The 230,686-nt window shown below is 55.9% G+C and carries 215 protein-coding genes, 7 tRNA genes and 2 pseudogenes (2 of these 224 cut by a window edge); 84 read left to right on the top strand and 140 right to left on the bottom strand.

Going from position 1 to position 230,686, the window contains the following annotated elements; genetic code table 11:
* The 13 genes from QPL95_RS02680 to QPL95_RS02620 form a co-directional block, all read right to left on the bottom strand.
* A protein-coding gene (locus QPL95_RS02680) for a GNAT family N-acetyltransferase (protein WP_303289451.1) crosses the window boundary here: on the bottom strand, nucleotides 1-892 show its 5' portion. 185 nt of this gene lie to the left of the window's left edge; only the first 892 of its 1,077 coding nucleotides appear in the window; the start codon lies at nucleotides 890-892; the stop codon falls past the left edge of the window.
* Between the two features lie 41 nt (nucleotides 893-933).
* Nucleotides 934-1,836 (bottom strand): glycosyltransferase, encoded by a 903-nt coding sequence (locus QPL95_RS02675; RefSeq protein ID WP_303289450.1) that lies wholly within the window; start codon nucleotides 1,834-1,836, stop codon nucleotides 934-936.
* On the bottom strand, nucleotides 1,836-2,888 hold the full coding sequence (locus QPL95_RS02670; protein ID WP_303289449.1) for a hypothetical protein: 1,053 nt from the start codon (nucleotides 2,886-2,888) through the stop codon (nucleotides 1,836-1,838). The genes QPL95_RS02675 and QPL95_RS02670 overlap by 1 nt, the downstream gene beginning before the upstream one ends.
* Entirely contained in the window at nucleotides 2,881-4,809 is a 1,929-nt protein-coding gene (gene asnB / locus QPL95_RS02665) for an asparagine synthase (glutamine-hydrolyzing) (protein ID WP_303289448.1), read from the bottom strand. Before asnB ends, QPL95_RS02670 begins: the two co-directional genes overlap by 8 nt.
* A 3-nt stretch (nucleotides 4,810-4,812) precedes the next feature.
* A complete protein-coding gene (locus QPL95_RS02660; protein ID WP_303289447.1) occupies nucleotides 4,813-6,327 on the bottom strand; it encodes an oligosaccharide flippase family protein in 1,515 nt (504 codons plus the stop codon).
* On the bottom strand, nucleotides 6,324-7,454 hold the full coding sequence (locus QPL95_RS02655) for a glycosyltransferase family 4 protein (RefSeq protein ID WP_303289446.1): 1,131 nt from the start codon (nucleotides 7,452-7,454) through the stop codon (nucleotides 6,324-6,326). Before QPL95_RS02655 ends, QPL95_RS02660 begins: the two co-directional genes overlap by 4 nt.
* A gap of 25 nt (nucleotides 7,455-7,479) precedes the next feature.
* On the bottom strand, nucleotides 7,480-8,823 hold the full coding sequence (locus tag QPL95_RS02650) for an O-antigen ligase (protein WP_303289445.1): 1,344 nt from the start codon (nucleotides 8,821-8,823) through the stop codon (nucleotides 7,480-7,482).
* The gene (locus QPL95_RS02645) at nucleotides 8,816-9,739 is read right to left on the bottom strand and encodes a polysaccharide deacetylase family protein (protein WP_303289444.1); all 924 of its coding nucleotides are present in this window, start codon (nucleotides 9,737-9,739) and stop codon (nucleotides 8,816-8,818) included. The genes QPL95_RS02650 and QPL95_RS02645 overlap by 8 nt, the downstream gene beginning before the upstream one ends.
* A gap of 86 nt (nucleotides 9,740-9,825) precedes the next feature.
* Nucleotides 9,826-10,998 (bottom strand): glycosyltransferase, encoded by a 1,173-nt coding sequence (locus tag QPL95_RS02640; RefSeq protein WP_303289443.1) that lies wholly within the window; start codon nucleotides 10,996-10,998, stop codon nucleotides 9,826-9,828.
* 19 nt (nucleotides 10,999-11,017) lie between these two features.
* Nucleotides 11,018-11,911, bottom strand: coding sequence for a glycosyltransferase (locus QPL95_RS02635; RefSeq protein ID WP_303289442.1), 894 nt, complete (start codon nucleotides 11,909-11,911; stop codon nucleotides 11,018-11,020).
* 378 nt (nucleotides 11,912-12,289) lie between these two features.
* Nucleotides 12,290-13,702, bottom strand: coding sequence for a hypothetical protein (locus tag QPL95_RS02630; RefSeq protein ID WP_303289441.1), 1,413 nt, complete (start codon nucleotides 13,700-13,702; stop codon nucleotides 12,290-12,292).
* 59 nt (nucleotides 13,703-13,761) lie between these two features.
* The gene (locus QPL95_RS02625; RefSeq protein ID WP_303289440.1) at nucleotides 13,762-14,175 is read right to left on the bottom strand and encodes a divergent PAP2 family protein; all 414 of its coding nucleotides are present in this window, start codon (nucleotides 14,173-14,175) and stop codon (nucleotides 13,762-13,764) included.
* On the bottom strand, nucleotides 14,172-15,062 hold the full coding sequence (locus tag QPL95_RS02620) for a decaprenyl-phosphate phosphoribosyltransferase (protein ID WP_303289439.1): 891 nt from the start codon (nucleotides 15,060-15,062) through the stop codon (nucleotides 14,172-14,174). Before QPL95_RS02620 ends, QPL95_RS02625 begins: the two co-directional genes overlap by 4 nt.
* Before the next feature lie 41 nt (nucleotides 15,063-15,103).
* On the opposite strand from QPL95_RS02620, the gene QPL95_RS02615 reads away from it, so the two are divergent.
* Genes QPL95_RS02615 through QPL95_RS02605 form a run of 3 tightly spaced genes read left to right on the top strand, consistent with a single transcriptional unit; the run spans nucleotide 15,104 to nucleotide 17,549 of the window.
* Nucleotides 15,104-15,505: a GtrA family protein gene (locus tag QPL95_RS02615; RefSeq protein ID WP_303289438.1), complete on the top strand. Its 402-nt coding sequence runs from the start codon at nucleotides 15,104-15,106 to the stop codon at nucleotides 15,503-15,505.
* Nucleotides 15,502-16,803, top strand: coding sequence for an FAD-binding oxidoreductase (locus tag QPL95_RS02610; RefSeq protein ID WP_303289437.1), 1,302 nt, complete (start codon nucleotides 15,502-15,504; stop codon nucleotides 16,801-16,803). The genes QPL95_RS02615 and QPL95_RS02610 overlap by 4 nt, the downstream gene beginning before the upstream one ends.
* Before the next feature lie 8 nt (nucleotides 16,804-16,811).
* Nucleotides 16,812-17,549: an SDR family NAD(P)-dependent oxidoreductase gene (locus QPL95_RS02605; RefSeq protein ID WP_303289436.1), complete on the top strand. Its 738-nt coding sequence runs from the start codon at nucleotides 16,812-16,814 to the stop codon at nucleotides 17,547-17,549.
* 68 nt (nucleotides 17,550-17,617) lie between these two features.
* On the opposite strand, the pseudogene QPL95_RS02600 reads toward QPL95_RS02605, so the two are convergent.
* Nucleotides 17,618-17,950, bottom strand: a pseudogene (locus QPL95_RS02600) (IS5/IS1182 family transposase); the annotation flags it as partial.
* A gap of 234 nt (nucleotides 17,951-18,184) precedes the next feature.
* Here QPL95_RS02600 and QPL95_RS02595 point away from each other — a divergent pair.
* The gene (locus QPL95_RS02595; protein ID WP_303289435.1) at nucleotides 18,185-19,303 is read left to right on the top strand and encodes a hypothetical protein; all 1,119 of its coding nucleotides are present in this window, start codon (nucleotides 18,185-18,187) and stop codon (nucleotides 19,301-19,303) included.
* Between the two features lie 34 nt (nucleotides 19,304-19,337).
* Here QPL95_RS02595 and QPL95_RS02590 read toward each other — a convergent pair whose 3' ends face one another.
* The 15 genes from QPL95_RS02590 to QPL95_RS02520 all read right to left on the bottom strand — a co-directional run bounded on the left by QPL95_RS02590 (nucleotide 19,338) and on the right by QPL95_RS02520 (nucleotide 37,404).
* Nucleotides 19,338-20,273 carry a glycosyltransferase family 2 protein gene (locus QPL95_RS02590; RefSeq protein WP_303289434.1) on the bottom strand — a complete coding sequence of 312 codons (936 nt, stop codon included), beginning with the start codon at nucleotides 20,271-20,273 and terminating at the stop codon, nucleotides 19,338-19,340.
* A 247-nt stretch (nucleotides 20,274-20,520) separates the two neighbouring features.
* A complete protein-coding gene (locus QPL95_RS02585) occupies nucleotides 20,521-21,660 on the bottom strand; it encodes a glycosyltransferase (protein ID WP_303289433.1) in 1,140 nt (379 codons plus the stop codon).
* Nucleotides 21,661-21,700: 40 nt separating this feature from the next.
* Nucleotides 21,701-22,840 carry an acyltransferase gene (locus QPL95_RS02580; RefSeq protein ID WP_303289432.1) on the bottom strand — a complete coding sequence of 380 codons (1,140 nt, stop codon included), beginning with the start codon at nucleotides 22,838-22,840 and terminating at the stop codon, nucleotides 21,701-21,703.
* 12 nt (nucleotides 22,841-22,852) lie between these two features.
* Nucleotides 22,853-24,010, bottom strand: coding sequence for a glycosyltransferase family 2 protein (locus QPL95_RS02575; protein WP_303289431.1), 1,158 nt, complete (start codon nucleotides 24,008-24,010; stop codon nucleotides 22,853-22,855).
* Nucleotides 24,007-24,906 carry an XrtA system polysaccharide deacetylase gene (locus QPL95_RS02570; RefSeq protein ID WP_303289430.1) on the bottom strand — a complete coding sequence of 300 codons (900 nt, stop codon included), beginning with the start codon at nucleotides 24,904-24,906 and terminating at the stop codon, nucleotides 24,007-24,009. The genes QPL95_RS02575 and QPL95_RS02570 overlap by 4 nt, the downstream gene beginning before the upstream one ends.
* Nucleotides 24,907-24,936: 30 nt before the next feature.
* On the bottom strand, nucleotides 24,937-26,220 hold the full coding sequence (locus tag QPL95_RS02565; protein ID WP_303289429.1) for an outer membrane beta-barrel protein: 1,284 nt from the start codon (nucleotides 26,218-26,220) through the stop codon (nucleotides 24,937-24,939).
* Nucleotides 26,213-27,007: a polysaccharide biosynthesis protein gene (locus QPL95_RS02560; RefSeq protein WP_303289428.1), complete on the bottom strand. Its 795-nt coding sequence runs from the start codon at nucleotides 27,005-27,007 to the stop codon at nucleotides 26,213-26,215. Before QPL95_RS02560 ends, QPL95_RS02565 begins: the two co-directional genes overlap by 8 nt.
* Nucleotides 27,007-28,524 carry an XrtA system polysaccharide chain length determinant gene (locus tag QPL95_RS02555; protein WP_303289427.1) on the bottom strand — a complete coding sequence of 506 codons (1,518 nt, stop codon included), beginning with the start codon at nucleotides 28,522-28,524 and terminating at the stop codon, nucleotides 27,007-27,009. Before QPL95_RS02555 ends, QPL95_RS02560 begins: the two co-directional genes overlap by 1 nt.
* A gap of 37 nt (nucleotides 28,525-28,561) precedes the next feature.
* The gene (locus QPL95_RS02550) at nucleotides 28,562-29,206 is read right to left on the bottom strand and encodes an XrtA/PEP-CTERM system exopolysaccharide export protein (protein WP_303289426.1); all 645 of its coding nucleotides are present in this window, start codon (nucleotides 29,204-29,206) and stop codon (nucleotides 28,562-28,564) included.
* 64 nt (nucleotides 29,207-29,270) lie between these two features.
* A complete protein-coding gene (locus tag QPL95_RS02545) occupies nucleotides 29,271-30,683 on the bottom strand; it encodes a TIGR03013 family XrtA/PEP-CTERM system glycosyltransferase (RefSeq protein ID WP_303289425.1) in 1,413 nt (470 codons plus the stop codon).
* Nucleotides 30,684-30,838: 155 nt separating this feature from the next.
* Nucleotides 30,839-32,017 (bottom strand): 2-methylaconitate cis-trans isomerase PrpF, encoded by a 1,179-nt coding sequence (prpF, locus tag QPL95_RS02540; protein ID WP_303289424.1) that lies wholly within the window; start codon nucleotides 32,015-32,017, stop codon nucleotides 30,839-30,841.
* On the bottom strand, nucleotides 32,014-34,638 hold the full coding sequence (acnD, locus tag QPL95_RS02535; protein WP_303289423.1) for a Fe/S-dependent 2-methylisocitrate dehydratase AcnD: 2,625 nt from the start codon (nucleotides 34,636-34,638) through the stop codon (nucleotides 32,014-32,016). Before acnD ends, prpF begins: the two co-directional genes overlap by 4 nt.
* 5 nt (nucleotides 34,639-34,643) lie before the next feature.
* The gene (gene prpC, locus QPL95_RS02530) at nucleotides 34,644-35,777 is read right to left on the bottom strand and encodes a 2-methylcitrate synthase (protein ID WP_303289422.1); all 1,134 of its coding nucleotides are present in this window, start codon (nucleotides 35,775-35,777) and stop codon (nucleotides 34,644-34,646) included.
* A 40-nt stretch (nucleotides 35,778-35,817) separates the two neighbouring features.
* The gene (prpB, locus tag QPL95_RS02525) at nucleotides 35,818-36,705 is read right to left on the bottom strand and encodes a methylisocitrate lyase (protein WP_303289421.1); all 888 of its coding nucleotides are present in this window, start codon (nucleotides 36,703-36,705) and stop codon (nucleotides 35,818-35,820) included.
* Between the two features lie 18 nt (nucleotides 36,706-36,723).
* A complete protein-coding gene (locus QPL95_RS02520; RefSeq protein ID WP_303289420.1) occupies nucleotides 36,724-37,404 on the bottom strand; it encodes a GntR family transcriptional regulator in 681 nt (226 codons plus the stop codon).
* Between the two features lie 207 nt (nucleotides 37,405-37,611).
* On the opposite strand from QPL95_RS02520, the gene galU reads away from it, so the two are divergent.
* Complete coding sequence (gene galU, locus QPL95_RS02515; protein WP_303289419.1) at nucleotides 37,612-38,448, top strand: UTP--glucose-1-phosphate uridylyltransferase GalU; 837 nt, start codon at nucleotides 37,612-37,614, stop codon at nucleotides 38,446-38,448.
* Nucleotides 38,449-38,475: 27 nt separating this feature from the next.
* Here galU and QPL95_RS02510 read toward each other — a convergent pair whose 3' ends face one another.
* On the bottom strand, nucleotides 38,476-38,682 hold the full coding sequence (locus tag QPL95_RS02510; protein WP_303289418.1) for a hypothetical protein: 207 nt from the start codon (nucleotides 38,680-38,682) through the stop codon (nucleotides 38,476-38,478).
* A gap of 117 nt (nucleotides 38,683-38,799) precedes the next feature.
* Between QPL95_RS02510 and QPL95_RS02505 the strand changes: the two genes are divergently transcribed.
* Nucleotides 38,800-39,666: a RibD family protein gene (locus QPL95_RS02505; RefSeq protein ID WP_303289417.1), complete on the top strand. Its 867-nt coding sequence runs from the start codon at nucleotides 38,800-38,802 to the stop codon at nucleotides 39,664-39,666.
* Nucleotides 39,667-39,686: 20 nt separating this feature from the next.
* Here QPL95_RS02505 and QPL95_RS02500 read toward each other — a convergent pair whose 3' ends face one another.
* The 4 genes from QPL95_RS02500 to QPL95_RS02485 are packed head-to-tail and all read right to left on the bottom strand — an operon-like array spanning nucleotide 39,687 to nucleotide 43,967.
* Nucleotides 39,687-40,652 (bottom strand): lysylphosphatidylglycerol synthase transmembrane domain-containing protein, encoded by a 966-nt coding sequence (locus tag QPL95_RS02500; RefSeq protein WP_303289416.1) that lies wholly within the window; start codon nucleotides 40,650-40,652, stop codon nucleotides 39,687-39,689.
* Nucleotides 40,649-42,589 carry a glycosyltransferase family 4 protein gene (locus tag QPL95_RS02495; protein ID WP_303289415.1) on the bottom strand — a complete coding sequence of 647 codons (1,941 nt, stop codon included), beginning with the start codon at nucleotides 42,587-42,589 and terminating at the stop codon, nucleotides 40,649-40,651. Before QPL95_RS02495 ends, QPL95_RS02500 begins: the two co-directional genes overlap by 4 nt.
* Nucleotides 42,576-42,974 (bottom strand): 6-carboxytetrahydropterin synthase, encoded by a 399-nt coding sequence (locus QPL95_RS02490; protein ID WP_303289414.1) that lies wholly within the window; start codon nucleotides 42,972-42,974, stop codon nucleotides 42,576-42,578. Before QPL95_RS02490 ends, QPL95_RS02495 begins: the two co-directional genes overlap by 14 nt.
* Before the next feature lie 12 nt (nucleotides 42,975-42,986).
* Nucleotides 42,987-43,967: a zinc-binding alcohol dehydrogenase gene (locus tag QPL95_RS02485; RefSeq protein ID WP_303289413.1), complete on the bottom strand. Its 981-nt coding sequence runs from the start codon at nucleotides 43,965-43,967 to the stop codon at nucleotides 42,987-42,989.
* Nucleotides 43,968-44,075: 108 nt separating this feature from the next.
* Between QPL95_RS02485 and QPL95_RS02480 the strand changes: the two genes are divergently transcribed.
* From QPL95_RS02480 to QPL95_RS02455, 6 genes are all read left to right on the top strand, one after another.
* Nucleotides 44,076-44,810 carry a CDP-alcohol phosphatidyltransferase family protein gene (locus QPL95_RS02480; RefSeq protein WP_303289412.1) on the top strand — a complete coding sequence of 245 codons (735 nt, stop codon included), beginning with the start codon at nucleotides 44,076-44,078 and terminating at the stop codon, nucleotides 44,808-44,810.
* Nucleotides 44,800-45,402 (top strand): YceI family protein, encoded by a 603-nt coding sequence (locus QPL95_RS02475; protein WP_303289411.1) that lies wholly within the window; start codon nucleotides 44,800-44,802, stop codon nucleotides 45,400-45,402. Before QPL95_RS02480 ends, QPL95_RS02475 begins: the two co-directional genes overlap by 11 nt.
* 132 nt (nucleotides 45,403-45,534) lie before the next feature.
* A complete protein-coding gene (locus QPL95_RS02470; RefSeq protein ID WP_303289410.1) occupies nucleotides 45,535-46,608 on the top strand; it encodes a hypothetical protein in 1,074 nt (357 codons plus the stop codon).
* Between the two features lie 38 nt (nucleotides 46,609-46,646).
* Entirely contained in the window at nucleotides 46,647-47,735 is a 1,089-nt protein-coding gene (locus QPL95_RS02465) for a hypothetical protein (protein ID WP_303289409.1), read from the top strand.
* Nucleotides 47,736-47,859: 124 nt separating this feature from the next.
* Nucleotides 47,860-48,819: a DMT family transporter gene (locus QPL95_RS02460; RefSeq protein WP_303289408.1), complete on the top strand. Its 960-nt coding sequence runs from the start codon at nucleotides 47,860-47,862 to the stop codon at nucleotides 48,817-48,819.
* Nucleotides 48,820-48,863: 44 nt separating this feature from the next.
* A tRNA-Val gene (locus QPL95_RS02455) sits at nucleotides 48,864-48,940 on the top strand.
* Nucleotides 48,941-49,097: 157 nt separating this feature from the next.
* Here the strand turns inward: QPL95_RS02455 and QPL95_RS02450 are convergent.
* The 6 genes from QPL95_RS02450 to QPL95_RS02425 all read right to left on the bottom strand — a co-directional run bounded on the left by QPL95_RS02450 (nucleotide 49,098) and on the right by QPL95_RS02425 (nucleotide 52,887).
* Complete coding sequence (locus QPL95_RS02450; protein ID WP_303289407.1) at nucleotides 49,098-49,826, bottom strand: PEP-CTERM sorting domain-containing protein; 729 nt, start codon at nucleotides 49,824-49,826, stop codon at nucleotides 49,098-49,100.
* A gap of 232 nt (nucleotides 49,827-50,058) precedes the next feature.
* Nucleotides 50,059-50,229 (bottom strand): DUF2897 family protein, encoded by a 171-nt coding sequence (locus QPL95_RS02445; RefSeq protein WP_303289406.1) that lies wholly within the window; start codon nucleotides 50,227-50,229, stop codon nucleotides 50,059-50,061.
* Between the two features lie 28 nt (nucleotides 50,230-50,257).
* Entirely contained in the window at nucleotides 50,258-50,854 is a 597-nt protein-coding gene (locus QPL95_RS02440; RefSeq protein WP_303289405.1) for a flavodoxin family protein, read from the bottom strand.
* Nucleotides 50,854-51,663 carry a DUF4198 domain-containing protein gene (locus QPL95_RS02435; RefSeq protein WP_303289404.1) on the bottom strand — a complete coding sequence of 270 codons (810 nt, stop codon included), beginning with the start codon at nucleotides 51,661-51,663 and terminating at the stop codon, nucleotides 50,854-50,856. The genes QPL95_RS02440 and QPL95_RS02435 overlap by 1 nt, the downstream gene beginning before the upstream one ends.
* A 37-nt stretch (nucleotides 51,664-51,700) precedes the next feature.
* Nucleotides 51,701-52,219, bottom strand: a complete 519-nt coding sequence (locus tag QPL95_RS02430) for a DUF2271 domain-containing protein (RefSeq protein WP_303289403.1) — start codon at nucleotides 52,217-52,219, stop codon at nucleotides 51,701-51,703.
* An 11-nt stretch (nucleotides 52,220-52,230) separates the two neighbouring features.
* Entirely contained in the window at nucleotides 52,231-52,887 is a 657-nt protein-coding gene (locus QPL95_RS02425) for a PepSY-associated TM helix domain-containing protein (RefSeq protein WP_303289402.1), read from the bottom strand.
* A 197-nt stretch (nucleotides 52,888-53,084) separates the two neighbouring features.
* On the opposite strand from QPL95_RS02425, the gene QPL95_RS02420 reads away from it, so the two are divergent.
* A complete protein-coding gene (locus QPL95_RS02420) occupies nucleotides 53,085-55,358 on the top strand; it encodes a TonB-dependent receptor (RefSeq protein ID WP_303289401.1) in 2,274 nt (757 codons plus the stop codon).
* Nucleotides 55,359-55,484: 126 nt separating this feature from the next.
* Nucleotides 55,485-56,279, top strand: coding sequence for an RluA family pseudouridine synthase (locus QPL95_RS02415; protein WP_303289400.1), 795 nt, complete (start codon nucleotides 55,485-55,487; stop codon nucleotides 56,277-56,279).
* Here the strand turns inward: QPL95_RS02415 and QPL95_RS02410 are convergent.
* The 5 genes from QPL95_RS02410 to dapA are packed head-to-tail and all read right to left on the bottom strand — an operon-like array spanning nucleotide 56,267 to nucleotide 60,861.
* A complete protein-coding gene (locus tag QPL95_RS02410; protein WP_303289399.1) occupies nucleotides 56,267-57,274 on the bottom strand; it encodes an NAD-dependent epimerase in 1,008 nt (335 codons plus the stop codon). The genes QPL95_RS02415 and QPL95_RS02410 overlap by 13 nt on opposite strands.
* A gap of 50 nt (nucleotides 57,275-57,324) precedes the next feature.
* Entirely contained in the window at nucleotides 57,325-58,062 is a 738-nt protein-coding gene (locus QPL95_RS02405; protein ID WP_303289398.1) for a TIGR04219 family outer membrane beta-barrel protein, read from the bottom strand.
* A gap of 32 nt (nucleotides 58,063-58,094) precedes the next feature.
* Complete coding sequence (purC, locus tag QPL95_RS02400) at nucleotides 58,095-58,808, bottom strand: phosphoribosylaminoimidazolesuccinocarboxamide synthase (protein ID WP_303289397.1); 714 nt, start codon at nucleotides 58,806-58,808, stop codon at nucleotides 58,095-58,097.
* Nucleotides 58,809-58,852: 44 nt separating this feature from the next.
* Nucleotides 58,853-59,947, bottom strand: coding sequence for an outer membrane protein assembly factor BamC (gene bamC / locus QPL95_RS02395; RefSeq protein WP_303289396.1), 1,095 nt, complete (start codon nucleotides 59,945-59,947; stop codon nucleotides 58,853-58,855).
* Between the two features lie 35 nt (nucleotides 59,948-59,982).
* Nucleotides 59,983-60,861, bottom strand: coding sequence for a 4-hydroxy-tetrahydrodipicolinate synthase (gene dapA / locus QPL95_RS02390; RefSeq protein ID WP_303289395.1), 879 nt, complete (start codon nucleotides 60,859-60,861; stop codon nucleotides 59,983-59,985).
* 74 nt (nucleotides 60,862-60,935) lie between these two features.
* Between dapA and QPL95_RS02385 the strand changes: the two genes are divergently transcribed.
* Nucleotides 60,936-61,403 carry a peroxiredoxin gene (locus tag QPL95_RS02385; protein ID WP_303289394.1) on the top strand — a complete coding sequence of 156 codons (468 nt, stop codon included), beginning with the start codon at nucleotides 60,936-60,938 and terminating at the stop codon, nucleotides 61,401-61,403.
* 17 nt (nucleotides 61,404-61,420) lie between these two features.
* Here QPL95_RS02385 and QPL95_RS02380 read toward each other — a convergent pair whose 3' ends face one another.
* Together QPL95_RS02380 and QPL95_RS02375 are read right to left on the bottom strand one after the other, a co-directional pair.
* Entirely contained in the window at nucleotides 61,421-62,497 is a 1,077-nt protein-coding gene (locus QPL95_RS02380; protein ID WP_303289393.1) for an AI-2E family transporter, read from the bottom strand.
* Nucleotides 62,498-62,512: 15 nt separating this feature from the next.
* On the bottom strand, nucleotides 62,513-62,740 hold the full coding sequence (locus tag QPL95_RS02375; protein ID WP_303289392.1) for a sulfurtransferase TusA family protein: 228 nt from the start codon (nucleotides 62,738-62,740) through the stop codon (nucleotides 62,513-62,515).
* Nucleotides 62,741-62,927: 187 nt separating this feature from the next.
* On the opposite strand from QPL95_RS02375, the gene QPL95_RS02370 reads away from it, so the two are divergent.
* Complete coding sequence (locus QPL95_RS02370) at nucleotides 62,928-64,334, top strand: M48 family metalloprotease (protein WP_303289724.1); 1,407 nt, start codon at nucleotides 62,928-62,930, stop codon at nucleotides 64,332-64,334.
* A 19-nt stretch (nucleotides 64,335-64,353) separates the two neighbouring features.
* On the opposite strand, the gene nadA is transcribed toward QPL95_RS02370, so the two are convergent.
* From nadA to aspS, 14 genes are all read right to left on the bottom strand, one after another.
* The gene (gene nadA / locus QPL95_RS02365) at nucleotides 64,354-65,415 is read right to left on the bottom strand and encodes a quinolinate synthase NadA (protein ID WP_303289391.1); all 1,062 of its coding nucleotides are present in this window, start codon (nucleotides 65,413-65,415) and stop codon (nucleotides 64,354-64,356) included.
* Between the two features lie 154 nt (nucleotides 65,416-65,569).
* A tRNA-Lys gene (locus QPL95_RS02360) sits at nucleotides 65,570-65,645 on the bottom strand.
* A gap of 62 nt (nucleotides 65,646-65,707) precedes the next feature.
* Nucleotides 65,708-65,783: transfer RNA gene (locus QPL95_RS02355), tRNA-Lys, on the bottom strand.
* A 118-nt stretch (nucleotides 65,784-65,901) separates the two neighbouring features.
* Complete coding sequence (gene ybgF / locus QPL95_RS02350; protein ID WP_303289390.1) at nucleotides 65,902-66,672, bottom strand: tol-pal system protein YbgF; 771 nt, start codon at nucleotides 66,670-66,672, stop codon at nucleotides 65,902-65,904.
* Between the two features lie 25 nt (nucleotides 66,673-66,697).
* Nucleotides 66,698-67,267 (bottom strand): peptidoglycan-associated lipoprotein Pal, encoded by a 570-nt coding sequence (gene pal / locus QPL95_RS02345; RefSeq protein ID WP_303289389.1) that lies wholly within the window; start codon nucleotides 67,265-67,267, stop codon nucleotides 66,698-66,700.
* A 49-nt stretch (nucleotides 67,268-67,316) separates the two neighbouring features.
* Nucleotides 67,317-68,600 (bottom strand): Tol-Pal system beta propeller repeat protein TolB, encoded by a 1,284-nt coding sequence (tolB, locus tag QPL95_RS02340; RefSeq protein WP_303289723.1) that lies wholly within the window; start codon nucleotides 68,598-68,600, stop codon nucleotides 67,317-67,319.
* A 53-nt stretch (nucleotides 68,601-68,653) separates the two neighbouring features.
* Complete coding sequence (tolA, locus tag QPL95_RS02335; RefSeq protein ID WP_303289722.1) at nucleotides 68,654-69,634, bottom strand: cell envelope integrity protein TolA; 981 nt, start codon at nucleotides 69,632-69,634, stop codon at nucleotides 68,654-68,656.
* 75 nt (nucleotides 69,635-69,709) lie between these two features.
* A complete protein-coding gene (gene tolR, locus QPL95_RS02330; RefSeq protein WP_303289388.1) occupies nucleotides 69,710-70,156 on the bottom strand; it encodes a protein TolR in 447 nt (148 codons plus the stop codon).
* Nucleotides 70,157-70,187: 31 nt separating this feature from the next.
* Nucleotides 70,188-70,877 (bottom strand): protein TolQ, encoded by a 690-nt coding sequence (gene tolQ / locus QPL95_RS02325; protein WP_303289387.1) that lies wholly within the window; start codon nucleotides 70,875-70,877, stop codon nucleotides 70,188-70,190.
* Nucleotides 70,878-70,914: 37 nt separating this feature from the next.
* The gene (gene ybgC / locus QPL95_RS02320) at nucleotides 70,915-71,340 is read right to left on the bottom strand and encodes a tol-pal system-associated acyl-CoA thioesterase (RefSeq protein WP_303289386.1); all 426 of its coding nucleotides are present in this window, start codon (nucleotides 71,338-71,340) and stop codon (nucleotides 70,915-70,917) included.
* Complete coding sequence (gene ruvB, locus QPL95_RS02315; protein WP_303289385.1) at nucleotides 71,333-72,364, bottom strand: Holliday junction branch migration DNA helicase RuvB; 1,032 nt, start codon at nucleotides 72,362-72,364, stop codon at nucleotides 71,333-71,335. The genes ybgC and ruvB overlap by 8 nt, the downstream gene beginning before the upstream one ends.
* 144 nt (nucleotides 72,365-72,508) lie before the next feature.
* Nucleotides 72,509-73,138 carry a Holliday junction branch migration protein RuvA gene (gene ruvA / locus QPL95_RS02310; protein WP_303289384.1) on the bottom strand — a complete coding sequence of 210 codons (630 nt, stop codon included), beginning with the start codon at nucleotides 73,136-73,138 and terminating at the stop codon, nucleotides 72,509-72,511.
* 30 nt (nucleotides 73,139-73,168) lie between these two features.
* A complete protein-coding gene (gene ruvC, locus QPL95_RS02305; protein ID WP_303289383.1) occupies nucleotides 73,169-73,696 on the bottom strand; it encodes a crossover junction endodeoxyribonuclease RuvC in 528 nt (175 codons plus the stop codon).
* A gap of 77 nt (nucleotides 73,697-73,773) precedes the next feature.
* The gene (gene aspS / locus QPL95_RS02300) at nucleotides 73,774-75,573 is read right to left on the bottom strand and encodes an aspartate--tRNA ligase (protein ID WP_303289382.1); all 1,800 of its coding nucleotides are present in this window, start codon (nucleotides 75,571-75,573) and stop codon (nucleotides 73,774-73,776) included.
* Nucleotides 75,574-75,895: 322 nt separating this feature from the next.
* On the opposite strand from aspS, the gene fabR reads away from it, so the two are divergent.
* Nucleotides 75,896-76,522 (top strand): HTH-type transcriptional repressor FabR, encoded by a 627-nt coding sequence (fabR, locus tag QPL95_RS02295; protein ID WP_368389717.1) that lies wholly within the window; start codon nucleotides 75,896-75,898, stop codon nucleotides 76,520-76,522.
* A 12-nt stretch (nucleotides 76,523-76,534) separates the two neighbouring features.
* Here the strand turns inward: fabR and QPL95_RS02290 are convergent, their stop codons facing one another.
* From QPL95_RS02290 to tadA, 4 genes are read right to left on the bottom strand one after another with little or no spacing between them, the layout of a single operon-like run.
* The gene (locus tag QPL95_RS02290; RefSeq protein ID WP_303289381.1) at nucleotides 76,535-76,945 is read right to left on the bottom strand and encodes an HIT domain-containing protein; all 411 of its coding nucleotides are present in this window, start codon (nucleotides 76,943-76,945) and stop codon (nucleotides 76,535-76,537) included.
* A 16-nt stretch (nucleotides 76,946-76,961) separates the two neighbouring features.
* A complete protein-coding gene (locus QPL95_RS02285; RefSeq protein ID WP_303289380.1) occupies nucleotides 76,962-78,308 on the bottom strand; it encodes a UDP-glucose/GDP-mannose dehydrogenase family protein in 1,347 nt (448 codons plus the stop codon).
* Nucleotides 78,309-78,340: 32 nt separating this feature from the next.
* The gene (gene galE, locus QPL95_RS02280) at nucleotides 78,341-79,330 is read right to left on the bottom strand and encodes a UDP-glucose 4-epimerase GalE (protein WP_303289379.1); all 990 of its coding nucleotides are present in this window, start codon (nucleotides 79,328-79,330) and stop codon (nucleotides 78,341-78,343) included.
* 6 nt (nucleotides 79,331-79,336) lie between these two features.
* Nucleotides 79,337-79,840 (bottom strand): tRNA adenosine(34) deaminase TadA, encoded by a 504-nt coding sequence (tadA, locus tag QPL95_RS02275; protein WP_058340717.1) that lies wholly within the window; start codon nucleotides 79,838-79,840, stop codon nucleotides 79,337-79,339.
* A 271-nt stretch (nucleotides 79,841-80,111) separates the two neighbouring features.
* On the opposite strand from tadA, the gene QPL95_RS02270 reads away from it, so the two are divergent.
* Both QPL95_RS02270 and QPL95_RS02265 read left to right on the top strand, forming a co-directional pair.
* Nucleotides 80,112-81,143 carry a zinc-dependent alcohol dehydrogenase family protein gene (locus QPL95_RS02270; protein ID WP_058340716.1) on the top strand — a complete coding sequence of 344 codons (1,032 nt, stop codon included), beginning with the start codon at nucleotides 80,112-80,114 and terminating at the stop codon, nucleotides 81,141-81,143.
* Between the two features lie 456 nt (nucleotides 81,144-81,599).
* Nucleotides 81,600-82,556, top strand: a complete 957-nt coding sequence (locus QPL95_RS02265) for an arsenic resistance protein (protein WP_303289378.1) — start codon at nucleotides 81,600-81,602, stop codon at nucleotides 82,554-82,556.
* Between the two features lie 15 nt (nucleotides 82,557-82,571).
* Here the strand turns inward: QPL95_RS02265 and QPL95_RS02260 are convergent.
* Nucleotides 82,572-82,841 (bottom strand): annotated as a pseudogene (locus tag QPL95_RS02260) (hypothetical protein); the annotation flags it as partial.
* A gap of 94 nt (nucleotides 82,842-82,935) precedes the next feature.
* On the opposite strand from QPL95_RS02260, the gene QPL95_RS02255 reads away from it, so the two are divergent.
* From QPL95_RS02255 to QPL95_RS02230, 6 genes are all read left to right on the top strand, one after another.
* Nucleotides 82,936-83,283 (top strand): hypothetical protein, encoded by a 348-nt coding sequence (locus QPL95_RS02255; RefSeq protein ID WP_146063404.1) that lies wholly within the window; start codon nucleotides 82,936-82,938, stop codon nucleotides 83,281-83,283.
* Nucleotides 83,284-83,346: 63 nt separating this feature from the next.
* Entirely contained in the window at nucleotides 83,347-84,657 is a 1,311-nt protein-coding gene (locus QPL95_RS02250) for a TolC family protein (protein WP_103918245.1), read from the top strand.
* A gap of 23 nt (nucleotides 84,658-84,680) precedes the next feature.
* The gene (locus tag QPL95_RS02245) at nucleotides 84,681-85,895 is read left to right on the top strand and encodes an efflux RND transporter periplasmic adaptor subunit (protein ID WP_009575228.1); all 1,215 of its coding nucleotides are present in this window, start codon (nucleotides 84,681-84,683) and stop codon (nucleotides 85,893-85,895) included.
* Nucleotides 85,896-85,909: 14 nt separating this feature from the next.
* Nucleotides 85,910-89,056: an efflux RND transporter permease subunit gene (locus tag QPL95_RS02240; protein ID WP_044629832.1), complete on the top strand. Its 3,147-nt coding sequence runs from the start codon at nucleotides 85,910-85,912 to the stop codon at nucleotides 89,054-89,056.
* A gap of 80 nt (nucleotides 89,057-89,136) precedes the next feature.
* A complete protein-coding gene (locus tag QPL95_RS02235) occupies nucleotides 89,137-89,331 on the top strand; it encodes a DUF6316 family protein (RefSeq protein WP_044629833.1) in 195 nt (64 codons plus the stop codon).
* A gap of 108 nt (nucleotides 89,332-89,439) precedes the next feature.
* Complete coding sequence (locus tag QPL95_RS02230) at nucleotides 89,440-90,348, top strand: cation diffusion facilitator family transporter (RefSeq protein ID WP_042924023.1); 909 nt, start codon at nucleotides 89,440-89,442, stop codon at nucleotides 90,346-90,348.
* Nucleotides 90,349-90,454: 106 nt separating this feature from the next.
* Here QPL95_RS02230 and QPL95_RS02225 read toward each other — a convergent pair whose 3' ends face one another.
* Nucleotides 90,455-91,360, bottom strand: coding sequence for a cation transporter (locus tag QPL95_RS02225; RefSeq protein ID WP_303289377.1), 906 nt, complete (start codon nucleotides 91,358-91,360; stop codon nucleotides 90,455-90,457).
* Between the two features lie 78 nt (nucleotides 91,361-91,438).
* Here QPL95_RS02225 and cadR point away from each other — a divergent pair, with 78 nt between their 5' ends.
* Nucleotides 91,439-91,849 carry a Cd(II)/Pb(II)-responsive transcriptional regulator gene (gene cadR / locus QPL95_RS02220; RefSeq protein ID WP_303289376.1) on the top strand — a complete coding sequence of 137 codons (411 nt, stop codon included), beginning with the start codon at nucleotides 91,439-91,441 and terminating at the stop codon, nucleotides 91,847-91,849.
* A 70-nt stretch (nucleotides 91,850-91,919) separates the two neighbouring features.
* Nucleotides 91,920-92,069, top strand: coding sequence for a hypothetical protein (locus QPL95_RS02215; protein WP_080530605.1), 150 nt, complete (start codon nucleotides 91,920-91,922; stop codon nucleotides 92,067-92,069).
* 122 nt (nucleotides 92,070-92,191) lie between these two features.
* Here QPL95_RS02215 and guaA read toward each other — a convergent pair whose 3' ends face one another.
* Nucleotides 92,192-93,769 (bottom strand): glutamine-hydrolyzing GMP synthase, encoded by a 1,578-nt coding sequence (gene guaA, locus QPL95_RS02210; protein ID WP_303289375.1) that lies wholly within the window; start codon nucleotides 93,767-93,769, stop codon nucleotides 92,192-92,194.
* Nucleotides 93,770-93,833: 64 nt separating this feature from the next.
* Entirely contained in the window at nucleotides 93,834-95,297 is a 1,464-nt protein-coding gene (gene guaB / locus QPL95_RS02205) for an IMP dehydrogenase (protein WP_303289720.1), read from the bottom strand.
* A 214-nt stretch (nucleotides 95,298-95,511) separates the two neighbouring features.
* On the opposite strand from guaB, the gene xseA reads away from it, so the two are divergent.
* From xseA to QPL95_RS02190, 3 genes are all read left to right on the top strand, one after another.
* The gene (xseA, locus tag QPL95_RS02200) at nucleotides 95,512-96,867 is read left to right on the top strand and encodes an exodeoxyribonuclease VII large subunit (protein ID WP_303289374.1); all 1,356 of its coding nucleotides are present in this window, start codon (nucleotides 95,512-95,514) and stop codon (nucleotides 96,865-96,867) included.
* 122 nt (nucleotides 96,868-96,989) lie between these two features.
* Nucleotides 96,990-98,864 carry a propionyl-CoA synthetase gene (locus QPL95_RS02195; RefSeq protein ID WP_303289373.1) on the top strand — a complete coding sequence of 625 codons (1,875 nt, stop codon included), beginning with the start codon at nucleotides 96,990-96,992 and terminating at the stop codon, nucleotides 98,862-98,864.
* A gap of 313 nt (nucleotides 98,865-99,177) precedes the next feature.
* Nucleotides 99,178-99,387: a cold-shock protein gene (locus QPL95_RS02190; protein WP_303289372.1), complete on the top strand. Its 210-nt coding sequence runs from the start codon at nucleotides 99,178-99,180 to the stop codon at nucleotides 99,385-99,387.
* Nucleotides 99,388-99,478: 91 nt separating this feature from the next.
* Here QPL95_RS02190 and leuA read toward each other — a convergent pair whose 3' ends face one another.
* Nucleotides 99,479-101,170, bottom strand: coding sequence for a 2-isopropylmalate synthase (leuA, locus tag QPL95_RS02185; RefSeq protein WP_303289371.1), 1,692 nt, complete (start codon nucleotides 101,168-101,170; stop codon nucleotides 99,479-99,481).
* Between the two features lie 137 nt (nucleotides 101,171-101,307).
* On the opposite strand from leuA, the gene QPL95_RS02180 reads away from it, so the two are divergent.
* Nucleotides 101,308-101,805 (top strand): Lrp/AsnC family transcriptional regulator, encoded by a 498-nt coding sequence (locus QPL95_RS02180; RefSeq protein ID WP_303289370.1) that lies wholly within the window; start codon nucleotides 101,308-101,310, stop codon nucleotides 101,803-101,805.
* Here the strand turns inward: QPL95_RS02180 and QPL95_RS02175 are convergent.
* Nucleotides 101,793-102,416, bottom strand: a complete 624-nt coding sequence (locus tag QPL95_RS02175; protein WP_303289369.1) for a TetR/AcrR family transcriptional regulator — start codon at nucleotides 102,414-102,416, stop codon at nucleotides 101,793-101,795. The genes QPL95_RS02180 and QPL95_RS02175 overlap by 13 nt on opposite strands.
* Before the next feature lie 124 nt (nucleotides 102,417-102,540).
* Here QPL95_RS02175 and QPL95_RS02170 point away from each other — a divergent pair, with 124 nt between their 5' ends.
* The gene (locus QPL95_RS02170) at nucleotides 102,541-104,274 is read left to right on the top strand and encodes a proline--tRNA ligase (RefSeq protein WP_303289368.1); all 1,734 of its coding nucleotides are present in this window, start codon (nucleotides 102,541-102,543) and stop codon (nucleotides 104,272-104,274) included.
* 58 nt (nucleotides 104,275-104,332) lie between these two features.
* On the opposite strand, the gene murB is transcribed toward QPL95_RS02170, so the two are convergent.
* From murB to QPL95_RS02125, 9 genes are all read right to left on the bottom strand, one after another.
* Complete coding sequence (gene murB, locus QPL95_RS02165; protein ID WP_303289367.1) at nucleotides 104,333-105,364, bottom strand: UDP-N-acetylmuramate dehydrogenase; 1,032 nt, start codon at nucleotides 105,362-105,364, stop codon at nucleotides 104,333-104,335.
* The gene (locus QPL95_RS02160; protein WP_303289366.1) at nucleotides 105,361-105,840 is read right to left on the bottom strand and encodes a low molecular weight protein-tyrosine-phosphatase; all 480 of its coding nucleotides are present in this window, start codon (nucleotides 105,838-105,840) and stop codon (nucleotides 105,361-105,363) included. Before QPL95_RS02160 ends, murB begins: the two co-directional genes overlap by 4 nt.
* A complete protein-coding gene (gene kdsB / locus QPL95_RS02155) occupies nucleotides 105,833-106,618 on the bottom strand; it encodes a 3-deoxy-manno-octulosonate cytidylyltransferase (protein ID WP_303289365.1) in 786 nt (261 codons plus the stop codon). Before kdsB ends, QPL95_RS02160 begins: the two co-directional genes overlap by 8 nt.
* Nucleotides 106,619-106,641: 23 nt before the next feature.
* On the bottom strand, nucleotides 106,642-106,830 hold the full coding sequence (locus tag QPL95_RS02150) for a Trm112 family protein (protein ID WP_303289364.1): 189 nt from the start codon (nucleotides 106,828-106,830) through the stop codon (nucleotides 106,642-106,644).
* Nucleotides 106,823-107,881, bottom strand: a complete 1,059-nt coding sequence (gene lpxK / locus QPL95_RS02145) for a tetraacyldisaccharide 4'-kinase (RefSeq protein ID WP_303289363.1) — start codon at nucleotides 107,879-107,881, stop codon at nucleotides 106,823-106,825. The genes QPL95_RS02150 and lpxK overlap by 8 nt, the downstream gene beginning before the upstream one ends.
* A complete protein-coding gene (msbA, locus tag QPL95_RS02140; protein ID WP_303289362.1) occupies nucleotides 107,878-109,650 on the bottom strand; it encodes a lipid A export permease/ATP-binding protein MsbA in 1,773 nt (590 codons plus the stop codon). The genes lpxK and msbA overlap by 4 nt, the downstream gene beginning before the upstream one ends.
* Nucleotides 109,647-110,072 carry a biopolymer transporter ExbD gene (locus tag QPL95_RS02135; RefSeq protein WP_303289361.1) on the bottom strand — a complete coding sequence of 142 codons (426 nt, stop codon included), beginning with the start codon at nucleotides 110,070-110,072 and terminating at the stop codon, nucleotides 109,647-109,649. The genes msbA and QPL95_RS02135 overlap by 4 nt, the downstream gene beginning before the upstream one ends.
* A gap of 5 nt (nucleotides 110,073-110,077) precedes the next feature.
* Nucleotides 110,078-110,704: a MotA/TolQ/ExbB proton channel family protein gene (locus QPL95_RS02130; RefSeq protein ID WP_303289360.1), complete on the bottom strand. Its 627-nt coding sequence runs from the start codon at nucleotides 110,702-110,704 to the stop codon at nucleotides 110,078-110,080.
* 72 nt (nucleotides 110,705-110,776) lie between these two features.
* Complete coding sequence (locus QPL95_RS02125; RefSeq protein WP_303289359.1) at nucleotides 110,777-113,221, bottom strand: DNA internalization-related competence protein ComEC/Rec2; 2,445 nt, start codon at nucleotides 113,219-113,221, stop codon at nucleotides 110,777-110,779.
* Nucleotides 113,222-113,301: 80 nt separating this feature from the next.
* Here QPL95_RS02125 and QPL95_RS02120 point away from each other — a divergent pair, with 80 nt between their 5' ends.
* Nucleotides 113,302-113,847 carry a DUF2062 domain-containing protein gene (locus tag QPL95_RS02120; RefSeq protein WP_303289358.1) on the top strand — a complete coding sequence of 182 codons (546 nt, stop codon included), beginning with the start codon at nucleotides 113,302-113,304 and terminating at the stop codon, nucleotides 113,845-113,847.
* Here QPL95_RS02120 and lolD read toward each other — a convergent pair.
* Together lolD and QPL95_RS02110 are read right to left on the bottom strand one after the other, a co-directional pair.
* Nucleotides 113,835-114,545 (bottom strand): lipoprotein-releasing ABC transporter ATP-binding protein LolD, encoded by a 711-nt coding sequence (lolD, locus tag QPL95_RS02115; protein ID WP_303289357.1) that lies wholly within the window; start codon nucleotides 114,543-114,545, stop codon nucleotides 113,835-113,837. The genes QPL95_RS02120 and lolD overlap by 13 nt on opposite strands.
* Nucleotides 114,538-115,782: a lipoprotein-releasing ABC transporter permease subunit gene (locus QPL95_RS02110; protein WP_303289356.1), complete on the bottom strand. Its 1,245-nt coding sequence runs from the start codon at nucleotides 115,780-115,782 to the stop codon at nucleotides 114,538-114,540. Before QPL95_RS02110 ends, lolD begins: the two co-directional genes overlap by 8 nt.
* Before the next feature lie 95 nt (nucleotides 115,783-115,877).
* Between QPL95_RS02110 and QPL95_RS02105 the strand changes: the two genes are divergently transcribed.
* The 9 genes from QPL95_RS02105 (at nucleotide 115,878) to infA (ending at nucleotide 122,715) form a co-directional block, all read left to right on the top strand.
* Nucleotides 115,878-116,465 carry a PilZ domain-containing protein gene (locus tag QPL95_RS02105; protein ID WP_303289355.1) on the top strand — a complete coding sequence of 196 codons (588 nt, stop codon included), beginning with the start codon at nucleotides 115,878-115,880 and terminating at the stop codon, nucleotides 116,463-116,465.
* A gap of 103 nt (nucleotides 116,466-116,568) precedes the next feature.
* Nucleotides 116,569-116,874: a hypothetical protein gene (locus QPL95_RS02100; protein WP_303289354.1), complete on the top strand. Its 306-nt coding sequence runs from the start codon at nucleotides 116,569-116,571 to the stop codon at nucleotides 116,872-116,874.
* Nucleotides 116,875-116,974: 100 nt separating this feature from the next.
* Nucleotides 116,975-118,027 carry an agmatine/peptidylarginine deiminase gene (locus QPL95_RS02095; RefSeq protein WP_303289353.1) on the top strand — a complete coding sequence of 351 codons (1,053 nt, stop codon included), beginning with the start codon at nucleotides 116,975-116,977 and terminating at the stop codon, nucleotides 118,025-118,027.
* Nucleotides 118,024-118,947, top strand: coding sequence for a carbon-nitrogen hydrolase (locus tag QPL95_RS02090; protein ID WP_303289352.1), 924 nt, complete (start codon nucleotides 118,024-118,026; stop codon nucleotides 118,945-118,947). The genes QPL95_RS02095 and QPL95_RS02090 overlap by 4 nt, the downstream gene beginning before the upstream one ends.
* Nucleotides 118,948-118,954: 7 nt before the next feature.
* Complete coding sequence (locus QPL95_RS02085; protein WP_303289351.1) at nucleotides 118,955-119,866, top strand: MoxR family ATPase; 912 nt, start codon at nucleotides 118,955-118,957, stop codon at nucleotides 119,864-119,866.
* A 152-nt stretch (nucleotides 119,867-120,018) separates the two neighbouring features.
* Nucleotides 120,019-120,972 (top strand): thioredoxin-disulfide reductase, encoded by a 954-nt coding sequence (gene trxB / locus QPL95_RS02080; protein WP_303289350.1) that lies wholly within the window; start codon nucleotides 120,019-120,021, stop codon nucleotides 120,970-120,972.
* Between the two features lie 15 nt (nucleotides 120,973-120,987).
* Complete coding sequence (gene aat, locus QPL95_RS02075; RefSeq protein WP_303289349.1) at nucleotides 120,988-121,701, top strand: leucyl/phenylalanyl-tRNA--protein transferase; 714 nt, start codon at nucleotides 120,988-120,990, stop codon at nucleotides 121,699-121,701.
* Nucleotides 121,702-122,415: an arginyltransferase gene (locus QPL95_RS02070; RefSeq protein ID WP_303289348.1), complete on the top strand. Its 714-nt coding sequence runs from the start codon at nucleotides 121,702-121,704 to the stop codon at nucleotides 122,413-122,415.
* An 81-nt stretch (nucleotides 122,416-122,496) separates the two neighbouring features.
* A complete protein-coding gene (infA, locus tag QPL95_RS02065) occupies nucleotides 122,497-122,715 on the top strand; it encodes a translation initiation factor IF-1 (RefSeq protein ID WP_044386042.1) in 219 nt (72 codons plus the stop codon).
* Between the two features lie 71 nt (nucleotides 122,716-122,786).
* Here the strand turns inward: infA and QPL95_RS02060 are convergent, their stop codons facing one another.
* From QPL95_RS02060 to clpS, 3 genes are all read right to left on the bottom strand, one after another.
* Nucleotides 122,787-123,836, bottom strand: coding sequence for a putative solute-binding protein (locus tag QPL95_RS02060; protein WP_303289347.1), 1,050 nt, complete (start codon nucleotides 123,834-123,836; stop codon nucleotides 122,787-122,789).
* Nucleotides 123,837-124,047: 211 nt separating this feature from the next.
* Entirely contained in the window at nucleotides 124,048-126,318 is a 2,271-nt protein-coding gene (gene clpA / locus QPL95_RS02055; protein ID WP_303289346.1) for an ATP-dependent Clp protease ATP-binding subunit ClpA, read from the bottom strand.
* 18 nt (nucleotides 126,319-126,336) lie between these two features.
* A complete protein-coding gene (clpS, locus tag QPL95_RS02050; RefSeq protein WP_303289345.1) occupies nucleotides 126,337-126,696 on the bottom strand; it encodes an ATP-dependent Clp protease adapter ClpS in 360 nt (119 codons plus the stop codon).
* Nucleotides 126,697-127,046: 350 nt separating this feature from the next.
* Between clpS and QPL95_RS02045 the strand changes: the two genes are divergently transcribed.
* The 8 genes from QPL95_RS02045 (at nucleotide 127,047) to QPL95_RS02010 (ending at nucleotide 133,991) form a co-directional block, all read left to right on the top strand.
* On the top strand, nucleotides 127,047-127,349 hold the full coding sequence (locus QPL95_RS02045; RefSeq protein WP_303289344.1) for a cold shock domain-containing protein: 303 nt from the start codon (nucleotides 127,047-127,049) through the stop codon (nucleotides 127,347-127,349).
* A 136-nt stretch (nucleotides 127,350-127,485) separates the two neighbouring features.
* Nucleotides 127,486-128,124, top strand: coding sequence for a pseudouridine synthase (locus QPL95_RS02040; protein WP_303289343.1), 639 nt, complete (start codon nucleotides 127,486-127,488; stop codon nucleotides 128,122-128,124).
* Nucleotides 128,121-128,570, top strand: coding sequence for an NUDIX hydrolase (locus QPL95_RS02035; protein WP_303289342.1), 450 nt, complete (start codon nucleotides 128,121-128,123; stop codon nucleotides 128,568-128,570). Before QPL95_RS02040 ends, QPL95_RS02035 begins: the two co-directional genes overlap by 4 nt.
* Before the next feature lie 50 nt (nucleotides 128,571-128,620).
* Nucleotides 128,621-129,799 (top strand): tRNA 2-thiouridine(34) synthase MnmA, encoded by a 1,179-nt coding sequence (gene mnmA, locus QPL95_RS02030; protein WP_303289341.1) that lies wholly within the window; start codon nucleotides 128,621-128,623, stop codon nucleotides 129,797-129,799.
* The gene (hflD, locus tag QPL95_RS02025) at nucleotides 129,796-130,416 is read left to right on the top strand and encodes a high frequency lysogenization protein HflD (RefSeq protein ID WP_303289340.1); all 621 of its coding nucleotides are present in this window, start codon (nucleotides 129,796-129,798) and stop codon (nucleotides 130,414-130,416) included. The genes mnmA and hflD overlap by 4 nt, the downstream gene beginning before the upstream one ends.
* A gap of 72 nt (nucleotides 130,417-130,488) precedes the next feature.
* Nucleotides 130,489-131,856: an adenylosuccinate lyase gene (purB, locus tag QPL95_RS02020; protein WP_303289339.1), complete on the top strand. Its 1,368-nt coding sequence runs from the start codon at nucleotides 130,489-130,491 to the stop codon at nucleotides 131,854-131,856.
* A gap of 14 nt (nucleotides 131,857-131,870) precedes the next feature.
* A complete protein-coding gene (locus QPL95_RS02015) occupies nucleotides 131,871-133,022 on the top strand; it encodes a cupin domain-containing protein (protein WP_303289338.1) in 1,152 nt (383 codons plus the stop codon).
* A gap of 3 nt (nucleotides 133,023-133,025) precedes the next feature.
* Nucleotides 133,026-133,991, top strand: coding sequence for a GNAT family N-acetyltransferase (locus QPL95_RS02010; RefSeq protein ID WP_303289337.1), 966 nt, complete (start codon nucleotides 133,026-133,028; stop codon nucleotides 133,989-133,991).
* Here QPL95_RS02010 and QPL95_RS02005 read toward each other — a convergent pair.
* Nucleotides 133,980-134,990: a LysR family transcriptional regulator gene (locus QPL95_RS02005; RefSeq protein WP_303289336.1), complete on the bottom strand. Its 1,011-nt coding sequence runs from the start codon at nucleotides 134,988-134,990 to the stop codon at nucleotides 133,980-133,982. The genes QPL95_RS02010 and QPL95_RS02005 overlap by 12 nt on opposite strands.
* A 239-nt stretch (nucleotides 134,991-135,229) precedes the next feature.
* Between QPL95_RS02005 and QPL95_RS02000 the strand changes: the two genes are divergently transcribed.
* Together QPL95_RS02000 and QPL95_RS01995 are read left to right on the top strand one after the other, a co-directional pair.
* Nucleotides 135,230-136,000 carry a hypothetical protein gene (locus tag QPL95_RS02000; protein ID WP_303289335.1) on the top strand — a complete coding sequence of 257 codons (771 nt, stop codon included), beginning with the start codon at nucleotides 135,230-135,232 and terminating at the stop codon, nucleotides 135,998-136,000.
* A 39-nt stretch (nucleotides 136,001-136,039) separates the two neighbouring features.
* Nucleotides 136,040-138,391, top strand: coding sequence for an ATP-binding protein (locus QPL95_RS01995; protein WP_303289334.1), 2,352 nt, complete (start codon nucleotides 136,040-136,042; stop codon nucleotides 138,389-138,391).
* On the opposite strand, the gene QPL95_RS01990 is transcribed toward QPL95_RS01995, so the two are convergent.
* Both QPL95_RS01990 and QPL95_RS01985 read right to left on the bottom strand, forming a co-directional pair.
* On the bottom strand, nucleotides 138,342-138,827 hold the full coding sequence (locus tag QPL95_RS01990; protein ID WP_303289333.1) for a MarR family winged helix-turn-helix transcriptional regulator: 486 nt from the start codon (nucleotides 138,825-138,827) through the stop codon (nucleotides 138,342-138,344). The two genes, QPL95_RS01995 and QPL95_RS01990, sit on opposite strands and share 50 nt — an antisense overlap.
* Nucleotides 138,811-139,296: a glutathione peroxidase gene (locus tag QPL95_RS01985; protein WP_303289332.1), complete on the bottom strand. Its 486-nt coding sequence runs from the start codon at nucleotides 139,294-139,296 to the stop codon at nucleotides 138,811-138,813. The genes QPL95_RS01990 and QPL95_RS01985 overlap by 17 nt, the downstream gene beginning before the upstream one ends.
* 253 nt (nucleotides 139,297-139,549) lie before the next feature.
* On the opposite strand from QPL95_RS01985, the gene QPL95_RS01980 reads away from it, so the two are divergent.
* The 3 genes from QPL95_RS01980 (at nucleotide 139,550) to htpX (ending at nucleotide 142,224) form a co-directional block, all read left to right on the top strand.
* Complete coding sequence (locus QPL95_RS01980) at nucleotides 139,550-140,764, top strand: pyridoxal phosphate-dependent aminotransferase (protein ID WP_303289331.1); 1,215 nt, start codon at nucleotides 139,550-139,552, stop codon at nucleotides 140,762-140,764.
* Between the two features lie 11 nt (nucleotides 140,765-140,775).
* Nucleotides 140,776-141,249: a hypothetical protein gene (locus QPL95_RS01975; RefSeq protein ID WP_303289330.1), complete on the top strand. Its 474-nt coding sequence runs from the start codon at nucleotides 140,776-140,778 to the stop codon at nucleotides 141,247-141,249.
* A 93-nt stretch (nucleotides 141,250-141,342) separates the two neighbouring features.
* On the top strand, nucleotides 141,343-142,224 hold the full coding sequence (gene htpX / locus QPL95_RS01970) for a protease HtpX (protein ID WP_303289329.1): 882 nt from the start codon (nucleotides 141,343-141,345) through the stop codon (nucleotides 142,222-142,224).
* Nucleotides 142,225-142,290: 66 nt separating this feature from the next.
* On the opposite strand, the gene pdxB is transcribed toward htpX, so the two are convergent.
* The 3 genes from pdxB to QPL95_RS01955 are packed head-to-tail and all read right to left on the bottom strand — an operon-like array spanning nucleotide 142,291 to nucleotide 145,323.
* Nucleotides 142,291-143,445, bottom strand: coding sequence for a 4-phosphoerythronate dehydrogenase PdxB (pdxB, locus tag QPL95_RS01965; protein ID WP_303289328.1), 1,155 nt, complete (start codon nucleotides 143,443-143,445; stop codon nucleotides 142,291-142,293).
* A 22-nt stretch (nucleotides 143,446-143,467) separates the two neighbouring features.
* Nucleotides 143,468-144,763 (bottom strand): DEAD/DEAH box helicase, encoded by a 1,296-nt coding sequence (locus QPL95_RS01960; protein WP_303289327.1) that lies wholly within the window; start codon nucleotides 144,761-144,763, stop codon nucleotides 143,468-143,470.
* Nucleotides 144,760-145,323, bottom strand: a complete 564-nt coding sequence (locus QPL95_RS01955; RefSeq protein WP_303289326.1) for an elongation factor P hydroxylase — start codon at nucleotides 145,321-145,323, stop codon at nucleotides 144,760-144,762. Before QPL95_RS01955 ends, QPL95_RS01960 begins: the two co-directional genes overlap by 4 nt.
* A gap of 146 nt (nucleotides 145,324-145,469) precedes the next feature.
* Between QPL95_RS01955 and dsbD the strand changes: the two genes are divergently transcribed.
* Nucleotides 145,470-147,365, top strand: coding sequence for a protein-disulfide reductase DsbD (gene dsbD / locus QPL95_RS01950; RefSeq protein ID WP_303289325.1), 1,896 nt, complete (start codon nucleotides 145,470-145,472; stop codon nucleotides 147,363-147,365).
* A gap of 6 nt (nucleotides 147,366-147,371) precedes the next feature.
* On the opposite strand, the gene tusA is transcribed toward dsbD, so the two are convergent.
* Nucleotides 147,372-147,614 (bottom strand): sulfurtransferase TusA, encoded by a 243-nt coding sequence (tusA, locus tag QPL95_RS01945; RefSeq protein ID WP_303289324.1) that lies wholly within the window; start codon nucleotides 147,612-147,614, stop codon nucleotides 147,372-147,374.
* An 83-nt stretch (nucleotides 147,615-147,697) separates the two neighbouring features.
* On the opposite strand from tusA, the gene QPL95_RS01940 reads away from it, so the two are divergent.
* A complete protein-coding gene (locus QPL95_RS01940) occupies nucleotides 147,698-147,991 on the top strand; it encodes an antibiotic biosynthesis monooxygenase (protein WP_303289323.1) in 294 nt (97 codons plus the stop codon).
* 5 nt (nucleotides 147,992-147,996) lie between these two features.
* Here QPL95_RS01940 and rlmM read toward each other — a convergent pair whose 3' ends face one another.
* Complete coding sequence (gene rlmM, locus QPL95_RS01935; RefSeq protein WP_303289322.1) at nucleotides 147,997-149,073, bottom strand: 23S rRNA (cytidine(2498)-2'-O)-methyltransferase RlmM; 1,077 nt, start codon at nucleotides 149,071-149,073, stop codon at nucleotides 147,997-147,999.
* A 129-nt stretch (nucleotides 149,074-149,202) separates the two neighbouring features.
* Here rlmM and QPL95_RS01930 point away from each other — a divergent pair, with 129 nt between their 5' ends.
* Entirely contained in the window at nucleotides 149,203-151,080 is a 1,878-nt protein-coding gene (locus tag QPL95_RS01930) for a diguanylate cyclase (RefSeq protein WP_303289321.1), read from the top strand.
* Here QPL95_RS01930 and QPL95_RS01925 read toward each other — a convergent pair.
* Complete coding sequence (locus QPL95_RS01925; RefSeq protein ID WP_303289320.1) at nucleotides 150,999-151,700, bottom strand: alpha/beta family hydrolase; 702 nt, start codon at nucleotides 151,698-151,700, stop codon at nucleotides 150,999-151,001. The two genes, QPL95_RS01930 and QPL95_RS01925, sit on opposite strands and share 82 nt — an antisense overlap.
* 221 nt (nucleotides 151,701-151,921) lie before the next feature.
* Between QPL95_RS01925 and ccoN the strand changes: the two genes are divergently transcribed.
* The 9 genes from ccoN to QPL95_RS01880 all read left to right on the top strand — a co-directional run bounded on the left by ccoN (nucleotide 151,922) and on the right by QPL95_RS01880 (nucleotide 160,576).
* A complete protein-coding gene (gene ccoN, locus QPL95_RS01920) occupies nucleotides 151,922-153,352 on the top strand; it encodes a cytochrome-c oxidase, cbb3-type subunit I (RefSeq protein WP_303289319.1) in 1,431 nt (476 codons plus the stop codon).
* A 12-nt stretch (nucleotides 153,353-153,364) separates the two neighbouring features.
* Nucleotides 153,365-153,973, top strand: coding sequence for a cytochrome-c oxidase, cbb3-type subunit II (gene ccoO / locus QPL95_RS01915; protein ID WP_303289318.1), 609 nt, complete (start codon nucleotides 153,365-153,367; stop codon nucleotides 153,971-153,973).
* Between the two features lie 4 nt (nucleotides 153,974-153,977).
* Nucleotides 153,978-154,163, top strand: coding sequence for a cbb3-type cytochrome c oxidase subunit 3 (locus tag QPL95_RS01910; protein ID WP_303289317.1), 186 nt, complete (start codon nucleotides 153,978-153,980; stop codon nucleotides 154,161-154,163).
* The gene (gene ccoP, locus QPL95_RS01905) at nucleotides 154,160-155,050 is read left to right on the top strand and encodes a cytochrome-c oxidase, cbb3-type subunit III (RefSeq protein WP_303289316.1); all 891 of its coding nucleotides are present in this window, start codon (nucleotides 154,160-154,162) and stop codon (nucleotides 155,048-155,050) included. The genes QPL95_RS01910 and ccoP overlap by 4 nt, the downstream gene beginning before the upstream one ends.
* 131 nt (nucleotides 155,051-155,181) lie before the next feature.
* Nucleotides 155,182-156,615 (top strand): cytochrome c oxidase accessory protein CcoG, encoded by a 1,434-nt coding sequence (ccoG, locus tag QPL95_RS01900; RefSeq protein ID WP_303289315.1) that lies wholly within the window; start codon nucleotides 155,182-155,184, stop codon nucleotides 156,613-156,615.
* Between the two features lie 48 nt (nucleotides 156,616-156,663).
* Complete coding sequence (locus QPL95_RS01895) at nucleotides 156,664-157,179, top strand: FixH family protein (protein ID WP_303289314.1); 516 nt, start codon at nucleotides 156,664-156,666, stop codon at nucleotides 157,177-157,179.
* Nucleotides 157,176-159,605 carry a heavy metal translocating P-type ATPase gene (locus tag QPL95_RS01890; RefSeq protein ID WP_303289313.1) on the top strand — a complete coding sequence of 810 codons (2,430 nt, stop codon included), beginning with the start codon at nucleotides 157,176-157,178 and terminating at the stop codon, nucleotides 159,603-159,605. Before QPL95_RS01895 ends, QPL95_RS01890 begins: the two co-directional genes overlap by 4 nt.
* A 39-nt stretch (nucleotides 159,606-159,644) precedes the next feature.
* Nucleotides 159,645-159,878, top strand: a complete 234-nt coding sequence (gene ccoS, locus QPL95_RS01885; protein WP_303289312.1) for a cbb3-type cytochrome oxidase assembly protein CcoS — start codon at nucleotides 159,645-159,647, stop codon at nucleotides 159,876-159,878.
* Nucleotides 159,879-159,886: 8 nt separating this feature from the next.
* Nucleotides 159,887-160,576, top strand: a complete 690-nt coding sequence (locus QPL95_RS01880) for a sulfite exporter TauE/SafE family protein (RefSeq protein WP_303289311.1) — start codon at nucleotides 159,887-159,889, stop codon at nucleotides 160,574-160,576.
* 4 nt (nucleotides 160,577-160,580) lie between these two features.
* On the opposite strand, the gene ttcA is transcribed toward QPL95_RS01880, so the two are convergent.
* Complete coding sequence (ttcA, locus tag QPL95_RS01875) at nucleotides 160,581-161,480, bottom strand: tRNA 2-thiocytidine(32) synthetase TtcA (RefSeq protein WP_303289719.1); 900 nt, start codon at nucleotides 161,478-161,480, stop codon at nucleotides 160,581-160,583.
* A gap of 83 nt (nucleotides 161,481-161,563) precedes the next feature.
* On the opposite strand from ttcA, the gene QPL95_RS01870 reads away from it, so the two are divergent.
* Genes QPL95_RS01870 through QPL95_RS01860 form a run of 3 tightly spaced genes read left to right on the top strand, consistent with a single transcriptional unit; the run spans nucleotide 161,564 to nucleotide 163,968 of the window.
* Nucleotides 161,564-162,217, top strand: coding sequence for a TetR/AcrR family transcriptional regulator (locus tag QPL95_RS01870; protein ID WP_303289310.1), 654 nt, complete (start codon nucleotides 161,564-161,566; stop codon nucleotides 162,215-162,217).
* A gap of 18 nt (nucleotides 162,218-162,235) precedes the next feature.
* Nucleotides 162,236-162,892, top strand: a complete 657-nt coding sequence (locus tag QPL95_RS01865; protein WP_303289309.1) for a DNA-J related domain-containing protein — start codon at nucleotides 162,236-162,238, stop codon at nucleotides 162,890-162,892.
* Between the two features lie 41 nt (nucleotides 162,893-162,933).
* Complete coding sequence (locus tag QPL95_RS01860) at nucleotides 162,934-163,968, top strand: polysaccharide deacetylase family protein (protein ID WP_303289308.1); 1,035 nt, start codon at nucleotides 162,934-162,936, stop codon at nucleotides 163,966-163,968.
* Nucleotides 163,969-163,975: 7 nt separating this feature from the next.
* On the opposite strand, the gene QPL95_RS01855 is transcribed toward QPL95_RS01860, so the two are convergent.
* The 6 genes from QPL95_RS01855 to QPL95_RS01830 form a co-directional block, all read right to left on the bottom strand.
* The gene (locus QPL95_RS01855; protein WP_303289307.1) at nucleotides 163,976-165,022 is read right to left on the bottom strand and encodes a MalM family protein; all 1,047 of its coding nucleotides are present in this window, start codon (nucleotides 165,020-165,022) and stop codon (nucleotides 163,976-163,978) included.
* 22 nt (nucleotides 165,023-165,044) lie between these two features.
* Nucleotides 165,045-166,670, bottom strand: coding sequence for an OmpP1/FadL family transporter (locus tag QPL95_RS01850; RefSeq protein ID WP_303289306.1), 1,626 nt, complete (start codon nucleotides 166,668-166,670; stop codon nucleotides 165,045-165,047).
* 39 nt (nucleotides 166,671-166,709) lie between these two features.
* Nucleotides 166,710-167,720, bottom strand: a complete 1,011-nt coding sequence (locus tag QPL95_RS01845) for a transporter (RefSeq protein WP_303289305.1) — start codon at nucleotides 167,718-167,720, stop codon at nucleotides 166,710-166,712.
* A gap of 54 nt (nucleotides 167,721-167,774) precedes the next feature.
* The gene (locus tag QPL95_RS01840; RefSeq protein ID WP_303289304.1) at nucleotides 167,775-168,575 is read right to left on the bottom strand and encodes a C39 family peptidase; all 801 of its coding nucleotides are present in this window, start codon (nucleotides 168,573-168,575) and stop codon (nucleotides 167,775-167,777) included.
* Between the two features lie 188 nt (nucleotides 168,576-168,763).
* Complete coding sequence (locus QPL95_RS01835; protein WP_303289303.1) at nucleotides 168,764-170,227, bottom strand: DASS family sodium-coupled anion symporter; 1,464 nt, start codon at nucleotides 170,225-170,227, stop codon at nucleotides 168,764-168,766.
* 15 nt (nucleotides 170,228-170,242) lie between these two features.
* On the bottom strand, nucleotides 170,243-170,569 hold the full coding sequence (locus QPL95_RS01830; RefSeq protein ID WP_303289302.1) for a TraR/DksA family transcriptional regulator: 327 nt from the start codon (nucleotides 170,567-170,569) through the stop codon (nucleotides 170,243-170,245).
* 137 nt (nucleotides 170,570-170,706) lie between these two features.
* Between QPL95_RS01830 and QPL95_RS01825 the strand changes: the two genes are divergently transcribed.
* The 4 genes from QPL95_RS01825 to glpD all read left to right on the top strand — a co-directional run bounded on the left by QPL95_RS01825 (nucleotide 170,707) and on the right by glpD (nucleotide 175,956).
* Nucleotides 170,707-171,066 (top strand): phasin family protein, encoded by a 360-nt coding sequence (locus QPL95_RS01825; protein WP_303289301.1) that lies wholly within the window; start codon nucleotides 170,707-170,709, stop codon nucleotides 171,064-171,066.
* A 75-nt stretch (nucleotides 171,067-171,141) separates the two neighbouring features.
* On the top strand, nucleotides 171,142-172,944 hold the full coding sequence (phaC, locus tag QPL95_RS01820) for an alpha/beta hydrolase (RefSeq protein ID WP_303289300.1): 1,803 nt from the start codon (nucleotides 171,142-171,144) through the stop codon (nucleotides 172,942-172,944).
* 167 nt (nucleotides 172,945-173,111) lie between these two features.
* Nucleotides 173,112-174,362: an ABC transporter substrate-binding protein gene (locus QPL95_RS01815; protein ID WP_303289299.1), complete on the top strand. Its 1,251-nt coding sequence runs from the start codon at nucleotides 173,112-173,114 to the stop codon at nucleotides 174,360-174,362.
* Nucleotides 174,363-174,396: 34 nt separating this feature from the next.
* Nucleotides 174,397-175,956, top strand: coding sequence for a glycerol-3-phosphate dehydrogenase (gene glpD / locus QPL95_RS01810; protein WP_303289718.1), 1,560 nt, complete (start codon nucleotides 174,397-174,399; stop codon nucleotides 175,954-175,956).
* Here the strand turns inward: glpD and QPL95_RS01805 are convergent.
* From QPL95_RS01805 to edd, 3 genes are read right to left on the bottom strand one after another with little or no spacing between them, the layout of a single operon-like run.
* On the bottom strand, nucleotides 175,948-176,550 hold the full coding sequence (locus QPL95_RS01805; RefSeq protein WP_303289298.1) for a uracil-DNA glycosylase family protein: 603 nt from the start codon (nucleotides 176,548-176,550) through the stop codon (nucleotides 175,948-175,950). The two genes, glpD and QPL95_RS01805, sit on opposite strands and share 9 nt — an antisense overlap.
* Nucleotides 176,551-176,552: 2 nt before the next feature.
* Nucleotides 176,553-177,518, bottom strand: coding sequence for a glucokinase (gene glk, locus QPL95_RS01800; RefSeq protein WP_303289297.1), 966 nt, complete (start codon nucleotides 177,516-177,518; stop codon nucleotides 176,553-176,555).
* Entirely contained in the window at nucleotides 177,515-179,335 is a 1,821-nt protein-coding gene (gene edd / locus QPL95_RS01795) for a phosphogluconate dehydratase (RefSeq protein WP_303289296.1), read from the bottom strand. Before edd ends, glk begins: the two co-directional genes overlap by 4 nt.
* A 121-nt stretch (nucleotides 179,336-179,456) precedes the next feature.
* On the opposite strand from edd, the gene pyk reads away from it, so the two are divergent.
* Nucleotides 179,457-180,905, top strand: coding sequence for a pyruvate kinase (gene pyk / locus QPL95_RS01790; RefSeq protein ID WP_303289295.1), 1,449 nt, complete (start codon nucleotides 179,457-179,459; stop codon nucleotides 180,903-180,905).
* Nucleotides 180,906-180,912: 7 nt separating this feature from the next.
* Here the strand turns inward: pyk and QPL95_RS01785 are convergent, their stop codons facing one another.
* Genes QPL95_RS01785 through zwf form a run of 3 tightly spaced genes read right to left on the bottom strand, consistent with a single transcriptional unit; the run spans nucleotide 180,913 to nucleotide 183,772 of the window.
* Entirely contained in the window at nucleotides 180,913-181,572 is a 660-nt protein-coding gene (locus QPL95_RS01785; protein ID WP_303289294.1) for a bifunctional 4-hydroxy-2-oxoglutarate aldolase/2-dehydro-3-deoxy-phosphogluconate aldolase, read from the bottom strand.
* Nucleotides 181,573-181,605: 33 nt separating this feature from the next.
* Nucleotides 181,606-182,319: a 6-phosphogluconolactonase gene (pgl, locus tag QPL95_RS01780; protein ID WP_303289293.1), complete on the bottom strand. Its 714-nt coding sequence runs from the start codon at nucleotides 182,317-182,319 to the stop codon at nucleotides 181,606-181,608.
* Nucleotides 182,312-183,772 (bottom strand): glucose-6-phosphate dehydrogenase, encoded by a 1,461-nt coding sequence (zwf, locus tag QPL95_RS01775; protein WP_303289292.1) that lies wholly within the window; start codon nucleotides 183,770-183,772, stop codon nucleotides 182,312-182,314. The genes pgl and zwf overlap by 8 nt, the downstream gene beginning before the upstream one ends.
* A gap of 193 nt (nucleotides 183,773-183,965) precedes the next feature.
* Between zwf and QPL95_RS01770 the strand changes: the two genes are divergently transcribed.
* On the top strand, nucleotides 183,966-184,841 hold the full coding sequence (locus QPL95_RS01770) for a MurR/RpiR family transcriptional regulator (RefSeq protein ID WP_303289291.1): 876 nt from the start codon (nucleotides 183,966-183,968) through the stop codon (nucleotides 184,839-184,841).
* Nucleotides 184,842-184,887: 46 nt separating this feature from the next.
* Here the strand turns inward: QPL95_RS01770 and QPL95_RS01765 are convergent, their stop codons facing one another.
* The 10 genes from QPL95_RS01765 to QPL95_RS01720 form a co-directional block, all read right to left on the bottom strand.
* On the bottom strand, nucleotides 184,888-186,735 hold the full coding sequence (locus tag QPL95_RS01765; RefSeq protein WP_303289290.1) for a SurA N-terminal domain-containing protein: 1,848 nt from the start codon (nucleotides 186,733-186,735) through the stop codon (nucleotides 184,888-184,890).
* Between the two features lie 155 nt (nucleotides 186,736-186,890).
* Complete coding sequence (locus tag QPL95_RS01760) at nucleotides 186,891-187,163, bottom strand: HU family DNA-binding protein (RefSeq protein ID WP_303289289.1); 273 nt, start codon at nucleotides 187,161-187,163, stop codon at nucleotides 186,891-186,893.
* A gap of 238 nt (nucleotides 187,164-187,401) precedes the next feature.
* Nucleotides 187,402-189,819 carry an endopeptidase La gene (gene lon / locus QPL95_RS01755; RefSeq protein ID WP_303289288.1) on the bottom strand — a complete coding sequence of 806 codons (2,418 nt, stop codon included), beginning with the start codon at nucleotides 189,817-189,819 and terminating at the stop codon, nucleotides 187,402-187,404.
* A gap of 172 nt (nucleotides 189,820-189,991) precedes the next feature.
* Nucleotides 189,992-191,275: an ATP-dependent Clp protease ATP-binding subunit ClpX gene (gene clpX, locus QPL95_RS01750; RefSeq protein WP_303289287.1), complete on the bottom strand. Its 1,284-nt coding sequence runs from the start codon at nucleotides 191,273-191,275 to the stop codon at nucleotides 189,992-189,994.
* A gap of 76 nt (nucleotides 191,276-191,351) precedes the next feature.
* Nucleotides 191,352-191,987, bottom strand: a complete 636-nt coding sequence (clpP, locus tag QPL95_RS01745; protein ID WP_303289286.1) for an ATP-dependent Clp endopeptidase proteolytic subunit ClpP — start codon at nucleotides 191,985-191,987, stop codon at nucleotides 191,352-191,354.
* 167 nt (nucleotides 191,988-192,154) lie between these two features.
* The gene (tig, locus tag QPL95_RS01740) at nucleotides 192,155-193,459 is read right to left on the bottom strand and encodes a trigger factor (RefSeq protein WP_303289285.1); all 1,305 of its coding nucleotides are present in this window, start codon (nucleotides 193,457-193,459) and stop codon (nucleotides 192,155-192,157) included.
* A gap of 217 nt (nucleotides 193,460-193,676) precedes the next feature.
* A tRNA-Leu gene (locus tag QPL95_RS01735) sits at nucleotides 193,677-193,761 on the bottom strand.
* Nucleotides 193,762-193,822: 61 nt separating this feature from the next.
* Nucleotides 193,823-193,898 (bottom strand) — tRNA-His (locus QPL95_RS01730).
* Nucleotides 193,899-193,989: 91 nt separating this feature from the next.
* A tRNA-Arg gene (locus tag QPL95_RS01725) sits at nucleotides 193,990-194,066 on the bottom strand.
* Nucleotides 194,067-194,098: 32 nt separating this feature from the next.
* Nucleotides 194,099-194,175, bottom strand: a tRNA-Pro gene (locus tag QPL95_RS01720).
* Between the two features lie 255 nt (nucleotides 194,176-194,430).
* On the opposite strand from QPL95_RS01720, the gene folD reads away from it, so the two are divergent.
* Nucleotides 194,431-195,288: a bifunctional methylenetetrahydrofolate dehydrogenase/methenyltetrahydrofolate cyclohydrolase FolD gene (gene folD, locus QPL95_RS01715; RefSeq protein WP_303289284.1), complete on the top strand. Its 858-nt coding sequence runs from the start codon at nucleotides 194,431-194,433 to the stop codon at nucleotides 195,286-195,288.
* A gap of 75 nt (nucleotides 195,289-195,363) precedes the next feature.
* Here folD and QPL95_RS01710 read toward each other — a convergent pair whose 3' ends face one another.
* From QPL95_RS01710 to ltrA, 4 genes are all read right to left on the bottom strand, one after another.
* Nucleotides 195,364-197,535, bottom strand: a complete 2,172-nt coding sequence (locus QPL95_RS01710; protein ID WP_303289282.1) for a malate synthase G — start codon at nucleotides 197,533-197,535, stop codon at nucleotides 195,364-195,366.
* A 152-nt stretch (nucleotides 197,536-197,687) separates the two neighbouring features.
* Nucleotides 197,688-199,073 carry a cysteine--tRNA ligase gene (gene cysS, locus QPL95_RS01705; RefSeq protein ID WP_303289281.1) on the bottom strand — a complete coding sequence of 462 codons (1,386 nt, stop codon included), beginning with the start codon at nucleotides 199,071-199,073 and terminating at the stop codon, nucleotides 197,688-197,690.
* Nucleotides 199,073-200,752, bottom strand: coding sequence for a glutamine--tRNA ligase/YqeY domain fusion protein (locus QPL95_RS01700; RefSeq protein ID WP_303289280.1), 1,680 nt, complete (start codon nucleotides 200,750-200,752; stop codon nucleotides 199,073-199,075). Before QPL95_RS01700 ends, cysS begins: the two co-directional genes overlap by 1 nt.
* A 140-nt stretch (nucleotides 200,753-200,892) precedes the next feature.
* The gene (gene ltrA, locus QPL95_RS01695; RefSeq protein ID WP_022988056.1) at nucleotides 200,893-202,674 is read right to left on the bottom strand and encodes a group II intron reverse transcriptase/maturase; all 1,782 of its coding nucleotides are present in this window, start codon (nucleotides 202,672-202,674) and stop codon (nucleotides 200,893-200,895) included.
* Nucleotides 202,675-203,850: 1,176 nt separating this feature from the next.
* Here ltrA and QPL95_RS01690 point away from each other — a divergent pair.
* Entirely contained in the window at nucleotides 203,851-204,351 is a 501-nt protein-coding gene (locus QPL95_RS01690; protein WP_303289279.1) for a peptidylprolyl isomerase, read from the top strand.
* A complete protein-coding gene (lpxH, locus tag QPL95_RS01685) occupies nucleotides 204,348-205,073 on the top strand; it encodes a UDP-2,3-diacylglucosamine diphosphatase (protein WP_303289278.1) in 726 nt (241 codons plus the stop codon). Before QPL95_RS01690 ends, lpxH begins: the two co-directional genes overlap by 4 nt.
* Here lpxH and QPL95_RS01680 read toward each other — a convergent pair.
* Both QPL95_RS01680 and QPL95_RS01675 read right to left on the bottom strand, forming a co-directional pair.
* On the bottom strand, nucleotides 205,068-205,841 hold the full coding sequence (locus tag QPL95_RS01680; protein ID WP_303289717.1) for a hypothetical protein: 774 nt from the start codon (nucleotides 205,839-205,841) through the stop codon (nucleotides 205,068-205,070). The two genes, lpxH and QPL95_RS01680, sit on opposite strands and share 6 nt — an antisense overlap.
* Nucleotides 205,842-206,097: 256 nt before the next feature.
* Nucleotides 206,098-206,868, bottom strand: coding sequence for a ferredoxin--NADP reductase (locus QPL95_RS01675; protein WP_303289277.1), 771 nt, complete (start codon nucleotides 206,866-206,868; stop codon nucleotides 206,098-206,100).
* A gap of 140 nt (nucleotides 206,869-207,008) precedes the next feature.
* Here QPL95_RS01675 and QPL95_RS01670 point away from each other — a divergent pair, with 140 nt between their 5' ends.
* Nucleotides 207,009-207,890 carry a LysR family transcriptional regulator gene (locus QPL95_RS01670; protein WP_303289276.1) on the top strand — a complete coding sequence of 294 codons (882 nt, stop codon included), beginning with the start codon at nucleotides 207,009-207,011 and terminating at the stop codon, nucleotides 207,888-207,890.
* Here QPL95_RS01670 and QPL95_RS01665 read toward each other — a convergent pair.
* The gene (locus tag QPL95_RS01665; protein ID WP_303289275.1) at nucleotides 207,887-208,498 is read right to left on the bottom strand and encodes a tRNA-(ms[2]io[6]A)-hydroxylase; all 612 of its coding nucleotides are present in this window, start codon (nucleotides 208,496-208,498) and stop codon (nucleotides 207,887-207,889) included. The genes QPL95_RS01670 and QPL95_RS01665 overlap by 4 nt on opposite strands.
* 258 nt (nucleotides 208,499-208,756) lie before the next feature.
* Between QPL95_RS01665 and QPL95_RS01660 the strand changes: the two genes are divergently transcribed.
* Complete coding sequence (locus tag QPL95_RS01660; RefSeq protein ID WP_303289716.1) at nucleotides 208,757-211,351, top strand: bifunctional aconitate hydratase 2/2-methylisocitrate dehydratase; 2,595 nt, start codon at nucleotides 208,757-208,759, stop codon at nucleotides 211,349-211,351.
* Nucleotides 211,352-211,639: 288 nt separating this feature from the next.
* Here the strand turns inward: QPL95_RS01660 and putP are convergent, their stop codons facing one another.
* The 12 genes from putP to QPL95_RS01600 form a co-directional block, all read right to left on the bottom strand.
* Complete coding sequence (gene putP / locus QPL95_RS01655) at nucleotides 211,640-213,130, bottom strand: sodium/proline symporter PutP (RefSeq protein ID WP_303289274.1); 1,491 nt, start codon at nucleotides 213,128-213,130, stop codon at nucleotides 211,640-211,642.
* 304 nt (nucleotides 213,131-213,434) lie between these two features.
* A complete protein-coding gene (locus QPL95_RS01650) occupies nucleotides 213,435-214,214 on the bottom strand; it encodes an AraC family transcriptional regulator (RefSeq protein WP_303289272.1) in 780 nt (259 codons plus the stop codon).
* 104 nt (nucleotides 214,215-214,318) lie between these two features.
* Nucleotides 214,319-214,957 (bottom strand): dTMP kinase, encoded by a 639-nt coding sequence (gene tmk, locus QPL95_RS01645; protein ID WP_303289271.1) that lies wholly within the window; start codon nucleotides 214,955-214,957, stop codon nucleotides 214,319-214,321.
* Nucleotides 214,957-216,027 (bottom strand): endolytic transglycosylase MltG, encoded by a 1,071-nt coding sequence (gene mltG, locus QPL95_RS01640; protein WP_303289270.1) that lies wholly within the window; start codon nucleotides 216,025-216,027, stop codon nucleotides 214,957-214,959. The genes tmk and mltG overlap by 1 nt, the downstream gene beginning before the upstream one ends.
* Nucleotides 216,027-216,845, bottom strand: a complete 819-nt coding sequence (gene pabC / locus QPL95_RS01635; RefSeq protein ID WP_303289269.1) for an aminodeoxychorismate lyase — start codon at nucleotides 216,843-216,845, stop codon at nucleotides 216,027-216,029. Before pabC ends, mltG begins: the two co-directional genes overlap by 1 nt.
* Before the next feature lie 7 nt (nucleotides 216,846-216,852).
* Nucleotides 216,853-218,100 carry a beta-ketoacyl-ACP synthase II gene (gene fabF, locus QPL95_RS01630; protein ID WP_303289268.1) on the bottom strand — a complete coding sequence of 416 codons (1,248 nt, stop codon included), beginning with the start codon at nucleotides 218,098-218,100 and terminating at the stop codon, nucleotides 216,853-216,855.
* Nucleotides 218,101-218,225: 125 nt separating this feature from the next.
* Nucleotides 218,226-218,459 (bottom strand): acyl carrier protein, encoded by a 234-nt coding sequence (acpP, locus tag QPL95_RS01625; RefSeq protein ID WP_114333443.1) that lies wholly within the window; start codon nucleotides 218,457-218,459, stop codon nucleotides 218,226-218,228.
* A gap of 133 nt (nucleotides 218,460-218,592) precedes the next feature.
* Nucleotides 218,593-219,336: a 3-oxoacyl-ACP reductase FabG gene (gene fabG, locus QPL95_RS01620; protein WP_303289267.1), complete on the bottom strand. Its 744-nt coding sequence runs from the start codon at nucleotides 219,334-219,336 to the stop codon at nucleotides 218,593-218,595.
* A 16-nt stretch (nucleotides 219,337-219,352) separates the two neighbouring features.
* Nucleotides 219,353-220,291, bottom strand: a complete 939-nt coding sequence (fabD, locus tag QPL95_RS01615) for an ACP S-malonyltransferase (protein WP_303289266.1) — start codon at nucleotides 220,289-220,291, stop codon at nucleotides 219,353-219,355.
* A gap of 123 nt (nucleotides 220,292-220,414) precedes the next feature.
* The gene (plsX, locus tag QPL95_RS01610; protein WP_303289265.1) at nucleotides 220,415-221,419 is read right to left on the bottom strand and encodes a phosphate acyltransferase PlsX; all 1,005 of its coding nucleotides are present in this window, start codon (nucleotides 221,417-221,419) and stop codon (nucleotides 220,415-220,417) included.
* A gap of 43 nt (nucleotides 221,420-221,462) precedes the next feature.
* Nucleotides 221,463-221,642 carry a 50S ribosomal protein L32 gene (gene rpmF / locus QPL95_RS01605; protein ID WP_303289264.1) on the bottom strand — a complete coding sequence of 60 codons (180 nt, stop codon included), beginning with the start codon at nucleotides 221,640-221,642 and terminating at the stop codon, nucleotides 221,463-221,465.
* Between the two features lie 31 nt (nucleotides 221,643-221,673).
* Nucleotides 221,674-222,231, bottom strand: coding sequence for a YceD family protein (locus QPL95_RS01600; protein WP_303289263.1), 558 nt, complete (start codon nucleotides 222,229-222,231; stop codon nucleotides 221,674-221,676).
* A 139-nt stretch (nucleotides 222,232-222,370) separates the two neighbouring features.
* Here QPL95_RS01600 and QPL95_RS01595 point away from each other — a divergent pair, with 139 nt between their 5' ends.
* The gene (locus QPL95_RS01595; protein ID WP_303289262.1) at nucleotides 222,371-222,961 is read left to right on the top strand and encodes a nucleoside triphosphate pyrophosphatase; all 591 of its coding nucleotides are present in this window, start codon (nucleotides 222,371-222,373) and stop codon (nucleotides 222,959-222,961) included.
* A 28-nt stretch (nucleotides 222,962-222,989) separates the two neighbouring features.
* Here the strand turns inward: QPL95_RS01595 and QPL95_RS01590 are convergent, their stop codons facing one another.
* Genes QPL95_RS01590 through rluC form a run of 3 tightly spaced genes read right to left on the bottom strand, consistent with a single transcriptional unit; the run spans nucleotide 222,990 to nucleotide 225,741 of the window.
* The gene (locus QPL95_RS01590) at nucleotides 222,990-223,988 is read right to left on the bottom strand and encodes a S49 family peptidase (protein ID WP_303289261.1); all 999 of its coding nucleotides are present in this window, start codon (nucleotides 223,986-223,988) and stop codon (nucleotides 222,990-222,992) included.
* 41 nt (nucleotides 223,989-224,029) lie between these two features.
* Nucleotides 224,030-224,677: an HAD family hydrolase gene (locus tag QPL95_RS01585; protein ID WP_303289260.1), complete on the bottom strand. Its 648-nt coding sequence runs from the start codon at nucleotides 224,675-224,677 to the stop codon at nucleotides 224,030-224,032.
* Nucleotides 224,674-225,741, bottom strand: a complete 1,068-nt coding sequence (gene rluC, locus QPL95_RS01580; protein ID WP_303289259.1) for a 23S rRNA pseudouridine(955/2504/2580) synthase RluC — start codon at nucleotides 225,739-225,741, stop codon at nucleotides 224,674-224,676. The genes QPL95_RS01585 and rluC overlap by 4 nt, the downstream gene beginning before the upstream one ends.
* A gap of 601 nt (nucleotides 225,742-226,342) precedes the next feature.
* On the opposite strand from rluC, the gene rne reads away from it, so the two are divergent.
* Nucleotides 226,343-229,273, top strand: coding sequence for a ribonuclease E (rne, locus tag QPL95_RS01575; protein ID WP_303289258.1), 2,931 nt, complete (start codon nucleotides 226,343-226,345; stop codon nucleotides 229,271-229,273).
* A gap of 2 nt (nucleotides 229,274-229,275) precedes the next feature.
* The gene (locus tag QPL95_RS01570; RefSeq protein ID WP_303289257.1) at nucleotides 229,276-229,818 is read left to right on the top strand and encodes a YecA family protein; all 543 of its coding nucleotides are present in this window, start codon (nucleotides 229,276-229,278) and stop codon (nucleotides 229,816-229,818) included.
* A 2-nt stretch (nucleotides 229,819-229,820) separates the two neighbouring features.
* On the opposite strand, the gene QPL95_RS01565 is transcribed toward QPL95_RS01570, so the two are convergent.
* Nucleotides 229,821-230,686, bottom strand: partial view of a PHP domain-containing protein gene (locus QPL95_RS01565; RefSeq protein WP_303289256.1) — the 3' portion only. The gene runs 1 nt beyond the window's last position; the window shows 866 of its 867 coding nt (coding positions 2-867); the start codon is cut by the window's right edge — 2 of its three bases fall inside, at nucleotides 230,685-230,686; the stop codon is at nucleotides 229,821-229,823.

Raw genomic sequence — 230,686 nt, 5'->3', positions numbered from 1 at the left:
CCACCGCCGGATCCTTAAAAGCCTGCTCGATGGCATAGCCCAGGTGGAGCGTTCCCAACGATAATTTGGGGTGAAAATCTTCTGCAAAACCGGCCTGAAGGTTGTACATGCGATTGCCAGCACAAATATCGTATAAAACCGACACCACCTTCCCCTCAGACGCTAGTACAGAAAGCCGAGCTTGCTGACCTTCAGACAACCGAGCCAATAGAAGCCTATGGAAGCGCACAGCGTGGCTATCAAAACAGGGCTTCCCCCAACGCTCTTGATGGAATTCGTTAAGACGCTCCAGAAAACTGTCGGCGTCTGTCCAGGAATGCCACTCGCCTTGAAGCGCATTTTCAAAAACATTCCTGCGATTATACGCTTTCAGGCGAGTGCTCTTACCCAACTCCACCAGCCAACCCGAATAGTCGCCTGTGACATCTATGACCACCCCCTCGGATTCACTTCGAACCAACCTGGAAACATCCAGTTGCCCGTCAAGAGCAGGCTCCAAATCATCCATTACTTTCCGAGATACATCCGCCAGGATCAGTTCATCCCACACGGCGCCACTGAGGTAACCCGCCAAGGCCTCAAGTGATCCGGCCTTATGACGACTATCGGCGATGAAGCCGATATACTCTGTACGGACAGTTGGCCCAACTTTCCAGGCATTTCCAACAACGTGAAGACGGTTGATGCGCCAACCAACCGGTGTCACGCGCGAATTCGAGTATAAGGGTGCCAAGGCAACAAGTTGGTCTTTTGAATCATAGACGGCCAGCAACAATAATTGCAGACCGAGCTGACTCCCCCAAACTTCCCACCAGGATGCCTGCCAAGGCCAACTCATGAACAAAGGATCCGCATCGCTTCGCTTCAGCAAGGCTTGCCAGTCTGACTGCATGCTTTGAAAGTCAGTGTATGTCAGTGCCCTTACGTGGTACATCAGCCGCGGCCGCCGCCAGGAATACTCACCGCCAACTTCGCCAAGAAACGCCAAGGACCAAGCCAGAACGGATCGTACTTCACGGCCGTCACGAAGCCCCGCCAGGCGCTCCATAACCGCCTAACAGACAGCTCGTAGCGAGCCTTGCGCACATAGAACCGACTCAAACCACGTTTTCGCTCTGATATTGTTAATGCATCAGGAAACGCTTCAATAAAATGATGAACGATCGCCTCGTTTGCTTCGAAACGACTATCTTTGTCGCTGGAAATCTGGTTTTCCATGACGCGGTAATAGCCCAATAACTCGGGCAAATAATAGAACTTATAGCGAGTCGAAAGTCGTAACCAAAGCCCATAATCCTCAGCCAGACGATCATTTTTATCAAAGCCGCCCATATCGACAAAGCATTGCCTGCGGGTCATGGTGGTATTCATGCTTACAAAATTATCGTGCAACAGATGCGGTGTAATACGACCACTATGGCGTTTCATGCGGTTAGTGCCTATCTCACGACCCTGCTCGTCGATGACAATAAAATCGCCATAAACTACGTCACTACTCGGATTATCGTCGAATGCCTTGAGAGATTTTTCGAACTTATCTGGAAGCCAGGCATTGTCTGAATCGAGAAAACATACGAAATCCCCAGTCGCTTCGTCCAGGCCGCGATTTCTGGCGACACTTTGCCCCTGATTTTCCTGATAGAACAGCCGAATCCTGCCATCTTTCAAATAAGGCTCAAGCACCTCTCTCGTATTATCGGTGGACCCATCGTCAACAATCAGCAACTCAAAGTGTGGATATGTCTGAGCAAGAACGCTCTCAACCGCCTCCACGATAAAGTCCGCCCTGTTGTAGGTTGGCGTAATAACACTTATCAACGGTTGACTATCCGACATTACACACCTTCCCTGTCAGTAACTTTCTCGTTCCAGGATTCCCGAGCTGCCTGAAGCAACTCACCATCTGAATCTCCACCCATAATAAACCAGCCTTGGGCACTGCTTTCAGGCTCGTTATCCCCAAGCATCTCTCTGGAAGACCATACATAGAAACGAGGCTGCTCCCTACCCTGATAGAACCCCATCGATTTCATCACGCGCTTCAGTTCGAAATCCGACGTCATAGAGGAAAATGCGTTTGCGCTTGCCCAATAGCCAAGAATCGCTTTAACCAACGCGCGCTTCACCGGCACACTCCGAGCTGGCCCCAGGTAATCGACAAATCGAACCTGCCCGCCGGAAACACGAACAACGCCTACTGCTGTAAGTGCGTGATGCTTGTCTCGAACTTCAACGAAGCGATACCGTCCCAAAGGATGCTTCTGATAACGCCAATCCAGATACTCCCAGTCGCGCACGACTGCCTTTGTATAGCCCGCCTGAACATCCGCCCACAAACGATCAACTTCCCCACTATCTGGAAGGCCGTCCAGTTGAACCGTCTTGAGCCCAGCACCACCAGAACTCCAGTGCATGGCCGCTGTCAGCAGCTGAAAGACCGAAAGAGCAATATCTCGAAGTGTAGCCGGGCGACAAATCTTTTTGAGGAAATGAACCTCATGGCTAGCTTGCCACCCCATTCGCTCCAACACGATAGCCGCAACCGGGCTGATTCCAAACGACATCAGCACCGGTGATTTCGTTGCCAATGCTTCTTTGATCAAACGACCAACACCCTGGCCGCGATAATCGGCGCTCACCTTGAAATCACAACTCCACATAGCATTCGAGATTGCGCCATTCCAAACGATCGAAACAGGGACTACACCATTAAACCCAACGGTTCGCCCATCATCTTCTGCAATAATGGGCTCAAAACCTCGGGTCTTTGCCCCCGGGCTCTCTAAAAACTGGTAATTCCACAGCTCAGCTTTGAACGGCACGTCTGAAAAAAGCTCCAAAACCTGCGCCCGATGCGACTGATCCAAATAGGGTTTAATGTCAGCCAACAGTCTGCTCCAGCCAGGCAAGGAACATCAGTACTCCCCAAAGCTCAGCAGAATAATCTTCACGAGCGCGCAGGTGTTCACGCCAATAGGCCATCACAACCCTCTCATTCAAATAATCCTGCTTCTGAAAAACTGCGGGGGTCAACAAAGATTCCGCCCAAGGACGCAAAGGGCCCCGCAACCACTGCCCGACAGGAACGGCAAATCCCTGCTTGGGGCGATCAACTAACTCGCGGGGAACATGCCGATACAAAACACTGCGCAGCACCTGCTTGCCAACACCGCCTTTAACGTTATAGCCCAACGGCAAGGACAGCGCGAAAGACACCACGCGCGGGTCCAGCATCGGTATCCTTGTTTCCAGGCTACAAGCCATAGCTGCGCGATCTACCTTCACCAGGATGTCATCCGGGAGGTACCAATTCAGATCCCGCCACATCAAGGTTTTCATGGTGTTATCCGGCACCCCACCCGGTAATTGCGCATTCAGGCCGTACGTGCCGTCCGATATGGAATGTTTTAAGCACTCCGGCTCATTCCAGAAAGACACCGACTGCCGATAGTACTCCGATAGATCCTCTGCCCTGGCCATAGCACGCTCTGCTTTCAGGCGGTGGCTAATAGCCAGCAACGAACGATCTCGCTGTGAAGGCACAGCGGCACGAATGGCCCGGCTTGCAACCCCCTCAGGGATTAACGACGCAGCCCTACGCGCAAGAGAGCTCACGCTGAAACGATTTTGCCAACGATTTCCAACTGACGGATACCGGCTATAGCCGCAAAACAACTCATCGCCCCCATCGCCTGAAAGCGCAACGGTAACGTGCTTTCGAGTCATCTGGCTGACAAGAAATGTAGGTAACTGAGAGGAGTCAGCAAACGGCTCGTCGTAAAGCTCCGGTAAACGCGGAACCAGCTCCAGAGCATCATCAGGCTTGACGTAAAGCTCCGTATGTTGAGTGCCAAGGTGGCGGGCGACTTCGGCTGCGTGGATTGCCTCATTGAAGCCGGGCTCGTCAAAACCAATACTGAACGTTCTAACCGGCTGACTGGCTCGGGCTTGCATCAAGGCGACGACTGTTGAAGAGTCAATGCCGCCGGAAAGAAACGCCCCCAAAGGGACATCCGATATCATTTGGTCTTCTATTACATCACCCAGAAGACTTTCGAGTTTATGGCTGCTCTGATTAAAGCTATCCGACGATGGAGCTGCGAAACAACTTTCCAGCTGCCAATATCGTGAGGGTTCCGGACTATAACCCGGCTCAAGGCTTGATAGATCGAAAGAAATCAGCGAAGCAGGCGGTAGCTTAAAGATACCGGGATGGATACTCCAGGGTGCTGGAATCACGTTGTGACGTAGCAGCAGTGCCAATGCCTGAGGCTCGACTCCGCCCTTCCAATCGGGATGCACTCGGAGAGCTTTAAGTTCTGAACCAAACAGGAGTGTTTTGCCTTGCCAACCATAGTAAATCGGCTTCTCACCCATTCGATCTCTCGCCAGTGAGAGGGTTCGTTTTTGGGTATCAACCAAGGCAAAGGCAAACATTCCAGAGAACTTGGCGAGACTTTGCTCAAGCCCCCAAGTCTCAAAGGCTGCCAGCATCACCTCAGTGTCGGAATGCCCCCGAAAGGCACATCCCTCCTTTATCAACGACTCCCTCAATCGCCTGAAGTTATATATTTCTCCATTGAACGCAATGACATAACGCCCCGTGGCGGAGGCCATAGGTTGCGCACCGGCAGGAGAGAGATCCTGAATAGATAAACGCCGGTGTACCAAGCCTGCGCCTAGTTCACCGCTTGTCCATACTCCATCCGCATCGGGGCCACGATGGGCAATGGCCTCTCCCATCTGGCGTAACGTGTTGTTGGACAACCCAGCCGGCAGGGGGCCTACAAATCCAGCAAAACCGCACATTGGCTACGTCCTTCCATACATACGTGCTATCCGGGCGCCCAGATAACGCCTTTCTTCCCTGTTTAATACCAGCAACCAGAAGCCAACCAGCCAGCCCAGGCTACTCAATACAGCCCCGGCAACGATATCGGTGTAAGAATCGTAAACCAGGTACTCACCAACAACCAGCAAAACCAACGCCATGATGCCCGAAGGCACCAATCCGGGTAGCACGGCAGACCGCAAATAATAGAGCACCGTGATACCAAGCTGACGGCAGGTATAACGAAGATATAAGGGCACGAAAATCAACCCCGGGACGACCGATGCGAATGCCACCCCTTCCAAACCAAAAGGATGAACAAGAATGAGGCTTAAGCCAATATTGATAGCCGCCGCTATTGGCGTAAGCTTCGCAAAAATGCCGTGCTTATTGATGGCCGTGAGATAGCGGCTTGCGAAAGGGTTAATAAACGGAAGAATCGTAAAAAACACCAAAAATACAATGATGAGCCTGGCTTGATTACCAAACTCGGAATCCAGCCAAACAGAAATAAATGGCACGCCCAACATTAACGCACCGGTGCCCATACCGAACAAAATACTGACAACGTAGCGAGAAGACATAACAAACACTCGACGTATCATATCATCCTCGGCCTTGGCACTAAGGCCACTGAAAAGAGGCATAAATGCGTGCGTTAATGTCCATCCCATCGTGCGAATCTGTTGGGCCAGATTGGCAGGAATACTGTAGAACGGCACCATTGCAGGGCCCATAATAAACCCAATCACAAGCACGTCCGTCGCATTCTCAACCCGACTGGCAATACCCTGTACAAAAGACTTAAACCCAAAAACCACCAGTTCTTTCAGACGCAACCATGAATAATTACCAGCTTGCACTTTTATTGCCCCGTAGGCAGGTCGGGACAGTATCCACATGAACAAAACATACTTAATTGAAATGCCAATTCCATTAATGGCTGCAAGAAGTAGCAAACCATTCTCAGGCGTTATAAACGTGTATAGCAGCGTTGATCCTATTATTGAATTAACAATCGTAATATTGTTCTTAAGATAATATTTTTGAAACCCCTCCAGATAGCTTTCGGCAACGTAACCAGGGAAGGAGATAAAAAGGTAGGCGCCGATAATTATAAGAAAAAGCGTGTATTTCTGACTTGAACCTCCAGCAGGTGATAGAGAACCAGAGAACCAGATACCCCAAAGGAAGAAAAATAGAAATAGAAGCACGCCGACAATGGCCATAAATGCAAATGCCGAAACATAGACAGACTGGAGTGCGACCTCATCCTGCTCAGCGAGATGTTTGGCGGCATAGCGACTGATAGCCGGCCTCAGCCCTAGATCAAGAATGCCCATATATCCGATAACAGCACCTATCATTTCCCATAGGCCGTAATCGTATTTTCCAAGATTATGGACAAATACAGGGGTCATGATGAAAGTGATCGCCAGTTTGACAAACATGACCAGGACGTTAGACCCGGTATTCACCAGAAGTGTGCGGATCACTTGCTCGCCTCCGGTCGATCGAGCACTGAGTTAAATACGCCCAGAAGGCTCTCTGCCGTTGCCGAGACATCAAAACGTTCTGCCGCAACGTCTCTGAAACTCGAGAACTCTACGGCGAAGTGTTCTTGACGAGACTCAAATAAAGATAGCTGCTCTACCAACTGGGACAGGGAACCTACCTCAAAAATCAAAGCCGGTGTGTTGTTCGTAACTTCCTTCAAACCTATACAGTTTGAGGCGATAAGTGGCTTACCAGCAACCATCACTTCCATCGCAAGCAAAGGACAGGCCTCCCACCGGGATGGCATTACAACAGCGTCCACCCCACGAATTGCAGCGCCCATTTCATCGGTACCGGGGAAGAAGTGAAAGTACTCTTTTAGCTCCCTACGCGCGATATTCTCCTGTTCCTCACGAATGAATCCACCCCAGCCAAAACAGCAAACGTGCAAAGGCCTATGCTTCCCGGAATTGCTCCAACTCTCAACTGCATCAACCAGCAATCCAAACCCTTTTTGGGCCATGAAACGGCCAAAAAAACCAACTACCAATGCGTTGTCGGGAATGCCCGCCTCCCTGCGGAGTGCCCTCGAATCCGCTCCGAGAAATGCAGCGCTCTTAATACCGTTCCTTACTGCAATCACCCTCCCTTTTCCAGCAAGAGCCGGAAAGGTCACCCGAAAATTCTCAGCGGCATCACCGCCAACGGGATTAACTACACGTGCAAGCGAGAACAAGCGGGCCATAATGTACTTCTTGAACGTTCCCATAACGCCCCTGAAGTGCCCCGGCATGAAAACATCATGGGTTGTAATAATATGAGGAATACGAAGAAGCCAAAGTGGGAATGCTGATATCAATCCTGCTGTAAAACCATGTGAATGCACGAGTGCTGGCCTTTTTCTCAAAACAACCCGCAAAAGCACGATCAATAGTTTCAGATTACTTTCCGGTGTTTTCGCCAAGACACTGACATTGCTTAATGGCGCCACCAACGATTCCAAAGCTGCCGATTCAGGCGTTACAAGACTAAACTCAAAGTCTTTCAGGGCTTCGTTACCGTAAACATAAGAAAAATACGTTCGAATCCCTCCACCTGGGTGCCTCGCAAATACAACAACTTGCATTCAAAATTCCCTTTAAAACGAAGAGTTAGCGCCTATCGGCCAGGCCAACCAAGTTACTGAAACGGCTTTTCTGAACCGAACTGACCGGAATACTTTCAACCTCACTGGCGTCCAGTAGGTCCAACAGAACCAAACGATGAAATACGACAACTGCACCCGCAAAGAGATACCAATAGTACTGGGAAAGCCCCCAATAGTTGAAGCTGTATACCGCATACATCCAGAACAAGGCGATCAAAGCTTTGTTCAAACTGACATAGAAGGTCCCAGGCCTCTCCGAGAGCCGAGAGATTCGCTTTTGATTTTCGACAAGCCCCTGGTAGACCTTTAAAAGAAAACGCAGGAAAATCAGTGTTCCAATGATGCCAAGCTCAATCAGCAATTCCGCATACAGATTGTGAGAAGCCTGACGACTGCCCAGTATGTGCGTTTTAGCCTCAGGCGTCGTGCCAAGGCCGTGGCCAACAATCGGCCGCTCAAAGCCCAGAGCGAATTCTCGCATCATTCCCTGAATGCGGCCGTCAGCGGTCGCCGCATTGGACGTCTCAGACTGGCCAACCAACGACAGATAACGGTCTTTCTGCTCATCACTCATCACGTGCCACCCTGCAAAGCCGACCAACACAGCGACAACAATCAAACTGAACTTTCGGCTCGATTCCTTGAACACAAAAAAAGCGACCACGAACAATGCCAACAGGGCCCCTCGCGACTGCGTTAAAATAAGAGCGTACAGTAACGGTGGCATCAACAGCAGATAAAGAAGCTTCGCCTTAAACCCTGATGACCAAAGCAGATAATGAAGAAAAGGTATGGCCGTTACGATCACAAAGCCTAACTCATTAGGATTAATAACATCCGAAGGCGCACCAGCCAGTCGCTGTGAAAACTCCCCATGCCCAAGATGCGTTCTACTGCCCCAATATCCCTCTGTCACGTGCAAAAACAAGGGTTCGAGAACTCGAAATACCTGGCACGCGATAAACACCGTCAAGAAAATCTTCAGTCGTCGATTTGAGTCCACCAAAAGCACGGTAAAATAGAAAAACACGATGGCTTTAACAAAATCTCCCAAGTTATTCTTCACAACGCTACCCGGCCATTCAACCAAAGGCAGTGATACCACCAGATAGCCAATCAACACCAAAAGAGACGCCACAATCGGGTCGCGGGTCCACCCTCGAAAGCTATCGCGCTGAGTGTACAGACTGAAAGAAATCACTAACACCAAAAGCAACGTTGGTCTGATCAACGCATAGGCGGGAATTCTGGCGGATAGGTGGAGAAAAAAATCCACTAGAAAATAGATAAACAACCAAAATGTAAATGCGCTGGCCGAAGCTCTTTCATTAGCCCCTACACTAATCATATCGGGTCTCTAAATGGTGCCCTCTGAACTTCATCCCAAGTAATTCAATACCCGAAACCGCTTTGAGAAACTGAAACTGATCTGAAGAGCTCGCATGTCTGCGCATGGCGTAGCGCTGGCGATGCTCCCCATCGTCGGCAAAAGCCACGACAGCACACGAAAATCCTGCATCCCGAACAAACTGAACCTGCTCTCCAACGAAATCATCGGGCGTTCCGTTTGGGTAACAAAATGAACGGGTAACGTTACCAAGCATTTTCTCCAGCATTTTCCCACAGCCCAGAATTTCGTTTCTGGCCTGCTCGCTGCTTACTCTTGCGAGGGATGGATGGGTGACAGTGTGCCCTCCTACTTCCAGCCCCTCAGCCTGCATCTCTTTCAGCTGATCCCATGTAACGGGCTCGAACCCCTCGGGGGGGCACTTCGGCAATTCAACCTGCCAGGTGCGAGCCATACTCGCCAGACACTCGAGCTTTTCTGCGTCATCCGCCATTAAGAGGATTTGATTGATCCTCCAAAATTCACTCTCAAAATCGTCTGCACTCAACGGTGTTTGAATGTGGAACAGACCGAGGTCGAACGTTGCTTGTGATTTTGGGGCCTTCGTCAATAAATATCGCAATTGATCAGGCCACAACCATAGATCGCCACTCACAAACCCTGTGGTTACATAGAACGTGGCAGGCACGCCATATTTCTTCAGTATCGGCCAGGCAATTGAATAGAAATCCTGGTAACCGTCATCGACAGTAATCGCCACACTGTTCCTGGGGAGTTTATGGCTGCCATAGAGTGACGACGCAATTTGGGAAACCGTTACTGGATTAAGATGCCGCGCTATATACCTTACCTGCCACTCAAACTCCTCCGCACTGACATGGCCACTCTCGGGTAGCCGGGAAAAGCGATGATACATAAGGATACGCGGGCGGCGTGCAGTAATAGCTCGAGACAGGGCATAGCCCCCTGCCTCACCAACGACCTTTACCCACCTCGAGATATTCACCGAACCCCCAATTCTGACCGGCTATAATCTGAACCCGACAACAACCGATCGTACAACCCACAGTGAGCCTCAATCATTGTTTGCAACGCATGCCGGTGTCCCGCACGTTTGCAGCCAGCTTCACCCATGGCGGCCACAGCTCGTGACTCACCATTCAGAACAGTAGCCAACTGCTCAGCCATTTGATCAACATCCCCCATGGGAAACAGGAATCCCGTAACACCATGCTCTACGGCTTCACTGTTTCCTCCCACGTCAGATGCCACGACCGGAAGCCTGGCTTGCATATACTCAACAATGGCGTTCGAATAACCCTCTGACTCCGAGCACAGTAAACCAACATCCATGACTCGCAGAATATTTTTTACATCCGAACGAGCTCCCAAAAAGTGGACTTGCCCGGTAATACCGGCTGTTTCAGCGAGCATACGGTAGGGCTGCGGATCACCCGCTCCTATCAATACCAAATGAGTATCGGGGAGCGTTTGGGTAAGTCTAGCAATCGCACTAATAGCATCACCAATTCGTTTTATGTCACGCAAATTTGCAACCAGTACCACAAACCGTCCACTTTTCGGTAAGCCCAGAGTCTCGACATATCGCTGTCGTTCTTCGCCGATCAAAGGGTGCAGCTCCTCGTCACCTTCAGGGTATCCATTGTAAATCACTGAAACATCCGCATCTGAAAACCCTTCTTTCTGAACAGTGATTCGCTTCACCGCTTCGCTGTTTGCAACAACGCCCCTCACAAAAGCAGCCGTTCGCCGAAGCACCCAAAGGTATTTACGGGTATACCAATACCCCATGTCTCTTCGGGAAATAAGCGTAGGAATTGCCACAAGGCCAAACACAGGAGGACAAAGAACGGATGAATCGTTGAAAAATACATGGCACAGAGCCGTGCCAGCCTGTTTTTGACGGCGAGCAAACTGAAACAATGCCAGCCATGTTTTTATGCTGAAAAGCTTCGAAGTGCCCAATACGTGCACCTTACATGGGATATTGCCCTCGTTGACATAGTCTGATGAACGAAGAACCAACAACTCCGGGACAAATCGATCAGCAGGTAGGTTTGAGATGAGTTGCAGCAACTGGCCTTCTGTTCCTGCATACGGGCTGGAGAACTGATCGATCACAAACAGAACACGAACCGGACTTTCCATTTCCATAAGATGACTTTCCAACGATTCAGTTTGGCTTTTCAACACCCAGAATGACGTTAACAGCGCGCACGGGATCACCGAATCCAGCCAGTAGAATATGGAGAGCAGAGCGCCCAACATTCCCCTGTTTCCAATAGACCTGACCCATTCTAAAATGAAGCAAAGCACGACGTTTTCGAATTGTAGATCGTCTATATGGAAAACGAGCTTCCGCTCTATTTAGTATCTCGAATCCGGTCGACCAACGCCTTTCAAGTCCTTTCTGGCTGATTGAGTTTTCATGCTTTCGATAGTAAAAGCTATGATATCCGGAGTATGCAATTGGAAAGGCCTCCGCAATACGTAATACGAAATCATGATCCTGAGCAGCGCGGAATGACTCTTCTAAAAATCCGATTCTATCAACTACCGCCTTCCTAAACATACATAATCCTGGGGACGGTATGTAGCAGTCTAAAAGCAAATTATTCGGATCACTCTTCTCTACATGGTTATTCCGAAAGAGCGGATAGATGGGATCCAAATTATTATCTACAGCAAAGCCAGATCCATAGACCATAGCGAATTCAGCGTTGTTGGCTAGAAAGCGCGAGTGAGCGTCGAGCGCGCCTTCAGCCAACAAATCGTCACTATCAAGGATCACGACATAGTGCCCCACCGCTTTTTTCAAACCTAAATTAATGGACGCAGCTTGACCTCGATTCTCGTGATTTGGATGCCTCATTACTCTAATGCGCGGATCTTGCAAGTTTTGCAGCCAATCCCATGTGCCATCAGTTGAACCATCATCGATAATCAGGTATTCGAAATTACAGTTTTTTTGGCTAATAACAGAGTTTAACGTTTCCTGCAGAAGCATGACTCGATTGAATGCAGGAGTAATAACGCTAACCAAAGGCTTGTCAGAAGTTAATTCCATTTACTACTCCCTACGTCCATTTTTCCGAATTACCCCAAAAGTTCTGAAAAAATTAGCTTTCATCATCCTCCCTTTTGCATCAGATTGTAAACAGGACTGGCCTGACTTAGGCTTGAAAGGAGCCACGGCTCTGGCTTTACGACGGCCGTTAGACGGGTAAATAGCAATTGCCATTAACATGGCTATCAGCGCCGTCGAAACGCATAACAACCACCTGTTTTTTCAACCCTTTTTCTTGACAATGTGGCACATAGTTTTTTCAGGGTGTCTACAACACTTGCCAGTCACTATTATTCCTGATCTGATAACGCACATCCGCAAGCCTGGATGATGAAAGTGCGCTGGCCAGACAACTGAAAAAAGGCTACCAAGCATCACCTACTTGAGCCTGTAGAGCTTAAACTGTGTGAACCGATAATCGGATTGCAAAGCGGTTTCCAATACCGGTTCGAGATCAGACTCCGACACCTGCAAGCCGCCGATGTCTACCACTAAATTGTCTCTGTAGGGCTTATTAACCAACACATAATCAGCACCAATATCGTCCAGGTATCCTGCGAGGTCCCCATTCACTAAGCGGTTAGCGTACTCGTAAGAATTGACCAAGCCGTCCCCATTCACCAAATGCGCATCCAGAAAAAATCCCGTCCAGCCGGAACCATCCACCTGAAAGACAACATCTGACCGATCAAGGATCGCATTCGCCTGCTTCACAAACGCCAGCGAGTTAATGCGCGCTGGTATGTGCGTTAATTGATAGCCAAGCCCAAACCCCATGCCAAGTATCAGCGCAGCAACCAGCGCCCCAGGTCGGAAAATCCGGAACCACCACCCGCTAACAGGCCAGAGCTTTGCCACTATATAAAAGGCCGGCAGATAGACTGGTAAGAAGTACCAGTGCCGCTGGTGGTTGAAAATTAAATGCGCGGCATAGAAACCTGCCACGGAAATGACAATGGCAACTGCAAGCCAATGCTTGCGAATGACTGCTAAACCAAATGCCAGCACCAGCAACCCAAATGCCAGTAAATTGCGCAGTGTATAGTCCGCCCCTCGGTGCAACAGATTACTGACCAATCGCGAGCCCTCCATATCGGCAGCCTTGAGGGTCGAGGACACCGAAAACATATGGCCGAAAACCAGCTTCATCAAAACCAGCTGTGCCGCAAGACCAAACAGGAGTGCAATCCCACAGCCGAAACCAATACGGCGATCAGTGATCAAAAGATAACAAATCGGCACGGCAAGCATGATTGTAGCGTCAATCCGCACCAGGGGTATCAGTGCGATCAATCCGTAAAGCCAGAGCGGCACGCTCGCCCCACTCTGAACTCGATCAAACAGAACTTGATAGACCGGCAGAATCAGGAGGACCAACAGATTTACTTCCATCAACAGCGAACACATCAAGGACAAAATCCAGACTAAAATCCGGGCCTCGAGACTGTTAAAGAAGAGAATGGTATAGGCAGAGATAACGAATAACGAAAGCGAAAGATATCCCCAGAGCAAAAACTCCGCCTGAGAACTGACCAACTGTAACACCCAGGACGTACTTGCCATAACGCCCATCCAAAGAAGGTGATAACCAGAGGTTTCATGCAGACCATCAAACGTGGAAACGCCAAGCGTCGCAATGTTTCTGGCGATTTCAGCGTAGAAGAAACCGTCATCTTCAATAATCAGAGAAGGAAATGCGGAGGCATAGGGTAAAATAGCGACTGCTGCCAAAGCAGACAACACAGCCAGTAAAAACACACGGGCAACCACCCCAACCTTGTCATCATCCATAATCACTATCCTTAGCCGCTGATTTTCAGTGCCCTACAAAAACGTTCCCGCTACCTCGACTACGAAAAATAGGCCACGAACGCTCCGACAGCGATACCAACAAACACGCCCCCGGCAATTTCTAACGGAGTATGCCCCATACGCTCTCGATGAATGTTACGCTCGGCCATTTGCTCAGTGAGCCGATTGATCGAGGCAGCTTGTTTACCAACCTGCTGCCTAAGGCTTGAGGCATCAAGCATGACAATGAATGCCACCGTCAGTGCAACTCCAAAAGCGGGGTGATCTAAGCCCTCTGATAAAGCAATCAAAGCACACATACTGCTAACAATGGCGCTATGGTTACTTGGAAAACCACCGTAGCCAATCAATCCAAACGCTGGTTTTCCAGCCCGAATCGAATTAACCAGAAATTTAAGCCCTCCCGCCACTAACCAGGCGGTGAATGGCGTAACCGCATACGATAACGTCATACCAGAACGGCCTCGGGCCATAGCGCCCATCCACAGGCAGCTACCCAGAGCACGACAGTGAGCAACAATTGCCAGTCAGAAAAAAGCGCATCCGTTGGAGACTCTCCCCCGTCCATCGTTTCCACGACGTACCAGTATCGAAAAAGCCCAAATAGAACCAGCGGCACAGTTACAACCAATTCAGGACGAGCAGACATAACAAACATACTGTAAAACACCAATGCGCCAGTCGCCGACATCTCGGCATAACGATCAACCAGTGCAACACTGTAACTTCCAAGAACCTTTCGGGCTTGGTCGCCACTCTGGCTGAGTTCCTGCCTACGTTTAACAGCCGCCAGATAGAGCGCAAGGCAAAGGGTAGTTACAAACATCCAACCAGATACAGGTACGGCCAGCGCCATTGCACCGGCATACACCCTCAACACAAACCCGAGGGCGATGGTAAAGATATCGAGAACGGGCTGATGCTTGAGCACAAATGTGTAAGCAATATTCAGTACAAGATAGATGCCAATAACGGAAACGACTGACGGGACAATAAACCAGCACCCCACCAACACCGCATATAGCGCAATTAACAGCCCGAAGGCCATTCCAGGTTTTACCTGGCCGGAAGCGAGTGGGCGCTCGTGTCGCTTACGAGGATGACGACGATCGCCATCAATATCGCTGAGATCGTTAACAATGTACGTGGCTGAGGACCCAACACAGAATAGAGCAAAAGCCAAAAGCGCGCTGGATGCGGATGCTGGATCAAGAAATTCACCCGCAAAAACCAAAGGTGCCAGCACGAAACCGTTTTTCGCCCATTGTTTAGGCCGAACCAGCTTCACCAGCCCACGGACTTGCCGTAGTGGGGACACCGCTTGTGTTGTATCATCCATAAAACATACCTTACTCACTTCCCTGCAGGCACGGTCGAAACATGAGAATCGCGCTAATCTATACAATTCTCGCCGTAATCGCCACCGTCGCTAATATCGGGGCGCAGGACCTGGTTACGAGGTTTTATCAAGGCCCATTACCGGTAATTCTATCAGTGTTCGTAGGCACGGGCGCGGGTCTAGTTGTCAAATATCTACTCGACAAGCGTTACATTTTTGCGTTCCAGAGCAAAAGTTTGTCTCACGACAGCCAAGTGTTCTTTTTGTATTCTATTATGGGCGTTGTAACAACCTTAGTATTCTGGGGCTTCGAGTTCAGTTTCCATCTGCTATTTGAAACAAAGGAAATGCGATATCTAGGAGGAATACTTGGCCTTGCTGTGGGCTACCTGACGAAATATCATCTCGATAAGCGATACGTATTTCGCACGGAGGCGACGTGACGAAGATTGAATCCTGGGGCCGACTTTCTACCCCCGCCCACACCTTGGTAACACTCAGCTCCGTCACGAACGCACCCGATATTATAGCCAATACCAGAGGGCCGTCTCTCCCCTATGGCAATGGTCGCAGCTATGGCGACTCATGCCTGAACCCCAGCGGAACTCTTTGGGAAACACGCACACTGGACCACTTTATTTCGTTCAGCTCCGAAACGGGGTTGTTAACGTGCGAGCCGGGCGTCCTCCTTGCAGACATACAACGCCTGCTCATTCCAAGAGGATGGACGCTTCCTGTAACCCCTGGGACACAACTCATAACCGTTGGTGGAGCCATCGCCAACGATGTCCACGGGAAAAATCATCACCGCCATGGCTCTTTTTGTGATCACGTAACAGCACTTGAGCTCGCCAGGACAGACGGCAAGCGCCTCACTTGCAGCAAAGAGCATAACACCGACTGGTTCACAGCCACTGCCGGAGGGCTTGGGCTTACCGGCGTAATCCTGTCTGCAACGATACAATTGAAAGCCACCTGCGGCCCTTGGCTGACTACTGAAAGCATCCCTTACCACAGCCTGGATGAGTTCTTTCTTTTGTCGGACGAGTCGGAATCTGAGTGGGAGCACACTGTTTCCTGGATTGACTGCACCAGTCAACGCGGAGTCCGAGGTATATTCATGCGAGGAAACCCGTCCCCTAGGCGGGATATTCCCGAAGAACGCCCTCAAAAGCTGTCACTTCCTTTTATTCCGCCCATGTCGTTGGTAAACCGGTTATCGCTGCCACTCTTTAATTCAATCTACTTCCACCAACAATCGAAGCGTGCTGGCGTCCAGATCCAACACTACAAACCTTTCTTCTACCCGCTAGACGCCATTAAGCACTGGAACAGAGCGTACGGCCGCCGCGGGTTTTATCAATATCAGTCTGTTGTTCCCAGAAAACACCGAGAAGATGCGACCGCCGAAATGCTTAATGAAATAAAACGCTCCGGACAAGGTTCAATGCTTGCAGTCCTTAAAACATTTGGGACGAGGCAAGCCCCGGGGCTGATGAGCTTTCCGATGGAAGGTGTAACGCTCGCCCTGGACTTTCCTAATAGAAATACCACCACGCTAAAGCTGTTTGCGCGACTGGATGCCATCGTGCGGGAGGCCCACGGCAGGATCTACCCTGCAAAAGACGCACGCATGCCCAGGGAACTGTTCGAACTCGGCTACCCTAACCTCCCGAAATTCCAGAGATTCAGGGACCCGGGCATCAGCTCCGCCCTATCTCGCCGACTAACAGGAAGTTGACCGACCCGATGAAACACATTGTTATTGTAGGTGCCACATCCGCCATGGCAGAGCACTGCGCTCGAATATGGGCTGAACGCGAAGATTGCCTGTTTTCCTTGATTGCACGAGATCAGGAAAGATGCACTCGCATCCAAAAAGACCTTGAAACCAGAAACCCCAACGCTCAGTGCAGGCTTTATCAAGTCAACTTTACAGACCCCGCTGCAATCTCCGAACTCATTACGCGGGTTTCAGAAATTCCCGTTGATATTGCGTTAATAGCACACGGCACTTTGCCTGATCAGCAGGCGTGCGAAGAGGACCTTAGCCTGTGTGAACATACCCTGACCATCAATGGCAGTTCACCGGTAATGTTCGCAGAGGCTTTCGCCAAACAAATGGCGCCACTGGATCACGGACACATCGCTTTGATTGGTTCGGTTGCCGGAGACCGGGGACGAAAGTCCAATTATGTTTACGGCGCAGCAAAGGGACTCGTCACACGATACGCCCAAGGACTCCAGCACAGATTCGCAAAAACAGGCGTGCGGGTCACCCTAGTCAAACCGGGACCAACCAAAACCCCGATGACGCAGGCAATGGCAAACACTGACTCATTCGCAGACGTCCACGAAGTGGCCCAGCAGATACTCAACGCCATAGACTCTCGCAGAGAAATCGCTTACGTCCCCATGAAATGGGCGCTGATAATGATGATAATCAGGCATTTGCCAAGAATCGTTTTCAACAGAATGAATATCTAACCTTTCCTTATTCCAAAGATCGCTGTTCATTTTTCACGCAACCCCTTTGTAAAATCCTGCAACCGGGACATCACCGCGTGTATGGTGTCGCCGGCAAATCCTCTGGGGAAATTCCAATACATCAGGCCGTCGCTTATCAGATGACCGATGATCAGCTCGATACTGTTTCGCCGATCCTGCTGATCGGGGTGGGTCTTGCCGCGTCCGCGCCGCTTGCCGGTGATATAAATTTTGCAGAGGAAGGTGCTCTCACTGCCACGGTAACCCCGGTCGGCCAGCATATGCTCCGGCATCTTGCTGGTGTGCAGAAGGACTCGCTTAAGTGCCGTATCGACAGTGTGGCCAGCGTAAGGATTGCCCGCCAGGGCCTGGCAATCCAGCACAAAGCCTTCTTTGGCAGTCGCAGTGGCAGACACGGGTCATTGTGATCACCCGACAACCGCTCTAAAACGGAGACCTTGGAATCCGTCGTTTGTTAAGTCATCGAATCAGACGTCGTTGTACTGTTACCAGCAGTAAAGATAGGCTAGATTTAAAAGACTAATTGAGCCTTTTTTTGCAAAAGCGAATACTAATCCGCAATTCTGAAATCAATGGCTCGCTATAGTGGCTTCTCCAACGTAGAGGGTTTATTTATGATTATGAATCGTACCCTAGTCTCATCAACTGCATGGCTCTTTTCGCTGTTAGCGGCGCTCGACGCGACGACATCAGTCGCCACCGAGCCAGCGATATCGGCTATCCAGACAGATTTTGATCGGTCTTCCCTCTCCATCTCAGGGAATGGATTTGGCGACGGACCTAAAGTTATTGTTTACGACACGTTCGATTCAAACGATAGAATTGCAGGTGAGCCCGTTCAGCTTTCTGCATCGCAGATCGGATCGTGGACGGAAATTCATGAGTTCAACATTCCTACCTACTCCAACGTTAGCAGATCAGGCAATAACAGCGCTAAGGTCTTTGATGGAGCGACCCAAAAAACAAACGCAATCAGACTTAAATTCGACGGCACCAAGGAGTTTTATGTCAGCTACTGGATTTATTTAGAAGGACCAAAATACTTCCCTGGTGACCAAGTACAGGCGCCGAGAACCTTCGCAGAAGATAGCTCATTCAAAATGCTATGGGTATTTGACACTGACGTCGTCGGTCGCTCGTCTGACGTAGTTTTACCGACGCACGTCGGGGGAGGTAGATTTTATCTTGCAGGAAACGACGCTAATCTTGTTACGGATGTAGGTAATGAGTGGTGGAGTTGGGATCATTGGATGCGCATTTCTTTCTGGTTGAAAGCCAACCCGAATAATCCAACTGAACCGGGTATTATTCACTTCGACACTCTATCTGAGGATAAAGGCCATACTCAGCGCGTATATAATGTTCCAGTGTTCGATGAAGATGGCCCTGTTGAAAAACAGTATCAGCAAATGAATTTTCCAGGCTGGATTCGTTCCATACAGAATTCAAAGACAAACATACTGTATGACGATATCTATGTGAGCGCAGGACCGAACGCTTCAGCCCGCATCGAACTTGGCAATGCACCATATCTAGATAAAGTTACTCAGTTGGAATTGCTAACAATCGAATCGTGGTCTGACACAAATATTCAAGCAAGAGTGAGCACCGTAGAAAATAAATATATAAAAAACCTTTATCTCTACGTAACTAATGGCAACGGAGAAACAAATATCAAAGGTATTCCATTAATTAGCCCACCTGCTAAAATCGAGTCAATGAGCGTGGAATAAAGAACTCTAGCCAGAGGGCAGTATAGTTCTCTGGCTAAATTCTCACTTTTCTCGTTAACATGCGCCTTTTAATCATATACCAAAAAGATGGGTTTTCCTTCTCTATCAGCGTGTAGAGATTTCTTGCTTCGCCGGACAATACAACCCGCGTTTTGATCACGGCCTTTAGACCGATAAAACCATCCCTTAGCCCCCTGAGATAGTATCGAACAAAACCATCGCGCAGAGAATAGAAAAACATTGAACCCAAGCCGATGAAAAGTTTTCTTATTGCCATGGAAATTGGATAATGACGGGCAGCAAGCCAAATTTGATTTCGTGTATCATAATAATAGCGTCGCCAACTAGATCGCCCCCCCTCCGCATGAGAGTGGCGAACAATGATGTCAGGGCAATAAATGATTGTGGCGCCTTTCTTTATAATTTGAAGAGCCAAATCAGGCCCCTCATGGCTTATAAAAAAACACTCAGGATATAATTCAGTATCGGATATTAAATCTCTTCTAAATATAACCGCCCCTTCGCTAATTTCATACGTTTTAAACTCTACATCACAGAAATCTTCAATTTTTTTATGGTGAATCCAATTTACCTGATGTTCGGTGAGATCATCGATTATTTTAAAATTAATAGCGCAAATTGTGGCATCTTGAAAAAATCTTTCCAAGGCGATATGGAGCGACTCGGCATTAAACCCAAACACATCGTCATCCAATGTTACAATGAATTGACCTGAACTCTCCCTGATTCCGTGGTTTCGACCGCCAACGCCAATGTTTCTTTCCAGATTCAAAACCTTGAGTCTATGATCATAGAGTGGTAATTTTTTCAGATCCGTAGCATTACCATTATTTACAACAATAACTTCAAAAGGATCATAGTCTATTGTCAAAATCTCTTTAACATTTCGTTCGATTTCTTGAGGGCGGCAAAAAGTTAAGAGAACAAAAGAAATAAGAGGATTTGACACAAAGTCTCCTTACAAGGAATTTCAAAACCAGTAATTTATAATACTTTCGATTTTATATCTTGACAGCAACCTTAAAATGACGGACTACCTTTATATTCAGTTGTTTCCCAAGAATCAGTCTTCCATTCCTTCCAGTAAGATCTCGTAGCGCGTCTTGCGCTTCTTTGTTTCATATCCGGCTGAGGAGCAGACGATCTAATCCATAGTAGCAACGAATCCTGGGCAGTCGACGTTGGCATTCTAAGGCTTATTCAAAATTCCCTTGAGCTGTCAGAGCGCTGTAATAGAAACCAAGATATCCAACAGCCATTGCCTCAGATGAATAATTTCTAGCCAGATTGTCATAAGCACAAACTGTTTTCTTGTCAGTATCCTCACTATCAGCGATAGATTCTGAAATGGCTTTACAAATAGTCTCAGGATTAACATCGCTCAGGAGCCTGCCGCCCTGTCCATTACAAAGAACTTTCGGCATTTCGCCAACTACCGAGGCAACCACGGAAGTCTTGAGTGCAATAGCCTCAAGGAGTGTGATCGGCAACCCCTCGGTCAGGGAAGGCACTACCAGCAGATTCGAACGGCTCATTAATGATGGAACAGTACTGCAATACCCCGGCAACAGAACATCACCTTCAAGGTTTAGGTCACCGATCAGCTTTTCAAATTGTTGACGGAACCCACCCTCACCAACAATGATCAGCCCGGACCCGGGCTTTTGTTTCCTGAACTCGGAAAACGCTGAGATTAGCCTGTCGAAACCTTTTTCCTGTGAGAGTCTTCCAACGCCAAGAATGACAACATTATGATTGTCGATGAATGACTTAAAAGGCTCTCCCAATTCTTCTCGCGAGGCCGCCTGAACCTCATCAATATTAAGTCCATTCGGGATTACAACGACATGATCGGTTGACGATTTACCCGGCAACTCGCTCCTCATCGCTTCACCAACAAGGACAACGCCACGCATCCGGCGGATGGCCAACCGGTCAAGAATTTCGTATAACCAAAGCTTGGAAAAACGCGGCGCGTGAACATACCCGTGTAACGTTGCAACCATCGGTATGCGCCTGAAACGCTCCGGATACATTCCCAGAAGAACATTGAACTTGAACCCATGTGAGTGAAGAAGGACGTAACCGCGTTTCTTCGCCCATATCAGTATTTTTCGGGACTCTTTTAGATTCAGGCCTGGCTTCATGCGCCATGGCGTGACTGGCAGCCCTTTGACTCTGGCCTCTTTTTCAATAGGCTTTTCGTCAATACCCGGTTTACCGGCACTCAGGATCATCGGTTCAAGGCCTTGTTTAATCTGCTCCTGAACCAGGCATACCAACATTTTCTCGGCCCCGTAAAGACCACCACTGTCGATCAGGTGCAGGATTCTCACCTTTGGCTCCAATTTTCTTCAATGAGGTGCATCGAAAGCGTCACCTATTGGTCCTATCTTGGCCGCGTCTGCTTATAACAGATTTAATCCAACCTGCATCCAGCCTACCATCACGCAGATCTGTCAATGGCTTTTCAAAAAACCTGTAAATCAAAAAAGAAGAAAAGATTGCAAACCCTGTCCAGATAGCAAAGGTCAATATCTGTAATATCGGGCTATCGAGAATTTTTGGCAGAATAAAAATCCTGAACCCCTCCATCGCCGGGACATGAACCAGATAAAGCGAATAAGACCACAGCGAGATATTGCACACCCACTTTTCCAACGGGCTGTTTCCTTCATCCTTAAATCTCCAGCAGGATAAAATGGGGAGCCAGCAACTAACGCCAAGGGAAATAATCGGAAAAAGGAACAATAGCATCCAGGCTTGCTGATTGATTTCCGGGCTATTTCGAATAGCAACGCCAACACCAAGCAGTAGAGTACCAGCAATGAAAAGTGACAGCTTATATTTCTCAAGAAACTCCCTATTATTCAACCAAAGCCAGGCGGCTACCACACCATAAATAAGCGAGTCCAACCTCAGCAAAGCAACCCGCCGCATCTCGTCACTCCACGTCGCTTCAAAGTGGCTGATGTAGTAGTGCCTGCCGATGAATGACGCGATAACAACCAAAAGGAATGTTGACCAAATCGCAGAAGCTTTACTTTTTGAAATTCGCAAAAAAATCAAAAAAATGAAAGGAACTGTAACATAGAACCATTCTTCTACAGTCAACGACCATGAGACGCTGAAAAATCCTTCATTGGGTCTTATTAAGTTTTGAAGGAAGAAAAGGTATCGCCAATCAAAAATAAAATCGTCTTTTAAAACGCTAAATCCAACGGAGTTGATCACAATAAAAAGATAATAATTAGGAAGGGTGCGCCACCAGCGTCGCTTCCAGAAATACAAAAGATCTTTTATGCCAGAGCTATCCGAAAATGTCTTAAGAAAGATAGTTCCGATAAGAAATCCGCTTAAAACAAAAAAGAATTCGACACCGAGAAAATCAAATACCCGAAAGAACTCATAAATACCACCGAAAGATGGCATCAACACCAAACCATGACCGATAACCACAAGCATGATCGCCATAAAACGTAAAAAATCTAGCCCAAATATTCTGGATGTTCCCATTAAAAAATTTCCTCATCCCTTCCTTGGATTCCAGATCACCTTCTTCTCCCCCCTCAAAAACGCAAAAAACGCTTTGTAAGAGGCCAGATTGAGCAACATGAAGTAATAAGGTATCGCATATACCGCTGAGAGCGATTGCCCGCCTGCTTCTTTCTTCCGGCCCAGCCAGGCCAGTACCAGGAATGCAATGTACGCTAGTGCTGCTGGCTGGTAGATGCCGCCTTTGGGTGCCAGCAGTAGTGTAACAATTGCCAGGGTGATCATCGGAACGAAGGCGCCATAGCGAAGCAGTTTGTGGGACATAAGCTGCCAGGCGAAGATTGGGCCTCCTACCGGATTCATGAGGTGCTTCATATCTTTCAGCGCCCATAGCGCCCGCAGGCTTACGCGCACCCGCATGCTGAACTCGCTACGTCCATCGCTCAGGGCTTCTTCCTTGAGCAGTGCCTCTGGCTCATAAACAACCCGGTAGCCTTGCTCCACCACTTTCAGAGGTTGAACAAAATCCGGTAACTGGTCAGCTCTTAGCGGTTGATAGAGTTCCTTTCGCATCGCATCGATTCCGCCATCAACCCCAACGATGGAGCCAATGCGGGTTTCTTGGTCGCGCAGCCAATTCTCGTATTTCATGTAGGCGCTGCAGCCGTCCCCCACCATGGAGCCGTCGGCGTGCACGTAGACCATCTTGCCTGTCACATACCCCACCCGAGGGTCTGCAAAATTCCGGCACAGCTTTCGTACTGCCTGGGTGTCCCATTGGGAGTTCGCGTCGGAGAACAGCAGGATGTCGCCAGTCGCTGTCGGTACGAGCGTATTCAGGCCAGCGGTCTTGCCTTGCCTCGGTGCCTGGCGAAACAGTCGAACCGGTATTTGGGTGGATGCTGCAACGGCTTCTACAATGCCATCGGTGCCGTCTTCAGATTCGTCGGATATCACCAGCACTTCCAGTTTTTCCAGCGGGTAATCCAGGGCCAGCTTGTTCCGGAGCGTGGCCTCGATATCCTTCGCCTCGTTGTAGGCGGCAATCAAAATCGACACCTTTGGCAGATAATCGTCGTTAGCTGCTATCGGGTTGGATTTCAGTGTAGCAAAAGCTTTCACCGCCAGCGGATATCCGAAGTAGATGTAGAACAACAGCGCGAACGACGCCCAGAACACAAACTCCATCATGCAGCTCCCACCGATTGGAAGGCTTCCAATGTGTTGGTTTGGGTGTCCAGCACACCCTGGTCTTTCAGGACATTGCTCATGGTTGTAAACTGAAATTGTTGGATCAGTTTGGCCAACCGCTGTTCGCACACGTCCAGGTTGTTGTAATGCCGGAACCTGGAGAACCATTTCACGTCAAGACGGGGTTGTCCTGGGTCTACCTCCCAGGGGTGCAGATAAAACACGAAGGGCTTGCCCTGCCGGTTTATCGATCCGAGGCCGAACTTGCTGAACCAATATGGAAACAAGCGAAAGTAACCCCCCCCGGCAATCGGCAGGGTGTAGCCCGGGAACTTTAGCGTGCTCAATGGAAACTCTGCCAGCTCATAACCTTTATCGGTGACCAGGCGGTGCGGCCACCTTGGCGTGCCAGGCATGCCGTACCGATCGTGATGCACCGGAAAGATCGAGGAGTCCCAGGTGAAGCCTTGCTCCGCCAGTATATCCAGCGCCCAGCGGGACTCATTGGTGATGGAGTAACTGGCAGCCCGGTATCCGGTAACAGGTGCACCAAGGATGTCTTCCAGAATGCCTTTGGAGCGAATCGTTTCTTCCCGAAAAACTTCGGGCGTCTGGTTATATATCAATTGGTGGCTGTAGCCATGGCTGGCGATTTCATGGCCGGCTGCGGCAATACGTTCAACCAGTTTCGGCGACCGTTCCGCCACCCAACCAAGGGTAAAGAAGGTGGCTTTAACGCCCGCTTCATTGAACAGGCCCAGTATCCGGTCGGTGTTGGCCTCAACCCGATATTCCATGCTGGCCCAATCGTCGTAGTTGACGGCTTCAGCCAGCGCAGCTACCTGGAAGTAGTCTTCCACGTCGATGGTCAGTGCGTTCTCAATCCGTTGTGTCATGGCGTCGGTCTCACCCACATCCTGTTACGGTTAACGAAACCGGTATTCCAAGCCCAGCAACACCCAGTTCTCTTCATACTCACTGTTTGCTAAATCGCTGACTTTACTTTCATGGCCGGCCCGGGCGTTCAAGCTGAGATCCCGGGACGCTTGGTATTCCATGCCGAGCTCTACCCTTGCTCTGCGATCATCCACGTCGTCGCTTGCATAGGTCTGGTAGTCGTATCCCAGACCGAGCGATGCACTTGTTCGCTCCGCAACGGGTCGCGAATACCGGATATTCAAGCCACTGCTGTCTTCCTGCTCGTTCGATTGGAGATAGTCGGACTGGTTGGCATAAGCTTCAACCGTCAATGAACCGCTATCGGAAAAACGCTTGTTAAGACCCGTTACAATCGTAGTCACTTCCACTGAAATCGAATCTTGCAGGCTGAACTGAAATTCTCCGAAACGGAAATCAAATGTAGACGTTCGATCGGTCAGCTCCCGGGCGGCACGAAGGAACCACTCCGCGCTCGGCGTCAGGCTTCTTGTCAGGTCCAGCTCCCCCACCAGGCCATCGCTGGTTTGAGTGGTGGTGCCAAAACGGGTTTCAATTTCACTCGCTCCAACGGCGCCGGACACATTCATGGTTGCCCAGAGTTTACTGAAGGTCACTCTGGCGGATGTGACGTCTACTTCGGCTCCGGTGTCGTATTCGGTGCGGCTGTATGAGGTGCTAAGGCCGCTGTTCAGGGTTTGGCTGAACGCATGGCTCCAGGCGACCGAGCCGGTATAACGTTCACTATCAGACTCCTCCGGTTCGGAGAATTCTGTGTTCTGATACAACGCCGACAGTGTCAGCCAGTTGGTGTTGTTTAAACGCCAGACGTAACGCGGGCCGGAACTGAACACATTCTTTTGGGTTCGGTTGTCTTGCGTGTCGCTCTGGCGGCTGCTTTGATTTACTTCCCTCAGGGTATTGGCCACATCCCAGTAGAGCTGATTGGCTAATTCACAGTCGCCTGCAAAGTCCATTTCTGCGTAACTTTCGTTATCAAACGTGCTGTCTTGCCAGTATCTATAGCCCAGCGTGCCGGAGAAATCAGAATTACAACGCCCAGGGTCACTGGTATACCCTGCCTTCACATAAGCTCGACTTTCGAGGTCACTGATTTCGTTGCTGCTGCTCTTTCTTGCATTGTCCGTAAACCGGGTATCGAGACCAGCTAACAGTTCGGTCTGACCCGCCAGGGCTGGCACAGCACCACCCAACACGGTGAGCCCCACCGTTGAGACACTCCGAAGCATCCCTGCTCGCTGCCGACTAGCCATTGATAACGGCTCCCACAAATTTGTCCGGGTTAAACGCCGTAGCAGCTTGCTCCGCTGCCGCTGCCGTAATTTTGCCATGGGGCACTACCAGCATTCCGTAATCACACAGCTCAGTCAGAATTCGCGCATCCGGCGATTCCGAAATCGGTGCGGTGTCGAGTACGATGAAACGGTCCGGATATCGGCGGCGAACCGCCTGCAGGAACTGCTTCATTCTGAATGAGGTAAAGAATTCCGCTGGCGTTTCTCGTCGGCTGCCCGCCGGTATCAAGCGTAAGCGGGGGATACCCGTTGGGTAGAGAATCCGGGCAATGTCAAAATCCGGGTCATCCAGGAAGTCGGTCAGGCCGGTCTCCGGCATCACATCCAGCGTGCTGTGCAGGGACGGTTCGCGCAGATTACAGTCGATAATCAGCGCGGTCTTGGCCTGATCAAAGGCAAATGCCGCCGCCAGATTCAGCGCAACAAATGAAGATCCAGCCCCGGAACAGGCCCCGCTCACCACCAGGGTAAAATTATTACCACCGGAAAGTTCCAGTAATTTGGTACGAAGGTTTCGGAATCGGTTTACAAGGGCTCTGTCCCTGGATTCAGGGTAGATGATCCTGCGTTCATCCAGATCGTCTGGCGTGAGCTTTCTTGGCTCCTGCATTCGGACAATCTGTTTACTGATGACGTATTTATCGACGGCACCGGGGCCCAGCTCCAGCGAGCTTGGCACCAGCAATCGGGAATCTTCCTCATCATGCTTTGGAACTTCCGACGGGAAACTTCTTTGCTCCGGCATCAGATAATCTCCAGATAAGCCAGTGCAACAACCGCCACATAAAGCGCAGCCGCAACCAAGGCGAAAATTCCTACAAGCCAAGTCACTTTCCGGTCTCTGCGTTTTTCAAAAGGGGTACGCACTTCAGGTATTTCAATAAGCACCGGCAGCCCAATGCCCTCTTCGAGTTGCTTTTTGGCCCGGATACGAGGATCAACCTGCAACAAGCCGGCGACCGCACCGAACGGCGCGATCATCCCTAACAGTAACCCTGCCATGGCAAACATGGAGAACTGGGGTCCGTTTGGCTCGCGGGGATACTGTGCGGGTTCGTTTATTCGGTAGTTCAACCCCTGCCCTTCGATGTCCAGATGCATGGACACCCGCGCTTTTTCTCTGCGCTTCAGGAGGTCGTCGTAGATTTCGCGGTTGACTTCCATATCACGGGTCAGCTCAGAGTATTGGGCCTTGTTTGCCTGTATCCGCTCCATTCTCTGAACATGCTCGGTCATTAACCTCTCCAGCGACGCTATACGGGTTTCGACGGTGGCCATGTCTGCGCGTGTTGTTGATAGCGCCGCACTTAGTTCTTGATACAGGGGGTTTACGGCCTCTTCACCCGCCAGCGCATTTCGTGAAGGTTCCTGTTGAGATGCAGCAGCTCTTTGCTTGCGCAGCTCCGCAAGCTGCTCCCGCAGAATGACAATATCGGGATAGGAATCGTGGTACTGCAACCTGAGGGCGTCCAGCCGCTCCTCAAGCATTCGGATACGCTCCCGGTAGGCGTCTTCTGTTCTACCTTGACGGATGGTTGGACGTATCCCGGCAAGCTGCCCCGCCAGAGACGCCGAGCGGGTTTTAAGCTCCTCTTGTTCGAGTTTTGCGAGCTCCAGCTGATTTCTAAGCTGGGCCATTCGAGCATTGGCTTCCTGCTCCGTGCCGTCTGTATTTTCAGACAGGAACTGTTTCAGGCGATTTTCAGCCTGAGTCAGTTGCTGCTCGTAGCTTTTAACTTGCTTGTCGATAAAGTCATAGGCGCCGCGGCTTTCTATTCGCTTTCGCTCTTTGGTTTCCTCAACAAAAAGCTGACCAAGGCGCTGGGCGGTGCGAAAAGATTCCATCTGGGAGGTGGAGGTGAAACCAACGCTGAAGTAACTGTCACCTCGGGGCCGCACCGCCAACCCGGACCGGACATAAGCGATCCGGTTTTCGATAGCCTCTGGGTCCATGGAGGCGTTCTCGAAAATACTGGTGTCTGTAGCCACTTTTTCAATCACCGAACGGCTGAGCAGCATTTCCTTGGCAGCTGAGATACGGTCGTTTATTTCAGTGGTCACCGCACGCCCTTCCATCAGCGGCCCGATGATATTCCTGTCGTCAACAAAGATGATCACATCCGATTGATACTTGTAAGGCCATACGAAGCCAGCCCCGAGAATCGCAAAGCTCACGACAACAAAAAGAAGGAACGCAAGCCACTTACGACTGCGTACCTCCCGGATAACTTCCTGTGGTATTTGCGACAGGGGTAATGCCATATCAACCGAACCTCAATTGTTCCTGCAGGGCTGTCAGTTAAAAACTGCGCTCAGGAATGGTGAGAATGTCGCCGGGCCGCATAGAGTAGTTGGTTTCAACCACCCCTTTGCTCAGAATATCATCAAGCCGAACCGGAATGGCCACCACATCGCCTTCCACTTTCCGGTAAAGCATGGCGCTGTTGAGTGATGCAAACTCATTGGCGCCACCAGCACTGAGGAAAACATCCAGCACCGTCATACCGCTGCGATGTGGAACAGAGATCGGCTGGCGAACCGCTCCAGTCACCCGCACCCGGTCAGTGAACTCATGGCTACCCATGGAGGTAACCACCACACTCACCTGGGGTTCCCGGATGTACTGCGCCAGATCCGCCTTGATGGCGCCGGCCAGCTCTACCGGTGTGCGGCCACTGGCTTGCACGTCACCAACCAGTGGTACCGAGATTTTGCCATCAGGTCGCACCGGTACGGATATGCTGAGATCGTCATTGCGCCATACGGACACCTGCACAACATCGGTGGCGCCCAGAATGTATTGGTCAACGCTGTCTCTGGTTTCGACAGCCAGTGCCCGCTGAATTTTCTCAGGGGAAGAAGGGGAGTTTCCGGCACAGCCGGAGAGAAAAGCTACCGCCAGAAAGGACACTAATAGCCCTTGGGTGAGATACTTCCGTGACATCTTTAATCCTCGCTTCTGAGGTCCGTGCTGCATTCCATGTTCCGGGAAATGCTTTGTCCCGAAACTACCTTGATCCTTTTTTGAACAACACCACTTCTACTGTCTGAATTATAACCAACAGATCAAGAAGCAAACTCTGATTCTTGATGTAATAGAGATCGTAGCGGAGCTTTTCCCGGGTATCTTCTTCGTTGTCCGCATAAGCGAAGCAGAGTTGAGCCCAACCTGTTAGCCCCGGCTTTACCCGGTGGCGCTCGGCATAAAACGGGATTTTTTCCGACAGTTGCTCCACAAAAATCGGCCGTTCAGGCCTTGGGCCAACGAACGCCATGGTGCCATTCAGCACGTTAAAGATCTGTGGCAGCTCATCAATTCTGACCTTCCGGATGAATTCACCCACCCGGGTAACCCGGCTGTCGTTCTTTTTCGCCCACACCGCACCGTGTTTTTCAGCGTCGGTCACCATCGAGCGAAACTTGTGGACCCGAAATACCCGGTTGTTCAGCCCTACTCGTTCCTGGCTGTAAAGAACCGGCGATTTCAAGCCGTCTTCCAGTTTGATGGCGAGAGCGGTGAGCAACATGATCGGAAAGGTTGCCAGCAGCAGCAAACCGGCAGAAAAAATGTCCAGCGTGCGCTTGCCGATGCCGTACACCGATGAAACCGTAAAGCCATCGGAGAACACCAGCCAGCCCCGGGTAATCATTTCCAGGGCGACTTTGCGGGACTCCCGCTCGTAGAAATTGGCGCCATCGATGATTTGCACACCTTCCATTTTACATTCCAGAAGGTCCTCCATCGGCAGCCCGCGGCGGCGATCGTCTACGGCCACGACGATTTCCCGCACGGGGTGCCGCAGTACGTATTCGTGAAGAGAGGTTGGCAGGTTGATGAGGTGCTCGTCGGCAATTTCGATGGGCTCGTCAGGCAGCGGTACAAAGCCCGCCATGGTGAAACCCTTTCGATTGAAAGGCGTGGTGAGGTCTTCCAGCAACTGCCTGGCACGATGGCCCGCGCCCAGGACCAGCACCCGGCGTTTGAAAGCTTCATTCCCGACAAGGGCAAAAAACAGAACCCGCGTGATGCCGAGTGAAAAAATCGACAGCACCGTGGCCGATGTCAGCAGGCCAAAGCTGCCGAGATACCACAGCCAGTCGTCTGCAACGAAATAGGCAAAGCCGTGTACCGGTATTGCCAGAATCATGGCCATGATGGTGCGCAGCATCATGCCCGACATGCCCTCTTCCACACTGGCCTGATGCACGCCAAGCGCAATCATGACAATGAGGTTGAAGAGAGAAAATGCGATGACGGAGAGAATGATGAAAAGCAGATTTTCAACAAAGAAACCCACTTCCCCGAAGAAGCGGAAAAACACGGCCAATGCGAAAGCCAGGGCCATGACAATGAAGTCAATCAGGCCAAGTATGACAAAAGGCAGGTGAATATAGTGTCTGAACAACCTGACGTGGGCCACGTCATCTCCTTGTGCGGTTCATACTGCACTGAACTGAACTGATAGCGTCCTTTGCTACACACCGTAACAAACCGTAACAGGATTGTACTTCAATTCATTGAAACTTCAATCGTCACGCGGCCCACATTTTATGGTATTTTGCAATTCACCTCAGGTCAGAAGCAATCTCCCGGCACCCTAACCCACCCTTCCATAATAATCCGCGCGCTGCGGCTCATGATGGCTTTGGTGGCGGTCCACTGGCCGCTCACTTCTTTGGCTTCCGCGCCCACACCCAGGGTTCCCGACGGGTGACCGAAGGTGACTTCGGTGCGGTCTCCGCCACCGGCGGCCAGATTCACCAGCGTTCCGGGAATGGCGGAAGCGGTTGCGATGGCTACGGCGGCGGTGCCCATCATGGCATGGTGGAGCTTGCCCATCGACATGGCACGAACCAGCAGATCGATATCCGATCCGCTGATCTGTTTACCGCTCGAGGACACGTAATCCGCGGGCTTGGCCACAAACGCCACTTTCGGCGTGTGCTGGCGATTGGCGGCTTCTGCCACATCCTTGATCAGGCCCATTTTCACGGCACCGTGAGCGCGGATGGTTTCAAACATGGCCAGCGCTTTGGGGTCGCTGTTGATGTCGTTCTGCAGCTCAGTGCCTTTGTACCCGATATCTTCGGCGTTCACGAAAATGGTGGGTATGCCGGCGTTGATCATGGTGGCTTTCAATGTGCCCACACCCGGCACTTCCAGGTCGTCGACCAGATGACCAGTGGGGAACATGGCACCTTCGCCATCGGCGGGGTCCATGAACTCGATTTTCACTTCCGCCGCCGGAAAGGTCACGCCATCCAGCTCAAAATCACCGGTTTCCTGCACTTCACCGTTGGTGATGGGGACATGGGCAACGATGGTTTTCTGGATGTTGGCCTGCCAGATCCGGACCACGCAGGTGCCGTTTTCCGGGATGCGGTCTTTCGCGACAAAGCCACCGTTGATGGCAAAGGCACCGACAGCTGCGGTCAGGTTGCCGCAGTTGCCGCTCCAGTCCACGAAGGGCTTGTCAATGGATACCTGACCAAACAGGTAGTCCACGTCATGGTCCGGCTGGGTCGGTGCCGCCAGGATGACCGTTTTACTGGTACTGGAGGTGGCGTTGCCCAGGCCGTCGATCTGTTTCTCGTAGGGGTCCGGGCTGCCGATGACTCTCAGCAGGAGTTTGTCGCGGGCTTCACCGGGGACCTGACAGGGTTCTGGCAGGTCTTGTAATCGGAAGAACGCGCCTTTGCTGGTGCCGCCACGCATGTACGTGGCGGGCACTTTGATCTGCGGGGCGTGCATCATGCCGCCCCCTCAGATGCCAGGAAGTTCTGGGCAAAGCGCTGCAGTACACCGCCAGCGGCGTACACGGTCACTTCTTCCGCGGTCTCCAATCGGCAGGTCACCGGTACCCGATCCACTTCGCCGGTCTTGCGGTGGATGACCAGTTCCAGCTTGGCGCCGGGTGCCGGGGTACCTTCTACGTCGTAGGTTTCTGTACCATCCAACTGCAAGGTGTTGCGGGTGGTGCCTTCCTCAAACTGCAGGGGCATTACGCCCATGCCGATCAGGTTGGTACGGTGGATGCGCTCGAACCCTTCAGCGGCAATCGCTTCCACTCCTGCCAGTGCAACGCCTTTGGCGGCCCAGTCACGAGACGAACCCTGGCCGTAGTCTGCACCGGCGACAATGATCAGAGGCTGCTTGCGCTCCATGTAGGTTTCGATGGCTTCCCACATGCGCATGACCTTGCCTTCTGGCTCCACACGGGCCAGAGAGCCCTGCACTACTTCGCCGTTTTCGTCCCGAACCATTTCGTTGAACAGTTTCGGGTTGGCCAGGGTGGCACGCTGGGCAGTCAGGTGGTCACCACGGTGGGTGGCATAGGAGTTAAAGTCTTCCTCCGGCAAGCCCATCTTGTGCAGGTACTCACCAGCAGCCGAGTCCATCATGATGGCGTTGGACGGCGACAGGTGATCCGTGGTGATGTTATCGGGCAGGATGGCCAGCGGGCGCATGCCCTTAAGCTGACGTTCAGCCGCCATGGTGCCTTCCCAGTATGGAGGACGACGGATGTAGGTGGATTGCGGGCGCCACTCGTACAACGGGCTCTTGGCCTGTTCGACGGCGTCCAGGTTGAACATCGGGATGTACACCTGCTTGAACTGCTCGGGTTTGACGAATTCACCGACGATACGATCGATTTCTTCATCCGACGGCCACAGGTCTTTCAGAGTGACCGGCTTGCCGTCTTTGTCATAGCCCAGGGCGTCTCTTTCAATATCAAAGCGTACGGTTCCGGCAATGGCGTAGGCCACAACCAGCGGCGGCGACGCCAGGAACGCCTGCTTGGCGTAGGGGTGAATCCGGCCGTCAAAGTTACGGTTACCGGACAACACCGCCGTTGAGTACAAGTCGCGATCGATGATTTCTTTCTGGATTTTCGGGTCCAGCGCACCCGACATGCCGTTACAGGTGGTGCAGGCGTAGGCCACGATACCGAAGCCGAGCTTTTCCATTTCCGATAACAGTCCGGCTTCTTCCAGGTACAGGCGGGCAACCTTGGAGCCCGGTGCGAAGGACGACTTCACCCACGGCTTGCGGACCAGACCCAGCTCGTTGGCTTTCTTGGCCACCAGACCGGCCGCCACCACGTTGCGGGGGTTGGAGGTGTTGGTGCAGGACGTAATCGCAGCAATGATCACCGCGCCATCCGGCATCAAGCCTTTTTTCTCTTCTTCCAGTGCCTTGTCCAGGTTCACGGCTATGCCGCGATCGTGCAGGTCGGAAGTCGCAACACGGCGGTGCGGGTTGGACGGGCCAGCGACGTTGCGGACCACGGTCGACAGATCAAATTCCAGCACGCGCTCGTACTGGGCTTCGGTCATTTCGGTCGCCCACAGGCCGGTTTCTTTGGCGAAGGTTTCGACCAACTTGACCTGCTCGGGCTCGCGGCCGGTCAGCGTCAGGTAATCAATGGTTTGCTCGTCGATGTAGAACATCGCAGCGGTGGCGCCGTATTCCGGCGTCATATTGGAGATGGTGGCACGGTCACCGATGGTCAGGCTGGATGCGCCTTCACCGAAGAATTCCAGATAGGCGCCAACCACACGTTCCTTACGCAGGAACTCGGTAATCGCCAGCACGATATCGGTGGCAGTGATGCCCGGCTGGCGCTTGCCAGTGAGTTTGACACCCACGATATCTGGCAGGCGCATCATGGAGGGCTGGCCCAGCATAACGGTTTCGGCTTCCAGACCACCCACGCCCACAGCAATAACACCCAGAGCATCAATGTGCGGGGTGTGGCTGTCAGTACCTACGCAGGTGTCTGGGTAGGCAATCGGGTGGCCGTCTTCATCCGGGCGGTTCTGGATCACCGGAGACATTTTCTCCAGGTTGATCTGGTGCATGATGCCGTTACCCGCCGGAATCACATCGACGTTGCGGAACGCCGTGCGGGTCCAGTTAATGAAGTGGAAACGGTCTTCGTTACGGCGATCTTCGATGGCACGGTTTTTCTCGAACGCATCCGGATCAAAACCCGGGGCTTCGACCGCCAGGGAGTGGTCCACGATCAATTGGGTTTGAACGACCGGGTTCACCTTGGAAGGATCCCCGCCCTTCTCTGCGATGGCATCACGCAGGCCGGCCAGGTCTACCAGGGCAGTCTGGCCTAGGATGTCGTGGCACACCACACGCGCAGGGTACCAGGGAAAGTCCAGGTCACGGCGGCGCTCGATCAGCTGCTTCAGGGAATCGGTCAGGGATTCCTTGTCACAACGGCGCACCAGCTGCTCGGCCAGGATCTTGGAGGTATACGGCAGTTTGGCGTAGGAGCCGGGCTGAATGGCTTCGATGGCCTGCCGGGTGTCGTAGTATTCCAGGTCCGCACCTGGTAACGGCTTTCTGTATTCAGTGTTCATAACAATCAGCTCCGCTTCTCGATCGGCAACCATTCCTGGTGTTCCGGGCCGGTATAGTCCGCACTCGGGCGGATGATCCGGTTGTTGGCGCGTTGCTCTTTAACGTGGGCAGTCCAGCCAGATACCCGGGACATCACGAAGATGGGGGTAAACAGCTCGGTGGGGATACCCATGAAATGATAGGCAGACGCGTGGAAGAAGTCAGCGTTGCAGAACAGCTTCTTCTCACGCCACATGACTTCTTCGCAACGGACGGAAACCGGGTACAGCACGGTGTCGCCCACTTCCTTCGCCAGCTTTTCAGACCACTGTTTGATGATGCCGTTGCGGGGGTCGGAATCTTTGTAGATGGCGTGGCCGAAGCCCATGATTTTCTCTTTGCGCTCAAGCATGCCCATCAGGCCGGCCTCGGCTTCTTCCGGGGTCTGGAAGCGCTGGATCAGCTCCATGGCGGCTTCGTTGGCACCGCCGTGCAGCGGACCACGCAGGGAGCCAATGGCGCCGGTAACGCAGCTGTGAATATCCGACAGCGTTGAGGCGCACACGCGGGCGGTAAAGGTAGAGGCATTGAATTCGTGTTCGGCGTACAGGATCAGCGATACGTTCATCACTCGCTCGTGCAGCTCGCTGGGCTTCTTGCCGTGCAGCAGTTCCAGGAACAGACCACCAATGGAATCGCACTCGCTGTTAGCAGTATCAATGCGCACGCCGTCGTGGGCGAAACGATACCAATAGGTGATGATGGCCGGAAATGTGGCCAGCATGCGGTCAATCTTGTCGTCCTGCTCGCTGAAATCGTTTTCCGTTTCCAGGTTACCCAACATGGAGCAGCCGGTACGCATCACGTCCATCGGATGGGCGTTGCTCGGGATTTGCTCCAGTACCAGTTTCAGTGCGTCTGGCAGGGAGCGCAGGCTTTTCAGCTTGGTTTTATAGGCATCCAGCTCTTGCTGGGTAGGCAGCTTTCCACGCAGCAGCAGGTAGGCCACTTCTTCAAACTGGGCATTGGCCGCCAGGTCTGCAACATCGTAACCACGGTAGGTCAGGCCAGCGCCGGTTTTGCCAACGGTACACAGAGCAGTTTCACCCGCTACCTGGCCACGCAGGCCTGCTCCGCCTAGTTGTTTTGCTTCAGCCATGTTGGTCTCCCATAATTTCTGTTTTTTTGAATTTTGGTTATCAGTCTTTTTTCTGAGCGAACAGCTGGTCCAGCTTTTGTTCGAAGTCGTGGTAGTTCAGGAAATCGTAGAGCTCCATGCGGGTTTGCATGAGGTCGACTACGTCTTTCTGGTCGCCCTTGTCCAGGATGTTCTGGTACACCGCCAATGCGGCTTTGTTCATGGCGCGGAAGGCGCTGAGCGGGTACAGGACCATGGCGGCACCGGCTTCGGCCAGCTCTGCCCGGTTGTACAGGGGCGTCGCGCCAAATTCGGTGATGTTGGCCAGAATCGGGGCATCGATGGCTTCAGCAAATGCCTTGTAGTCAGACAGTTCGTGCACCGCTTCGGCGAAGATGGCGTCGGCGCCGGCTTCGATGCAGGCTTTGGCACGGTCAATAGCGGCTTCGAGGCCTTCTTTCTGGAACGCATCGGTGCGGGCGATGATGAAGAAGTCATCGTTCTCGCGAGCGTCAACCGCGGCTTTGATGCGATCAACCATTTCGTCTTTGGAAACGATTTCCTTGTTCGGACGATGGCCACAACGCTTCTGGGCAACCTGATCTTCGATGTGAACTGCAGCCGCGCCGGCACGTTCCATTTCACGGATGGTGCGGGCAATGTTGAGTGCGCCGCCCCAGCCGGTGTCGATGTCGACCAACAGCGGTACGTCGGTTGCTACGGTGATGCGGCGTACATCTTCTACTACGTCGTTCATGCTGGTCATGCCCAGATCCGGCAGGCCATAGGAGGCATTCGCAACGCCACCACCAGACAGGTAAATGGCCTGGTGCCCTACCCGCTCCGCCATCATGGCGGCGTAGGCGTTGATGGTGCCAACGATTTGCAGGGGCTGATTTTCTTTCAGGGCCTTACGGAAACGGGCGCCGGGGGAGAGCTTGTTAGCCATGGTCAATTACCTCTCTGATCAGATTGTTAACACGCCTTGCTGAATTTTTTGTTCAATATTCTGGCGTGCAGCGTTGATGTGTCTCTTCATAAGAAATTCGGCGAGCTCACCATCACGCTGGGCGATGGCTTCGACGATACGGCGGTGTTCGCCCAGCGCCATGTGCGGGCGCCCGGCAGAGGTGCTTAACCGGTAACGATACATGCGCACCATGTAGTAAAGATCACCCAGTAGCATCTGGGCCAGTTTGGTGTTGCGGCTGCCGGTGGCAATGCGATGATGGAAGTCGTAATCGCCTTCGGCCTGGTAGTAGGCCTGGCCCTGGGCTTCTTCGATCATTTTCTCGTGGCTGTCGAGCGTTGCCTGAAGGTCGCGAATCTCCTCATCGGTCATTCGCTCGGCCGCCTGCCTGGCCGCAAGCCCTTCCATCACTTCTCGAATTCGATACAGTTCGATCAGCTCATCGGCGCTGACAGATACTACTTTGACGCCAGCATGAGGCCTCCGGACCAGCAGACCACGCGACTCCAGACGCCCCAGCGCCTCACGCAGGGGGCCACGGGTAAGGTTGAACCGGGAGCACAACTCCACTTCACCGATTTTTTCGCCGGGCGCGAGGTCACCGATCACAATGGCCGTTTGCAGACAATCAAATGCCTCATCGGCGCGGGTCAACGATTGAATAACAGGCTGGCTCATATAGTTGTTAACAATATCTGCTGGAATTAGATGAAAACTACGCCCAACACCATGGATTGTCAACAATGCAAGATGCGGAGTTAGACTATTTGCTGACAAAAGCCACGGCAACCCTTACGCCAGACCAAGCCACCCCTCCCCCTCCACCGGTAACTCCGGTAAACTCCCGGCTACGACTTCCTCCGATCAAATTCAAAGGACGCACACATGATCAAGAAGTGCCTGTTTCCCGTGGCCGGCTACGGCACCCGATTCCTCCCCGCCACCAAGGCCATGCCCAAGGAAATCCTTCCGGTTGTTAACAAGCCACTGGTTCAGTACGGGGTTGAAGAGGCCTCAGAGGCGGGTATCCATGAATTCGGCTTCGTAACCGGTCGCGGCAAACGTGCCATCGAGGATCACTTCGACATCAGCTACGAGCTGGAGCACCAGATTGCGGGTACCGGTAAAGAAGGCCTGCTGACCTCCATTCGCGACTTGATCGACAACAACTCTTTCGCCTTTACCCGTCAGAGTGAAATGAAAGGCCTTGGCCACGCCATTCTGACTGGCCGCAATCTCGTGGGCGACAATCCGTTTGCCGTGGTGTTGGCGGACGATTTCTGCGTAGGCCCTGAAGATGGTGACGGTGTACTCACCCAGATGGTGAAGCTGTACAACCAGTTCCGCTGCTCAATTGTGGCGATTGAAGAGGTGCCCCAGGACGAAACTCACAAATACGGCGTGATTGCCGGCGAGTCCATGAAAGATGGCCTGTACCGCATTACCGACATGGTGGAAAAACCGGCCCCGGAAGATGCGCCCAGCAATCTGGCCATCATCGGCCGTTACATCCTGACTCCGGACATCTTCGAGATCCTCGAACGCACGCCTCCCGGCAAGAACGGTGAAGTGCAGATTACCGACGCGCTGCTGGAGCAGGCTAAAAATGGCTGTGTACTGGCGTACCAGTTCAAGGGCCAGCGCTTTGATTGCGGCAGCATTGATGGCTTTGTAGAGGCCACCAATTACGTTTATGAGAATATCTACAAGAAAGGCAAGTAAGGTGAACGGGGCTTCCCAGCTCCGCTGCTAACGGCCCAAAAGCTGCAACACCATGCGCCGGTTGTCTTCCGTAGCCTTGCGGAACCGGCGCAAAAGCTCAGCCTCCTCATCGGACAACTGAACCCGGCTGATCTCCCGCTCCAACTCATCCAGCGCTACCGTCAGATCATTGCTGTTGCTAAACGCCAGCCCCGGCAATTCCAGCTGACCGGTATCAAACTCTTCCTCTTCCATCACCGTGTCCTTGAAAAGTTAGCTGGAAAAGTGAATCAATCCGGAAATGTATCGTATCTATAGCTTTGCACACAATCTGCCTATACTGAACCCGGAACACCAACGAACAGGAACTCTATGGTCACCCTGGATGCAGATAATGCCTGGAAGCTTATACTCAGCGCCATTAACCGCAGTAATGTGACACTGCCTGTGCCTGGCAGCGATCAGCCTGCGCTTCGGCTGAACGGCAAAAGCTGGGAGCTCGTAGAGCAGGCAACGGAAGACGTCCGAAATCTGCTTTCACTGTTTCTGCCCTTGTGCCAGCCGATTCAGAGCGAGTCCGGCACCCGTGTCATCGGCCAGCTTGGCCAAAGCCTCGACGGCCGTATTGCCACTGTTACCGGGTGCTCACGTTTCATAAACGGGGACGATGGCATCACCCATCTGCACCGCATTCGCGCTCTGTGCGATGCTGTCGTGGTAGGTGCCGGTACCGCAGTAACCGATAATCCACGCCTGACGGTACGCCGAACTCAGGGTGACAATCCGGTTCGGGTCGTGATCGACCGCAAGCGCAGGGTGCCGGCTACACACCACCTGTTTACCGATGGCGAAGCACCAACGCTGCACCTGGTTGGTGGTGAGTATGACCCCGCGAAAAAGCCGGACGAAAACGGCCTGGTGACGACCATTCCCTGCCTGGGAGATCCTGCCAGCCAGGCTCAGGCGCACCCTGAGCTCATTTTGCGGGTGCTGCGAGATGCCGGTTTACACAAGGTTTTCATAGAGGGCGGCGGGGTGACCGTATCGTCGTTTCTGAAGGCTGGCTTGCTCGATCGGCTGCATGTCATGGTGGCTCCGATGATCATTGGCAGCGGTCGCCCGGCGTTTTCCCTGCCCGAAATTGACCAGTTGGATGAAGCCCTTCGGCCCAGGGCGCAGCTGATCAATCTGGGCAGCGATATGCTGTTTGATTTGGCCTTTGACACCACGGCTTTCTAGGCCCCGCCCTGCACCGGGCATCAGGTTTTCCGGAGCAGCATTAAGGCACCTGGCAGGCTGGCCAGAAAAATCACCGCACCATAGCCGACACTGATCGCCACGCCCTGCTCCGCCGGCAAACCAGCAGCTGGCCATAGCATGGCGGCCACGCCCTCACGAACGCCCCAGCCTGACACCGTAATAGGCACGACCATGGCCAACAGAAGCACCAGGCTCAGCGCGGCGACCAGTGCCAGCGCATTAAAACTCTCCGCCAGCCCCATGCCAACGGCAATCAAAGCGAACACCAGCAGATAGCTGGCGAGCACCGCAAGCGACGTTGTCAGTTGTACGCCGCCATTGCGCCAGCCCGCAAAGGCCCGATGCACATCTGTGCCCACCCGGCGCACGTAGCGAAAGATTGCCAAGCCCCTGTCACTGACCAGCAACACCCAGATGACAATGCCAAGCAGCAAGGGAAGCCACAACCAATAGGTGTCGCTCAGAGACACCCCCACGGGCACCTCCGCAGCCCTGAATTGTCCGCTTGCCCACAAGGCGCCCATCACCAGAATCACAAGAGGGACAAGCACCAGTTGGCCAGACAACCGCTCAAGTGCGACGGCATGAATAGCCGGCAGATGCCCGGAGCGCTCTGGCCCGCCCTGCCCGTGCACTTTGCTGTGCCGCCAGGCGCGATTCACATCCCCCACCACGCCGCCCGGCAATACCTGATTCAGAAAACTCGCCAGATAATACTCCCTGACCGCGAAGCCCATAGGAATACCCACGCCCAGGCGGTCAGCAGTAAAGCGCCAGCGCCAGGCCGACAGCACCACCTGAATGACTGAAACGCCCAGGGCCAGGACAACAAACCCTGGCGGAATTGAGCCAAGCCTGGATGCCAGCGCAGGCAAATCAAGGAAGGCAAGCACCAGGCCAAGCAGAACCAGCGTTGTTAGCCAACGCAGTGCCAGTTTTGACCAGGCCCGGCGAGGTGCCGTCAACGGTCTTGTGCTCCGGGTAGTGCCAGCAGATCCAGGTGAGCAACCGTTACCGTCAGAGCCTGGGCAGCCAACTGTGCTCGCCGGTCTTGCAGCCACTGCTCAATCACGTTGGCGGCACCAGCATCCTGCTCAATGGCAGCCTTCGCCCAGCCAGTCATTAACAGGTCGATCAGTGCCGTATCGTTGCCACTCTCACCCAGATGCCAAGTGCTGTTTGCCAGCTGGACATGAAACCCGGCGGCTTGCAGCTGTCGTTCCAGCACACCGGTCGCCTCCGGCCCCAACGCTGCGCCACTGCCCTTGTCGCCGTGTTGGTGGCGATTCACCAGCTCCCTCACCACCCTATCCGAAGGGTGCGGGGGTATGAGGTCAAAGTGGCCACTGTAACTAAGCACTACCAGCACCGCTGAACGCCGGCGCGCAATGGCCACTGAAAAGGCCGCCAGCCAGTTATCCGACACCAGATCGATGAGTGCGGAGGCGGTCACCAGATCGACTTCCGTCGGCAGCACTTCATCAAGGTTGTTTGCGGTCAACTCAACACAAAGGGATTCAGCTGTTACGTCCAGAGCCTTTACCCGGCTCATGGCGGCCTGAAGCAAACCGTTGTCTGGCTCTACCAACGTCCAGCACTGTGGTTCTGGGAGGCGGGGAATCAGGTACGCCGGGTTGGAGCCACGGCCGGTGCCGATATCGACACACTGCAGGGGACGCGGCGAGGCTGAGGCGCCGGCCACTGGCGCCTCACGGTGCCGGCCCGTCAGCCACTGCCCCAGGGTATCGGTCAGCATTTGGCTTCTGGCGGCATGGTCTGCCCGCTCGCGGGTTATCAGCCAATGTTCAGAAAACCGGGCGGGGTCATCGTGCTCGCTGCACTCCATGCCTTCAAGAAAATCGCGTGCGGTATCGGACCACCGGCGAATACCATGCCGGGAGGCCATTGCCTGTTGGGTCAATAACGACAAAACCGATGGCTTGGTGAGCAGAGCACGCAACTGGTCAGCCAGCTCGGAGACACTGCCCGCCGGGTAAGTACATGCACCAGGCTTTCTGGCGGTCAACGCGAGGGCGCCACCATCAGAGGACAGCACCGGCAAACCGCCGGCCAGCGCCTCATCGATGACCATCCCGTAGCCTTCATAGAGCGACGGAAACACAAACAGATCGGCATTGCCGTAGGCCCTGGCGATGCCTGGCCCATCAAGCTCACCCACTAACTGAATTCGCTCGGCCAGCCCCGCCTCCGCAATGGCTGTGTTCACCCGGCCGGCATAATCCGGATCTCGGTCTTGCGCGCCAACCAGAGTGCACTGCCAGGGTAGGTCCGCCAGCGAGTGCAACGCCTCTACCAACTGGCACTGAGCCTTACGGGCGGACAGGTGGCCGACGCACAGCAATCGTGTTTGCCGCGCTTCCCCCTCATCAGGCCATGTTCGGTTAATCTCAAAAAACACATCGTCCACCGCCGGTTGCGCCGTCACAATTCTGGAAGCCGGCACAGCGTAGGCCTGTTCAACCCGTGCAGCGGTGTATGTACTGGTGGTAAACACTCGGCCCACTTGCGCAAGCGCAAGGGTTTCGGCTTGCTGGAACCAGGCTTGTTGAGCCTCACTCAACCCGGTCTCATCAGCCAGAGGATGATGCACCAGCGCCATCAACTGCAACCGGGACCGATGGCGCTGCAACACCTCGGGCATGGCGCCCATCGCCAGCCCATCAAGAACGACCCGCGTACCCTCCGGCAACGAAGCCAGAAACTCATCCATGGCCTTTTCAGCCGCTTGGTCAGGCTGAGGAAAGCGCCCGGCCAAGCCCTTGATCCGTGCCTCCGTGCCCACTTGATTCAATGCCGCCACCAAGCGGCGAACGTAGCGGTAGCCACCGGTGTTCTGGCCCGGATCACCGGGCACGACAAACCAGAGTTCAGATGCCAGCATGGTAACTGGCCCAGGCCAGGTGCGATTCGCCCAAGGTGACTTTGAGGCTGACGATGCCTTTGCCGTCTTCACCTAACCGGCCTTCGTGTATCGCCGCAGCCATGCGATCAAACACCGCCTTCGCCATAAATTCGGTGGTGGTGTTGCGGCCCTTGAATTGAGGCAGGTCGTCCAGGTTTTTCATGTTGAACTCCCCCAACACCTGCTTGAGCACCTCCGAGGCCAGGCCGATATCGACAATCAGGTCATCACTATCCAGAACATGGCGCTCGAAGGTCACATCCACCACGTAGGTTGCGCCGTGCAGCCCCTGCGCCGGGCCAAAGAGTTCACCGGTAAAGCTGTGGGCAATCATCATGTGATCGCGAACGGTCAGGCTGAACATAGGTCTTCCTTTTCAGTAAATGATTCGATGACAGAGGGCATCCGCTGAGGATGAAAACAGGCTATCGGCAACGTCTGGTAACTGGCGGAAATGGCACTCGCCGCTGATCAGCACATCCAGTTCCGGAGCCTTTAACAGTGACAATGCCAGGTTCAATCGCCGCTGGTAACTCCAGCGTGGTTGCCTTGCCGGAGGAATCTGCCCCACCTGACTGGATTTCAACTCCAGGCGGTTGGGATGGAAAGCGTGGCCGAGAGGCACGGTAACCGTTGCATCTCCATACCAGCTGAGCTCAACGATGCGCGCGTCTTGTCCTGCCATGGAAAGGGCAGACTCAAGGCCACGGCTATGGCCAGAGGCGTGGATCACCAAATCACAATCCCGGGCCGTCGCCTCGGTAGCAAATGGCAACCCCAGGGCCTCTGCGGCGGCTCTCCGGGCCGGATTGGTATCAACTGCCAACAAGTCTACCCCCGGAATCTGCCGGACCAGCCAGGCGGATAACAAGCCGACTACCCCCAGGCCAACCACCGCCACGCGATCGCCCACCGCTGGCTGGGCATCCCACAGACCATTGATGGCGGTTTCCATATTGGCGGCCAGAACTGCACGTTCCGGCGGCACACCCTTCGGCAGAATGGTCACAGCGCTGGCGGGCACCCGATAGCACTGCTGGTGCGGATACAAACAGAACACTCGTTGCCCCAGGAGGGATTCCGGGCCCTCAGTAACCTCTCCCACATTGGCATAGCCGTACTTGACCGGGAAAGGAAAGCGGCCTTCCTGCCAGGGCGCCTGCATGCGCTGGTATTCACCGGGTGGCACCCGATTGTTGAACACGAGGGATTCAGTGCCGCGGCTGACACCGGAAAACAGTGTTCGCACCGTGACCATGGAGCCCTCCGTGCACTCCACCTCACTGAACGTAGCGGGCCTGAGCTCACATTGACCGGGGCCGGTCACCCAGAATGCCTGATTGGCAGGTGTGGTCATAAACAGTCCATTAGCAGGTTGGCTCCGTAAGCAAAGAAACACAGTCCGGGCTATAGTCACATAATGCGCTACCCACGCACCAGAAAGGCTATACGGAAACGCAACGATATGGATTCGATTCAACCGGTTTCAAATCAGGTTCCCGGCACAGTCAAAGAGCTTGGCTGGGCCGTGGTTTTACTGGCGGGCGTATCACTGACAATCGCGCACTGGTTCCGCCTGCCAGGCACTTTCCTGATGGCAGCCGGCGTATTGTTTCTGGTTCAGGGCGGCCTCATTCTGGCCTGCTGGCCTGCGGCCCGGCCGTTTGGTTGGGCGAATCGCACCACGCTTTTGCGTTCTGTGCTGGTGATTCCTCTGGTGGCCTGGGCGCCTTTTCTGTCGTCGTCCGGCTCGGCAGACCTGTGGTTCTACGCTGTGGCATGTTTCGTGGCGCTGGTTCTGGACGGTGTCGATGGCAAGGTAGCCCGGGCCACCGGCAGTCACAGTGATTTTGGTGCCCGTTTTGATATGGAGCTGGATGCCCTCTTCATTCTGGGCCTGTGCTTTGCCATGATCGCGCTGGATAAGGCCGGGGCATGGGTGCTCACCCTGGGATTAATGCGGTACTTCTTTATCGCCGCCAGCTCGATGTTTCACTGGCTTAATCATCCGTTGCCCGACAGCTTCCGGCGTAAAACCGTGTGCGTGTGGCAAGTCGTAACGCTGATGATTGCCATCATCCCCCCAATTCCATCCGGCTTCGCCAATTTGACCCTGGCCATTGCCCTGCTGCTGTTGGTCTGGTCGTTTTATCTGGATGTTCGCTGGCTCTATGCAAGGAGACTTCATCATGAACACTGATTTCATCAAAGCCACCGCCGCCGCCGTGATAATGGCCAGCTCCACGGCCGTTGTTGCCGAACCTGCAACGTTTAAAGTGGACGACGAACACTTCTCCATGAGCTTTGAGATCATGCATATTGGCTATGCGCCGGTGATGGGCATGTTCCGGGAGGTTGCAGGGGAATTCGTCTACGACGAGGAAACCGGAGAGCTGTCATCCGGCCAACTGGTCTTCAAAGCCAACAGCGTGTTCACCAATCACGACAAGCGGGATGATCATCTGCGCAACAAAGACTTCCTGAACACCGGCCAGCATAAAGACATTACCTTCTCAGTAAGTGGTTTCGAGCGCACCGGCGACAACACCGGCATTGTAACCGGTAATCTGACACTCCTCGGCCAGACCAATCCTGTTAACGTGAAGGTTACGCTGAATAAGGCTGCAGACTATCCCATCGGCCATAAAGACTACACACTGGGCATCAGCGCTTCCGCTGTGATCCAGCGAAGCGACTGGGGTATGACCTACGGGCTGGACCAGGAACTGGTCGGCGATGAGGTCACACTTCGGTTCGGTTTCGAGGCCATCAAGGACTCGGGCTGGTTCTGAAAACGTGACCAAGGTCACACATGACCGGAAAAGTGACGAATTGTAAGACAAGTTTTTTGCCGTTTTCGACAATCACCGTCTATGGTTGTTTATTGATCAACACCGAGCCAACAACAATAACGGGTGATTAACATGCCTTACAAGGCACTGCTGGCCGTCGCGGCAATGGTGGCAGGCGTTTCCGGAACCATCTGGCTTTTATCCGCAGAGAATAACGGCCAGTTCAGTGCGCTTATGCCGGATAACGAGCCAAAACCATTGCCTGCGACCCGCACGCGGAACACCCCACTGTCCGCCGGTGGCGACAGCTCCCGAACCACTACTCAAGGACCTTCCGACAACGCATTAGGGTTCATGCTGGCCAGTGTTGCCGATCAATACCAGCAGACCATCCGGTACCCCGATTATTCCGTGCCCCTGTCCGCCGCCCAGGCTGACGCCTATCAGGGCAACCGATATCACCCGGTGGACTTGCCCCTTGAAGGGGACGGCCAGTTTACCGTCAGCCTCGACAAATTCCGCTTCACCCGCGGGGAAACCATCGTAGTGGTTGCCGCCCTCAGTGGTCGCCAGACGTTCGGCAATACGCTGTCAGCCACCCTGGAAACGGCAAGTGATCAAAAGCCTGCAGCGTCCACGGTGCTGAAAGCAGCAGAATCCGCTGGCTACTATGAAGGCACCCTCAGCTCAGATCACGAACCCGGCGAATACCGGCTGATCGTGGAGGCCCAGGTGGACGGCCGCCCGGTTCGCCATGCATCGTCGCTAACCATAGAACCACATCTAGGGGACTTTGAGGGGCTGGGGACACCCTACATCTCCGGCAATGATCTGGTTATCCCCGTTGATTTTTCACCTGAATCCAGTGGTTATTACGCGCTCTCCGCCCAACTCTACAATGGCCAGCAACCTCTGGCGCAACTGCAGGCAGAGACCTCTATGGGCGGCAGCAGCGGTACCTTTCAGTTACGCGCCCATGGCAGCGTGATTGCCAACCACACCATCAGTGGCGCGCTTCAGCTTCGCCATCTGCAAATCCGCCAGTTGCCAGCCAGGCCAGGTGATCGTACCCACTATGCCTTTGGGCCTGACGAAGGCTATGAATTTTCCCCGCCGGACCTCGACAAACTCCGTGATGAACCGGCGGTGAACCCCGAATCAGAGCAAAGAGCCGCGTTGCTTCAGCAGCTGGCTGACAAGTTCTGATAACCAAAATAATAAAATCGGAAAGAACGGAGAACGAAATGATTAAGAACAAAGAGCAATGCCTGAGGAAAACAACACTATCGCTGGCCCTGGCTGGCACCCTGTTCACCGGAGCCGCTCAGGCGCAACTGGCCGGGCATAATGTGATCCTGGTGCATGGGTTCATGATGGATGACCTATCTAATCCGCCAGCCAACTTCCAGGACGTGCAGCAAGCCGGGGAAGATAACTGGCGGGATTACTGGCTAAACCGCTCGGAGGCCCGCATCGACTGGGCAAGCGATGGCAGAGTCGAAGGGAAAATTGCACAGCAGGCCTACCAGCAACTTCGACAGATCAGCCAGCAAGGCCTCTGCAATAACTACTGCATCCTGGTGACCCACTCAACAGGCGACCTGGTAACTCGACACATTCTGGAGAATCAAGCTCGCTGGCTTCAGGCTGATGGCCTTCAGCCTTTGAAGATCCTGACCGTGATGGATCTGGCCGGGGCTGGCGGGGGGACTGAGCTGGCAGACCTTGCCGTCAGTGTTGCCTACAACGACAGCTGGTATAACTGGCCGGTCAAGGCCGCAGTAAAAGCGTTCACCGGCATAGACCCGCAACCCGATAAACTCGGAGTGGTGAACGACCTGCAAACCAACGTCGCCCGAAACCTTGCGGTTAACCCGAATGCCATTCCCCGGCTCAGATTTGTAGGGGGCGGTTCATCCTATGGCGGCATCACCAAACCGTTCATTGATGGAACTGACGATGGCGTTGTGCCCACCCACTCCGCTTGCGGTGCAACCTCGGCACAGGGCATTAACTCTTGCTCAAACAACCTGAGCCTTGCAGGAAAGGTATCTGGCCAGAATGGGCCTTCAGGCCTTTACTACAACCACTACCCGATCCTGATGAGCGAGGGAGCAAATCACGGTGATGTGATCAATAACCAGACCGGCAACACCGCCGTTCCTGTGGTGAACAACACGGTATTGGGTGGCCTGCTGGTAGACTTCGCCAGCCGCAGCTACAACAAGCGCGCCTGGTGGCAACTGTGGGGTTCCGGCGACCGGTACCTGGAAGTACCCAACTCCAGCCAGACCAGCTTGTCGAACCTGCTTTACACCACGCTTAACAACTAAATCAACGATGATTGACGGGCTCAGGGATGAGCCGCTACCCCTCGGTTTTCGCTGCTTTATTTTTTAGTTCCCTAACTATAAATTGAACGGGTCTGCCCTCCGCACCCCATGACCTGGTTCAAAAATGTCTGACGCCCATAAATCGGATCTGTTACTGGTTTTAGTCACCTTGTTGGCCGCTATGGGCTGGATGTTTTCCAAAGAAGCCGTCTTGATGATGCCGCCGCTGATGTTCATGGCTGCGCGATTCCTGCTCGCCGGCGGTGTGCTTGCCATTATTGCGCTGCCTTCACTGTTTCGTCTGAGCCAGGATCAGATTCTGCGAAGTATCGGTGTGGGAGCCGTGTTCGGCATCGCGATGACCTGCTGGATCATGGGATTGTTCCATGGCGACAGCATGGGGGAAGGTGCCTTTTTAACCAGCCTGGGTGTGGTGATCGTGCCGATCATCGCCCGCATCGTGTTTGGTGAAGCGCAGCCGCTGAGCACCTGGCTGGCCATACCCATTGCCGTCTCTGGGCTGGCCCTGCTGTCACTGGAAAACGGATTCCGGCCAGATCCCGGCCAACTCTACTTTGTGGCTGCGGCCTTTATTTTTGCGCTCTACTTCACTCTAAACACTCGGGCCGCCAACCAGCGAACTGTCGTGAACAAGCAGGGTAAAACCATCGAGAAAAAACGGGTGCCCGCCCTGCCCCTCACCGCTATGGCGTTGCTGACCGTAGGCACGGTTACCCTGGCAGAATCGGCCATCAGTGAGCCCTGGGCTCCCACCCTGGCCAACCCACAACCCATTCTGTATATGTGGGTGCTGGCCAGCGCCGTCATCGCCACCGCTGGCCGTTTTCTGCTGCAAACCTACGCACAGAGCCTGTCGGTGCACAGCCACGGCGTTGTGATTCTGGTACTGGAGCCGGTATGGGTTGCCCTGTTCGCCGCTGGCTGGTTTGGTGAAACCATGGGCCCCCTTCAACTCGCTGGCTGCGGCCTGATTTTCGCGGCACTTCTGGTGAATCGATGGAACGCGCTCAGCCGCGCCCTCAAAGGGCTTCTGAAAGCAAAAAATACGACGGAAAGAGGTTGACCAGGCGGGGTGAAATCCGTATATTTCCACCCCGTTGCAGGCATAGGACCATAGCTCAGTTGGTTAGAGCGCTACCTTGACATGGTAGAGGTCCCCAGTTCGAATCTGGGTGGTCCTACCAATCCTGCAAATAAAAGCCGCTTACAGCCTTAGCTGAGTGGCTTTTTTTGTTTCTGAGCAACGCAATTCAGATCCGCCCTGTCAGCTAATCCTGGCCACAAAAAAGCCCCGCCATTTTCACAGCAGGGCTCATTCAAGGCGTCAATGCCTACCGGGAATTACCCCCGTGCTTTGCGGCGTGCGACACCGAAACCTACCAGGCCAAGGCCCAGCAAAGCCAGGGAGCCAGGCTCAGGTACCTGTACCGTTCCGCCGGTTACAACCCGCAAGTTGTCATAGCCAATACTGTCGCCTAAGGCACCATCATCAGAAATCACGATGGACGTGATATCCAGTGCGTCACTCAGAACACCCATGAAGTACATGTTGTTCGGCTGAAAATTAGCGGCATAGGAGCCGTATGATCCAAGCAGACCGTTTGTACCATAGGCAGAGATGGTGATGTCGTTGCTGCCATCGGGGTTATAGAAGTCGATGATATCCAGCCCAAAACCCGACACGGCAGACTGGAAACTAATGGTGAACGTGCCGCTACCGGAATTGTTCAGCAGATAGTTCGACGCCGCGTGGGCACCCTCACCTGAATTTAGCGGCGGAGTGGATGTATTACCCTGGCCAGGGCCCGCGCCGTAAGTGATTCCGCCAAAGGAACCGGTGGTGGACATGGAAAAACCGCTGTACTGGTTGCTGTTCAAAGCGCCCAGAGCGTGATCATCAAAATTGAAAACACTGATGGTGCCACCGTCCAGTGCGACCTGATTGGCGAAATCAACAGAATTGGTGGTCGGTGAGTTGGTGAACCCGATCAAACCTGCACTTGCCGCCGAACTCATTGCTGCTGCCGCAACGCCAGCAACCAACATGGGTGCTACTTTTTTGAAAAACATGAACTATTCCTTGTGTAGTGAACATCTTACGAGGCATTCCCGCTGCTCAATTCACCTGGAACATCTTTCTCAACCTTCCAGGCCCTCTGAAAGCAGCACGCTCGATAAGCAAATTCCATTCCCTTTAAAAATTACCATGTATTTTCAATTTATTAGGAATAACACCCAATCTCTCAACCTCTTAAACTGTAAATAACTTCGACGCATACTCGGCTTTTCGAGCAAATGCTCGTTACCAATCCTCTTTCTCTTTATCCTCCTCTTCAAGCTCGGCTTTTCGTTTGCGAATCTTTTCCAGCTTGTCTTTGGGAATCTTCATGTTGGCGCTGTCTCTTAGAAACAAAAGACTGCCAACGATCAGGGCAAACGCAGCGACGATAAACAGCCATCCAATCAGTGGCATGTTGCGGCTCCTCTATTCGGGTTCGCCTTCAGTCTACACCCAGTTGCCGGAACCAGTAACTCACACTGGCTGGATCCGCCCGGTTGACCAGAACGGGGTCAAACAGTGGCCGGGCGCCGGCGCTCCCAAGACGGGCGGCCACATCAATGCCAAAGGCACAGAAGCAGGGATAGTCCCGGTCGCCCAGCGCCAGTACCGCGAAATCTTTGTTGCGGTAAGCGGTAAGAAAGCCATCACCATTCGCCCAGCCATCACCCGTTCTGGGGCTGTCGCCATTCCCTGTTGTGCTGGCGATCACCAGCAGGGCTTTGCCCGGTATCGCGGCTTCCGCCAGCCGATTGAGCTCTGTGATGGTGGCACTTGCGCCTTTACCGCTGAGCTTACGGGCCGTGATCTTGGCCAGTTGTCGGGCGGTACCGGTTTCCGTGGCGTAGACAATCAGGTAGTCACTGGGGCCAGCCGGGCCGGCCGGTCGGATTTGACGGCGATAGCGCAGCAATATCACGCAATATCCAGCCATCGCCGTAATCGCAACGGCTTTTCGGCCGACATCGAATGCGTCCAGGTTCACAACCACCAGTATGGCGGCCATCAGGGCCGCCATCATCGCGTTTAACCACAACATTACAACGGCAGCACTTCCAGGGTTGCGCTGTAACTCAGCCGCCGGGAAGCGTTTTTGAGTTGTTTGGCAGGAGCCTCGGTTTCTGCTTCCAGCCAGTAGATACCCGGCTCTGGCCACACAACCTCGACCCTGCCCTCGGCGTCTGTGGTCAGGCGGATTTCTTCCACCTGGTCCCGGTAACGAATGCCATCACGGATCAACAGAACAGCCAGTCCCTCTGCGGGCTTGCCGTCCAGGTTAAAACGAAACACAGTGGTTTCCCCACTAAACAAGTCATTCGGGTGGGTATCCGGCAACAGCTCCAGCCCTTCTCCGGTGGGGCTAAAACTGTCAACCGTGGGCGCACCCTTGGTAACAAACACCTGCATTCGCCGATCAATTTCACTCAGGCGAAGGCTTTCTGCAGCAGCCGGAATCCCTGCAACCTCGTCGGCGCTCCCCATCCAACGATGGCGTTTACCGTCCAGCTCGTAAGAGCCAGAAATGCCCTGATTATGGATTTCGAAGGTATAGGTGCCGTCCTCTGTGAGTTCCGCATCAAACATCGACCGGTATTTTCCACTGGCCTTGTTTTGGGCCTCAACCCGCGCACCGCTGGGGCTTCGGATCTCAAGTTTGTCCAGATTCAGCGGATGATGCTCGAAATAGAACAGGCTATTGGACACGGCTCCGTCCACCGTCACCCATGCGTTTTCACCGGAAAGCACGGTGGCCGAGGGCAGCATCCAGGCCCGGTGTGCGTGAACGCTGGCGGCGCTGGCCAGGCCAATGACGAGTGCAAGAGTGGTGGAAATGGTTTTAACGTTCATGGTTGAGAATTCCTTGTCAGTCCGGTCGGGTTGATGATCAGGGCTTGATGGTTACAGCGACGGCACCCAGCTCAGTGCTGCCACTGGCGGAATATCCGGTCGTTTCGGAGGCGGGCCAACGGATCGGGACTCGCACGACTTCCCGGCCACCCACCTCCCGGGCAGCTTCGACAGCCAGGGTATAGTCACCGGCCGACAGACGATCCAGCCTTTGGTCTTCCGCCTCAAAGCTGACAGCGTGCATGCCCGGTGCGCGTGTAGCTCCGCTGAAGGCGTCCACCGGCATATCGAGGCTGCGGCCACTTCTCCGCCACCAGAGACGAAGGTCTTTCAGCCATTTATTGCCTTCGTTGTTGCGCATGTCGTGGTCGTACCACACCGCCAGATCCAACTGATGCTGACCTTTGCTGTCTTCCAACCAGACGGCAACGTAAGGGCGATGGTATTCGGCCACCTGCAACTCGGGGATCTCCACTTCCACGGACAGGCTATCCGCCAACGCCAGGGTCGGCGCTGCCAGCAACATGGCATAGAGAGGGCTTCTTATTCGGTTCACGGTCTTTGTCCTCAATGAATGGTCAATACGGCCAGCAAAACCGGTATCAGCAAGCCCAGCCCGGCCACCGGCCAGATACCGGCACGCTCCCGGGCATGCAGCCAGAGAAGGCCGAAGCCCGTCAGGCAGAACACCAGGCACACCACGGCGAAAGCATCGATAAAACCCTGCCACCAAACGCCGGTGTTCCGGGCTTTGTGGAGGTCGTTGGCCCAGGCAATCCAACCCCTGTCAGTGTGCTCGTAAAGCAGTTCACCAGACTCCAGGTACAGGCTCAGCCAGGCGTCACCACCCGGTCGGGGAAAGGCTATATAAAGCTCCGTTTCACTCCACTCAGCCTGGCCTCTGCCCAGGGCAATCCCCTGTTCACGCGTCAACCATTGACCCAGTGCTGACGGCAATTCCGCTGGTGGGTTGGCGGCGAGCAACCGGAGCTCCTGAAGCACCGGTCCCGGCACCATGGCCTGTATTTCCGTTACCCGGGTATTGGCCGGAATATCCGCCGCGTGGTTAAGCGTGACACCGGTAAAGGTGAACAAAATCAGGGCCGGCAAGGCCAATGCAGAACTGACCCAGTGCCAGCGCAACAGGGTTTTAAGCCAGTGGCTGCGATCTATGGCGCAATCCTGTTGCGCGCTGCCGGCCGTGGTCTCTGGTGTGCTTTCCATGGTGTATCCGAGTGATTCGGGACGTTGAGGCTGGAAAGCCTAGACAATTATCAAATGCAACTCAATACGCTTTACGATTACTTTACACACGTTAATGCGAATTATTCTTGTTGAGTGTTGCGATAATTTCATTTAGGCTTGCCCTCCGAAATCGACAGGAATCCACCAGGCAGATCCGTCTAAAAAGGAAAGACCACGTGACCAAGTTTTCGAAGACCTCACTCGCCCTCGCAATTACCGGCTTTGCTGCCGCGTCTCAGGCTCAGACCGTTCATCAGCTCGAAGAGCTGGTGGTCAGCGCCTCAGGTGTGGAGCAGAAAATCACCGATGCCCCGGCATCCATCACGGTTATCCGTAAGGAGGAGCTGGACAAGAAACCCTACGCAACACTGCTGGATGCCGTGCGTGAGGTGGAAGGTGTGGACGTTGGTGAGACCACCGACAAAACCGGTCAGGGCGGCATCAGTATTCGAGGCATGGGTGCGGACTACACCTTGATCCTGATCGACGGCAAGCGCCAGAACAACATCGGCGACATCTACCCGAACAATTTCGGCGGCAACCAGTTCAACCACATCCCCCCCAAAGAGATGATCGAACGCATCGAGATCATCCGCGGCCCCGCTTCCACTTTGTATGGTGCTGATGCCCTCGGCGGTGTGATCAACATCATCACCAAAAAGGTGAGTGACACCTGGACAGGCTCACTTTCACACAGCCGTACCTTTGAGTCAGACGACGACTTCGGTAACGATGACACCACCGAGTTTACCGTGGCCGGGCCCTTGATCGAGAACCGTCTGGGGTTAGCCCTCCGCGGAAGCCTTTACAACCGGGACGCTTCTAACCCCCAGTACGATCCGGGCATTGATCCGAATGGCAACCAGGTTCCACGGGAGCTCGGATTTGGCGGTGGTGGCCGTACCGTCGATAACGAAAACACCAACCTGGGCGCGCGGCTGGACTACCAGGTCACCGACAACCAGAGCCTGACCTTTGATTACGAAACCTCGAATCAGACCTACGACAACAAGCCGCAGGATGGCGACAACCCGCTGGGCACAACCGACAGCATAGATCGGCTGCCGCGGGCGGGCTACGCCCTGGAACAGGAGTTCAAACGCCAGCAGGCCTCTATCCGCCATCAAGGTGAATGGGGATTCGCCAACAGTGATATCTACCTGCACCACATCGAGACCAGCAATGATGGCCGCACCCTGCCCTTGACCGCGGTGGAGCGCTTGCAATACGAGCAAATCAAAAACAGCGCAACCGACGCCGAGATCGAAGCGACTTTTCTACCCCGCCCGAAGCGGGTTTTGGAAACCCGCCAAACCACCCTCAACCTGAAGTTTGACTCCCTGGTAGGCGATCACTTGCTGGTCTACGGCGGTGAGTATATTGATGCGGAAATGGAAGATGGCACCTTCGGTATGACCGGTGCCGGATTCAGCGATGGCAAAACCCAGCCCCACCGGCAGTGGGCGGTGTTTGTCGAGGACAACTGGGAAGTTACCCGGGCTTTCACCCTCACCGGTGGTGTGCGCTATGACCACCACAACATTTTCGACGGCAATGTCAGCCCACGGCTCTACGGCAACTGGGATATCAGCCCGGAGTGGAGCCTGAAGGGCGGTGTCAGCACGGGTTACAAAGCCCCCAAGGCAAGCGACCTGTACGAAGGTATTACCGGCTTTGGTGGCCAGGGCACCCGGCCCTTTGTGGGCACTCCGGATCTTGAGCCGGAAACCAGCGTCAATAGTGAGCTGGCGGTGTACTACCGGCACCCGGAGGGGCACAACGCCAACCTGACGGTGTTCTCCAACCAATTCAAAGACAAAATCGAAAGCGGCGGCTCGATTCTGCATTGCGACGATGCCAATGCGAACCCCGCCAACTGCGTTAATCTGGCACCGGAGTGGAACCAGCTACTGGGAGACGGTTACGAATTTGGCCAGGAAGTGAACGTCGACAAAGCCGAGATCAACGGCGTGGAAATCGCTGGCCGCTACTGGATTCTGGACACCCTTTCCGTTCGGGCGAACTACACCTACACCGACGCCGAGATCAAAAGTGGCGACAACCGTGGTCAGCCTCTGGCGGGTACTGCCAAACATATGGCAAACGCGACGCTGGACTGGCAGGTGACCCCGCAATTCAACACCTACCTCACTACCGAGTTTCGTTCCAAGCGCTACACCAGCACCCCGCGCGGCTGGGATGACAGTATCGACTACCCCGAATTCTACAAGGACTACACCATCCTGCATTTGGGCGCCCAATACACGGTCACCGATAATCTGGTGATCAGCGCACGGGTGAACAACTTGCTGGATGAAGATTTCACCGGTTACAAAACCGTCTACACGACCGATGATGGCGGCGCGACCTACAATGCCAACTACATTGACGACTACAACGTAAAGGCCAAAGCCCGCAACTACTGGTTGTCTGCAACTTTGAGCTTCTGATCAGCCCGCCTCCCCTATAAGGCCGCCGGTAACTCCGACGGCCTTTGCCCATCCCGCAAACTGCTTGTTCCGCCAGCCTGTGCTCCGTACTATTGCCCTGCCCCGTCACACAGACCCGGAACACCAATGCGCAAAGAAATTGATATCACCGTTGATTCATCCCAAACCGCTGTTGACGCCCTCGCTGCCGCCTCCGGACTGCCCAAGCAACGGATCAAGGACGCCATGGCCAAGGGCGCTTGCTGGTGGACTCAGAAAGGCAAACAGGTGCGCCTACGCAAGGCCAAGCGAGACCTCAAACCAGGCACCCGGATACAGTTGTTCTACGATGATCAGGTGCTGTCACTCAAACCCGAACCCCCTACGCTGGTAGACAACCTGGGGCGTTACAGCGTCTGGTATAAGCCGCACGGGCTCTTGTCTCAGGGCTCCCAGTGGGGCGATCACTGCAGCTTGCTCAGAATGGTCGAAGTGGAATTGAATAAGCCCTGTTTTCTGGTGCATCGCCTGGATGCGGATGCTGCCGGGTTGATGCTGGTTGCCCACGATGGTCAGGCCGCCGGCGCCCTCTCCCAGTTGTTCTCTGGCCGCAGCATGACCAAGATCTACCGGGCAACGGTGAAGGGATGGCTGAACGCTGACGATCTTCGGATAGATGATGCGCTTGACGGTAAGGAGTCGGTGAGCAGAATCACAACCCTGCAACGGCATGAAGAGGCTGGTTCGACGCTGGTCAGGGTGGCCATCGAAACCGGCAGAAAACACCAGATTCGGCGCCACCTCGCCGGCATCGGACACCCGATTATCGGGGACAAGCTCTACGGCCAGGCCGACCCCTCAGGATTGCAACTGGAAGCCGTCTACCTGGCGTTCGATTGCCCGCTGTTCAAGCGCAGGAAAGCGTTTGGTCAGACTTTGTAGAAATCCCGATACCAATCCACGAAGTTGGCAATGCCCTCATCTACGGTTGTTGAGGGCTTGTAATCCACATCGTTGATCAGGTCGTCTACATTGGCGTAAGTCGCCGGCACGTCTCCGGGCTGCAGGGGCAGCAAATTCTTCTGCGCTTTCTTGCCGAGCCGCTCTTCGATGATCTCGATAAACCGGGACAGCTCAACCGGGTTGTTGCTGCCGATATTGTAGATGCGATACGGCCCTTTACTGGTTCCCGGGTCCGGCTGGGCGCCTGACCATTCCGGGTTCGGCTCCGCCACGTGATCCAGGGTGCGAATAACCCCTTCCACGATATCGTCGATGTAGGTGAAGTCCCGCTTGTGGTGGCCGTGATTGAACACGTCGATCGGTTCGCCCGCCAGAATCTTCTTGGTGAAAATGAACAGCGCCATATCCGGCCGCCCCCAGGGACCATACACGGTGAAGAACCGCAGGCCGGTGGTGGGCATGTTGTAGAGATGGCTGTAGGTGTGGGCCATGAGCTCGTTAGCCTTCTTGGAGGCGGCATACAGGCTCAGGGGGTGGTCCACATTGTCGTGCACCGAGAACGGCATGGTCTCGTTGGCGCCATAAACCGAACTGCTGGACGCGTAGACCAGGTGCTTCACGTCGTTATTGCGGCAGCCTTCCAGGATATTCATGAAGCCAACCAGATTGGCGTCGACGTAGGCGTGGGGGTTTTCCAGGGAGTAGCGAACGCCGGCCTGGGCCGCGAGGTGAACAACCCGCTCGGGCTTATGCTCCCGGAACAGGGCTTCCATCACGCCGCGGTCTGCGATGTCTTCACGCACTTCGGTAAAGCCTGGTTTGCCAAGCAGCCTTGCCAGACGCGCCTCTTTCAGGTTGACGTCGTAATAGTCGTTAACGTTGTCTACGCCGATGACTTCATCGCCGCGATCCAGCAGCCGGTGGGCCAGGTGTGAGCCGATAAAGCCGGCGGTTCCGGTAACGAGAATCTTCAAGGTCTGCTCTCCATGAAAAATGGCGCCCGAAGGCGCCTTTTAGTTCTTGCTTAGAAGTTTACGCCAATACTGGCAAACGGGCCGGACAGCTCAACATCCAGCCTGTCGTCGTCATCTTCATAATCAATCGCCATCTGACGGTAACCCGCACGCAGTTGCAGCAGGGCAAACTCATACTGGCCATAGGCGTTGACATCGTGCAGGGAGTCGCCGCTGTAGCTGATGACATTGCCTTCGACACCTACAGACACTCCGGTAAACGGCAGGTCAAAGCGGGCAGCCAGGTAGCCCATGGGTACAACGGCGTCGACCGTAGTTTTGCTTACCTGGCCTCCAACAATTTGCTCACGCAGAACCAGTTCACCATCAAATTTGCGAGCCGTCAGGCCCAGGTCCAGATTGACCCAGTTATCCAGCACTTCGTAATAGAAGGTGGCGTCGAGCTGTTCGATGTCAAGATCTGAGTTCACGTCTGCGCCGGCAACAATTCCATCAAAAGCGGCAGGGCCGATCTTGCCGCTACCACTCTGGGAAATACCGGTGTAGTTGATTCGCACATTGGGCAGCACCGGCACCGGATGTTCGAAATGGGCCGTAAAGTTGGCGTTGCCATCGCTGCTCATATTGAGATCTTTCTCGATATCAACGGCAGAGCTCTTGTTCACAACTTCACCGGAGAAATCTGAGTTCCAGTAGCTCACCGTCGCACCGCCACCCAGAACGTCCGCGTTGGCCAAGGGAGCGGCCAGCACCAGCGAGCCACCCACAGCAATCATCAATCTACGCATAACACACCCGTTTTGTTGGTTGTTTTAGCAGGTCAGTCAAAGTTAATGCCGAGACGACGGCCAACTTCTTCGTAGGCTTCGATAACGTCTCCAAGCCCCTGACGGAACCGGTCTTTGTCCATTTTCTTGCGGGTTTCCTTGTCCCATATACGGCAGCCATCCGGGCTGAATTCATCACCCAGAACAATGGTACCGTCACTGCGACCAAATTCCAGTTTGTAATCCACGAGCAGCATGCCTGCGTCATCAAACAGGGCCTTGAGAACGTCGTTCACCTTGTAAGTGAGCGTTTTCATTTGTGCCAGCTCCGACTCCGACGCCCAGCCAAAGCTGACAGCCAGCGACTCATTCACCATCGGGTCATGCAAAGCATCGTTCTTCAAAAACAGCTCGAAGGTCGGCGGGTTCAGTTCCAGCCCCTCTTCCACACCGATTCTGCGGCACAAGCTGCCAGCAGAAATGTTCCGGACCACACATTCAACCGGAATCATATCCAGCTTCTTGACAAGTGACTCGGTGCCAGACAGCAGGCCCTCGAAATGGGTCGGGACACCGGCCGCTTCCAGCTTTTCCATAATGAACGCATTGAACTTGTTGTTCACCATGCCTTTGCGGTTGAGCTGCTCTTTCTTCTCGCCGTCAAAGGCGGAGGTGTCATCCCGGAATACCAGAACGAAACGGTTGGGGTCATCGGTACGGTAAACTGACTTAGCTTTACCGGCATAAAGCTCTTCGCGCTTTTCCATCAAGGTCTCCAAACGACAGGTGGCCTCACCGGCCACCCCGTTGATCAGTACAGGTGTTCAAACAGTTTGGTGAGCAAGTCTGCCCCGGTGTATTCACCATTATAGGTGCCCACCTGCTCGGCCGTAACCACCATGGCATCATTTGCCTGGCTCACGGTTACTGTGTGGGTATGAACCGGCTCCTCGTCGTTGCTGAACCAGGAGAACCAGCCCGGTGAGCGTTCGTCTTCAGTGCGGAAATCTACCTGTACCCAACCTTCGCTACGGTTGATGTCCAGGATGTCTGCGCCAATGTCTTCCAGTGAGCGGTTTACCTCTGCCCAGGTGCGGCCGTAATCCAGCTCTACCTGTATCGCAACAGCCTGCTCATTCTCAGACATCAGGCGCACCAATGGCTTCGCCACCATGCCAGACGCAGCCCTCGAAAAAGACTTGTTGTCTTCCCGCTGCTTGAGGAAGTCTGCCAGGTCACCCAGCAGTTTTTTCTGTTGTTCACGGGACGCCTGATCCTCGTCGGCATCCGCATCCCAGGCAACCAGTCCTTCCGGGCTGTCTGTCAGTTCCAGCACCTGAGCCCGGATTTCAGTGGTCTTTCGCCTGATGCCCGGCGCCAGCCGCAATTGAAGAAGCACCCGGGGCTCGGCCACAGCCGGTTCGTTGGCAAGGCCCAGCATTGCCCGGCTGCCTTTGCTGAAGTTGGCAAGCTCACTCTGCAGAATCCCCAGCTGGGGGCTGTCGTGCGCAACTCCCATGCCGGATTCGTTCATCCAGGCACTCGCCACCGGCCACAACCGACCAGGCACTTCATTGACCAGCAGCCACAGCCTGCCGTCCAACTCCTCAATGACGTAGTTCTGATCGAGAATATCGGAGGTCATATCCGGCGGGCGCGGGATGGTTGACGGGTACATACGGCGAGAATCATCCGATTCAATGCTGCGTACCGGCATGATCTGGTTCAGGCGGGAGCTATCAGCGCCCTCGGGCACCTGGATCGGCGATCCTTCCGGCGCGTTGACATAGGCTTCCGATCGGTCATGTAACAAGCCACAGCCTGCCAGCGCACTCGCCAACAAAAGCCCGGCAGCAGGCCGGGCCAGAGAGACAAGTGTGTAACGGGTTCTTCCAGGAACCTGCATCGGGTTACTCCGGTTGAAGGGGGAAAAGATGGGCCTCAGAGAACACCTGAGGCCTTGAGCGCTTCTTCCACCTCGCCGTGGAACTTCTCGCTGAGCGGCGTCAACGGCAGGCGAATGCCCTCCCCGATCATGCCCATGCGCTGCAGAGCCCATTTGACTGGAATCGGATTGGCTTCCAGGAACAGCTTGCGGTTCAGTGGCATCAGCAAGTCGTTCAGACGACGGGTTTCGTCTTCGTTACCGGCAATAGCAGCTTCACACAATTGCGACATTGCCTTCGGTGCAACGTTAGCCGTCACCGACACATTGCCCTTGGCACCCGCCAGCATCAGATCGGCTGCCGTGGCATCATCGCCGGAATACACCACCAGGCGACCTGCCAGCGCTTCGATCAGCTCGATGCCACGGGGAATGTTGCCGGTTGCATCTTTAATGCCGATGATGTTCGGAATGTCGGCCAGGCGGACAACGGTTTCGTTGAGCATGTCGCAGGCCGTACGACCGGGCACGTTGTAGAGGATCTGGCTCATGCCGGGGACGGCTTCGGCGATGGCCTTAAAGTGCTGATAGAGGCCTTCCTGAGTAGGCTTGTTGTAATAAGGTACAACAAGCAGGCAGGCGTCTGCCCCCAGTTTATGGGCCTCGGTGGTCAGTTCAATGGCTTCCCGCGTGCTGTTACCGCCGGTACCGGCAATGACAGGTACCCGACCATCAACACGTTTTATGATCTGGCCGACAACCCGGCAATGCTCTTTCGGGTCCAGCGTTGCGGATTCGCCGGTTGTGCCCACAGCCACAATGCCATGGGTGCCGTTTTCAATATGCAAGTCCACCAGTTTGTCCAGGTCCTCCCAGTGAATGTCACCGTTAGGATGCATGGGCGTGACCAGTGCGACGAGGCTACCCGTAATCATAAAAACTCCGTCCGAATAAAACCGATATGGTAATGTTGGGCTCGAACTGACACAAGGGAATTAAAGGAGATGTCATGTCATCCGTAGCTTTGAATCAGCCCGTACCCGATTTTCAGGCCCAGGCCACCGGTGATCAGGCTATCACCCTCGCCGATCTGAAGGGTAAAAACGTCGTAATCTACTTCTACCCGAAAGACAACACGCCGGGCTGCACGACTGAAGGTCAGGATTTCCGCGATCGAATCGAACAATTCCGAGCCCTTGATACAGAAATCATCGGTGTCTCCCGGGATGGCCTGAAAGCCCACGAGAACTTTCGGGCCAAGCACCAGTTTCCGTTCCACCTGATCTCAGACAAAGACGAAGATCTGTGTAAACTGTTTGATGTCATCAAGCTCAAAAAGCTCTACGGCAAAGAGCATCTCGGCATTGAACGCAGCACCTTCCTGATCGATAAAAAAGGGGTGCTGCGAACCGAGTGGCGGGGTGTCAAGGTTAAAGGCCACGCCGACGAAGTACTGGATGCCGTCAAAGCCCTGTAACCCGTCCGCCGCCTGACTTACCTTTCCTGCGCCGGGGCGGGAGCAGACTCCTTCACCGGCCAGGCCGCAAACACCGCTTTCAGCATGGTGGCCAGCGGAATGGCGAAAAATACGCCCCACAACCCCCAGATTCCGCCGAAGAACAACACAGCCACAATGATCGCCACCGGGTGCAGGTTGTTCACCTCAGAGAACAGCACCGGAACCAGCACGTTGCCATCCAGCCCCTGGATAATGCCGTAAACCACCATCACCCAGATAAAGTGACTACCCCAGCCAAAAGCGAACAAACCAATCACCGCAACCGGTATGGTCACAACCGCCGCACCAATATAGGGAATGACCACGCTAAGGCCAACCAACAGCGACAGCAACGCCGCATAGGGCATACCCAGAACCTTGAACGCGACGTAGGTAACAGAACCCACAATCAGAATCTCAACCGCCTTGCCCCGCACGTAATTCGCGCACTGCAAATTCACTTCGTGCCAGATACGGAGCATCATCGGGCGCTGCGGCGGCAACAGGCGGGCAAATGAGCTCACCAACACCTGGCGGTCCTTGAGAAAGAAAAACACCAGAATCGGCACCAGAACCATATAGATCAGCAAGGCGACAAGATCCGGGATACTGGATAACGAGAACGACACCAGCCACTGCGTCAGGTGTGCAACCTCGGCAGAGACCTGCTGATAAATGGTGCCGACGGCCTCGGCAGAAATCAGGTGAGGATATTCGTTGGGCAACAGCTCCAGGTAGGACTGCAGCTCGCGGATGATACGAGGCGTTTCACCGGCGAGTGTCGTCACCTGAGTCCACACCAGCGGCAACAAGCCAAATATGAAGCCAATCAAAATACCCAGAAACACCAGAAAGACGCCGATAACGGCCACCGTCTCCGGAACCCCCATTTTACTGAGCTTGGAAACCAGCCCCTGCAAAATAAAAGCAACAATCAGTGATGCAATGGCCGGTGCCAGCATCGCCCCGAACCAGATAATGAAGACGGTGCCAGTCACCAGAATCAGAAAAAGGATGATTGCTTCTTCATCTGAGAAATACTTATTGGCAAGACCACGTAAAATTCTGACCATGAACGACTCCGGAAATTATCCGCCGCACTTTATCACGAACCGGTACTCGCCGTTATCTTCCGTGTGGCTTAAAAGTTCGTGCGCGGATAATTTTATATAGGCTGGAATGTCCCGAGCTGAGCCGGCATCCGTTGCAATAACCTCCAACTGCTGGCCGGCAGACATGCCATTGAGCTCGAGCTTGGTTTTCAGCAGCGGCATCGGGCAGCGCAGCCCGCTTGCATTGAGGGTTCGGTCAGCCATATTGAGTACACACCATTAATATTCATTCAGTAACCGGCAGGCATTATGCCGAGGGTGTTACTCTATTGCATCTCAAGAGTTGGTAATACGGCAACCTGACATCGAGGCATTATCAGATTCCATGAAGCCATTTTTCAAATTCCGCATCGGGCCAGGCTCTATCTTCAGCGTTGCGCTTGTGGCTGTCATGTTGACCGTCTCACCCATATTGAGCGCTCAACCGTCCAGCTTACCCAGCATAGGCGGCAGCGGCGGATTGATCTCCGGCCAGCAGGAGGCCGACATAGGGCAACAGGTGATGACCTCCATCCGCCGCTCTGCGCCACAAATACAAGACCCACTGGTGTATGACTACCTCAGCGCCATGATCTACAAGCTGGTCCCGTCGGCCCCACTGGATAACCGCAACCTCAGCCTTGTGCTGATTGATAGCCCGGCCCTGAATGCCTTCGCCGTTCCCGGCGGCGTGGTGGGTGTGAACGGCGGGCTGTTTCTAAGTGCAACCACAGAACAGCAGTTTGCTTCAGTACTGGCACACGAACTTGCCCACCTCAGCCAGCGCCACTTTGCACGCCGCATGGAACAGCAGGAAACCAGCGCCCCGTTAACACTGGCCGGCATGATTGCCGGCATCGTGTTGTCGGCTGTCACCCAGTCCGATGTGGGCATTGCCGCCATCGCCGGCACCCAGGCAATGGCCGTCCAGAACATGCTGGCGTACAGCCGCGCCCATGAACAGGAAGCAGACCGGGTCGGCATGGACATTCTGGCCAGCGCAGGCATGGACCCAAGAGGCATGCCTGAGATGTTCGAAATCATGATGCGCCAGAACCGCCTCCAAGGTAACCAGATGCCAGAATACCTATCCACGCACCCTCTGACCCAAAGTCGCGTAGCAGACACCCTTAACCGTGCCGAACAGTATCCCGGCGAACGAATTCCGGACGGCCAGGAATATCACCTGATTCGAAGCCGGTTGCAGGTTCACTACGCAAAGTCGCCCAGTGCCGCGGTGGACGTGTTCGAATCCTACCTAAATCAGGAAGACGCAAAGCGCAACGATGCCATTCGCTATGGCCTTGCGGTTGCTTACCAGGAGAATCGCCAGTTCAGCGCTGCCGAAAAGATACTGGCCGACCTGCTGGACACAAACCCCGGCAGAATTACCTTTCAGGTAACTCTGGCCGAAGTCCTTTCAGACCAGGAGCGATATGACGAAGCCCGCGCATTGCTCAAGCAGGCTCTGGCAAGAAATCCCGGCAACTATCCGATCACCTGGGCGTTGGCGGGCATCGAAATAGCCGACGGCAACGGCGCTGCGGCGGCCTCTTACCTAAAGGATCTGGCTCGACAGCGCCCGACCGGGGATCAGATCTGGCTGCGCCTTGCCGAAGCTGAGGGCATGGCCAGAAACATCGTGGGTGTACATCGGGCCCGGGCGGAATATGAGGTGCTCATGGGGGACTTTCGGTCAGCCCAGCGGCAACTGCGCCAGGCTCAGGAAAAGTTACCGGCGGGTTCGACTGAAAGACAGGTGGTGAATGAGCGGCTGGGCGATATCGCCAGCCGCATTCAGGACGCCAACAGACCTTGAAGCGAGCCGCCTGATCGGATCAGGCGTTGCCGGCCGCTTTCAGATTCATGTTGGCCGTGAAATCCAGCATGCGCCGCAGCGGCCGCAGCGCATCTTCCCTGAGGGTCGGATCGACCTGCACTTCCTGATCCCCGGCTTCAAGCACATGCAGCAGGTTTTCCAGCCCGTTCATCGCCATCCAGGGGCAATGTGCGCAACTGCGGCAGGTGGCGCCGTTGCCGGCCGTGGGTGCTTCGATCAACGTTTTATTGGGTGCCAGCTGCTGCATTTTGTAAAAAATGCCGTTATCCGTGGCCACGATGAATGCCTCATTGGGCAGGGTCTGCACCGCATGGATGAGCTGCGAGGTAGAGCCCACCACATCGGCCATTTCCACCACTGAATCCGGAGACTCCGGGTGCACCAGCACCGCGGCGTCCGGATAAAGCGCTTTCAGATCCTCCAGGCCGCGAGACTTGAATTCTTCATGCACAATGCAGGAACCATCCCACAAGAGCACATCGGCGCCGGTGGTTTTCTGAACGTAGTGGCCCAGATGCTTGTCTGGTGCCCAAAGAATCTTTTCGCCCTTAGCATCCAGGCTCTCGACAATCGCCTGAGCACAGCTTGAGGTCACTACCCAGTCTGCCCTTGCCTTAACCGCGGCAGACGTATTGGCGTACACCACAACGGTGCGCTCAGGGTGCTGATCACAGAATGCTGAAAACTCGTCGGCCGGGCAGCCCACATCCAGCGAACAAGTGGCTTCCAGCGTGGGCATCAGCACGCGCTTTTCGGGATTGAGTATCTTCGCCGTTTCTCCCATGAACCGAACGCCAGCCACCACAACAGTGGTAGCAGAATGCTGGTTTCCAAAACGGGCCATTTCCAGGGAGTCGGCCACACAGCCACCGGTTTCCTCAGCCAGGCGCTGGATATCCGGATCGGTATAGTAATGCGCAACCAGCACGGCATCTTTGTCGATGAGCGCCTGCTTGATGCGGGCCTCAAGCTCAGCTTTTTCACTGTCGCTCAGAGGCTTTGGCTCAGCCGCGTGGGCCAGGTGTTCCTGAACAAGGATACGGTCTTGCGCTCGTGTCATCGCTGGATCTCTGAGTTGGACATGACTCGCGAAGTATACCACTTCCGGCACCGAATTCATGAAGCTGCAACACGACGGTGCTAGCCATCAGGCAAAAAAAAAGAGCCCTAAGGCTCTTTTTTCAGGCAATCCCGGTACACCGGTTTTGCTGCGTTGGTGGGTCGTGAAGGATTCGAACCTTCGACCAATTGGTTAAAAGCCAACTGCTCTACCAACTGAGCTAACGACCCATAACTGGTATGCCGGCTTTTCATCCGGCGAACCCCGGGGACTTATCCCGACGCTCTGAATTTGGTGGGTCGTGAAGGATTCGAACCTTCGACCAATTGGTTAAAAGCCAACTGCTCTACCAACTGAGCTAACGACCCAAACGAGGCGCACATATTACTGATATTTTTTTGCTGATCAACCCCTTTTTTCGGGATTCTTCGGTTTTTTTCAACGACTGTTCACGCCGCGTTCAACCCGGTGATTATGTGAACAACCTCACGAAGCCCCAAGAAACTTACGGGCTAGCTCCGCGGCACCGGAATCCGGATAGTTGTCGACGACAGCCTGCATTCGCTTCCTGGCGTCCTCTTTTTCACCCAGCCGGTCCAGGGTCACCCCAAGTTTATAGACGGCATCCGCCGCTTTGCGATGATCCGCATAGCGAGTAGCAACAATGGTAAATGCCTGCTTTGCCTGCTCAAGCTGCGGTTTGGCCAGGTATACCTCACCAAGCCAGTAGTAGGCGTTCACCGTCAGATCACCTTCAGGATACTGATCAACAAACTCATACAGGCGCGTGATGGCCGTGTCGTAATCTTTTTTGTTCCGGATCAGGTCAATAATCTCATTATAGGCCTGCTGCTCTTTCGGCTCCGGAGCACGGTAATCCCGAGCAGCCACCGGCTTTCCCGAGGCACCTGCCGCGACAGAGCCACTACCTGCGGGAGGTGCTGACTTCTGTTCTGCAAGCGCCTTAGACAAGTCCAGAATGCGCTGGTCCAGGTCTACGTAGCGATCCCTGCCCTGCTGCTGCAGCCTGCCAATTTCGTGCTGCTGCTCTTCCACTCTGCCCTGAAGCCGCCGCACATCACTCTGAAGCTGCTGAATCATGTAAAACAATTCTGCCGTTGCCTGATTGTTACCGGCTTTGCGTTGGGCTTCTGAAGCATTGTTCTGGAATGCGGGGGTAGACGACTGTGCAGAAGCAACACCCGCCAGGCCAAGGCCCAGCGGGATCAGCACGGCCGCCATGAGTTGCTTTCTCATGGGAAGGTCCGGTTATTGGCTTGGATTACTGGAAAATCAGTTCAACGCGGCGATTCTGCGCCCAGGCACTTTCACTGGAGCCACGCACAACTGGCTTCTCTTCACCATAGCTTACGGTTTCAATCTGGCCACGGGAAGCACCATTCACCACCAGGAACCGCTCAACTGCGTTGGCGCGGCGTTCACCCAGAGCAAGGTTGTATTCCTTGGAACCACGCTCATCCGCATGGCCTTCCAGGCGAACCTGTTGACGCGGGTTGCTGGCGAGGTATCGGGCATGAGCGACCAGAACATCGCGGGCATCCTGTTTGATTTCAGAGGTATCGAAATCAAAGTAGAAGGTGGTGATGTTGCGCAGCGCTTCCTGCTCGGCCTGTGCGCGGGCTTCCTGGCGCTCTTCGTCACTCAAAGAGGATGAAGACACACCATCGCCCTCGGCTCCGCCATACACGGTAGAGCCGCCTTCCTGGTCAATCGCCGCAACGTCTGAACCGTAGCTGCCGTCATCCATCGTTTCACCGGTGGAGCTACAACCGGCAACCAGGCCAAACGACAACAGCATGGCGAATACTTTGTTTTGTGCAGACACTTTCATAACTCACTTCCTTCTTTGCGATGTTGGCTTTCCAATTTTAACGGGGTGGTCAGCGACTGATCGGCCCCCACGCCGGCTCTCTTACCTCACCTTCCGATGCAGGCAGGCTATAGGCTGCCCCACCGTCAGCTGAAACAACGGTGAGCACACCTTTGCCACCCTGCTGGGTCGCGTAAATCAGCATGCGGCCATTCGGTGACACGCTTGGAGACTCATCCGACCCGGTACGAGTGATAATGGTCTCTTCGTCGGTTTTCAGGTTTCTGCGGGCAATGTGAAACGTGCTCTCCCGCTGGTGCACGTAGTAAACGTATTCACCTTTGGAATCCGGGCGCGCCCGGGCATTGTAGCGACTGCCAAAGGTGATCCTCCTCGGCTCTGCCCCGGGGCGCTCCATGTGGTAGATCTGCGGGCCACCTGACCGGTCGGAGGTAAAAAACACGCCCCTGCCCGCATGATCCCACGCCGCCTCAGTATCGATGGCCCAATGATTTGTCAGTTTGGTCGTGTTCCCGCTAGCCAGATTCATCTGGTAGATCTCTGCATTGCCATCTCTGGACAATGTCATCAGCAAAGACTGGCCATCCGGAGACCAGGCCGGGGCGGAGTTAAGGCCCGGGAAGTCGGCTACTTTGGTTCGCTCTCCAGTCGCCAACTCATGCACAAAAATAACGGGCTTTCCTGTCTCAAACGACACATAGGCCAGCTTCTTCCCATCCGGCGACCAGGCCGGAGAAAGGATGGGCTCACGGCTTTCCAGGCGGACTTTCGAGCGCTGGCCGTCAATATCACTCACCTGAAGCCGATAAACGCTTTCATTACCGTTAATGGCCAGTGTTATGTACGCGAGCTTTGTCGAGAACACGCCAGGTTCCCCGGTTATGGCTTCATAGACCCGGTCACTGATGTGATGCGCAAGGGAGCGGATACCGCTGACAGAAGCACCTGCGGTTTCCCCCAGAATCCTCTGTTCGCGGTTCACGTCGAACAGTTCGTAGCGGGCCTGAATACGTTCGCCGTTACGCGTCAGCTCGCCGACGAGAACATAACGCTGACCCAGCAGGCGCCAGTCCCGGAAATAGACTTCCGAACGTTTGGACGGCAGGCTCAGCATCTTCGAAGGTTCAAGGGGCCGGAATTCGCCGCTCATCGTCAAGTCCGCTTGCACCACGCTGCTCACTTTATCGCCCGCGGGCATGGCACCGCTTTCAGCAAATGGAACCACCGCGATGGGAATGGCCGCATCGGCTCCTTCGGTGATTCTGATCAGCAGCTCTGCCCTGGCGGTTGATGCCACCAGCAGCATAACCATCAGCCAGCTGAACAGCGCCATGTTCCGAGTTGACTTACCCACACTCATTGATCTGGACATACCCATTGTCAGCCTCACCGCAGCCGTTGCGGATTGAATTCAATCGTAAACTGCCGGAAGTAACGTTCAAACGTATCCCGGCTATCTGGCACAGGGTAGCGGTTCAATGAACGCACAGCACCCAGCGCCGAGTTATCAAACGCTGTATTGCCGCTGCTACCGACCAGCGTTACGCTGGCCAGTTCCCCGGTTGGCAGCAGCGTAATCTGTAACCGGGCAGTCATGTTCTCGGTTGCCGATGAAGGCGGATACCAGGCTTGGCTAAGCCGCTCCCGAATCAGCGCCTGGTATTTTTCGCTTTCGCTCAGCATCTGCGCTTCTCTCGCCCTGGCAGCCTCTGCCTCACGGCGCTCCCGAGCCTCAGCCTCCTGGGCCTTGAGGGCCTGGTCCGCCAACGCATCGAGCTGTTGCTCTCTCAAACGGCGCTCTGCTTCCTGACGCTTGCGCTCCGCCTCTCTTCGGGCTTCTTCCTCTTTACGCTGGCGCTCAGCTTCTTCCTTGCGCCGCTGTTCTTCCTGGCGCCGTTTTTCTTCTGCGGCCTTCCGCTTGGCTACTTCCTGCCGCTGCCGTTCCTGCTCTGCCTTCTGGCGCTCTCGTTCTTTTGCTTCGGCCTCCGCTTTCTTGCGGGCAGCCTCTTTCTCGCGAGCCTGTTTTTCTGCCAGCTCCCGAGCCTGAGCTTCCTGGCGCTTCCGCTCCTGCTCCTGTTGCCTGGCCTGTTCCTTCACCTTTTCTTCTGCCTGCCGGCGCGCTTCCGCTTCCTGCTCGCGCTTACGCTCCGCTTCAGCCTGCTGGCGTTGCTTTTCTTCCAGCTCACGCCGCTCCTGGTCTTTACGTCGCTGATCCTGGTCGTCGACCACCGGGCTTGGCTTTGGCTCCGGGCTGATCAGCCGTGCGGAGATACTTCTGGGCTCAGGCTCCTGCACGGGGTTAGTCCAGGACCAGCCCGCAAGCGCAAAGACCACGATCAGCAGATGCAGCGCTACCGACAGCACCACGGGCGACTTCAGAGGCGCGTTATCCGTACTTATGGTGTCCCGCTCATGACCCTTCACAACAATATAGCCACCCTGTTAAGGCCGATCCTGAGGCGCGTCGGTAATCAGGCCAATGCCTGACGCTCCGGCCGCCTGCAATTCGGCCATCAACCGCACCATCACACCGTAATCAACAAACTCATCTCCCCGAACCAGCACTTCACTGTTTGTTCGCTGGGAAAGAATTTTCGCAACCTGCTCACGCACATCTTCAAGGGCCATCGGGTCACTGCTGTTCTCACCCACTTCGAGGTAATAAGCGCCATTGCTGTCAACGGACACGGTGATCGACTCAACGTCTTTGTCCTGCTGAATCGGCTCGGATGTGGTTTCCGGCAAATCTACTTTTACCCCCTGGGTCAGCATCGGAGCCGTCACCATGAAGATAACCAGCAGCACCAGCATCACATCGATGTAAGGCACCACGTTAATCTCTGACATCGGCTTGCGCCGGTGCTCGGGCATCATTCCCATGCCTTTCATATGGCTACACTCCCGTTTACCTTAAACAGCATTACACACCGGCCTGATCTGAGTTATGCACACGGCGGTGGAGAATGCTGGAGAATTCCTCAGCGAAGGTTTCGTAGTTTTTCAGCAGTGCATCCGACATGGTCGAGAACCGGTTGTAGGCGATTACCGCTGGGATCGCCGCAAACAGACCCATGGCAGTGGCAATCAAAGCCTCGGATATGCCCGGCGCGACGGTCGCCAGCGTCGCTTGCTGCACTTGAGCAAGCCCCCGGAACGAGTTCATGATGCCCCATACCGTTCCGAACAGACCGACATAAGGGCTTGTGGAACCGACCGTCGCCAGAAACGGCAAATGCATATCGAGGCGCTCCTGCTCACGGGAGAAAGCAACCCGCATGGCACGCTGGGCTCCCTCCATCACGGCATCGGCATCCCGGCTTTGCTGGCGCAAGCGTGAAAACTCCTTGAAACCGGCCCGGAATACGGCCTCCATACCTGAAAACGGCGTGGGATTGGCATTCACTTCTTTATACAGCTGGCCCAGATCCATGCCCGACCAAAACCGTTCTTCGAACGTCAGCTGCGCTTGTTTGGCCTTTCGGTACACCTGAACGCGCTGAAAAATCAATGCCCAGGACACGACGGATGCCAGCACCAGCAACAACATCACCAGCTGCACCAGAATCCCTGCGTTCGCAATCAGATGCCAGACTGAAAGTTCCGATTCCACTGTATACTCCCAAAAAAGTTTCTATATTTTCAGATGATTAAAAAGACTTCTTAAGAATTTCCTGCATGTTTTCCGGTAACCGCCTGGGCTTACCCGTGTCCAGTGCGACACAGGCCACCCGCACGTCAGCCTCACACAATAACTGGCGGTCCGCAGCCCGCAGAACCTGCTGGCGAAAGGCCATCCACACCCGAGATGACGCAACCGGCTCGGCCGTCACCAGCAGCTGGTCATCCAGCCTGGCCGGCACCACAAAATGCAGTCTCATGCGTTGCACCACATAGCTGATGTTGTCTTCCAGGCCGGCTCTCAACCCTACCCCCTGACTGCGCACCCACTCTGTGCGAGCACGTTCCATGAAGTGCAGGTATTTGGCATGGAAGACAATACCACCGGCATCCGTGTCTTCTATATACACCCTGATGGGTAATTCAAAGGCTTTACCGGCGCTGTGTTCAGTCAAAGCCGTTATTCTCCGTGCCTGATTTCGGCGGCACCACACCGAAATGCTGGTAAGCACTCGAGGTGACCATACGCCCTCTGGGTGTCCGTAACATGAACCCCTGCTGTATCAGAAACGGTTCCAGCACATCCTCGATGGTCCCTCGCTCTTCGCTGATGGCCGCTGCCAGGCTTTCAACACCGACCGGGCCGCCATCAAATTTTTCGATCATGGCGAGCAGGAGCCTACGGTCCATGTGGTCGAAGCCCTGGCTGTCCACTTTCAGCATGTTCAGAGCCTGATCCGCAATCTCTGAGGTAATGCGACCGTCTGAGCGAACCTCTGCGAAATCTCGCACCCGGCGGAGCAAGCGGTTGGCAATTCGGGGTGTACCCCGTGATCGACGAGCGATTTCAAAGGCTCCGTCGTCGTCAATGATGACGGAAGACAACCGGGCTGAACGGGCAATAATATGGGTCAGATCGGCGGTGTTATAAAACTCCAGTCGCTGAACTATCCCGAAACGATCCCGCAGCGGAGAGGTGAGCAACCCTGCCCGGGTTGTGGCACCCACCAGGGTGAACGGTGGCAAATCCAGTTTTATAGACCTTGCAGCCGGGCCTTCGCCAATCATGATATCCAGCTGATAGTCTTCCATGGCGGGATACAGGACTTCTTCAACGGCTGCGCTCAGGCGGTGAATCTCATCAATAAAGAGAACATCGCCTTCTTCCAGGTTCGTAAGCATCGCGGCCAGGTCGCCGGCTTTTTCCAGCACCGGCCCCGAGGTGGTCTTGATGGAAACACCCATTTCGTTGGCAATGATATTCGCCAGCGTGGTCTTGCCAAGGCCAGGCGGACCAAAAATCAGAACATGATCCAGGGCTTCCTGACGTGCCCGGGCAGCAGAGATGAAAATTTCCATCTGCTCACGCACCGTCGGCTGACCCACATATTCGGACAACAGCGTCGGGCGAATGGCCCGATCATGCACTTCCTCGTATTCTCCGGCTTTGGCCGTTATCAGTCGATCCGATTCGATCATGGCAATATCCGCTTGCTAGGAATATACAACGTGCCCGCTGGTCAACCGCGTTTTCAGGTTGCACCAATTGTACAAAGGGCGTGCGTTGAGTCACGTTACGCTCTATACACATTAGTGTCATGATGCGACACAAAAAAGCCGGGGTTACCCGGCTGGAATCATATTTCTCAGCGCCAACCTGATCAGGGCTTCACTGCTCATCTCGGGCTCTGCCACCTTGCTGATCGCCTTCGCCGCTTCCTGTGGCTTGTAACCGAGAGCAATCAATGCCGCTTCGGCCTCCTCTCTGGGGTCCGGCCCCACTGGCACGGCACTTGTCGTATCGCTGCCGGCAGCAGACCCGGGTGCAAAGGGCAAAAACTGCCCCTCAAGCTGGCCGATCCGATCGGTCATTTCAATCAGCAGTCGTTCTGCCGTCTTCTTGCCCACGCCCGGTAACTTTACCAACGCATTCGCATCCCGAGCCTCTACACAGCGGATAAACTGCTGCGCATCCAGGCCTGAAAGTATGCCAATGGCCAGTTTCGGGCCTACTCCGTTGACCTTGATCAGCAGCCTGAACAGATTGCGATCAAGACGCGCAGCGAAGCCATAGAGGCTCTGAGCATCTTCACGAACGGCAAAATGGGTATGCAGTGTAACTTCCTGTCCCGCTTCCGGCAGGTGAAAGAAGGTGGTGTAGGGAATGTCGATTTCGTAACCCAGCCCGGAGCACTCAACCAGTGCATGGCCCGGCGTCTTTTCTACAAGTAATCCTCGGATACGACCAATCAAAGCAGGTCTCCTCTGGCTTTGGTGAGCCTGTTATTGTCGCCGGACACGCCCGCCTCTGGCTTTGCCACCCGCGCCAGCCAGCTTGAGCATGCTCTGGTTCATATGGGCATGGCACAGGGCGATCGCCAGAGCATCGGCAGCATCTGCCTGGGGTTTTCGGGACAAGCCGAGCAAGGCCTGAACCATGTGCTGAACCTGGGATTTGTCGGCGCCACCGGTGCCAACGACGGCTTGTTTCACTTGTCTTGCAGAGTACTCATGTACCGCCAGGCCGCTATTGGCCGCGCTGACGATAGCCGCCCCTCGCGCCTGACCAAGCTTAAGGGCCGAATCGGGGTTCCTCGCCATGAACACCTGCTCGATGGCAAATTCCTCCGGCCGGTACTCGCCGATCAACACCGCCAGGCTATGAAATATCGTTTGCAGGCGCTCAGCCATGGGCTTTTCACCCACCCGGATGCAGCCACTGTCGATGTATTCGATCTGACGGCCTTCGGCACGGATGATGCCGTAACCGGTAATTCGGGAGCCAGGATCTACCCCCAGGATGATTGGCATCCGCCTGCCCTCAGAGGTGCATTCGTCAATCGAGTTCGGAAGAACCGGGAGCGGCAACCACTCCCGGATTCACACCTTTATTCGTTGTCTTCTGACTTGTTGCCTTCGACAGCCTTGGCAGAACGACGCAGGCGAATGTGCAGCTCTTTCAGCTGCTTTTCATCCACATCGCCCGGTGCCTGGGTCATCAAGCAGGTGGCGCTCTGGGTTTTCGGGAAGGCAATCACGTCACGAATCGACGACGATCCGGTCATCAGCATAACCAGACGATCCAGGCCAAAGGCCAGGCCACCGTGCGGCGGGCAACCAAACTTGAGCGCATCCAGCAGGAAGCCGAATTTGGCGCGGGCTTCTTCTTCACCAATACCCAGAATACGGAACACCGTTTCCTGCATGTTGCCGTCGTGGATACGGATGGAACCACCGCCCAGTTCGGTACCGTTCAGAACCATGTCATAGGCGCGGGACAAGGCTGTGGCGGGATTGGCTGCCAGCTCTTCCGGCGTGCACGAAGGCGCGGTGAAGGGGTGGTGAATGGCGGTCAGACCGCCGTCTGGCAGCTCTTCGAACATCGGGAAGTCGACCACCCACATCGGCGCCCACTCGCAGGTCAGCATGTTCAGATCGTGGCCAACCTTGATGCGCAGTGCGCCCAGGGCTTCGTTGACCACGGTGGTCTTGTCGGCTCCGAAGAACACGATATCGCCGTCTTCGGCGCCCACGCGCTCGATGATGGCCATGGCAACGTCATCACCCAGGAATTTCACTATGGGCGACTGCAGGCCTTCAACGCCCTTGGCCAGCTCGTTGACCTTGATGTACGCCAGACCTTTGGCGCCGTAGATGCCGACAAACTTGGTGTAATCGTCGATCTGTTTACGGCTCAGCTCGCCACCTTTCGGGACGCGCAGCGCGGCAACCCGGCCTTTCGGGTCTTTCGCGGGGCCGGCAAAGACTTTGAAGTCGACGCCTTCAACCAGGTCACCGATGTCCAGCAGTTCCAGCGGGATACGCAGGTCGGGCTTATCGCTGCCGAAACGCTGCATGGCCTCGGAATATGGCATACGTGGGAATGCTGGCAGTTCTACATCGAGTACGTCTTTGAACAGTGAACGAATCATGTCTTCGTTCAGGTTCATCAGGACTTCTTCATCGATGAAGGACGCCTCGATATCAACCTGGGTAAACTCTGGCTGGCGATCGGCCCGCAGGTCTTCGTCACGGAAGCATTTGGCGATCTGGTAGTAACGGTCAACACCAGAGACCATCAGCATCTGTTTGAACAGCTGCGGTGACTGGGGCAGCGCGAAGAAGGAACCTTCGTGGGTACGGCTCGGTACCAGGTAATCGCGGGCACCTTCCGGGGTGGCGCGGGTCAGGATGGGCGTTTCTACGTCCATAAAGCCGCGGCTGTCCAGGAAGTTACGGATGTAGCTGGTCACCCGGGAGCGGAAGCGCAGACGGTTGATCATTTCCGGGCGACGCAGGTCGATAAAGCGGTAGCGCAGTCGAACGTCTTCGCCCACATCAACGTGCTCGTCCAGCGGGAACGGCGGGGTGGCGGCCGCATTCAGGATAACCAGCTCTTTACCCAACAGCTCGACCTGGCCGGTCGGCATATTGTTGTTTTCAGTGCCAGCCGGACGGCGACGCACGCGGCCGGTGACCTTAACAACAAACTCACTACGGACTTTCTCCGCCAGGCTGAAGCTTTCCGGGGTGTCCGGGTCAACAACCACCTGAGACATACCGTCCCGATCTCGCAGATCCAGGAAGATAACCCCACCGTGGTCACGACGGCGATGTACCCATCCGCAGAGTGTGACTTCCTGATCAATGTGGGATTCGTTGATCCCACCGCAATAATGACTGCGCATATCGGTTCCCGTTGTTTCTGAATGTGTGCTTGGTTTGCCGCATCGGGCGGGGGGTGTGCTTTCCGAAACACGCTGTGAATACGTCCGTGTACGCTCTGCTCCGCCATCCATGGCTCCGCAAGGTTTCGGAAAGCACACCCCCCGCCCGACGCTACGTCGTTCTTGGCCGCACGGTGTTTAGGCGGCGTCGGTAAAAGCCGCCCATTATAAACACAATGGGGCGGAAAATCAGGGGTACCGGAGCGCATTTGAGGCACGCAGATGACTCTGTGTGAACAGACGGCTAGAATGCTGGGTTTTAGCAGTCGTTGGAGTCGCCATTTTGGCCACCAGAGCAGAGCAGAAACTGAAAACCCGACGGGCATTGATGGATGCCGCCCTGGCGCAACTGAGCGCCGACCGGGGCTTCGGCAGCTTGAGTTTGCGGGAAGTTGCCCGGGAGGCAGGCATCGCCCCTACTTCGTTCTACCGGCACTTTTCCGAACTGGATGAGCTGGGTCTGGCATTGGTAGATGAAGGCGGTGTGGCACTACGGCAGTTGATGCGGCAAGCCCGCAAGCGGATCGCCCGGGATGGTAGCGCCATTGCCACATCGGTGGATACCTTTATGGAATACCTGGGCAACAATTCGAATCTGTTCCGGTTGATGCTGCGGGAACGAACCGGGGTATCAAAGCCTTTTCGGACCGCCGTCAAAGCCGAGATAGATCATTTCGTGACTGAGCTGGCCGATGATCTGCAACGATTTGCCGAGGAGCAAAGCAAGCCGATCGCTGATGCCCGGCTGGTTGCAGAGTCCATGGCAACACTGGTGTTCAACCAGGGCGCCGAAGCGCTGGATGCGTCCCCCAAAGAACGCGAAGTGTTGAAAGCCAAGCTGAAAACAGAATTGCGGATGATTTTGGTGGGCTCCCAGACCCTCGCGCAGTGGCAGCAGGGCCGGGAGTGAGCAAGGCGGCGTTCAGGTGAGCTGTTGCAGCACGGGCTGAAGCCTCTGGATAATATTTGCCAGTTCCTGATCGCCATACGGCACGGGCGCCTGTTTGCCCCATACCGGGCCCGGCCAGGCCGGGTCGCCCTCGAAACGCACAATGTGATGCAGATGAAGCTGCGGCACCATGTTGCCCAGTGCCGCCACGTTCATTTTGTCACCACCGAAGATCTCCATCATGCCCTTGCTCAGAACTGAGGATTCCTGCAGCAGTTTTATTTGCTGCTCCGGCTCCAGTTGATAGATTTCACGAATATCGGAAACCGCTGGTACCAGGATGACCCAGGGCCAGGTGCTGTCGTTCATCAAGCGGATTTCGCACAAGCCGGACTTGCCCAAACGGTGAGTATCTGCCGCCAGCCGCTCGTGTAACTGAAACATCACCTGCCCCCGTTTTTCAGCCCGCCGAGTGGAACTGGTTGAGCCCGCGACCTATGGCGTAGTACGTCAGGCCATAGCGCTCCAGCATTTCAGGCTCGTACAGGTTTCGGCCATCAAAGACGGCCGGCTGTTTCAGTGTTCCGGCAACAACATCGAAGTCCGGTGAACGGAATTCCTTCCATTCGGTGCAGATTGCCAGTACGTCCGCGCCTTTCAGGGCCTGTTCCTTGGTGCCGCACAGAGTCAGGCCGCTGTGGTCGCCGTAGATACGCTGGGTTTCTTCCATGGCTTCCGGGTCGAAGGCCTGCACGGTGGCGCCGGCTTTCCAGAGATCTTCCATCAGGGTGCGAGCCGAGGCTTCGCGCATGTCGTCGGTGTTCGGCTTGAAGGCCAGCCCCCACAAAGCGACGACCTTGCCCTTCAGATCGCCCTGGAAGTAATGGCTGATCTTGTCGAACAGCACATGCTTCTGGGCGTAGTTGACCGCCTCGACCGCATTCAGCAGTTTCGCGTCGTAATCGCAGTCCCGTGCTGTGCGGGCCAGGGCCTGCACGTCTTTCGGGAAACAGGAACCGCCATAGCCGCAGCCAGGGTAGATAAAGTGATAGCCGATACGCGGATCGGAGCCAATACCCCGACGAACTTCTTCTATATCTGCCCCCAAACGCTCAGCCAGGTTGGCCACTTCGTTCATAAAGCTGATCTTGGTAGCCAGCATCGCATTGGCAGCGTATTTGGTCAGTTCCGCAGACCGAATATCCATGAAAATCATACGATCGTGGTTGCGATTGAACGGGTAATAAACCTCACGCAATACATCCGCTGCCTGCTCGCTGTCGGTACCGATCACGATGCGGTCCGGCTTCATGAAATCGTTGATGGCCGCGCCTTCTTTCAGGAATTCCGGGTTGGACACGACATCGAAATCCAGTTCCAGACCCCGATGGTCCAGCTGCGCCCTCACAGCGGCCCTCACTTTGTCGCCGGTACCAACAGGCACGGTGGACTTGTCGACGATCACCTTATAGTCATCCATGTACTGGCCAATGGACTTGGCAACCGCGAGCACATACTGCAGATCGGCAGATCCATCTTCATCGGGCGGAGTCCCCACCGCAATAAACTGCAGAGTACCGTGTTTGACCGCTACCTCAGGATCGGTCGTGAAGGACAGTCGCCCGGCTTCGACCGTGTGCTTGACGATGTTATCCAGGCCCGGCTCGTAAATGGGAATCTGGCCGTTCTTCAGCTTCTCGATCTTCGCCTGATCCACATCCATGCACAGAACATCATGCCCCACATCCGCCAGGCATGCGCCCGTCACCAATCCGACATAACCGGTTCCGAAAATCGTGATTTTCATGCAACTCTTCCTGAAATTCGTTTGAAATCGTCTTAATTTGAGGCTTTTTTCTGCAGCCAGATATTTTCCCAGGCCAATGCGGTGCGCACGATGGTATTGAGGTCATCGTAATCCGGCTGCCAGCCCAGAACTTTCTTGATTCGCGTGTTGTCGGCCATCAATGCAGCCGGGTCGCCGGCGCGGCGGCCGGTTTCGGTGACCGGGAAATCCACACCGGATTCCGCCTTTACCACATCAATCACTTCCCGCACCGTAAAGCCGCGGCCGTAGCCACAGTTCAGCACCTGCGACTCTCCGCCTCCGGCCATATAATCCAGCGCCATCACATGGGCCTTGGCCAGGTCTTCCACGTGGATGTAATCGCGGATGCAGGTGCCATCGCGGGTTTCGTAATCCGTGCCGAAAACGCTCATGCCCTCGCGCTGCCCGGTCACGCACTCGCTGGCCACCTTGATCAGGTGAGTCGCTTCCGGCGTTGCTTGGCCCAGAAGTCCTTCGGGGTTAGCGCCGGCCACGTTGAAGTAGCGCAGAATCACATAGTTCAGGCTGCTGGCCGCGGCCAGGTCCATCATCATGCGCTCGCTCATCATCTTCGAAGCCCCGTAGGGATTGATGGGCGCCAGCGGGAGGTCTTCGGTCAGTACCGTTTCTTCCGGCATGCCATACACAGCGGCCGTGGAGGAAAACACCATGTAGGGAACCTGGTGGCTTTCCACCGCTTTGAGCAGGTTCAGGGTGTTGCGGGTGTTGTTGCTGTAATACTTGAGGGGATTGCTGACCGACTCCGGCACCACAATGTTGGCGGCAAAGTGCAGGACCGCCTCAAACTTATGCCGGGCGAAAACCGCCTCAATCGCCTGCTCGTCCGCCAGGTCGCCCACCACCAGCTCGCCGGCAGTGACCGCCCAGCGATAGCCGGTGGACAGGTTATCAAATACCACAATGTCGTGGCCTGCTGCGGCCAGCTGCCGGACCACATGGCTGCCGATATAACCGGCACCGCCGGTGACAAGTACTTTCACGTAGAATTACTCCTTCCCTGAATTCTGTTTACGCCGCCGTCGAATCTCGGCCCGCCGCCGGCTGAAAAAATCGCTGATAATCTGGCCGCACTCGCCTTCCAGAACCCCGCCTTCTGCATCCACTTGCCAGTTAAGGTGGGCTTCGTCCAGCGTGCACCGGGCAGATTCAACCGCGCCCGCTTTGGGCTCGCGGGCACCATACACAAGACGACTGATGCGGCTGTGCACAATGGCTCCCACGCACATGGTGCAAGGCTCAAGCGTGACGTATAAGGTTGCCCCGGTCAGCCGGTAATTTCCTGCCCTGGCGGAGGCGTCGCGCAAGGCCCGAATCTCCGCATGGGCCGTGGGGTCACAACCGGTAATGGGTGCATTGTAACCCACGCCCAGCTCCTGGCCATGACGGACAACAATCGCACCAACGGGCACTTCGCCTATCGAGGCCGCCCGTTCCGCCAGCACCAGTGCACGAGCCATCCAGTATTCGTCATTCTTTGGTAATTCCGACATAAACGCGGCTCTGCTGATAGCGCCTTATACAACTACGATAGTGGCCAACCCCGAAAGCGCCACGAAAATACCATTATTCGCCTTCTTAACCAAGCGACGGCGCCGGGCACGCCCTCACCAGAAGAAGGATCTTCAGTCTTTAAACTGCCATACATTTTCCCCACTCACTGCCTATAATGACATGAGTCAGTTTCAATCAGCGCAGTCTATGCAAGGCTATCGTTGCCCAGGCTGGCAGTGGCAGCCTTGCACCCTTCAAGGAGAGAACGTTATGAAAGCACTGGTATTTCACGGACCAGGAAAGCGCAGCTGGGAAGACAAGCCACAGCCTGCAATCGAGAAACCCACAGATGCCGTGGTGCGCATCACCCATACCACCATTTGCGGCACCGACCTCCACATTCTGAAAGGCGATGTGCCAGCGGTCACGAAAGGCCGTACTCTCGGCCACGAAGGCGTGGGAGTGGTTGAAGAAGTTGGTGACGGTGTAACCAACATCAAAGTTGGCGATAAGGTGTTGATTTCCTGCGTCACCTCCTGCGGCCGTTGCGACTACTGCAAGCGCGGCATCTATGCCCATTGCCGGGACGGCGGCTGGATTCTGGGGCATTTGATCGATGGCACCCAGGCCGAGTATGTACGCATCCCCCATGCCGACAACAGCCTGTATCCCCTGCCTGCAGGCATGGACCCGGCTGCTGCGGTGATGCTCAGCGACATCCTGCCCACAGGACACGAGATTGGCGCTCTCAACGGCGAAGTCAAACTGGGGGACACAGTCGCCATCATCGGCGCCGGCCCCATCGGACTGGCCGCCGTAATGACCTCCCGCTTCTACTCACCTTCGCGCATCATCATGATTGATCCGGACGAGAACCGCCTGGCGATGGCCAAGATGCTGGGGGCCACAGACACCATCGCCAGAAATCCGATCGAAACCATCAAAGAACTGACCAACGGTGAGGGTGTAGACGTCGCCATGGAGGCGGTCGGTATACCCGAGACCTTCGATATCTGCCAGAGCATTATTCGCGCCGGCGGCAACATCGCGAACATCGGTGTACACGGCAAGAGCGTGGAGTTCCGGCTGCAGGACCTATGGATCAAAAACATCACGGTGCGCACCGGCCTGGTAAGCACTAACACCATTCCGGTATTGATGAAGGTGGTCGAGAGTGGCGATGTGAAGCCTGCTGACCTGGTCACTCACCGCCTCAAACTCAATGACATCGAAAAAGCCTACGACATCTTCAGCCAGGCGGCGAAGGAGAAAGCGGTCAAGATGTTGCTGACCGCCGAATGACGACCTGAAAACGAAAAAAGGCGGCAAGCATTTCTGCTTGCCGCCTTCTGATACTAGTCAGCCCTGCCCCTACTCCCACTCTATTATCAATAAGCCATTTTTGTCTTTTATTTTCAACGGCTTATTATACTGATAATCGGTAACACCATGATAAATACCATGCTCAGAAATTCCTTAAAAATAATTTCATTTTTTACTGACAGCTCCTCTCAACAGGGTCAGAACCAGCCAAACCGGGTAAAAAGCCACCAACCCTGTGGAGACGCCCATCCCCGCTACTGTCAGAAAAAAGGTATAACGCTGACGCTAACCATTTTACCGTATCTCTCCCGACCCAACCTAAAGAGATTTCAGTCCCCCTCGAAGCCTGCCGAAATGCTCAGGGCAAGTGTCGGGAGTTCATTGCGCCCCAATGATACTATCGTGCCCTCGAAAAAACAGCGGGAACAGCCTTAAATGCGCGAACAATTGGAGCGATATCAAGTCTGGCTTTATCTCCTAGTCATCCTGGCCGGCATGACCATCGGCTGGATGTCACCAGAGCAGACCCGTCATTGGGAAGCGCTGCTTTGGCCCGCACTGGGCGTTCTCCTGTACACCACTTTCACTCAGGTACCACTGATACATCTCAGGTCGGCATTTCGTGATCGCCGCTTTCTGGCCGCTTTGCTGACGGGCAATTTTATCCTGATACCGGTGGTCGTTGGTCTTCTGTTGTGGCTGTTACCGGATGATCCCGCTATTCGTCTCGGCGTACTGCTGGTACTGCTGGCGCCCTGTACGGACTGGTTTATCAGTTTTACCCATCTCGGTGGTGGGGACGGTGCCAGGGCCATAGCGGCCGCGCCGATCCTTCTGCTGGTCCAGCTCATTTTGCTACCCATTTATATCTGGCTCTTCATGGGCAATATCGCCATTGAACTGGCGGTTGGCAGCCACTTGCTGCCGGCATTCTTCGGATTGATTGTCACCCCGCTGATCCTGGCCTGGATTACCGAACGGTTGACGGAAAAGCACCCGCGCGCGCAAACACTGGTGGACTGGCTTGGGTGGCTGCCCGTGCCGTTGCTGGCATTGGTGGTGTTTCTAATTGCCGGCTCCCAGGTCAGCCTGGTGATCGACAATGGCGCCCTGCTGTGGTCGGCGCTTGTGGTTTTTGTACTTTATCTGGTTGCCGCCGCTACCATCGGCAAGGGGCTCAGTGAGCTATTCGGGTTCACGCCCACTATCGGCCGCACCCTCACCTTCAGCTTTGGTACCCGCAACTCCTTCGTCATGCTGCCGCTGGCGCTGTCACTGCCGGAGCCCTGGCGTGCCGCCATCGTTGTCATCGTCTTCCAATCCCTGGTCGAGTTGTTTGGCATGGTGGCGTATCTGCGTTGGCTGCCGCGCCTGATCAGGAATGCCGACTGAGCCGGGAACGCAGCCTTACCCGGCGCAACAGGACAATTGAGTCACGTCCTTGGTAAAAGTCTGGGCGCAGAGCTTGAGCCCTTCCACCATGGTCAGGTAGGGAAACAGCTCTTCAGCCAATTCCTGCACGGTCATATTGGCCCGCATCGCCATGACCGCCGGCATGGCGCGAAGATCGAGCATAGCGTCGCCGCCGGCCATATTGATCCCGGCCCGGCTGCCCCCGGCGGCAGCCACATAGACGAACTGCGGTTGGTCGGTGCAATCGCCCGCCACTCAGGGCAGCGCACTACGGACACACGTAACGCCATGGGAGTCCAGTCCTTTCTATGTGGTTGCCTTTCTGCTAGGGTCACGATCAAATTCCGGGACCACTTGCATGATTAAACGCTGTTTCATAGTCGCAATGACGCTGTTGATTGCTTTGCAGTCAGTGGCGTCTATTGCCTATGAAGCACAACCGCACAACCCCGCAATGCCACATTATGATGAGCATTCACACGAATCAGCGGATTTTTCCAGCGAAAATCAGGCAACCAAGTCGTCTCCCGACAGCCCCAGTCATTCAGCGGACCATGGCCATCACAGCCACAGCTGCTTTCACATGGTGTTGCTGGGAACCCTCACAGACATTTCCGGCTTGGCTGCGGGAATAGTACAGTCCGACTACCAAGCCAACTTCACCACCGGGGTTCAATCCTCCCTTTTCCGCCCTCCCATTTCCTGACCCTGCGAATACCTTCGCCACCCGGGGAACAACTGTCATTTAGACTTTCGTAGGAGCAGCCTCATGCTTTTCAGAATGCCCATGAAAACTGGGCGGCGCGCAATGCCGTCCCACTCTATTATCCATGCCTTTTCCCTTCTAGCGCTGGCATTCGGTGCTGCCCTGGCACACGCCGGGGAGAAACCGCTCACTCTGTCCGAGGCCCTCTCGCGGACCATGGCGCAAAACCCCGGCCTCCAGGTCTTCGATTTTCGCCTTCAGGGCCTTGATGGCCGCCGCATTACGGCAGATCAAAATCCTGCCCTGGAGGCCGGCCTGGAAGTGGAAAACTTCCTCGGCAGCGACAATCTGCGAGGAGTTGACGGGGCAGAGTACACCCTATCCCTGTCATCGGTTCTCGAACTTGGCGGCAAGCGTCAGGCCCGCGTCAGCGTGGTTGACTCACGATACGGGCGCGTCGAGGCCGAGCGCCGGGCCGAGACCCTGGATGTGCTCGGACAGGTGACCCAGCGCTTTGTCGCCACCCTGGCCCTGCAGGAAAAACTCCAACTCGCCGCTGAAGCCGTGGCGCTGGCCGAGGCCACCCACGAGATCGTCACCCGTCGCGCCGACCGCGGCGCGGCGCCCCAGGCCGAAGTCCTGCGCGCCAGGGCCGCGCTCACCCAGAGTCGTATTGAGCAGTCCCATCTGCGAGCCGCCTACGAGAGCCGGAAAATGGCTCTGGCTTCCCTGTGGGGTGATACCAGCCCGGACTTTCAAATGCTGGAAGGCGACCTGTTCCAGTTCGGTTCCTCCGACAACTTCGTTGCTCTGTACCAGCGGGTCAGCGACAGCCCGGCCATTCAAATCTACGCCAGCGAACAGCGTATCCGCGAAGCGGAAATTCAGCTGGCGCGCAGCCAGTCCGAGAGCGACATCCGTTGGCAGGTCGGCATCCGGCGCTTCGAAGAGACGGATGATACGGCCTTGACCGCTGGGCTCTCGGTACCGCTCTTTTCCGGACGGCGCAATCGCGGCGAGGTGCAGGCCGCCCTGGCGGCGCGGGATGAGGTCCGATTCCGCCGGGAGGATACCCTGCTGCGCCTCCATTCGCGCCTGTTCGACGCCTACCACTTGCGGCAACAAAGCATCGAGACTGTTGAGCAGATTCGCAGCCAAATGCTTCCCGACCTGACCGAGGCACTCACTCAGACCCGCGAAGCCTATGAAAACGGCCGCTACAGCTATGTGGAGTGGACCGCCGCACAGCGGGAGCTGCTCTCAGCACGGGAGGCACTGGTCGACGCCGCCACCACGGCGCTGCTCAACCAGGCGTTGATCGAACAACTTACGGCGCAGCCACTCGCGACTGTTCCGGGCGCCCCGACGCGCTAACCCACAAATTCAGGATTCACACCATGCAACTGATAAAACAACTCTGTCTGATTCTGGTGGCCACCTGCCTTGCCATCAGCCCCTTACAAGCTGCCGAGGAACAACACGACGAATCGCAGGCAGAGGCCAGGGGGCCTCACGGCGGCATACTGCTGCAACAGAACGACGCCACCGTCGAACTGCAGATCTTCGAGCAGGGGGTCCCACCGGAATACCGGGCCTGGGTCACCAGGGATGGCCGCGCCGTTACTGATGATATTGACCTCAATGTCCAGCTCACCCGCCTGGGTGGGCAAGTGGACACCTTCGACTTCGCCTACCAGGGGGACTACTGGCTGGGGGATGGCGTGGTGACCGAACCCCACTCCTTCGACGTAGAAGTGAGCCTCGCCATGGACGGCAAGAACTACCGCTGGCACTGGGAATCCCACGAAGGTCGCACCCGGATCGCCCCGGCTATCGCCCGAAAAGCGGGTATCACAACGGCCGCAGCCGGGCCGAGTGCCATCGAGCGCAGCCTCACCACCTACGGCAGCCTGACCACGGCACCGCAGCAGATTGCCCGGATCCGCGCCCGTTTCCCGGGCGTGGTCAGCCAGGTGAAGGTCAATCTGGGCGATCGGGTCGAGCGTGGTGACGTGCTCGCTCAAGTCGAGTCCAACGAAAGCCTGCAAACCTACGCACTGCGAGCGCCCATCGACGGGATCGTCATTGAGCGTCGGATCAGCAACGGAGAAATGACCGGGGAGCAACCCCTATTCGCCATTGCCGATTTGACCACTCTGTGGGCGGAATTCAAGGTCTTCCCCGGCCAACGGGCCGAGGTTGCCATTGGCCAGAAAGTCCGACTGAAGGCTGACGGCATTGACCGGGAAGGCACCATCCGCCACCTGCTGCCGGCACCCGGCAACGCGCCCTACACCCTGGCCCGGGTCGAAGTCGACAATGCCGAGGGACTGCTGACCCCCGGTTTGCTGGTGGCCGGGGATATCGTGGTGGAAACGGTGGAGGCCCCCTTGGTGGTTGACAACCGCGCCCTGCAATCCTTCCGGGACTGGACCGTGGTGTTTATTCAGGTGGATGACACCTACGAGATCCGCCCACTGGAGCTGGGCCGCAGCGACGGCAACCTGACTGAGGTGCTGGGCGGCCTGCAAGCAGGCGATCGCTATGTGGTGGAAAACAGTTATTTGATCAAGGCCGATATCGAAAAATCCGGCGCATCCCACGACCACTAACCCAGGAGGCTTTGATGATAAACGCCATCTTACGCTTCTCGGTAGAGCGGCGGTTTTTAACGTTATCCCTTATTCTGGTGCTGGTCGGCGTGGGCGTGTGGAGTTTTCAGCGCCTGCCCATCGACGCGGTGCCGGATATCACCAATGTCCAGGTACAGATCAACACCGAGGCACCGGGCTATTCGCCCCTGGAGGCAGAGCAACGCATCACCTTCCCGGTGGAAACGGCCTTGTACGGCCTGCCCAACCTGTCCTATACCCGGTCCCTGTCCCGCTACGGCCTGTCCCAGGTCACGGTGGTGTTCGAGGAAGGCACGGACATCTATTTCGCCCGCAACCTGATCAATGAGCGCTTGGGCGCCATCAAGAGCGCGCTGCCACCCGGGCTGGAGCCGGAGATGGGTCCCATCGCCACCGGTCTTGGCGAGATCTTCATGTACACCGTAGAAGCCCTGCCCGGTGCCACTCAAGCGGATGGCAGTCCGCTGGACGCTACGGCACTGCGTGAGATCCAGGACTGGATCATCAAACCCCAGTTGGCCCAGGTGCCCGGCGTGATCGAGGTCAACACCATTGGCGGCTACGACAAGCAGTACCACGTCACGCCGTCGCCCCAACGGTTGCTGGAGTTCGGCATCACGGTGGATGAACTGGTCAGCACCCTGCGGGCCAATAACACCAATCGCGGCGCCGGCTATATCGAACGCAACGGCCAACAGCTGTTGGTGCGCTCGCCCGGGCAGCTGGCCACCATTGGCGATATTGAACAGGTGGTGATTGCCAACCGGGATGGTGTGCCAGTCCGGGTAGCCGATGTAGCTGAAGTGGCCATTGGCAAGGAGCTGCGCACCGGCGCCGCCACCCGCGACGGCAAGGAAACGGTGATGGGCACCGCCATGATGCTGGTGGGGGAAAATTCCCGGGCGGTAGCACAGGCGGTGGCCGAAAAGCTGGAGGCCATTCAGCCCTCCCTGCCCGACGGCGTCAAGGTGGAGGCGGTATACGACCGCACAGCCCTGGTGGACAAGGCGATTGCCACGGTGGAGAAGAACCTGCTTGAAGGGGCACTGCTGGTGATCGTGGTGCTGTTTCTGTTGCTGGGCAACCTGCGCGCCGCCTTGATCACGGCAGCTGTCATTCCGCTTTCGATGCTCGCCACCATCACCGGTATGGTGCGGTCTGGCGTATCCGCCAATTTGATGAGTCTGGGGGCGCTGGATTTCGGCCTGATCGTCGACGGCGCGGTCATCATCGTCGAGAACTGTATCCGGCGCCTGTCCCAGGCCCAGCACCAGGGTCAGTTGGCCCTCAAGGAACGTCTGCAATTGGTGTTCGAGGCCACCAACGAAGTGATTCGTCCCAGCCTGTTTGGTGTCGCCATCATTACTGTGGTGTACCTGCCGATCTTTGCTCTCACCGGGGTCGAGGGCAAGATGTTCCACCCCATGGCGGCCACTGTCGTAATGGCACTGCTGGCGGCCATGGTGCTGTCACTGACCGTGGTGCCCGCCGCTGTTGCGGTCTTTATGGGGGGCAAGATCAGCGAAAAGGAAAGCCCGGTAATCAGCGGTGCTAAATCGCTCTACAGGCCTGCGCTGCGGGTGGCTATGAGGTTCCGCTGGCTGGTGTTGGGCGGCGCGACCACGCTGGTAGCGGTCTGTCTCTGGCTGGCGACCACCCTGGGGTCGGAATTTATTCCACAACTGGATGAAGGGGATATTGCACTCCATGCCCTGCGCATCCCGGGCACCGGGTTGGAGCAGTCCATCGAGATGCAATCGCAGCTGGAAGAACGGCTGAAGGCCTTTGGGGAGGTGGACAAGGTGTTCGCCAAGATCGGCACGCCGGAAGTGGCCACCGACCCCATGCCCCCCAGCGTAGCGGACAACTTTGTTATCTTGAAGCCCCGCAGCCAATGGCCGAACCCAGACAAAACCAAGGATGAACTGGTGGCGGAAATGGCAGCAGCGGTGGAAATGCTTCCCGGCAACAAGTATGAGTTCACCCAGCCCATAGAAATGCGCTTCAACGAACTGATCTCCGGCGTGCGCGCCGACCTCGGCATCAAGGTGTTCGGCGATGACCTGGATCAGCTGCTGGCATCGGCCAACGACGTCCTTGAGGTTGTGGAATCCATGGAGGGCGCCGCCGATGCCCGGGTCGAACAGGTGACCGGCCTGCCCATGCTGTCGGTACACCCCAAGCGCATGGCGCTATCCCGCTACGGGCTGACCGTGGATGATCTCCAGGATCTGGTGGCAGCCGGTGTCGGGGGCGAAAACGCCGGCCTGATTTACGAAGGCGACCGCCGCTTCCAGTTGGTGGTGCGTCTTCCCGAAGACATCCGCCGGGATGTGGACAGCCTCGCGGACCTACCTGTCCCCCTGCCGGACGGTGGCTATGTGCCCCTGTCGGAAGTGGCCGAGCTGGAGCTGGCTCCGGCGCCCAACCAGATCAGCCGGGAAAACGGCAAGCGTCGGGTGGTGGTCACCGCCAACGTGCGGGACCGCGACCTGGGCGGATTTGTCGAGGAAGCACAGGCGCGCATTGCGGACGACGTGGACCTACCCGCCGGATACTGGCTGGATTACGGCGGGACCTTCGAGCAACTGCAGTCCGCCAGTCAGCGGCTTGCCATCGTGGTGCCCGTGACCCTCGCCATCATCCTCGCACTCTTGGTGATGGCCTTCGGCTCCCTCAAAGATGCCTTGATCATCTTCACCGGCGTGCCACTGGCCCTCACCGGCGGGGTTCTGTCCCTGTGGCTGCGAGACATGCCCCTGTCGATCTCGGCGGGTGTTGGCTTTATCGCCCTCTCCGGGGTGGCGGTGTTAAACGGCTTGGTGATGATCGCCTTTATCCGCGATCTGTGGCACGAGCAGGGTGACCTGATGAAGGCCATTGTCGAAGGCGCCCTGATCCGCTTACGGCCGGTATTGATGACCGCCCTGGTAGCAAGCCTCGGCTTTGTACCCATGGCACTCAATACCGGCACCGGTGCCGAAGTACAGCGTCCTCTGGCGACCGTGGTGATCGGCGGGATTATCTCGTCCACCCTGTTGACGTTGTTTGTACTCCCTGTGCTCTATGCGCTGTTGCATGGCAGAAGTGCCAGTAACTCCACGCCCACAGGCGACATTAATCACGACACTGATAGTTAACCAACACTCCATCGTGGGGGGGGAATCTCCCCATGATTTTTTCAATGTTCTTTTATTGCGGTTTATATCCTGGAAAGACTATGAACGATCCACCCAAGCAACGAATAGATGACTTGAAAGAAGCCTCACCCTTTCGAACACATCGCATCCACGCCATCAACAGTGACTGGTATTTTTTAACCCGTGAAGGTCAAAATATCGGGCCATTCCCGAACAAAAAAGCGGCCGAAGACAGCCTTGCGGAACTCCTGAAAACTGTCAAAATGGATGAGTAGCCAATGGCCCAAAATCCACAAAGTCGCCAAGGTACAGGCGACCAGGCACAGAGTAAGCTGAATACAGCAGATGCCTCTTTATAAATAGCCACCAACTAGGTTAACCCAATGAGTCACGACCATGTGCATATACCCCCCGAGACCAAGGATAAACGCGTTGCCATCGCCATCTGGGCGAACGGGATCCTGACCCTGGCTCAGATTGGGGGAGGTATCTTTGCCGGCAGTCTCGCCCTTATCGCGGACGCCTTGCATAACTTCTCTGACATGGCCTCACTCGTCATCGCGTTCGCGGCGCAAAAAATTGCGCGCCGCCAGGCTGACGCAAGGATGACCTTTGGCTACGGACGCATTGAAATCGTTGCAGCTCTCATCAACTACACTACCTTGATCATTATCGGGATCTACCTGGTTTACGAAGGTGGCATGCGGATAATCGATCCTCCAGAGGTAAAGGGCTGGTGGGTCGTCTGGCTTGGTGGTATCGCTCTGGCTGTGGACGCCTTGACAGCGTTGCTCACCTATTCGATGCAGAAAGACAGCGTCAATATCCGTGCACTGTTTCTTCACAATCTGTCGGATGCACTCGCGTCGGTCGCCGTGGTCATTGGCGGGACTCTTATTTTGCTCTACGACATGCGCTGGGTTGATCCTGCCATCACCATCGGTATCGCGGGCTATATTCTCTACCTGGGCCTGACAGAAATCGGCGGCACCATCAGAACACTCATGCTGGGTAGCCCGGTGGACATCGATACCGATGCCGTCATTGTTGCCCTCTCCAACATCGAAGGCGTTATCGACCTTCACCATGTGCATTTTTGGCAGATGGGCGAACACGATGCCTCGCTGGAGGCCCATGTGATTATCGAGGAAAGTGCATGGGATCAGCTTGAGAATATCAAATACAGGATAAAACAGGCTCTGGCGCAGGAATTCAACATACGTCATTCAACACTGGAATTCGAGCACCCGGACCACATGCACAAGGATGCCCACACCTATGGGCACGGTTGACAGAAAATTCTCCATAAGCATCGGCGAGAGCGGCGACTATTTTAATAGGCCGCCCAGGCGCGGAATTTTGCCGGCATGAATCCGAGCAGCGAGAAAGGACCAGAGACTAATAGCGCAGTTGCAGAATTCGCCGGGCGCCATTCAGCACAATCAGCCCGATGATCAGACCAATAACCAGGTCGGGATAACGGGAACCCGTCCAGGCGACCAATACACCGGCGACGATAACGCCCACATTGGCGATGACATCGTTAGCGGAAAAGATCCAACTTGCTTTCATGTGTGCGCCGCCGTGCCGGTTTCTTGCGATAAGCACCAGACACCAGACGTTGGCCGCCAGGGCCACAAGACCAAAACCCATCATTAACGCGGATACGGGTTCGCTGCCGAAAACAAATCGCCGCCCGACTTCAGCCAGGACTCCCAGCGCCAGAATCAACTGCAGCCAGCCTGACAAATGCGCCGCGCGCAGCTTGGTGCGAAGGCTGTTCGCCACCGCATAGAGGGCGACGCCATAGACCGCGGCATCAGCAAACATGTCCAAAGAATCCGCTATCAAGCCAGTGGATTGCGCCAGCCAGCCTACCGTCAGTTCAACCACGAACATAACGCCGTTGATGGCCAGCAACCACTTCAGTATACCGGCTTCGACCTGGGCGGTTGCCTCTTCCTTCTCCCTGGCCAGGACTAAATCCTCTTCCCCCGCCGGGGTGGTTTTTTCGAGCGTGGCACCCAGCCCCAGGGAACGCATCCTCTCCTCGATGGCAGCCCCATTGTCGCCATGGAATACCCGCACCTTCCGATTCGGTGTATCGAACTCCAGTAAAACCCGGGGCTCAATACTGTCCAGAGCCATGCGGATCATCCCCTCTTCCGACGGGCAGTCCATTTTTGGTACCCGGTAGTCACTGACAAAGCCATGTTGAAAAGCCGTATCAGTATTCGCTATCCCAGAAGTGGGGGCACTGGCAATCTTGTTGCTCTGGCAGTTGTCATTACACGGGTCAGACATCGAAAAAAGCCCTTGAGAATGTACAGACGGTCACTATAAACTCTATAACAACTATAGAGTCAATCGGAATATTGAGAGATGATAAAAATCGGCGAACTGTCGAAAGTGACTGGCTGCTCCGTGCAAACCATCCGGCATTATGAAAAGGAACAATTGATTGCCTCCGCAGAACGCAGTGAAGGTAATTTTCGCCTGTACGATGAAGTTGCCGTTGAGCAATTACTGTTCGTCAAGCACTGTCGCAGCCTGGATCTCAGTTTGCCGGAGATCCGGCAATTATTGGGGTTAAGCCGTTCCCCCGGCGCACAATGTGATGACGTGAATCGGATGATGGATAGGCATATCGAGCAGGTGGAGGCGCGTATCCAGGAACTAACCAAACTGAACGAGCAACTGAGAATGCTGCGCCGCAGCTGTTCAAACCGTCGGACAGTCGAGCAATGCGGCATATTGCGGAATTTGTCGGCTACTCCGGTTTCGAGCGGCTGACACCCGGTTCCAAAAACTCTCCTGAACGTTCTGTAACAGGGGCATTTTTCCAGCGTGGGCGCCGACCGCAATGGTGAGAGAAGAACTGCACAGCGGAAAACCGGTCAGTCTGTTGAATGACTGGTTTACCACCTATGACGGCTATTACCTGTATTACCCGAGTCGCCGTCAATCATCCCCGCTGTTTCGCTTGCTGGTGGATGCACTGAGGTTCAAATAGAAAAACCGGGTAATTCCAGGTAATTAATCAAAGTCCAAAAACAAACAACCCGGCAATGGCGCCGGGTTGAATGAACGCCTGTCATTGACAGACGGTTACCAGAGAGTGCCCGTCGTTGCCGGCTACTCCCACTCGATTGTTGCAGGCGGCTTGGACGAGATGTCGTAGGTTACCCGGGACACACCGGAAATCTCGTTAATGATCCGGTTGGATACGGTTTCCAGCAGTTCGTACGGGAGCCGCGCCCAGCGTGCTGTCATAAAGTCCACGGTTTCCACGGCACGGATCGCGATCACGTATTCGTAGCGGCGGGCATCACCCACTACACCCACGGATTTCACCGGCAGGAACACGGCAAAAGCCTGGCTGGTTTTGTGGTACAGGTCCGCGCGGTGCAGCTCTTCCAGGAAGATGGCATCGGCGCGGCGCAGGATCTCGGCGTACTCTTTCTTCACTTCGCCAAGGATACGAACGCCCAGACCCGGCCCCGGGAACGGGTGGCGGTAGACCATGTCGTACGGCAGGCCAAGTTCGAGGCCGATCTTGCGGACTTCATCCTTGAACAGCTCGCGCAGCGGCTCTACCAGTTTCATCTTCATGGTTTCCGGCAAGCCACCCACATTATGGTGGGACTTGATAACATGGGCTTTACCGGTTTTGGACGCAGCGGATTCAATCACGTCCGGATAGATGGTGCCCTGGGCCAGCCAGTTCACATCCTTGATCTTCGCGGCTTCAGCATCGAACACATCAATAAAGGTGTTACCGATGATCTTGCGCTTCTGCTCCGGATCGTTCACGCCCTTGAGCTTGGACAGGAACAGGTCTTCGGCATCGGCACGGATAACCTTTACGCCCATATTGCTGGCGAACATGTCCATCACCTGGTCGCCTTCGTGCAGGCGCAGCAGGCCATTATCCACGAACACGCAGGTCAGCTGGTCACCAATGGCCTTGTGCAGCAGCGCGGCGGTGACCGAGGAATCAACACCGCCGGACAAGCCCAGCAGCACCTTGTCGGAACCCACCTGCTCGCGAATCTGGCGAACGGCATCGTCAACGATCTTGGCCGGGGTCCACAGAGCCTCACAACCGGAGATGGTCAGGACAAAGTGCTCGAGGATGCGCTTACCCTGCAGGGTGTGAGTGACTTCCGGATGAAACTGAACGCCGTACAGGTTGCGGCTCAGGTCCTGCATGGCGGCAACCGGTGCGCTCTCAGTGGAAGCCAGCAGCTCGAAGCCTTCCGGCATGGCAACCACTTTGTCGCCGTGACTCATCCACACGTCCAGCAGGGAATCACCAGCCGGAGTCAGGTGGTCGGTAATGTCGGCCAGCAGCGGGCCCTTGGCACGAACCTTCACCTGGGCATAACCAAACTCGCGCTTCTCGGAGCTGGCCACTCGGCCGCCGAGCTGCTCGGCCATGGTCTGCATGCCATAGCAAATGCCCAGAACCGGAATGCCCTTGTCGAACAGGCCTTCCGGAGCACGGGGACCACCCAGCTGGGTTACCGACTCCGGACCACCGGCCAGAATGATGCCTTTGGGATTGAACTCAGCGAGTTCTTCGTCTGTGATATCAAAGGCCTTGATCTCGCAGTAAACCCCGATTTCCCGAACGCGACGGGCGATCAGCTGGGTGTACTGGGAACCGAAATCAAGAATCAGGATACGGTGGTCGTGAATGTTCTGAGCCATGGAGTCCTCGGGCTTTAAAAAAACAACACGGCCCGGAAACCGGGCCGCATCAGATCAGGCTGAATCAACCGATGCGGTAGTTCGGCGCTTCCTTAGTGATGGTCACGTCGTGAACGTGGCTCTCACGCATACCGGCATTGGTAATCCGCACAAATTCAGGCTTGGTACGCATGTCGTCCATGGTGGCGCTGCCGGTGTAACCCATGGAGGCACGCAGGCCGCCAACCAGCTGGTGCACGATGTTACGCATCGGGCCCTTGCAGGCAACACGACCTTCAATACCTTCCGGAACCAGTTTTTCAGCGCCTTTGCTGGCATCCTGGAAATAACGGTCAGCCGACCCCTGACCCATGGCGCCCAGAGAGCCCATACCACGGTAGGCCTTGTAGCTTCGGCCCTGGAACAACTCAACTTCCCCTGGCGCCTCGTCGGTTCCGGCCAGCAGGCTACCGACCATGACGGCGTGGGCACCTGCAGCAATCGCCTTGGCAATGTCACCGGAAAACCGGATGCCCCCATCAGCGATCACCGGAACGCCACGCTCTTTCAGGGCAGCCGCCACATTGGAAACTGCGGAAATCTGAGGCACACCAATACCCGCCACAATACGGGTAGTGCAGATGGAACCGGGACCAATGCCTACTTTCACCGCATCGGCGCCGGCATCCGCCAGGGCGATGGCCGCGTCAGACGTGGCAATGTTACCGCCAATCACCTGAACATCGGGGTAGGTCTGCTTGACCCAGCGCACCCGGTCAATCACACCTTTGGAGTGACCGTGGGCGGTATCGACTACAATGACATCCACACCCGCTTCCACCAGTGCCGATACGCGAGCTTCAGTATCACCACCGGTACCAACCGCAGCACCCACCCGCAAACGGCCCTGCTCGTCTTTACAGGCCAGCGGGTAATCCTTGGCTTTCTGAATGTCTTTAACGGTAACCAGGCCGCGCAGTTCAAAGTCATCATTGACCACCAGAACCTTCTCAATCCGATGCCTGTGCAGCAGCTCTTTAATATCTTCCAGGCTGGCGCCTTCTTTTACGGTAACCAGCTTGTCCTTCTTGGTCATGATGTCCCGGACCGGGGTATCCATCCGGCTCTCGAAACGGATATCGCGACCGGTCACAATACCAACCAGATCGTTACCATCCACCACCGGCAGTCCGGAAATGCTGTTGGCCATGGTGATGTCGACCAGCTCACGGACAGTGGTGTCGGGGGTCACGGTGATGGGATCTTTCACCACACCGCTTTCGTATTTTTTGACCTTGCGTACAGCAGCAGCCTGCTGATCTACGGTCATGTTCTTGTGCATGATACCGATGCCGCCTTCCTGGGCCATGGCGATGGCCAGCTCGGCTTCAGTGACCGTATCCATCGCCGCCGACACCAAAGGAATGTTCAGATTGATGCCTTTGGTCAGCCGGGTCTGAAGATTGACCTGGTGAGGAAGAACTTCGGAATATCCGGGCACGAGCAGAACGTCGTCAAACGTGAGGGCTTCTTCGGCAATACGCAGCATTTGGGTCCGCCTTTTGAACATGCTAAGTTTGGAATTCCTGAGCTGCACCCGCGGCGGTGCAACAAAGCAAAATCCTTAATCGATCTATTATAAAGTGGTGACCGAACACAGTAAACCGCGGGATTTTTACCGATTGGTTGCATCTTTCTGAATTTCCGTTATTTTTACCCGCCGCCTTCGGCTTTTGCGTATGAAAAATCAGGGAGCCTGACCTTTGACACCCTCTTATCCGGACACCCGCCCCAGAGCACTGAGCGTCAGCGAGCTCAATCACCAGGCGCGGCACCTCCTGGAAACCAGTTTCATGCAGGTGTGGGTAGAAGGTGAAATCTCGGGCTTTTCACGCCCGTCATCCGGCCACTGGTACTTCTCGCTGAAAGACCAGAAGTGCCAGATCCGCTGCGCCATGTTTCGAGGTGCAAATCAGCACATCCGCACCCCGCCCCGTGAAGGTGACCAGATTCGAATCCGGGGCAAAGTCACCCTGTACGAAAACCGTGGTGACTTTCAGATTATTGTGGAACATCTCGAGCCCGCCGGCCTCGGGCCACTGCAGCAGGCATTTGAAGCGCTGAAAATAAAACTCCAGGCAGAGGGTCTGTTCGATCCTGCCCGCAAAAAATTGCTACCGACAACACCCAGGCACATTGGCGTTGTCACCTCACCCACAGGCGCTGCCATCCACGACATCCTGACGGTGCTGGCCCGTCGCTGCCCGGCCATCCCGGTAACACTTTACCCCACTGCCGTTCAGGGCAAGGCCGCCACCAGCGACATCGTTAATGCGATTGAAAGCGCTCAGCGCCACGGTGTTGCTGACGTCCTGATCATTGGGCGTGGCGGCGGCTCTCTGGAAGATCTCTGGTGTTTCAACGAAGAAGCCGTTGCCAGAGCCATTGCCAACTGCACCATTCCGACGGTCAGCGCAGTCGGGCACGAAGTGGACGTAACCATCGCCGACTTTGTGGCAGACCTTCGGGCCCCGACGCCTTCAGCGGCGGCAGAGAAGATATCACCCGATCAACAGGACTGGTTGCGTCGGCTCAATGAGCAACATAGCAGGCTCGGACAGTCAGCAAGGCGGCTACTGCAGCGGCTGGACAAGCAACTCGGACACCTGAGCGCCCGACTGAGGGATCCCAGGCGGGCATTACAGGACAAAGCTCAGCGAATGGACGAGCTGGACATGCGCCTGAACAAGGCCATGCGGCAAAAACTGGAGCAACAAACCCTCAAATCCAGCCACCTGGCCCAAAGGCTGGCCACTCAGTCGCCCGGCAAGTCGCTGGCCCGCACCCGGGAGCAGGTCACACAACTGAATGAACGACTGCAACTGGCCATTCGGCAGCACCTGAAGCAACAGCATGAAAAGCTGCATTTCAGCGCACAGACCCTGAATGTCGTCAGCCCTCTGGCAACACTTGGGCGTGGCTACGCCATTGTCAAAGATGACCAGGGCAGCATAATACGTGATGCCTCTCAGCTCTCTGAAGGCCAGCCCATTCAGGCCCGGCTTGGCCATGGCAGCATCACGGCGAAGGTGACCGAAGTCAATTTCACTCCAAAATAGCCGTCAGCCAACCCGGGATACGGGGATGCCTACGCCTATGGTCTACTAGCTCAGGTTTTTAAAGCTCCTAAAGTTGTCGTTAACAACCATAAAACAAAAACGATCCAACTGAGGTGCAGCACATGAGCTACAACTCCGAATTTCGCCGATCCATTGATCAGCGGGATGATTTCTGGCGCGAACAGGCACAGAACATTGCCTGGATCGAGCCACCTGAAACCATCTGGCAGGCACAGGACAACGGCCATGGCGAATGGTTTCCCGACGGCATTATGAATACCAGTGATGTTGCCCTTGATGCCAACATCCGCGCAGGCAGAGGCGATCAGCCCGCTCTGATCTATGACTCACCGGTAACCAACTCCCAGCAGACATTCACCTACAACGAACTTCGCGATGAAGTCTCGCGGTTTGCCGGCGCACTGCGGGCCCGGGGCGTCGAAAAAGGCGACCGGGTCATCATTTACATGCCGATGATTCCTCAGGCCGCCATCGCCATGCTCGCCTGCGCCCGGCTAGGCGCCATCCATTCCGTGGTTTTCGGTGGTTTCGCCGCTCACGAGCTGGCCGTCCGCATTGAAGATGCAACACCGAAAGCTCTGATTACGGCCTCCTGCGGTATCGAGGTCAGCAAAATCATCGAATACAAGCCTCTGGTCGACAAAGCGATTCAGCAGTCCAGCCACAAACCGGATCTTTGCGTGGTGTACCAGCGGCCACAGGTGCAGGCTGCCATGCAAGACGGCCGGGACTTTGACTGGAACACGATCATCGCCGACGCCACACCGGCCGACCCGGTACCCGTTAAATCGACAGACCCTCTTTACATCCTTTACACCTCAGGCACTACCGGAAAGCCAAAAGGCGTGGTAAGGGACAACGGCGGCCATGCCGTTGCCCTGAAGTACAGCATGAGCCTGGTCTACGACGCCAAACCAGGCGACGTGTACTGGGCCGCTTCAGACGTCGGCTGGGTGGTAGGCCACAGTTACATTGTCTATGCCCCGCTGTTTACCGGATGCACCACGGTTTTCTACGAGGGTAAACCGGTCAAAACGCCGGACGCCGGCGCCTTCTGGCGGGTGGTTCAGGATCACAAGGTAAACATTCTGTTTACCGCCCCCACCGCCTTCCGCGCCGTGCGCAAAGAAGACCCGGAAGCCGATCAGCTGAGTCGCTACGACGTCTCATCTCTGAAGCGAATTTTCCTGGCCGGAGAACGCCTGGACCCACCGACTTATGAGTGGCTGAAAGAACACACTGGCCTTCCGATCCTTGATCACTGGTGGCAGACCGAGACCGGTTGGGCCATTTGCTGCAACCCGGTGGGCATTGAGATGATGACCACCAAACCCGGCTCAGCAACGATGCCGTCGCCCGGCTTTAACGTACAAGTCGTCAACATGGACGGCTCTCAGGTAGCCGCTGGCGAGCAGGGCCAGATTGCCGTGAAGCTGCCGCTACCGCCGGGTTGCCTGATGACGGTATGGGGAGATGATGAACGCTTCCTGAACAGCTACCTGAAACCTATTCCCGGGTTTTACAGCTCCGGCGATGGGGGCTTTATTGATGACGACGGCTATGTGTTCGTGATGGGCCGCACCGATGACGTCATCAACGTCGCCGGTCACCGGTTGTCGACCGGCGAAATGGAAGAAGTGGTCGCCTCGCACCCGGCAATTGCCGAGTGCTGTGTTGTCGGTGCCCACGATGATATGAAGGGTCAGATTCCGGTCGGACTGGTACTGATCAAAGATGGCGCAACCATCGACCCGGACGAACTGGAAGACGAACTGGTTGAAATGGTCAGAGACAGAATCGGTGCCATCGCCTGTTTCCGCCGGGCTATGGTCGTTGAGCGGCTGCCCAAAACCCGGTCAGGCAAAATTCTGCGCCGGGTGATTCGTCAGATTGCCGACGGGGAAGAGTACAGCGTACCAAGCACCATCGATGACCCTGCAATTCTGGAGGAAATCAGCGAAAAATTCGGGCACTGAGCCACCCTCACGATTGCGACAAGGACAACACGGGCCAGCCCCCTGAAAAGGAGGCTGGCTTTCGTGCCATAAGACTATCAACCAATTGTTTTTTATCAATAAAATCAAATCAATTAATCATTAAAAAAACAATTGACGCCTCCCAAAGTCGGTCTATACTGAAAATTGCTGTGTATCTCTGCAGCGGTATTTGGCGAATGCGTTTCAACGTCCTGCCCCGGCTTTTCGTTGCCCCTTTCCTCAGAACCCTCCGGACTCCACAGCACAAGATGGTCCCGTGAGGGCAAATTTTCAGTAAGTACAGGAAAGATCAATGTCTGACACCAAAACTGGCCACGTAAAGTGGTTCAACGAGTCCAAAGGCTTTGGCTTCATCGCTCAGGACGGCGGCAGTGACGTTTTCGTTCACTACAGTGCAATTAACGCAGGCGGTTTCCGTACCCTGGCCGAAGGTCAGCAAGTACAGTTTACCGTGACACAGGGACCGAAAGGCCCCCAGGCAGAGAACGTAACCCCGCTTTAAGCGATGACGTTAACTGCCTGATGCCCCTCACGGGCAGACGGAACAGGACGGCCGGCAAATTTGCCGGCCGTTTTCGTTCCAAATCCGCCTTTCAGCTTACTACTTCCGCAACAGCGGTGGCTTCCGGCATGCCTGCCTCTACTTCCCAGGCAACCGCAGAGAGCAGCGCCTGCAAGGTGGCCGATGTTGTGTCTTCCGCCAGGGCCGCGGCACTGCAGTGCCGGCCGTTGGCGTTCAGGCGAATACAAGCCAGCGCATTGGCCTTGGTACCTTCGCCCAGCGCGAACTCATCGTAAGCTTCGACTGCAATGGTCACTCCAAAGCGAGCTGTCAGTGCGTCAGATACCGCCTCAACCGCTCCAAGCCCTTGCCCAGTCAGTGTTACCGAGGCCTTATCCGAACCTACGACCACTTCCGCCCGGACACCCTCGTCATCCCGATGCAGATCGTAGGAACGCAACGCCCAGTCGGGATGAACCTTCAGGTACCGCTCTTCAAATAAACGGTGAATGGTGTGCGAATCAATCTCGCCGCCATTGGTTTCCGCCTCCTGCTGCACCACCTTACTGAACTCGATCTGCAACCAGCGGGGCAAACTGATGTCGTAATCACGCTCAAGCACGTAGGCAACGCCACCTTTGCCGGACTGACTGTTGATACGCACCACTTCTTCATAACGCCGCCCCAGATCCGACGGATCGATGGGCAGGTAGGCAACATTCCAGGTTTCGCCCTCTTTCCGGCGCGCAAGACACTTGCGGATCGCATCCTGGTGGCTGCCAGAGAACGCGGTAAACACCAACTCTCCCGCATAGGGGTGCCTTGGGTGCGTTGAAATCTCGGTACAGGCTTCCACCACCTCAGTGATCTCAGCCATGCCGGACAGGTCCAGTGTTGGATCGATACCCTGGGAATACAGGTTCATCGCCATGGTCACCAGGTCCATATTACCTGTGCGCTCGCCATTGCCCATCAGCGTGCCTTCCACCCGGTCGGCCCCAGCCATGACGGCAAGCTCTGCGGCCGCAACGCCACAGCCCCGGTCGTTATGGGTGTGAACACTGATGCTGAGATGATCACGGTCGCGGATGTTTTCACAAATCCATTCAATCTGGTCGGCAAACACGTTCGGCGTGGCCATTTCAACCGTTGCCGGTAAATTGATAATGACCGGCTGCCCCTGGTCCGGGCGCCACTCAGCTGTGACTGCGTCGATAACCTCGGCCGAGAAGTCGAGCTCGGTGCCGGTGAAACTCTCCGGCGAATACTGGAAGGTCCAGTCGGTATCCGGATAACGAGCGGCTATATCCCTCACGATGCGAGCACCTCGCACGGCAATATCACGTATGCCCTCACGGTCCAGGCCAAACACCTGCTCACGCTGCACGGTAGAGGTCGAGTTATAAACATGAACGATGGCCTGCCTTGCCCCCTCCAGCGCCTGATAAGTGCGCTCGATCAGTTCAGGCCTGGCCTGGGTGAGCACCTGAATTTTTACGTCATCAGGAATCCGGTTTTCCTCAATCAACTTGCGGCAAAAGTCGAAGTCGGGTTGGCTGGCTGCTGGAAAGCCAATTTCAATTTCCTTGAACCCCAACTTCACCAGCAAATCGAACAGCCGTTGCTTCTGGGCAACGGACATCGGCTTGATCAGTGACTGGTTTCCATCCCGAAGATCCACGGCGCACCAGGTCGGCGCTTTCTGGATGACCTGGTCCGGCCAGCGCCGGTCTTTCTTGGCGATGGGCTTGAAGGCGGCGTATTTACGATGATCAAAGGCCATAACGGACAAATCCTTTCACTGATCGATGGAATGGAGCAAGTTTAACGCGTTACCCGAGCCATTTGCTTGCTATTTCAGCGCCATATTTCTATATTTTCGCAATAATCTGTTATGAAAACCCAATCGCGAGAAGCATTATGGCTGACATCGAGAAATCCTTGGTCAAAATCGACAAGATCGACCGAAAAATCCTCGAACAATTGCAGAAAAACGGGTCTCTGACCAATCAGCAGCTGGCCGAGAAAGTCGGCTTGTCCCCCTCGCCCTGCTTGAGGCGCGTGCGGGCGCTTGAAGAAGCCGGCATCATCGTGAGAACCGTGACAATCCTTGACCACAAGAGGCTGGGCCTGGCGCTGACTGCGATCATTCTTATTGGCATGGATCGCCATACACCCGAACGCTTTGCCGCTTTCGAAGAACAGATTGCAGAGTACCCGGAAGTACAGGAGTGCTACCTGATTACCGGCCAGAGTGCGGACTATATGTTGAAGGTGGTGGTGCCGGACATGGACCACTACCACCAGTTCCTGTTGAACCGGATTACCAGAATTCAGGGCGTCAGCGGAGTACATTCCAGCTTTGTGTTGCGTCGGGTGATCGACAGCACTGCCCTGCCCCTGGGTTACCTGTCCTGACGGATCAATTCCGCAAGATAGGCTTTTGCCATGCACTTGAGCTCAGCCACCAACTGTTGACCCTGACGCTCAGGCAGGGTCGCTGCCAATCTGAGAATAGAACCGGCTGAGCGCGGCAATATCAAACTGGCTGTCCATCGGCGCTCTGCGGACAAATCGGGGTACTCCTGCTTTAGCCGTGCATCCAGGTCAGCGGCATTGCTGTAGAGTTCCCGAAGATCCAGTTCACGCAGCTCCGGCATGGCTTCGACGCCGCTCCAGATCGCTGAATAGGCGGGTTCCGTGCGGTAAAAATCGTAGAACTGATCAATCAGCACATCCACCGCATCCGACAGGCTCAACTCCGGCAGCTTTTCCCGCAGGGCCATTTCCATCTTTGCGACATGACCTTCCGCCAGCGCATGAATAATGGCGGCTTTGTTGGGAAAATATCGATAAAGGGAGGCCAGCGACATACCGGACTGCCGGGCAATGGCCGACATACTGGTGCCATCCACCCCGTTTTCATGAAAAATGGCGGCAGCATGTCGGAGAATGTTCTCGACCCGCTCCCGGCTACGCGCCTGAACCGGCTTTCGGCGTGGTGTTACGTCGATAGATTCGTCAGTCATCATCTGTACCTTGTGCAGCAGGCTCCGTACAATAACGCTCACTTCAAGACAATGAAAGGCAGACAAAGGGCAGAGCCTCTGCCAATTAGTCTAAACCCCACTTTTCAAAAAAGCGGAAGACACGATGCGAGCAAGCCGTTACCTGATTGCCACCCAGAAAGAGACCCCTGCAGACGCCGAAGTCATCAGCCATCAGCTGATGCTGAGAGCGGGGATGATCCGGAAACTGGCAGCCGGCCTCTACACCTGGTTGCCACTGGGCTTGCGCACACTGCGCAAGGTTGAACGGATTGTCCGTGAGGAAATGGACAAAAGCGGTGCCCAGGAAGTGCTGATGCCAGCGGTTCAGCCTGCCGAGCTGTGGCAGGAATCGGGGCGTTGGGAACAATACGGTGGTGAACTCCTGCGCATGAACGACCGACACGGCCGTGAATTCTGCTTTGGCCCTACCCATGAAGAAGTGATTACCGATGTGGTGCGCAACGAGCTGAAAAGCTACAAAGAGTTGCCCGCCAACTTCTATCAGATCCAGACCAAATTCCGGGATGAACGCCGCCCCCGCTTCGGGGTAATGCGGGCCCGGGAGTTCATCATGAAAGACGCCTACTCCTTTCACCTGAATGCCGCGTCGCTGGATGACACCTACGAGGTCATGCACCAGACTTACTGCAACATTTTTGACCGGCTTGGGCTGGACTACCGGCCCGTTCAGGCAGACTCCGGCTCCATCGGCGGCAGCTCTTCCCACGAATTCCATGTGCTGGCGTCGTCCGGTGAAGACGCCATCGTTTTCAGCACCGGTGGCGATTACGCCGCCAATATTGAAAAAGCGGAAGCCGTAGCGCCTGCCGGCGAACGACCGGCTGCCACTGAAGAGATGAAAGAAGTTCACACCCCTGGCCAGAAAACCATTGAGGCTGTTTCGCAATTCCTGGGAACGCCTGCCGAACGCAGTGTGAAAACCCTGCTGGTCAAAGGGGAAGCCGATGAAAGTGGTCAGTCCGGGCTGGTGGCACTGATTCTGCGGGGCGACCACACCCTGAATGAAATCAAGGCAGAGAACCTGCCCGGCATTGCCGAACCCCTGACCATGGCAACCGACGAAGAAATAGAGAAGGCCATCGGCTGCAAGCCTGGCTCCATCGGGCCAGTGAACCTCGCAATACCGGTGATTGTCGATCGCAGCGCCGCGCACCTGGCCGATTTCGTGTGTGGTGCCAACAAAGACGACTACCACCTGACCGGCGTTAACTGGGAGCGTGATGTCCCGCTCGCCAGGATTGCTGACCTTCGCAACGTGGTGGAAGGCGACCCCAGCCCGGACGGCAACGGCACCCTGGAGATTCGCCGGGGCATCGAGGTTGGCCATATTTTCAAGCTCGGCAACAAGTACAGCTCGGCTCTGAACGCGACGGTACTGGATGAAAACGGCAAAGCAGTGATCATGGAAATGGGTTGCTATGGCATTGGCGTTTCCCGGATAGTCGCCTCGTCCATCGAGCAGAACCATGACGACAAAGGGATTATCTGGCCAGATGCCATTGCGCCGTTCCAGGTCGCTATCGTGACGCTGAACGCCCACAAAACACCCGTGGTTGCCGAAGCCGGAGATAAGCTCTACGACCAGCTGCGCCAGGCAGGTTACGATGTGCTGCTCGACGATCGCAACGAGCGCCCGGGCGTGAAATTTGCGGACATGGAGCTCATTGGCATCCCGCACCGGTTTGTGGTTTCGGAGCGCGGTCTGACGGCGGGCACCCTGGAATACAAAGGTCGCCGTGATGAGGACAAGCAGGACATTCCGGTGGAAGATGCGCTGGCCTTCCTGGTAAAGGCCTCGCCGAAAGCCGGCCTGTAAAAGCGGGATGAGGTCCGGGCAGTCCCGCGCGACTGCCCGGAACGTCTTAACCGATGGGTCAGCGGGTTCCTACGATCCCGGGCTCCATTTCAAGCTCTACGCCAAACTTTTTCCGCACCGACCCACGCACTTCTTCAGCCAAGGCAAGCACATCATCCCCCGAGCCACCGGAGTGATTGATCAGCACTAAAGCCTGCCGGTTGTGAATGCCTACCCGTGCATTGCGAAAACCTTTCCAGCCAGCCTGATCGATTAACCAGGCCGCTGCCAGCTTCACACCGTCGGTCAACGGGTAACAAACGATATCGGGAAAGCGCTCCTTCAGACCCTCAAACTGTGACGGACTGACCACCGGATTCTTGAAGAAACTGCCCGCATTGGGCAACACGTCAGGATCTGGAAGTTTTCTGCGCCGCACTGCCATCACGGCTTCAGCGACGGCCAGTGGTGTCAGTTCGGCGGTATTCGTCTCTCCCAGATAGTCCTGCAGATCCTGGTAATCGAGTTTGAGCGGGATGTGCCGGGACAACCGCAACCTAACCTCCAGAATAATGTAACGGCCAGGGTTGCGCTTAAACATACTGTCCCGATAGGCAAACTGGCAATCTTCCGCGGTCAGGGTGACCACTTCCATTAATTCACAATCCAGGGCCGTCACATTTTGCAGGGTATCGCAAAGCTCGACGCCATAGGCGCCGATATTCTGAACCGGAGCCGCGCCGGCAGTACCGGGAATCAACGCCAGATTCTCGATACCTCGATACCCGGAACGGGCCGCATACATGACGGCTTCGTGCCAGTTTTCGCCTGCCGCAAGCACCAGCACAGCACTGCCATCCTCGACCTGCTCCCAGCTTCGGCCCCGCAAGGCCATGTGCAGAACCAGGCCATCGAAGTTACCGGCAAACACCAGATTGCTACCCCCGCCCAACACCAGGGTTTCCAGCCGGTGTTCGCGGGCATAATTCAGGGCTTGCTTTAGCTGATCCGGGTTTTCGATATCCGCAAAGTGCCGGGCCGTGGCGGCGATCGCCATGGTATTCAGGTCTTCCAGGCTGACCTCATCCAGAATCTCCAGGGTCTGACTCAAGCCAGTCGCCCCCGTATATCCTCAAGAAGGCCTTCGCTGGCCTCATGAATCAAGTCAAGTACCCTCTCGAATCCGTCCTCACCACCATAATAGGGGTCTGGCACTTCAGCCTGGCCAGACTGGCTGAACTCCAGAAACAGTCTCGGCTCTGTGCCGCCGTTCTGGTGCCACATTTCCCGAACATCGGCCAGGTTCGAGCGATCCATCACCAGAACATAGTCAAACCGATCCAGATCCTCTGCCAGAATCTGCCGGGCCTTGAGATCGCTGATGTCGATCCCCCTGCGCCCGGCCGCGCCCACAGCCCGGGCATCCGGCGCTTTCCCGATGTGCCAGTTGCCGGTACCACAGGAGTCGATCCGAAGCTTACCCGCCAGCCCCTGCTCTTCGGCCAATCGGCGAAACACACCCTCGGCACTGGGGGAACGGCAGATATTGCCAAGGCAAACAAACAATACGCTGGCCTGATCAGGCATAACGCCCTCCTGCTTCCATCAGAGCTCGCACGCGATCCAGGTCTTCCTCAGTATCCACGCCCGGAGCCGGTGGTCGCTCAGCAACATCGACATGAATGCGAGCACCGTTGTATAGCGCCCTTAGCTGCTCCAGCGCCTCAACCTGTTCGGTGGGTGCTGGCGCCCAGCGAACAAACTCCTCCAGTACACTGGCGCGATAGCCATAAATGCCAATATGTCGGAAATAACCCACCCCTTCCGGCAAATCAACCTCTTCAACAGACGCATTGGCTGGCCAGAAATCACGGGCCCAGGGAATGGGGGCCCGGCTGAAATAGTGGGCCATGCCCCTGGCATCAAACACCACCTTAACCACATTCGGATTAAACACCTGGCGCGGGTCGTGAATGCGCTCGCACAACGTGGCTATGGCCACTTCCGGGTATTGCTCCAGGTTATCAGCAACCTGATTGATTAATACCGGAGGCAGAAGGGGCTCATCACCCTGCACATTGACCACCCGATGATCGGCTTCCAGGCCCAGCTTTCGGGCAACCTCTTCGAGCCGATCGGTACCGCTGGCGTGATGCGGCGATGTCATGATCACCTCAGCTCCGAATCTCCGGCAGGCTTCTTCAATCCTGGCATCGTCGGTAGCAACCACCACGCGGCCGGCACGGCTTTCCTGAGCCCGCTCGCACACGTGCTGGATCATCGGTTTGCCGGCAATCATCGCCAACGGTTTGCCCGGTAGCCTGCTGGAAGCATAGCGGGCCGGAATCACGACAGTAAAAGACATACGGGGTCCTGTTTGCGGTTAACTCAGTGCTTGTCCAGGCGTTCATCCGTGCTCAGGGTGCGGGCTTCAACAGCCAACATAACCGGAATCCCCTCGCGGATCGGGAAGGCCATGGCGTCCTGATAACACACAAGTTCGGTGCGGGCTTCGTTCAACTTGAGTTCGCCCTTGCATACCGGGCACGCCAGCATCGCCAACAGTTTCTTATCCATCGTTTGATCTCTCGGTAACTTGAGGGTGCAACGGCTCAGAACATTCCCTGAGCCGTTGCAGAAAGCGTTGTTCAAAAGGTTCTGACAGACAGGCATCAACCGTCAAGACCCAGGCGTTGTCGGGTGCGAATCCCCGACACTTAACGGCGTCTTTGGCCGTCATCACCAACCATTCAAGAGCGCCAGATGCCAGATCCTCAGGCCGGAAACGGTGGTGATCCGGAAAAGCCGCTTCCTGTACGTGCGCACCCAAATGTCTCAGGGTATCGAAGAATCGCGAGGGGTTGCCAATACCCGCCACTGCCCTGACCGACTTGCCTTTGAGGGCTTCCGGTTCAACCTGCTTGCCAGAATTCAGGTTAACCAGAGAAGCAGGCTGAAGCGACATGGCGTGAATATCAGGATGATCCGCGCCGGCAAATTCCTCGATACGATGACCGGGCTGCGGAAACTCAGCACCGTTCACAATCACGAAATCAACGGTTTTCAGGCGCTCCAGTGGCTCTCTGAGCGGTCCGACCGGAATCAACGCGCCATTACCGACCCCCCGCCTGGCATCAAAAACCGCCAATTCGATATCTCTCGGCAACCGGTAATGCTGAAGCCCGTCGTCACAGATCAGCACGTTACCAAGCTGCTGCTCGAGCGCCCAATGCGCACCCCGGCAACGATCAGGGTCAACGACCACAGGGCAGCCAGTGGCCAGCGCGAGCATCAAAGGCTCATCTCCGCATACGCCGGGTGGCGTCGTGTTTTTGACTAATAGTGGATAGCTGTCGCTTTTGCCGCCATAACCACGACTGAGAATCACCGGTTGCCAACCTTCCTGGCGCATGCGCTCAACCAGGCGGGCCGTCAGCGGCGACTTTCCTGTACCGCCGGCAGTGATATTGCCGACAACCACAACCGGCACCGGCAAACTTTCATTGCGGGCCTGCCAGGCTTTTCGTCGTTTCGATTCGGAGATGACGCGATACAACCAGGCCAGTGGCGCCAACACCGCCAGCGGCCGACCCTGGCCGTACCAAAAACGGTCAACCGGGCTGCTCATGCATGCTCACTGAACTGTATCTGGTGCAGTTGGGCATAGGCGCCACCCGCTGCCAGCAATTCACTGTGGGTTCCGGACTCAACAATGTGCCCTTTCTCCATGACCAGTATCCGGTCCGCCTTCTCGATGGTAGACAAGCGGTGCGCAATAACCAGTGTCGTTCGGCCCTGCATAACCGTTTCCAGAGCTTCCTGAATGTGGCGCTCGGATTCGGTGTCGAGTGCCGACGTCGCCTCATCCAGAATCAGAACCGGCGCGTTCTTGAGCAAAGCCCGGGCAATGGCCAGGCGCTGGCGCTGGCCACCCGACAGCATGACGCCATTGTCGCCAATCATGGTGTCGAGGCCGTCGGGCATACGGTCAATAAACTCGAGCGCGTGGGCTTTGGCCGCGGCTTCGCGAATCTCATCCCGGCTGCACTCGCGCAGGGCACCGTACGCAATGTTCGCTGCGATGGAGTCGTTGAACAGCACCACATTCTGGGTAACCAGGGCAATCTGCGCGCGCAGGGCTTTCAGCGAAAACGCCTTCAGTGAGTGGCCATCAATACGGATGTCACCACCGGTGTATTCATAGAAACGAGGCAACAGACTCACCATCGTGGACTTGCCGCTACCTGAACGGCCAACCAGCGCCACGCTCTGCCCTGCTGGTATGTCGACGGTAATGCCTTCAAGCACATTGTCCATCTGATCACGATAGCGGAAGCACACCTGATCGAACTCAAGATGCCCGTCTACCCGGGCTGGTGCATACTCGCCGGGATCTTCCTCAGCCTTTTCATCCATGGTTTCAAAGACATCGTAGGCTGCGGCCACGCCCTTCTGGATTTTGGCGTGCACCGAGGTCACCTGGCGGATAGGTTTGGCCATGGTCGTTGCGGCGGTGATAAACGCGACCAACTGGCCTGTGGACATTTCGCCGCGAATTTCCGGCGACAGCATCGTCCAGACCAGCGCCGCAATAGCAACCGCCACGAGCACCTGAATGACCGGCACACTGATCGCCTGGGTAGAAGCCATTTTCAGGCTCTGTTTGAGGTTGCGGGCGCTGACATCGCGAAACCGCTCACGCTCGTAGTCCTCACCACCGAAGGTACGAACCACCCGGTAGCCGGAAATGGATTCCGAGGCCACATGGGTGATATCGCCCATGGAACCCTGAATGCGCTGGCTTATCTTGCGGAACCGCTTACTGGCATAACTAACCACCAGCCCAATAACCGGGCCGACCGTCAGGAACACCAACGTCAGCTTCCAATTGGTGTAGATCATGAAGCCGAGCAAACCAATAATGGTGAGCCCTTCCCTCAGGGTAATCGTGATGGCATTGGTTGATGCTTCTGCCACCTGCTCTACATTGAACGTCAGCTTGGACACCAGGCGGCCAGCGGCATTGTCATCAAAATATCGGGACGGCAGGGTCATTAACCGGTCGAACACATCGTTGCGCAGCGCGTTGATGACGTTTCGGCCAACGTAACTGATGAAATACTGACTGAAGAAGGTGCCAAGGCCGCGAAGCGCAAAGACCCCGACAATCAGGCCCGTCAGCATCAGCCGGTTCTGGGACGTCGGATTCTCTATCGCCGTGATCACATACTCCATTGCGGCAGCCATACCCGTAGATGCCGCGGCATAGATGACGTTACCCAGAACAGCGAGGGAAAAGGCCAGCCAGAAGGGTTTCACATACGCAAGCAGGCGCTTGTAGGTGACCCAGCTTCCGGTTGGCGGAGCTGCAAGAGGCTCCGGCCTTGAATCAATCACGGATTCTCAGACTCCCGTTCTGTGGTTATGCTCAATTTCGCAAACCCCAGGCGACCAGCCACATCCATGGCCCGGACAACGTATTCGTGGGGAGTGCGGGCATCCGCCGTAATAATAAATGGCAGGCTGTTATCGCCCTCAGCCAGTTCGCTGACACCCCGCTCCAGTGTTTCCCGACGATTGTTGACCAGCGTCTTTTGGTTAAGGATGTATTGACCTTCGGCGTTAATCACCACATCAATTTGGCGAATCTCGGACGAAGCGACCGGATCACCACTGGCTTCCGGCAACTCCACTTCCAGATGACTTTCCCGGGTAAAGGTTGTGGACACCATAAAGAAAATCAGCAGCAGGAAGACCACATCAATCAGTGGTGTCAGGTCTACTCCGACTTCCTGGCTTCTCTGGCGCTTGAACTTCACGGCGTTCAGGCTCCTTCCACGTCGATTTCACGGTCACCATGAACCACTTCCACCAATTTAATGGCCTCTTGCTCCATGTTGACGACCAGCTCATCAACACGGCGAATGAAGTAGCGGTGAGCGATCAGTGCAGGGATCGCCACACTCAGGCCGGACGCGGTGGTAATCAGTGCTTCGGAAATACCGCCCGCAAGGTTGCCGGCATTACCAACACCGGCCAGCTGGATTTCCGCAAAGACTTTGATCATACCGATCACCGTACCGAGAAGACCAAGCAACGGAGTGATCGTCGCAATGGTACCCAACGGATTGAGAAAGCGTTCCAGCTCATGGATAACCTGGCTGGCTTCATGCTCAATACTTTCTTTCATGATCTCACGACCATGTTTGGCGTTAATCAGCCCACCCGCAAGAACGCGCCCAAGCGGGGACGAGCCCTGAAGCGCCTTCAGTTTGCGCCCGTTTAGCTCTTTTTTCTTGATCCAGCGCCACAGCTCATTTATTGATTGTGGCGGTGCCACGCGGGAAGCCCGCAGAGACCAGAACCGCTCCAGAATGATGGCAAGCGCCAGAATGGAACAGGCAACAATGGGCACCATCAGGATGCCACCAGCTTTCAACAGCTCAAACACGCTTGATCTCCCTGAGTAATGACAAGCCGCGCTACTTTAGCATAGCTGCCGGCACAGGCCACACCACGAATGTCACGGTAATTTACATTGGTCCCGGGTAAGGCCCGGACCACCAATCCAGAATGGCGCAGTTTGCCTTGCTTCGCTCATCTTCGGACCTCCCGGTGTCAGGGTTATGGTTATCTGGCCTGAGCAAGCCGTATTCAAAGCAACGGCCCCGGCGTCAGCGTACCTTGCCACCACATCCGGATGGGGATGTCCGAAGCGATGCCGATAGCCTGCGGTATAGATAACCCAGTCCGGTGAAGCGGCCTGAACCCATCGGCGAGAAGAAGACGTTTTGCTGCCATGATGCGGCGCAATCAGAATACGTTGCCCGATAAACCCAACCAGCCAGGCTGAGCCAGGACTCTCAAGCATCTCGGTTTCAACCTTCCGGCTGATATCACCCGTCAAAATCAGATCCACCCCGGACTCAGGATGAAATACCCTCAGAACACAGGAAGCATCATTGCCAGAAGCCTCCTTCAGGCTTCGCCAGAACGACAGTTCGAGCCCGTCGAAATCCAATCCACCTGTGGGGCACGGCCCCACCAAAGACGCAGAGCTGCCCCCAAGCTTCTCCTCAACAACACCGGGTTCGCCGCCCGAGACAAGCGTTACCGGAAAAACCTTCATCAGCTGCGGTAAACCTCCCGCATGATCACTGTCGCCATGACTGATAACCAGATGATCAAGACGCCTCAGCCCGAGGCCTTCCAGGTTTGGTATCAAAACTGATTCCACGGCGGAGAAAACGCCTTTCACCTCAGGGCCCGAATCGTAAAGCAATACCTTGCCACCTGATCGCACAAGAACCGACAGTCCCTGACCGACATCCCATATGCGAATTTCAGGCATCGCTACGGGCGGGTTGGCAGGTGCCGGGGCTTCCAGGTACGCCACAACCAGAAACCACACCACCGTTGAACCGGCAAGCACGCGAAAACGCCCATCAGGAAAACGCAAGGCAACCACCGTAACCGCGGCCATCGCCAGCAATACCGGCGAGCCAACGTCAGGCATGGGAGGTGCCGGTATCGACTGCGCCATCTCCAGCAAAAACCATAACGTCCCAAGCACGCCATCAAATAGCCAAATCGCGCCCTCTGAAAACAGGCCGAGCGTGACCAGCGCTAACAGAGCCCCGACAAACAAGGCCGGCATCACCACCAGAGACACCAAAGGGATGGCTAGAAGATTAGCCAGAAGGCCCGCAACCGGCTGCCCCTGCCCAAACGCTTCCAGAACCGGCCACAATCCGGCAAAAACGGCCAGCTGGGCGATTACCAGCCCGCGCCACCAACCCACAGCCCCCACTCTGCCGTTAAACACCAGTAACAGCACAGCCACAGCACAAAAGGAAAGCCAGAAACCCTGATCCAGAGGCGCGAAAGGATCCACCAACAACACCAGACCCAAGGCGACAATAAAAGGGTGCCAGGGGCTGGTTTCGCGAGCCTTGAGCAGGTACCAGCCACCGACAACAACCATCACCAGGGCGCGCTGCGTGGGCACTGTAAATCCGGCCAGAAGGGCGTAGCACAAACAACACACCAGCACGACGGCAAACACGATACTTCGGGTACGGCGCTCAGACATCGATCCGACCGGCCATGCCAGAAGAAAGCGCCGTGCAAGCAGCCCCGAGGCGAGCGCGACCAAACCCAGATGAAGGCCCGAGATTGCCACCAGGTGAATGGTGCCGGTGGCCTTGAGCGTATCCCAGTGGGAGGCATCCAGGTATCCCCGGTCACCCATCAGCAGAGACGCAACCAACGGATAGTGCTTTGCCTCCCCGAAGTGCCGGTGAATCACCTCAGCCACACCCCGGTGCCAGGCTCTGTAACGACAAAACGCGCCACAGGGAACGTCCACCGCCACCCCGACTTCCCTCACACTGCCGGTGGCCCGCACCCCGTGGCGAAACAGCCAGTCTTCATAGCGAAACCCTTCGGCGTTCAGGCTGCCATGGGGTCGCTTCAGAACAACCTTAAGTTTGAGCAGGTGCGAAGGCAGGCGCTTGTCAGCGTTCCCGTACCAGGCGAGCCGGATTCGGTCGGGGAGCTTGCGGTTGGCACTCATATCCGGTGGGCTATGCCAGCGATACACACACAAGGTAAACCGCAAGCTGTTGAAGCTTCCTGGCTGAGGCAGATCACAAAGGTATCCGGACACGGTCAGCGGAACCCGCTCCATTTCCGCAGGCAGGGAATGCTGTAATCTGGAATCCGCGTGCCAGCCGGCCCACGCAAGCCCTGCCACCGCCCAGAACAGGAAAGCAAAGGGTGCGTGAAGCCCAGAGGATCGAAGTGAGTAGAGAGGTAGCAGTATAATTAGCAATAAAAACAGCCACCAATAAGGTGGCACAACCGCAAACCTATACAGTAAGATAACCCCGCACGAGAACGCGAGAATAGCTGCGGGGCGGAAAAGTGTCGCTCCAGCCCTTCGGCTTAGCTGAGAGTATCTGGACAATCCTTGTCCTCCATTCAAATAAACCGGCAATGTCTGTTTGCCGGTTGTCATTCATACCGACAGGACAGGCCGAACTTCCAATGCCGAAGAAGTTCATGAAACGGTATTTGCCCACCCCGGAAAAAGTGCGGTCGATGAAATCACTGCATTTTCTGGGCGATATCCTTCACGAGCCCAACCTCTGGCACATCAACCGCCACTGCGTTGCCAGGGCCTTCCTGATCGGAATCTGGTTCTGTTTCATACCGATGCCATTCCAGATGGTTGCCGCTGCCTTTTGCGCCATCTGGTTTAACGCCAATATGCCCCTGTCGGTGGCATTGGTCTGGATCAGTAATCCGTTGACCATGCCCCCCATGTTCTACTTCAACTACAAAGTTGGCGCCTGGATTCTTGACCGACCCGTCATGCCTTTCGAGTTTGAACTGTCCTGGAGCTGGATCAGCAGTCGGCTGATTGATATCGGCATTCCGCTGTACCTGGGCTCACTGATGCTGGCGACACTGACGGCCTGCATAGCCTATCTTGCCATTCAGTACCTGTGGCGCCGGAAGATCCGGGCTGACTGGCAAACGCGCCGAAGCCTCAGAATCAAACGCGACCGGGCCGGCAATCAGGCCTCCTGAACCAGCCGCCCCTGTTCCAGCCGCAATACCCGTCCGAGACTTCTCGCCATGCCCATGTCGTGGGTTACCATGATAAACGCCGTACCCGAGTTATCTCTCAGATCCTGAATTAACGCGCGTATACCCTCACCGGTGTGCTGATCCAGGTTGCCCGTTGGCTCATCCATCAGCACGCAACTGGGTTCGTTCACAAGTGCCCGGGCTATGGCAACCCGCTGGCGCTCACCACCAGACAACTCACCCGGTTTGTGACGAAGTCTTTCACCCAGGCCCACCCGCCTCAGCAAAGCTTCGGCCTTGGGTTTTGCCTGCCTGGGTGACAGCCCGCCCAGCGCACACGGCATCATGACATTTTCAAGTGCCGTGAATTCCGGCAGGAGATGGTGAAACTGATAAACAAAGCCCAGGTGCCGGTTACGGAACCGGGCCCGCCCGGCTTCCGAAAGCAGGTGTATGTTCTGACCACAAATTTCGATCTGGCCGGATGAAGGCTTGTCCAGCCCCCCCAACAAGTTCAATAACGTTGTCTTCCCCGCGCCGCTGCTACCGACGATGGCCACTGTTTCGCCCGAGGATACTTCCAGGGATATATCGGAAAAGATCGTAAGCTTTTCCGGACCTTCACTGTAGGTTCTCGTTACCTGCCGGCAGTCGATTACCAGTGGCGCTGGTTTGTTTGCCGTCTGTACATCACTCATACCGCAGGGCCTCCGCCGGTTCGACCCGGGACGCGCGCCAGGCCGGGTATATCGTGGCCAGCAGGCTCATCGCCAGGCCGGCACTGCTGATTATCATGACATCCTGCCATTGCAGCTGGGACGGCAGATAACTGATGAAGTAAACGTCAGCGCTCAGGAACTGGTGCCCCATGGCTGCCTCAAGCCAGGCAATGAATCCACTGATGTTCAGCGCCCCGAACACGCCAAGCGCCGTCCCAACCAACGTGCCGAACACGCCAATGACAGCACCCTGAATAATAAAGATGCGCATGATCCGCCCCGGTGTGGCCCCCATGGTTCTCAGAATAGCGATGTCGGCGGTCTTGTCGGTGACGACCATAACCAGCGTGGACACGATATTGAAGGCAGCCACGGCAACAATGAACATGAGCAACAAGCCGATCATGGTTTTTTCCATTCGAATGGCCTGAAACAAATTGCCGTGGGTTCTCGTCCAGTCGGAGACATAAAACCGGCCGCCGAGGCTGGTGGCGACTTCATTAACCACCCGCGGAGCCGCAAACAGATCGTCCATGAGCAGCCGCAAACCTTCGGCCTTGCCACCGGTGCGCATTAACCGGGACGCGTCGTCCATGTGAATAAGCGCATAGTTACCATCAAGCTCGGCGCCGACACTGAAAATTCCTTTGACCGTGAACCGCTTAAGCCTTGGCAACACACCTGCGGGGGTCACGGAAGCCTCTGGCAGCACCACCGTCAGTTTGTCACCAACCGCCAGCCGCAAGCTGTTGGCCATCAGCTTGCCGATAATGATGCCAAACTCGCCCGGCTGCAGTTGATCCAGACCGCCTTCAATAAAATGATTTTCAATGATTGAAACCGAGGCTTCCTGCTCGGGAAGGATGCCGCTCAGCATGACGCCGCGAACATTGCCGCCGCCGGTAATCATGCCCTGCCCCTGAATAAAGGGTGCAGCCGCCAGAACACGCGGGTGCTGCTGAACACGTTCGTCCAGCTCCTGCCAATCATTGAGCGGGCCGGACGCACCCTGGATCGTGGCATGGGGAACCATGCCGAGAATCCGTTGTTTGAGTTCCCGGTCAAAGCCGTTCATCACTGACAGTACGATTATGAGTACCGCAACCCCCAGCATCAGGCCAATCATGGACGTGAGTGAGATAAACGAAATAAAGTGGTTACGTCGCTTGGCGGCGGTGTACCGCAAGCCAATGTAAAACGATAAGGGTCTGAACATGGGGAGGAGCCTGTCGATACCTTCAGGTCTGTCGTGGTTTAAGAAACTGCTAAACTACTTTATATCAACCAAAAACTCAGCCATCCGGAGACAGGATGCCAAGCAAAGATACATCGGCCCCGGAGACACGCGCGCCTCAGGACCGTCGGGATTTTTTCAGAATACAGGACCGCATCGGCCTTGAAGTTCGCCGGCTGGATAACCAGCACAAGGCCGACCCCGACCTGTTTACCGACACGCCCCTGGAATCTCTTAAAGCTGAATTCCGTCGGCTCGACCAGGATATAAAAACACACCTGGCCAACCTTGCCGAACGCGACCGCTTGCTGACAGGACTGATTAAGTCCCTGAACAGCAAGATGGATACGCTGGCGCGCATTATCGCCTTTGAGCAAAATCCGTTGCAACCTGATGACTGGCAGGATGTGACACTGAGCGAGGGCGGACTGGCATTTTTCAGCCCTTCCTCCAGCTGGCAAGCCGGCGACCGTATTGCCGTGAGAATGACGCTTCCCCCGGAGCTCTACCAACCACAGGCTGTCGCCGAAGTAGTGAGTGCCGAGCCAGACACAGCGGGAGGCGCATGGGTTCAGGCCGAATTCATCGATCTCGACGAAAGCGACCGCCAGCAAATTGCACGGCATGTGATGCGTTGGCAGATTCGACAAAAACAAAAAGAGTAAACTCACGAAAAAGTGCTGGCTTTTGCTAAGCTTTTCGCGATATTACGTTTTATCCATGTGCTGCAGACAATCTGCGGAGAACCAGGCGTCAATGGAGAACCCAATGAAAAACAATCGAAACCTGCTTGCCGCATTCACCATGGCGGCTGTGATGTCAGCGGGAACCATCCCCGCCGTGCAGGCAGAAGATCTCGCCATTCCGGTGGGCAGTCAGGCCGACCGAAGCCAGGTCAGCCTGCCCAGCAACGGTATGAGCCAGGACTCCGTGCGCACCCGCTGGGGCACCCCGAAGGACATTCGTGGTCCGGTCGGCGAGCCGCCTATCAGTCAGTGGCACTACGACAACTTTGTGGTCTATTTCGAGCACGATCGGGTCGTGCATGCCGTCGTAAAGCGCGCTAAAAACTGAGCACGCAACATACAGGTTCAATTTTCTCTGCCCATAGCCTGACGTTCCCTCAGCGGTCAGATAGAATGGCGGTTTTTGCGAACCAAGGTGGCTTAATACAGTGACTTCCAAGCGAGTTTTGCATGCGGAGTGGGCTCCCCAGAGCGCAGTCATGCTGACCTGGCCCCATCCGGGAACCGATTGGGCCCGGATGATGAACGAAGTAGAGCCGGTTTTCCTGGCCATTGCCAAGGCCGTTCTTCGTTTTGAGCACCTGCTCATTAGTTGCGAGTTTGTCGCCCGCCTGCAGCAACTGGACCGGGAGCTGAACGACTGGGCCGAAAGCAACAACCTGCCGGGACGAGTCATCACCGTGCCCGCTCCGGCAGACGACACCTGGGCCAGGGATCACGGCCCGATCACAGTCGAGACAACCGATGGCCCGGCACTGCTGGATTTCCGGTTCAACTCCTGGGGCGGCAAGTTCACCTGGGAGAAAGACGACGCCCTGAACCAGCACCTTGCAAACGCCCGCGTATTTGGTGAACACCCGATGCAGCCTGTCGACTTTGTGCTTGAAGGCGGCTCCATCGAATCCGATGGTGAGGGCACCATCCTCACCACCAGCGAATGCCTGCTGACGCCCTCCCGCAACCCATCCATGGATCGCTCGAATATCGAGCAGCTACTTTCCGAATTACTGGGCGCTGAGCGCATCCTCTGGCTCAACCATGGCTACCTGGCCGGTGACGACACCGACAGCCATATCGATACCCTGGCACGGTTCTGCGCACCCGACCATATCTGCTACGTTGCCTGCCCGGACGTCGCCGATGAGCATTATAGCGCCCTGGCCGCGATGGAAGAGGAGCTGCAGGAATTTCACCAGAAGAATGGCAGCCCTTATAAACTCACCGCCCTGCCCTGGCCGGACGCTATTCACGATGAAGACGGCGAGCGACTACCAGCCACCTACGCCAACTTTCTGATTATCAATGGTGCTGTACTTCTGCCAGTGTACGATGTGCCCCAGGATCAGGAGGCGATCCGGATTATGGGCGACATCTTCCCGGACCGCGAAATCGTGCCGATTAACTGCCGTCCCCTGATACATCAGCACGGCAGCCTGCACTGTGTCACCATGCAGATACCTGCGGGAGTGGTAACCCTATGAGCCAGACGACCTCCGCCAATGCGTTGACCATCGCCGCCATCCAGCAAACCTGCAGCGACGACAAAGCCCTCAGCCTGGCCACATCAGAACGACTGATCCGCGAAGCGGTCAATGGTGGCGCCCAACTCGTGGTTTTACAGGAACTGCACGCAACACTGTACTTTTGCCAGACAGAAGATACCGCCGTTTTTGAGCTGGCAGAGCCCATTCCCGGCCCGACCAGTAACCGCCTTTCCAAACTGGCAAAAGAACTCGGCATTGTGCTGGTTGGCTCGATTTTCGAGCGCCGGATGAACGGCGTTTACCACAACACGTCTGTGGTGTTTGACACAGATGGCAGCCTCGCCGGGATCTACCGGAAGATGCACATTCCGGACGACCCCGGGTTTTATGAGAAGTTCTACTTCACCCCGGGCGACGCCCGCTTTAACGAAGGCCACAGTGGTTTTACCCCCATCAAAACCTCCGTTGGCAATCTGGGTGTGCTGGTATGCTGGGACCAGTGGTACCCGGAAGCCGCCCGGCTGATGGCGCTCGCCGGCGCCGACATCCTGATTTACCCCACCGCTATTGGCTGGGATATGACCGACGAGCCCGAGGAGCGGGCCCGCCAGCTCGAAGCCTGGATAACCGTTCAGCGCGGTCATGCCGTCGCCAACAACTTGCCGGTGATTGCCCCAAATCGGGTGGGTATCGAACCTGATCCCTCAGGCCAGGGTGACGGCATCCGGTTTTGGGGCAACAGTTTTATCTGTGGGCCGCAGGGGGAGTTTCTGGCCCGCGCTGACGATCAGCATGAGTGTATTCTGACGACCACCCTGGATCGTAACCGCACTGAATCTGTACGGCGGATCTGGCCGTATCTCAGAGACCGGCGCATTGATGCGTATGAGGACATTCTGAAACGGGTGAGGGATTGAGGTCTGCATGAAACAGAAAATGGACAGCGTTGTTGCCGAGCTCAACAAGATTTTGCTGGGCAAGGAAACCCAGGTACGCCTCGCCCTGTGCGGGCTTCTAGCTCGCGGCCACCTGCTGATTGAAGACATCCCCGGAATGGGCAAAACCACGCTGTCTCATGCGCTGGCGAAGATCATGGGGCTGAGCTACCAGCGCATCCAGTTCACCAACGACCTTTTGCCCGCCGACGTACTGGGATATTCCATGTACGACAAACAGGCTGGCAGCCTGGTGTTTCACCCCGGCCCCATCTTCGCCCAGGTGGTGTTGGCGGATGAAATCAACCGGGCGTCTCCACGCACCCAAAGCGCGCTGCTTGAAGCCATGGAAGAGCGGCAGGTGTCCATTGAAGGCGAAACGCGGCCCCTGCCCTCCCCGTTTTTTGTGATTGCAACCCAGAATCCCATCGAACAGGGCGGCACGTTTCCGCTGCCGGAATCCCAACTGGACCGTTTCCTGATGCGCTTGCAGCTGGGTTACCCAGACCCAAAGGCCGAGCGAGAACTGCTTGAAGGAGAAGACCGCAGAGCCCTGACAGATCGCCTGCATGCCATTTTGCCTCAATCGGAACTCGAGGCTGCGCAAAACGCGGCGGCGAAGATCACAACCAGCCCGGCTTTACTCGACTACCTGCAACGACTGCTTGAACAAAGCCGCCGGATGCCCGGGCTCATGTACGGCCTCTCCCCGCGAGCCGGCCTCGGCCTGCTGCGGGCCGCCAAAGCCTGGGCTTTTATGGCAGGACGGGATCACGTTTTGCCGGATGACCTTCAGGCGGTTTTCCCCTCCGTTGCCGAACACCGCCTTGAACAGGGCGAAACTGGCAAGAGCAAGGAGCGGGTTCGCCAGTTGTTGACCAGCGTATCGGTACTTGAATAATACGACACTGCCCGCATAGCGAAGGTTAATGACACGGATTGGCTGAAACGAATGGCCGCCCGCGGATTTCATGTTAGCCTTTTGCGATCTTTCACATGCACAGCCCTTGCTACGAGGGCTAACCACGTATCTAAAACACCAGCGAGAAACCCATGCGCACAACCCAACACTCCCGCCTGATCATTCTTGGCTCCGGCCCGGCCGGCTATACCGCTGCTGTATACGCAGCCCGTGCTAACCTGAATCCGACCTTGATTACCGGTATCGAAGTGGGCGGGCAGCTGACAACGACCACAGACGTAGACAACTGGCCGGGCGACAATGATGGCGTTCAGGGCCCGGAACTGATGCAGCGCATGCAGAAGCACGCAGAACGTTTCGAAACAAAGATCGTTTACGACACCATCAATGAGGCTGACCTGCAAAACCGTCCATTCCGGCTGAAAGGCGACGGCGGCGAATACACCTGCGACGCACTGATCATTGCAACCGGCGCCTCGGCCATGTACCTCGGCCTGGAGTCTGAAGAAAAATTCAAAGGCCAGGGTGTGTCGGCCTGTGCAACCTGCGACGGTTTTTTCTATCGCAAACAGAAAGTCGCGGTTATTGGTGGTGGTAACACGGCCGTTGAGGAGGCCCTCTATCTGTCCAATATTGCCGATGAGGTGACCCTGGTTCATCGTCGTGACAAGCTGCGCTCCGAAAAAATTCTGCAGGACAAACTGTTCGAAAAGGCCGAAAACGGCAACGTGAACATCGTCTGGAATCACACCCTGGATGAAGTTTTGGGTGACGGAACCGGCGTCACCGGAATGCGCATCAAGAGTACCGAGGACGGCAGTACCCGGGACATCGATCTGGCCGGGGTATTCATTGCGATCGGACACAAGCCCAACACAAGCTTGTTCGAAGGTCAGCTGGACATGGAAAACGGCTACCTTCGCATCCAGTCCGGGCTTAACGGTATGGCCACACAAACCAGCATTCCCGGCGTTTTTGCCGCCGGCGATGTCGCGGATCATGTTTACCGTCAGGCTGTCACTTCGGCTGGCTTCGGCTGCATGGCGGCTCTGGACGCGGAAAAGTACCTGGATCAGCAGGGATAGGCTGACAACCACAGCATGACGTCGTTGCCCTGGCTAGAAACGGACGAACTCTGGTTTCCACCGGCTGAAGAAGCGCTGGAGGATCCGGACGGTCTGCTGGCTGTGGGCGGCGACCTTTCTGCCGATCGCCTGTTGCTGGCCTACCGAAACGGTATTTTCCCCTGGTTCAGTGATGACCAACCCATTTTATGGTGGTCACCCAACCCCCGATGCGTTCTGATACCCGGAGAAATCCATGTATCCCGGAGCCTCAGGCGCACGCTTAACCAACGCTACTTCCGAATAACCGCTGATCAGTGTTTCAGCCGGGTAATCAGGCTTTGCGCATCAACCCGCGCAGAAGGCACCTGGATCACGGATGACATGATTTCGGCATACTCACAATTGCATCGCATGGGAGTGGCTCACTCGATCGAGGTCTGGAACCCGGCCAACGAGCTGGTCGGAGGCATGTACGGGGTAGCTCTCGGTAGGTGCTTCTTCGGAGAGTCCATGTTCTCCCTGGAGACTAATGCCTCCAAGGTACTGATGGTCCACCTTGCCAACCAGTTGAGGGTTTGGGGTTATCAGCTGATGGATTGCCAGGTCGAAAGCAGCCACCTGCTGAGCATGGGCGCAAGAACTATTCCGAGAACCGAATTTCTATCTATACTCAGGGCATGTGTCGATCGTAAACCTGATCAACCAGACTGGGCCTTCAGCTGGCAATGGCCCGGTCCGGAGGTGTGAATGAGTAACCTCAGAACGCTCGTGTTCTTCGCAACCCCTGCCCATGATTGCAGCTACCTGCCTGACAGGGAAGCCACGACCATGTTTGTGGATCCCAGGGCACACATCGATAAGAAACTGTATAGCCAGTTGACAGCCCTGGGCTTCCGGCGCAGTGGTTCCCATTACTACCGCCCTCACTGTGAACAATGCAATGCCTGCATCCCGGTTCGCCTGAAGGTGGATGAGTTTGTGCCGGACAGGAATCAGCGCAGGGTTCTGAACCGGAACAAAGACCTCGAATGCAGGCTGGTACCCGCAGCCTTCACTGAGCGGTACTACCGGCTTTATGCCCATTACATCGAAGAGCGCCACCAGGATGGTGACATGTACCCGCCCTCCCGGGAGCAATTCACGTCGTTTCTGGTTGAAGGCACCACGGACTCCTGGTTTCTTGAAATCAGCGACAGCGACGAACTGATCGGGCTGGCCGCCATAGACCTGCTTGATGACGGCCTCTCAGCCATTTACACCGTATTTTCCCCGGAACATGAGCATCGCAGCCTGGGCACCTTTGCCGTGCTCTGGCAGATTGAAGAGGCCAGGCGGCGCGACCTGCCCCACCTTTACCTGGGTTACTGGATAAAAGAGTGCAAGAAAATGAACTATAAAACCCGCTACAAACCTATAGAAGCGCTGCAGGACGGCCACTGGCGAGAAATGAAAACACAGTGAATTTTGCCAAACGTTGAGAATTCAGGCAGAATTGCGCAATTTAAAATCACCGAAAAGTATTCCGAACGAGGTTTTTACTGAATGGCGAAATCAGATGTCATTGAAATGGAAGGGGTTATTCTTGATACTCTTCCAAACACTATGTTCCGCGTTGAGCTGTCCAACGGACACGTTGTGACCGCCCACATCTCAGGAAAAATGCGTAAGAACTACATTCGCATCCTGACCGGCGACAAGGTCAAGGTTGAGCTGACTCCCTACGACCTGAGCAAAGGCCGCATCGTTTACCGCGCCCGTTAATGCTCGTGTGACATCTGAAAAGCCCCGCGTATGCGGGGCTTTTTTGTTGCCAAAAGAACTGCCCCCCGGAACTACTCCCGGTCCTGATCAGAGCATTCGCTGGCGCCCGGATTGGTGTAGCAACGTATCTTTCGCAAGATGGTCATCATGTCTTCGTGATAGACCGCAGCGGCCAACTGATTCTTCTGTTCCTTGCCCGACAGCAGGTCAATGCGCACCTGCCTGAGCATTTCCTGATATTCCCGCATATCCTCGGCCCCGATATCCACCCAGCGCTCCGCGGGAATACGGTCCTCAAATTGCCGAATCACCCGGATTGCCTCCGGATAGAGACGGGCGATCAGCTTTCGGGACTCACGCACAAATTCCGGGCTGAATGTACCTTCCCGTGCCACCAACTGAACCGTTACCTGACCAACGGGATACCTGATAATACCGCCCCGGTCACCCGCGCCCCTGAACATTTCAAGTACTTCCCAGGCCGCTGCCGGCGCGTAGCTGATATCGGCCTGGCCCGAGTTGAACAAGTGGGCAAAATTCGAAATTTTCGCCGTTACCGGTTTCGCCCCGACAAATTCCACCATGTGCCGGGCGTCATGATGACCCTCGAAGACGGTAATATGTTTGTCTTCAAGCGCAGCGACGTGGTTTATCCCTCGATCATTCACGAACAGATAGGCGGCCCCCATCGGGGCAACGCCCAGCACCTCATAACCATCCTGGCTAAGGTGCGTGGCAATTCGAGGGCTGGACATGCCGTACAGCAAAACCCGCAGATCTTCATAACGTGGTACCGCGCCAATAGCACTGATGGAGCCGGTAAAATCGTTAAAATGCCGGACCCCCATATCGGTCAAGGCCACCAGATCACACCGGCCTTGCCGGAAATCCCTGACCGCCTGATCCTCATCCGTATAAGGCTGCATGTCCAAGGCCACGCCAGAACTGACAGCACCCCGCTGATATTCCCGGAGCAACTGATACACGAAGCCGTTGGCGCCGGCCACATCGAAAACGCAAAACTGCTTTTTCTCCGGGGCTGCAAGGGCTGGCTGGTAAGCCAGAAAGAACAGACCGGCTAGAACAGTCAGCGTCAGTGGTATGCGACAAAATGCGTTCATCAGGCGCGCTTCCTTATCATTATTCTCGGCAAGCCGTGTACAACCACCACGGTCTACCGCGAAAATTGACAGAAGTCGTCCCGAATTGAATTGACGGTGCGGCCGGGGCATCCGGCCAAATTCGGCCAACAGCCCCTATACAGGTTTTTCAGACAATAAAAAAACCGCTGCCGGCACCGACAGCGGTTATATCCTGCACGAGAGCGTCACATCACAACGCTTCGGCCGGCTCATCCTCGTAATCAAACACCAGCTCGTCGTCCTTCAGCTGAATAAAGACGTCACCGCCCTTCTCAGACAGCCTGCCAAACAGGATCTGCTCCGCCAGTGGCCGCTTGATCTTGTCCTGAATCAGGCGTGCCATCGGCCGCGCGCCCATGGTCACATCGTAGCCCTTATCGGCCAGCCAGGACTTGGCCGCCTCATCCACATGCAATACCACATGCTTCTCGTCCAGTTGTGCCTGCAACTCGGTCAGGAACTTGTCCACCACGTGAGTGATGGTTGCCTTCTGAAGGTCAGCAAACTGAATGATGCCGTCGATACGGTTCCGGAATTCCGGCGTGAAGGTTTTGCTGATCACTTCCATACCATCGGTACTGTGGTCCTGCTCGTTGAAACCGATCGAGCGGCGGGCCATGCTTTCGGCACCCGCATTCGTGGTCATCACCAGAATCACATGTCGGAAATCGGCTTTGCGTCCGTTGTTATCGGTCAGGGTGCCGTGATCCATCACCTGCAACAACAGGTTAAACACTTCCGGGTGCGCCTTCTCGATCTCATCGAGCAGCAGCACACAATGCGGGTGCTTGTTGACTGCTTCTGTCAGCAAACCGCCCTGGTCATAACCCACATAGCCCGGAGGGGCACCGATCAGGCGCGATACAGTATGTCGCTCCATGTATTCCGACATATCAAATCGCACAAGTTCGATACCGAGCACCTTGGCCAGTTGCTTGGTGACCTCAGTCTTACCAACCCCTGTAGGGCCGGCAAACAGAAACGCACCTTCCGGTTTCTCAGGCGCTTTCAGGCCAGCGCGAGCCAGCTTGATGGCGGTCGCCAGGGATTCAATGGCCGGATCCTGACCGAATACCACCATTTTAAGATCCCGCTCCAGATTCCGAAGCAAGTCTTTGTCGCTGGTGGAGACATTTTTCGGCGGAATCCGCGCAATGCTGGCAACTACATCTTCGATGTCAGTAACTTCAACCGTTTTCTTGCGCTTGTCTTCCGGCTGCAGGCGCTGACGGGCGCCCGCCTCATCAATCACATCGATCGCCTTGTCCGGCAGGTGCCGGTCGGTGATGTAACGGTCCGCCAATTCCGCCGCCACCCGGAGGGCCTGGTCGGTATAGGTCAGATCGTGATGTTTCTCGAAGCTGGGCTTCAGCCCTTTCAGAATCTGGTAGGTGTCCTCAACGCTCGGCTCATTCACATCGATTTTCTGGAAGCGACGCGCCAGCGCGCTGTCTTTCTCGAAGATGCCACGGAATTCCTGGAATGTCGTTGAGCCAATGCAGCGCAGCTCACCGGAACCCAGCATGGGCTTGAGCAAATTCGAGGCATCCATCACGCCACCAGACGCGGACCCCGCACCAATGATCGTGTGAATCTCGTCGATGAACAGTATGGCATGGTCCTGCTTTTTCAGATCGCTGAGCAGGCCTTTCAGACGCTTCTCGAAATCGCCACGGTACTTGGTGCCCGCGAGCAGTGCGCCCATATCCAGCGAATAAACCACCGCATCAGAGATAATATCTGGCACCTGGCCGTCGACAATGCGCTTCGCCAGGCCTTCAGCAATCGCCGTTTTACCGACACCGGCCTCGCCAACCAGCAGCGGATTATTTTTACGGCGGCGCACCAGAATCTGCACCACTCGTTCTACTTCCAGCTCACGGCCAATCAGCGGATCAATACGACCCTGGCGCGCCTGCTCGTTCAGATTGGTTGCGTAGCTTTCCAGTGGCCGGGAATGCCCGCCATCTTCGCCCGCTTCGTCGTGGGGACCATGGTCTGCCCCCTCCTGATCTTCGGCCCCCTGAACCCGGGAAATGCCATGGGAGACAAAATTAACCACATCAATGCGGGCAATGTTCTGCTTCTTGAGCACATAGACCGCCTGGCTCTCCTGCTCACTGAAGATAGCAACCAGCACATTGGCACCGGTGACTTCTTTCTTTCCGGAGGACTGTACGTGGAACACGGCCCGCTGTAACACACGCTGGAACCCCAGCGTAGGCTGGGTTTCCCGCTCGCTGTCACTGCTCGGGATCAGCGGTGTGGTGGAGTCAACAAATTCAACCAGCTCATCCTCAAGCCGCTTGAGGTCTGCACCGCAGGCTTTCAGTACGCCCACCGCCGATTCATTGTCCAGAAGGGCCAGCAGTAAATGCTCGACAGTCATGAACTCATGACGCTTATCGCGGGCATTTTTGAAGGCTGTATTCAGCGTAATTTCAAGATCTTTGCTCAGCATGGGCCACCCCTAGGTCTGTCAGTCCGCGCGTTCAATCTCGCAAAGCAGTGGGTGTTCGCATTCCGAAGAATATTGATTCACCTGTGCTGCCTTCGTTTCTGCGATGTCGCGGGTATATACCCCACATACGGCTTTTCCCTGCGTATGGACGAGCAGCATCACCTGCGTCGCCTTTTCTTCGTTCATTGCGAAGAAAGTCATCAATACTTCCACCACGAAATCCATGGGGGTGTAATCGTCATTCAGGAGTACCACCCTGTACCGGGCGGGACGCTTCAGAGCAGGCTTCTCGGGCGCAACACTGACACCTTCCTGACGCCCCGGCTGTTCGTCCTCCCCCTGATTGAATACTAGTAGAGAATTCTCAATTGTCCGCATGGTTCTGTTTACCGGTTATTCGGATTCCTGACTTAATGTGGTTGCCCGACCCAGAGTTTTCAAGGCCAGCTCTGGTTCAGGCGTGCGTTATTTATCAATAAAGTCATGATACCGGTTCCATACCTTGATGAAACACTTATTCAACCGGCTGTGACTCTTGACTCAGAAACCGTATTGGCCGACAGTTAACATGATTTGTAAAATCATGTAATACCGCACAGTCATCGTGTAACACAGCGTAACCGAAAGCAACCGGGTGCGCGCCGGGTCCGGCACGGAACAACCGCGACCGGAGATAAAGCACTTACTCCAATAATAAGAGTGACAGCAAAGGAACAGGGGAGTTCACCATGCCCAGAGGCAAAGTCAAATGGTTCAACAACGCCAAGGGATACGGCTTTATCATCGAAGACGGCTGCAGTGATGATCTGTTTGCCCATTTTTCTTCGGTTCAAATGGACGGGTACAAAACCCTGAAGGCAGGCCAGCCGGTCAGCTTCGATAAAAAGCCGAGTGATAAAGGTGTGCATGCAGTGAATATCGTCCCGGACGAGATCCCTGCGCAGGGCACACAAGAAGGCCAGGATACTCAGGCGGAAGACCAGAGCGTTTCGGGCCGGGACGGATATCCGCCCAGAGCCGTAAACGCCTGACGCAGAGTTCTGGCCGGTTAACCCAGTAATGCCTGCCGGTAAGAACCGGCGGGCTCTTCTTTTTGTGCTTTTTTCAGAAACGCCATTCCATTAGGCTTGTCACTCCGGCACACCCGCAACTGACAGGGACTTGTGAATGGCAAAACTCATCCTGTTCAACAAACCCTTTCAGGTGTTAAGCCAGTTCACAGACGAACGGGCAGAAAATCCTCGCGCCACACTCGCCGACTGGATCAAAAAACCCGGGTATTACCCGGCCGGACGGCTGGATTACGACTCTGAGGGCTTGCTGTTGCTGACAGATTATGGCCCGCTGCAAAACAGGATTGCGTCACCCCGCAATAAAATGCCGAAGACCTACTGGGTTCAGGTCGAGGGTGACCTGACTGACCAGGCCATCGAGCAACTCTGCAACGGGGTCCACCTGAAAGACGGCCCCACCCGGCCTGCCAAGGCCCGCCGCATGGATCAACCCGGTGTCTGGCCAAGAGTTCCGCCGATACGTCATAGGGAGTCGATACCCACCAGCTGGCTGGAACTCACGATCAGTGAGGGACGAAACCGCCAGGTACGCCGGATGACCGCGGCAGTCGGCTTCCCTACCCTGCGACTTATCCGTTACCGAATCGGTGACTGGACTCTGGATCACCTTCAGCCAGGCCAGTTCCGGCTCGAAAGCGTGCATATTCCAGACAACCCAAAGCCAGGCCCGGTTCGGTCCGCAAAACCCAATGCCAGGCACCGCAAAGCCAACAGGAGCACCACACCAAAATGACATGGAAACCTCACGCCACCGTGGCTGTTATTGCAGAAGATAATCTGGGCAGATTCCTGCTGGTGGAAGAAGTCAGCAACGGCAAAGTTGTCTTCAACCAACCGGCAGGCCACATAGAGGAAGACGAAGCCATACTCGATGCTGTGCGCCGTGAAACCCTGGAAGAAACCGGCTGGGAAGTGGAGCCCTCGTACTTTCTCGGCGTTTACACCTACAAAGCGCCAGCCAACGGTGCCACCTATTACCGGTTCTGCTACGCGGCCAAGGCGCTTCGCCAGGTTACCTCGGAGCTGGATACCGGCATCATTGCTTCCCACTGGCTCACGCTTGATGAAATCCGCCACCTCGGCCAACAACTACGCAGTCCGTTAGTGCTGCAATGCATCGAGGATTACCGAAACGGCCGGCAATTCCCCCTTGATGTGGTCATCGACGGACAGACGTAATCATCACAAGGTGATAAAATTCCCGCTTTTAACCGGTTACCAGAAGGCCCATGACCCAGAATCCTGAAACCAAAGCCCCTCAAGATACTCGCGTGATCGTTGGCATGTCCGGCGGCGTGGACTCGTCGGTTGCCGCCTGGCTGTTAAAAGACCAGGGCTACCAGGTGGAAGGCCTGTTCATGAAGAACTGGGATGAAGACGACGGCACCGAGTATTGCACCGCCATGACCGATCTGGCGGATGCCCAGGCAGTGGCCGACGCCATTGGCATCAAATTACACACCGCCAGCTTCGCTGCCGAATACTGGGACCGGGTTTTCGAACACTTCCTGTCTGAATACAGTGCCGGGCGAACGCCCAACCCGGACATTCTTTGCAACAAGGAAGTAAAGTTCCGGGCTTTTCTGGATTACGCGGTTACGCTGGGCGCCGACTATATCGCAACCGGGCACTACACCCGCCAGCGCCCACTCGACGACGGTAGCGGCAAAGCGGAACTGCTGAAAGGCCTGGATCCGAACAAGGATCAAAGCTACTTCCTGCACGCTGTATCCGGTGACCGTATCGCACGTACGCTGTTTCCCGTCGGGGAACTGGAAAAGCCAGAGGTGCGCCGAATTGCCGAAGCCCAGGGGTTTGTCACGCACGACAAGAAGGACTCCACCGGTATCTGCTTTATTGGTGAACGCAAATTTACCGATTTCCTGAAGCAGTACCTGCCGGCCCAACCTGGCAATATCGAAACACCCGATGGCCAGGTGATTGGTAAGCACCAGGGCCTGATGTACCACACCATCGGCCAGCGCCAGGGCCTTGGCATTGGTGGGCTCGCGGAATTCGGCGACGAGCCCTGGTATGTCGCAGAAAAAGACCTGGGCCGTAACGTACTGATTGCAGTGCAGGGAAAGAACCACCCATTGCTGTTCTCTCGTGGCCTGGTCTCGGGCCCCATCGACTGGATTGCCGGCGCCCCCCTGGCACAGCGATTCCGATGCAAAGCAAAAACCCGCTACCGCCAACCGGATCAGGACTGCGAAGTCACCGTCATCGACGGCGGCGTGAAAGTGGTGTTTGACGACGCACAGCGGGCCGTCACCCCAGGCCAATCGGTGGTATTTTATATCCATGAGGTGTGTCTTGGTGGTGGTGTTATTGAACAGACCTGGCGGGACGACGAAGCATTGCCAGAACGCCTCCGCCAGACAGAAACCGTGGGAGCAGGATCATGAGCCGCTCCCTGCACGACCAGACCCTTGCGCTTGCCGGCCTGTTTCAGGCCGCATCCCTGGTTCGGCAGGTTGCCCACCATGGCAGCTGCAACGAAGAGAGCCTGGAAACCTGCATACGCTCACTATTTGCCAGTGACCCCGCATCCACACTCGATGTCTACGGCGGCGAATTGTCGGATATCCGAGAGGGCCTCGACGCGCTGTCAACCTCGCTTGCACAGCAAAGCCGGCCTCAGGATGCTGAAATACTTCGCTATGTGCTGAACCTGATGCAGCTGGAGTCCAGCCTTAAGCGCAGTCCGGATATGCTTGAGGTGATCGGAAACCGTATTGATCAGGCCCGCCACACCGCTGGTCATTTCGGTTACACCCACAGCAACCTGATCGGCAATCTTGCTTCAATTTACAGTGACACCATCAGCACCTTTCGCCTGCGCATTCAGGTCAGCGGCAATCCGCAGGTCCTGCAGCAGGAAGAAAACGCCGCCAAAGTCAGGGCTCTCCTGTTGGCTGGCATTCGTTCAGCCGTGCTCTGGCGGCAAAGCGGCGGTCGCCGCTGGCAACTGATTTTTAACCGCAAAAAAGTGATCAACCACGCTCGCGAGTTGTTGCGCTGATTCATCCTTCGCGCTGGTGTATCATACAGCCCCTGATTTTTTCCGATTCTTTGATGAACTGAGAGGTTTTCGATGGAACTCACCGCCCTGACCGCCATTTCCCCGGTCGATGGACGCTACGGCAGCAAAGTCAGCGTATTTCGCAGCATCTTCAGTGAATACGGCCTGATCCGTAATCGGGTAACCGTCGAAATCCGCTGGCTTCAAAAGTTGGCCCAGCACCCCGCCATTGCTGAAGTTCCGGCGTTCTCCGCCGAGGCCAACGCCTTCCTGGACAAGATGGTCAGCGAGTTCAGTCTGGCCGACGCCGAACGCATCAAGGAAATCGAACGTACCACCAACCACGACGTTAAAGCGGTTGAGTACCTGATCAAGGAGAAAATCGCCCAGATACCGGAACTGCACGCAGTGACCGAATTTGTTCATTTTGCCTGCACCTCGGAAGACATCAACAACCTGTCACACGCCTTGATGCTGCGCGAGGGCCTGGACCACGGTCTGCTGCCCGGGATGGAGAAGGTAGTCGACAAACTCGCCGAACTAGCCAGGGAACACGCCCAGCAGCCCATGCTGTCCCGCACCCACGGCCAGACCGCCTCACCCACCACGGTCGGCAAAGAGCTGGCCAATGTGGTTTACCGTCTGCGCCGCCAGATCAAACAGATCAAAGCGGTTGAACTAATGGGCAAGATCAACGGTGCTGTTGGCAACTACAACGCTCACCTGTCTGCCTACCCGCAAATTGACTGGGCCACCAACGCCAAAGAGTTCATCGAAAGCCTGGGCCTGGACTGGAACCCCTACACCACCCAGATCGAGCCCCACGACTACATCGCCGAGCTCTACGATGCCGTCGCACGATTCAACACCATCCTGATTGATCTGGACCGCGATATCTGGGGCTACATCTCCCTCGGCTACTTCAAGCAGAAAACCGTTGCGGGCGAGATCGGCTCTTCCACCATGCCGCACAAGGTGAACCCCATTGACTTCGAAAACTCCGAAGGCAACCTGGGCATCGCCAACGCCATCTTTGGCCACCTGTCAGCCAAACTGCCGATCTCCCGCTGGCAGCGTGACCTGACCGATTCCACCGTACTACGCAACCTGGGTGTCGGCTTTGCCCACAGCCTGATCGCCTACGAGGCGACGCTAAAAGGCCTGAGCAAACTTGAAATCAATCCGGCCCGCCTGAACGACGATCTCAACAACGCCTGGGAAGTGCTGGCAGAACCCATCCAGACCGTGATGCGCCGCTACAACATCGAAAAGCCCTACGAAAAACTCAAGGACTTGACCCGCGGCAAGGCGATGACACCTGAAGTCATCAAGAATTTCGTGGAGACTCTGGAGATTCCAGAACACGCGAAAGCCGAACTGCGCGCCCTGACTCCGGAAACCTATATTGGTAATGCCGTCGAACAAGCCGGCAACATCTGAACTGGAGCAACACCATGGACATGCTGGGCGGACTGACAGCCTCTGAATTTCTGCGCGACTACTGGCAGAAAAAGCCTCTAGTCATCCGCCAGGCCTTTCCCGGTTTCCAGTGTCCGGTCAGCCCGGACGAACTGGCAGGACTGGCCTGCGAGGAGGCGGTTGAGTCCCGCATCGTCATTGAGGACGACGCTGGCAAACCCTGGCAGTTGCACAACGGGCCATTCACTCCGGAGCGTTTCAGCGAACTTCCGGAGCAAGACTGGACTTTGCTGGTTCAAGGTCTGGATCACTGGGTGCCTGAGATCGCCGATCTGCTGGAGCAGTTCCGGTTTATCCCGAACTGGCGCCTGGACGACATCATGGCCAGCTATGCGCCCAAAGGTGGCAGTGTTGGGCCCCATTACGACATGTACGATGTCTTTTTGCTGCAAGCGCAGGGCCACCGGCGTTGGACCTTCGGCGGCCATTGCGACCACACCTCGCCCCGGGTAGACGGCACACCCTTGCGCATTCTCAGCAGCTGGGACGGCGAAGAAACCGTGACTCTCGCACCGGGCGACATGCTGTATCTACCGCCGGGGATTGGCCACCATGGCGTGGCTGAAGACGACTGCATTACTCTGTCGGTGGGTTTCCGCGCCCCGACCCTGGACGACATTCTGACCAGCTTTACCGACTTCCTGAGCCAGAAGGACAAAGCCTCGGAGCACCTGGACGACCCGGACCTACAGGTGCAGGACAACCCCGGCACCATCGCTCCGGACGTAATTGACCGGCTGGACAGCGTGATTCGTGAACAACTTGGCGATCGCCGCAACCTGGCCCTGTGGTTTGGTCAGTTCGCAACGACACCCAAGAGCCAGGATATCGTGGTGCCCGCCGATGAACCGGCCACCCCGGAGGACCTGGCAGAAGCCATCCGCGCCGGTGAGCAATTACGCTGGAACGAAGGCTCTCGTTTTGCCTATCATGAACTGGACAATGAAACCGCCCTGTTTGTGGATGGCGAACAATACCTGCTGAAAGGTGATGCGCAACCGCTGGCACCCTTGCTGTGCTCGGCTGCCCACGTCAACATGACCGAACTGGCCGAATTTGCCGGCGACGAAGCACTGCTCGGTCTCCTGACCACGCTCTACAATCAGGGCTCGATCTATTTCGAGTAGGCCATGACACCACGATTCCGCAAATACAGCTGGCAACTCGCGCCCAATTCGATCCGTGACATCCGGCAGCGGGTGTTCATAGATGAGCAAAAGGTGCCGCCAGAACTGGAGTGGGATGATACCGACGAGATTGCCGACCACTATCTGGTGGTCGACCGCAACAACACTCCGATCGCGACCGCACGCCTGTTCTCGGCGCTGGAAGAAACCGGCTACATCGGCCGGATGGCGGTACTTCCCGAGTACCGGGGCCGGGGCGTTGGCGAAGCGCTCTTACGCCACCTAATGAGCGAATCCGCCGGACGCTTTCAGGAAATCAGGCTCTCGGCCCAGCAGCACGCCGTCGGATTTTACCAGCGGTGCGGCTTCCATATCTGCTCAGCGCCCTACGACGACGCCGGCATCCCTCACCTGGACATGCGCTGCCTTGCCCCATCACTGGCCCACAAAGTGACCCAGTTGCGACCACAACCGCTGATCCTCGGTGCAGACACCGAAAGCTGGCTGTTTGATCACGAAGACACCATGCTCGGCCTGATGGACTCCCTGGCGGGCCAGGCCGGGCAGCGCCTGTGGCTTTACGATCGCAATCTTGACCATGAGCTTTACGACCGTCATCAACTGCGGGAACTGGTTTCCGCCGTTGCCCGCAGGCATCGGCTAAGCGAGGTGCGACTGCTGATTCATGATGACAAGCCTCTGGTAAAACAGCGGCACCAGCTCGTGGAACTGATGCGCCGGCTAACCAGTCGGATTGAGCTGAGACTGGTTAATCCGGACTACCCCCTCGAAGACCAGCCGTTCATGCTGGTGGATCGCGAAGGAATTCTCTGCCGACACCATTTCGACAAACCTGAAGGCTTCGCAAATTTTGCGGCTGGAGGGCGAGTCAAAGTCAAAGAAGAAGCATTCCAGCGCATGTGGGACACCGCACGCCCCTCACTTGAGCTACGGGAACTACCGCTCTGAACCCAGGTGCTTCGACACTTGTGGCGATTCAAACTGGGCGCCGAAGGGCGCAAATTCGTCATCCACTTCCTCTGCCACTTCGGCAATCAGCTTTCGCAGCCACTGATGGTCAGAGTTGTGCTGTAGCAAAGGGCTCCAGGCCATTTTCAGCTCGAATGGAGGAATCTCAAAGGGGGGCACTTTCACCACCAGATTGGGGTTGTCCTTCTGAAGCCAGGCCGCCCGTGACGGCAGAGTAGCGATCAAGTCGTGCTGCTCCGCCAGCAACATAGCCACCTGATAGTGCCGGGTGAACACTGAAATTTGTCGTTTTCGGCCCATGCGCCCCAGCGCCTCATCCACCCAGCCCAAACGCTGAACATCCTTGGGATTGACCCCCACCCCAACGCCAAAGCCGGTTTTACTGACCCAGATGTGGCTGGCATCCAGATAGGTATCCAGTGTAAACGGTTCTTTGAGAATCGGGTTACGGGCATTCATCAGACAGGCGAAGTACTCGGTCCACAGGGTTTTCTGGTGGAATGACTGAGGGATCTTGTCAAACCGGTTAATGGCCATATCCAGCCTGCCCTGCTCCACATCGAGGAAGCTCACGTCACTCGGGGTAAGTACATCCAGGGTGACATGAGGCGCTTCCTGGCGAATCCGCCGCAGCACTCGCGGCATCAGACAGGACTCCGCATAGTCACTGGCCATGATCCGGAACACCCTCTGACTTTCCTGTGCAGCGAAGGGCGTTTTTTCCTGCACGGCCTGCTCGATATCAGACAGTATGCTTCGAACCAGAGGCTGTAACTCCCTTGCCCGTTCGGTCGCCGTCATGCCTTCACTGGTGCGCACCAGCAAGGGGTCCGCGAACAGGTCCCGCAACCGTCGCAGGCCATTACTCATGGCCGGCTGGGTGATACCGAGATGGTTTGCGGCCTTGGTGACATTCCGCTCACGAAGCAGCACATCCAGGTACACCAGCAGATTCAGGTCGACACGCGAAATGTCCATCCAGCACTCCTCAAGGCAAGGGATTCGATATCACCGACAACAACTTACATTCACCGCAACAATATACAGAAATTAAATAATTCATGAAATGAATACAGAAACTTACCGCTTACAACCAGAAACGGACGAGTTGCCAAATTTCTGCTAGGCTTTCAGAACGTTACCCAATAACATCAACATCTGGCGATCAGCCTGTAACGATCTGGCCGCTCACTCAAATCCGGAGCCATACCGCCACCATGGAAACCACCACCATCGTGCTAGTACTCGCGGCCATCGTGGCCGTCTCCCTCGCGTTTATCGTCACCAGCCAGATGCGAGAAAAGGCCCGGATTGAACGCGCCCGCAAAACTACCGCGCAGCAAGACATCTACAACAGAGCTTTCCGGCTACTCTCTGAAATTCCCGGACAATACCTGAGCACCGACCTCAAGCTGTTGCTGTTGAAGCAAATGGAAGATGCCTGCAACGAACTGACCGCCCTGAAGTCAGACCAGCCCGTCGCCCAGTGGCTTGACGAAGTGAAGCAAGTCCGCAAACAAGTGGTCGAGAAAACAGACAACCGACCACCCGTAAAAATTGATTCACCTGAAAAGTCCGGTTACGTAAAAGAGCTTTTGCAGAGCCTGTTCAAACTCATTGAAGGTATGCACAAGAGCGGTCGCATTGACTCCGCCACGGCCAAAAAAAATCTGAAGTATGTGCTGTTCCTGGTGCATAAAACCCATGCTGACCTGCACGTTTTCCAGGCCCGCGATTACATCCGGCAGAACCAGATTCGCAAGGCCATTCACGCCTACCACCTGGCCAGCACCGAAATGGGCAAATCCAAGGACAACGCCCTGGCAATGAAAGCGGTGAAGAGCTTCCGAACCAGAATCAAGGAGCTCGAGGCCAGCATGGCCGACGGCAAGGTCGAAGACCACAGCCATTCAAAGCTCGACCGGGAATGGGATCACTTCCTCCAGGATGACGATGCCTGGAAGAAAAAAGCCGATTACGACGATTGAAGCCAGGCGTGCCAGTCAACCCAGGGATGACTTTTCAACGTGTTTAAAAGCTTTCGGCAACGGCTTTCATTTCGACTCACCCGGGACACCGTGCTGGTGGCGATGGCGCTCGGGCTGCTGCTCAACCTGATCCAGATAACCCTCGACTATTTTAACGCCCGCGACGCCATGGAGCAGGAAGTCCGGGCACTGATGGAAATCAGCCACAGCCCGGCCTCCCAGATCGCCTACAACATCGACATACGGCTGGCAGAAGAGCTGCTCGACGGCCTGCTGCGGCACCCCGCCACCATCGATGCCCGTATTGTGGACGGTGACGGTCAGACCATGTCTGCCGCCAGTCAAAGCAGCCCAGCTTCCCCCTACCGCTGGATGAGCGACTTCCTGTTCGGGCCAAGTCGAGTTTTCAATGAGACATTGCAGGTACCTCAGCTGGCAGACCTACCCCTCGGCCAACTCATTCTGACCATCGATACCTATCATTACGGTATCCAGTTCCTGACCCGCGCAGGCAACACCCTGGTGATCGGCCTGTTCAAAAGCCTTGTATTGTCGCTCGCCCTGCTGGCCATTTTTTACTTTGTGCTGACCCGGCCGATGGTGAGCCTGATCAACGCTCTTAGCCAGATAAAAGCCAGCTCGCCAGAGAAAGTCCGGCTACCCGTTCCGGAAAATCATCGCGGTGATGAAATCGGCACCATGGTTGGCATTATTAACGAACATCTGGAGAACATGGAAAGCAGCGTAGCCAGGCTCCGCATGGCTGAAAGCACCATGAAGAACTATTCCAACCAACTGGAACGGGAAGTTGACGACCGCACCCGTGAGATCTCTGAAAAGAACGAAGCACTTCAGCGTGGCAACAGAGCTCTGGTGAAAGCCAAGGAAGACGCTGTTCGCAGAGCCAGGGCGAGGGCCAACTTTCTTGCCAGCATGAGCCACGAAATACGTACTCCACTGAACGGCGTACTGGGCATGCTCGGGCTAGCCCTGGAGAGTGAAAAAGACGCTGGCCAGCGCAACCGAATCGAAATTGCCATGAACGCTGGCGAAAGTCTGCTTGACCTGCTCAATGACATTCTGGACATCTCGAAGGTTGAGGCGGGAAAGCTGAGCCTGGAGAATATTCCCTTCAGTGTGAGAGCGCTGATTGAAGAGTGCGCAACGCTGCACGCTCAGCAGGCGCGCCGCAGGCAGATTGACCTGGTTAATGAAACCGATCCGGACCTGCCGGAAAGCTTTCTGGGCGATCCCACCCGCACCCGGCAAATACTCAACAACCTGCTCAGCAACGCCATCAAGTTCACGGACAGAGGTCTGGTCAAGGTCAGAACCAGCTATTCGACGGGCAGCCTCCGGATGGAGGTCATCGATACCGGCATCGGCATGTCCCGAAAGGGCCTGCACCGCATTTTTTCACCCTTCTCACAGGCCGACTCAGACACCACACGCCTGTATGGCGGAACCGGCTTGGGATTAACCCTTTGCCGGCAACTGATCGAACGCATGCACGGCCAGATTCTGGTGGACTCGAGCGAAGGCACCGGCACCCACTTTACCGTCACCCTGCCCTTGCCCGTTCACGAACAGGCAGGCCAAACCCCGCCGGCAGCGGATCTTGAAGTCCTCAGAAGCACAGGGGTTGCCATGGCGATTCCTCAGGCTCACCCTCACCGTCTGGCGATCGAATCCCAACTGAGGGCCTGGGCTATTCCCGTTCGAAGTGCAAGCCGGCATCCCGAAGGTATCTTGCTGGTGAGCACCGGAGACGACGAAGTAGCAGCCCGGGCGTTTGTGCACAGCTGGCGTGGCCAGGGCGTTATCCTCGCCGATCCAACCGGCACCGCCAAAGCAGATAGCCCACGCCACTGCGTTCTGGCTATCCCACTCCGACGAGAAGATCTTTTCCGGTGCCTGAGCACGGCAGCAGGCCTGAGCACAGAGCACCCGTTACAGAAACTGCCAGGACCTGACACCGCCACACAAAAAGTACAAATACCACCGCTGAATATTCTTCTGGTAGAAGACAACCAGGTGAACCAGCTGGTTGCCAGCAGCCTTCTCAAGAAGCTGGGACATCGGGTTGATCATGCTGAGAATGGGCAACGAGCGATTGAAGCACTGCAGAAGAAAACCTATGACCTGGTACTGATGGATTGTCAGATGCCGGTTATGGACGGCTATAAAGCAACCCAGGCCATTCGCCAGAACCCGGATTGGCAAAACCTTTCTGTGATAGCGGTCACGGCCAACGTGATGCAAGGCGACCGAGAAGCCTGCCTGGCCTCGGGCATGAATGACTACATCACGAAACCTTACAACCGGGAACAGCTGAAAACGGCTATTGCCCGCTGGGCTCCGCTCCCTCAAGCACCTCAAGAAGGCTCCTGAGCTGTCGCCGGAGCTCAACCAGGCGCATTGGCTCAACATCCAGCCCACACAGCAGCCTGCCCGGAACACTGGCGGCAGCGGCGCGCAGTTCTCGTCCTGCATCGGTAAGCACCGCCCGGACCACCCGCTCATCGTCAGTACTTCGGCTTCGCCGGATCAGCTGATGCTCCTCCAGCCTCTTCAGAAGCGGGGTCAAGGTTCCGGAGTCGAGCCGCAAACGCTGACCAAGCTCTGACACTTTCGGTGCGCAACCGACCGAGTCCTGCTCCCACAACACCAGCATCACCAGATACTGTGGGTAAGTCAGCCCAAGCTCGGTCAAAAGAGGCCGGTAACGCGCCGTTACCGCCCGGTTAGCCGCATAGAGCGCAAAACAGATCTGGTTATCCAGCGCCAGCAGCTGGTCATCCGCTGACCTGTCAGAGCAGCTTTTCAATGTCAGCCCGAATGTCCGCCGGCTTTGCAGTGGGTGCGTAGCGGCGAACCACACGGCCCTCACCGTCAACCAGGAATTTGGTAAAGTTCCACTTTACTTTCTCAGTGCCCATCAGGCCTTTCGCCTGTTTTTTCAGGAAGCGATACAGCGGATGGGTACCCTCTCCGTTCACCTCTATCTTGGCAAACATGGGAAAGTCGACACCGTAGTTGAGAGAACAAAATTCGCTGATGGAACTCTCATTACCGGGGTCCTGATTCATGAACTGATTGCAGGGAAAGCCTAAAACCTCAAACCCTTTCCCGCCCAGTTCTTTGTGCAGCGACTGCAGCCCCTCGAACTGAGGTGTGAAACCGCATTTGGAGGCCGTGTTAACAATCAACAACACCTTGCCTCGATAGTCCGCCATGGACACGTCATTACCCTTGATATCCCTGGCACTGAAATCATAGATTGATTCGTCAGCCATGCGCTTTCTCCTTAGTTTCAATGGCAACTCAAATCATATTGTGCACAATCTAATTGCCTGAAACCAGTGCTGCCGGCAATCATTTCGGGCCAGCATCACAGAGATCACTTTAAGGCCTATCCGTAAACTATCCGCAATTCGCCACAATTGGACACTTTTGCCCCTGTCACCTTGGTGCATCACTCCGCTAGAATAGGGAGCTTGCGATATCCGGGAACTCTTTCAGACCGTTTGTTAAGGACACCAGCAAACCATGCAGAACAACTTCAAATCCGCCAAGCTCGACAACGTGTGTTATGAAATTCGTGGCGTCGTTTTGCGTGAGGCGCGCCGGCTGGAAGAGGAGGGGCATCGGGTACTCAAGCTGAACATTGGCAATCCGGCCGCCTTCGAACTGGATGTACCGGAAGAGATTCAGCAAGATGTTATCTACAACATGCACCAGGCACAGGGCTATGTAGAGTCCAAGGGGCTTTTTTCAGCCCGCAAGGCCGTTATGCATTACTGCCAACAGCGCGGGATTGCCAAAGTAGACATCGACGACATCTATCTGGGCAATGGCGTGAGCGAGCTGATCGTCATGTCCATGCAGGCGATGCTCAATACCGGCGACGAAGTTCTTATTCCTGCCCCTGACTATCCCCTGTGGACGGCTGCGGTCACCCTGTCCAGCGGTAAGCCCGTGCATTACCGTTGCGATGAGCAGCAGAACTGGTTTCCGGATATCGAAGATATCAAAAAGAAAATCACCCGCCGCACCAAGGCAATTGTCCTGATCAACCCGAACAATCCGACCGGTGCCGTGTACTCCGAAGAGCTGCTGCACCAGGTCATCGAACTGGCCAGAAAGCACAACCTGATCGTGCTGGCCGATGAAATCTACGACAAAATCCTGTATGACGGCACCGTGCATACCTCCATTGCGTCACTCGCCGACGATGTGCTGTTCTTCACCTACAACGGCCTGTCCAAGAACTATCGTGCGGCGGGCTATCGCTCAGGCTGGATGATCATCAGCGGCGCCAAACATCGAGCCAAAGATCTGATTGAAGGCATCGAGATGCTGTCTAACATGCGCCTGTGCGCAAACGTTCCTGCACAGCTGGCGATCCAGACCGCACTGGGCGGCTATCAGTCCATCAATGATCTGGTGGCACCTGGCGGGCGGCTCTATGAGCAACGCGAAACAGCCTGGAGGATGCTCAATGACATCCCGGGGGTCAGCTGCGTGAAACCTCAGGGCGCGCTCTATCTTTTCCCGAAGCTCGACCCGAAACACTTCCCCGTGGTCAACGATGAAAAACTGGTACTGGACCTGTTGCTGCAGGAGAAAATCCTGCTTGTACAGGGTTCCGCCTTTAACATCGACGACAAACAGCACCTTCGGGTGGTGTTCCTGCCGCGGCAGGACACGCTTGCCGATGCCATGGGCAGGCTGGGTAACTTTCTCGAGCACTACCGCCAGTAAACGGAGCTCAGATGGCCGATATTCATGTGGAGGAGTTTTACAAGGACGTTGCCGTAGCACTGGTACAGCTCTATGCGGCCTTTCCCAGGCGCATCAACCTGTTCGTCGAGGACATCGCAGGGCCGGACGATCCGGACGAATTCGGACTGCACAGCAAGCGACACATGGCCTGTTTCGGCGCCCTGCTCTGGCTCGAGGAAGAAGGGCTTTTGCGGTACGTGGATACCATTCGACAGGAAGCGTTGGACCAAGCGGTGCTGTCACGCAACGCGCTCATCCGCTTGAGCTCGCCAGCGCCGCAGGTGCTGGCCAGAAAACTCAAAACACAGAATCACGCTCAGGAACTGCCGCCCTCGGTGCAGCATGACCTGTCCACCTATATTTCCCTTTTACGAGGCGCGCTGAAAAGCGGCAGCTCCAGCCAGATCAGCCTGGCGGTGCAATCGGCATTTTTCACCGATGCAGAACAAAGCGCCATTCATTAAATCAAGTTAACACTCTTGAAGCGATGAACCAGGACCGCATATCAAGGTCAGAAAGCCTACAACCTTCCGGGTAAATTCAGACAGGAAAAAACCATGCGCATTCTGTTGTTTCTGGCCACCAACCTGGCGGTTATTCTGGTTGCGAGCTTCACCCTCCGCCTGCTGGGAGTAGACAGCTACCTGTCCCAACAAGGGATCAACTACAGCTCTTTGCTGATCTTCGCTGCGGTGTTTGGTTTTACGGGTGCCTTTATTTCCCTGCTCATCTCCAAACCCATGGCAAAATGGAGCACCAAAGCCCGGGTCATTGACTCACCCCGCACACCGGCAGAACGCTGGCTGGTGGATACCGTGGCAGAGTTGGCGAACAAAGCAGGCATAGGCATGCCAGAGGTCGCCATTTTCCCTGCCTCGCAGTCCAACGCATTTGCTACGGGATGGAAGAAGAACGATTCGTTGGTTGCCGTCAGTGAGGGCCTGCTGCACAGGTTCAACAAAGATGAAATTCGGGCGGTACTGGGCCATGAGATCGGTCACGTGGCAAACGGCGACATGGTCACACTGACCCTGATTCAGGGCGTGGTAAACACCTTCGTGATTTTTGCATCCCGGGTGATCGGTTCATTTGTCGATCGGGTCGTTTTCAAGAATGAAAATGGCCACGGTATCGGCTTCTTCGTCGTCAGTATCGTTGCTGAGATCGTGCTGGGCATTCTGGCCAGCACGATCGTGTTCTGGTTCTCCCGCCGCCGTGAATTCCGGGCTGATATCGCGGGTGCGCAGCTGGCTGGCCGAGGCGCCATGATTAACGCGCTTGCCCGGTTGAAACAGGAAAGCGAAGTACCGGATCAGATGCCTGACACCCTGCAGGCCTTCGGCATCAATCGTGGTGCCCGGGCAGGCCTCTCAGCACTGTTCATGACTCATCCGCCCCTCGAGGACCGAATTGCAGCGCTCCAGAACGCCAATCTCTGATCTGCCTGCCCAAACACAAGGGGCGCCGAAGCGCCCCTTGTGTTCTCTACCTGCGACCGCTCCCGATCATATCTTCAGCTTGAAACCCATCGCCCGGAAACTGTCCTGCAACGACTTGCTGGTGCCCTTAAGCTGGATTTTCAGGCTGGAGCATTCCCGACGCACCGGGTAGTCACGGCGCAGGCGGTCAAACGCCTCAGCGCGCTCGTCCGGATTACCCTTCATCGCCAGCCTTAGCCGGAGATCATCTCTTCTCGGGTCATAGCAGGCACGAAGCGCAAGCCGTATGGCTTCGTCTTCAACCGCGTTGCTGGTGAACGAAATCTTGCTCAGCGCAGGCTCCGGAAGAAACTGGCCAGCCTTTTTCCGAACAGGGAGTCCCAGAAAACGACACAGCGCCTGATACACCATCTCGGTGCCTTGCACTTTCCCCTCCAGGCTATAACCGGCAATATGGGGGGTGGCAAGCCAGACCTGACCGACCAGCTCGGGGCTTATGCGGGGTTCCTGCTCCCAAACATCCAGCGCCACCAGAGGCGCATCGCCTTGCTCCAAGCGGCGCATCAGAGCGGCGGAGTCGATCACTTCGCCCCGGCCGGCGTTAATCAGCAGTTGTTCCGAGCCCAATTCGGCCAGTTCGTGATCCGAAACCATATGGTAGGTTGCATGGTTTCCTGTACGTGTCAGCGGGGTATGTAACGTTACAACGTCACATCGAAGTGCCTCCAACAAGCTGACGAACACCTCTTCAGAACCCGCTTCAGCTTCTGCCCTGGGCGGGTCACACAACACCACGTCAAAGTCCAGTCGCTCCAGCGCCCTGGCCAGCTCGCTGCCAACATTGCCAGCGCCAACAATGCCAACACTCAGGGTCGACCAGTCCTCAGTCCCACGCTGCTCGGCAAACTGGGAAATAACCGCCAGAACATACTCTGCCACGCTGCTGGCGTTGCAGCCGGGCGCTGCCGAGAAGCCAATACCCTGCTGCTTTAGCCACTCAACATTCACATGGTCTGTGCCGATGGTGGCAGTGCCTACAAAACGCACTTGTGTGCCCGCCAACAGCTCAGGGCCAACCTGGGTCACCGAGCGCACCAGGAGAACATCAGCATCCTCGACCTGGCTGCGACTGAGATTTCGACCGGTTACCCGACGAATCTCACCGATATCGCCAAAAAACGAATCGAGTAGGGGAATATTTTCATCTGCTACGATCAGCATAACCCGCGCTCCATGCCGCCAATCAATTACGCCGAGGGCGCTGGCCACGCCCACCGGAGCTTCGGCCGCCGGAACTGCGGCCTGCCTGGGGCCTGCGACCACCCCGTTTTCGGGTAATCGGCGCGTTGTCCATAGCCACCATCAGATCTTCTTCCGGAATGGCTGTTTTCAGCTTTTGACTGATGTAGGTTTCGATAGCCGGCAGCGCGTAGGCGTCATCTTCACCCGCAAAGCTGACAGAAACCCCGGTTTTTCCAGCACGGCCGGTGCGGCCAATGCGGTGCACGTAGTCTTCAGCATTTTCCGGAAGGTTGTAGTTGAACACGTGGGTTACGCCGTTTACGTGAATTCCCCGGCCCGCTACGTCGGTCGCCACGAGTACCTGAATCTCCCCTTTCTTGAACTGATCCAGGGTTTTCAGGCGTTTATTCTGGGCGATTTCACCCGACATCAGAGACACCTTCACGCCCTGATTTTTCAGATCTTCCTCAAGATCCCGGCACTGGTCCCGACGGTTTGCAAACACAATCGCCTTTTCGACTTCCGGACGCTTCAGGTAGTTCACCAGTACCGGAAGCTTGTCATCGTCTGATACCAGGTACACGGTTTGCTCTACCCGCTCAGCCGTTTTCTGTTCCGGTTCGATTTCCACAAACTCGGCATTCTGTGTCCACATGGACGCCAGGTTCAGCACATCCTGATTGAAAGTAGCGCTAAACAACAAGGTCTGGCGCTCCTCCTTCGGGGTGCACTTACGAATAATGCGTTTTACATCGGGGATGAAGCCCATGTCGAGCATGCGGTCGGCTTCGTCCAGAATAAGAATGTCCAGCTGATCAAGAAACACATCCTGGGAACCCAGGAAATCGATCAACCGGCCAGGGGTTGCCACCAGAATATCCACGATCTCGTTCTGCAGCTGCTCCCGCTGCTTGTCGTAATTCATCCCGCCGACGACCGTCACCACATTGTGGCCGGTATAGCGGCACAGCTGCTCTGCATCCTTGGCAATTTGCATAGCCAGCTCCCGGGTGGGCGCCAGCGCCAGAACCCGTGGCTCAGACGCGAAGCGGTCATCTTCCGGTATCGGCGTTTCGAGCAGAGTCTGAATCGCCGTGATCAGGAAAGCAGCGGTCTTGCCGGTGCCGGTCTGGGCCTGGCCGATAAGATCTTCACAGGCCAGGGTCCAGGGCAGCGTTTCTGCCTGGATGGGTGTACAGAATTCAAAACCGATTTTGGTAATGGCATCGAGCAGGCGCTGGTCCAGATTCAGATCGCTGAAGCGCAAATCGCCAGTATGCTTTGGGTCAGATGTCATAGAGTCTCAGTTGTCCTTGTTTGATCGTGTTCGATACCCGCTCCAGCGATGCGGACCTTGTCGCAGGTCCAGTTATGCACCAGGCGGGCTGAGGTATTGTAGAAGTGCCTGAGGGCGTCAAAGAACTGCTGTGCCCGCTCAGGCAAACCGTATTCGAGATAGTGGGCAGCCTGATGACAGACCTTTTGCCGGAATAATGGCTCGTTCGCTGCACCACTGCCCGCGAGGTTGTCCACGCTGATATGAAATCGGGAGCCCGCTGCCAGTGACAACAGCCATTCGATGGCCTGGGGCTTAACTTCAACGTTTTCGAAGGCCAGCTGCTGCTCAGGTGTGCGCCCGTCAGGACAATACCAGTATCCATAGTCATGCAATGTGCGCCGATCGTCACCCGCTAAGCACCAGTGGGCGATCTCGTGCAAGGCACTGGCAAAAAAACCGTGGGCAAAAACAACCCTGGCAAGCCCGTCAGGCTTGCTTGCTGGAAGGTATTCCGGTTCGTCACTGCCTTTGACCAGGATTGTCCGATAGCTTTCCCGGAACAGGTCATTGAACAGCATGATAAGATCGTCTGGATTGTGATTCATCGGTTAGCTATTGTGCGACTTTACTGCAGGCAATACCAGAGGGAACTTTCCAGCGCCCCCTGTGTCCATTGCCGGCAGAACGACTTCACGCATTTACGACACAGGATATTGAAAGATTCATGACCGCGTTTCCTGTTTTCCGGCACCTCTTTCAGCGCATCCAGCCCGCGCTCCTGATCGCCGCTGCACTATTCAGCATGATCATCCCCGCTACAGCCACCGCTTCCGGAAATTCCTTTTTCGGTTCCGGAAACAGCGACTTTCTGCCCGTTGATGAAGCTTTGCCGTTCAACTACACCACTGACACCGGCGCCGTGGTACTGACCTGGAACATTGCACCCGAGCACTACCTGTATAAAAGTCGCATCCGAGTGACCGCCGTCACTGAAGGCGTCAGCGTTGGTGAGCCGGAGTTTTCTCTGGCCGGCACTGTCACCGATGATGAGTTTTTCGGTGAAATGACGGTGTTTTTTGACCCTGTAAGCGCCAGAGTCCCCGTCTCCCTGCCTGCCGGTGTGTCCGAAGCAGAGCTTCAGGTGAGTTATCAGGGCTGCGCTAAAGCCGGCTTGTGCTACCCCCCTCAAACCAGAGATGTACTGTACTATCCAGGCAAAGGTGGCGCCCCAGGCAAAGATGGCTCCGGAACAGCTGACAGCGTTACGGCCGACCGTGCTGGCACAGCCGGGACCAGTGATGACAGCACCTCCAGCGCGACCGGGCTCGCCGGCTTCTTGTCCAGCCAGTCTATATGGATGATTGCCTCAGTGTTTTTTTTGCTCGGCCTGGGGCTGACATTTACCCCCTGCGTATTGCCTATGGTGCCGATTATTTCCAGCATGGTGTCCGGCCACAATACCCGTACGACAGGCCATGCCCTGGTGCTAGCCAGCAGCTATGTACTGGGCATGGCGATAACCTATGCGGCCGCGGGTGTTATTACCGGTTTACTTGGCGCCAGCTTTAACCTCCAGGCCCAGCTTCAGTCTCCCTGGGTTCTGGGCATTTTTGCCACCCTGTTTGTGGTATTTGCCCTGTCGATGTTTGACCTGTTCGAAATTCAGTTACCGAGATTTATACGAGAGCCCCTGAACGATGCCAGCCACCGCATGACGGGTACTCGCGTACTTGGAATTTTCGGCATTGGCGCCCTGTCTGCACTGATCGTCTCACCTTGCGTCTCAGCACCTCTGGCGGGCAGCCTTCTCTATATTTCCACCACTCAGGACGCAGTGATCGGCGGCGTCGCCCTGCTCGCTCTTGGCCTGGGAATGGGCGTTCCACTGATCCTTGTAGCCGTGGGAGGGCGCAAGCTCTTGCCAACCTCCGGTCACTGGATGACAGCGGTCAAACACTTCTATGGCGTGATGCTACTGGCGGTCGCCATATGGCTGGTCGAGCGCCTGATACCGGCCTGGACGAGCCTGATGCTTTGGGGCATCTTGATTGCCATAACCGGCGTTCAACTCGGCGCCTTCGACTCAGCCCGTGCCGGATGGGAGCGCACCCGTAAAGGTCTGGGACTGGTCATGTTTGCTTATGGTCTCGCTCTGTTGGCCGGCGCCGTCAGTGGTGCCAACGACCCACTGCGACCGCTGGCACCGTTCGCAGTATCGGCTGGCACGCTTGAGAACAGTTCCCCGAGCCACGCTGCCTTCCAGAGAGTGGAAGACCCTGCGCAGATTCGGGCCCTGTTGGCCAGCGCCCGGGCATCACAGAAGCCGGTCATGCTCGACTTTTACGCTGACTGGTGCATCTCCTGCAAGGTCATGGAACGAAACGTTTTCAATCAACCAGAGGTCATCCAGGCACTTGGGCGCCATACCCTGCTACAGATCGATATGACCGATAACACACCTGAACAACAAGCCTTGTTGAACGAACTTGGGCTGTTCGGGCCACCCGCCATCCTGTTCTATGAAACCAACGGTGCAGAGTTGCCGGGTGCCAGAGTACTGGGCGAAATGGACAAGCAGGCGTTCCTTGCTCATCTGAGCAAACTTCCGCAAGACACCTGATGCCGATCAAGCCTCACAACGCTTGATCAGGTAGAAATATTCGCCACCCTGTTCGCCGTGCTCAAGCAGTTCATGCCCGAGAAACTGGCAAAAACGTGGAATATCCCGGGTAGTTGACGGATCGGTGGCCAGCACCTTCAAGACTTGCCCCACCTGAACGTCGTTAATCCCGGTGTGCAGCATCATGACCGGTTCCGGACAGAACAGCCCCCGGGTATCCAGTTCCGCATGAAAAAACAGATCTGCCAAGTGTGACCTCCTCGAAGCCTCGTGATTTTCAGAATTCGGTGCTAAATTATTGTTTATAGCAACGAAAATACAGGGAGATTTACATGATCCGGGTTTTAATTGAACGCCATATCGCCGAAACCCTCGAAACAGCCTACGAAGATCGCGCCCGAAAGGTGTTGCAGCAGGCGGTCAGCACACCCGGGTTTATTTCGGGCGAAACACTGGTGGATAGTCACGACCCCAACCACCGTATCACTCTGGCAAACTGGCGCTCCGAATTGGACTGGGATCGCTGGTTCCACTCACCGGAGCGACAGGAACTGATGGCAGAACTGACCCCCATGATGGACCGCGATGAAGTGATCACCGTGCTCCAACAAAGCGCCATGCCCTGAGCGGATCAGTCCAGCCGCTCGATAAAACACGTGATCTCTTCCCGGTCATGATAGAGGTGGCGGGCCCGCAGTACGTAGTTAAGGCCCGCCTCATCCAGCCCCCGGGTAATAATTTCCCGGCAGGCAAGCCATTCCTCGTAACGTTTTTTCATCGGTAGTTTGAGGTTAAACACCGTATAGCGGCATAGCTTTCCGCCCACCCAGTCCACCGCAAGGCGCGCCGTTCGCCTCGGTTTATCAATAATGTCACAGACCATCCAGTCGACAGCCCGTTTTGGCCGCCAGTTGTAACCATCCGCTTCAACGTGCTCAACATGGCCAGTGGCCATCAGCTCGGCGCTCATCGGGCCGTTATCGACCGCAGTTACCATCATACCCTGCTGTACCAGCTGCCAGGTCCAGCCCCCAGGCGCCGCGCCGAGATCAACCGCTTTTTTTCCGCCGCCCAGATAGTCCAGCCAACGCTCCTTCGGCAGAAAGACTTTCCATGCCTCTTCCAGCTTCAATGCCGAACGGCTCGGGGCCGCCGGGGACAGGCGCAAGCGCAGAATCCCGTCCGCAAACGGGGACCGATTCTCTGTCAGACTGTAACCAACCACCGCGGTCCCGAAATCGTTCAGAAGAATTTCCAATCTTGCTGTCGCACGGCCACCGGCGTCTGGCTTCAACAAGCCGGCATCCCGCAGCCCGCGAGAAAGTGGTGCAACCCACTTCCGGGCAAAATTACCAAGATCCTTGTCCTGGTTGGTTTCGGGCAAGCGAACCTCGAGCCGGGCACAACGATCGCCGCGCCAGTCTTGATCGTTCAGAAAGCTGACCATTGCGCCAACCCGATCTTTCGCGGGCAACTCGCAGTCCCCGACAATGGCAAACCAGTCTCTGACAAACACCAGCTCTGCCAGTGGCAGCCGAGACATAAGATCCTCTGCCGTTTCGACACCACCGAGGGTAAAGCGTACCTGGCCCGTATCGCGCGATGGCTGGAAGTATCCGAAAACCCCTCTGGCTGCAGCCTGATCTGTTAACTCCTGACCCGCTTCCGTCTCAAAGCCAGGCCTGCACATAAGCATAATCTGTTGCATTATTCACCTTTACCTTCAACCACTGCCGGGATTCTGACGCACCGACAGGCATGAAACTTGAACCTGTTTAACAACAGAATTTGTTAACTATGGCTACACTTTACGCTTCAATTCAAACGGACGTTTTTAATGGTGCTCCGAATCCGGAATCTGCTCCTGACCAGCTTGCTTGCGATGGCCGGCCTTGCCCTGGCCGCCCCCGCTTATGCAACAGAGCAATGCCCGGTCCTGGATGCGAATAACCCCGGCGCGCGAAAAACCATCAACAATCACTTGTGTTATTCCATAACGCAGCCAGGGGAACCGGCCCATTTCGCCTCAACGCCTGAAGAACTGCCGGAGGATATCAGCTGGCGCCCAGCGGCAGGACACGATCTGGTTTTCAGCCACACAGAGTCGAACTATTGGATCAAACTCCGGGTCCGGAACGGAAGTCCCCAGCAGGATTTCTGGTACCTGAAACTGCACTACCCACTGCTGGATGAAGTGACCTTCTGGCAGAAATCCGGTGCAGACGGGTTCGTAGATGCCGCACCGCCTTTGGCCACGGGGGATCTTCAACCCTTCGCCAGCCGGGGCATAGATTACCGTTATTACCTGCTTCCCGTCACATTGGAGGCGCAGGAAACACGCACTATTTTTCTCCGCATCCACAGCAGTGGCGCGCTCAACGTTCCACTGGGGCTGATGACACCGGCTGAGGTGGTGGCAGAAAGCAACCACCTGACTCTGGTGCACGGACTGTTTTACGGTGCGCTTTTGATTCTGGCGGCGTTCAACCTGCTGCTGTTTGTCAGCTCCGGCACTCGCTACTACTTTCACAATGCGTTCTACACCACTGCCATGGCCATGTTCCTTTTTGCCATGGGAGGCTTTGCCAACCAATATTTCTGGCCAGACAGCTCCGAGCTGGCAAACCTGTCTATACCGCTACTGTTAACCATCTCGCCATTGGCGATGACGCTTTTTGGCTGGTCTTTTCTGGAAGTCCCCAAAGGTACAACGTCTGCCGCCGCACTGAGGGCCCTGGCATGGTCGGCGGTAGGCCTGTTTGCTCTGACCTTTGTTCTGCCTTACACCAAATCTATCCTGATCAATACCGCATTGACCCTGATCGTGATTGTGGTGCTCTCGGTGATTGCCTCCATCCGATGGCGCCAGGGCTATCAGGCCGCCTTTTGGTACCTCGCCGCCTGGATGGTGATGGTTGTCGGAGCATTGATTTACGCGTCCGCTGCGTTCGGCTACCTGGGCGATTACCAGGCGAGAGAAGTCATGATGCAAGCCGCGGTTGGCGCTCAAGTGGTCCTGCTGAACTACGCCATGGTGCAGCGTTGGCGCCTGCTGAATCAGAAGTTGCTGGATGTTGAGCACCAGGCACGAACCGAGCTGGAATTGAAGGTACACGAACGCACATCGCAACTGCGCAACACCATGCGGGAGCTTGAGCAGGCCAACCGCAAACTGGAATCCCTGAGCCTGAATGACGCGCTCACTGGCCTGCAAAACAGAAGGCATATGGACAACCTCTTGCCCGAACTGTGCCGGGAGACAAGAAGAACCGGCCAGGCATTGACCCTGGCTCTGATTGATGCCGACCACTTCAAGCGCATCAACGACACCTGGGGCCATGACTTCGGCGACCATTGTCTGCGATTGATCGCGGATATTCTCGGGCGCCACGTGAAGCGCCCACGAGATGTCGCGATCCGGTTTGGTGGCGAGGAGTTTGCCCTGCTCTTGCCCGGGACCGACCGTGATGGTGCCGCCCGCCTGTGTCAAAACATACTCGGAGATATTCGTGGCACCACCATTACCGCACCGAACCATGAGAAAATAACGATCACACTCAGTGCCGGGTTAGCAGAGCTGGTCGCAGGCGAGGAGCCTCAGGACCTGTTCAGACGGGCAGATGAGGCTCTCTATCAGTCCAAGTCCGCAGGCAGGGACACCATCACCTGCGCAAAGCCGCTTCCTGAGCTGCCGACTTCCTCGTCCACAAACTGACGTGTTGCAACCGCGGCCATTCTGATCAAGTCGCTCTGATTCAGGGCGTGGCGCGCCGGAGTACGAAAATCATGATCTCCGCCATCCAGCCAGTGAATGCGGGTTACACCATCAATTGCACCGTGCGCCTGTAACTCTTCGAGCTTACCAAAGGGGTCCCGGGTACCCTGTACAATCAATAACGGCGACGTGACTGAGGACAAGTGGCTTGTACGCCAGCGGTCTGGCTTGCCCGGCGGGTGAAATGGATAGCCAAAACAGACAACGCCATCGACGCCCGGCACGCCCTCACTGGCCAGAACCGAGGCCATTCGACCACCCATGGATTTACCCCCAATAATCAAGCGGCAATGTGAGCCAACCTCAGCGCGAACGCTGTCCAGTTCAGCGCGGAATGACTCAAGCAGGACTGACGGCTTGTCCGGCAGACGCTTCTTACCATCCTCCCGCCGCTTTTCCATATACGGAAACTCGAACCGCACACAGGCCACACCCTGCCGATCCAGTTCAGCCACCAGGGACTCCATAAAGGAAGAGTCCATCGGTGCACCCGCGCCATGGGCCAGAATCAGCACCCTTTCGGGGTTGTTGCTATAACTTTTGGTCGTAATTCTGATCACAACATTCACCTCCGCCCTGTCAGGCGGTATCATTGGCCACCGCGAGAAAACCTTCAAGGCCCTTTTGCAATGCGGAAACTCAGCTCCAACTCCCTGTCCAGACTGCCGATTCCGGCGGATTTGACGGATGTCAGGAGTTGACCTGAATCATTGCAAAGGGTTTATGCTTTCTCCATACTTGCGGCCGCATATTTCCCCATCCTGAACCCATTGGTAAGGCTATGAGCACAGTAAATGCAAACCTGACATACAACTACAAGGTGGTGAGACAATTCGCCATCATGACAGTGGTGTGGGGTATTGTTGGCATGGCTCTGGGTGTGCTGATTGCAGCACAGCTGGTTTGGCCATCCCTCAACCTCGACCTGCCCTTCACCCACTTCGGCCGCCTGCGGCCGCTGCATACCAACGCCGTCATCTTCGGCTTTGGCGGTAGTGCCCTGTTTGCCACCGCATACTATGTAGTTCAGCGGACCTGCCAGGCCCGTCTGATCTCCGATGGTCTGGCGGCATTCACGTTCTGGGGCTGGCAGGCCATCATTGTCGCCGCAGCCATCACCCTGCCGATGGGCCTTACCTCATCCAAAGAATACGCCGAACTGGAGTGGCCGATTGATATCGCCATTGCCGTGGTCTGGGTAAGCTACGCCCTGGTCTTCTTTGGCACCGTCATGAAGCGCAGCACTCCCCACATCTACGTGGCGAACTGGTTCTATGGCGCGTTCATCATTACCGTTGCGGTCCTCCACATCGGTAACAACCTGGCGCTGCCCGCAACGGCTTTCAAGTCCTACTCCGCCTACGCGGGTGTGACAGACGCCATGATGCAGTGGTGGTACGGCCATAACGCTGTAGGCTTCTTCCTGACCGCCGGCTTCCTGGGCATGATGTACTATTTCGTTCCCAAACAGGCCGATCGTCCGGTTTACTCCTACCGCCTGTCTATCGTGCACTTCTGGGCACTGATCGCCACCTACGTATGGGCCGGTGGTCACCACCTGCACTACTCAGCACTTCCTGACTGGGCACAGACTGCGGGCATGGTTATGTCCCTGATCCTGCTGGCGCCCTCCTGGGGTGGCATGATCAACGGCATGATGACCCTGTCTGGCGCCTGGCACAAGCTGCGCACTGACCCGATCCTGCGCTTCCTGGTGGTATCCCTGTCCTTCTACGGCATGTCTACCTTTGAAGGCCCGATGATGTCCATCAAGACGGTAAACGCCCTGTCTCACAACACTGACTGGACCATCGGCCACGTGCACTCCGGTGCTCTGGGCTGGGTTGCCATGATCAGTATCGGCGCGATCTACCACCTGATTCCGAAGCTGTGGGGCCTCAAGGCAATGTACAGCACCTCACTGATTAACGTTCACTTCTGGCTGGCTACCGTGGGCACCGTGCTCTACATCGCCGCCATGTGGGTAAACGGCATTATGCAGGGCCTGATGTGGCGCGCGGTTAACGAGGACGGCACATTGACCTACAGCTTTGTGGAATCACTGGAAGCCTCTTATCCGGGCTACTTCGTCCGCTTCATCGGTGGCGTCATCTTCCTGAGCGGCATGCTGATCATGGCCTACAACGTATACATGACTGTGCGCCAGAAAGAAGCGGCTGCCCAGGATCAAGCGGCAACTCAGGCGGCCTAAGGGAGAGACCAGATGAAACACGAAATAGTCGAAAAAAACCTGGGCCTGATGATCGTACTGATTGTACTGACCATCAGTGGTGGCTTTCTCGCCGAAGTTGTTCCGTTGTTCTTCCACAAAGAAGTGAACGAGCCGATCGAAGGCCTTGAGCCGCTGTCTGCACTGGAACTGGAAGGCCGTGACATCTACATTCGCGAAGGTTGTCACGTTTGCCACACTCAGCAGATCCGTCCGTTCCGTGCGGAAACCGAGCGCTATGGCCACTACTCCGTTGCGGGCGAGTTCGTTTACGACCGCCCGTTCCTGTGGGGCTCCAAGCGTACCGGGCCTGACCTCGCCCGTGTCGGTGGTCGTTACTCGGATGCCTGGCAGCGCCAGCACCTGTACGACCCGCGCAGCGTGGTGCCTGAATCCAACATGCCGGCTTTCCCCTGGCTGTTCGAGGATCGCGTAGACCATACGGCCACCGCAGCAAAAATGAAGACACTCCAGACTCTGGGCGTGCCTTACACTGACGAGCAAATCGCCAGTGCTGCGGAGAAGGTTAACGGTAAATTTGAGATCGAAGCACTGGTCACGTACCTGCAACAGCTCGGTACCGTGATTTCAGAGAAACGGTGATCCAATGGATATCAATGAGTTACGCGGAGTTCACACACTTCTGGTAATGGCAGCGTTCTTTGGCATCGTCTGGTGGGCGTACAGCGCTCACCGCAAGAAAGCCAACGACGAGGCAGCACACCTGCCCTTCGACGATGACGAAGTGGAAAAGCGTACGCTCGAACAGGAAAAAACGGAGAAGAAACAATGAGTACCTTCTGGAGCGTCTGGGTCAGCGTGATCGTGCTCGGTACTGTGTTCGGCTGCTGGTGGCTGCTTTGGGCCACCCGTAAAAGCCAGACCACCGACACCGAAACTGACCGTACAATGGGCCACTCTTTCGATGGCATCGAAGAGTATGACAACCCCCTGCCCAAGTGGTGGTTCTACCTGTTCATCGGAACCTGTATTTTTGCCCTCGGTTACCTGGCTCTGTATCCGGGCCTTGGTAACTTTAAAGGCCTTCTGGGCTGGACTTCCACCAATCAATGGGAGGCCGAGGTTCAGGTTGCTGAAGAAAAATACGGCGAAATTTACGCCCAGTTCGGTAAAACCGAGATTCCGGAACTGGCCCAGAACCAGGATGCCATGAAAATTGGTCAGCGCCTGTTCGCCAACAACTGCTCTGTGTGCCATGGCACCGCCGCTCGTGGCCAGGTTGGCTTTCCCAACCTGACCGACAACGACTGGCTGTGGGGCGGATCTCCGGATCAGATCCTGCACAGCATTGCGATTGGCCGTGAGGGTGCCATGCCAGCAAAAGGTGTGATGCCAAACATGAGCAACGAGCAGGTCGACCAGGTGGTCAACTATGTTCTGAGCTTCAGCGGTCGTGAAAAAGATGCGGATGCCGCCAAGGCCGGCGCAGAAGTTTTCGCGCAAGGCTGCCAGGCATGCCATGGTGCTGATGGAACCGGTATGGAGGCCATGGGCGCTCCTAACCTGACCGACAATACCTGGCTGTACGGTTCCACCTACGAGTGGATCAAAGAAACCGTCGTCAACGGTCGTCAGAACAAGATGCCTGCTCAGCAGGGCCGTCTGACTGATGACCAGATTCAGATTCTGGCAGCTTACGTTTACAGCTTGTCAAACTGAGTCAGACCCGGCCGGGGTAACCCGGCCCGGTCTTTTCAACCCTGTATCTGCCGTGCGCGGGTACAGGCTTGAAAAGATCTGCAGACCCTCCGAGGCCCGCCCCCAGCTTTATCATTTACCGGGAGGTACCCATGAGCAATGAGATTCCTGTTAAACAGGTTGACCCGACCCCCGATCCTTCCGATAAAAAGAACAAGACCGAAACTGTGGACCTGTATGCCAGCCGGCAAAAGATCTATGTGAAAGAGGTCAAAGGATTTTTCCAGAAAATTCGTAACGTCAGCCTGATGGCGCTGATGGGCATGTACTTTCTGTTCGCGTGGCTCACCCTCGATGGCCAGCCGCTGATCCACTTTGACCTGCCCGCGCGGGAATTCCACCTGTACGGCGCGACGTTCTACCCGAAAGATTTCTTCCTGCTGTCGGCCATGCTGATCATCTCCGCATTCGGCCTGTTCTTCATCACGACATTGTTTGGCCGGGTCTGGTGTGGTTATACCTGCCCGCAAACGGTCTGGACCTTTATCTTCATGTGGATAGAGGAAAAGGTGGAAGGCAGCCGCAACAAGCGAATGAAACTGGACAAGAGCCCCACTTCCTCCGAAAAGCTGGCCAAAAAATCCATCAAACACGCCCTCTGGCTGTTTGTGGCACTGGCCACCGGGGTCACGTTTGTTGGTTACTTCTACCCTATACGCGAGCTGATTGTTGACCTGTTCACTCTTCAGGCCAATGGCTGGGCCTATTTCTGGGTGGCCTTCTTCACCGTCGCGACCTACCTCAATGCCGGCTGGATGCGTGAGCAGGTGTGCCTGTATATGTGCCCATACGCCCGTTTCCAATCGGTGATGTTTGACCCCAACACTCGCGTTGTATCGTACGACCCGAATCGCGGTGAGCCCCGGGGCAACCGCAAGAAAGGTGTAGCCCCTACCGAACTGGGCCTGGGCGACTGCATCGACTGCGAGCAGTGTGTTCAGGTGTGCCCCACCGGTATCGATATCCGCGACGGTCTGCAATACGAATGTATTGGCTGCGCGCTGTGCATCGACGCCTGTGATGAGATCATGGACAAAATGGACTATCCCAGAGGCCTGATTCGATACACCACCGAGAACGAGTTGGAAGGCAAAACCTCCAAGCTTTTGCGGCCGAGGACCTTCGGCTATGGCGCCGTACTGGCCCTGATGATTGGCGCTGTGGTATTTATCATCGCGACCCGCGTACCCGCCCAAATGGACGTCTTGCGTGACCGGGGCGCTCTGTTCAACTTCAATGGCGAAGGCCGGGTAGAAAACTCGTTTACTGTGAAGATCCAGAACATGTCCGAAGTGCCACAAACCTTCGAGCTTTCTGTCGAGGGCCTGGAAGGCATCCGTATCCTCACAACCACCAACGTGACGGTGACCAGCGGTGAAAACCTGGCTCTGCCCACAGTGGTTGATGTACCACCGGAATCCCTGTCGTCATCCAACAGTACAATCCGTTTCCACGCAGAGTCCCAAACCGATCCTTCTCTGTTGCTGGAAACTGAAAGCCGGTTTGTCGGTCCAAGGCCACGGTAATCGTGGCTCAAGCCGGACATTCACTCAAAAATTCGAGACTGCAAAGCAATGACCGATAACACCGCTGTATCTCCCTGGTACCGCCAGCCCTGGTTCTGGTTCCTGACCATTTTCCCGCTGGCCGCCATTATGTGGGGCGTGACAACACTGATTGTCTCCTCAAGCCTGGACAACTCCATGGTCAGCGACGACTACTCCAAGGAAGGTCGTGGTATCAACATGGCGATTGCCAGAGACCAGAAAGCAGCAGACATGCAGATTGCCGGCAGCCTGGAGTTCGTGGGGCGCAAAGCCCAGCTGACTCTGGATACCCGGGACGGCCCTGCCGACTTCCCCTACCTCATTCTGAACCTGTACCATCCGACACTGGATGACCGGGACCGGGTTGTGCAGTTCCAGCGCATCGCGGCAGGCCAGTATTCCGGAAACATCCTCGAGGACCTTGACGGCCGCTGGTACTACGATCTCCAGGGCCCAGACAACGACTGGCGTGTTAAAGGCGAGCTCTGGTTACCGGCTGAGGATGCGATCGCTATCGAATCCAAGGGTGCCGAGCAAGGGTGACCGCCCTGGACTGCTTCCACTGCGGTGAACCAGCGGAGGGTGACCCACCGATTACCCTGGAACTCGAGGGCGAGCAACGGCGCTTCTGCTGCCAGGGCTGCAAAGCCGTATGTCAGACCATCCACCAGGAAGGCCTGACCGGTTTTTACGATATCCGCACGAAGGCGGCTGTCACGCCCAGAGAACTCACTCCGTCTGAACTTCTTCGCATTCGTGAGCTGGACCATCCCCTGGTTCAGCAATCGTTTGTCGCGCCGGTCAAGGCCGGCCAGGAAGCACAACTCTTGATTGGCGGCATCACCTGCGCCGCATGCATCTGGCTGCTTGAAAACCACCTGAAACAGAAGCCGGGAGTGCATAGCTTCACCGTGAATCACACCACCCAGCGCGCACGCTTGATCTGGTCGCCAGATCAGACCTCGCTGAGTGACCTGCTGATTGCCATCCATGAACTGGGGTATACCGCCCGCCCCTATCAGGCTGATGCCGCCGAGCAAGCCCTCAAGGCCGAGCACCGCTCCATGCTGATTCGTCTGGCGGTAGCCGGCATCGGATCCTTCCAGAGCATGATGCTGGCGTTTCCGTTGTACTTTGAACTGATCAGCGACCTTTCAACAGAATTCGTCAGCTTTTTCAGATGGTTTGGTCTGCTGGTTGCCACCCCCGTGGTGCTCTATAGCGCCCGACCGTTTTTCCGCAACGCCCGTAGAGATCTCCAGTCCCGGCACTTGACCATGGATGTACCTGTGGCCATTGCCATCGGCCTGGCCTATGGCGCCAGCGCCTGGGTAACGGTATTCGGCGGCGAAGAAGTGTATTTTGAATCGGTCTGTATGTTTACCTTTTTCCTGTTGCTGGGCCGCTATATCGAAGTACAGGCGCGCTACCGGGCGGGGTTGACCGGCAATGCTCTGGCGGGCTTTCAGCCGGCTGTTGCGGCACTGGTGACAGACGGTGAGGCCGAGATCGTACCGGCTCACCAGATACGTACCGGCGACATCATTCGAGTTCGTCCGGGCGAGACCCTGCCGGCAGATGGCGAGATTGTCTCCGGGGCATCCACCCTTAACGAAGCTGCCTTGACCGGTGAGTATCTGCCCGAAACACGGGGCCCCGGAGACACCGTTCACGCTGGCAGCATCAACGGGGAAAATCCGCTGGATATAAGCGTGACCCGAGCCGGCGCTCAAACACGGCTTTCCGGCATTCTGCGAGTGCTTGACCGGGTTCAGGCCGAAAAACCACCGGTGGCCCGCATGGCGGACCTGATTGCCGGCAAGTTTGTCGGCCGGGTGCTGATTCTGGCACCGGTGGTTTGGATTGGCTGGTGGCTCGCCGGCGCCGACAACGCGTTTGATATTACCCTGTCGGTGCTGGTGGTGACTTGCCCCTGTGCGTTATCACTGGCAACCCCGACAGCGATTACCTCAGCGACGGTCCGGCTCAGAAAACTCGGTTTTCTGCCCACCCGCGGCCACACCCTTGAATCCATGAACACCATCAACACGGTGGTGTTCGATAAAACCGGCACCCTGACCCGCGGCGAACTCAGCCTCACTGGCCACCAGATCTCCGGAAACCTCGATGCAGCCACCTGCCTGAAGATTGCCGCAGGGCTGGAAAAACAGTCAGAGCACCCGATTGCCAAAGTCTTCCATGGCATGCCGTCGGTGCCGATAACCCACGTAACCAATCACCTTGGTGGCGGCTTGTCTGGTCAATTCAATGGCCAGCCGGTGTTTATCGGGCACAAGGCCTTCGTTGCCGGGCACACCAGCGCCTGCGAACCCGAGGGCGAGCCAACCGCCGGCATGGAAATCTGGCTGGCCACAGCGGATCAGTGGCTCGCGAGCTTTCAGCTGGACGACCAGGTCCGCGATGACGCCCTGGACGCCGTCCAGGCACTCCAAGGCATGGGCATTCAGACCATTCTGCTCAGTGGCGATCGCTCGGGGCATGTGCAGCAGATTGCCAAACAACTGGGCATTACCCAGGCCATTGGCGAAGCCTCGCCAGAGCGCAAACTGGAGGTTCTGGACGAACTCCGCAGTCAGGGGCAGCGGGTCATGATGGTCGGCGACGGGTTGAACGATCTGCCGTCGATGGCAGGCGCGGGCATTTCGGTTGCCATGGGAACCGCCGCAGATCTGACCCAATTGAAAGCCGATGCCGTCCTGTTGAACGGGCAGCTATTCCAGCTCGTTGCCGCATTGAACACCAGCCAGCAAACCCGCCGAATTATCCGTCAGAACATGATTTGGGCGTTCGGCTATAATCTGTGCGCACTGCCTCTGGCTGCAGCAGGCCTGGTGGCGCCCTGGCTTGCGGCTATCGGCATGTCGGCAAGCTCGCTGATTGTGGTACTCAATGCCCTGCGCCTGAGCAGATCGTCAACAACCACTATTGGCTCATCCGAACCCGCCTGATACCGTACCGACAAACCACCGTTCTTATTGGAGTCAGCAATGCAAGTCGTCCTGTTTCTGGTTCCCCTGATGCTTATTCTGGTGGCTTTGGGCATCCTTCTGTTCTCCTGGGCCGTCAAAAACGGCCAATATGACGATCTGGAGGGCCCTGCTCACCGCATTCTGTACGACGATGACAAGGACATGATCCCCAAGGAAGCCCGCCCCGACCAATACGAGGCCAGGAACGAACCCGTCGAGGAAGATGAAAACCAACCGGACAGCAAGCGCTGATCGCCCGAATGCAACCTGAACTGTATCTGAGCTACTCGAGCGCGTTTTTAATCGGTCTGCTTGGCAGCACTCACTGCCTGGGCATGTGCGGCGGCATCAGTGCGTCTTTATCGATGGCGCTGCCGGTTGGCCGAGGCTTCAGGCTGCGGCAAACACTGTTGTTGCTGGCATTCAATTTCGGGCGTATCGGCAGTTATGCGCTGATTGCGGCGATCATTGCGCTGCTTAGCACCCGGGCTGCAGGCCAGTGGCAGTGGGCAGGTTTGCTGTTAATGACAGTAGCTGGTGTGCTACTCATCCTCATGGGACTGTCCATGGGACAGTGGTGGCAGGGAATTCGCTTTGTAGAGCGGGCTGGCGCACCGGTATGGCAAGCGTTATCGCCACTCACCAAACGTTTTCTTCCGGTCAATAACGCGGGGCAGGCTTTGGCTCTCGGGGCGCTCTGGGGCTGGCTGCCCTGCGGGCTGGTTTATAGCACCCTGGGCTGGGCTGCCCTTCAGCCAACCGTTCCCAGCGCTGCGCTGACTATGTTCTTCTTCGGCCTGGGCACCCTGCCCTCGATGCTCGCGACGGGCTATGCGGCCCAGTGGATCCGTGGCCTGAAGAGCAACCGCAGCGTCCGGAAAATCAGTGGTGTGTTGCTGATACTGTTCGGGCTGTGGACGCTGCCGTTACAGGCACTGCTGCACGCCTGAAGCCTCAGAGGTTCAATACATCCAACCTGCCAAAACTCTGCTCTGGCTCGACACTCTGCACCACCGCCTGGCGCTTTCCGCCCAACCGCTTGCCTTCTTTAAAGTCATACAGGTTGGGGTCTGCAAGGTGAGACGGCTCGACATTGCACAAGGCACGGAACATGGTTTCCAGGCGGCCGGGGTGTTGTTTGTCCCAGTGCTGAAACATGTCTTTGATCACCTGCCGCTGAAGATTTTCCTGGGAGCCGCACAGATTGCATGGAATGATCGGGAATTCCCGGAGTTCGGCATAACGGGCAATGTCTTTTTCTCGGCTAAAAGCCAGCGGGCGAATAACCGTATTCCGACCATCGTCACTGTGCAGAACCGGCGGCATGGATTTCAACTTGCCACCATAGAACATGTTCAGGAACAGGGTTTCAAGCAGGTCATCCCGGTGATGGCCCAAGGCAATTTTTGTCACACCGTGAGCTTCCGCAAAGTTGTAGAGAATTCCTCTGCGCAGACGGGAACACAATCCACAGGTAGTCTTCCCTTCCGGCACTTTTTCCTTAACAATGCTGTAGGTGTCCTTCTCGATGATGTGATACTCAATACCGAGGGACTCAAGGTAGGCAGGAAGAATTTCTTCCGGGAAGCCCGGCTGCTTCTGATCAAGGTTCACGGCAATCAGCTCGAAATCTACCGGCGCACTTTTCTGCAAATTCAGCAGAATATCCAGCATCGCGTAGGAGTCTTTGCCACCGGACAGACAGCACATAACCTTGTCCCCGGCTTCAATCATCGAGAATTCGGCAATCGCCTGCCCCACCTCTCGGCGCAGACGTTTCTGCAGTTTGTTCTGCTCCAGTTTCTGGCGGCGCTCCTGCTCGGAAGCGGTCAGCTGTTCAGGCTTGGCGGTCATTGCTTGGGACATCGAATTAAGCTCACAGGGTAAGTGAGCGCGCAATTATACGCGCCACAAACATTGAGGGACAGGATAGCAACATGGATATGTTGAATTTGAGCCAGGAAACTACCGGTAAGCGCGCACTCAACCGCATTCGCAACCGCAAAGCCATCCTCAAGGCGGCCAAAGACTGCTTTCAGGAACACGGCTACGACAACACCACCATCCGGGATATTGTTCGCCGTACCGGACTGGCCGCAGGCACCTTCTACAACTATTTTTCGAGCAAGCAGGATATTTTTGCTGCCTTACTGGCAGACTTCCTGACCGCGCTCAACGATGACATGAGTGAACACCGCCGCTCGGCATTGTCCACCAGAGAGTTCATCCACTCGGCCTATTATGCGCTCTACAGCGCGACGGCCAGGGATCCTGTGGTCTATGAGCTTGCCCACCAGAATCAGCGCGCCCTCCGAAATCTTTTTGGCGCTGACATGCTCGGGCTGACGATGCTCTCGCTGGAACAGGATGTTCGCACCGCCATGACAAAGGGCCTGTTGCCCGCAGTCGATCCGGATTACTTATGTGCCGCTTTTTTCGGCGTGGCCTACGACATGAGCATGCTGGTCGCCCGAAAAGCTCGCAAATCGCCGACAGACATGAACGATGAGGCCCTGAAGGCCGCTGATTTTTCCACCACACTGTTCCTCGGCGGACTGCCAGCCCTGGAGTCACTTTCAAGCAAAAGCTGACTGGCTTACCATGGTGCCATGACAACACCACTGAACAATCACGAGCCAACGGACACCGACACGCATCAGCTGCGGTGGCTGGAACAGCAGGTCGAGCACCTTCTGGTCGCAGTGGAACACGAACTGCGGTCTGCCGGCCCGCTCGGGCTCAGCGAGCTGGCGCTAATCAAGGCCCTGCAGAGCGACCGGTGGGGTCTGATCGGCGCCGTAGACTTCCTGAACACCGAGCGACTCTATCCGGTTCACTTTCTGCTATTCCACACACTCTACCGGCTCAGAGATCAGCTCCTGCCAGGGGGTGAAGGTATTGATCTGTCCCCGATGCGGCTGACCCTTACTCGAACTGACGACCCTGCGCGTCAATCACTGCCCGGCCGAGAGGATGAGCTCAGAGCTTTTTATCTGGACCTGACCCAGTACTTCATGTCGGGTTCCGCCATCAGCGATATGATGGACGACTTCTGGGCCGGCAGCATCCGGCAGAAACCGGACAGTGTCGCGACCTCTTCGGCCGCTGACACACTGGGCTTTGACGCTTTGCCTCCGCATTTTACCGCCGTCAAACAACGGTTCCGGAAGCTGGTCATGAAAGCCCATCCGGATCGCGGTGGAAGCACGGCAGAGGTGCAGAACCTTAACGAAGCGTTTGCCGTACTCAAGGCCCATTACACGTAAACACCCGCTCTAAACAAACCGTCAATCGGAAGCTCCTGGTCATGACGAACTTCAGAAATCTGATGTCCATATCGGCTTTATCCATCCTGCTGATTACAGCGCCAGCGGCCCACGCCGACCTGGTTGTGCTGCAATACCATCACGTTGATGACAGCACGCCTCAGGCAACCAGCACTTCCCGTTCACTGTTCGAAGCACAGCTTCAGATGATTTCCGAGCTTGGACTGAACGTTATCCCCCTCGGAGAGGGCACCCGGCAAGCCCTTTCCACAGAAGACAACACCGACAACCAGGTAGCCATCAGCTTCGATGACGCCTACGAGTCGGTCTACAGCTTCGCCGCCCCGGTACTCGAACGCTACGATATGCCCTACACAATCTTCGTCAACACCAACTCTGTCGGTGCGCGGGGGTATATGAGTTGGCAGCAGTTACAGGAGCTGGCCAACAACAAGCAGGTAACGATCGCCAACCACAGCTCTGATCATGCCCATCTGGCAAGAAAAAAAGGCGAATCGGAACAAGCATGGAGCCAACGGGTGGACCGCAGTCTGGACGATGCACACACCGCGCTGAAAAAACGGATGGGGTCGAGCGAACCTCTATTCGCTTACCCTTATGGCGAGTACGACGAAGGCGTGGAGAAAAAGCTGGAACAAAGAGGCTGGTATGGTTTCGGCCAACAGTCGGGCGCTATTGGGCGCTATTCTCACCACACCCGGCTGCCCCGTTTTCCAATGGCCAATGCCTATGGGCAACTGGGCAGCCTGAAAGACAAACTCCTCAGCAAGGCGTTTCCGGTCAGTGCCATCGAACTTCCGGATGGTGTGGTAACCCGGAATCCGCCCATCCTGGAGTTTACACTGGGCGACCAGCTTTCACCGGATCGCCTGACCTGCTTTGCCTCGGGGCTGGGTCGTATCGACTTCACAACGACTGGAAACACGGTAACCGTTCAGGCCCCCAAAGCATTGTCGGGCAGAAGGTTCCGCTACAACTGCACACACCCTGCCGGGGATGGCCGATTTTACTGGCTGTCTCAGCAGTGGTTAAATCTGGACGCTCCCGAGGATTAATCGGCAGTTATTGCTCAAAGGTGGCGATGCCCAGTTCGCCTGCAGCCGTATGCTTGATCGCCCGGGGACCTTGAGCAGACTCAATGACCGTCTGCCCTTCCAGATCCTCTTCCCGGGTGTAAACGAGCAACCAGCGCTCGCCCTGCCCCGGAAATGCCGGCACCCAGGCCTCAAGGAAGCCACGGCGCCGCCAGTTTTCCGGGGTATAAGCCATGACCATATCGGTAACCACCCTCACCGGCCGGAATTCCCGGTCAAGAAAAGCCAGACTGGGTATAAAGGCCCCTTTGTGATCATAGGATCGGAGGCGCATCACAAAGCCTGACCGGAAGACACCGGAGGGCAACGCAATCAACTGAAAGGGTGACTCACCGGTGCTGAACACATGGCGGGGCGTATCGTCGTCAAACCCGACACCAAACTCAGTGCCTTCCTGCCATTCCTGGTAGCTTCTGCTGGATAGCGCCTCACAACAATAGGCCGAGAACTGCTGCAAGCCGCTGGGCGGTGCTTGCTCAATACCGAGAATGGCGAAGGCGTCAGGATCGTACCCCTCTACCGGCTCCATCGGGGCTGCAGATTCAGATGGCAGGTATACACTGGCAGGTGTCAGCTCCAGAGGCGCACCATCGGCGCTGGAATTGGAGCCACTGTCAAAGTTCGGCGTGTAGTAACTGACCCGCACGTTGCCTTCGGCATCGAGCCAGGTGAAATAGGGCTGGCGCTGTCCGGGCCTGATGAATCCCTTGCGCGCCAGGGCTTCGCCGTCCGGGTAATTTTCGGTGTTGTACTCGGCGTCGTCCAGGAGGTTGCCGGAACCGCCCGCCCCGGGATCACCCACGGAACTACTCGCTGGCCCGGACTGCGTATCCGGACCAGCCTTGTCTGACTCGGGAATCCGGGTATAGCGGACTCTGCCCTGCTCATCCACCCAGGTGAAATAGCCCTCCCGGTCTGATTGAGCGCCGGTACCACCGCCACCCACCTGACAGCCTGCCAACAACGTGGTGGCAAGCAGCCATAATGGCAAGCGGGCGAAGCGGGTCAGGGCCATCCGGGCATCTCCCCTGTCAGACTCAGAACTTGGTACGGAAACTCAGGCCCGCCATTACCACACGCAATGACGTTTTGATATCCAGGCCGGCATACGGGTTGTATATGATATTGGTGATGTTGTCACAGTTTACGTTACAACTGGTGTCGGCCGGAATGGTTTCGATGGAGTGCAGGTACGACAGGTTCATGTCGATTTCGGTATCTTTGTCCCACCGATACCCCATACCGACACTGTAGAGATTGGCACCACCAAACGGCGCCATGATCGAGCGCTGGTCATCGGGAATCACCGAATCACGAATCTCCACGCCAGCCCTCAGGTCGAGCCGTGACGAAACGTGCAGCTCAGCACCGAATGCCCAGTTCCACTGACTTTTGAAGCCCAAGGGTAACTTGAGGCTGTTCGGTGTGGCGTTATCGGGTGACAGAATTCTGGCCGCATTCAGGAACTCAAGGTCCCGGTCAAAGCGGAAGACCAGAGCATCCCACTGAGCAAAATCGGTCCAACCAATATCCGCATTCAACGTTAACATCGGGTGCACATCAACGCTGACACCGGTCTGAAAATGTTGAGGATACACAAGATCCATGGAAACGTTGCCCGCTTCCCGGGGCGCGCCCGACGGCAGGCTGAGAATCGCCGATGTAATGGCACCGAGGACAGAGCCGTTAACACTCTGCCAGAACCCTGACCAGTCATCGGTATACTGAATCTCGAACTGGCCTTTCAGGTTCATGTCCGCTTCAGAGGTATAGCTGGCACCCCAGCTGAACCAATCAGTCGGTTCCCACATCACACCCAGTGCGTAGGTCGGCGATATGGTTTCCTGCAGATTCAGGCTCATCGCACCGATATCATCGAAGGGCCCGACATTACCACCACACAGAGCCAACCAGGGCTGCAGTGGTTCATCACCGCTTTCGCAGTTGAAGGCATCCTGAAGCACTTCCGCCACGCCGATAAGCATGTTGGGGGCCCGCATGTACTGCTCTGCGGCAAAACCGAAATGGGACAGATGAATGCCCGCCCCGACAGACCACTCATCATTGATCTCATAGCCAACCGTTGGCGAGAGATAGGTGGTTCTCTGAAGCGTGGCAGCCTGGGGCTGATAGCGGCCCGGATCGCTCTTCTCGCGATAGAAACCGGCCGCCATCGGCAGATAAAACGCGTTGGCGAACGTCAGTTTTGAACCTGGCGGATTGATACTGATGCCCGCAGATGGCGCAACCGCTGGCCCGGGTGGCAGTCTCAGAATGCCGTAACCCGGCACATACAATGCCACGTTGTTGGTATGGCTGTGTGTGTTTGCCACCGGGTCACGCTGCTTACCGGTCAGCGGGTCTGTTTCAAGGCCTTTGATGCCAAAAATTTCGTACTCTTCATCGGCAATAAAGTCGGCATCAATATCCAGATAGATACTGAGCAGGTTTACTTCAAGCTGGCGACCATCCAGTTTGGTCAGGCCCGCCGGATTGTAGTGAATTGACATAAGCCCAGGGGGATCAGCGGTCACCGCGTTCCCCAGAGCCAGAGCTTTCGGGTGGAGCGTCAGGTTCTGCGTCAGCTGCGCCTGAGCCCCACAGGAAATGCCGGCAGCAATCATCGTCGCCAGAATGTACTGCTTGTAGCTAGGTTGTCCCATGAAATGCTTCCCCTTCCCTTAGAACGTCTGCAGCTCCAATCACTCTTTGAGGCCGGAGAAATTAATGGGCAGGGATACACCCAGGGAGAAGTCTGGCGCGTCTTCAGTCAGACCAATACCCAGGCTGGTGTTAACAATGGTCATGTCGCTGACACGGGTGCCCAGAGACATGCTCAGGAACCCGGTCATCTGGTCCTGGGCGGCGGCCTGGTCGCCGTTAGCGAATGTCAGAACGGTTTCATCGCTGTAGCTGACTTGAGCAGACACGCTGAGCGAAATGTCATAGGACAGCGAGTAGGCAAAACCGGCAGAACCCGAGACACCGAACCCCGGCTCCACTTCACTGAGCAAGCGACCACCTCGCACCTGCTCAAGACCATCTTCCTTGATGTTGTAGGTGCCACTGACCGAGCCAAACACAACAACCGGGTCCAGAACCTTGGACATACTGACACCGCCACCAATGGAGTAATAACCACTGCCGGTCGACAGCTGTTCCTTGATGTCGATCTCGTAGGGACTCACACCGGTTTTACTGTTCAGCGTACCGAAGAAGGTGGTCGACACTTTGCCAGGCACATAGGCAAATGGCTGCCAGCGACCGGTAAACGATATGTCCCCGAAATCGTAAACACTCAGCTCGTCTTCCGTGTCGTATTTGACGATCAGCGGAACCCGGGTACCCACGGTCAGGTTGTCCAGCAGCCCGTAATCGTAGGAAAAGGAATTGGTGAAGTTATGGGTTGCCGAGGGCACAACATCAAGGTTCCGCACCGAGCCATTGGAGATGGCCAGATCAAGCCGCTGATCACCCGTGTAGGAGTAATCAAACGAATAGTTCAGGGAGTGAGTGCCTTTCTTCTGCAGTGAGTAGTTTTTTTCCGCAGCCAGGAAAACTTCCTCCAACTGTTTGCTGGAATCTTCGTCTCCCTCCTGACGCGAAAGCGCTTCCCGCGCCTGATCCACGTTCCCATCCTGCGCCATGGTCATACTCGGAAGCAGACCGGCCGCGGAAACAAGGATAAAGCCTCGCACAAACCAACGATTCATCCTGACTCCCTACTCTTATTGATTTTATTCCTGTTCCGGGCAAATACCCGGAAATTAGTTACGACGGTAATGAAGCTGTTTGCGTGTATTTTCCACACTGCCGTCGGGATTATTTTTCTGTCGTTCCAGCAAGTTTTGAATCCGTCTTTCGGTGGACTCGTTAAATGCTGGAATCTGCTGCATAGCCAGCAAAGTCATGGTCTGGTCGTCTACAAAACGGAGGTCTTCCTCTTTCAGCTCGAGGTTATCGAGAGGCTTGTCGCTGCCAGGGAAAACGATAAACAGCACATTGTCGTCCCACTTTTCCTCAAACTGGGCCAACGTAAAAGAGATGTTACCAACGGCAGGATCCGCCAGGAAAACGCGCCCGTCCCGAATGGTTCGCAGCACGACAAAGTGCTTGAAACCGGCATGGTCGATTGGAACGATAGCGGGGTGATCCAGTTCCATGAGGTCGTCGATACCGGCACGGAATCCACCAGACGGATAGCCCAGAGCGGTCACCAACTTCTTCATATCCAGCATGGAAAAGGCACGACGCTGAACAATCCGCTCACTCTCACCGTAGTGAAGCAGGCCTTCCATAACCTGGCGCTCTGACAAGGTTCGGCCCAGATAATTGTTCAGTACGGTGGTTAACGCAGCACTCCCGCAACTGTAATCGTAGGCTTGGCGAACGATGTTCCGGAACTTCTGCTCTACTAACGGCTCGACCCGGATATCGGACCGATGCTCAACCGGACTGGAGTCTACTTTGTGCTCCAATACGATAGTGCTCCGATCAAACGGCTCGACCTCGGTGGCTTCCTGCACCATGGTGAAAGTGAGAATGGATCCGGCCAGCACCAGCAGCATTATGGAAAGTCCCTGTTTTTATTAGACGTGCAACTTAGCGGTTACATGTTGTTACCGTAAGATACCGAAATCGTAATCCGCTTAAAGATAACTGTGCCTCAAATCTGTCGCTGCAGGTGAGGCCTGCCAAGGCAGGAGTGAGAACTGGTTCATGAGCACGCCGTCAAACGGCGTCGACTCGGCACAACTTACAACGAGAAAACCAGCCCCACGAGACTGTAGGTAATGAGCGTGACCACTACAATCCCGATAAGGTTCAGTGCAAACCCGGCACGAATCATGTCACGAATCTGAACATGGCCGCTGGAAAAAACGATGGCATTCGGCGGTGTAGCCACCGGCATCATAAAGGCACAACTCGCAGCAATAGCCGCGGGCACTGTTAACAGGAGTGGCGACACCTCCTGCGACATTGCCAACGCACCAAGCAACGGCAGAAACGCCGCCGCTGTGGCGGTATTACTGGTCACTTCAGTCAGAAAAATAATAACCGTAGCCACCAGCGCGATCATCACCAGCGTGGGCAAGGCCCCCGCCACGCCCAGGCTCTGAGCGATCCAGTGTGCCAGGCCCGAACTGCTGATCACACCTGCCATGGCCAGCCCGCCACCAAACAAAAGCAGGACACCCCAGGGCAGTTTGTTGGCCGACTCCCAATCAAGCACAAACGTCCGCTCGGAGGTACTTACGGGAATAATGAACATGGCCAGGGCTGCCGCAATGGCAATTCCGGTATCGCTGAGCCAGGGCATCAGCCCGGCTGACAGTAATGGCCGGAATATCCAGGCTGCGGCTGTGACCGCAAACACCATCGCAACCAGCTTTTCACCGCGACTCATGGCACCCAGTTTTGCCAACTCATCCCGAATCATTTGGCCACTGTTGCCCGACACACCAATACCGAAGTCTTTCCGGGTCAGCCACCACCAGGTCAACACCAGCATCACGATGGTGACCGGCACCCCCAACAGCATCCACTGCGCAAACCCCACAGAAATACCCTGATTCTCACTCAGATAGGCCGCCAGCAGCGCATTGGGCGGCGTTCCGATCAGCGTAGCAATTCCGCCAATGCTGGCCGCATAGGCAATAGCCAACAACAAGGCCGTTGCAAAGCGACGAACGCCGTCCGGGTTGCCATTCCCCATCATGCCGACAACCGACAAACCGATGGGCAACATCATGATGGCGGTCGCCGTGTTGCTCACCCACATACTGAGGAAGGCAGTGGCTGCCATAAACCCGGCAATCTGACGCTTTGGCTGATCACCCACCGCCTTCAGTGTCAGCAGTGCAATCCGCCGATGGAGGTTCCACCTCTGCATGGCCAGGCCCAGGGTAAATCCGCCCAGAAACAGGAAAATGATCGGATTGGCGTAAGGTGCCGTCGCCTGCCCTATACTGCCCAGCCCAAGTGCCGGCACCAGAACAATCGGAAGCAAGGCCGTGGCGGGAATGGGGATCGCCTCGGTGGACCACCAGGTGGCCATCAGCAGCATTAACCCGAGGGCCGCCCACGCCTGGGCGCTCATACCCTCAGGCGCCGGTAACAACAGCGTGATGAAAAGAAATACAGCACCCAGCAACAGGCCGATCACCTGGACTTTCGGCAGCCCCTTGCGTTGCTGGTTTTCGGCCTGTTGCCCGGTCATCTCTTACCACTCGATTCAGGTTAATTTCTCTGCGCAATTTACACAAAGCGTAGTATAAGGCAACACCTGTAATCGCCTGGGGTCTATTTCGCCACCACAGCTTTCGCAGGCATCGCCAAGCCCCTCTTTCAAACGCTCAAGGGCATGGGCAACCTGGGCCAGCTCTGCCCGTGTCTCCAACTCCAGGGAGTCGACCACCTCGTCGTTCTGGGTCTGGTTTGCCTGCTCTTCAAAATCTTTGTCAAGAGCGCCGTCCTCCCTTCGCTGGTGCGCGGTATAGCGAGCCAGTCTGGTTTCCAGGTCTTCTTTCAGGGTTTCGAGTTCCGATATGCGGTTACCCATAGTGTTCTCCAGTAACAGATTGATGGCTTACACCCTAGATAATATGCTGTGCCGTGGATTGACGCCTGTCAAAATTGCGTCATCTACCCTGTGTTACGATGGTCAACCAAAATTCCCTCACAAAGGAGCTGTGAACCATGAATAATGACCTTCTTGAAAAAGCCACTCGCCTTAACGAAACCTTGTTCAGCCAGTTCAGTAAAGCGGCCGAAATGCAGATGGAAGCCCTGCGCCGTTATGCTGACGTCGCCATGGATCAGGCAAAAAAAGTCGCAGAAGTACGAGACCTCGAGGGGCTGAAATCCCTCACCGCAGACCAGGCAGAAACTCTGAAATCCCTGAGTGAACAATTCACCAGTGACTGGAAAGCGTGGCAGGACTACTTTAACGATACCCGCGACCAGGTTCAGAAAGTTTTCGAAGCCGAAGCGAAAGAGCCGGCAAAAGAAAAGCCTGCCAGCCCGAAATCTTCCAGCGGCAGCAAAACGGCCGCCTGACCTCCCCCAGCACAGGTCAAGGCCGGAGTGACAAGAGCACTCCGGCCATTTTCTATCAGGCAACAGGAGCGCCCGATGTTTGGCATGGACTTTGTCGGCAAGACTGCAGATCAGTTGGTAAAATCGTTCGAATCCCGTATCCGTGAGAGTCAGCAGCAGCTGGAAACGTGGCTGGGTGACACCGGATTGATCGACGACGCCAAACTGTCGACCCTCACCGAAATGTCCGATGCGTATCGGGGCATGGCGGAAGACCTTCTGCTTCACCCATTGCGATTTGCCAGCGCCGAGATCGACCTTGCCAAAAAACACCTGTCACTTGCCCGCTACTCACTTGCCAGCGTCACCGGCAAACAGACAAAACCGGTTGCCGAACCGGACCCGGATGACCGACGGTTTCTGGCAGACGACTGGCACAAACATTTGTCCTTTGACGTGCTGCAGCAGGCCTACCTGATCAATTCACGGGCCTTTCTTGACTGGGTGGAGAACATGGAGGGGCTGCCTGGCCCGAGCAGGGATCAAATGTTGTTCTATGCCCGTCAACTCACCAGTGCTCTGTCGCCGTCCAACTACCCGCTCACCAACCCCGAAGTATTGCGCATCACCTGGGAGCGCAAAGGCATGAATCTGGTTGACGGAGCCCGCAACCTGATTGAAGACGTGCGCCACAACCCGAATCTGTTCAACGTGGCCATGACCGACCGTTCGGCGTTTGAAGTCGGCCGCAATCTGGCCACAACACCGGGTAAAGTGGTGTATCAGAACGAACTGATGCAGCTGATTCAATACAACCCCAACACCGAAACGGTGGCACAACGGCCGCTCTTGGTTGTTCCGCCCTGGATCAACAAGTTTTACATTCTCGACCTCACCGAACGGAATTCGTTTATTCAATGGCTGGTCAATCAGGGCCAGACCGTGTTTGTCGTCTCCTGGCGGAACCCAGGCCCCGCACAGAAAGACACTCGCTGGGACGACTACGTCAAGCTTGGCCCACTGGCCGCCATCGAGGCGGTGCAACAGGCCACCAGTGAACAGCAGATGAACGCGATTGGGTACTGCATCGGTGGCACCCTGCTGGGTTCAACCATGGCCTGGCTGGAAAAAAAGAAGCTCACTCCGATTGTCAGTACTACCTATCTGACCACGCTGCTCGACTTTTCAGACCCCGGTGGCATTGGCGTCTTCATTAACGACCACTCCATTCGCGGCATAGAACGGGCCATGGAGCGAAAAGGCTACCTTGATGGCCGTGCCATGGCCTTCACCTTCAACCTGCTCAGGGAGAATGACCTGTTCTGGTCATACTGGACCAATAACTACCTGAAGGGGCTGAAACCGGCAGCCTTTGATTTGCTGTACTGGAACACCGACGGCACCAACTTACCATTCCGCATGCACAGCTATTACCTGCGCGAAATGTACCTGCATAATCGATTGGTTGAGCCCGATGCGCTGACTATTTGTGGCGAAACCATCAACCTGGCAGAAGTTCAGGTGCCGTCGTTCTTCCTCTCTGCCCGCCAGGACCACATCGCCAAGTGGAAAACGACCTACAAAGGCGCACAGGTTTATGGCGGTGATGTACGGTTTGTGCTCTCCGGCTCTGGTCATATTGCCGGCGTGATCAACCCGCCCTACAAGGAAAAGTACGGCTACTGGACCCATGACGGCATCCCGGAAAACCCGGACGACTGGTTCAACGGGGCGGAGCATCACAGTGGCTCCTGGTGGCCGCACTGGAAGGAATGGGTAAAGAACCACGAGGGACCCCAGGTACCCGCCCGCTTGCCTGGAGATGGCAAGCTCGAGATTATTGAGGACGCACCGGGTAGTTACGTGAAAATGAAAGCCGCAGACGCCGCTAAACAGTAGCCAGGCACTCTCATTAACTGATGTATATCAAACGCCGCGCAAACTGCGCGGCATATCCACTTTAGTCCCATTGTTGCCAGGCGCCCTCCGGCGGACACTACGCGATTACTCAAGCCTTTCCTACAACACTAACGGGTTGATAATCCACTAACGGAGGCCATACCAGAATGACTTTCAGGACTACCCTGCTCTCGGCATGTCTGCTTTTTTTCGGTTGCACGTCCTTATCCGCCGAAACCCTGAAAATAGGTCTGAACTATCCCGAAACCGGTCGCTACAAGCACCAGGGGTTACAGCAACGGCTGGGAGCTTTTCTCGCGGTTGAAGAAATTAACCAGGCGGGCGGCGTACTGGGCCAACCACTGGAACTGGTTATTCGAAATACCCGGGGAGAGCCTGAGCGGGGTGCCAAAAACACCGCCCAACTGATCGACCGGGACGGTGTGCAAATGGTGTTCGGTGGCGTGTCGAGCGCAGTAGCCATTGCCTCAGGCAAGGCCTCCAGAGAAAGAGACCGCATCTACTTCGGCACCCTGACCTACTCCAATGCCACAACCGGCAGTGAAGCACACCGCCACATGTTCCGCGAACCCTACAACGCGTGGATGACCGCCAAGGCCCTCGGCCAATACCTGCAACAACATCACGCCAATGACGACTATTACTACATCACCGCCGATTACACCTGGGGCTGGTCCGTTGAAGAGTCCGTTCGCCAGTTCTCCAACACCCAGGACACAGCGCGCCATCCGGGCGTAAAAACGCCGTTCCCGCGGGCCTTGATCACGGACTTTCGCAAGGCTCTTGAGCAAGCTGCCGAATCGGATGCCAAGGTTCTGATGCTGGTGCTGTTCGGCGACGACATGGTGCGTGCACTCAATGTCGCTTATGAAATGGGGCTGACAAAACGCATGCAGGTGGTTGTTCCCAACCTGACCCTCGGAATGGCACGGCAAGTTGGCCCAACTATGATGGAGGGTGTTGTCGGAGCTGCCCCATGGGTGTGGAATCTACCCTACGAAAACGATTATTCACGCGGAAAAGACTTCGTTGAGGCATTTTCGTCTCGTTATGAGATGCGGCCCTCTTCCTCTGCAGCCTCTGCCTACAGTATTGTGTACCAGTACAAGGATGCCGTTGAAAGAGCCGGCACCACAAAGACAGAAAACGTGATCCGCGCACTGGAAGGCCACACATACAGCTTCCTGAAAGACGAACAGCACTGGCGTGAACTGGACCACCAGAACGTACAGTCGGTTTACGTGGTAAAAATCAAACCCCGGGCTGCTATCGTGGCCGATGAATATGCCTCGGATTACTTCGAGATCATCGACGCCATGTCGGGAGAACAGGCAGCCCAGACCAAAGAAGAGTGGGAGGAACGTCGCCGCCAGGCAGGCAAACCACTCCGGCTCTGATACAAGGAGTTAGTCAGCAGTGGTTGAAGATCAGATCAAAAGCAATACAAATACCTCCCCGCTCGGCGGGTTCCCCGACCACTGTGACCTTCTGGTCATTGGTGGCGGCGTTAACGGCACCGGCATAGCCATGGACGCCGCCGGGCGGGGCCTCAGCGTTGTTCTGTGTGAAATGAACGATCTGGCTTCGGCCACCTCGTCCAGTAGCAGCAAACTGATCCACGGTGGCCTGCGTTATCTGGAGCACTATGAGTTCCGACTGGTGCGGGAGGCCCTCGCCGAACGGGAAGCACTGCTGGCAAACGCTCCCCACATCATGTGGCCAATGCGCTTCCGGCTGCCGCATCAGCCCCACCTGCGGCCAGCCTGGATGATCCGCACAGGCCTGTTTCTGTACGATCACCTGGCGAAACGGGAGCTGCTTCCCGGCTCACGAACCATCAGCTTTGGTGCAGACTCCCCTCTGAAGCCTGAAATCACCAAAGGTTTCGAATATTCAGACGGCTGGGTAGACGACGCCCGGTTGGTGGTTCTCTCGGCCGCCAAAGCCCGAGACAAGGGTGCCACCATCCTCACCCGCACCCGCTGCATTCGCGCAAAACGGGAAGACGGCCATTGGCTGGCCACCCTGGAAGACACCCTGCACGGCCACCGCCACAGCCTGAAAGCCAACGTTATTGTGAATGCAACGGGGCCGTGGGTCAGCAGACTGTTTGGCGAAAGTCTTGGTATCAAAGCACCCAAACAGATCCGCATGGTTAAGGGCAGCCATATTGTGGTGCCCAGGCTTAACCAGAGCACTGAGGCTTATATCCTGCAGAATGAAGACCAGCGGATTGTGTTTGTCATCCCCTACGAGGACAACTTTTCACTGATCGGAACCACCGATGTGGACTATGAAGGGAATCCCTCGGAAGCCTGTATCTCGCCCGCTGAAACCGAGTACCTGCTTGATATTGTAAACCAATACTTTCGCAGACAGCTGACAGCAGACGATGTCGCCTGGAGTTATTCCGGGGTTCGCCCACTGATGGACGAAGAGGGCGGCACAGCGCAGTCCGCTTCACGAGACTATTCCTACGAAGTAAACGATGACAACGGCCAGCCACCCCTGGTTTCAGTTTTTGGGGGCAAAATCACCACCTACCGAAAATTGGCAGAAGCAGTGACCGACCAGGTCTGCAAATATTTCCCGGGCGCCGGCCGGTCCTGGACACGCAAGGCACTATTGCCAGGAGGGGATTTCCAGTCCCAGGAAGCTCTGGCACTGAAACTTGCTGAAGAATTCCCCTGGCTGCACCAGCCGGTTATTCACCGCTTCGTGCGCAGTTACGGCACCGAAAGCTATAACATCCTCCGTGATGCAAACCGGCAGGAAGATATGGGCCACTGGTACACCGACACGCTGAGCCAAAAGGAAGTGGATTATCTGATTTTCAACGAATGGGCACTGACGCCCGACGACATCCTGTGGCGCAGAACCAAGCAAGGCCTGTATATCACGGAAGAACAAAAACGCATGCTCGGTGCTTATATCTGTGAGACATCACCGCGCTTTTCCTCTGAATGCGCTGGCCCGGCCCTGTCACAGTAGTTGGCTGACCCGCGCCTGTAGCCGGGGCAAAACCTCGTTCTCAAACCAGGGGTTTCGCCTCAGCCACAGGTTATTCCGGGGGCTGGGATGCGGCATTGGGAGAAGCCTGGGCCAATATTCCCGCCAGGCCTGCACGTTATCCGTCACCAGGCGCCTGTTATCCGGCAGGTGCCAAGCCTGGGCATACTGGCCAATCACCAGGGTCAGTTCAACATGCCGGAGCCTTGCCAGCAATGCCTCCCGCCAGGTGTCCGCGCATTCCGGGAGCGGCGGCAAATCACCGGATTTCCCGGTACCGGGAAAGCAAAACCCCATGGGTAGAATCGCCACGCGGCTTTCATCGTAAAAAGCGTCACGCCCTATACCCATCCACTGCCGGAGCCTGTCACCACTGGGGTCATTGAACGGCACACCGGTTTCATGCACCTTCCTGCCCGGCGCCTGCCCGACAATCAGGATGCGCGACGATTCCGACAACTGAACCACCGGGCGAGGCTCATGGGGTAGTTTTTGACGGCACAGTGTGCAGGCGCGCACGCGAGACACCAGTTGAACAAAACCAAGACTCGCCAACTCATCCTTATGCGATTCCACGATCAGGCCTCCGGAAGTTCGAGTGCCGACGCCGCACCGTACAATCCAGTACAGGGATCGGTCACCACCCACACCGGAGTCTGAGCCAGCAACGGCGTCATCCTGCCCTTGTTTTCGAATTCTTCCCTGAAGCCACTGCCAAGAAAAAACGGGAGCATTGCCGGCACCATGCCCCCGCTCAGATACACGCCGCCGTAGGCGCCCAGTGTCAACACAGCATTGCCCGCCACCCTGCCGAGGATGGTGCAAAAGCGCTGCAGGGTCTCAACGGCCAGGGTGTCAACTCCGGCCAAGGCCGCAGCGGAGATGTCCTCAGCAAGACTCAGAGTAGCCGGCCTGCCTCTGACGACTGCCAGCTCACGGTAAAGATTCACCAGGCCCGGTCCGCACAGAAGCCGCTCTACCGACACCCGGCCAAACTGCGCCCGCAACCGGCCAAGAATGCTCGCCTCGGTTTCATCCCCCGGAGCAAAGTCGACATGCCCCCCTTCCGTGGCCAATGGCAACCAGCCCTGATGTGAGGGCACCAGCGCCGAAACCCCTAACCCTGTGCCAGGCCCCAGGATCAGTTTAGGGCGACGTTTGTCCGGCGCCCCGCCACCGAGGCGAATGAGCGTTGCTTCGGGCACCTGAAGGACACCCAGCGCCATGGCGATATAGTCGTTTACCAGCAGGAACTGCTGCCAGCCAAAACGCCGCTGGATAGAAGGACGATCAAACACCCAGTGGTTATTGGTCATCGACACCGTATCACCGGCCACGGGCGCGGCCACCGCAAAACAAGCCGCCAGCACTTCCGGCCCGTTAGCCCGCCCCATAAAATCCGCTATCGCCGCTTCTGGCCCGGAATAATCAGCACAGCGCAGCACCTGAATACACTCAAGCCCTCCGCCTGCTTGTTTTGCTAATGCAAAGCGCGCATGCGTTCCACCGATGTCGCCAACCAGAATACAGGTGTTGGCTGTCACCCCTCATGCCCCCAGAACACACTGGCGCCCTGCTCAGGGTTACCCGCATCTCGGCGCATCCAGCCGAATAATTCGCGGCCGTAGCCCTGATGCTGGCCCGCCAGGTCTTTTTTCGCACACACTCTCGACGCCAGGGTCGCGTCATCCAGTTGTACGCTCAGCTGCGACCCGTCGGCATCAATGCGAATCACATCACCGTTCTGCACCCTTGCCAGTGGCCCTCCCTCCAGAGCTTCAGGATAGACATGGATGGCCGCCGGAACCTTGCCCGAAGCGCCAGACATTCTGCCGTCCGTCACCAACCCCACCCGAAAGCCGCGATCCTGAAGTACCCCCAGGTAAGGCGTGAGTTTGTGCAACTCCGGCATGCCATTGGCTTTCGGGCCCTGAAAGCGCACCACAACCACGCAGTCACGATCCAGATCACCTGCTTCAAAGGCGGCTTTTAATTCGTTCTGGTCATCAAACACCACAGCGGGGGCTTCCACACAATGGTGCTCCGGTGCCACCGCCGATACTTTAATCACGCCCCGGCCGAGATTTCCCTCAAGCACCTTCAGGCCACCATCCGGGGCAAACGGTCGGGCAACGCTACTCAGTACATCGGGCCGAAGACTGTCACGGGACGCTGCCTGCCATTCCAGACCCTCGCCGCCAAGCGCTGGCATTCGGGTGTACTGGTCAAGGCCTGGCCCCATCACCGTCTGAACGTCCTCATGCAGATAGCCGGCATTCAGCAACTCCTGAATCAAAAACGGCGTGCCGCCCGCCTCATGAAACGCATTGATATCTTCCTGGCCGTTGGGGTAAATGCGGGTTAAGGAGGGCACAGCCGACGACAACTCGGCGTAGTCATTCCAGTCGATGAGGATGCCGGCTGCCCTGGCGATGGCTATCCAGTGGATGGTGTGATTAGTGGAACCCCCGGTGACCAGCAGCGCCACGAGCGCGTTCACGATTGCCTTTTCATCCACCATATCCGCCAGCCCGAGCTTGCCGCCCTGAGGTCGGGAGAGGCGTATTACCTGTTCGGTGGCAGAGCGCGTCAGAGCGTCCCGCAACGGGGTATCCGGGTGGATAAACGCTGCACCGGGCAGGTGCAGGCCCATGAATTCCACCAGCATCTGGTTACTGTTGGCCGTACCGTAGAAGGTGCAGGTACCGGGGCTATGGTAAGACGCGCTTTCGGCTTCCAGAAGTTCATCACGGCCAATCTTGCCTTCGGCATAGAGCTGTCGAACCCGCTGTTTTTCTTTGTTGGGAAGCCCTGAGGGCATAGGGCCCGCCGGTATCAGTATCGTTGGTAAATGCCCGAAACTCAGCGCGCCAATCAACAACCCTGGCACAATTTTGTCACAGATACCCAGTAAGGTAATCGCATCAAACATGTTGTGACTGAGTGCCACCGCCGTGCTCATTGCTATGGTGTCCCGGGAAAAGAGACTGAGCTCCATGCCCGGCTGCCCCTGGGTAACGCCGTCACACATGGCGGGAGTGCCGCCGGCGAACTGGGCCACTGAGCCCATACCATGCGCCGCCTCCCGGATAATATCCGGAAACCGATGGTAGGGCTGATGGGCCGACAACATATCGTTATAAGCGGAGACAATGGCCACATTGGCCCGGTTCATCAGCTTGAGGGCATCCTTGTCACCGGGCTGGCAAGCGGCAAACCCATGGGCCAGATTACCGCAGGACAGGGTGCCCCGATGGGGATCCTGGTCTCTGAGCGCGTACATTCTGGCCAGGTAGCCCTGGCGCGTAGCCCGGCTTCGCTCGATAATCCGGTTGGTCACCTTCAAAATCACAGGCTGCATGGCGCTCTCCCACGTTAATGGACACACTACGTAAGTGTACTTCCTTAGAGACTGTCATTCCGGTTCAATCAACCATACTCAATCCATTTATTGATTACGACACACGTTAAGGACAAACACTATGCTCAGGCGCACCAAAATTGTTGCCACACTCGGCCCCGCTACTGACGGTGAGGAAGCCCTGGCGGGGATCATTGCTGCCGGCGTCGACGTCACCCGCCTGAACTTTTCCCATGGCAGCGCCGAAGAGCATATGGAACGAGCTCGCCGGGTGCGCCAAACGGCCAAGGCACAAGGCCGCTTCGTGGCTCTGCTCGCCGATCTCCAGGGCCCGAAACTGAGAATCGCCCGCTTCGCCAATAACAAGATAACCCTGCAGCGCGGCCAGACTTTTGTGCTTGATGCCGCTATGGACAAAGAAGCCGGCACAGAACAGTGCGTCGGTATTGATTACGAAGAACTGATCAACGACGTATCCCCGGGCGATATCCTGGTGCTGGATGATGGTCGGATCGAAATGGAAGTCACGTCAATAGACAGTCACAGCATCACCTCCAGGGTGCTCATTGGTGGGCCCTTGTCCAACAACAAAGGTCTTAACAAGCGCGGTGGCGGCCTGTCGGCCGACGCCCTGACCGACAAAGACCGGCAAGACATCGTAACTGCCGCCAAACTCGGTGCAGACTATGTTGCGGTGTCGTTCGTGCGCACCGCCGAAGACATGCATGTGGCCCGCCAGTTACTGAAAGACGCAGGCTCCAATGCGGGTCTGGTAGCCAAAATCGAAAGGGCTGAGCTGGCCCATGACACGGTCGCGCTGGATGCCGTCATCGAAGCCTCCGATGCCGTGATGGTTGCTCGTGGCGATCTGGCGGTAGAGATTGGTGACGCCGAACTGGTGGCAGTGCAGAAGCACATTATCGCTCGGGCACGGGTCCTTAATCGTGTCGTGATTACTGCCACTCAGATGATGGAGTCGATGATCACCAACCCGATGCCGACACGGGCGGAAGTATCGGACGTCGCCAACGCGGTTATGGACTATACCGATGCCGTTATGTTGTCTGCCGAGACGGCCGTTGGCGACTACCCCCTGGAAGCCGTTGAGGCAATGGTGAGGATCTGCATGGGTGCCGAGCGCCACCCCTCCATGCACCAATCGAAGCATCGCATCAACGAAAGCATGGAAAAAGTCGATGAGGCCATTGCGCTGTCAGCCATGTATGCAGCCAATCACCTCAAGGGTGTCACCGCCATTATCTGCCTGACGGAGACCGGTGCCACGCCGCTGCTGATGTCCCGGATCAAGTCGAGCCTGCCGATTTTTGCGTTTTCACGACATCACTCGACCCAGCATCGCGTTGCCCTTTTCCGCGGCGTTCAGACGGTTCCTTTTGATTCCGCTGAGCATCCCAACGACCAGGTCAATGTTCTGGCCTTGTCTGAGCTAATCAACCGTGGTGTCGTAACTGACGACGACCTGGTGGTGGTTACCAAGGGTGACTACGTCAACGCACAGGGTGGCACCAACACCATGAAAATCGTGCGGGTGGGCGACCAGATCCAGTAGCGTCTGGCTACTTCCCTCGCCGAATATCCTTCAGACTGGAGCGTGCGATCTCAGCAATCGCCGCCCAGTCTTTGGCCTCGATAGCCGCAGCCGGCGTCAGCCAGGAGCCACCAACAGCGGCGACATTGGCCAGCTCGAGGTAGCTGGACGCCGTGTCTCTCCGAATGCCGCCGGTCGGGCAAAACATGACGTCCGGGAAGGGCCCGGCAAAGGCATTCAGCGCTGGAATTCCACCCGAGACCTCCGCCGGGAAAAACTTGAAGTGCCGGTAACCGTGGATATACCCCATCATTAACTCAGACGCCGTAGCAATCCCGGGCAGCAGTGGCGCTTCAGATGTCACACCAAACTCCAGTATTGCTTCGGTGACTCCCGGCGTAATCACAAACTGGGCACCCGCTGCTTCCACCTCCCGATACTGACCGATTCCGGTAACCGTTCCGGCACCGACCAACGCTTCCGGCAACGCTTTACGCACATCGCGAATGGCGGCAACGCCAAACTCGGTTCTCAGGGTGATTTCCAGTACGTTGATTCCACCGGCCACCAGGGCACGACAGAGCGGAACCGCATCTTCCGGACGATGGATGGTAATCACCGGAATCAGCGGTGAGGCCATAAATGCGGCCTGAATCTGTGCCTTGTGCTCTTCAGATAGCTGGGGCATAACGCGCTCCGTAATACAGGGCCAGGGTCTGGCTCAGGGGCTCCAATACACTTTCAGCCCGGGCTTGAGAAAGGCCCGAACCGGCATGGCTTTCCAGTCAGCCGGGTTATCCGCAGCCCGGCTCAGTGTGTCGAGCTTGCTCTCACCTTTCAGGTGCAGAGCTGTAAAGCGAGCACGGGCCAAAACCGGCATCGTCAGTGTTACCCGCACTTGCGCCTGGGACGGCGGCGTCATCACCGCGACCTTTCGGGTTCCGGCACTGTCCATGGCATCAGACAGCTCGGGGGCATCCGGAAACAGCGATGCGGCATGGCCATCATTGCCCATCCCCAGAACGACAACATCCAGCGGCAGAGGCAAGGTGCCTGCGGCAGCATCCATCGCAGGCAATGCGCTTACTGGGTCTGGGCCGGGCTGCATGAGTGAAACGAACTGGGCTGCACCCGCCCGCCCTTGCAGTAAATGCTGTTTCACAAGAGCCGTATTACTCGCCGGATCACTCTCCGGTACCCAGCGTTCATCTGCCAGCACGACCTTTACTCTGGCCCAGTCCAGATGCTTCTCCCGCAACGCCCGAAAAAACGGCAGCGGGGTTGAACCGCCGGAGACAACGAGAGTCGCCTCCCGAGCCTGATCAAGGCGCCGCTTCAAAAACCGGGCAACATCCTCAGCAAGCACCCCGGCAACGGATTCCGCCGTCTCCATCGAGCAGGTTTCTATACCCACCGGCAAATGAAGCTCAGACATCTTCATACCAGCTCCTGCCGTCCCGTGTGATCATGGCAATGGATGCAACCGGCCCCCAGGTACCCGCTGCATAACGCTTCGGTGGTTCACCGCTTTCGTGCCAGTTACGGATAACCTGATCAACCCAGCGCCAGGCGTATTCGACTTCGTCCCGACGCACAAACAAATACTGATTGCCCCGCATCACCTCCCACAAAAGGCGCTCATAGGCATCCGGTATCCGGTCGGTATCAAAGGTTTCGGAAAAGGTCAGTTCAAGAGGCCCCTGGCGCAACCGCATTCCCTTATCCAGGCCCTGATCTTTGGTTAAAATCTTCAGGGCCATACCTTCATCGGGCTGTAAACGAATAATCAGCTTATTGTTGGCCAGATGCTTCTGATCCGGGTCAAAAATATAATGCGGTGCGGGCTTGAAGTGGATGATGATCTGAGACATCTTCTCCGGCATACGTTTACCCGTTCGGATGTAAAAGGGTACCCCGGACCATCTCCAATTATCGATTTCCACCTTCAACGCGACAAAGGTTTCGGTTTCACTCGATTTGTCAGCGCTCTCTTCCTCAAGGTAGCCAGGCACCGATTGACCATTACTGGTACCTGCCGTGTACTGACCCCTTACAACATATTGCTCCATGATGTCTGGCGTAATCCGTTTCAGGGCCTTGAGCACTTTCACCTTTTCATCGCGAATGCTATCAGCCGACAGATCTGCAGGAGGATCCATTGCGATCAGGCAAAGTAGCTGCAACAGGTGGTTCTGGATCATGTCACGGATCTGACCCGCCTGATCGAAATACCCCCAACGCCCCTCAATGCCCATACTCTCGGCAACGGTAATTTCGACATGAGAGATATGGTTCTGATCCCACTGAGAGGCAAAGAGGTTGTTGGCAAAACGAAGGGCGATCAGGTTCTGGACCGTCTCCTTGCCCAGATAATGATCAATACGGAACAACTGGCTTTCGTGATACACCTCGGCCAGCTCGTCGTTAATGACTCTGGATGACTCAAGGTCATGGCCGATCGGCTTCTCCACCACCACCCGGGTGCGTTCAGTGCAACAGCCCTGGGCACGCAGATTGCGGGCAATGACACCGTACATTCCCGGCGGCGTCGCCATGTACACAATGAGGTGATTGCCGGGGTTTCGCCAGGCATTCAAGGCCAGAAAACCGTCGGTGTCCGTAAAATCGAGGCGCAGATAGTCAACCCTTGCGACAAACCGGCCGGCCAATTCCCGATCGAACTCACCGGCCCTCACCAACGCCTCAAGCTTTACCAGCAACGCCTCGCGAAATGCTTCAGCCGCTGTGTCTCGTCTGGCAATGGCCAGAATACGACTTTCCGGCGCAAGCAAGCCGGCCCGATCCAACTGATAGAGCGCCGGAAACAGCTTTCGCTGCGCAAGGTCACCGGATGCACCAAACAGCATAAGATCGCAGGATGTCTCCATGGGCTCTCACACTCTCCTGCCGGCCTGCGGCCATGAACCATGTCGTAACTTTACCTAAATAATGACACCACATTTCGTATAATCCAAGGCTTCAAGCCACTATGACGTATTTACTACTCGGGAAACCGGATGCACAAGGTATAATAGCTCAACCTCATGACCAAAATTGCCGGCAAATCAGGGAGTAAACCGTATGGCAGCAAGTGCGGTACATAGAGAAGAAAATCTGCTGGAAGAGATACAAAACCGGCTGGAAACACTGAATAAATCGGAGCGCAAAGTAGCTGGGGCCATCCTCCGCGACCCGAGCGCAGCAACCCGGTACAGCATTGCGGCACTGGCACGAGCCGCAGAGGTCAGCGAACCCACAGTGAACCGGTTTTGCCGGGGTTTCTCTGCCACCGGATTCCCGGACTTCAAAATTCGGTTAGCTCAGAGTATCGCCACCGGCACACCGTATGTGGGGCAAAATATTGAACCGGATGACGCCGCTGCCGAGTATGCTGACAAAATCATGCTCAGCACGATTGCCAGCCTGGACAAAGCCAGGCAGGCACTGGACCCTCAGGCCATTGAAAAGGTAGTCGACTACCTGATTCAAGCCAAGCAAGTCAGTTTCTTTGGCATGGGCGGCTCAGCGTCGGTTGCTCTGGATGCCCAGCACAAATTTTTTCGCTTCAACATTCCCGTGTCGTCATACGATGATGCCCTGATGCAACGCATGGTGGCTGCAGGCGCCGGTGTCGGTCACGCCATCGTAGTGATTTCGTACACCGGACGTACCCGGGAGTCCGTCGAAATAGCCCGTCTGGCGCGAGCCAATGGTGCCACGGTTATTGGCATCACCAACCCCGAGTCACCGCTGGCCGACGTTTGCACAACAGTGCTTGGCGTCACCTCACCAGAGGATACGGAAGTATACATGCCCATGTCTTCACGGATCATTCACCTGACCGTTATCGACATCCTGGCTACCGGTGTCACACTGAAACGAGGCCCAGACTTTCTGGCACATCTGAAGAAGGTCAAAGAAAGCCTCAAGGCAACGCGCTTCCCGCTGAATTCATAAGCGAAAAAAAAGGGTGCCTGAGCACCCTTTTTTATTGGCCGACGAATCAGTTCCGATCCACCTCAGCGGTATTTCTCAGATACTGCTGATACGCCATGTATTCACGCTGACCTTCGAGCTGCATGAGAAACTGGCTGACCTGCTGGAACTCGGCGCCGTCACGGTCTACATCGCCCTCATTCACTCCTTCCAACACAATGACGGCTGCCTCACGCTGATCAACGACCGCATCTACCGAAGGCTGGCCACCCTCTGGTCTGGCCATCGCGAAAGCCTTCTGAAGTACAAACGGGCTAAGAGCACCCGCAGCACCACGGCCCTGCTCTTCAAAGCTCTGCCAGCTTCCCTGCTCCGGCTCATCGCCGGATTCAATCACCGCAACCAGTTCATCAGCTTTGGCCTGTAAAGCTTCACGCGTGGCGCGAGCCGTCAGGGTTGCACGGATATCTTCCTTTACATCAGTCAGTTCCAGTTGACGAGGCTCATGGTAAGTTCTGACCCGAGCTACGACGGACACATTGTCGCCTACATCGATCAGTTCCGTGTTATATCCTCCCTTTAGCACGTCCTCGGAGAATACCTGACGAACCAGTCCAGCGTGATCAAAGGGCGCGGTACCACCGGTACGGGCTACACCGTCCACTTCACGCACTTCAAGGCCAAGCTCACTGGCAGGTCCTGCAAGATCATCCGCAGCATAGGCAGCATCAGCAAGTTGCGCGCGCACCTCAGCAAAGCGCTCTGCAGCCTGTTCCCGGGCAAGCTCTTGGCGCAGTTGACCTGCCAACTCTTCGAAGGTGGGAACGTCAGAGCGGCGAACGTCGGCCAGCTGGATCAGGTGAATACCGAAACTGGTTTCAACCGGTCCGGATACCTCGCCCTTTTCAAGGGCAAAGAGCGCTTCTTCAAACGCCTGGTCGTACACCCCCCGACCTGCATAGCCAAGATCACCGCCTTCTCGGGCCGAAACGGTATCGACGGAGTACTCGGCCGCCAGCTCCGCAAACGACTCCCCGGCTTCCAGCCGTTGCTGAATGGTGGTAATGGTTTCGTTGGCCTCGGCTCCCGCCTCAACCAGAATGTGAGCCGCTTTACGCTCTTCCCGGGCGTATTGTTCCGCACGTTCGTTATACCGACTGCGCACTTCATCATCAGACACATCAATCGTTGCAGCCAGCGCTCCCTGAGACAAGGTGATATAGGCAGCATCAACCTGCTCCGGCTCCTGGAACTGGGCCTTGTTTTCCTGGTAATACGACGCTACTTCTTCGTCTGATACTGAAACCCGATCAGCCACATCATCCGCTGAAAGCGCCAACACACGGAAATTCCGTGTCTGGTTTTGCATAGCCAGCAGCTGGGCTGCATTTTCAGGTGCAACCAGTCCGGTTTGGGCAATCGCTGCACGGATCTGATTGGTCACGTAGTTCTTGCGCATGCTGGCACGAAACTCAGCCACACCCATTCCAACGCTGCGCACGGTGGCCGCAAAGCGCTCAGGGCTGTACTTGCCATCGACCTGAAACTGAGGCATCTGCCTGATCAACGCATCAATGTCTGCATCGGACAGCCCCAGCCCCTGATTCTGTGCATCCTGCGTCAAGACGGCTTCCTGGATAAGCGCCTCAAGAACGTCCTGTCGAACCTGATCTTCGTCCACCATGGAGGGGTCCGGATTCTCCATCCGCATCAGACGCTGCTGGGTTTCCAGCTGAACGGTGCGCAGGAACTCTCGCTCTGTAATGTCGTTACCGTTAACGGTAGCCACTTCCGGCTCTCCGGTAAAACCGCCAATAATGGCGTCCATTCCCCAAATAGAAAGAGAGATAATCAAAAGGCCAACGATAACTTTGGCGATCGTGCTCTGGGCGTTATCCCGAATATCTTGAAGCATGTTGTTTCTGAATCCCTGTTCAAGGTCGTGCTGGTGGTTATTGTGGTGAGGTGTAGCCCCGGCTGCCTTTAACGTAAAAAGGCGCACCCTGTTCGGAATGCGCCTTGAATTCTAATGGCAACTTCCGCCAGCGGAAGCTGCCAGAGAAAGATCCGTTACTTAACGGCGTCTTTCAGGGCCTTACCTGCCTTGAATCCAGGCACTTTGGAGGCCGCAATCTTGATTTCAGCGCCAGTCTGCGGGTTACGGCCGGTACGAGCGGCACGGTCCTTCACAGAAAAGGTACCGAAGCCGATCAGGGTAACCTGGTCGCCTTTCTTCAGTGCACCAGTGATGGTGTTGGTCATAGCATCCAGCGCACGGCCAGCTGCAGCTTTAGAAATATCTGCGGACTCTGCAATTGCATCGATCAGTTCGGACTTGTTCACACTAAACCCCTTCGATTTCAGGTTGAAGATGTTATAGGTTGGTTTGTTTTTTCGAGGACGTTCTCGACTATCGCATAAGCGGTCGGAGAATTCCATTCTTCAGTTTTATTATTCCTTGCGGCGATTAACCGGTGTTCGGAATAGGCACATACTGCGCGGGAGCCCTTGGTATTGGCTGCTTCACGGCGAAACAGTTATACCAACGGGCTCTCGGGCATGTCAACAACTCATCCCCGGTTTAATGTGTATTTATGCGTTCTGCAGCATCGCCGGACTCATCATTTGCCTTGGCTGGTGACGCTTTATCGGCGTCATTTTCAACCCGTGGCTTCGGTGGATAAGCCAGCGCAATATCAAGCACTTCATCAATCCATTTAACCGGCCTGATTTCCAGTGACTCTTTGATACTATCTGGTATCTCTTTGAGATCACGAACATTTTCATCAGGAATCAGAACGGTTTTAATACCCCCGCGATGGGCTGCCAGGAGCTTTTCCTTCAGTCCGCCAATCGGCAGCACACGACCGCGAAGTGTGATTTCCCCGGTCATGGCCACATCCGCACGCACCGGTATTTTGGTCAGTGCAGAAACGAGAGCTGTGCACATTCCGATACCCGCACTTGGGCCGTCTTTCGGCGTTGCACCCTCAGGAACGTGAACATGGAGGTCGTGTTTTTCGTGAAAATCATCGGTTACACCAAGCCCCGAAGCCCGGCTTCGAACCACCGTCAGCGCCGTTTGAATAGACTCCTGCATTACGTCGCCCAGTGAGCCTGTTTTTACAACCCGGCCTTTACCCGGCGTTAATGCGCACTCAATGGTCAGCAGTTCACCGCCCACCTGCGTCCATGCCAGGCCGGTCACCTGACCAATCTGGTTGCTCTCTTCCGCCAGGCCATACTTGAACTTTTTAACGCCCGAGTAGTCTTCCAGCATCTCCTGCGTGATCGTCAGCGAAGCCTTGTCGCTGCTCTCGACATGCTCCCGAACAACCTTGCGGCAGATTTTCGCGATTTCCCGCTCCAGCCCCCGCACACCCGCTTCACGAGTGTAATAGCGGATCAGATCACGAATGGTTTCTTCCGGTACATCCAGCTCACCCTTGCGAAGGCCATTTGCAAGAATCTGCTTCGGCAGCAAATACCGAAGAGCAATGTTCACCTTCTCTTCTTCGGTGTAACCCGGGATCCGGATAATCTCCATTCGATCCAGCAACGCCGGAGGAATATCCATGGAGTTAGAGGTACAAACAAACATCACATCTGAAAGGTCGTAATCTACTTCCAGGTAATGATCGTTGAACGTGTGGTTCTGCTCCGGATCGAGCACTTCCAGCAGGGCGGACGCCGGGTCACCCCGATGATCCATACCCATCTTGTCAATTTCATCGAACAGGAACAGCGGGTTCTTTACGCCGACCTTTGAAAGCTTCTGCAGCAGCTTGCCAGGCAAAGCCCCGATGTAGGTTTTACGATGACCTCGGATTTCCGCTTCGTCGCGCACACCGCCCAAAGCCATCCGTGTGTACTTCCGGTTGGTCGCTTTGGCGATGGACTGGCCAAGGGATGTTTTACCCACTCCAGGAGGCCCCACCAGACACAGCACAGGGCCTTTGACCTTCTTGACCCGACTTTGCACAGCAAGGTATTCCAGAATCCGCTTCTTGACTTCATCCAGGCCGTAGTGATCTTTGTCCAGAATCTCCCGGGCTTTCTCCAGATCATGGCGCACCCTGCTACGCTTTTTCCAGGGAACGGCCAGCATCCAATCAATGTAGCCCCGCACCACGGTCGCTTCGGCGGACATGGGCGACATCATCTTGAGCTTGTTCAGCTCCGCTTCGGTTTTCTTCAGCGCTTCTTCCGGCAGGCCCGCCTCCTCGAGTTTTTGCTCAAGCTCTTCAAAGTCGTTGCTGCCCTCGCCCAGGGTACCCATTTCTTTCTGGATAGCCTTCATCTGCTCGTTGAGATAATACTCCCGCTGACTGCGCTCCATCTGTTTTTTGACGCGGCCGCGAATGCGCTTTTCAACCTCGATCAGGTCGATTTCACCGTCAAGCTTGCCCAACAACAGGTCAACCCGCTTACGCACATCCAACGCTTCCAGCAGCTCCTGCTTCTCCGGGATGCGCATATCCAGGTGCGCGGCCATGGTATCCACCAGCCGGTCAATCTCGTTAATGCCAGTCAACGCGTTGGATACTTCAGACGGCACTTTCTTGGACAATTTCACATACTTCTCGAACTCGTCCATCAGCGTTTTGGTGAGAACGTCTTCCTCACGCTCGGGCAACGAGTCTTCGTCCATCAGGATGGCATCGCCAGTCAGGAACTCACCTTCTTCTATACTGGAGATGCTGGCACGGGCGTTACCCTCAACCAACACTTTTACTGTGCCGTCAGGTAACCGCAGCATCTGCAAAACGGTTGCCAGGGTGCCCATGTTGAAAACGTCGTCGGGGCCCGGCTCATCGGTGGACGCGTCTTTCTGGGCGACCAACAGAATTTCCTTGCTGCCCTCCATCGCGGCCTCAAGCGCCTGAATGGACTTCTCCCGGCCGACAAACAGCGGCACCACCATGTGCGGGAACACCACCACATCACGAAGTGGAAGCAGCGGGTATTCCTGCACGGTTTGTTCGGATATAAGGGTCATAGAGAATCCTCTGACAGCATTTTATTCAGCATATCACCCATCATTGGGGCGCAGGCAAAAATTGCAATCTTTTTACGGAGTGAAAATAAGGGCAGGCAGGTTACAGGCAGCCATGAAAAAGGGGCGTTAAACGCCCCTTTTTCAAATCATCCAGCGTTCGGAAAATACCAGATCAATCTTCTGACGCCGCTTTGGCGTGATCGCTTCTCGCGTAGATCTTGAACGGCTCTGAATCGCCGCTGATCACACTCTCATCAATAACAACCTTTGACACATCATGTTCAGACGGAATCTGATACATGGTGTCGAGCAAGGTTGCTTCCATGATCGATCTCAGACCGCGGGCACCGGTCTTGCGAGCCATAGCCTTTCGGGCCACTGCCCTGAGGGCGTCTTCACGGAAGTCCAGTTCAACACCTTCCAGATCAAAGAGTTTCTGATACTGCTTGGTCAGGGCGTTCTTTGGCTCCGTAAGAATCTGCACGAGTGCATCTTCATCCAGCTCGGTCAGCGTCGCCACAACCGGAAGACGACCAACAAACTCAGGAATCAGGCCAAACTTGACCAGATCCTCGGTTTCCACGTCCTGAATGATATCGCCAGCACTCTTGCTGTCGTCCTGGCTCTTCACCGTTGCCGAGAAACCGATGGAGCTGCGCTCGGAACGCTCCTGAATAACCTTTTCCAGACCAGCGAACGCACCACCACAGATGAACAGAATATTGCCGGTATCAACCTGCAAAAATTCCTGCTGGGGATGCTTGCGGCCACCCTGGGGCGGAACCGACGCAACCGTCCCCTCGATCAGCTTGAGCAAGGCCTGCTGAACGCCCTCACCGGACACATCCCGAGTGATGGACGGGTTATCAGACTTACGGGAAATCTTGTCAATCTCATCGATATAGACAATACCGCGCTGGGCCTTTTCCACATCATAATCGCACTTCTGAAGCAGCTTCTGGATGATGTTCTCGACATCCTCACCCACATAACCGGCTTCGGTCAGTGTGGTTGCATCAGCAATCGTAAACGGTACGTTGAGCATACGCGCAAGCGTTTCAGCAAGAAGGGTCTTACCGCTACCGGTCGGACCGATCAGCAGAATGTTACTCTTACCCAACTCGACATCACTCTTGCCCTCGCCGTAACGCAAGCGCTTGTAGTGGTTATAGACAGCGACAGACAACACAATCTTGGCGCGATCCTGCCCAATCACATATTCATTCAGGGTTTCACGGATTTCTGCCGGCACGGGAAGACGATCACTGGTGTCTTCCTGGGCATTTTCCTGAATTTCTTCCCGAATAATATCGTTGCACAGATCAACACACTCGTCGCAGATGAACACCGAGGGCCCTGCAATGAGCTTACGGACTTCATGCTGGCTCTTTCCACAAAACGAGCAGTAGAGCAACTTGCCGTTATCGTCGCCTCTGCCGTTTCTTTCATCTGCCATTGAAATACCTCTGTTCTTCATTGGCCTGCGTTAAAGGTGGATACGCAGGCCAGGGATGATGCGATGACTTTCAGTATTATTTATTCGGTACGCGCTTATCAAGTACTGTATCAATCAACCCGTACTCTTTAGCCTGGACCGGATCCATGAAATTATCGCGATCCGTATCCCGCCCGATGGTTTCGAGATCCTGGCCTGTGTGCTCGGCCAATATCGAGTTCAGGGTATGACGAATCTTGAGAATCTCACGTGTGTGAATTTCAATATCTGAAGCCTGGCCCTGATAACCGCCCAACGGCTGGTGAATCATTACGCGGGAATTTGGCAAGCAGGCGCGTTTGCCGTTTGCGCCGCCGGCGAGCAGAAATGCGCCCATGCTCGCTGCCTGACCAATGCATAAGGTCGCCACATCGGGCTTCACGAACTGCATGGTGTCGTAGATCGACATACCCGCCGTGACAGACCCACCCGGGCTGTTGATATACAGGTGAATGTCCTTATCCGGATTTTCGGACTCGAGGAACAACAGCTGAGCAACGACCAGGTTGGCCATGTGATCTTCCACCGGCCCAACCAAAAAAATCACCCGCTCTTTGAGCAGACGGGAGTAGATGTCAAACGAACGTTCGCCCCTTGCTGTCTGTTCAATTACCATCGGCACCAGACCAGCGCTGGTTATCATTGTAGGGCCATCAAACGGTTTTTGCGTCATGTGTTGCCTGAGCTCCTTAAAGACTATGGGCATGGACTCCTGAGGCAGGACATCCAAATTGTATCACCTGGATACCCTTATACTCTGCCACCACTGAGTCCAGATGAAAACAGCCGGACACGCCGGCTGTTTCCAGAAAGCGACTCCGGACTAAAACGCCCGGGCCATCAACGCTGGGGCTGACCAGCTTTGACTGCTTCCTCGTACTTCATCTTGGTCTCTTTCACCTTGGCCTGGGCAAGCACGTAGTCAACAACGGCTTCTTCCAGAACCACAGACTCAACCTGGCTCTTCTGGTCCGGGCTGCTGTTAAAGTGGGCAACCACCTCTTCAGGCTGCTCGTAGGTGGAAGCAATTTCCTGAATTTTTTCTTCAACTTTGGCGGCGTCTGCCTTCAGGTCATTCTTCTTCACAACTTCCTGGAACAGCAGACCGGTTTTAACACGGCGCTTGGCCTGGTCTTCAAAGATTTCCTTAGGCAGCTGCTGGAAATCGACCTGTCCGCCGAAACGCTGAACCGCTTCCTGGCGCAAACGATCAATTTCCTGATCAACCAAAGAAGCGGGTACGTCCAGCTCAGTGGTCTCCAGAAGACCTTCAACAACGTCGTTCTTGACCTTGTTGGAAACCGCCTGCTTCAGCTCACGTTCCATGTTCTTTTTCACTTCTTCACGGAACGCTGCTTCGTCTACAGCCTCAATGCCAAACTTCTGGAAAAACTCGGCGTTGAGCTCCGGCAACTGAGGCTCTTCTACCTTGTGAATCTTGATATCGAACTTGGCAGGCTTACCGGCCAGGTCTTGATTGTGGTAATCCTCAGGGAAGGTTACCTCGATCTCGAGGTCTTCACCGGCTTTACCGCCGACAATGGCCTTCTCGAAGCCCGGAATCATCTGATCTGAACCCAGCGTCAGGCGGTGCCCCTCAGCTGCGCCACCTTCAAATTCTTCACCATCAATGGAGCCTTTGAAATCGATGGTCACAATGTCCTTGTTCTTGGACTTGCGCTTCACTTCTTTCAACGGCGCCTGCTGACGACGCAGATTATCGATCATGGTTTCGATATCTTTATCAGTCACTTCGGCAACCGGCTTTTCAACGCTGACCTTGCTCAGATCACCCAGCTCGATTTCCGGGAGCACTTCAAAAATGGCCACGAACTCGAGGTCTTTACCCTCTTCCATGGTCTTCGGCTCAAACTTCGGCCAGCCCGCCGGATTGATGTCCTGCTCCTGCAGTGCCTTGATGTAATTGTCACGCATGACCTCGCCCACAATTTCCTGACGGACGCTGTCACCGAAACGACGCTTGACCACGCTCATGGGCACCTTACCAGGGCGGAAACCGTTCAGGCGTACAGTACGGGCAGTTTCCTGCAGGCGTTTCTGAACCGCCTGATCAATTTCCTGGGCGGGCACACCAATCGTCATGCGACGCTCGATGTTAGAGGTCGTTTCAACAGACACTTGCATGGAAGATCCTCAAATTACAGATTCTGTATGTGAATGAAAATTATAACAAAATCCCGAAAAGGGCTACTCACCCAAAAGGGACGCAAAATTAAAAGCCGGTAGTTTATCACGGTTTACCCTGCCGAGAGAATCACCCGACAAACCTGAATAGCGGTTTGAGACCAGCGCCACAACCGGATTAATTTAAAGATGGGGACAAATCAGAAAAAAGAAAGGGTGGTGCGAGAGGAGAGACTCGAACTCTCACAGGTTTCCCCGCTGGAACCTAAATCCAGTGCGTCTACCAATTCCGCCACTCTCGCGCATCCGGCCATATGCTGACATCTGACAACAGCACACGTGGACATCAAAACAGGGGAAAAGTGGGGTGGACGAAGGGGATCGAACCCTCGACCGCAGGAGTCACAATCCTGAGCTCTACCAACTGAGCTACGTCCACCACATCAGAAGAGTGCATTTGAGCACTGACATCTGTCTACTTCAACTTTGCTGGTTTGGCGATTTCGGTCCTGACCAGACCGACGACTCAATGGCGCGCCCGGCAGGACTCGAACCTGCGACCACCCGCTTAGAAGGCGGGTGCTCTATCCAGCTGAGCTACGGGCGCTTGACCGTTCGCCCACCTGAACATCCAGAAAATGGTCGGGGTAGAGAGATTCGAACTCCCGACATCCTGCTCCCAAAGCAGGCGCGCTACCAGACTGCGCTATACCCCGTTTAACTGAACAACAAGTGCTTCAGCAAAGTTGGCGCGCATATTACCGGCGCCTTGGGCATCCGTCAACACGGATTTTGAAAATTATCGATAATTCGTTGATTTTGATGATCAGCAGCTGCCCCGACATCACCCCGGTCTACACCCCTATCACCCGCAACATAACCCCGCTCCACGTTGGCGTTACTGCCGAAGCATGAGACAATGCCCAGCCTTCACTTCACCCTTATTCATGCCCAACCGACAAGATGGAATCATGAGCGCCAAACTGATAAACGGAAAAGAGATCGCCGCCCAAGTCCGGCAACGCGTAGCAACCGGCGTTGCAACCCGCATACAGAAAGGCCTCAGGGCGCCCGGCCTGGCGGTCATCCTGGTCGGCAACGATCCGGCCTCGCAAGTCTATGTCGGCAACAAGCGCAAAGCCTGCGATGAAGCGGGCGTACTGTCGCTATCTTATGACTTGCCGGAAGACACCTCTCAGGAAGCTCTGGAAACACTGGTCGATGAATTGAACGAGAACCCTGCCGTCGATGGCATCCTGGTCCAGCTCCCCCTGCCTTCGCACCTGGACGCTGACCCCATTCTGGTAAAGATTCGCCCTGACAAGGATGTAGACGGCTTCCACCCTTACAACATCGGGCGACTGATGCAACGCAAGCCTGCCCTGCGCCCCTGCACCCCTGCCGGTGTCATCACCCTGCTCGACTCCATTGACACCCCCTACAAGGGCCAGCACGCGGTAATTGTGGGCGCCTCCAACATTGTTGGCCGCCCCATGAGCATGGAACTGTTACTGAAAGGTGCCACCACAACGGTATGCCACCGCTTCACCAATAATCTCGAGAAGTTTGTCAGCGAAGCCGACATTCTGATCGCCGCGGTGGGCAAACCCGGCATCATCAAGGGCGAATGGGTGAAGCCCGGCGCCACGGTCATTGATGTGGGCATTAACCGCATGGAAGACGGCACACTGCGCGGCGACGTTGATTTCGAAGCAGCCTCTGAGCGCGCCGCTTACATCACACCGGTACCCGGAGGGGTTGGCCCGATGACCATTGCCACACTGCTGGAAAACACCCTTTACGCCGCAGACGAGCTGCACGAGGGTTGAAAAAAGACCCAACGACAAAAGATCTACCCCCACAAAAAACCCCGCCGAAGCGGGGTTTTTTGATACTGGAGCCTGTTACTGGCCCGCTTTCACCTTCAGGCGATAAGCGTGCAGCAGCGGCTCTGTGTAGCCGTTCGGCTGCTCACGACCCTTGAGAACCAGGTCCAGCGCTGCCTGGAAGGCGATGCCGTCAAAGTTCGGAGCCATGTTGCGATACGCCGGGTCACCCGAGTTCTGGCGATCCACTACCGCAGCCATGCGCTTCATGGTTTCCATGACCTGCTCTTCCGTGCAGATACCGTGGTACAACCAGTTGGTCAACAGCTGAGAAGAGATACGCAAGGTTGCACGATCTTCCATCAGACCAACGTCGTTGATGTCTGGCACCTTGGAGCAGCCAACACCCTGGTCAACCCAGCGCACAACATAGCCGAGGATGCCCTGGGCGTTGTTATCGAGCTCCTGCTGAATGTCTTCAGCGGTCAGCGAAGACGGATCATCCATCACCGGCACGGTCAGGATGTCGTCCAGCGCGGCGCGCTGACGGTTAGCCAGCTCTTTCTGCACATCAAAGACATTGACTTGATGATAGTGCGTGGCATGCAGAGTGGCGGCTGTCGGCGACGGAACCCAGGCAGTATTGGCGCCGGATTTCGGATGACCAATCTTGGCCTCCAACATACCGGCCATCAGGTCCGGCATGGCCCACATACCTTTACCAATCTGGGCAACACCTGAGAAACCGGTTTCCAGGCCAATGTCCACGTTCCACTGCTCGTAAGCATTGATCCAGGCAGCCTGCTTCATCTGACCTTTACGGATGAACGGCCCCAGCTCCATGGAGGTGTGCATTTCGTCACCGGTGCGATCCAGGAAACCGGTGTTGATGAAGACCGCACGCTCTTTGGCCGCATGGATACAGGCCTTCAGATTAACCGTGGTACGACGCTCCTCGTCCATGATCCCGACTTTCAGAGTAAAGCGGGGCAGGCCCAGAGCGTCTTCAACACGTCCGAAGAACTCGTTGGTAAACGCCACTTCTTCAGGGCCATGCATCTTCGGCTTAACAATGTACACAGAACCCTTGGTGCTGTTCTGGAACTGACCATTACCTTTGAGGTCGTGGATGGCAATCAGGGAGGTCAGCAGACCGTCCATCAGGCCTTCCGGAATTTCGTTGCCGTCTTGCAACAGGACAGCAGGATTGGTCATCAGATGACCCACGTTGCGCACAAACATCAAGCTGCGACCTTTCAGGGTCAGCTCGCCGCCGTCAGCCGCGGTATAGGTGCGGTCCGGATTCATACGGCGAGTCATCTGCTTGCCGCCTTTTTCGAAGGACTCTTGCAGGTCACACTTCATCAGGCCCAGCCAGTTTTTGTAGGCCAGAACCTTGTCTTCAGCGTCTACCGCCGCAACGGAATCTTCGCAATCCATGATGGTAGTCAGGGCAGACTCCATCAGAACATCTTTTACATGGGCACCGTCGTCTTTGCCAATTGGATGACTGGCATCGATCTGGATCTCAAAATGCATACCGTTCTTGACCAGCAACAGCCCGGTCGGCTCGCCCGCTGCACCGACATAGCCCACAAAACCGGACTCGTCTTTCAGCCCGGTTACTTCGCCGTTCTGCAGCTTGACTGCCAGCTTACCGCCATCCACATAGTACTTGGCAGCATCTTTATGGCTACCGGAAGCCAGGGGCGCAGAACTGTCCAGAAGGTTACGAGCCCACTCAATGACTTTTGCACCACGAACCGGGTTGTAGCCACGACCCTTCTCGGCACCGTTGTCCTCCGGCAGTGCATCCGTGCCGTAAAGAGCATCGTAGAGGCTACCCCAACGTGCGTTGGCAGCGTTCAGGGCGAAGCGGGCATTCATCACCGGCACAACCAGCTGCGGGCCGGCCATGGTGGCAATTTCCGGATCGACATTGGACGTGGAGATGCTGAAGTCGTCCGGCTCATTGACCAGATAACCAATGTCCTTCAGGAAGGACTTGTACTCAGCCATGTCCAGCTTCTGACCCTTGTGGTCACGGTTCCAGGTATCCAGTTTTTCCTGGATGGCATCACGCTTGGCAAGCAGTTCACGGTTGCGCGGGGCCAACTCGTTCACGATCTTGTCAAACTCGGCCCAGAATTTTTCAGCGTCAACACCGGTACCCGGGATCGCTTCGTTATTCACGAAATCATACAGATTCTTCGCGACCTGAATGCCGCCGATTTGTACGCGTTCTGTCATCGTTATCTGCCTCAATGGGTTATGTTTCCCGACTCCCCCTTTATGCACCTGACGATGCGGGGGCACTATGATTTGAGCGCCGCATTATACGTGAGAATCCCTATAAGGTCATTCCCGGGCAGCACAATGCGACTTTATGCGCAATTTTCAACTCAGCCGCGGCGCCAGGTGGTGCCTTCGCGGCTGTCATCCAGAACAATACCCTGCTCCAGCAACTCGTCCCGGATGCGGTCACCCTCGGCAAAATTCTTTGCTTTGCGGGCCTCCGCACGGGCCTGAATCATGGCCTCGATATCGGCCGCACTTAACTCACCCCCGGTATCCGCCTGGAAAAAAGCTTCCGGATCCTGTTGCAACAATCCCAGCACACCCCCCAGGCGAACAAGCACCGCAGCACTGCGCTTGGCCTGATCTTCGTTACCTTCCCGCCGGTAGTGATTGATGTCATTCGCCACCGCGTGCAGCACCGCAATGGCACCGGCCGTGTTGAAGTCATCATCCATCACTTCGGCAAACCGGCGGTCGTGATCGCCTTCCGGAACATCACTGTCTTTCGCCGGCGTGATACCGCGCAAGGCATGATAAAGCTTGGTAAGAGTGCGCCCCGCTTCGGCCAGACTGTCTTCCGAATAATCCACCTGGCTCCGGTAATGACTGGACACCAGGAAGTAACGCACCACTTCCGCCGGGTACTTTTCCAGGATTTCGCGAATGGTGAAAAAGTTGCCCAGGGACTTGGACATCTTCTCCTTATTCACCCGAATGGCACCGGCGTGCATCCAGGTGTGCACAAATTTATGGCCAGTGGCACACTCAGACTGAGCGATTTCGTTCTCATGATGGGGAAACAGCAAGTCCGGCCCACCGCCGTGGATATCAAACGTATCCCCGAGGCATTTGGTTGACATGGCTGAACACTCGATGTGCCAGCCCGGGCGCCCCTCACCCCAGGGTGAATCCCAGCTCACCTCGCCCGGCTTGGCCGCCTTCCACAAGGCAAAGTCCGCAGGGCTGCGCTTGGCTTCCTGCACCCCCACCCTGGCACCCGCCACCAGATCTTCCAGCTTCTTTTTGCTGAGCTTGCCGTAGTCCGAAAAGGAATCTACTGAGAAGTAGACATCGCCATTGTCTGCAGCATAGGCATGACCACTGCCAATCAACTTATGAATCATCGCGATGATTTCATCGATGAACGCCGTGGCTCTGGGCTCCTCGCTCGGCGACAGCACACCCAGGCGGGCCTCATCTTCATGCATCGCCTTGATCATGCGACCGGTGAGGTCAGAGTAGATTTCGCCGTTTTCATCGGCCCGGGCCAGGATTTTGTCATCAATATCGGTGATATTACGCACGTAGTGCACATCGTAACCGCGATGGCGCAGGTACCGGCTGATCACATCGAAAGCGACCAGCACCCGACCATGGCCCAGATGGCAATAGTCGTACACAGTCATGCCGCAGACGTACATGCGCACCTTGCCCGGCTCGATGGGCTTAAACTCTTCCTTTTGCTGCGTCAGCGTATTGTAGATACGCATTACTTGCCTCCCTTACCCCAGGAATCCCTCAAGGTGACAGTGCGATTGAATACCGGCTTGCCGGCACTGGCGGTCAGCTCCTGATCGCAGTAGAAGTACCCTTCGCGCTCGAACTGATACGGCAGGTCATTACGCGGCTCGGCCAGGCTCTTTTCTACTCTGGCACCTTTGAGGACCACCAGCGATTCCGGGTTCAGATGATCCATCAGATCACCCTCTTTATCGCTGTCTGGAGACTCGTGGTTGAACAGACGGTCGTAGAGATTAATGTCGGCTTCGACGCTGTCTGTTGCGGATACCCAATGGATGACGCCGTTGGGCTTGTAACCCTCGGGATTAACGCCCAGCGTATTGGCATCGTACTCGCACTTGAGCTCCACAATCTCCCCGCTGTCGTCGCGAATCACTTCCCGACAGGTCATCACATAGCCGCCACGCAGGCGTACTGCCTGGTCCGGCGCCAGCCGCTTCCATTTGCGCGGGGGCTCCATCTCGAAATCTTCCCGATCGATGTAAAGAGTCTGGCTCCAGGTCACTTCCCGCTCACCCATGCCGGGATCTTGTGGGTGCACCGGCAACACCAGGGTTTCAGATTTGTCGGCCGGGTAGTTGGTCAGCGTCACCTTGAGCGGGCGCATCACGCACATGGCGCGGGGCGCCCGGTTATTCAGGTCTTCGCGGATCGCGTACTCCAGCATGCCCACATCGACAGTACCGCCAGCCTTGTTAACGCCGATCATGTCACAGAAGGTGCGGATGGATTCCGGTGTGTAACCGCGGCGGCGCATACCGGAAATTGTCGGCATGCGCGGATCGTTCCAGCCATTGACGACACTCTCGTCGACCAGGCGCTTCAGTTTGCGTTTGCTGGTGATCGTGTAGTTCAGGTTGAGCCGGGCAAATTCGATCTGGCGCGGATGACACGGAATGGTGATGTTATCCAGCACCCAGTCGTACAGCGGGCGATGATCCTCAAACTCCAGCGTGCACAAAGAATGGGTGATAGCTTCCAGTGCGTCTGAGATCGGATGGGTAAAGTCGTACATCGGGTAGATGCACCATTTGTCGCCGGTCTGGTGGTGATCCGCGTAGCGAATCCGGTACAGAATCGGGTCCCGAAGGTTGATATTGGGAGACGCCATATCAATCTTCGCGCGCAACACCAGCTCCCCGTTCTGGAACTTGCCGGCACGCATGTCCCGGAACAGCTGCAGATTTTCCTCGACCGGACGATCCCGGTAAGGGCTGTTCCGACCGGGCTCTTTCAGAGAGCCCCGGTACTCTGCCATTTGCTCTGCATTCAGGGCACACACATAGGCCTTGCCATTTTCAATCAACTCTTCCGCAAAAGCGTACAGCTGATCGAAATAATCCGACGCGTAACGAACCTCATCGGCCCACTTGTATCCCAGCCACTCCACATCCTGCTTGATCGCGTCGATGTATTCCTGGCTTTCTTTTTCAGGGTTGGTGTCATCAAAACGCAGATTGCACTCACCCCCGAAGGTATCGGCAATGCCGAAGTTCAGGCAGATGGATTTGGCATGGCCAACGTGCAGGTAGCCGTTGGGCTCCGGCGGAAACCGGGTAACGACCTTGCCGGTGTGCTCACCCTTGGCGATGGCGTCTTCGATCAGGCTCTGAATAAAATTGTGGGCTTTCTTCGACTCGGCGCTCATACAATCTCTGTCAACGGGAATGGATCATGGAGGAGCTATTCAGAGGCTCCGTGTCGGGTAGGGACAGGCCATTACTGGCCCATCCCCCCCTAAGAACCGTACGTGCGAGTTTCCCCGCATACGGCTCAAGCCTATTTAAGTCAGGCCTTCGCCTGACCGGCAGCTCGCTCAGTAGAGCGCATTCTAATGCCGCTCCACTTAAGAGTCACCTTTGTTCCGCCCTGGCTATGAACCTGGGCGTGGCAGTTGGGATGAAGTAGTACCCGATTCTGTAAGGTATCGGGGCCGCCGTCCACACGTCGAATGATGTGATGGTCGTGCCAGCCTGTTACCTCCGTCACCGGTTGCCCACAGAGTGCACAGAGTCCTTTTTGCCGGATATACAGGCTCATGATCTGTTTACGGAAACGCAGTTTGTGCCGTTGCCGCTGAACTCTGAGAGCTTCCCACTTCAGTTCGTGCTCTACGTCATAGGGCTGATAATCAACCGGTAGACGTTTATGGCGCACGATGGGCGTTCCAGGCAGGTAATACAGTTCCCGGTAGGCCCTCTCCCCTCTGCGATTTATGTAGGGGTACGCAAATACCCGTTTCCGACCGCCTATGTGATGGAAGTATTTCTTCCTGATCCAATTAGCGGACTTATTCGGATGCCTGCGTTTTGCCCACCTCCAGAGTCGCCAGAAAATCAGATTTTCCAGTTTACTGAAGATTTCCTTCGCCACGACTGGGGAATGGTAACTGGCCCACCCCCGCAGTATCGGGTTCAGTTGCGCGATGAGCGCCTCTTGCGTTAGCGCGCCGCTGCTTTTAATGACATCGCTTACCCTCCGATAGAACGTTTTCACGCTCTTCTTTGAGGGCTTGATCAGCAGCTTTGGCTTCCGGTACGGCGATTTCGGCACATACTTTCTGAAATTCCACCCCAGAAAGTCGAACCCCTCGGTGATGTGAGTCAGGTGCGTTTTCGCTTGTGACAGTTCAACGCCTCGCTGTGCAAGGAATTGCTCTATCCAAGGCTTGATGACGTCCGCCAACAGCTCTTTGGAGTCTGCTAGTACGACGAAGTCATCCGCATACCGTATCACATGCACCTTTCTCTTCCCGGCTTTTGTTTTTCCAAGCTGATCAGCCAGATGGCATTTCAGTTGAGCTTCCAGGCCGTTCAGAGTGGCGTTTGCCAAGCTAGGCGAAATGATCCCGCCCTGTGGTGTTCCGGCTGTGGTAGCCGAGTACTGTTGCCGGTCGATAACCCCGGCTTTCAACCACTTTCTGAGGATTGCCTTGTCCATACAGACATTGCGACTCAGCCACTCATGGTTGATGTTGTCAAAGAACCCCTTGATGTCGGCTTCCAGAATCCACTGCGCACCGGTTTGCGGTGCCAGCAGATGGAAAAGCTCCACCATCGCGTCGGCCGTCGAGCGATCTGGTCGAAACCCATAGGATTTCGGATCGCTTGTGACCTCAACAACGGGTTCAAGGGCAAGGAGATGAAGCGCTTGCATGGCACGATCCAGCATGACTGGAATGCCAAGCGGACGCTTCTCCTTTTTGCCGGGCTTTGGAATCCATACCCGTTTTAGGGGCTTGGGTCGATAGCCGCGTTTCTCTGACAGACTTTGTACAGCACACCATTTGGCACTGGGCGTCCCCCAGGTGATACCGTCCACTCCGGGCGTTTTTTTGCCCTGGTTTTCGGTTACTCGTTTAACGGCCAAACATCGGCCGTAGAACGAGCTGACTAACAACCGTTGGAGGCGTTTTACCTTCCGCCAGTTTTCGTCTTTTGCCGCCTGCGCGATTCTCAACTGCGTTTTTCGAACAGTGGTTTCCACCGTGGCCCAAGGAACCTCTTGCCAAGATGTTACCCTGCTGCTGGAAGACGCAGACGTTTCTGGGTAAGCCAGATTTGTTTTCATACTGTCCTCCTTGAGGAATTTAAAGAATCCTCCGGAGGCAGATGTCCCCCGAGGGGGATATCTACCCCCTCGGGTTCGTTGCTTTAATCCTCGCCGAAATCGGCAAGTGTCATCACGCTAATAGACCAGGTGCACGTCAGCCATGGTTTCCCACGTCGGCGTGTTTCAGCCGCTATGCTCGCCATTACAGCCAGCCATTTGCTTTTTGCACCTTCCTACTCCTCACTCTGATCAGCTTCGCTTGCGCGTTGCCTGCCCTTTGCTGGGCCAGAGATCAGGGTTTCCACGTTCCCTGTCTGTCACCAATCCATCCCCGTAGGTTCCATCTATCCACCGGCGGTTCTTCGGTACCGCATCACTTAGTTCCACAGTAATGACCAACCGCGTTGCCGATTTTTGGCTGGGGCCGATAATCGCCGTAGGCCCGTCAATAGTTACGATGGGTTTGTCGATGATTCACATGTGTTAACCGTAGGGAGGGGTCACTAGCCGCACCAACTCCGTGCGATTCGGAGTTGATATCCATCTCGTCGCCGAGTTGGATAATCTCTGGGAATGCGACATTGTCAGACGGGCTTCACACCATCGGGTTGGCCCCAATAGCATGCCGTCGTAGTGAACTCGCAGGTACATGCGAGGATCCGATACCTTTCGCCAGGCAGGCGATCAGCCGGACATTAACAGACAGAGCTTTCGCTCCGCGTGGTTGGATACTAAGCACTCAAGTCTCGCGACTTTAGAGACATTGCACTCAGCAACCTATTTAGAGGGCGCACGAACCCCGTAGGGGTCGTGATCCCCTATAGGTAGGGCTTCGTACTCTGTAACAATTTTTTACAAAAAATTGTCCTTCAGCTTTAAGAAATCACGAAAATCGATCACTTATTGATCGGATAGCCGTAGATTTCTTGTATCGGATGGTCCGATATTTTTCCTGAGCTGTTCGCCCAGTTTAGCTATTCAGCTATGCTTAGTATGCTATTTTCGGCTTCAAATCATTGAATATCAATGATTTCTGGTGCCAAGGCTAGCTACCACCAATCACACGACACGATAACGTGTCGCACGAAACCGTCTATTATACTCACAAATCCGCACAGGACTCATGTACAGGACGAAACTCTTGCGTACAATAGTTCCTTTAATCACTTCTATCCCAATTTACAGGAAACCCTGATGATTCTGCTGAAAACCAATCTCGGTGATATCAAACTCGAACTCGACTACGAAAACGCACCGGAAACCGCAAAAAACTTCGAGCAGTATGTTCGTGACGGTTTCTACGACGGTCTGATTTTTCACCGTGTGATCAGCAATTTCATGATTCAGGGCGGCGGCTTTGAGCCAGGCATGACCCCGCGCAAAACCCGCGATCCTATCCAGAACGAAGCCGACAACGGGCTGAGCAACAAAAACGGCACCGTCGCCATGGCACGCACCATGGACCCGCACTCCGCCACCGCCCAGTTCTTCATCAACGTTCAAGACAACGGATTTCTGGATCACACGGCCAAGAATGCCGAGGGCTGGGGCTACTGCGTATTCGGCAAGGTAGTGGATGGCATGGACACCGTAAACCAGATCCGTGCCGTACGCACCACCATGAACGCCGGCCACCAGGACGTTCCGTTCGAAGATGTGGTTATCGAAAAAGCTGAGGTCCTGGAGGACGCGTGACCACGCTGTTTATCTCCGATTTACACCTGGAAGAAGCGCGTCCGGACATTACGGACGCGTTTCTGGCCTTCCTGAAAACCCGAGCCATGAGCGTTGAGCAGCTGTACATTCTGGGCGACTTCTTTGAAGCCTGGATTGGCGACGATGAGCGCACACCGCTTCAGGAGCAGGTGGCCCAGGCCTTGAAGGCCGTCAGCGACAGCGGCACGCGAATTTTCCTGATGCACGGCAATCGCGACTTCCTGATCGGCGAAGACTTCTGCCACCGAGCCGGTGCCACTCTGCTGGATGACCCCACCGTGATCGACCTGTACGGCACCCCCGCCCTGTTGATGCACGGCGACAGCTTGTGTACCGCGGATGTGGAATACCAGAAATTCCGGGCTAACATGCGCAACCCGCAGATGCAGAAAATGATGCTGGCGCGACCCCTGAAAGATCGACAACAGATGGCTCGCCAGTTGCGCGAACTGTCCACGGCGAAAAACCAGGGCAAGGCAGAGGCCATCATGGACGTCACACCGGAAGAAGTGATCAGAGAGCTGGAAGATCACGGCGTTCAGCTGATGATTCACGGCCACACACACCGGCCGGCTATCCATCAGCTGGAGGCGAACGGCCAGGACGCCCGACGAATTGTCCTGGGCGACTGGGACCGCCACGTTTGGTGGCTCGAAGCAACATCCAGCCAAGCACCCGAGCTGAAAAAAGCCCCGCTATGAGCCTGAGCTGCTGACCGGCTCCTTATAGGTTTCCAGCCGCTTGAGCCAGCCCGGCAGCCAACGCTCCCGCTCGATGGCTGCCTCGGCATTCTCCGCTCGCCGGGCAAGCACCCGGCCTGCGGCTTCCCGAAAGGCATCCAGCACCGACTGCTCTGCCGCTGGCTCCATCTCCAACAGAACCTGCAACAGCCCCCAACCCTGCCCGCGATACCTTTCGGATTCTGCCAGCCCCTCGCCCTTGAAATTGACGTAATCCATCAGCGCGTAGACCCCGCCCGGCGTGACACTGAGGGCTTCAAGATACGCTTTGACCGATTCCCGCTCGGGCTCCGGCGCTGCGGCAATCACCTTGTCCAGGGAGGCCCGGGCACGACGGAAGATAAACTCCGCCTGCAAACCCTGGGTTCCGGCCAGAAACTCTCGCAACTCCGCGACGTCGGTGGAATCTTCTGACGCCTGAAACGCCTCCCGGTCGGGCCAGGGTGCATCAAAGGGTTCCAGGCCGCGCAGCCAGTCCGGCACCGGCACCTGACGTTGAACCATGTACCGGACCAACTGAGGAAAGCTCTCTGTAAACCGCCCGTCTACCCCTGACGGATACCAGATAAAGTGACCAATCCCGAGGGACGGAAAAGCCTCGCCTTCATTCCAGTGCACCAGGCAGTCCAGCTTACCGGCGCATTCATTCTGGAAGATTTTCTGCCCTACCCAGTCCAGCTGGGCCGGCTTCAGCGCCAGCGAAATATCAGCCCCGGCCGGTTCAACCATCGGCTCAGAGCGCTGATTCGCCGGCTGATCGGGGCCGGAATCACAACCGGCCACCCCCAATACAGCCAATAGCACCGAGATCGGAATTGCCTGCCTCACTCGCTTCCCCCTTCCGCAAAAGTCACCTGTCGCCTCTGGCCTGATGATACAGATCGTACCCCAGAGCCACACCCAAAAGCAGGTTATGATTAATACAGAAAACCCCCTGAACCAAAGGCCCAGAGGGTTTCATAATCTTGTCATCTGAGCCCGGGGATTACTGCTCTACAAAGGCCCGCTCGATGACGTAATGGCCCATATCTCCGCCACGAGCTTCCTTAAAGCCCTTATTATCCAGAATGGCACAGGTGTCCTTAAGCATACTCGGGCTGCCGCAGATCATGAACCGGTCCTGCTCGATATCAAAATCCGGCAAGCCCAGATCCCGGGTGATCTTGTTGGTTTCCATGGCATCGGTGAGCCGGCCCTGATTGCGGAAAGGCTCGCGGGTCACCGTGGGATAGTACAGCAACTTACCCTGCACCATCTCACCAAAGAATTCGTTGTCTGGCAGTCCCTCGATCTCACCCTGGTACGCCAACTCGGAAATGTAGCGAACACCGTGCGTCAGGATCACCCGGTCAAAAGCCTCGTAGACCTCCGGGTCTTTGATGATACTCATGAACGGTGCCAGCCCGGTGCCGGTGCTGATCAACCAAAGATTCCGGCCAGGTAGCAGGTTGTCCAACACCAAAGTGCCGGTGGGCTTGCGACTGACCAGAATTTCATCACCCACTTTGATCTGCTGCAGGCGTGAGGTCAGCGGGCCATCAGGCACCTTGATCGAGAAGAACTCCAGCTCTTCCTCGTAATTGGCACTGGCAATGCTGTAGGCACGCATCAGCGGTTTGCCGTCGGTTTCCAGCCCGATCATGACAAAGTGCCCGTTTTTGAAGCGGAAGCCCGGGTCCCGACTGGTCTTGAAACTGAACAAGGTATCGTTCCAGTGATGGACACTGGTTACCGTTTCTTTCATCAGGTTGCTCATGGGAGCCCTCTCAAGGTCAGGATCTTTCAATGTTTAGTCTGCGTACAGTTTACGCTTTTGCTTGAAATCGACAAAACAGGATGTTTTCATAATGCTATTCGATTTTACAAATAAGACAAACTCAACCTGCCGGGTCAATCATGAAATACAGTTTTCGTCAGCTTGAAGTTTTTCTGGCCGCCGCCCATTTCCAGAACATCACCCGGGCCGCCGATTCGCTTTCAATGTCCCAGTCGGCTGCCAGCAGCGCCCTCAAAGAACTGGAAAGCCAGTTCGACATCCAGCTCTTTGACCGCGTTGGCAAGCGCTTGCAACTGAATGAACTGGGCCGGCTCTACCGGCCGAAAGCTGAAGCTTTGCTGGCGCAAGCCACCGAACTGGAGCAAGCCTTCAGCAAGCACTCCGAAGTGGGCGCCCTGAAAGTGGGTGCAACACTCACCATAGGTAACTATCTGGCCGTTGGCGTGATGGCCCAATACATGAATACGCCTACCCGGCCGAAAGTATCTCTGGAAGTAGCCAATACCAGCACTATCGCCAGACGTGTACAGGATTTTGAACTGGATATCGGCCTTATTGAGGGCGAACTGCAGGCCTCGGAACTGGAAGTGATACCCTGGCGGGAAGACCAGCTGGTCGCATTTTGCTCACCTACTCACCCGCTGGCTAAAAAGAAAGCGCTGACCGACGACGACCTCCGGCAGGCTGTCTGGATCATGCGGGAGCAGGGCTCGGGCACTCGTCAGAGTTTCGAACGCGGCATGCATGGACTGCTGCCGGACCTGAACGTACTCCTAGAGCTGGAGCATACCGAAGCCATCAAGCGAGCCGTAGAAGCAGATCTGGGCATTGGCTGCCTGTCAAAAGTAGTCCTGGCGGACGCTTTCAAACGTGGCAGCCTGGTGCCACTTGCGGTCCCCAGGCACAGGACATTTGATCGGCAGTTCTACTTCATATTGCACAAACAGAAATACCGCAGCGCAGGGATAGCCCGCTGGATGTCGCTCTGCAAGGCGCTTTAGCTTGCCTTTACCGGGCCGCTGTGAAACCGAAATTCGGAATCCGGCGCTTCAATCAGCTTTTGTTCGATGGCCATAAACTCCGCCACCCGCTCATCCACCGGACCGCCATTGGCCTGTACCGCCAGCGTCAGGTAATCCTGGTAATGCCGGGCTTCGGATTTCAGCAGGCTGTTGTAGAACTCTGCCAGCTTCTCATCCAGGTGTGGTGCCAGGGCAGCAAAGCGCTCGCAGGAGCGGGCTTCTATGATGGCACCAACGATCAACACATCCACCAAACGGCCCGGGTCGTCCTTGCGCACGAGCTCCCTGAGCCCGGCCGCATAGCGAGAAGGCGTCAAATGAGTGTAGGCCACGCCCCGCTTGACCATGATCGCCAACACCTGTTCAAAATGCCGCAACTCCTCTCTTGCCAGCCGCGACATCTTGTTGAGCAGATTGGTGTTGTCCACATACCGATACATCAGGCTAAGCGCGGTTGAAGCCGCCTTCTTCTCGCAGTGTGCATGATCAATCAGCAGCAACTCTTGATTAGCCAATGCATTCTCAATCCAGGTTGCCGGCGTTCGGCAAGGTAAAAAATCATGTATCTCTTGCAGGGCGTCGCTCATATCATCCGATCGGGTCAGGTTCAGGAAAGCGCGCAGTATAGCGCAGGTACCAGATCCCTCCGACCTCTGTCCAACTTAACTTTGTAAGTGCTTTCCTATAGAATGCAGCGCCGGATCAAGGTGTCTCTGAATAAATCCTGAAACCCCATCAGCGATTTGAGGCGTTATTCAGAGGCTCCTGCGGCCTTTTCGCCAAAAAACTCCCGCCAGGCATTGTGCCAACGGCGAGGGACATTCCAACTGATGAGGGTCCATATCGTGTTAGAAGCCTACCGTGAACACGTTGCTGAACGTGAAGCCCTGGGTATTCCCCCCAAGCCCCTGAACCCCGAGCAGACTGCGGGTCTGATCGAATTGCTGAAGAACCCGCCGGCCGGTGAAGAAGCCACCCTGGTTGACCTGCTGGAAAACCGCGTTCCACCGGGCGTGGACGAAGCCGCTTACGTAAAAGCCGCTTTCCTGACCGCCATTGTTAAAGGTGAAGCAGCGTCTCCGCTGATCGACAGCAAAAAAGCCGTACAGCTGCTGGGCATGATGCAGGGCGGCTACAACATTGCCACTCTGGTTGATCTGCTGGACAACGCTGAACTGGCCGAGCTGGCTGGTGAAGAACTCAAGCACACCCTGCTGATGTTCGACGCGTTCAACGACGTGAAAGAAAAGATGGACGCCGGCAACGCCGTTGCCAAGTCTGTTGTTGAGTCCTGGGCCAACGCCGAGTGGTTCACCAACAAGAACAAGGTTTCCGAAAGCACCAAGATGGTGGTGTTCAAGGTCACCGGCGAAACCAACACCGACGACCTGTCCCCAGCTCCGGATGCCTGGTCCCGCCCGGACATCCCGCTGCACGCCCGCGCTGCCTATAAAATGGAACGCGACGGCCTGAAGCCAGAAGAGCCCGGCGTGACTGGCCCGATGAGCCAGATCGACGAAATCAAGGCCAAGGGTCTGCCGGTTGCCTTCGTAGGTGACGTAGTCGGTACCGGTTCTTCCCGTAAGTCTGCCACAAACTCTGTTCTGTGGTTCTTCGGTGACGACATCCCGGGCGTGCCGAACAAGCGTGCCGGCGGTGTCTGTATCGGTAACAAGGTTGCCCCGATCTTCTTCAACACCATGGAAGATGCCGGCGCCCTGGTTTTCGAAGCACCCGTAGACAACATGAACATGGGCGACGTGATCGAAATCCGCCCGTACGAAGGCAAGATCCTGAACGAAGCCGGCGAGACCATCTCCGAGTTCAAGTTCAAGTCTGACGTCATCCTGGACGAAGTTCAGGCCGGCGGCCGTATCCCGCTGATCATCGGCCGTGGCCTGACCGCCAAAGCCCGCACCGCACTGGGCATGGGCGCTACCGACCTGTTCCGCCTGCCGAAAGATCCGGAAGCCGGCACCAAGGGCTTCACCCTGGGCCAGAAGATGGTCGGCAAGGCCTGTGGTCTGGATGAAGGCCAGGGCGTGCGCCCGGGCACTTACTGCGAGCCGCACATGACCACCGTTGGCTCCCAGGACACTACTGGCCCGATGACCCGTGATGAGCTGAAAGACCTGGCGTGTCTGGGCTTCCAGGCTGACCTGGTGATGCAGTCGTTCTGTCACACCGCCGCTTATCCGAAGCCGGTTGACGTTGAAATGCAGCACACCATGCCGGACTTCATTCGTACCCGTGGTGGTGTTTCCCTGCGTCCGGGCGACGGCATCATCCACTCCTGGCTGAACCGCATGCTGCTGCCAGATACCGTGGGCACCGGTGGTGACTCCCACACCCGTTTCCCGATGGGCATCTCCTTCCCGGCCGGTTCTGGCCTGGTAGCGTTTGCTGCAGCCACCGGTGTTATGCCGCTGGATATGCCGGAATCGGTTCTGGTTCGCTTCAAAGGCGAAATGCAGCCGGGCATCACCCTGCGTGACCTGGTACACGCTATTCCGCTGTACGGCATCAAGCAAGGCATGCTGACCGTTGAGAAGAAGGGCAAGATCAACGAATTCTCCGGTCGTATCCTGGAAATCGAAGGTCTGGAGCACCTGACCGTCGAACAGGCGTTCGAGCTGTCTGACGCCTCTGCTGAGCGCTCCGCAGCCGGTTGCACCATCAACCTGTCTGAAGAGTCCGTGGCCGAGTACCTGCGCTCCAACATCACCATGCTGCGCTGGATGATTGCCGAAGGTTACGGCGATCCGCGTACCCTGGAGCGTCGCGCCCAGCAGATGGAAGCTTGGCTGGCTGATCCGAAGCTGATGCGTGCGGATGCAGACGCAGAATACGCCCACGTGGTCGAAATCGACCTGGCCGATATCAAAGAGCCGATCGTGTGCTGCCCGAACGACCCGGACGATGCGAGGTTCCTGTCCGAAGTGGCTGGCGACAAAGTCGACGAAGTGTTCATCGGCTCCTGCATGACCAACATCGGTCACTTCCGTGCCGCTGGTAAGCTGCTGGAGCAGCACAAAGGCGCCCTGACCACCCGTCTGTGGATGTCTCCACCCACCAAGATGGACCAGGCCCAGCTGATGGAAGAAGGCTATTTCAATACCTACGGCACCGCCGGTGTTCGCACCGAGATGCCGGGTTGCTCCCTGTGCATGGGTAACCAGGCACGTGTAGCGGCGAAGTCGACTGTTCTGTCTACCTCGACCCGTAACTTCCCGAACCGTCTGGGCGATGGTGCCAACGTGTACCTGACCTCTGCGGAACTGGCAGCTGTGGGCGCGGTACTGGGCAAACTCCCGACTCCGGCGGAGTACATGGAGTACGCCAAGGACCTGAACAGCATGTCGAAAGAGATCTACAAGTATCTCAGCTTCGACAAGATGGACGAGTACACCAAGAAGGCGTCTGAGGCTTCTGTAGCCTAAGCCACTTCTTGTAGCTTGTCTGAAACGCCAGCCTTCGGGCTGGCGTTTTTTTTGTGCCTTGGTGTCAGGCAACCGGAATTCCGGCTCTGGAGCTTTGCCGGCCCCGCGGAGGGGGGAGTCTTTTCTTCCGGGAAAAACAACTCGCTTCGCTCAGACATCTTTTTCCCTGCAGAAAAGACTCCCCCCACCCCGTGGCCAGCTCTGAACCATGTGTGGGTTTCAGGCATAAAAAAAGGGCTCCCCGCAGGGAGCCCTTATCAGAACACTGACTTTAATCAGCGGATTCTGTTACCGATTGATATGCTGGTACTCACCAGAATCCTTGGTGGCCAGACTGACCACGACAATGGCGATAAACGCTGCAATGAAGCCCGGAATGATTTCGTACACGCCCGGGCCACCCATAAAGCTGCCGTTCCAGCCCAGGGAGATCCAGATCATCACGGTGGCAGCACCAATCACCATACCGGCAATCGCGCCGGCACCGTTAGTTCGGGACCACATCAGGGACAGCAGGATCAGCGGACCAAAGGCAGCACCGAAGCCGGCCCAGGCGTTACTGACCAGTGCCAGAACCTGGGAGTTCGGGTCAGAGGCGATGACCGCAGCTACCAGACCAACGGCTACAACGCAGGCACGGCCAACGTTGACGCATTCTTTGTCAGTTGCTTCTTTACGCAGGAACAGGCGGTAGAAGTCTTCCGTCAGCGAGGAAGACGACACCAACAGCTGACTGGAGATGGTGCTCATGACCGCCGCCAGCAGGGCTGCGTAAAGGAAGCCGGTGATCAGTGGGTGGAACAGCAAATCAGACAGAATGATAAAGATGGTTTCCGGGTCAGCCACGTCCAGACCGTTACGTACGGCGTATGCACGGCCAAAAATACCCAGAGAGATCGCACCAATCAGTGAGATGGCCATCCAGCCCATACCAATATTACGAGCGATCGGAACATCTTTGAGCGTACGGATCGCCATGAAGCGCACAATGATGTGTGGCTGGCCAAAATAGCCCAGGCCCCAGGTGACGGCCGACAGCCAGCCAATAAAGGTGAGCCCCTCTGTCCAGGACAGCAAGGTCGGATCAACTTCATTCAAGGTCTGGGACGCCTGAGCAAAGCCACCGCCGCCTTCACCGAACAGCACAACCGCCGGCATGATGACCAGTGCCAGCATCATGATGCAGCCCTGAACAAAGTCCGTCATGCTGACCGCCAGGAAGCCGCCTACTACGGTGTAGGCCAGAACCACGCCGAGGGTAATTACGATACCGACTGCATAATCGCTCAGGCCGCCGAAGTTGAAGATACCGGCAAAGGCACTTTCAAACAGCTTGCCACCGGCAACCAGGCCGGATGCGGTGTAAACCGCAAAGAAAATAACAATAACAATGGCGGACACGGTTCTCAGAGACAGAGCCTGGGTCGGGAACCGGTTTGCCAGGAAAGACGGGATGGTGATGGCGTTACCGTAGTGAACGGTTTGCTCACGGAGCCGGGGCGCAACCAGAACCCAGTTAAAAAATGCACCGACAAACAAGCCAATACCGATCCATGCATCCGCAAGACCACTGACAAACAACGCCCCGGGAAGACCCAGAAGCAACCAACCGCTCATATCCGAAGCACCTGCCGAGAGCGCAGCGACCTTTGGACTGAGAGCTCGCCCGCCCAGCATGTAGTCTTCAGATGATGACGTAGATCTCTGCATTGCATAAACGCCGATGGCGATCATGACCGCAAAGTAAGCAAATAGACTGATCCAAACACCAATAGCCATAAGGCTCCTCCGGTTTAATGAGTCGGACTAAGTCCGCTCGCTGAGCGCAGACCAGGCGTACATGCCAGTGAACTGCGCTGTTCTTCTTGTTTACCCGAATTCCATCCCTATTGGAGCGAGGCGCTCCCCGCACAGATTCTCCTTTAATATAGTTGAGCAGCAGCCCTTTGCGACCACAACCAACAACAAATCAGCAACACGGGATCGCAGACGCTATAAGTTAGTAGTACTACGCATTCCCGGCTTACAGAATCCTACGATTGTTTTGCAGAATTCTCCGGTACTCCCGATATTACGAAGAAAATCAGGCAACCTGATCTCTGACCTGTAATCTGGACGGCGTAATACCCTTATATTTTTGCAATGCATTGGTGAGGGCACTTTGAGACGAAAAACCCGTCCGATAGCTGATCTCAGAAACTGAGAACTGAGATGAGGTAAGCAGGTGCACGGCCTGCTCAAGACGAATCTGCAAGAGGAACTGATGCGGCGTGATGCCGGAGACTTCACGGAAAACCTCATGGAAGCGGCTAACGCTCAGACAAGCTTCCTTCGCCAGATCCTGAACCGTCATTTTTCGGTGCAGATTTTTAAGGATATAGCGACGAGTGGCATCCGGGCTAACGCTGTGCCGGTTAGTGTGACCGCTCTTCCCGTCGACAATCCGGTCGGCCATGATGTACAGAATACTCGCTGCAAGGTGCCGGTGGAGGGCCTCATTATCGGGAGATCGATCAAATTCCGCCGCCGCGAACTGCACCAACCCCTGCAGACGGTGGTCCAACTGAACCGTTCGCGGCTTTTCAAACACTCGCGCCATTCGCTCATAATCGGCATGAGCCGGCGAATCAAGAGCCGGGCTCAATGGATCAAGGTTGATGACCAGCACGTGGTTCTGTTGATCGCCACAGTAGTCATGTTTCGCTTCGGTGGGCACCAGGCAGGCCTTCCAGGTATCAAGATAGGAGCCCACGCCATCAACACTCAACTCAGCGGCACCGCGCACGCCAACGACAATCTGATGGTGCTCGTGATTATGCTGATGGGAATTTACCGGAAGTTTGAGAAGCTTTGCATCAAGCATTACTGCTGCCGGCCTTTAATCGAGAATGTTTGTTAATTAAAGCAGATCATTACAGAAAGTGCACGAAAGTCACGCCAACCACACGGAAAACAACAGGACTTACTCTATTTTCGGGAAGCCACGACAAGGGCTCTCAGCAAACCCGTTACACCCTCCGAGACCTGCTCAAGCGGCAGCGCTGCATTGACGATGTGATAGTTCGCTGGCGCCGCTGTTGCTCGCTCAAGGTAGGTATTACGAATACGCTGAAAAAATTCCACAGCCTCTTGTTCGAATCGATCGAGCTCACCCCGGCTCCTGGCTCTGGCCATACCGGTTTCCACCGGCGCATCCAGAAGAATCACGTGATCAGGCCGCACCTCGCCCTGAACCAGAGACTCAAGAATCGCGATACGCTCCTTGGGAACCCCCCTGCCCCCACCCTGATAGGCAAAGGTCGCATCGGTAAAGCGGTCGCACAGAACCCATTTTCCGGCAGCCAGAGCTGGCAGAATCCGGGTATGGAGATGCTGGGCCCTGGCCGCGAACATCAACAGCAACTCCGTCATTTCATTGACTGGCTCCTCACGAGGCGCCAGTAACAACTCACGAATGCTCTCTGCCATGGGCGTACCACCCGGCTCACGGGTCACAATAAACTCGACACCGAGTGATTCGAGAGTATCCGCCGCGTTCTGAAGCTGGGTAGACTTGCCGACACCTTCAGTGCCTTCAAATGTGATAAAACGTCCGCGGGCAGTCATCAATTCTCTCCAGCGTTTTCAGTTTGAGCTTTCGGCGCCGGAGAAGAGCGATAGCCCTCTTTACGATTCAGCTGAAACTCTCTGACCGCCTTCTGGTGTTCCGCCAGTGTTTTTGAAAAGGTGTGACTGCCGTCGCCGCGAGCGACGAAGTACAACGCATCTCCGTCGTCCGGGTGCAGTGCAGCGTAAACTGAATCGCGGCCAGGCAAGGCAATGGGCGTGGGTGGAAGACCGTCGATGCGATAGGTGTTATACGGTGTATAGGCTCGGAGATCCCGGGTGCGGATGCGGCCATCGTAGCTTTCGCCCATGCCGTAAATAACCGTTGGATCTGTCTGCAGCCGCATACCTTTCTGCAGCCGGCGCACAAACACGCCAGCCACCTGCTGGCGCTCGTAGGGCACGCCCGTCTCGCGCTCAATAATGGACGCCATGATCAGGGCTTCATACGGCGTGTCGTAGGGCAAACCTTCAGCACGGTTCGGCCACTCCTCCTCGAGCACACTGACCATTCTGTTGTAGGCACGCTTCAGGATATCCAGGTCGGTTTCGCTGCTACTGAACATGTAGGTATCCGGAAAAAACCAACCTTCGGGATGCTGTCCGCCCGCACCCAGCGCTTCCATAACCTGCTGGCTTGTCCAGTCGGTCGTTACCTTTTCAAGTCGATCGGTCCGGGCCAGCTCAGCACGCAAATCGGCAAAGGTCCAGCCTTCTATAAACTGCACAGCCCACAGCTTGACGTTGCCCTCAACCATGGTCTCAACTACAGCAACCGGTGTCATACCCGGCGCTAGTTCGTAGTCTCCTGCTTTTATGCGCGTCTGTTCCGGGTTCAGCCGCCCATACAGGCGCAGCCAGAGCGAGTCAGACACCAGGCCCCGGCGGGACAGCTCGTGAGCAAGACCATTGAATGACGTTCCGGGCTCCACGGTGAACAGTACTGTTTCATCAAGCGCAACCGGCTTATTCAGTGTCTGAAGTCCCTGCCAGACCCAAAGGCCGGCACCGGCCCCAACCAGCACAACCAGTGCAGTCAAAATTAAAAACAACTTCCTGAGCACGAGCATTATTCCGTTGTTGTGTTAGGGGCACAGATTGTCGCAAGGCGGCCAGCCACAGGCAAATCCTGTCCCGCAAGACTGCGAACCGGAACCACACCCAGCACACTGTTCGTGAGGTACACACCCCGACAACGCCCGCCCAGCAAATCTTCCGGCAACACCGGCTGCTCCATTGCTGCCTCGCCGGCATTCCGAAGGCGCTCAAGCACAAATCGGCGCATCACCCCGGCCACGGCCAACGAATCCGTAGGCGGAGTCACCCAGCCGTCATCCATTTCAACGAAGAGATTGGTTCGGGTACCTTCAACAATATGCCCGGCAGGGTTTGCCATCAGCACTTCAAACAGATCTCCCTGCAACTCACGGGAGGCCATCACCTGCTCCAGCCTGTTGAGGGATTTAATACCTGAAAACAACGGATTTACGGTCAGCGGAATACGGGAGAAATCCACTTTGACACCCTCTTCGGCCGGTAAAGGCGGTGAAGGAGAGTGTGACACAAGGAGATTGGGAAGCATGCCTGGGCCTGGCCGGTAGCCCCGGCCACCAGAACCGCGCGTCAGAATCAGCTTGAATACACATCGGGCGGTTGCCTCCGGACCTGAATAGCGGGCCAGCGCCTGACGAACTACCCCATCAAGCTCAGACCGACCAATCGTAATGCCTAACCGCCTGGCATCGCTTACCATCCGATCAAGATGGTAAGCCAGCATCGGTGCCCGGCCATCGTCAATGCGGATGGTCTCGAACAGCCCATCGCCATAAGCAAGGCCACGGTCATCCGGCGGCAAGCCGCCCTCGTCTGCCCAATAGAGCTGAGCCACGACTGATTCAGCCCTCGTATCGGCTAACGATCAATGTACCGTTGGTGCCACCGAAACCAAAGGAATTCGACAACGCCACACGGGCGTCCGCCTTCCTGCTTTGATGTGGCACAAAATCCAGATCACAGCCCTCATCGGGGTTGTCCAGGTTAATGGTGGGCGGCAGAATCCCATCACGTACGGCCAATACCGAAAAGATCGCTTCCACTGCGCCAGCCGCGCCCAACAAATGGCCTGTCATGGACTTGGTACTGCTCATGGCCAGGCTTTGCGCATGCTTGCCGAATACTGACTTCACCGCAGCCACTTCGGCGACATCACCCACCTGCGTTGACGTGCCGTGAGCGTTAATGTAATCCACCTGTTCCGGCTTCAGCCCCGCATCGCGGATGGCATTGATCATGGAGCGCGCGGCACCGTCCCCGTCCGCCGGGGGTGACGTGATATGGTGAGCGTCGTCGCTCATACCAAAACCGATCACTTCACCGTAAATTGTCGCGCCACGAGCCTTCGCATGCTCCAGCTCTTCCAGCACGACCACACCTGCGCCATCGCTGAGCACAAAGCCATCCCTGTCTTTATCCCAGGGACGACTGGCCTTTTCGGGCTCATCGTTACGTGTCGACAATGCCCGGGCCGATGAAAAGGCCGCCACGGCAGACCGCGTGGTCGCCATCTCGGACCCCCCCGCCAACATCACATCGGCGTCGCCGTAGGCAATGGTTCGTGCAGCATATCCGATGTTATGAGTCCCGGTGGTACAGGCCGTCACAATGGCAATATTAGGCCCCTTGTAGCCAAACCGGATGGCCGCATTGCCGGAGATCATGTTGATAACCGACGCGGGAACGAAAAACGGAGACACTTTCCGGGGACCCGATTTCTCCATCTGGATAATATTCTTTTCAATAAACTCCAGCCCACCAATACCGGACCCAATCGCAATACCAACCCGCTCTCGATCCAGGTTTCCGTATTGCTCCAGGCCACTGTCATCAACGGCTTGCTGAGCCGCAATCAAGCCATAGTGGATGAAGGCATCAAGCTTGCGGGCGTCCTTGCTGGACAGCCAGGGTTCGATATCCAGATCTTTGACGGCACCACCAATACGAGTGCTGTAGTCGGTCGCATCAAAGCGATCGATCGCCCCGATACCACTGCGCCCTGCACATACTGAATCCCATGAGGTTTTTACATCGTTCCCCACCGGAGACAGCATCCCCATGCCCGTGATGACTACCCGTCGTTTGCTCATATCCCGATTCACCTGATTGTTCCGTCTGATTTCTTGACCATTGTGCCGACATTCAGCCAATAAAAAAGCCGTCCTTCAATTTACCCAAAGGACGGCTTTCGCCTGGCTATCTGACCTGCAGAGTATCAGGTGTGCGCGACGATGTAGTCGATCGCGTTCTGAACGGTGCCCAGCTTCTCGGCCTCTTCGTCAGGAATTTCAGTCTCGAATTCCTCTTCAAGGGCCATAACCAGCTCAACCGTGTCCAGTGAGTCAGCGCCAAGATCCTCTACAAAAGAAGATGTGTTCTGAACTTCGGACTCTTTTACGCCCAACTGTTCGCATACGATCTTCTTAACGCGCTCTTCAACTGTACTCATAATGTCCTCACTTTATGTGTCAACCAAGCAACTCAATGATTGCCAGTTTAGTTTAAACCCCACCTGCAAACAAGCAGGGATTCGGTCAAACATGTTGTACGACAAGGGGTTGCACTACAGCCCGGAAGCGGGCTTAACCCATATACATGCCGCCATTCACATGAATGGTTTCTCCAGTAACGTAAGCCGCGCCATCTGAAGCCAGGAAAGCGACTACCGAGGCAATTTCCTCCGGCTCACCCAGTCGCCCTGCCGGTATTATTTCCAGCATAGCGTCACGCTGCTTGTCGTCCAGTTTTTTGGTCATATCTGTGTCAATAAAACCGGGCGCCACACAGTTGGCGGTAATGCCCCGATTTGACATTTCTTTTGCCAGGCTACGAGTAAACCCTTCAACCCCGGCCTTGGCCGCACAGTAATTACCCTGGCCGGGATTACCCATGCCGGCAACAACCGAGCTGATATTGATAATTCTGCCCCAACGGGCCTTGGCCATGCCACGCAACACGGCTTTGCTGGTGCGAAATACGCTGGACAGATTGGTTTCCAGTACCGCAGACCAGTCATCTTCTTTGAGTCGCATCAAGAGGTTGTCGCGGGTAATGCCGGCATTGTTAACCAGAATAAGGGGCGCGCCAGACTGCTCAGCAATCTGCTTCAACCCGGCGTCGATACTCTCGGGCTCCGCCACATTCATGACAATACCGTAGCCGTTATAGCCAGCCGCCTTGAGGCCCTCGGAAATCGACTCAGCGCCTTCAGCGCTTGTTGCCGTCCCCACCACTTCCGCACCCATCCGGGCCAGCTCATGAGCTACCGCCTTCCCAATACCACGGGTGGCGCCGGTGACTAACGCTACTTTGCCTTGCAAAGACATAAAAACTCCGTTTTTGTCAGGACTTCTGGAGCGCCTCAATCGCGCTGGCCAGAGAGTCGGGATCTTCGATGCTGTGCACGGGCAAACCTCGCTCAATGCGCTTTACGAGCCCTGCCAACACCTTTCCGGCTCCACACTCAACGGCTACGCCTACACCCTCGCCCACCAGCGTGCGGATCGAATCGGTCCACAGTACGGGAGAGTACAACTGCTTCAGCAGGTTTGCCTTGAGAGTTTTGGCATCTGTCGAAACGGCCGCATGAACATTCTGCACCACCGGAATGACAGCATCATTAAAGCGCACTTCATCCAGGGCCTCCGCCAGCTGCTCAGCCGCACCTTTCATCAGAGCGCAGTGCGAAGGAACGCTGACGGGCAAAGGCATTGCCTTGCGAGCACCCCGTGCCTTACAAGCCTCAATCGCACGCTCAACTGCAGCCAGCGAACCCGCGATCACGACCTGGCCCGGAGCGTTGAAGTTCACTGCGGCAACCACATCGCCCTCGGCGACCTCTTCGCAGACCGCAACAACATCGGCATCATCCAGCCCCAGAATAGCGGCCATCTTGCCTTCCCCTGCGGGCACCGCATCCTGCATCAGTTCGCCACGGAGCTGCACCAGCTTGACAGCCTCAATGAAGTCCAGGCTCTCAGCCGCCACCAGGGCGCTGTATTCGCCAAGACTGTGACCCGCCACAAAATCCGGCCGCGGCCCGCCCGTCACCATCCATTGCCGCCACAAAGCCACGCTCGCCGTCAACAGCGCAGGCTGGGTCACCATGGTCTGGTTGAGTTCTTCTGCCGGACCGTGCTGGCACAGATGCCAGAGGTCATAACCAAGCACCTTGGACGCATCGTCAAAGGTTTCAACGATCATTGGCCACTGATCAGCGGCAGCCGATAGCATACCAACCGATTGAGAGCCTTGTCCGGGGAATAAAAACGCAGATTTCATAGGCGGAATCTTATCGTCATTGAGGGGTTGTTGGAGATTAGCCAATAGTACAATTCAGGCCAATTATCCGCGATACAGGGCATAAATGCGGGACGACTTTAGTCTCAGCGGCCAGCGAAACACCTAGAGCATCAGATCGTCAAGCCGTTCATTGATCCGGCGGGGCACCTCAAGCTCCACCTCACGAATGGCTTGCCTTATCGCCGCCAGCATAGCCCGGTCATTAGCATTTCCATGGCTCTTGATCACCACCCCCTGCAGCCCGAGCAAGCTCGCGCCGTTATGGCGGGAGGGGTCCATAAGCTGCAATAGACGGCCCATGATAGGCTTTGCCAACAAACCGACGAGACGCCCATACAAAGAACGGGTAAAGGCCTGCTCGAGCAACTCGATCAGCAGGCCAGCAACGCCTTCACCGGTTTTCAAGGCAATATTGCCCACAAACCCGTCACACACTACTACATCAGCGACGTCGCGAAACAGATCGCTGCCCTCGACATAACCTATGTAGTTCAGAGTTTCGCACTGAGCAAGCATGTGAGACGCAAGCCGAACCTGCTCATTGCCTTTTATCTCCTCTTCGCCAACATTGAGAAGCGCAACCCTGGGTTCAGACAACCCACAGATAGCTGAGGCCATGAGCGACCCCATCAGGGCATACTGGTAAAGGTTTTCAGCGCTGGAATCGACGTTGGCGCCAAGATCCAGGACATGGCAGCGGCCGCGAAGAGAAGGGATAAGTTTGGCAATTGCCGGGCGTTCAATACCCGGATACATGCGGATAAGAGATCGCCCAAAGGCCATCAAAGCGCCGGTATTGCCTGCACTGACACAGCCCTGGGCTTCGCCATCACGAACCAGGCCAAGGGTGATTGCCATCGACGAATTTCTTTTGTGTCGCAACGCATGAGAGGGCCGCTCATTCATGCGAACCACATCAGCGGCTTCAACAATGCGGATTTTCGGATGCCCACCATGCAACAAGGCCTCAAGCTCGCTCCGGATACCTACCAGAACAAGACTCAAGGCCTCATTTTCGCGTACCGCTGCCAGAGCGGCATGGACAACCACCTCGGCACCACGATCACCGCTCATGGCATCGATGGCTATGGTGACGGACTTACTCACCGTTCGTCCATTCGACACAGGTCAGAAGGTTGTCGTAACGAGATTACTCGTCGCGCGCTTCAATAACCTGCTTACCGCGGTAAAAACCGTCCGGAGACACGTGGTGGCGACGATGAACTTCGCCAGTTGTTGCGTCTGTGGACAGAGCAGAAACGGGCAGAGCGTCGTGTGAACGGCGCATGCCACGCTTGGAACGGGTCTTGCGATTTTGCTGTACAGCCATGGTATAAGCTCCTGACCTATTAACGAAAACGTTAGTGCTTAGTCGTTTTGAAACCCGCCAGCACGCTGAACGGATTATCCTCTCTTTTCCTTGCCTCGGGCTCGCTGGGTGCTTTTGACGGCTCCAGCGCCTCCAGATCTTCTTTTGCCGGGCACTCATCCCTGTCATGCAGAGGGAAAGGCGGCAATACCAGAAGCAGCTCGTCCTCCACCATCGACCACAAGTCCGCTGTAAAATCCTCAAAGAGGAAAGGCTCCAGCGTCTTTGGCAACCGTTGAGCCTGCTCATCACTGATGACCAGGCCCAGATCAAAACTGGACGTCAGCGTAACCTGCATATCATTCATGCAACGCTGGCATACCAGAGTGACCGGTGCAGACAGTTCGCCTGACACAACCCTTCGGCGCTCGCTATCCTGATAAAAGGAAAGCTTCACGCGGCATTCGCTGCCACCCTGCAAACCCGGTACCGCTTCTCGAAAACGAACGAGACCCTCGAGTGGTACTACCCCCTCAAGTGTCGTGTTTTGCTCTGCCAACCGGCTAGGGTCAACGAATTTCGGCAGTTCGGCGTTCGGTGCTTTGGACATAGGCGCGCAATTTTAGGGACGAGACTGCCCGCTGTCAAAGACTTAATCGCTTTTATGGCGGGGCTTTCTGTTTAAGTAGGGGTATTTTACGATAACGACCCAAACTCACACCCCGAGCCACCCCGCAAAAGGCACAATCATGAAGCCACTCCTTCTCGCTTCCTCATCCCCCTACCGCCGCGGCTTGCTCCAGCGGCTTGGCCTGCCATTTAGCTACGCCAGTCCCGATATAGACGAAACACCGTTACCCGGCGAACGCGCCGAGGCACTTGCCGTCCGCCTGGCAGTGAGCAAGGCAAAAGCGCTAGCCAGCCAACACCCCGACACTCTCATTATCGGTTCAGACCAGGTCGCGGTGCTACCAGATGGTACTCTGCTGAACAAACCGGGAACTCATGAACAGGCGACGGCTCAGCTGGCTCTCAGCAGCGGCAAAAGCGTTCGATTCCAGACTGGCCTGGCACTTCTCGACACCCACACCGGCACCCTGACAACCTGCTGCGAGCCGTTCGACGTTTTTTTTCGCGAGCTATCACCACAGGAAATCGCCAACTACCTGCTCAAGGAGCAGCCATACGACTGCGCCGGAAGCTTCAAGATGGAAGGGCTCGGCATCGCCCTTTTCAGCCGCCTTGAAGGAAGAGATCCGAACAGCCTGATCGGCCTGCCCCTGATCGCCCTCGTGGACATGCTCCGGACGCTGAACATCAATCCACTGCTAACACCCTGACCGCAAAGGCCGTCAGGAGCCAGATCCATTAACGCAATTCCAGGCGCGACTCCAACAGCTGAGCTGCCACACCCTCACCCATCGACACACCCAGCTGCTCTACAAACTTCTGAAAGGGCGAGGGGGTTCGGCTGTAATCAACCAACTCCTCTTCACCGACCAGCTCACGCGCCACCCACGAGGTGCTACCCAAACCGTCGACGAGCCCCAGCTCAAGCGCCTGCTCACCGCTCCAGACCAAGCCGCTGAACAACCTTTCATCGTCGGCCAGACGATCACCGCGCCCATCCTTTACCGCCGCAATAAACTGCCCATGAGTACTCTCAAGAACACTCTGCCAGAAAGCGATATCCTCATCACGCTCTGGCGAGAACGGATCAAGAAACGCCTTGTTTTCACCTGCCGTATACAAACGACGGTCAACACCCAGCTTTTCCATCAACTCGGTAAAACCGAAACCACCCGCTACCACACCGATCGAGCCAACCAGGCTTGCCCGGTTGGCATAGATTTCATCAGCTGCAGCGGCAATGTAATAGGCACCGGACGCCCCAATGTCAGAGATAACCGCATAGACCTTTTTGTCCGGGTATTCAGCTCGCAGCCGCTTGATCTCATCATAAACGTAGCCGGACTGAACCGGACTGCCGCCCGGACTGTTAATCCTCAACACCACGGCCCTGGATTTTTCAGCCTCAAACGCAGCCCGCAGGGAGCCCACGAGGTTATCCGCACTGGCCAGCTCATCCGCTGCAATCGGGCCACTCAACTCAACCAGCGCGGTATGGTGGCCGGTCACCGCATCCATGCCATCGCCGATCGGGGATCGAATCATGAACAGCAAAGCGAACAAATAGGCGAACGTCAGAAACTTGAAAAAGATACCCCAGCGCCGGCTACGCTTTTGCTCAGACTGTAAAGACAGCACCAGCTTTTCAATCAACTTCCAGTCCCGACCTGACTCCGGCGGCAAAGCCGGCTCCTTGCCACCCAATATCCCGCGCTTACCCGACTCCCAATCACTCATCTGCTATCCCTTAACTACCAATGAACGCATCAACTCAAGGCTTACAGCCCGAGAACCCGCCGCAACTCATCAACCGTATTGACGACGGCGTGAGGGTCATACTCCTGCAGCACGTCCCTTTTGTGCACGCCCCACTCCACACCGATCGCCGGCATACCAATCCGACGCGCCATATCGAGGTCATAACGGGTGTCGCCGATCATCACCGCTTCTTCCGGCTGATAACCATAAAACTCAAGAATCTCCTCAAGCATTAAAGGGTCCGGCTTGGAACGGGTTTCATCGGCACAACGGGTTATATCGAAGTGATGGCCCAGACCACTGGTCGTCAACGCCTTTGCGAGACCTTTGCGGCTCTTGCCCGTCGCCACAGAGCAACCCCGTCCGGACCGACAAATATCTGCAACCACGTCGGCCATCCCGTCGAACACATTCTGTGGCGTTGTCATCTTCTGGAAAAAATAGCCAGCATAGCCCTCGCGGATGCGTACAATTTCCTCCCGAGTCAGCCCAGGGTAGAGCTTTTCCAGCGCCTCAATCATGCCCAACCCGATAATATCCCGGTAGGCCTCGCGCTCCAGATTCGGATACCCAAGTTCCGTAGCCGCCTGCTGCAAACTGTCGGCAATGTGGTCTACGGAATCAATCAGCGTTCCGTCCCAGTCGAATATCACAACTTTCACATTCATTTCTGCGCACCTTTACTGCGACGCGTGAGTTCGTCAACCAGCTTCGTGAAAGCACTATCATACGGAGCTTCAAGAAACATAGCTTCCTCGGTGCCAGGTAACGTGAACTCCAGAGCCCTGGCATGGAGCATAAGACGTTCGCCCCCAATCGCCCGAAAGGCCTTGAGGCTGGCATCATCCATATACTTGTCATCACCGGCAATCGGGTGCCCCGCCCAGGCACTGTGCACACGAATCTGGTGCGTTCTGCCCGTGACCGGAGAGGCCTGCACCAGACTGTAACCCTCAAACCGCCGGAGACACCTATACAGCGTCAGGGATTCTTTCCCGTCAGGACTGACCCGCACACGGCGCTCACCATTCGGCATCTCGTACCGCAACAAGGGCTCCGACACACGGGTCACATTATCAGGCCAATCACCGACAACCAGCGCGTGATAATGCTTACGCATACGCTTGTGCCGCAGCTCATCCTGCAAAAAACGCAGAGCTGAGCGCTTTTTGGCGACCATCACAAGGCCGGAAGTATCGCGATCCAGGCGATGCACTAACTCTAGAAATTTGGCCTGCGACCGCGAAGACCGAAGCACCTCAATCAGCCCGAAACTCAGACCACTACCACCATGAACCGCAATACCGGAGGGCTTGTTTACTACCAGCATATCGTTGTTTTCAAAAACGACCGCCGCTTCCACCACACCCTGAACCCGGTCACCGGGCTTGGGCAACTCCGGCCGGGCCTGCTGGACAATCGGCGGGATGCGAACCACATCGCCTGCCTGGAGACGGGTATCAGGCTTGACCCGCCCTTTGTTAACCCGCACCTCCCCCTTGCGCACCACGCGGTAGACAATACTTCTGGGCACACCCCGCAACCTGGCTAACAGAAAATTATCGACCCGCTGCCCGGCCATATCCTCATCAACCGTTAACCACTGAACCCCTTTCTGGACCTGACCCGCCGGCTGGGCACCAGCCTCAGGCCTGTCCTTGGCGACCCCCGCTTGCGGTCGCCCTCTGGCCGTTCTGGTCGGTTGCTTTCGGGAAGCAGATTTATCAGACATGAATAACCTTTGCCGGATCACCCCGGGCGCGTGAATACAGGATTGAACAGCCAATACTTTACTGTTATATTCCGACGTGCTCTGCCGTTTGTCTACGGCCTGAAGAATTCTGTTCAGAAGCCGGAGCGGCAGCAGTATACCGACACTGATTAAGAGATTGAACGCCGAAAGCCCAATCATTACCGGGCTCGGCATGAAACAAACTCCCGGCCAACAGGGCTGACCCAGAGAGGCAGCAACCTGCCCGGGAGATGAAAAACCGACAGAAAAACCGTCAGGCGAAACATCGCGAAGAATCACTGCCACGCAAACCCGGGCCGTCAGCTAACCAATACGACGTGAGACCCAGGCGTTTGTGTGAACCTGAAAACGGATATTATGCGTCAACAGACACTCACCCTATTCGATCCGAACCTGCCAACAGGCAGGCGTAGCATCGGCGGTGGTCTCAGACATACAGGGTCAAATCCCGTAAAGGTATGACTCGTCTGGCCGCCGGTTTGCCCTGCTGTTTAAGGGCCCGCGGCACGCACATCCTGCTTCGCTGATGCGAATGCCCCGGTTTTCTGTCACTAACAAACGACAGGAACCCACTTTTTCCATGAAAAGAATGCTGATCAATGCAACTCACCCCGAAGAGTTGCGCGTAGCGCTGGTAGACGGCCAAAGACTGTTTGATCTGGATATCGAATCCAGCACTCGAGAGCAGAAAAAAGCCAACATTTACAAAGGCCGGATAACACGCGTTGAACCCAGCCTTGAAGCCGCCTTCATCGACTTCGGCGCAGACCGCCACGGCTTTCTCCCCCTGAAGGAAATCTCCAAAGAATACTTCAAAAAGTCGCCCGGACAGATCGAAGGCAAGATCAACATCAAAGACGTGCTCTCCGAAGGCCAGGAAGTCATCGTTCAGGTCGACAAAGAAGAACGCGGCAACAAGGGCGCAGCCCTGACGACCTTTATCTCCCTTGCCGGCCGCTATCTGGTGCTGATGCCCAACAACCCTCGCGCCGGCGGCATTTCCCGCCGCATCGAAGGTGATGAGCGCACCCAGCTCAAAGAAGCCATGAACGGCGTGCAGATCCCCAAGTCCATGGGCATCATTGTGCGCACCGCCGGTATCGGCCGCACCACGGAAGAGCTCCAGTGGGACCTCGACTATCTGGTTCAGTTCTGGGAGGCCATTACCCAGGCCGCCGGCGAGCGTAAGGCTCCGTTCCTGATTCACCAGGAAAGCAACCTGATCATCCGCGCCGTTCGCGATTACCTTCGCCAGGACATCGGTGAGGTACTGATCGACGCAGAGAGCGTCTATGAAGACGTGCTGAGCTTCGTTCGCGCTGTCATGCCGACCTTCGAAAACAAGATCAAGCTGTACAAGGACGAGATCCCGCTGTTCAGCCGTTACCAGATTGAAGGCCAGATCGAAACGGCCTTCCAGCGGGAGGTCAAGCTTCCTTCCGGTGGCTCGATTGTCATCGACCCGACCGAAGCTCTGGTTTCTATCGACATCAACTCCTCCAGGGCCACCAAGGGCCAGGACATCGAAGAAACTGCCCTCCAGACCAACCTGGAAGCGGCCGAAGAGATCGCTCGCCAGCTGCGCCTGCGAGACATGGGCGGCCTGATTGTCATCGATTTCATCGACATGACTCCGGCCAAGCACCAGCGTGAAGTCGAACAGAAAATGCGTGAAGCCCTGGAAATTGACCGGGCCCGCGTACAGGTCGGCAAGATCTCCCGTTTCGGCCTGCTGGAAATGTCACGCCAGCGCCTGCGCCCCTCCTTGGGCGAGACCCGTAGCGAAGTCTGCCCACGCTGTGAAGGCCAGGGCACGATCCGGGGCATTGAATCCCTGGCGCTGAGCATCATGCGGCTGATCTATGAAGAATCTTCGAAGGAGAAAACCTCAGAAGTCCGCGCCATGGTGCCGGTCTCTGTTGCAACCTTCCTCCTGAACGAAAAGCGTAAGCAGCTGGCAGATATCGAAGCACGCCAGGGCGTATCCGTGATCGTGGCACCTGTCCCCAACATGGAAACCCCGCACTTCGAAATCATTCGCATGCGCCAGGATGAAACCACGGCTGAGCACATTTCCAGCCATCAGGTTGCTCACGAATACAATGAACGTGAAGAAGAGGCCGCGGTAGAAGTCACCAGTGCCGAGAAACCCGTTCGCGAGCAAGCCGCCGTAAAAGCCATCCGCCCGTCCGCACCAGCACCTACGCCAACGGCCCAGGCGGCAGCTACCGCTGACACCGAGGAAGGCTCTTTCAGCAAGCTGTGCAAGAAAATTGCAAACTTCTTCCGCGGTGAAACACAGCAGAGCCAGCGAGACGACAACACCAGCTCCGACCGCAACAAGGACCGCCTCACCCAGGCGCGCCAGGATCGCCGTAAATCGCGCGTAGCACGCGACGACCAGCGCTCAGGCGGCAATCGCAGTGGTAACGAGCGTCGCCAGGGCGGACAGGCTGGCCGTAACGACGACAACCGTAATCGCAACCGCAACAACCGGTCTGAAGACCAGAATCGCGGATCACAAGGTCGCCAGAGCCAGCAAGACAACAAGCCTGCCGACAATAAAGGTGGTGACAGCCGTCGTGATGGCCGCAAGGAAGGCCAGAATCGCGGCCAGGGCCGCAACCGTCCACAACGTGATCCGAAAGACCAGAAAGACCCAAAGGATCAAAAGGACGTACGTGAACCCCAGGATGCGCAGAAAGCTCCGGCAAGCGACAAGCCAGGTGGCGATGAGAAACGCCGCAAGCCGCGCCGCCAGCGCAACCGTGATGGCTCAACCGCTGTAGCTGCCGCATCCAGCCCGGCAGACCGCAAGGCAGAGCGTAGCGAAAAACACCAGAAGGACACTCAGCCCGAAAAAGCGGCTGATGAACAGCCTTCCACTGCACCGCAGGTGGTTACTGAGGCCAAATCTGAGCCCAAAGACGTAACAGCTCAGCAGAAGCCGGCCGAGCAAAAGCCTGCCGAGCAGAAGGAAAAAGCTCAGGATCAGCAGCCGGCCGCAGAAGCGGTGAAGGCAGAGCAACCTGAAAAGGCCGAACATCAAACGGACAGCGCGTCCGAGCCCAAGGCAGATGAAGCCAAGGCCGAAGAGGCAAAACCGGAGAAGCGCAGACCGGCACAGCGCCAGCGCAAGCCTCAACCTGCGAAGGAAGAAAAAGCCGATAAAGCCGAGCAGCCAGAAAAATCGGCAGCGGAGACGGTGGCGCCTGCCGACAGTAAAGGCCAAGACAACGAAAAGCCGACGGAAGCGCCCAAGACCGCTGAAACACCGGCCCCCGCTGCTGACGCCGGCGACGCAAAACCGGAAGCCCCGACCGCTGAAAAGAAAGTTGAGGTCCCGGAAAAGCCCAAGGCAGAAGCTGAGACCAAGCCTGAGCAGAACGAAGCCGCCAGCAGCGATGCCATAGACGTTCCGGTTACGCCGGGCCGTGCCTATAACGATCCAAGAGAAGTCCGCAAGCGCCAGCGTGCGGCTGAAGCAGCCAAAAAGGCCGAGGGTAATTGATTATGCTGACCAATTCGGACATCGAAGCACTGGAAGACATCCTCTTTGCAGAGCCATGGGGCGATGAAGCCCTGGACTTTTTCGGCTTGCACGGAGCGGTGTGCGCCAGTGTTATCGGGCCGGTCAGCCTGCAGGTGGAAGAACTCTTCCACCTGGCTACAGGCTCGGACACCTTGCCAGACGGCAAGGTGCCTGAAATCTTTGCCCAGTGCGTAAACACCCTCACTCGTGAAATGACCCAGGCCCTGGATATGGGCCAGCCGCTGGAGCTGCCCGAACCGGAAGACGGCGACCCGATGAACGCGCTGGAAAACTGGTGTGCGGGCTTCGTGGAAACCTTCCTGGAACACGAAGAGTCCTGGATGGATGCGGCAAGTGAGGAAGAGGTGGCCGACCTGATGGTGCCAATCCTGACACTCTCAGGCCTGTTTGAAGATGAAGACTTCCAGCGGGCCCGCGAAGACGAAAAAGTGGCAAGCCAGATGGCCGAAGCTATTCCGGATTCGCTGACCGACCTCTACCTGCTTTTCCACGCGCCGGAATAATCTTACCCGCGTACAGGCTCTCGAAAATGATGCCAGACGGGCTCCAGCCCCTCTGGCATTTTCGTAATACGGCCAAGCTCACACCAGGCAGCTCCCGGGAAGTGGAAATCGCTCCCTTGCGACGCCAGCAAAGACTCCTTCCGCGCCAGCTCCGCAATGAACCCGAGATCACCGCTGGACTGCCCGGAAACGGACACCTCGATACCACGCCCGCCGGCCCGGCAAAAATCAGACACAAGCTCCCTCAAGCGCGTGGCTGACAGCCTGTATTTGCGTGGATGGGCCAATACGGCTATGCCTTCGGCATCTCGAACCCACTGCACCACTTCACTCAACTCCGGCCAGCAGGCTTTAACGTCCCCGGGTTTACCCGCGCCCAGGTGGCGCTTGAAGGCGTGAGCCACCTTGGGAACCACCCCGGCATCGACCAGCGCCTGGGCGAAGTGCGGGCGACCGGGCACATCGCCGCCAGCCAGTTCCGTTGCCTGCTCAAGTAACGAGTCAACCTTCAGGCGGGAAAGCTTGTCAGCAATGATCCGGGCGCGCTGCCATCGGTTCTCGTTCTGGCGTGCAAGTGCCGACAGAAATGACGGACTCGCCTCATCAAAATCCAGCCCCACCAAATGAATGGTATAACTCCGCCACACACAGGACAGCTCGACACCGGCGATCAGTTCGAGGCCTGCCCCGGCTGCAGCTTTGCGCGCCTCGGGCAGGCCAGCAATGGTGTCGTGATCGGTTAAAGCCAGGTGGCTGACACCCTTTTCTGCAGCCCGCGCAACCAGATCAGCTGGCGCGAGAGCACCATCAGACGCAGTGCTATGGCAATGCAGGTCAATGCACGGTTTCGGGTCTTGAGGTATAGTCA

The organism is Marinobacter sp. SS5-14b, from assembly GCF_030541005.1.
In the GTDB taxonomy this organism is placed as follows: Bacteria; Pseudomonadota; Gammaproteobacteria; order Pseudomonadales; family Oleiphilaceae; genus Marinobacter.
This window is presented reverse-complemented; position numbering and strand designations above follow the sequence as displayed.

Bases quoted from the DNA above. Each gene is read 5' to 3' on its own strand.
- QPL95_RS02675 (WP_303289450.1), bottom strand. From the start codon at position 1,836: ATGTCGGATAGTCAACCGTTGATAAGTGTTATTACGCCAACCTACAAC.
- asnB (WP_303289448.1), bottom strand. From the start codon at position 4,809: ATGTGCGGTTTTGCTGGATTTGTAGGCCCCCTGCCGGCTGGGTTGTCC.
- QPL95_RS02655 (WP_303289446.1), bottom strand. From the start codon at position 7,454: ATGCAAGTTGTTGTATTTGCGAGGCACCCAGGTGGAGGGATTCGAACG.
- QPL95_RS02650 (WP_303289445.1), bottom strand. From the start codon at position 8,823: ATGATTAGTGTAGGGGCTAATGAAAGAGCTTCGGCCAGCGCATTTACA.
- QPL95_RS02645 (WP_303289444.1), bottom strand. From the start codon at position 9,739: ATGTATCATCGCTTTTCCCGGCTACCCGAGAGTGGCCATGTCAGTGCG.
- QPL95_RS02640 (WP_303289443.1), bottom strand. From the start codon at position 10,998: ATGGAAATGGAAAGTCCGGTTCGTGTTCTGTTTGTGATCGATCAGTTC.
- QPL95_RS02635 (WP_303289442.1), bottom strand. From the start codon at position 11,911: ATGGAATTAACTTCTGACAAGCCTTTGGTTAGCGTTATTACTCCTGCA.
- QPL95_RS02630 (WP_303289441.1), bottom strand. From the start codon at position 13,702: ATGGATGATGACAAGGTTGGGGTGGTTGCCCGTGTGTTTTTACTGGCT.
- QPL95_RS02625 (WP_303289440.1), bottom strand. From the start codon at position 14,175: ATGACGTTATCGTATGCGGTTACGCCATTCACCGCCTGGTTAGTGGCG.
- QPL95_RS02620 (WP_303289439.1), bottom strand. From the start codon at position 15,062: ATGGATGATACAACACAAGCGGTGTCCCCACTACGGCAAGTCCGTGGG.
- QPL95_RS02615 (WP_303289438.1), top strand. From the start codon at position 15,104: ATGAGAATCGCGCTAATCTATACAATTCTCGCCGTAATCGCCACCGTC.
- QPL95_RS02605 (WP_303289436.1), top strand. From the start codon at position 16,812: ATGAAACACATTGTTATTGTAGGTGCCACATCCGCCATGGCAGAGCAC.
- QPL95_RS02595 (WP_303289435.1), top strand. From the start codon at position 18,185: ATGATTATGAATCGTACCCTAGTCTCATCAACTGCATGGCTCTTTTCG.
- QPL95_RS02580 (WP_303289432.1), bottom strand. From the start codon at position 22,840: ATGGGAACATCCAGAATATTTGGGCTAGATTTTTTACGTTTTATGGCG.
- QPL95_RS02575 (WP_303289431.1), bottom strand. From the start codon at position 24,010: ATGATGGAGTTTGTGTTCTGGGCGTCGTTCGCGCTGTTGTTCTACATC.
- QPL95_RS02570 (WP_303289430.1), bottom strand. From the start codon at position 24,906: ATGACACAACGGATTGAGAACGCACTGACCATCGACGTGGAAGACTAC.
- QPL95_RS02565 (WP_303289429.1), bottom strand. From the start codon at position 26,220: ATGGCTAGTCGGCAGCGAGCAGGGATGCTTCGGAGTGTCTCAACGGTG.
- QPL95_RS02560 (WP_303289428.1), bottom strand. From the start codon at position 27,007: ATGCCGGAGCAAAGAAGTTTCCCGTCGGAAGTTCCAAAGCATGATGAG.
- QPL95_RS02555 (WP_303289427.1), bottom strand. From the start codon at position 28,524: ATGGCATTACCCCTGTCGCAAATACCACAGGAAGTTATCCGGGAGGTA.
- QPL95_RS02550 (WP_303289426.1), bottom strand. From the start codon at position 29,206: ATGTCACGGAAGTATCTCACCCAAGGGCTATTAGTGTCCTTTCTGGCG.
- prpF (WP_303289424.1), bottom strand. From the start codon at position 32,017: ATGATGCACGCCCCGCAGATCAAAGTGCCCGCCACGTACATGCGTGGC.
- acnD (WP_303289423.1), bottom strand. From the start codon at position 34,638: ATGAACACTGAATACAGAAAGCCGTTACCAGGTGCGGACCTGGAATAC.
- prpC (WP_303289422.1), bottom strand. From the start codon at position 35,777: ATGGCTGAAGCAAAACAACTAGGCGGAGCAGGCCTGCGTGGCCAGGTA.
- prpB (WP_303289421.1), bottom strand. From the start codon at position 36,705: ATGGCTAACAAGCTCTCCCCCGGCGCCCGTTTCCGTAAGGCCCTGAAA.
- QPL95_RS02520 (WP_303289420.1), bottom strand. From the start codon at position 37,404: ATGAGCCAGCCTGTTATTCAATCGTTGACCCGCGCCGATGAGGCATTT.
- galU (WP_303289419.1), top strand. From the start codon at position 37,612: ATGATCAAGAAGTGCCTGTTTCCCGTGGCCGGCTACGGCACCCGATTC.
- QPL95_RS02510 (WP_303289418.1), bottom strand. From the start codon at position 38,682: ATGGAAGAGGAAGAGTTTGATACCGGTCAGCTGGAATTGCCGGGGCTG.
- QPL95_RS02505 (WP_303289417.1), top strand. From the start codon at position 38,800: ATGGTCACCCTGGATGCAGATAATGCCTGGAAGCTTATACTCAGCGCC.
- QPL95_RS02495 (WP_303289415.1), bottom strand. From the start codon at position 42,589: ATGCTGGCATCTGAACTCTGGTTTGTCGTGCCCGGTGATCCGGGCCAG.
- QPL95_RS02490 (WP_303289414.1), bottom strand. From the start codon at position 42,974: ATGTTCAGCCTGACCGTTCGCGATCACATGATGATTGCCCACAGCTTT.
- QPL95_RS02485 (WP_303289413.1), bottom strand. From the start codon at position 43,967: ATGACCACACCTGCCAATCAGGCATTCTGGGTGACCGGCCCCGGTCAA.
- QPL95_RS02480 (WP_303289412.1), top strand. From the start codon at position 44,076: ATGGATTCGATTCAACCGGTTTCAAATCAGGTTCCCGGCACAGTCAAA.
- QPL95_RS02475 (WP_303289411.1), top strand. From the start codon at position 44,800: ATGAACACTGATTTCATCAAAGCCACCGCCGCCGCCGTGATAATGGCC.
- QPL95_RS02470 (WP_303289410.1), top strand. From the start codon at position 45,535: ATGCCTTACAAGGCACTGCTGGCCGTCGCGGCAATGGTGGCAGGCGTT.
- QPL95_RS02465 (WP_303289409.1), top strand. From the start codon at position 46,647: ATGATTAAGAACAAAGAGCAATGCCTGAGGAAAACAACACTATCGCTG.
- QPL95_RS02460 (WP_303289408.1), top strand. From the start codon at position 47,860: ATGTCTGACGCCCATAAATCGGATCTGTTACTGGTTTTAGTCACCTTG.
- QPL95_RS02450 (WP_303289407.1), bottom strand. From the start codon at position 49,826: ATGTTTTTCAAAAAAGTAGCACCCATGTTGGTTGCTGGCGTTGCGGCA.
- QPL95_RS02445 (WP_303289406.1), bottom strand. From the start codon at position 50,229: ATGCCACTGATTGGATGGCTGTTTATCGTCGCTGCGTTTGCCCTGATC.
- QPL95_RS02440 (WP_303289405.1), bottom strand. From the start codon at position 50,854: ATGTTGTGGTTAAACGCGATGATGGCGGCCCTGATGGCCGCCATACTG.
- QPL95_RS02435 (WP_303289404.1), bottom strand. From the start codon at position 51,663: ATGAACGTTAAAACCATTTCCACCACTCTTGCACTCGTCATTGGCCTG.
- QPL95_RS02425 (WP_303289402.1), bottom strand. From the start codon at position 52,887: ATGGAAAGCACACCAGAGACCACGGCCGGCAGCGCGCAACAGGATTGC.
- QPL95_RS02415 (WP_303289400.1), top strand. From the start codon at position 55,485: ATGCGCAAAGAAATTGATATCACCGTTGATTCATCCCAAACCGCTGTT.
- QPL95_RS02405 (WP_303289398.1), bottom strand. From the start codon at position 58,062: ATGCGTAGATTGATGATTGCTGTGGGTGGCTCGCTGGTGCTGGCCGCT.
- purC (WP_303289397.1), bottom strand. From the start codon at position 58,808: ATGGAAAAGCGCGAAGAGCTTTATGCCGGTAAAGCTAAGTCAGTTTAC.
- bamC (WP_303289396.1), bottom strand. From the start codon at position 59,947: ATGCAGGTTCCTGGAAGAACCCGTTACACACTTGTCTCTCTGGCCCGG.
- dapA (WP_303289395.1), bottom strand. From the start codon at position 60,861: ATGATTACGGGTAGCCTCGTCGCACTGGTCACGCCCATGCATCCTAAC.
- QPL95_RS02385 (WP_303289394.1), top strand. From the start codon at position 60,936: ATGTCATCCGTAGCTTTGAATCAGCCCGTACCCGATTTTCAGGCCCAG.
- QPL95_RS02380 (WP_303289393.1), bottom strand. From the start codon at position 62,497: ATGGTCAGAATTTTACGTGGTCTTGCCAATAAGTATTTCTCAGATGAA.
- QPL95_RS02375 (WP_303289392.1), bottom strand. From the start codon at position 62,740: ATGGCTGACCGAACCCTCAATGCAAGCGGGCTGCGCTGCCCGATGCCG.
- QPL95_RS02370 (WP_303289724.1), top strand. From the start codon at position 62,928: ATGTTGACCGTCTCACCCATATTGAGCGCTCAACCGTCCAGCTTACCC.
- nadA (WP_303289391.1), bottom strand. From the start codon at position 65,415: ATGACACGAGCGCAAGACCGTATCCTTGTTCAGGAACACCTGGCCCAC.
- ybgF (WP_303289390.1), bottom strand. From the start codon at position 66,672: ATGAGAAAGCAACTCATGGCGGCCGTGCTGATCCCGCTGGGCCTTGGC.
- pal (WP_303289389.1), bottom strand. From the start codon at position 67,267: ATGAAAGTGTCTGCACAAAACAAAGTATTCGCCATGCTGTTGTCGTTT.
- tolB (WP_303289723.1), bottom strand. From the start codon at position 68,600: ATGGCGCTGTTCAGCTGGCTGATGGTTATGCTGCTGGTGGCATCAACC.
- tolR (WP_303289388.1), bottom strand. From the start codon at position 70,156: ATGAAAGGCATGGGAATGATGCCCGAGCACCGGCGCAAGCCGATGTCA.
- ruvB (WP_303289385.1), bottom strand. From the start codon at position 72,364: ATGATCGAATCGGATCGACTGATAACGGCCAAAGCCGGAGAATACGAG.
- ruvC (WP_303289383.1), bottom strand. From the start codon at position 73,696: ATGCCAATCATCCTGGGGGTAGATCCTGGCTCCCGAATTACCGGTTAC.
- aspS (WP_303289382.1), bottom strand. From the start codon at position 75,573: ATGCGCAGTCATTATTGCGGTGGGATCAACGAATCCCACATTGATCAG.
- QPL95_RS02290 (WP_303289381.1), bottom strand. From the start codon at position 76,945: ATGTTTCAGTTACACGAGCGGCTGGCGGCAGATACTCACCGTTTGGGC.
- QPL95_RS02285 (WP_303289380.1), bottom strand. From the start codon at position 78,308: ATGAAAATCACGATTTTCGGAACCGGTTATGTCGGATTGGTGACGGGC.
- tadA (WP_058340717.1), bottom strand. From the start codon at position 79,840: ATGTCGGAATTACCAAAGAATGACGAATACTGGATGGCTCGTGCACTG.
- QPL95_RS02270 (WP_058340716.1), top strand. From the start codon at position 80,112: ATGAAAGCACTGGTATTTCACGGACCAGGAAAGCGCAGCTGGGAAGAC.
- QPL95_RS02265 (WP_303289378.1), top strand. From the start codon at position 81,600: ATGCGCGAACAATTGGAGCGATATCAAGTCTGGCTTTATCTCCTAGTC.
- QPL95_RS02255 (WP_146063404.1), top strand. From the start codon at position 82,936: ATGATTAAACGCTGTTTCATAGTCGCAATGACGCTGTTGATTGCTTTG.
- QPL95_RS02250 (WP_103918245.1), top strand. From the start codon at position 83,347: ATGCTTTTCAGAATGCCCATGAAAACTGGGCGGCGCGCAATGCCGTCC.
- QPL95_RS02245 (WP_009575228.1), top strand. From the start codon at position 84,681: ATGCAACTGATAAAACAACTCTGTCTGATTCTGGTGGCCACCTGCCTT.
- QPL95_RS02240 (WP_044629832.1), top strand. From the start codon at position 85,910: ATGATAAACGCCATCTTACGCTTCTCGGTAGAGCGGCGGTTTTTAACG.
- QPL95_RS02235 (WP_044629833.1), top strand. From the start codon at position 89,137: ATGAACGATCCACCCAAGCAACGAATAGATGACTTGAAAGAAGCCTCA.
- QPL95_RS02230 (WP_042924023.1), top strand. From the start codon at position 89,440: ATGAGTCACGACCATGTGCATATACCCCCCGAGACCAAGGATAAACGC.
- QPL95_RS02225 (WP_303289377.1), bottom strand. From the start codon at position 91,360: ATGTCTGACCCGTGTAATGACAACTGCCAGAGCAACAAGATTGCCAGT.
- cadR (WP_303289376.1), top strand. From the start codon at position 91,439: ATGATAAAAATCGGCGAACTGTCGAAAGTGACTGGCTGCTCCGTGCAA.
- QPL95_RS02215 (WP_080530605.1), top strand. From the start codon at position 91,920: ATGGTGAGAGAAGAACTGCACAGCGGAAAACCGGTCAGTCTGTTGAAT.
- guaA (WP_303289375.1), bottom strand. From the start codon at position 93,769: ATGGCTCAGAACATTCACGACCACCGTATCCTGATTCTTGATTTCGGT.
- guaB (WP_303289720.1), bottom strand. From the start codon at position 95,297: ATGCTGCGTATTGCCGAAGAAGCCCTCACGTTTGACGACGTTCTGCTC.
- QPL95_RS02195 (WP_303289373.1), top strand. From the start codon at position 96,990: ATGAGCTACAACTCCGAATTTCGCCGATCCATTGATCAGCGGGATGAT.
- QPL95_RS02190 (WP_303289372.1), top strand. From the start codon at position 99,178: ATGTCTGACACCAAAACTGGCCACGTAAAGTGGTTCAACGAGTCCAAA.
- leuA (WP_303289371.1), bottom strand. From the start codon at position 101,170: ATGGCCTTTGATCATCGTAAATACGCCGCCTTCAAGCCCATCGCCAAG.
- QPL95_RS02180 (WP_303289370.1), top strand. From the start codon at position 101,308: ATGGCTGACATCGAGAAATCCTTGGTCAAAATCGACAAGATCGACCGA.
- QPL95_RS02175 (WP_303289369.1), bottom strand. From the start codon at position 102,416: ATGACTGACGAATCTATCGACGTAACACCACGCCGAAAGCCGGTTCAG.
- QPL95_RS02170 (WP_303289368.1), top strand. From the start codon at position 102,541: ATGCGAGCAAGCCGTTACCTGATTGCCACCCAGAAAGAGACCCCTGCA.
- QPL95_RS02160 (WP_303289366.1), bottom strand. From the start codon at position 105,840: ATGCCTGATCAGGCCAGCGTATTGTTTGTTTGCCTTGGCAATATCTGC.
- kdsB (WP_303289365.1), bottom strand. From the start codon at position 106,618: ATGTCTTTTACTGTCGTGATTCCGGCCCGCTATGCTTCCAGCAGGCTA.
- QPL95_RS02150 (WP_303289364.1), bottom strand. From the start codon at position 106,830: ATGGATAAGAAACTGTTGGCGATGCTGGCGTGCCCGGTATGCAAGGGC.
- lpxK (WP_303289363.1), bottom strand. From the start codon at position 107,881: ATGAGCAGCCCGGTTGACCGTTTTTGGTACGGCCAGGGTCGGCCGCTG.
- QPL95_RS02120 (WP_303289358.1), top strand. From the start codon at position 113,302: ATGCCGAAGAAGTTCATGAAACGGTATTTGCCCACCCCGGAAAAAGTG.
- lolD (WP_303289357.1), bottom strand. From the start codon at position 114,545: ATGAGTGATGTACAGACGGCAAACAAACCAGCGCCACTGGTAATCGAC.
- QPL95_RS02110 (WP_303289356.1), bottom strand. From the start codon at position 115,782: ATGTTCAGACCCTTATCGTTTTACATTGGCTTGCGGTACACCGCCGCC.
- QPL95_RS02105 (WP_303289355.1), top strand. From the start codon at position 115,878: ATGCCAAGCAAAGATACATCGGCCCCGGAGACACGCGCGCCTCAGGAC.
- QPL95_RS02100 (WP_303289354.1), top strand. From the start codon at position 116,569: ATGAAAAACAATCGAAACCTGCTTGCCGCATTCACCATGGCGGCTGTG.
- QPL95_RS02090 (WP_303289352.1), top strand. From the start codon at position 118,024: ATGAGCCAGACGACCTCCGCCAATGCGTTGACCATCGCCGCCATCCAG.
- QPL95_RS02085 (WP_303289351.1), top strand. From the start codon at position 118,955: ATGAAACAGAAAATGGACAGCGTTGTTGCCGAGCTCAACAAGATTTTG.
- trxB (WP_303289350.1), top strand. From the start codon at position 120,019: ATGCGCACAACCCAACACTCCCGCCTGATCATTCTTGGCTCCGGCCCG.
- aat (WP_303289349.1), top strand. From the start codon at position 120,988: ATGACGTCGTTGCCCTGGCTAGAAACGGACGAACTCTGGTTTCCACCG.
- QPL95_RS02070 (WP_303289348.1), top strand. From the start codon at position 121,702: ATGAGTAACCTCAGAACGCTCGTGTTCTTCGCAACCCCTGCCCATGAT.
- infA (WP_044386042.1), top strand. From the start codon at position 122,497: ATGGCGAAATCAGATGTCATTGAAATGGAAGGGGTTATTCTTGATACT.
- QPL95_RS02060 (WP_303289347.1), bottom strand. From the start codon at position 123,836: ATGAACGCATTTTGTCGCATACCACTGACGCTGACTGTTCTAGCCGGT.
- clpA (WP_303289346.1), bottom strand. From the start codon at position 126,318: ATGCTGAGCAAAGATCTTGAAATTACGCTGAATACAGCCTTCAAAAAT.
- clpS (WP_303289345.1), bottom strand. From the start codon at position 126,696: ATGCGGACAATTGAGAATTCTCTACTAGTATTCAATCAGGGGGAGGAC.
- QPL95_RS02045 (WP_303289344.1), top strand. From the start codon at position 127,047: ATGCCCAGAGGCAAAGTCAAATGGTTCAACAACGCCAAGGGATACGGC.
- QPL95_RS02040 (WP_303289343.1), top strand. From the start codon at position 127,486: ATGGCAAAACTCATCCTGTTCAACAAACCCTTTCAGGTGTTAAGCCAG.
- QPL95_RS02035 (WP_303289342.1), top strand. From the start codon at position 128,121: ATGACATGGAAACCTCACGCCACCGTGGCTGTTATTGCAGAAGATAAT.
- mnmA (WP_303289341.1), top strand. From the start codon at position 128,621: ATGACCCAGAATCCTGAAACCAAAGCCCCTCAAGATACTCGCGTGATC.
- hflD (WP_303289340.1), top strand. From the start codon at position 129,796: ATGAGCCGCTCCCTGCACGACCAGACCCTTGCGCTTGCCGGCCTGTTT.
- purB (WP_303289339.1), top strand. From the start codon at position 130,489: ATGGAACTCACCGCCCTGACCGCCATTTCCCCGGTCGATGGACGCTAC.
- QPL95_RS02015 (WP_303289338.1), top strand. From the start codon at position 131,871: ATGGACATGCTGGGCGGACTGACAGCCTCTGAATTTCTGCGCGACTAC.
- QPL95_RS02010 (WP_303289337.1), top strand. From the start codon at position 133,026: ATGACACCACGATTCCGCAAATACAGCTGGCAACTCGCGCCCAATTCG.
- QPL95_RS02005 (WP_303289336.1), bottom strand. From the start codon at position 134,990: ATGGACATTTCGCGTGTCGACCTGAATCTGCTGGTGTACCTGGATGTG.
- QPL95_RS02000 (WP_303289335.1), top strand. From the start codon at position 135,230: ATGGAAACCACCACCATCGTGCTAGTACTCGCGGCCATCGTGGCCGTC.
- QPL95_RS01985 (WP_303289332.1), bottom strand. From the start codon at position 139,296: ATGGCTGACGAATCAATCTATGATTTCAGTGCCAGGGATATCAAGGGT.
- QPL95_RS01980 (WP_303289331.1), top strand. From the start codon at position 139,550: ATGCAGAACAACTTCAAATCCGCCAAGCTCGACAACGTGTGTTATGAA.
- QPL95_RS01975 (WP_303289330.1), top strand. From the start codon at position 140,776: ATGGCCGATATTCATGTGGAGGAGTTTTACAAGGACGTTGCCGTAGCA.
- htpX (WP_303289329.1), top strand. From the start codon at position 141,343: ATGCGCATTCTGTTGTTTCTGGCCACCAACCTGGCGGTTATTCTGGTT.
- pdxB (WP_303289328.1), bottom strand. From the start codon at position 143,445: ATGCTGATCGTAGCAGATGAAAATATTCCCCTACTCGATTCGTTTTTT.
- QPL95_RS01960 (WP_303289327.1), bottom strand. From the start codon at position 144,763: ATGACATCTGACCCAAAGCATACTGGCGATTTGCGCTTCAGCGATCTG.
- QPL95_RS01955 (WP_303289326.1), bottom strand. From the start codon at position 145,323: ATGCTGTTCAATGACCTGTTCCGGGAAAGCTATCGGACAATCCTGGTC.
- dsbD (WP_303289325.1), top strand. From the start codon at position 145,470: ATGACCGCGTTTCCTGTTTTCCGGCACCTCTTTCAGCGCATCCAGCCC.
- QPL95_RS01940 (WP_303289323.1), top strand. From the start codon at position 147,698: ATGATCCGGGTTTTAATTGAACGCCATATCGCCGAAACCCTCGAAACA.
- rlmM (WP_303289322.1), bottom strand. From the start codon at position 149,073: ATGCAACAGATTATGCTTATGTGCAGGCCTGGCTTTGAGACGGAAGCG.
- QPL95_RS01930 (WP_303289321.1), top strand. From the start codon at position 149,203: ATGGTGCTCCGAATCCGGAATCTGCTCCTGACCAGCTTGCTTGCGATG.
- ccoN (WP_303289319.1), top strand. From the start codon at position 151,922: ATGAGCACAGTAAATGCAAACCTGACATACAACTACAAGGTGGTGAGA.
- ccoO (WP_303289318.1), top strand. From the start codon at position 153,365: ATGAAACACGAAATAGTCGAAAAAAACCTGGGCCTGATGATCGTACTG.
- QPL95_RS01910 (WP_303289317.1), top strand. From the start codon at position 153,978: ATGGATATCAATGAGTTACGCGGAGTTCACACACTTCTGGTAATGGCA.
- ccoP (WP_303289316.1), top strand. From the start codon at position 154,160: ATGAGTACCTTCTGGAGCGTCTGGGTCAGCGTGATCGTGCTCGGTACT.
- ccoG (WP_303289315.1), top strand. From the start codon at position 155,182: ATGAGCAATGAGATTCCTGTTAAACAGGTTGACCCGACCCCCGATCCT.
- QPL95_RS01895 (WP_303289314.1), top strand. From the start codon at position 156,664: ATGACCGATAACACCGCTGTATCTCCCTGGTACCGCCAGCCCTGGTTC.
- ccoS (WP_303289312.1), top strand. From the start codon at position 159,645: ATGCAAGTCGTCCTGTTTCTGGTTCCCCTGATGCTTATTCTGGTGGCT.
- QPL95_RS01880 (WP_303289311.1), top strand. From the start codon at position 159,887: ATGCAACCTGAACTGTATCTGAGCTACTCGAGCGCGTTTTTAATCGGT.
- ttcA (WP_303289719.1), bottom strand. From the start codon at position 161,480: ATGACCGCCAAGCCTGAACAGCTGACCGCTTCCGAGCAGGAGCGCCGC.
- QPL95_RS01870 (WP_303289310.1), top strand. From the start codon at position 161,564: ATGGATATGTTGAATTTGAGCCAGGAAACTACCGGTAAGCGCGCACTC.
- QPL95_RS01865 (WP_303289309.1), top strand. From the start codon at position 162,236: ATGACAACACCACTGAACAATCACGAGCCAACGGACACCGACACGCAT.
- QPL95_RS01860 (WP_303289308.1), top strand. From the start codon at position 162,934: ATGACGAACTTCAGAAATCTGATGTCCATATCGGCTTTATCCATCCTG.
- QPL95_RS01855 (WP_303289307.1), bottom strand. From the start codon at position 165,022: ATGGCCCTGACCCGCTTCGCCCGCTTGCCATTATGGCTGCTTGCCACC.
- QPL95_RS01850 (WP_303289306.1), bottom strand. From the start codon at position 166,670: ATGGGACAACCTAGCTACAAGCAGTACATTCTGGCGACGATGATTGCT.
- QPL95_RS01845 (WP_303289305.1), bottom strand. From the start codon at position 167,720: ATGAATCGTTGGTTTGTGCGAGGCTTTATCCTTGTTTCCGCGGCCGGT.
- QPL95_RS01840 (WP_303289304.1), bottom strand. From the start codon at position 168,575: ATGCTGCTGGTGCTGGCCGGATCCATTCTCACTTTCACCATGGTGCAG.
- QPL95_RS01835 (WP_303289303.1), bottom strand. From the start codon at position 170,227: ATGACCGGGCAACAGGCCGAAAACCAGCAACGCAAGGGGCTGCCGAAA.
- QPL95_RS01830 (WP_303289302.1), bottom strand. From the start codon at position 170,569: ATGGGTAACCGCATATCGGAACTCGAAACCCTGAAAGAAGACCTGGAA.
- QPL95_RS01825 (WP_303289301.1), top strand. From the start codon at position 170,707: ATGAATAATGACCTTCTTGAAAAAGCCACTCGCCTTAACGAAACCTTG.
- phaC (WP_303289300.1), top strand. From the start codon at position 171,142: ATGTTTGGCATGGACTTTGTCGGCAAGACTGCAGATCAGTTGGTAAAA.
- QPL95_RS01815 (WP_303289299.1), top strand. From the start codon at position 173,112: ATGACTTTCAGGACTACCCTGCTCTCGGCATGTCTGCTTTTTTTCGGT.
- edd (WP_303289296.1), bottom strand. From the start codon at position 179,335: ATGCAGCCTGTGATTTTGAAGGTGACCAACCGGATTATCGAGCGAAGC.
- pyk (WP_303289295.1), top strand. From the start codon at position 179,457: ATGCTCAGGCGCACCAAAATTGTTGCCACACTCGGCCCCGCTACTGAC.
- QPL95_RS01785 (WP_303289294.1), bottom strand. From the start codon at position 181,572: ATGCCCCAGCTATCTGAAGAGCACAAGGCACAGATTCAGGCCGCATTT.
- pgl (WP_303289293.1), bottom strand. From the start codon at position 182,319: ATGTCTGAGCTTCATTTGCCGGTGGGTATAGAAACCTGCTCGATGGAG.
- zwf (WP_303289292.1), bottom strand. From the start codon at position 183,772: ATGGAGACATCCTGCGATCTTATGCTGTTTGGTGCATCCGGTGACCTT.
- QPL95_RS01770 (WP_303289291.1), top strand. From the start codon at position 183,966: ATGGCAGCAAGTGCGGTACATAGAGAAGAAAATCTGCTGGAAGAGATA.
- QPL95_RS01765 (WP_303289290.1), bottom strand. From the start codon at position 186,735: ATGCTTCAAGATATTCGGGATAACGCCCAGAGCACGATCGCCAAAGTT.
- lon (WP_303289288.1), bottom strand. From the start codon at position 189,819: ATGACCCTTATATCCGAACAAACCGTGCAGGAATACCCGCTGCTTCCA.
- clpX (WP_303289287.1), bottom strand. From the start codon at position 191,275: ATGGCAGATGAAAGAAACGGCAGAGGCGACGATAACGGCAAGTTGCTC.
- clpP (WP_303289286.1), bottom strand. From the start codon at position 191,987: ATGACGCAAAAACCGTTTGATGGCCCTACAATGATAACCAGCGCTGGT.
- tig (WP_303289285.1), bottom strand. From the start codon at position 193,459: ATGCAAGTGTCTGTTGAAACGACCTCTAACATCGAGCGTCGCATGACG.
- folD (WP_303289284.1), top strand. From the start codon at position 194,431: ATGAGCGCCAAACTGATAAACGGAAAAGAGATCGCCGCCCAAGTCCGG.
- QPL95_RS01710 (WP_303289282.1), bottom strand. From the start codon at position 197,535: ATGACAGAACGCGTACAAATCGGCGGCATTCAGGTCGCGAAGAATCTG.
- cysS (WP_303289281.1), bottom strand. From the start codon at position 199,073: ATGCGTATCTACAATACGCTGACGCAGCAAAAGGAAGAGTTTAAGCCC.
- QPL95_RS01700 (WP_303289280.1), bottom strand. From the start codon at position 200,752: ATGAGCGCCGAGTCGAAGAAAGCCCACAATTTTATTCAGAGCCTGATC.
- ltrA (WP_022988056.1), bottom strand. From the start codon at position 202,674: ATGAAAACAAATCTGGCTTACCCAGAAACGTCTGCGTCTTCCAGCAGC.
- QPL95_RS01690 (WP_303289279.1), top strand. From the start codon at position 203,851: ATGATTCTGCTGAAAACCAATCTCGGTGATATCAAACTCGAACTCGAC.
- QPL95_RS01680 (WP_303289717.1), bottom strand. From the start codon at position 205,841: ATGGTTGAACCGGCCGGGGCTGATATTTCGCTGGCGCTGAAGCCGGCC.
- QPL95_RS01675 (WP_303289277.1), bottom strand. From the start codon at position 206,868: ATGAGCAACCTGATGAAAGAAACGGTAACCAGTGTCCATCACTGGAAC.
- QPL95_RS01670 (WP_303289276.1), top strand. From the start codon at position 207,009: ATGAAATACAGTTTTCGTCAGCTTGAAGTTTTTCTGGCCGCCGCCCAT.
- QPL95_RS01665 (WP_303289275.1), bottom strand. From the start codon at position 208,498: ATGAGCGACGCCCTGCAAGAGATACATGATTTTTTACCTTGCCGAACG.
- putP (WP_303289274.1), bottom strand. From the start codon at position 213,130: ATGGCTATTGGTGTTTGGATCAGTCTATTTGCTTACTTTGCGGTCATG.
- QPL95_RS01650 (WP_303289272.1), bottom strand. From the start codon at position 214,214: ATGCTTGATGCAAAGCTTCTCAAACTTCCGGTAAATTCCCATCAGCAT.
- tmk (WP_303289271.1), bottom strand. From the start codon at position 214,957: ATGACTGCCCGCGGACGTTTTATCACATTTGAAGGCACTGAAGGTGTC.
- mltG (WP_303289270.1), bottom strand. From the start codon at position 216,027: ATGCTCGTGCTCAGGAAGTTGTTTTTAATTTTGACTGCACTGGTTGTG.
- fabF (WP_303289268.1), bottom strand. From the start codon at position 218,100: ATGAGCAAACGACGGGTAGTCATCACGGGCATGGGGATGCTGTCTCCG.
- acpP (WP_114333443.1), bottom strand. From the start codon at position 218,459: ATGAGTACAGTTGAAGAGCGCGTTAAGAAGATCGTATGCGAACAGTTG.
- fabG (WP_303289267.1), bottom strand. From the start codon at position 219,336: ATGTCTTTGCAAGGCAAAGTAGCGTTAGTCACCGGCGCCACCCGTGGT.
- fabD (WP_303289266.1), bottom strand. From the start codon at position 220,291: ATGAAATCTGCGTTTTTATTCCCCGGACAAGGCTCTCAATCGGTTGGT.
- rpmF (WP_303289264.1), bottom strand. From the start codon at position 221,642: ATGGCTGTACAGCAAAATCGCAAGACCCGTTCCAAGCGTGGCATGCGC.
- QPL95_RS01600 (WP_303289263.1), bottom strand. From the start codon at position 222,231: ATGTCCAAAGCACCGAACGCCGAACTGCCGAAATTCGTTGACCCTAGC.
- QPL95_RS01595 (WP_303289262.1), top strand. From the start codon at position 222,371: ATGAAGCCACTCCTTCTCGCTTCCTCATCCCCCTACCGCCGCGGCTTG.
- QPL95_RS01590 (WP_303289261.1), bottom strand. From the start codon at position 223,988: ATGAGTGATTGGGAGTCGGGTAAGCGCGGGATATTGGGTGGCAAGGAG.
- QPL95_RS01585 (WP_303289260.1), bottom strand. From the start codon at position 224,677: ATGAATGTGAAAGTTGTGATATTCGACTGGGACGGAACGCTGATTGAT.
- rluC (WP_303289259.1), bottom strand. From the start codon at position 225,741: ATGTCTGATAAATCTGCTTCCCGAAAGCAACCGACCAGAACGGCCAGA.
- rne (WP_303289258.1), top strand. From the start codon at position 226,343: ATGAAAAGAATGCTGATCAATGCAACTCACCCCGAAGAGTTGCGCGTA.
- QPL95_RS01570 (WP_303289257.1), top strand. From the start codon at position 229,276: ATGCTGACCAATTCGGACATCGAAGCACTGGAAGACATCCTCTTTGCA.